The 230,686-nt window shown below is 73.9% G+C and carries 187 protein-coding genes and 2 pseudogenes (2 of these 189 cut by a window edge); 114 read left to right on the top strand and 75 right to left on the bottom strand.

Features of this window, described 5'->3' with window-relative positions:
* The 4 genes from ABZ719_RS01185 to ABZ719_RS01170 all read left to right on the top strand — a co-directional run.
* Positions 1 to 76 carry the 3' portion of an MMPL family transporter gene (locus ABZ719_RS01185; protein WP_366723162.1) on the top strand. 2,138 nt of this gene lie to the left of the window's left edge, so the window shows 76 of its 2,214 coding nt (coding positions 2,139–2,214); the start codon falls outside the window, past its left edge; it ends in the stop codon at positions 74 to 76.
* Between the two features lie 387 nt (positions 77 to 463).
* Positions 464 to 2,137 carry a hypothetical protein gene (locus ABZ719_RS01180; RefSeq protein ID WP_366723161.1) on the top strand — a complete coding sequence of 558 codons (1,674 nt, stop codon included), beginning with the start codon at positions 464 to 466 and terminating at the stop codon, positions 2,135 to 2,137.
* Between the two features lie 783 nt (positions 2,138 to 2,920).
* Positions 2,921 to 4,264 carry a MoxR family ATPase gene (locus tag ABZ719_RS01175; protein ID WP_366723160.1) on the top strand — a complete coding sequence of 448 codons (1,344 nt, stop codon included), beginning with the start codon at positions 2,921 to 2,923 and terminating at the stop codon, positions 4,262 to 4,264.
* Between the two features lie 227 nt (positions 4,265 to 4,491).
* On the top strand, positions 4,492 to 5,709 hold the full coding sequence (locus ABZ719_RS01170; protein ID WP_366723239.1) for a VWA-like domain-containing protein: 1,218 nt from the start codon (positions 4,492 to 4,494) through the stop codon (positions 5,707 to 5,709).
* A 56-nt stretch (positions 5,710 to 5,765) separates the two neighbouring features.
* Here ABZ719_RS01170 and ABZ719_RS01165 read toward each other — a convergent pair whose 3' ends face one another.
* The 3 genes from ABZ719_RS01165 to ABZ719_RS01155 all read right to left on the bottom strand — a co-directional run bounded on the left by ABZ719_RS01165 (position 5,766) and on the right by ABZ719_RS01155 (position 8,320).
* Positions 5,766 to 5,918 carry a hypothetical protein gene (locus ABZ719_RS01165; protein ID WP_366723159.1) on the bottom strand — a complete coding sequence of 51 codons (153 nt, stop codon included), beginning with the start codon at positions 5,916 to 5,918 and terminating at the stop codon, positions 5,766 to 5,768.
* Between the two features lie 82 nt (positions 5,919 to 6,000).
* Positions 6,001 to 7,413 (bottom strand): proline--tRNA ligase, encoded by a 1,413-nt coding sequence (gene proS, locus ABZ719_RS01160; RefSeq protein ID WP_366723158.1) that lies wholly within the window; start codon positions 7,411 to 7,413, stop codon positions 6,001 to 6,003.
* A gap of 91 nt (positions 7,414 to 7,504) precedes the next feature.
* On the bottom strand, positions 7,505 to 8,320 hold the full coding sequence (locus ABZ719_RS01155; RefSeq protein WP_366723157.1) for a helix-turn-helix transcriptional regulator: 816 nt from the start codon (positions 8,318 to 8,320) through the stop codon (positions 7,505 to 7,507).
* Positions 8,321 to 8,618: 298 nt separating this feature from the next.
* On the opposite strand from ABZ719_RS01155, the gene ABZ719_RS01150 reads away from it, so the two are divergent.
* The gene (locus ABZ719_RS01150; protein WP_366723156.1) at positions 8,619 to 9,356 is read left to right on the top strand and encodes an SDR family oxidoreductase; all 738 of its coding nucleotides are present in this window, start codon (positions 8,619 to 8,621) and stop codon (positions 9,354 to 9,356) included.
* Positions 9,357 to 9,581: 225 nt separating this feature from the next.
* Here ABZ719_RS01150 and ABZ719_RS01145 read toward each other — a convergent pair whose 3' ends face one another.
* Positions 9,582 to 11,621, bottom strand: coding sequence for a BTAD domain-containing putative transcriptional regulator (locus ABZ719_RS01145; protein ID WP_366723155.1), 2,040 nt, complete (start codon positions 11,619 to 11,621; stop codon positions 9,582 to 9,584).
* Between the two features lie 394 nt (positions 11,622 to 12,015).
* On the opposite strand from ABZ719_RS01145, the gene ABZ719_RS01140 reads away from it, so the two are divergent.
* Both ABZ719_RS01140 and ABZ719_RS01135 read left to right on the top strand, forming a co-directional pair.
* Positions 12,016 to 12,894: an alpha/beta hydrolase gene (locus ABZ719_RS01140; RefSeq protein ID WP_366723154.1), complete on the top strand. Its 879-nt coding sequence runs from the start codon at positions 12,016 to 12,018 to the stop codon at positions 12,892 to 12,894.
* Positions 12,895 to 13,079: 185 nt separating this feature from the next.
* Positions 13,080 to 13,415, top strand: coding sequence for a WhiB family transcriptional regulator (locus ABZ719_RS01135; RefSeq protein WP_037860399.1), 336 nt, complete (start codon positions 13,080 to 13,082; stop codon positions 13,413 to 13,415).
* Positions 13,416 to 13,637: 222 nt separating this feature from the next.
* Here ABZ719_RS01135 and ABZ719_RS01130 read toward each other — a convergent pair whose 3' ends face one another.
* Both ABZ719_RS01130 and ABZ719_RS01125 read right to left on the bottom strand, forming a co-directional pair.
* Complete coding sequence (locus tag ABZ719_RS01130) at positions 13,638 to 14,465, bottom strand: NAD(P)H-binding protein (RefSeq protein WP_366723153.1); 828 nt, start codon at positions 14,463 to 14,465, stop codon at positions 13,638 to 13,640.
* Positions 14,462 to 15,481 carry an EamA family transporter gene (locus tag ABZ719_RS01125; protein WP_366723152.1) on the bottom strand — a complete coding sequence of 340 codons (1,020 nt, stop codon included), beginning with the start codon at positions 15,479 to 15,481 and terminating at the stop codon, positions 14,462 to 14,464. The genes ABZ719_RS01130 and ABZ719_RS01125 overlap by 4 nt, the downstream gene beginning before the upstream one ends.
* Positions 15,482 to 15,559: 78 nt before the next feature.
* Here ABZ719_RS01125 and ABZ719_RS01120 point away from each other — a divergent pair, with 78 nt between their 5' ends.
* Positions 15,560 to 16,522, top strand: coding sequence for a LysR family transcriptional regulator (locus tag ABZ719_RS01120; RefSeq protein ID WP_366723238.1), 963 nt, complete (start codon positions 15,560 to 15,562; stop codon positions 16,520 to 16,522).
* A gap of 370 nt (positions 16,523 to 16,892) precedes the next feature.
* Here ABZ719_RS01120 and ABZ719_RS01115 read toward each other — a convergent pair whose 3' ends face one another.
* The 3 genes from ABZ719_RS01115 to ABZ719_RS01105 all read right to left on the bottom strand — a co-directional run bounded on the left by ABZ719_RS01115 (position 16,893) and on the right by ABZ719_RS01105 (position 21,336).
* Complete coding sequence (locus ABZ719_RS01115) at positions 16,893 to 18,581, bottom strand: phospholipid carrier-dependent glycosyltransferase (RefSeq protein ID WP_366723237.1); 1,689 nt, start codon at positions 18,579 to 18,581, stop codon at positions 16,893 to 16,895.
* A gap of 407 nt (positions 18,582 to 18,988) precedes the next feature.
* Complete coding sequence (locus tag ABZ719_RS01110; RefSeq protein ID WP_366723151.1) at positions 18,989 to 19,873, bottom strand: helix-turn-helix transcriptional regulator; 885 nt, start codon at positions 19,871 to 19,873, stop codon at positions 18,989 to 18,991.
* A 230-nt stretch (positions 19,874 to 20,103) separates the two neighbouring features.
* The gene (locus ABZ719_RS01105; RefSeq protein WP_366723150.1) at positions 20,104 to 21,336 is read right to left on the bottom strand and encodes an NAD(P)/FAD-dependent oxidoreductase; all 1,233 of its coding nucleotides are present in this window, start codon (positions 21,334 to 21,336) and stop codon (positions 20,104 to 20,106) included.
* A gap of 217 nt (positions 21,337 to 21,553) precedes the next feature.
* Here ABZ719_RS01105 and ABZ719_RS01100 point away from each other — a divergent pair, with 217 nt between their 5' ends.
* Together ABZ719_RS01100 and ABZ719_RS01095 are read left to right on the top strand one after the other, a co-directional pair.
* Positions 21,554 to 22,156: a TetR/AcrR family transcriptional regulator gene (locus tag ABZ719_RS01100; RefSeq protein WP_366723149.1), complete on the top strand. Its 603-nt coding sequence runs from the start codon at positions 21,554 to 21,556 to the stop codon at positions 22,154 to 22,156.
* A 182-nt stretch (positions 22,157 to 22,338) separates the two neighbouring features.
* Positions 22,339 to 22,872 carry a DUF4232 domain-containing protein gene (locus tag ABZ719_RS01095; RefSeq protein WP_366723148.1) on the top strand — a complete coding sequence of 178 codons (534 nt, stop codon included), beginning with the start codon at positions 22,339 to 22,341 and terminating at the stop codon, positions 22,870 to 22,872.
* 34 nt (positions 22,873 to 22,906) lie between these two features.
* On the opposite strand, the gene ABZ719_RS01090 is transcribed toward ABZ719_RS01095, so the two are convergent.
* A complete protein-coding gene (locus ABZ719_RS01090; RefSeq protein WP_366723147.1) occupies positions 22,907 to 23,656 on the bottom strand; it encodes a TetR family transcriptional regulator in 750 nt (249 codons plus the stop codon).
* Positions 23,657 to 23,794: 138 nt separating this feature from the next.
* Between ABZ719_RS01090 and ABZ719_RS01085 the strand changes: the two genes are divergently transcribed.
* Entirely contained in the window at positions 23,795 to 24,604 is an 810-nt protein-coding gene (locus ABZ719_RS01085) for an SDR family oxidoreductase (RefSeq protein WP_366723146.1), read from the top strand.
* A gap of 40 nt (positions 24,605 to 24,644) precedes the next feature.
* Here the strand turns inward: ABZ719_RS01085 and ABZ719_RS01080 are convergent, their stop codons facing one another.
* Complete coding sequence (locus ABZ719_RS01080) at positions 24,645 to 25,151, bottom strand: DinB family protein (protein WP_366723145.1); 507 nt, start codon at positions 25,149 to 25,151, stop codon at positions 24,645 to 24,647.
* Positions 25,152 to 25,376: 225 nt separating this feature from the next.
* Positions 25,377 to 26,009 (bottom strand): class I SAM-dependent methyltransferase, encoded by a 633-nt coding sequence (locus ABZ719_RS01075; protein ID WP_366723144.1) that lies wholly within the window; start codon positions 26,007 to 26,009, stop codon positions 25,377 to 25,379.
* A gap of 186 nt (positions 26,010 to 26,195) precedes the next feature.
* Between ABZ719_RS01075 and ABZ719_RS01070 the strand changes: the two genes are divergently transcribed.
* Complete coding sequence (locus ABZ719_RS01070) at positions 26,196 to 27,215, top strand: AraC family transcriptional regulator (protein ID WP_366723143.1); 1,020 nt, start codon at positions 26,196 to 26,198, stop codon at positions 27,213 to 27,215.
* Positions 27,216 to 27,349: 134 nt separating this feature from the next.
* On the opposite strand, the gene ABZ719_RS01065 is transcribed toward ABZ719_RS01070, so the two are convergent.
* Positions 27,350 to 27,781 (bottom strand): response regulator, encoded by a 432-nt coding sequence (locus tag ABZ719_RS01065; protein WP_366723142.1) that lies wholly within the window; start codon positions 27,779 to 27,781, stop codon positions 27,350 to 27,352.
* A 3-nt stretch (positions 27,782 to 27,784) separates the two neighbouring features.
* A complete protein-coding gene (locus ABZ719_RS01060; protein ID WP_366723141.1) occupies positions 27,785 to 28,156 on the bottom strand; it encodes a hypothetical protein in 372 nt (123 codons plus the stop codon).
* A 120-nt stretch (positions 28,157 to 28,276) separates the two neighbouring features.
* On the opposite strand from ABZ719_RS01060, the gene ABZ719_RS01055 reads away from it, so the two are divergent.
* From ABZ719_RS01055 to ABZ719_RS01045, 3 genes are all read left to right on the top strand, one after another.
* Positions 28,277 to 29,854, top strand: coding sequence for an ATP-binding protein (locus ABZ719_RS01055; RefSeq protein WP_366723140.1), 1,578 nt, complete (start codon positions 28,277 to 28,279; stop codon positions 29,852 to 29,854).
* Entirely contained in the window at positions 29,851 to 31,065 is a 1,215-nt protein-coding gene (locus ABZ719_RS01050) for a fused response regulator/phosphatase (protein ID WP_366723139.1), read from the top strand. Before ABZ719_RS01055 ends, ABZ719_RS01050 begins: the two co-directional genes overlap by 4 nt.
* A 282-nt stretch (positions 31,066 to 31,347) precedes the next feature.
* A complete protein-coding gene (locus ABZ719_RS01045) occupies positions 31,348 to 32,067 on the top strand; it encodes a hypothetical protein (RefSeq protein ID WP_366723138.1) in 720 nt (239 codons plus the stop codon).
* Positions 32,068 to 32,231: 164 nt separating this feature from the next.
* Here ABZ719_RS01045 and ABZ719_RS01040 read toward each other — a convergent pair whose 3' ends face one another.
* Entirely contained in the window at positions 32,232 to 32,948 is a 717-nt protein-coding gene (locus ABZ719_RS01040; RefSeq protein WP_366723137.1) for an SDR family oxidoreductase, read from the bottom strand.
* Positions 32,949 to 33,020: 72 nt separating this feature from the next.
* On the opposite strand from ABZ719_RS01040, the gene ABZ719_RS01035 reads away from it, so the two are divergent.
* Together ABZ719_RS01035 and ABZ719_RS01030 are read left to right on the top strand one after the other, a co-directional pair.
* Complete coding sequence (locus ABZ719_RS01035; RefSeq protein ID WP_366723136.1) at positions 33,021 to 33,872, top strand: helix-turn-helix transcriptional regulator; 852 nt, start codon at positions 33,021 to 33,023, stop codon at positions 33,870 to 33,872.
* A 576-nt stretch (positions 33,873 to 34,448) separates the two neighbouring features.
* Positions 34,449 to 34,748 carry a hypothetical protein gene (locus tag ABZ719_RS01030; RefSeq protein ID WP_366723135.1) on the top strand — a complete coding sequence of 100 codons (300 nt, stop codon included), beginning with the start codon at positions 34,449 to 34,451 and terminating at the stop codon, positions 34,746 to 34,748.
* A 408-nt stretch (positions 34,749 to 35,156) separates the two neighbouring features.
* Here the strand turns inward: ABZ719_RS01030 and ABZ719_RS01025 are convergent, their stop codons facing one another.
* Together ABZ719_RS01025 and ABZ719_RS01020 are read right to left on the bottom strand one after the other, a co-directional pair.
* Positions 35,157 to 35,732 (bottom strand): DinB family protein, encoded by a 576-nt coding sequence (locus ABZ719_RS01025; RefSeq protein ID WP_366723134.1) that lies wholly within the window; start codon positions 35,730 to 35,732, stop codon positions 35,157 to 35,159.
* Positions 35,733 to 35,962: 230 nt separating this feature from the next.
* A complete protein-coding gene (locus tag ABZ719_RS01020; protein ID WP_366723133.1) occupies positions 35,963 to 36,310 on the bottom strand; it encodes an STAS domain-containing protein in 348 nt (115 codons plus the stop codon).
* An 825-nt stretch (positions 36,311 to 37,135) separates the two neighbouring features.
* Here ABZ719_RS01020 and ABZ719_RS01015 point away from each other — a divergent pair.
* Positions 37,136 to 37,672 carry an isochorismatase family cysteine hydrolase gene (locus ABZ719_RS01015; protein ID WP_366723132.1) on the top strand — a complete coding sequence of 179 codons (537 nt, stop codon included), beginning with the start codon at positions 37,136 to 37,138 and terminating at the stop codon, positions 37,670 to 37,672.
* A 218-nt stretch (positions 37,673 to 37,890) separates the two neighbouring features.
* Here ABZ719_RS01015 and ABZ719_RS01010 read toward each other — a convergent pair whose 3' ends face one another.
* Positions 37,891 to 38,064 carry a CsbD family protein gene (locus ABZ719_RS01010; RefSeq protein ID WP_366723131.1) on the bottom strand — a complete coding sequence of 58 codons (174 nt, stop codon included), beginning with the start codon at positions 38,062 to 38,064 and terminating at the stop codon, positions 37,891 to 37,893.
* A gap of 137 nt (positions 38,065 to 38,201) precedes the next feature.
* Here ABZ719_RS01010 and ABZ719_RS01005 point away from each other — a divergent pair, with 137 nt between their 5' ends.
* Positions 38,202 to 38,372, top strand: a complete 171-nt coding sequence (locus ABZ719_RS01005; RefSeq protein WP_027758556.1) for a hypothetical protein — start codon at positions 38,202 to 38,204, stop codon at positions 38,370 to 38,372.
* 325 nt (positions 38,373 to 38,697) lie between these two features.
* Here ABZ719_RS01005 and lanL read toward each other — a convergent pair whose 3' ends face one another.
* The 4 genes and pseudogenes from lanL to ABZ719_RS00985 form a co-directional block, all read right to left on the bottom strand.
* The gene (gene lanL, locus ABZ719_RS01000) at positions 38,698 to 41,247 is read right to left on the bottom strand and encodes a class IV lanthionine synthetase LanL (RefSeq protein WP_366723130.1); all 2,550 of its coding nucleotides are present in this window, start codon (positions 41,245 to 41,247) and stop codon (positions 38,698 to 38,700) included.
* A 2-nt stretch (positions 41,248 to 41,249) separates the two neighbouring features.
* Positions 41,250 to 41,432, bottom strand: a complete 183-nt coding sequence (locus ABZ719_RS00995) for an SflA family class IV lanthipeptide (RefSeq protein WP_037860365.1) — start codon at positions 41,430 to 41,432, stop codon at positions 41,250 to 41,252.
* Positions 41,433 to 42,234: 802 nt separating this feature from the next.
* Positions 42,235 to 42,762 (bottom strand): annotated as a pseudogene (locus ABZ719_RS00990) (GNAT family N-acetyltransferase); the annotation flags it as partial.
* A 303-nt stretch (positions 42,763 to 43,065) separates the two neighbouring features.
* Positions 43,066 to 43,350, bottom strand: a complete 285-nt coding sequence (locus ABZ719_RS00985) for a hypothetical protein (RefSeq protein WP_366723129.1) — start codon at positions 43,348 to 43,350, stop codon at positions 43,066 to 43,068.
* A gap of 394 nt (positions 43,351 to 43,744) precedes the next feature.
* Between ABZ719_RS00985 and ABZ719_RS00980 the strand changes: the two genes are divergently transcribed.
* Complete coding sequence (locus ABZ719_RS00980; protein ID WP_366723128.1) at positions 43,745 to 44,524, top strand: SDR family oxidoreductase; 780 nt, start codon at positions 43,745 to 43,747, stop codon at positions 44,522 to 44,524.
* Positions 44,525 to 44,716: 192 nt separating this feature from the next.
* Here the strand turns inward: ABZ719_RS00980 and ABZ719_RS00975 are convergent, their stop codons facing one another.
* From ABZ719_RS00975 to ABZ719_RS00960, 4 genes are all read right to left on the bottom strand, one after another.
* Positions 44,717 to 45,622, bottom strand: a complete 906-nt coding sequence (locus ABZ719_RS00975) for a LysR family transcriptional regulator (protein ID WP_366723127.1) — start codon at positions 45,620 to 45,622, stop codon at positions 44,717 to 44,719.
* A gap of 139 nt (positions 45,623 to 45,761) precedes the next feature.
* On the bottom strand, positions 45,762 to 46,292 hold the full coding sequence (locus tag ABZ719_RS00970; RefSeq protein ID WP_366723126.1) for a hypothetical protein: 531 nt from the start codon (positions 46,290 to 46,292) through the stop codon (positions 45,762 to 45,764).
* A gap of 342 nt (positions 46,293 to 46,634) precedes the next feature.
* On the bottom strand, positions 46,635 to 46,991 hold the full coding sequence (locus tag ABZ719_RS00965) for a hypothetical protein (protein ID WP_366723125.1): 357 nt from the start codon (positions 46,989 to 46,991) through the stop codon (positions 46,635 to 46,637).
* Positions 46,992 to 47,026: 35 nt separating this feature from the next.
* Complete coding sequence (locus ABZ719_RS00960) at positions 47,027 to 47,413, bottom strand: SH3 domain-containing protein (RefSeq protein ID WP_366723124.1); 387 nt, start codon at positions 47,411 to 47,413, stop codon at positions 47,027 to 47,029.
* A gap of 205 nt (positions 47,414 to 47,618) precedes the next feature.
* Here ABZ719_RS00960 and ABZ719_RS00955 point away from each other — a divergent pair, with 205 nt between their 5' ends.
* On the top strand, positions 47,619 to 48,821 hold the full coding sequence (locus ABZ719_RS00955; protein ID WP_366723123.1) for an IS110 family transposase: 1,203 nt from the start codon (positions 47,619 to 47,621) through the stop codon (positions 48,819 to 48,821).
* A 516-nt stretch (positions 48,822 to 49,337) separates the two neighbouring features.
* Complete coding sequence (locus ABZ719_RS00950; protein WP_366723122.1) at positions 49,338 to 52,154, top strand: BTAD domain-containing putative transcriptional regulator; 2,817 nt, start codon at positions 49,338 to 49,340, stop codon at positions 52,152 to 52,154.
* An 80-nt stretch (positions 52,155 to 52,234) separates the two neighbouring features.
* On the opposite strand, the gene ABZ719_RS00945 is transcribed toward ABZ719_RS00950, so the two are convergent.
* The 4 genes from ABZ719_RS00945 to ABZ719_RS00930 all read right to left on the bottom strand — a co-directional run bounded on the left by ABZ719_RS00945 (position 52,235) and on the right by ABZ719_RS00930 (position 54,401).
* A complete protein-coding gene (locus tag ABZ719_RS00945; protein ID WP_366723121.1) occupies positions 52,235 to 52,879 on the bottom strand; it encodes a dihydrofolate reductase family protein in 645 nt (214 codons plus the stop codon).
* Between the two features lie 66 nt (positions 52,880 to 52,945).
* On the bottom strand, positions 52,946 to 53,344 hold the full coding sequence (locus ABZ719_RS00940; RefSeq protein ID WP_366723120.1) for a hypothetical protein: 399 nt from the start codon (positions 53,342 to 53,344) through the stop codon (positions 52,946 to 52,948).
* Positions 53,344 to 53,619 (bottom strand): hypothetical protein, encoded by a 276-nt coding sequence (locus ABZ719_RS00935; protein WP_366723119.1) that lies wholly within the window; start codon positions 53,617 to 53,619, stop codon positions 53,344 to 53,346. The genes ABZ719_RS00940 and ABZ719_RS00935 overlap by 1 nt, the downstream gene beginning before the upstream one ends.
* A gap of 404 nt (positions 53,620 to 54,023) precedes the next feature.
* Complete coding sequence (locus ABZ719_RS00930) at positions 54,024 to 54,401, bottom strand: MerR family transcriptional regulator (RefSeq protein WP_366723118.1); 378 nt, start codon at positions 54,399 to 54,401, stop codon at positions 54,024 to 54,026.
* A 115-nt stretch (positions 54,402 to 54,516) separates the two neighbouring features.
* On the opposite strand from ABZ719_RS00930, the gene ABZ719_RS00925 reads away from it, so the two are divergent.
* Together ABZ719_RS00925 and ABZ719_RS00920 are read left to right on the top strand one after the other, a co-directional pair.
* Positions 54,517 to 55,590: an alkene reductase gene (locus ABZ719_RS00925; protein WP_366723117.1), complete on the top strand. Its 1,074-nt coding sequence runs from the start codon at positions 54,517 to 54,519 to the stop codon at positions 55,588 to 55,590.
* A gap of 93 nt (positions 55,591 to 55,683) precedes the next feature.
* Positions 55,684 to 56,202: an adenylate kinase gene (locus ABZ719_RS00920; protein WP_366723116.1), complete on the top strand. Its 519-nt coding sequence runs from the start codon at positions 55,684 to 55,686 to the stop codon at positions 56,200 to 56,202.
* 130 nt (positions 56,203 to 56,332) lie between these two features.
* Here ABZ719_RS00920 and ABZ719_RS00915 read toward each other — a convergent pair whose 3' ends face one another.
* Together ABZ719_RS00915 and ABZ719_RS00910 are read right to left on the bottom strand one after the other, a co-directional pair.
* Positions 56,333 to 57,094, bottom strand: a complete 762-nt coding sequence (locus tag ABZ719_RS00915) for an SDR family NAD(P)-dependent oxidoreductase (protein ID WP_366723115.1) — start codon at positions 57,092 to 57,094, stop codon at positions 56,333 to 56,335.
* 352 nt (positions 57,095 to 57,446) lie between these two features.
* The gene (locus ABZ719_RS00910) at positions 57,447 to 58,145 is read right to left on the bottom strand and encodes a CHASE3 domain-containing protein (RefSeq protein ID WP_366723114.1); all 699 of its coding nucleotides are present in this window, start codon (positions 58,143 to 58,145) and stop codon (positions 57,447 to 57,449) included.
* 464 nt (positions 58,146 to 58,609) lie between these two features.
* On the opposite strand from ABZ719_RS00910, the gene ABZ719_RS00905 reads away from it, so the two are divergent.
* Complete coding sequence (locus tag ABZ719_RS00905) at positions 58,610 to 58,984, top strand: hypothetical protein (RefSeq protein ID WP_366723113.1); 375 nt, start codon at positions 58,610 to 58,612, stop codon at positions 58,982 to 58,984.
* 525 nt (positions 58,985 to 59,509) lie between these two features.
* On the opposite strand, the gene ABZ719_RS00900 is transcribed toward ABZ719_RS00905, so the two are convergent.
* The gene (locus ABZ719_RS00900) at positions 59,510 to 60,109 is read right to left on the bottom strand and encodes a TetR family transcriptional regulator C-terminal domain-containing protein (protein WP_366723112.1); all 600 of its coding nucleotides are present in this window, start codon (positions 60,107 to 60,109) and stop codon (positions 59,510 to 59,512) included.
* 129 nt (positions 60,110 to 60,238) lie between these two features.
* On the opposite strand from ABZ719_RS00900, the gene ABZ719_RS00895 reads away from it, so the two are divergent.
* From ABZ719_RS00895 to ABZ719_RS00875, 5 genes are all read left to right on the top strand, one after another.
* Positions 60,239 to 61,930, top strand: a complete 1,692-nt coding sequence (locus tag ABZ719_RS00895; RefSeq protein WP_366723111.1) for an amidohydrolase — start codon at positions 60,239 to 60,241, stop codon at positions 61,928 to 61,930.
* A complete protein-coding gene (locus ABZ719_RS00890; protein WP_366723110.1) occupies positions 61,923 to 63,485 on the top strand; it encodes an amino acid permease in 1,563 nt (520 codons plus the stop codon). The genes ABZ719_RS00895 and ABZ719_RS00890 overlap by 8 nt, the downstream gene beginning before the upstream one ends.
* A 289-nt stretch (positions 63,486 to 63,774) precedes the next feature.
* Positions 63,775 to 65,385, top strand: a complete 1,611-nt coding sequence (locus tag ABZ719_RS00885) for an amidase (RefSeq protein WP_366723109.1) — start codon at positions 63,775 to 63,777, stop codon at positions 65,383 to 65,385.
* Between the two features lie 244 nt (positions 65,386 to 65,629).
* Positions 65,630 to 66,364 carry a DUF4097 family beta strand repeat-containing protein gene (locus ABZ719_RS00880; protein WP_366723108.1) on the top strand — a complete coding sequence of 245 codons (735 nt, stop codon included), beginning with the start codon at positions 65,630 to 65,632 and terminating at the stop codon, positions 66,362 to 66,364.
* 141 nt (positions 66,365 to 66,505) lie between these two features.
* Positions 66,506 to 66,841 (top strand): hypothetical protein, encoded by a 336-nt coding sequence (locus ABZ719_RS00875; protein ID WP_366723107.1) that lies wholly within the window; start codon positions 66,506 to 66,508, stop codon positions 66,839 to 66,841.
* Between the two features lie 18 nt (positions 66,842 to 66,859).
* Here the strand turns inward: ABZ719_RS00875 and ABZ719_RS00870 are convergent, their stop codons facing one another.
* Positions 66,860 to 67,693, bottom strand: a complete 834-nt coding sequence (locus tag ABZ719_RS00870) for a helix-turn-helix transcriptional regulator (RefSeq protein WP_366723106.1) — start codon at positions 67,691 to 67,693, stop codon at positions 66,860 to 66,862.
* A 103-nt stretch (positions 67,694 to 67,796) separates the two neighbouring features.
* On the opposite strand from ABZ719_RS00870, the gene ABZ719_RS00865 reads away from it, so the two are divergent.
* The gene (locus ABZ719_RS00865) at positions 67,797 to 69,014 is read left to right on the top strand and encodes an MFS transporter (protein ID WP_366723105.1); all 1,218 of its coding nucleotides are present in this window, start codon (positions 67,797 to 67,799) and stop codon (positions 69,012 to 69,014) included.
* 127 nt (positions 69,015 to 69,141) lie between these two features.
* On the opposite strand, the gene ABZ719_RS00860 is transcribed toward ABZ719_RS00865, so the two are convergent.
* From ABZ719_RS00860 to ABZ719_RS00845, 4 genes are all read right to left on the bottom strand, one after another.
* Entirely contained in the window at positions 69,142 to 71,274 is a 2,133-nt protein-coding gene (locus ABZ719_RS00860; protein ID WP_366723104.1) for an FG-GAP-like repeat-containing protein, read from the bottom strand.
* An 808-nt stretch (positions 71,275 to 72,082) separates the two neighbouring features.
* Entirely contained in the window at positions 72,083 to 73,537 is a 1,455-nt protein-coding gene (locus ABZ719_RS00855) for a lanthionine synthetase C family protein (protein WP_366723103.1), read from the bottom strand.
* The gene (locus ABZ719_RS00850; protein WP_366723102.1) at positions 73,534 to 77,313 is read right to left on the bottom strand and encodes a lantibiotic dehydratase; all 3,780 of its coding nucleotides are present in this window, start codon (positions 77,311 to 77,313) and stop codon (positions 73,534 to 73,536) included. The genes ABZ719_RS00855 and ABZ719_RS00850 overlap by 4 nt, the downstream gene beginning before the upstream one ends.
* A gap of 110 nt (positions 77,314 to 77,423) precedes the next feature.
* A complete protein-coding gene (locus ABZ719_RS00845) occupies positions 77,424 to 77,606 on the bottom strand; it encodes a hypothetical protein (protein WP_366723101.1) in 183 nt (60 codons plus the stop codon).
* A gap of 362 nt (positions 77,607 to 77,968) precedes the next feature.
* Here ABZ719_RS00845 and ABZ719_RS00840 point away from each other — a divergent pair, with 362 nt between their 5' ends.
* The 4 genes from ABZ719_RS00840 (at position 77,969) to ABZ719_RS00825 (ending at position 82,828) form a co-directional block, all read left to right on the top strand.
* Positions 77,969 to 79,171: a CapA family protein gene (locus ABZ719_RS00840; protein WP_366723100.1), complete on the top strand. Its 1,203-nt coding sequence runs from the start codon at positions 77,969 to 77,971 to the stop codon at positions 79,169 to 79,171.
* A gap of 244 nt (positions 79,172 to 79,415) precedes the next feature.
* The gene (locus ABZ719_RS00835; RefSeq protein ID WP_366723099.1) at positions 79,416 to 80,297 is read left to right on the top strand and encodes a ThiF family adenylyltransferase; all 882 of its coding nucleotides are present in this window, start codon (positions 79,416 to 79,418) and stop codon (positions 80,295 to 80,297) included.
* On the top strand, positions 80,294 to 81,292 hold the full coding sequence (locus tag ABZ719_RS00830) for a hypothetical protein (RefSeq protein ID WP_366723098.1): 999 nt from the start codon (positions 80,294 to 80,296) through the stop codon (positions 81,290 to 81,292). The genes ABZ719_RS00835 and ABZ719_RS00830 overlap by 4 nt, the downstream gene beginning before the upstream one ends.
* A 129-nt stretch (positions 81,293 to 81,421) precedes the next feature.
* Complete coding sequence (locus ABZ719_RS00825; protein ID WP_366723097.1) at positions 81,422 to 82,828, top strand: FAD-linked oxidase C-terminal domain-containing protein; 1,407 nt, start codon at positions 81,422 to 81,424, stop codon at positions 82,826 to 82,828.
* A 256-nt stretch (positions 82,829 to 83,084) separates the two neighbouring features.
* Here the strand turns inward: ABZ719_RS00825 and ABZ719_RS00820 are convergent, their stop codons facing one another.
* A complete protein-coding gene (locus ABZ719_RS00820; protein ID WP_366723096.1) occupies positions 83,085 to 83,855 on the bottom strand; it encodes a metalloregulator ArsR/SmtB family transcription factor in 771 nt (256 codons plus the stop codon).
* Positions 83,856 to 84,152: 297 nt separating this feature from the next.
* On the opposite strand from ABZ719_RS00820, the gene ABZ719_RS00815 reads away from it, so the two are divergent.
* From ABZ719_RS00815 to ABZ719_RS00795, 5 genes are all read left to right on the top strand, one after another.
* A complete protein-coding gene (locus ABZ719_RS00815) occupies positions 84,153 to 84,566 on the top strand; it encodes a RidA family protein (protein ID WP_051813452.1) in 414 nt (137 codons plus the stop codon).
* Between the two features lie 32 nt (positions 84,567 to 84,598).
* Positions 84,599 to 86,029: an MFS transporter gene (locus ABZ719_RS00810; RefSeq protein ID WP_366723095.1), complete on the top strand. Its 1,431-nt coding sequence runs from the start codon at positions 84,599 to 84,601 to the stop codon at positions 86,027 to 86,029.
* Between the two features lie 156 nt (positions 86,030 to 86,185).
* Positions 86,186 to 86,662 carry a hypothetical protein gene (locus tag ABZ719_RS00805; protein WP_366723094.1) on the top strand — a complete coding sequence of 159 codons (477 nt, stop codon included), beginning with the start codon at positions 86,186 to 86,188 and terminating at the stop codon, positions 86,660 to 86,662.
* A 290-nt stretch (positions 86,663 to 86,952) separates the two neighbouring features.
* On the top strand, positions 86,953 to 87,432 hold the full coding sequence (locus ABZ719_RS00800) for a hypothetical protein (protein ID WP_366723093.1): 480 nt from the start codon (positions 86,953 to 86,955) through the stop codon (positions 87,430 to 87,432).
* Complete coding sequence (locus ABZ719_RS00795; protein ID WP_366723092.1) at positions 87,422 to 88,645, top strand: MAB_1171c family putative transporter; 1,224 nt, start codon at positions 87,422 to 87,424, stop codon at positions 88,643 to 88,645. Before ABZ719_RS00800 ends, ABZ719_RS00795 begins: the two co-directional genes overlap by 11 nt.
* Before the next feature lie 160 nt (positions 88,646 to 88,805).
* Here the strand turns inward: ABZ719_RS00795 and ABZ719_RS00790 are convergent, their stop codons facing one another.
* Positions 88,806 to 89,597 carry a TioE family transcriptional regulator gene (locus tag ABZ719_RS00790; RefSeq protein ID WP_366723091.1) on the bottom strand — a complete coding sequence of 264 codons (792 nt, stop codon included), beginning with the start codon at positions 89,595 to 89,597 and terminating at the stop codon, positions 88,806 to 88,808.
* Positions 89,598 to 89,676: 79 nt separating this feature from the next.
* On the opposite strand from ABZ719_RS00790, the gene ABZ719_RS00785 reads away from it, so the two are divergent.
* Both ABZ719_RS00785 and ABZ719_RS00780 read left to right on the top strand, forming a co-directional pair.
* Complete coding sequence (locus ABZ719_RS00785; protein WP_366723090.1) at positions 89,677 to 90,882, top strand: erythromycin esterase family protein; 1,206 nt, start codon at positions 89,677 to 89,679, stop codon at positions 90,880 to 90,882.
* 215 nt (positions 90,883 to 91,097) lie between these two features.
* Positions 91,098 to 92,630, top strand: a complete 1,533-nt coding sequence (locus ABZ719_RS00780; protein ID WP_366723089.1) for a carboxylesterase family protein — start codon at positions 91,098 to 91,100, stop codon at positions 92,628 to 92,630.
* A gap of 114 nt (positions 92,631 to 92,744) precedes the next feature.
* On the opposite strand, the gene ABZ719_RS00775 is transcribed toward ABZ719_RS00780, so the two are convergent.
* Positions 92,745 to 93,113, bottom strand: coding sequence for a hypothetical protein (locus ABZ719_RS00775; protein WP_366723088.1), 369 nt, complete (start codon positions 93,111 to 93,113; stop codon positions 92,745 to 92,747).
* 101 nt (positions 93,114 to 93,214) lie between these two features.
* On the opposite strand from ABZ719_RS00775, the gene sigJ reads away from it, so the two are divergent.
* Positions 93,215 to 94,129: an RNA polymerase sigma factor SigJ gene (gene sigJ / locus ABZ719_RS00770; RefSeq protein ID WP_366723087.1), complete on the top strand. Its 915-nt coding sequence runs from the start codon at positions 93,215 to 93,217 to the stop codon at positions 94,127 to 94,129.
* A gap of 106 nt (positions 94,130 to 94,235) precedes the next feature.
* Here the strand turns inward: sigJ and ABZ719_RS00765 are convergent, their stop codons facing one another.
* Positions 94,236 to 94,781 (bottom strand): MarR family transcriptional regulator, encoded by a 546-nt coding sequence (locus tag ABZ719_RS00765; RefSeq protein WP_366723086.1) that lies wholly within the window; start codon positions 94,779 to 94,781, stop codon positions 94,236 to 94,238.
* A gap of 57 nt (positions 94,782 to 94,838) precedes the next feature.
* On the opposite strand from ABZ719_RS00765, the gene ABZ719_RS00760 reads away from it, so the two are divergent.
* The 6 genes from ABZ719_RS00760 to ABZ719_RS00735 all read left to right on the top strand — a co-directional run bounded on the left by ABZ719_RS00760 (position 94,839) and on the right by ABZ719_RS00735 (position 106,284).
* Entirely contained in the window at positions 94,839 to 95,663 is an 825-nt protein-coding gene (locus tag ABZ719_RS00760) for an alpha/beta hydrolase (protein ID WP_366723085.1), read from the top strand.
* 137 nt (positions 95,664 to 95,800) lie between these two features.
* A complete protein-coding gene (locus ABZ719_RS00755; RefSeq protein ID WP_366723236.1) occupies positions 95,801 to 96,343 on the top strand; it encodes a cysteine hydrolase in 543 nt (180 codons plus the stop codon).
* Between the two features lie 286 nt (positions 96,344 to 96,629).
* Positions 96,630 to 97,499, top strand: coding sequence for a DUF4132 domain-containing protein (locus ABZ719_RS00750; protein WP_366723084.1), 870 nt, complete (start codon positions 96,630 to 96,632; stop codon positions 97,497 to 97,499).
* Positions 97,500 to 97,685: 186 nt separating this feature from the next.
* On the top strand, positions 97,686 to 103,301 hold the full coding sequence (locus ABZ719_RS00745) for a DNA-binding protein (protein ID WP_366723083.1): 5,616 nt from the start codon (positions 97,686 to 97,688) through the stop codon (positions 103,299 to 103,301).
* 265 nt (positions 103,302 to 103,566) lie between these two features.
* The gene (locus tag ABZ719_RS00740; protein WP_366723082.1) at positions 103,567 to 105,870 is read left to right on the top strand and encodes a protein kinase; all 2,304 of its coding nucleotides are present in this window, start codon (positions 103,567 to 103,569) and stop codon (positions 105,868 to 105,870) included.
* A 126-nt stretch (positions 105,871 to 105,996) separates the two neighbouring features.
* A complete protein-coding gene (locus tag ABZ719_RS00735) occupies positions 105,997 to 106,284 on the top strand; it encodes a hypothetical protein (RefSeq protein WP_366723081.1) in 288 nt (95 codons plus the stop codon).
* Between the two features lie 94 nt (positions 106,285 to 106,378).
* Here ABZ719_RS00735 and ABZ719_RS00730 read toward each other — a convergent pair whose 3' ends face one another.
* A complete protein-coding gene (locus ABZ719_RS00730) occupies positions 106,379 to 108,850 on the bottom strand; it encodes an FtsX-like permease family protein (RefSeq protein ID WP_366723080.1) in 2,472 nt (823 codons plus the stop codon).
* Positions 108,844 to 109,593, bottom strand: coding sequence for an ABC transporter ATP-binding protein (locus ABZ719_RS00725; protein ID WP_366723079.1), 750 nt, complete (start codon positions 109,591 to 109,593; stop codon positions 108,844 to 108,846). Before ABZ719_RS00725 ends, ABZ719_RS00730 begins: the two co-directional genes overlap by 7 nt.
* A gap of 188 nt (positions 109,594 to 109,781) precedes the next feature.
* On the opposite strand from ABZ719_RS00725, the gene ABZ719_RS00720 reads away from it, so the two are divergent.
* Complete coding sequence (locus tag ABZ719_RS00720) at positions 109,782 to 111,053, top strand: sensor domain-containing protein (protein WP_366723235.1); 1,272 nt, start codon at positions 109,782 to 109,784, stop codon at positions 111,051 to 111,053.
* Complete coding sequence (locus tag ABZ719_RS00715) at positions 111,017 to 111,685, top strand: response regulator transcription factor (RefSeq protein ID WP_366723078.1); 669 nt, start codon at positions 111,017 to 111,019, stop codon at positions 111,683 to 111,685. The genes ABZ719_RS00720 and ABZ719_RS00715 overlap by 37 nt, the downstream gene beginning before the upstream one ends.
* Positions 111,686 to 111,788: 103 nt before the next feature.
* On the opposite strand, the gene ABZ719_RS00710 is transcribed toward ABZ719_RS00715, so the two are convergent.
* Positions 111,789 to 112,880 carry a hypothetical protein gene (locus tag ABZ719_RS00710; RefSeq protein WP_366723077.1) on the bottom strand — a complete coding sequence of 364 codons (1,092 nt, stop codon included), beginning with the start codon at positions 112,878 to 112,880 and terminating at the stop codon, positions 111,789 to 111,791.
* Positions 112,881 to 113,222: 342 nt separating this feature from the next.
* On the opposite strand from ABZ719_RS00710, the gene ABZ719_RS00705 reads away from it, so the two are divergent.
* The 5 genes from ABZ719_RS00705 to ABZ719_RS00685 all read left to right on the top strand — a co-directional run bounded on the left by ABZ719_RS00705 (position 113,223) and on the right by ABZ719_RS00685 (position 124,692).
* Entirely contained in the window at positions 113,223 to 113,549 is a 327-nt protein-coding gene (locus tag ABZ719_RS00705) for a hypothetical protein (RefSeq protein ID WP_366723076.1), read from the top strand.
* A gap of 367 nt (positions 113,550 to 113,916) precedes the next feature.
* Positions 113,917 to 118,125 carry a beta-ketoacyl synthase N-terminal-like domain-containing protein gene (locus ABZ719_RS00700; protein ID WP_366723075.1) on the top strand — a complete coding sequence of 1,403 codons (4,209 nt, stop codon included), beginning with the start codon at positions 113,917 to 113,919 and terminating at the stop codon, positions 118,123 to 118,125.
* Between the two features lie 244 nt (positions 118,126 to 118,369).
* On the top strand, positions 118,370 to 118,996 hold the full coding sequence (locus tag ABZ719_RS00695; protein WP_366723074.1) for a TetR/AcrR family transcriptional regulator: 627 nt from the start codon (positions 118,370 to 118,372) through the stop codon (positions 118,994 to 118,996).
* A 24-nt stretch (positions 118,997 to 119,020) separates the two neighbouring features.
* Positions 119,021 to 119,281 carry a hypothetical protein gene (locus tag ABZ719_RS00690; protein ID WP_366723073.1) on the top strand — a complete coding sequence of 87 codons (261 nt, stop codon included), beginning with the start codon at positions 119,021 to 119,023 and terminating at the stop codon, positions 119,279 to 119,281.
* A gap of 218 nt (positions 119,282 to 119,499) precedes the next feature.
* Positions 119,500 to 124,692, top strand: a complete 5,193-nt coding sequence (locus ABZ719_RS00685; protein WP_366723072.1) for a hypothetical protein — start codon at positions 119,500 to 119,502, stop codon at positions 124,690 to 124,692.
* 121 nt (positions 124,693 to 124,813) lie between these two features.
* Here ABZ719_RS00685 and ABZ719_RS00680 read toward each other — a convergent pair whose 3' ends face one another.
* Together ABZ719_RS00680 and ABZ719_RS00675 are read right to left on the bottom strand one after the other, a co-directional pair.
* Positions 124,814 to 125,749 carry a LysR family transcriptional regulator gene (locus ABZ719_RS00680; protein ID WP_366723071.1) on the bottom strand — a complete coding sequence of 312 codons (936 nt, stop codon included), beginning with the start codon at positions 125,747 to 125,749 and terminating at the stop codon, positions 124,814 to 124,816.
* 86 nt (positions 125,750 to 125,835) lie between these two features.
* Positions 125,836 to 126,570 carry a nitroreductase family protein gene (locus ABZ719_RS00675; RefSeq protein WP_366723070.1) on the bottom strand — a complete coding sequence of 245 codons (735 nt, stop codon included), beginning with the start codon at positions 126,568 to 126,570 and terminating at the stop codon, positions 125,836 to 125,838.
* Between the two features lie 136 nt (positions 126,571 to 126,706).
* On the opposite strand from ABZ719_RS00675, the gene ABZ719_RS00670 reads away from it, so the two are divergent.
* Positions 126,707 to 127,210: an Lrp/AsnC family transcriptional regulator gene (locus tag ABZ719_RS00670; RefSeq protein WP_366723069.1), complete on the top strand. Its 504-nt coding sequence runs from the start codon at positions 126,707 to 126,709 to the stop codon at positions 127,208 to 127,210.
* 27 nt (positions 127,211 to 127,237) lie between these two features.
* On the opposite strand, the gene ABZ719_RS00665 is transcribed toward ABZ719_RS00670, so the two are convergent.
* Positions 127,238 to 128,452, bottom strand: coding sequence for a beta-ketoacyl-[acyl-carrier-protein] synthase family protein (locus ABZ719_RS00665; protein ID WP_366723068.1), 1,215 nt, complete (start codon positions 128,450 to 128,452; stop codon positions 127,238 to 127,240).
* A gap of 546 nt (positions 128,453 to 128,998) precedes the next feature.
* Between ABZ719_RS00665 and ABZ719_RS00660 the strand changes: the two genes are divergently transcribed.
* The gene (locus ABZ719_RS00660; RefSeq protein ID WP_366723067.1) at positions 128,999 to 129,709 is read left to right on the top strand and encodes a DUF4232 domain-containing protein; all 711 of its coding nucleotides are present in this window, start codon (positions 128,999 to 129,001) and stop codon (positions 129,707 to 129,709) included.
* Positions 129,710 to 129,937: 228 nt separating this feature from the next.
* Here ABZ719_RS00660 and ABZ719_RS00655 read toward each other — a convergent pair whose 3' ends face one another.
* Positions 129,938 to 130,696 (bottom strand): DeoR/GlpR family DNA-binding transcription regulator, encoded by a 759-nt coding sequence (locus ABZ719_RS00655; RefSeq protein ID WP_366723066.1) that lies wholly within the window; start codon positions 130,694 to 130,696, stop codon positions 129,938 to 129,940.
* Between the two features lie 122 nt (positions 130,697 to 130,818).
* On the opposite strand from ABZ719_RS00655, the gene ABZ719_RS00650 reads away from it, so the two are divergent.
* Entirely contained in the window at positions 130,819 to 131,511 is a 693-nt protein-coding gene (locus tag ABZ719_RS00650; protein WP_366723234.1) for an NUDIX domain-containing protein, read from the top strand.
* Between the two features lie 3 nt (positions 131,512 to 131,514).
* Here ABZ719_RS00650 and ABZ719_RS00645 read toward each other — a convergent pair whose 3' ends face one another.
* Positions 131,515 to 132,447 carry an NAD(P)H-binding protein gene (locus ABZ719_RS00645; RefSeq protein WP_366723065.1) on the bottom strand — a complete coding sequence of 311 codons (933 nt, stop codon included), beginning with the start codon at positions 132,445 to 132,447 and terminating at the stop codon, positions 131,515 to 131,517.
* Positions 132,448 to 132,509: 62 nt separating this feature from the next.
* Between ABZ719_RS00645 and ABZ719_RS00640 the strand changes: the two genes are divergently transcribed.
* Positions 132,510 to 133,112, top strand: coding sequence for a TetR family transcriptional regulator (locus ABZ719_RS00640; RefSeq protein ID WP_366723064.1), 603 nt, complete (start codon positions 132,510 to 132,512; stop codon positions 133,110 to 133,112).
* A gap of 113 nt (positions 133,113 to 133,225) precedes the next feature.
* On the opposite strand, the gene ABZ719_RS00635 is transcribed toward ABZ719_RS00640, so the two are convergent.
* Positions 133,226 to 134,191: an alpha/beta hydrolase gene (locus ABZ719_RS00635; RefSeq protein ID WP_366723063.1), complete on the bottom strand. Its 966-nt coding sequence runs from the start codon at positions 134,189 to 134,191 to the stop codon at positions 133,226 to 133,228.
* Between the two features lie 446 nt (positions 134,192 to 134,637).
* Between ABZ719_RS00635 and ABZ719_RS00630 the strand changes: the two genes are divergently transcribed.
* The 3 genes from ABZ719_RS00630 to ABZ719_RS00620 all read left to right on the top strand — a co-directional run bounded on the left by ABZ719_RS00630 (position 134,638) and on the right by ABZ719_RS00620 (position 138,240).
* The gene (locus ABZ719_RS00630; RefSeq protein ID WP_366723062.1) at positions 134,638 to 135,306 is read left to right on the top strand and encodes a response regulator transcription factor; all 669 of its coding nucleotides are present in this window, start codon (positions 134,638 to 134,640) and stop codon (positions 135,304 to 135,306) included.
* 547 nt (positions 135,307 to 135,853) lie between these two features.
* Complete coding sequence (locus ABZ719_RS00625) at positions 135,854 to 136,558, top strand: RraA family protein (protein ID WP_366723061.1); 705 nt, start codon at positions 135,854 to 135,856, stop codon at positions 136,556 to 136,558.
* Between the two features lie 224 nt (positions 136,559 to 136,782).
* Complete coding sequence (locus tag ABZ719_RS00620; RefSeq protein ID WP_366723060.1) at positions 136,783 to 138,240, top strand: hydrolase; 1,458 nt, start codon at positions 136,783 to 136,785, stop codon at positions 138,238 to 138,240.
* A gap of 257 nt (positions 138,241 to 138,497) precedes the next feature.
* Here ABZ719_RS00620 and ABZ719_RS00615 read toward each other — a convergent pair whose 3' ends face one another.
* The gene (locus tag ABZ719_RS00615) at positions 138,498 to 138,707 is read right to left on the bottom strand and encodes a 4-oxalocrotonate tautomerase family protein (RefSeq protein ID WP_366723059.1); all 210 of its coding nucleotides are present in this window, start codon (positions 138,705 to 138,707) and stop codon (positions 138,498 to 138,500) included.
* A gap of 222 nt (positions 138,708 to 138,929) precedes the next feature.
* Here ABZ719_RS00615 and ABZ719_RS00610 point away from each other — a divergent pair, with 222 nt between their 5' ends.
* Together ABZ719_RS00610 and ABZ719_RS00605 are read left to right on the top strand one after the other, a co-directional pair.
* A complete protein-coding gene (locus ABZ719_RS00610; protein ID WP_366723058.1) occupies positions 138,930 to 139,790 on the top strand; it encodes a helix-turn-helix transcriptional regulator in 861 nt (286 codons plus the stop codon).
* Between the two features lie 101 nt (positions 139,791 to 139,891).
* Positions 139,892 to 140,257 (top strand): DUF4440 domain-containing protein, encoded by a 366-nt coding sequence (locus ABZ719_RS00605; protein WP_366723057.1) that lies wholly within the window; start codon positions 139,892 to 139,894, stop codon positions 140,255 to 140,257.
* 98 nt (positions 140,258 to 140,355) lie between these two features.
* Here the strand turns inward: ABZ719_RS00605 and ABZ719_RS00600 are convergent, their stop codons facing one another.
* On the bottom strand, positions 140,356 to 141,381 hold the full coding sequence (locus ABZ719_RS00600; protein WP_366723056.1) for a hypothetical protein: 1,026 nt from the start codon (positions 141,379 to 141,381) through the stop codon (positions 140,356 to 140,358).
* A 159-nt stretch (positions 141,382 to 141,540) separates the two neighbouring features.
* On the opposite strand from ABZ719_RS00600, the gene ABZ719_RS00595 reads away from it, so the two are divergent.
* The 6 genes from ABZ719_RS00595 to ABZ719_RS00570 all read left to right on the top strand — a co-directional run bounded on the left by ABZ719_RS00595 (position 141,541) and on the right by ABZ719_RS00570 (position 149,276).
* Positions 141,541 to 142,284: a helix-turn-helix domain-containing protein gene (locus ABZ719_RS00595; RefSeq protein WP_366723055.1), complete on the top strand. Its 744-nt coding sequence runs from the start codon at positions 141,541 to 141,543 to the stop codon at positions 142,282 to 142,284.
* A 404-nt stretch (positions 142,285 to 142,688) separates the two neighbouring features.
* Positions 142,689 to 143,234 carry an EF-hand domain-containing protein gene (locus ABZ719_RS00590; RefSeq protein WP_366723054.1) on the top strand — a complete coding sequence of 182 codons (546 nt, stop codon included), beginning with the start codon at positions 142,689 to 142,691 and terminating at the stop codon, positions 143,232 to 143,234.
* A gap of 155 nt (positions 143,235 to 143,389) precedes the next feature.
* Positions 143,390 to 143,740 (top strand): hypothetical protein, encoded by a 351-nt coding sequence (locus ABZ719_RS00585; RefSeq protein WP_366723053.1) that lies wholly within the window; start codon positions 143,390 to 143,392, stop codon positions 143,738 to 143,740.
* Between the two features lie 180 nt (positions 143,741 to 143,920).
* Complete coding sequence (locus tag ABZ719_RS00580; RefSeq protein WP_366723052.1) at positions 143,921 to 144,883, top strand: ABC transporter ATP-binding protein; 963 nt, start codon at positions 143,921 to 143,923, stop codon at positions 144,881 to 144,883.
* Positions 144,880 to 146,424: an ABC transporter permease gene (locus ABZ719_RS00575; protein ID WP_366723051.1), complete on the top strand. Its 1,545-nt coding sequence runs from the start codon at positions 144,880 to 144,882 to the stop codon at positions 146,422 to 146,424. The genes ABZ719_RS00580 and ABZ719_RS00575 overlap by 4 nt, the downstream gene beginning before the upstream one ends.
* Before the next feature lie 101 nt (positions 146,425 to 146,525).
* Positions 146,526 to 149,276, top strand: a complete 2,751-nt coding sequence (locus tag ABZ719_RS00570; RefSeq protein WP_366723050.1) for a bifunctional YncE family protein/alkaline phosphatase family protein — start codon at positions 146,526 to 146,528, stop codon at positions 149,274 to 149,276.
* Between the two features lie 104 nt (positions 149,277 to 149,380).
* Here the strand turns inward: ABZ719_RS00570 and ABZ719_RS00565 are convergent, their stop codons facing one another.
* Positions 149,381 to 150,742, bottom strand: coding sequence for an MFS transporter (locus ABZ719_RS00565; RefSeq protein ID WP_366723233.1), 1,362 nt, complete (start codon positions 150,740 to 150,742; stop codon positions 149,381 to 149,383).
* 287 nt (positions 150,743 to 151,029) lie between these two features.
* Between ABZ719_RS00565 and ABZ719_RS00560 the strand changes: the two genes are divergently transcribed.
* Positions 151,030 to 151,917, top strand: coding sequence for a helix-turn-helix transcriptional regulator (locus ABZ719_RS00560; protein WP_366723049.1), 888 nt, complete (start codon positions 151,030 to 151,032; stop codon positions 151,915 to 151,917).
* Positions 151,918 to 152,082: 165 nt separating this feature from the next.
* Here the strand turns inward: ABZ719_RS00560 and ABZ719_RS00555 are convergent, their stop codons facing one another.
* Positions 152,083 to 152,451, bottom strand: a complete 369-nt coding sequence (locus ABZ719_RS00555; RefSeq protein WP_366723048.1) for a metalloregulator ArsR/SmtB family transcription factor — start codon at positions 152,449 to 152,451, stop codon at positions 152,083 to 152,085.
* A 110-nt stretch (positions 152,452 to 152,561) separates the two neighbouring features.
* Between ABZ719_RS00555 and ABZ719_RS00550 the strand changes: the two genes are divergently transcribed.
* Entirely contained in the window at positions 152,562 to 154,541 is a 1,980-nt protein-coding gene (locus tag ABZ719_RS00550; RefSeq protein WP_366723047.1) for a heavy metal translocating P-type ATPase, read from the top strand.
* Between the two features lie 101 nt (positions 154,542 to 154,642).
* Here the strand turns inward: ABZ719_RS00550 and ABZ719_RS00545 are convergent.
* The 3 genes and pseudogenes from ABZ719_RS00545 to ABZ719_RS00535 all read right to left on the bottom strand — a co-directional run.
* Positions 154,643 to 155,743: pseudogene (locus ABZ719_RS00545) on the bottom strand (pectate lyase); the annotation flags it as partial.
* A 181-nt stretch (positions 155,744 to 155,924) separates the two neighbouring features.
* On the bottom strand, positions 155,925 to 157,145 hold the full coding sequence (locus ABZ719_RS00540) for a right-handed parallel beta-helix repeat-containing protein (protein ID WP_366723046.1): 1,221 nt from the start codon (positions 157,143 to 157,145) through the stop codon (positions 155,925 to 155,927).
* Between the two features lie 434 nt (positions 157,146 to 157,579).
* Positions 157,580 to 158,509, bottom strand: a complete 930-nt coding sequence (locus ABZ719_RS00535; RefSeq protein WP_366723045.1) for a LysR family transcriptional regulator — start codon at positions 158,507 to 158,509, stop codon at positions 157,580 to 157,582.
* A 244-nt stretch (positions 158,510 to 158,753) separates the two neighbouring features.
* Here ABZ719_RS00535 and ABZ719_RS00530 point away from each other — a divergent pair, with 244 nt between their 5' ends.
* The 5 genes from ABZ719_RS00530 (at position 158,754) to ABZ719_RS00510 (ending at position 163,197) form a co-directional block, all read left to right on the top strand.
* On the top strand, positions 158,754 to 159,395 hold the full coding sequence (locus tag ABZ719_RS00530; protein WP_366723044.1) for a carboxymuconolactone decarboxylase family protein: 642 nt from the start codon (positions 158,754 to 158,756) through the stop codon (positions 159,393 to 159,395).
* The gene (locus ABZ719_RS00525) at positions 159,386 to 159,817 is read left to right on the top strand and encodes a tautomerase family protein (protein ID WP_366723043.1); all 432 of its coding nucleotides are present in this window, start codon (positions 159,386 to 159,388) and stop codon (positions 159,815 to 159,817) included. The genes ABZ719_RS00530 and ABZ719_RS00525 overlap by 10 nt, the downstream gene beginning before the upstream one ends.
* Positions 159,818 to 160,017: 200 nt before the next feature.
* On the top strand, positions 160,018 to 160,380 hold the full coding sequence (locus ABZ719_RS00520) for a YciI family protein (protein WP_366723042.1): 363 nt from the start codon (positions 160,018 to 160,020) through the stop codon (positions 160,378 to 160,380).
* Complete coding sequence (locus ABZ719_RS00515) at positions 160,377 to 161,657, top strand: DUF6596 domain-containing protein (protein WP_366723041.1); 1,281 nt, start codon at positions 160,377 to 160,379, stop codon at positions 161,655 to 161,657. Before ABZ719_RS00520 ends, ABZ719_RS00515 begins: the two co-directional genes overlap by 4 nt.
* Before the next feature lie 319 nt (positions 161,658 to 161,976).
* Positions 161,977 to 163,197, top strand: a complete 1,221-nt coding sequence (locus tag ABZ719_RS00510; protein ID WP_366723040.1) for an FG-GAP-like repeat-containing protein — start codon at positions 161,977 to 161,979, stop codon at positions 163,195 to 163,197.
* A 110-nt stretch (positions 163,198 to 163,307) separates the two neighbouring features.
* On the opposite strand, the gene ABZ719_RS00505 is transcribed toward ABZ719_RS00510, so the two are convergent.
* Positions 163,308 to 163,904 (bottom strand): dihydrofolate reductase family protein, encoded by a 597-nt coding sequence (locus tag ABZ719_RS00505; protein ID WP_366723039.1) that lies wholly within the window; start codon positions 163,902 to 163,904, stop codon positions 163,308 to 163,310.
* Between the two features lie 436 nt (positions 163,905 to 164,340).
* A complete protein-coding gene (locus ABZ719_RS00500) occupies positions 164,341 to 165,252 on the bottom strand; it encodes an SDR family oxidoreductase (protein WP_366723038.1) in 912 nt (303 codons plus the stop codon).
* Between the two features lie 120 nt (positions 165,253 to 165,372).
* Here ABZ719_RS00500 and ABZ719_RS00495 point away from each other — a divergent pair, with 120 nt between their 5' ends.
* The gene (locus ABZ719_RS00495) at positions 165,373 to 165,963 is read left to right on the top strand and encodes a TetR family transcriptional regulator (protein WP_366723037.1); all 591 of its coding nucleotides are present in this window, start codon (positions 165,373 to 165,375) and stop codon (positions 165,961 to 165,963) included.
* A 193-nt stretch (positions 165,964 to 166,156) separates the two neighbouring features.
* On the opposite strand, the gene ABZ719_RS00490 is transcribed toward ABZ719_RS00495, so the two are convergent.
* Positions 166,157 to 166,798 carry an MBL fold metallo-hydrolase gene (locus ABZ719_RS00490; protein WP_366723036.1) on the bottom strand — a complete coding sequence of 214 codons (642 nt, stop codon included), beginning with the start codon at positions 166,796 to 166,798 and terminating at the stop codon, positions 166,157 to 166,159.
* 97 nt (positions 166,799 to 166,895) lie between these two features.
* On the opposite strand from ABZ719_RS00490, the gene ABZ719_RS00485 reads away from it, so the two are divergent.
* The 3 genes from ABZ719_RS00485 to ABZ719_RS00475 all read left to right on the top strand — a co-directional run bounded on the left by ABZ719_RS00485 (position 166,896) and on the right by ABZ719_RS00475 (position 169,404).
* Positions 166,896 to 167,321 (top strand): MarR family transcriptional regulator, encoded by a 426-nt coding sequence (locus ABZ719_RS00485; RefSeq protein WP_366723035.1) that lies wholly within the window; start codon positions 166,896 to 166,898, stop codon positions 167,319 to 167,321.
* A gap of 290 nt (positions 167,322 to 167,611) precedes the next feature.
* On the top strand, positions 167,612 to 168,349 hold the full coding sequence (locus ABZ719_RS00480) for an aminoglycoside phosphotransferase family protein (protein WP_366723034.1): 738 nt from the start codon (positions 167,612 to 167,614) through the stop codon (positions 168,347 to 168,349).
* 680 nt (positions 168,350 to 169,029) lie between these two features.
* Complete coding sequence (locus ABZ719_RS00475; RefSeq protein WP_366723033.1) at positions 169,030 to 169,404, top strand: ester cyclase; 375 nt, start codon at positions 169,030 to 169,032, stop codon at positions 169,402 to 169,404.
* Between the two features lie 221 nt (positions 169,405 to 169,625).
* Here the strand turns inward: ABZ719_RS00475 and ligA are convergent, their stop codons facing one another.
* Complete coding sequence (gene ligA / locus ABZ719_RS00470; protein WP_366723032.1) at positions 169,626 to 171,725, bottom strand: NAD-dependent DNA ligase LigA; 2,100 nt, start codon at positions 171,723 to 171,725, stop codon at positions 169,626 to 169,628.
* A 401-nt stretch (positions 171,726 to 172,126) separates the two neighbouring features.
* On the opposite strand from ligA, the gene ABZ719_RS00465 reads away from it, so the two are divergent.
* Together ABZ719_RS00465 and ABZ719_RS00460 are read left to right on the top strand one after the other, a co-directional pair.
* Positions 172,127 to 172,297: a hypothetical protein gene (locus tag ABZ719_RS00465; protein WP_027758556.1), complete on the top strand. Its 171-nt coding sequence runs from the start codon at positions 172,127 to 172,129 to the stop codon at positions 172,295 to 172,297.
* Between the two features lie 307 nt (positions 172,298 to 172,604).
* Positions 172,605 to 173,102 (top strand): DUF2231 domain-containing protein, encoded by a 498-nt coding sequence (locus tag ABZ719_RS00460; RefSeq protein ID WP_366723031.1) that lies wholly within the window; start codon positions 172,605 to 172,607, stop codon positions 173,100 to 173,102.
* 229 nt (positions 173,103 to 173,331) lie between these two features.
* Here ABZ719_RS00460 and ABZ719_RS00455 read toward each other — a convergent pair whose 3' ends face one another.
* Positions 173,332 to 174,009, bottom strand: coding sequence for an ATP-binding protein (locus tag ABZ719_RS00455; protein WP_366723232.1), 678 nt, complete (start codon positions 174,007 to 174,009; stop codon positions 173,332 to 173,334).
* A gap of 222 nt (positions 174,010 to 174,231) precedes the next feature.
* On the bottom strand, positions 174,232 to 175,098 hold the full coding sequence (locus tag ABZ719_RS00450) for an RNA polymerase sigma factor SigF (RefSeq protein ID WP_366723030.1): 867 nt from the start codon (positions 175,096 to 175,098) through the stop codon (positions 174,232 to 174,234).
* 195 nt (positions 175,099 to 175,293) lie between these two features.
* Between ABZ719_RS00450 and ABZ719_RS00445 the strand changes: the two genes are divergently transcribed.
* From ABZ719_RS00445 to ABZ719_RS00435, 3 genes are read left to right on the top strand one after another with little or no spacing between them, the layout of a single operon-like run.
* Positions 175,294 to 176,097, top strand: a complete 804-nt coding sequence (locus ABZ719_RS00445; RefSeq protein ID WP_366723029.1) for an alpha/beta hydrolase — start codon at positions 175,294 to 175,296, stop codon at positions 176,095 to 176,097.
* Positions 176,097 to 177,437: a SpoIIE family protein phosphatase gene (locus ABZ719_RS00440; RefSeq protein WP_366723028.1), complete on the top strand. Its 1,341-nt coding sequence runs from the start codon at positions 176,097 to 176,099 to the stop codon at positions 177,435 to 177,437. Before ABZ719_RS00445 ends, ABZ719_RS00440 begins: the two co-directional genes overlap by 1 nt.
* The gene (locus ABZ719_RS00435) at positions 177,434 to 177,751 is read left to right on the top strand and encodes an STAS domain-containing protein (RefSeq protein ID WP_366723027.1); all 318 of its coding nucleotides are present in this window, start codon (positions 177,434 to 177,436) and stop codon (positions 177,749 to 177,751) included. The genes ABZ719_RS00440 and ABZ719_RS00435 overlap by 4 nt, the downstream gene beginning before the upstream one ends.
* A gap of 199 nt (positions 177,752 to 177,950) precedes the next feature.
* Here ABZ719_RS00435 and ABZ719_RS00430 read toward each other — a convergent pair whose 3' ends face one another.
* The 3 genes from ABZ719_RS00430 to ABZ719_RS00420 form a co-directional block, all read right to left on the bottom strand.
* Entirely contained in the window at positions 177,951 to 178,562 is a 612-nt protein-coding gene (locus ABZ719_RS00430; RefSeq protein WP_366723026.1) for a lytic transglycosylase domain-containing protein, read from the bottom strand.
* A 406-nt stretch (positions 178,563 to 178,968) separates the two neighbouring features.
* Entirely contained in the window at positions 178,969 to 179,193 is a 225-nt protein-coding gene (locus ABZ719_RS00425; protein ID WP_366723025.1) for a hypothetical protein, read from the bottom strand.
* A gap of 445 nt (positions 179,194 to 179,638) precedes the next feature.
* Complete coding sequence (locus tag ABZ719_RS00420) at positions 179,639 to 182,503, bottom strand: AAA family ATPase (RefSeq protein ID WP_366723024.1); 2,865 nt, start codon at positions 182,501 to 182,503, stop codon at positions 179,639 to 179,641.
* Between the two features lie 186 nt (positions 182,504 to 182,689).
* Here ABZ719_RS00420 and ABZ719_RS00415 point away from each other — a divergent pair, with 186 nt between their 5' ends.
* Together ABZ719_RS00415 and ABZ719_RS00410 are read left to right on the top strand one after the other, a co-directional pair.
* Complete coding sequence (locus tag ABZ719_RS00415) at positions 182,690 to 183,604, top strand: MBL fold metallo-hydrolase (protein WP_366723023.1); 915 nt, start codon at positions 182,690 to 182,692, stop codon at positions 183,602 to 183,604.
* 21 nt (positions 183,605 to 183,625) lie between these two features.
* Complete coding sequence (locus ABZ719_RS00410; RefSeq protein ID WP_366723022.1) at positions 183,626 to 185,122, top strand: carboxylesterase family protein; 1,497 nt, start codon at positions 183,626 to 183,628, stop codon at positions 185,120 to 185,122.
* A 109-nt stretch (positions 185,123 to 185,231) separates the two neighbouring features.
* Here the strand turns inward: ABZ719_RS00410 and ABZ719_RS00405 are convergent, their stop codons facing one another.
* Positions 185,232 to 186,221, bottom strand: coding sequence for an SDR family NAD(P)-dependent oxidoreductase (locus ABZ719_RS00405; protein ID WP_366723021.1), 990 nt, complete (start codon positions 186,219 to 186,221; stop codon positions 185,232 to 185,234).
* 145 nt (positions 186,222 to 186,366) lie between these two features.
* The gene (locus ABZ719_RS00400) at positions 186,367 to 187,320 is read right to left on the bottom strand and encodes a chlorophyllase (protein ID WP_366723020.1); all 954 of its coding nucleotides are present in this window, start codon (positions 187,318 to 187,320) and stop codon (positions 186,367 to 186,369) included.
* 718 nt (positions 187,321 to 188,038) lie between these two features.
* Between ABZ719_RS00400 and ABZ719_RS00395 the strand changes: the two genes are divergently transcribed.
* From ABZ719_RS00395 to ABZ719_RS00350, 10 genes are all read left to right on the top strand, one after another.
* Positions 188,039 to 188,206, top strand: a complete 168-nt coding sequence (locus ABZ719_RS00395) for a hypothetical protein (protein ID WP_158771598.1) — start codon at positions 188,039 to 188,041, stop codon at positions 188,204 to 188,206.
* A 360-nt stretch (positions 188,207 to 188,566) separates the two neighbouring features.
* A complete protein-coding gene (locus ABZ719_RS00390) occupies positions 188,567 to 190,036 on the top strand; it encodes a radical SAM protein (protein ID WP_366723019.1) in 1,470 nt (489 codons plus the stop codon).
* A 94-nt stretch (positions 190,037 to 190,130) separates the two neighbouring features.
* On the top strand, positions 190,131 to 192,017 hold the full coding sequence (locus ABZ719_RS00385; protein WP_366723018.1) for a carbamoyltransferase C-terminal domain-containing protein: 1,887 nt from the start codon (positions 190,131 to 190,133) through the stop codon (positions 192,015 to 192,017).
* Positions 192,018 to 192,131: 114 nt separating this feature from the next.
* Entirely contained in the window at positions 192,132 to 193,034 is a 903-nt protein-coding gene (locus tag ABZ719_RS00380; RefSeq protein ID WP_366723017.1) for a phytanoyl-CoA dioxygenase family protein, read from the top strand.
* The gene (locus tag ABZ719_RS00375) at positions 193,027 to 194,649 is read left to right on the top strand and encodes an MFS transporter (RefSeq protein ID WP_366723016.1); all 1,623 of its coding nucleotides are present in this window, start codon (positions 193,027 to 193,029) and stop codon (positions 194,647 to 194,649) included. The genes ABZ719_RS00380 and ABZ719_RS00375 overlap by 8 nt, the downstream gene beginning before the upstream one ends.
* Positions 194,650 to 194,652: 3 nt before the next feature.
* Positions 194,653 to 195,582 (top strand): NAD(P)/FAD-dependent oxidoreductase, encoded by a 930-nt coding sequence (locus ABZ719_RS00370; RefSeq protein ID WP_366723015.1) that lies wholly within the window; start codon positions 194,653 to 194,655, stop codon positions 195,580 to 195,582.
* 53 nt (positions 195,583 to 195,635) lie between these two features.
* Entirely contained in the window at positions 195,636 to 196,553 is a 918-nt protein-coding gene (locus tag ABZ719_RS00365) for an Inducer of phenazine A (RefSeq protein ID WP_366723014.1), read from the top strand.
* Positions 196,550 to 196,813, top strand: coding sequence for a hypothetical protein (locus ABZ719_RS00360; protein WP_366723013.1), 264 nt, complete (start codon positions 196,550 to 196,552; stop codon positions 196,811 to 196,813). The genes ABZ719_RS00365 and ABZ719_RS00360 overlap by 4 nt, the downstream gene beginning before the upstream one ends.
* 1 nt (position 196,814) lies before the next feature.
* A complete protein-coding gene (locus tag ABZ719_RS00355; protein WP_366723012.1) occupies positions 196,815 to 198,758 on the top strand; it encodes a carbamoyltransferase N-terminal domain-containing protein in 1,944 nt (647 codons plus the stop codon).
* Entirely contained in the window at positions 198,736 to 198,975 is a 240-nt protein-coding gene (locus ABZ719_RS00350) for a hypothetical protein (RefSeq protein ID WP_366723011.1), read from the top strand. Before ABZ719_RS00355 ends, ABZ719_RS00350 begins: the two co-directional genes overlap by 23 nt.
* Here ABZ719_RS00350 and ABZ719_RS00345 read toward each other — a convergent pair.
* Positions 198,956 to 199,585, bottom strand: coding sequence for a class I SAM-dependent methyltransferase (locus tag ABZ719_RS00345; RefSeq protein ID WP_366723010.1), 630 nt, complete (start codon positions 199,583 to 199,585; stop codon positions 198,956 to 198,958). The two genes, ABZ719_RS00350 and ABZ719_RS00345, sit on opposite strands and share 20 nt — an antisense overlap.
* 1,000 nt (positions 199,586 to 200,585) lie before the next feature.
* Here ABZ719_RS00345 and ABZ719_RS00340 point away from each other — a divergent pair.
* Entirely contained in the window at positions 200,586 to 203,018 is a 2,433-nt protein-coding gene (locus ABZ719_RS00340) for an SdrD B-like domain-containing protein (RefSeq protein ID WP_366723231.1), read from the top strand.
* Positions 203,019 to 203,462: 444 nt separating this feature from the next.
* Positions 203,463 to 204,143: a hypothetical protein gene (locus ABZ719_RS00335; protein WP_366723009.1), complete on the top strand. Its 681-nt coding sequence runs from the start codon at positions 203,463 to 203,465 to the stop codon at positions 204,141 to 204,143.
* Between the two features lie 7 nt (positions 204,144 to 204,150).
* On the opposite strand, the gene ABZ719_RS00330 is transcribed toward ABZ719_RS00335, so the two are convergent.
* Complete coding sequence (locus ABZ719_RS00330) at positions 204,151 to 205,494, bottom strand: right-handed parallel beta-helix repeat-containing protein (RefSeq protein ID WP_366723008.1); 1,344 nt, start codon at positions 205,492 to 205,494, stop codon at positions 204,151 to 204,153.
* A gap of 87 nt (positions 205,495 to 205,581) precedes the next feature.
* Here ABZ719_RS00330 and ABZ719_RS00325 point away from each other — a divergent pair, with 87 nt between their 5' ends.
* Complete coding sequence (locus tag ABZ719_RS00325; RefSeq protein ID WP_366723007.1) at positions 205,582 to 206,739, top strand: Dyp-type peroxidase; 1,158 nt, start codon at positions 205,582 to 205,584, stop codon at positions 206,737 to 206,739.
* Between the two features lie 631 nt (positions 206,740 to 207,370).
* Here ABZ719_RS00325 and ABZ719_RS00320 read toward each other — a convergent pair.
* Positions 207,371 to 208,777: a hypothetical protein gene (locus ABZ719_RS00320; protein ID WP_366723006.1), complete on the bottom strand. Its 1,407-nt coding sequence runs from the start codon at positions 208,775 to 208,777 to the stop codon at positions 207,371 to 207,373.
* 298 nt (positions 208,778 to 209,075) lie between these two features.
* Here ABZ719_RS00320 and ABZ719_RS00315 point away from each other — a divergent pair, with 298 nt between their 5' ends.
* The 8 genes from ABZ719_RS00315 (at position 209,076) to ABZ719_RS00280 (ending at position 222,405) form a co-directional block, all read left to right on the top strand.
* Positions 209,076 to 210,095, top strand: a complete 1,020-nt coding sequence (locus tag ABZ719_RS00315; RefSeq protein WP_366723005.1) for a substrate-binding domain-containing protein — start codon at positions 209,076 to 209,078, stop codon at positions 210,093 to 210,095.
* A 248-nt stretch (positions 210,096 to 210,343) separates the two neighbouring features.
* Positions 210,344 to 213,013 carry a protein kinase gene (locus tag ABZ719_RS00310; protein ID WP_366723004.1) on the top strand — a complete coding sequence of 890 codons (2,670 nt, stop codon included), beginning with the start codon at positions 210,344 to 210,346 and terminating at the stop codon, positions 213,011 to 213,013.
* Between the two features lie 373 nt (positions 213,014 to 213,386).
* Entirely contained in the window at positions 213,387 to 214,103 is a 717-nt protein-coding gene (locus ABZ719_RS00305; RefSeq protein WP_366723003.1) for an SDR family oxidoreductase, read from the top strand.
* Positions 214,104 to 214,318: 215 nt separating this feature from the next.
* On the top strand, positions 214,319 to 214,717 hold the full coding sequence (locus ABZ719_RS00300; protein WP_366723002.1) for a hypothetical protein: 399 nt from the start codon (positions 214,319 to 214,321) through the stop codon (positions 214,715 to 214,717).
* Positions 214,718 to 214,825: 108 nt separating this feature from the next.
* Positions 214,826 to 216,979 carry a hypothetical protein gene (locus ABZ719_RS00295; protein WP_366723001.1) on the top strand — a complete coding sequence of 718 codons (2,154 nt, stop codon included), beginning with the start codon at positions 214,826 to 214,828 and terminating at the stop codon, positions 216,977 to 216,979.
* Between the two features lie 332 nt (positions 216,980 to 217,311).
* Positions 217,312 to 218,043 (top strand): DUF4232 domain-containing protein, encoded by a 732-nt coding sequence (locus tag ABZ719_RS00290; protein WP_366723000.1) that lies wholly within the window; start codon positions 217,312 to 217,314, stop codon positions 218,041 to 218,043.
* Positions 218,044 to 218,561: 518 nt separating this feature from the next.
* Positions 218,562 to 221,159 (top strand): rifamycin-inactivating phosphotransferase, encoded by a 2,598-nt coding sequence (gene rph, locus ABZ719_RS00285; RefSeq protein WP_366722999.1) that lies wholly within the window; start codon positions 218,562 to 218,564, stop codon positions 221,157 to 221,159.
* A 568-nt stretch (positions 221,160 to 221,727) separates the two neighbouring features.
* On the top strand, positions 221,728 to 222,405 hold the full coding sequence (locus ABZ719_RS00280) for a hypothetical protein (protein ID WP_366722998.1): 678 nt from the start codon (positions 221,728 to 221,730) through the stop codon (positions 222,403 to 222,405).
* Between the two features lie 171 nt (positions 222,406 to 222,576).
* Here ABZ719_RS00280 and ABZ719_RS00275 read toward each other — a convergent pair whose 3' ends face one another.
* Positions 222,577 to 223,413: an MBL fold metallo-hydrolase gene (locus ABZ719_RS00275; RefSeq protein ID WP_366722997.1), complete on the bottom strand. Its 837-nt coding sequence runs from the start codon at positions 223,411 to 223,413 to the stop codon at positions 222,577 to 222,579.
* Positions 223,414 to 223,638: 225 nt separating this feature from the next.
* The gene (locus ABZ719_RS00270; protein WP_366722996.1) at positions 223,639 to 224,661 is read right to left on the bottom strand and encodes an AsnC family transcriptional regulator; all 1,023 of its coding nucleotides are present in this window, start codon (positions 224,659 to 224,661) and stop codon (positions 223,639 to 223,641) included.
* 107 nt (positions 224,662 to 224,768) lie between these two features.
* Between ABZ719_RS00270 and ABZ719_RS00265 the strand changes: the two genes are divergently transcribed.
* The 3 genes from ABZ719_RS00265 to ABZ719_RS00255 all read left to right on the top strand — a co-directional run bounded on the left by ABZ719_RS00265 (position 224,769) and on the right by ABZ719_RS00255 (position 229,124).
* Positions 224,769 to 226,184 carry an MFS transporter gene (locus ABZ719_RS00265; protein WP_366722995.1) on the top strand — a complete coding sequence of 472 codons (1,416 nt, stop codon included), beginning with the start codon at positions 224,769 to 224,771 and terminating at the stop codon, positions 226,182 to 226,184.
* A complete protein-coding gene (locus ABZ719_RS00260) occupies positions 226,181 to 227,425 on the top strand; it encodes an amidohydrolase (RefSeq protein ID WP_366722994.1) in 1,245 nt (414 codons plus the stop codon). The genes ABZ719_RS00265 and ABZ719_RS00260 overlap by 4 nt, the downstream gene beginning before the upstream one ends.
* 664 nt (positions 227,426 to 228,089) lie before the next feature.
* The gene (locus tag ABZ719_RS00255) at positions 228,090 to 229,124 is read left to right on the top strand and encodes a DNA topoisomerase IB (protein ID WP_366722993.1); all 1,035 of its coding nucleotides are present in this window, start codon (positions 228,090 to 228,092) and stop codon (positions 229,122 to 229,124) included.
* 136 nt (positions 229,125 to 229,260) lie between these two features.
* Here ABZ719_RS00255 and ABZ719_RS00250 read toward each other — a convergent pair whose 3' ends face one another.
* A complete protein-coding gene (locus tag ABZ719_RS00250) occupies positions 229,261 to 229,974 on the bottom strand; it encodes a GntR family transcriptional regulator (RefSeq protein WP_366722992.1) in 714 nt (237 codons plus the stop codon).
* A gap of 173 nt (positions 229,975 to 230,147) precedes the next feature.
* Between ABZ719_RS00250 and ABZ719_RS00245 the strand changes: the two genes are divergently transcribed.
* Positions 230,148 to 230,686, top strand: partial view of a malonyl-CoA decarboxylase family protein gene (locus ABZ719_RS00245; RefSeq protein ID WP_366722991.1) — the 5' end (the start) only. The gene runs 874 nt beyond the window's last position; only the first 539 of its 1,413 coding nucleotides appear in the window; the start codon lies at positions 230,148 to 230,150; the stop codon falls past the right edge of the window.

Here is a 230,686-nt window from a genome sequence, read left to right as displayed (position 1 = left end):
GGCGCACGGCTCCGAACCGCAGGGCTCGGGAGCACACGGCTCCGGGGCACAGGGCCCGGGAGCGCTCGGCTCCTGACGGCGCGCGGCGCGGGCGGGGGGTGCGAGGTGCGGGGCCTGGGCGCGGCCGGCTCCTCCCGCCGAGGACGTCCCGCTGCGCAGCACTTCCCCCGGGGCGCCGGGCGCTGGACCGTTCACCGGCCGCGCGCCCGGCGCCCCGTCCCGCGCCACGGGTGAGGCCGTCGCGGCGGCTGCCGCTCCCTGGCCGTCCGGGGCGGGTGCCGCTCGCGGGCCGTCTCGGCGGGGTGCCGCTCGCGGGCCGTCGCGACAGGGTGCCGCTCGCGGAAGGTTTCACGCAGGCCTGCGGATCCGGACTGACAGAACCTCACCGGATGGTTAGGATGCCGGTGATGAAGAACTTCTCCTCGTACGGATTGGGGGAATCGTTCGTGTCGGGTGAGTGCTGATGGCGCCTCACTCCACGAACTCGATTCCCATCCGCCTGCTGATGTGGCAGCGCGTACGCCAGTACGCCGTGCCACCGTCCATGATCGAGACGGCGACCGCACGGCGTGCGGTCGGCGACTGGGCGGGGGCCTGTGTCGCCGCCCGGATCGACGTCGACCTCGATCTGCGCGCCGTGCGCCACCGCCACGGCACCGAACTCGCCGCCCGTCTCCGCGCGGACCTGCGCCGACTGGCACCGGATCTGCTGCGCTGGCACATGCCCCGGATCGCCCCCGACGGGCGGCTGCGGCCGGGCCTCACCGTCTCTCTGGCCCGCTACGGCGGCCCCGGCGACCCACCCCTGCACCTGGTGGTGCGGACACCGCCGGCCTGGGCGGCCGCCGGTCAGCGGATGTCCCTGGCCCTGTGGGACGCGGCGGCCGGCAAGGAAGGCGGGGCCGGCCACCCACCGCCTCCGCCTTCCCGACCGCACTCACCTCCACGCCGTCACACACATCCACCCGCGTCCTCATTGGCGCTTCCCGGCCCACACCCGCATCCGCACCCCGACCGGCGTTTCCGGCTCGACCTGCACCGGCACCTCTGGGACGCCGGACGGAGCGACGAACTGGCGCTGCGGTGCAGGGTGGCCGGCCCGACGCCAGGGGTGCCGCGGCCCTGGCCGGACCTGTCGAGACTGAGGGGACTGCCGTACCTGCCCGGACTGTCTTGCCTGCCTGGACTGCCAGGGACGGCGAGTTCGCCGGACTTGGCTGAGCGGCGGCCCGATCGGCTCACCATTTCGGACTCGCCGTGGGCGGTGGCGGGCTGGGCCGTGGCGGGCTGGGCGGCGGAGGCCGAGTTGCTGCTACGGGCCGAAGGGCGGCGCCCACGTGGTGCGTTCACCGTGCGGCTGGGGCCACGCCACCGGGCCGTACTCGAACTCGTCGCGCCCGACGACAGCCACGCCCCCACGTTCCGGCTGCCGGCGAAGGCGCTGCCGGCCCAGGAGGCCGCCGCCCTTCCGGTGCTGCCGGAGGCCGCGGCCCGTCTCCTGCCGGATCTGGAACTGCTGCACGCCGGTCTGATCACCGTCGGGCAACTGCACCCGCTCGTCGCGCGGGCGTTGGCGGCATTCGACACGGCATCGGTGGCCGGGACCGGCCCCGCCCCCGCAGCCGATGACCCGCACCGGGTGGAGTGCCGGGGCGAAGTGCACCGGATCGCGCTGCGAGACGGTGTACTGACGGCGGTCGACCACGCTCCTGCCCAACTGCGCTGCGAAGAGCTGCTGGTGGCTCTCGGGGGGCCGGGGCTGCCCTGTCTGCGGGCGATCGACGCGGTACACCGCGAACCGGAGGCGTTGCCCGCGGTCCGCGAGCGGCTCGGACACGGCGACGTCGCCGGGGCACTGGCCGTGGTGGAGGGCCTGCTCGGCCCGCGCGCGATCCTGCGGGACGGGCCGCTCCGGGAGGAACTGGAGGCGGCGGTGAACCGCCGCATCGACCACGGTCTCTTCCGGTCGGGGCTGATCCCCGCGCAGTACGCCGCGAGTGCGGCAGGCGGCGGGAACCCCGAGGGAGGGGGACGCGCGGGGGCGAGTCACCGGTCACGGCTCGACCGCCGCACCCCTCCCGAGATACGCCGCAAGCGCGGCAACCGGGCAAGGCCCCGCACCGTCCTGACCCGCTGACCGAAGGCGGTCGCCGGGCACGACCCCGGCCCGTCCTGACGCACTGACCGAAGGCGGTCGCCGGCTACCGGTATTGGCAGCCGGCAGTCGGCCGCCGACGGTTGGCAGCGGGCGGGTGGTCATCCGGTGACGGCCTCCCTGCGGTGGGTGGCCACCAGCAGTTGGGCACCGGTCGTTGGGCCACCACGCGTTGGTGAACAACCGTTTGCCAGCGACCGGTGGCCAACAACCGTTTGCCAATAACCGTTTGCGAGCGACCGTTGGCCTACCGACCGTTGGCCCAACGACCGTTGGCTTACCGACCGTTCGCTTCCAGCTGTTCGCCATCAACTCTGGGTCGTGAGCCGTCGACCATCAACCGTTGGCGACCAACCGTTTGCCAACAACCGTTGGCGACCAACCGTGGGCCATCAACCGTTGGCCCACCAGCCGTTGGCAACCAACCGGTGGCCACCGACGGTCGGCCCCCAACCGTTGGCCGCCACTGACGGTCGGCCACCAGCAGCCACCAGCCGTTGACCCACCGGCCGTTGGCGAACACCCCGTGGCCACCGGCGGTCGACCACTAGCGGCCACCAGCCAGTGGCCACCAGTCAGTGGCCATCAGCCAGTGGCCACCAACCGTTGGCCACTAACCGTTGACCACCAGCCATTGGCCACCCCCGGTCAGCCACCAACCCTTGGCCCCCCACCCGCTGCCTTCATCCCCTCATAACCCCCGTCCAACCAAAAGCCTTCGCCACGCGCGCCCTTTCTCCTACGAACTCCTTCAGGTGATGCTCCATGCACACGCACACGCACACGCCCATGCACATGCCCCTGCCCCTGCCCCTGTCCACGCCGTCCAGCGCTCCCCTTCCCTCGACCGAGCCCTCCGGAAGCGGAACCAAATCCGCCGCTGCTCGGCTCGCCGTTGCCGGCGACCTGCTGGCTCTTCTGCGGTCGACCACCACCGAGCCGCGCCCCGACGAACAGCTCGAAGCGCTCACCCTGGCCGTCGCGGCCGACCTGCCCGTGCTGCTCTGGGGCGAGCCGGGCATCGGCAAGACCGCCGCGCTGACCCAGCTCGCCACCTCCCTCGACCTGCCGCTGACGACGGTGATCGCCAGCGTCCACGAGCCGTCCGACTTCTCCGGGCTGCCCATCGTGGGCGACGACCCCGCCGTGCAGGGAGTGCCGATGGCGCCACCGCAGTGGGCCGTGGAACTGGTCCGGGCCGGGCGCGGCCTCCTCTTCCTGGACGAACTCTCGACCGCCACCCCGGCCGTGCAGGCCGCACTGCTCCGAGTCGTCCTGGAACGCCGGGTCGGCGCGCTCCGGCTTCCCCCGGACGTACGCATCGTGGCCGCCGCCAACCCGCGCGCGTCGGCGGCAGACGGGTGGGAGCTGAGTCCCCCGCTGGCCAACCGTTTCGTGCACCTGTACTGGGCGCACGATCGGGACGTGGTCGTGCGCGGGCTCGGCGGGGTGTGGCCCCGGGCCGAGCTGCCCCGTCTGGTGCCGGAACTGCTGCCGGAGGCGGTGGCGTTCGCCCGGCGGGCGGTCTGCGGCTTCCTGCGGTCCAGGCCGACACTGATCCACCGGCTCCCGACCACCGAGACACGGCGCGGCGGAGCCTGGCCCTCGCCCCGGAGCTGGGAGGCCGCGCTGACCCTGCTGGCCTTCGGCACGGCGGCCTCCGTCTCCCGGGAGGTGCTGGCGCTGCTGGTGCGGGGCGCCGTGGGCGACGGGCCCGGGCTGGAATTCCTCGCCCATCTGGACCGGATGGACCTGCCGGACCCGGAGTCACTGCTGGCCGACCCGGCTGCCGCCGAGCTGCCGGTGCGCGGCGATCTGCGCCAGGCGGCGCTGGAGGCGGTGGTGGCCGCCGTCGGGGCGCGACCGGAGCGGGAACGCTGGGAGGCGGGCTGGGCGGTGCTGGTGCGGGCGTTGGAGACCGGCGCCCCTGACCTGCTCGTCGCCCCGGCGACTTCGCTGGCCGCGCTGCGGCGTGACGACTGGGAGGTGCCCCAGGCCGTAGAGCGGCTGGCCGCGGTGGTCGGGCTCGCCCAGCGGGCGGACCGCTCGGTGAGGAGGGCGGCGGCGGCCACGCCCGACACCGGCCGGACGGCGGGGACGCACCGATGACGCGTCCGCCGAAGCGCCCGGGCCCACCGGCCCCCGCCCCGCCGTCTGTCCGGCCGACTCCTGGCCCGCCGTCTGTCCGGCCGACTCCCGCCCCGCCGCCCGCCCCACCGGCTCCTGCCCCGCCGACGCCGGCTTCGCAGTTCCCCAGTCCGTCCACCCCGGTGCGGTCCTCCGTCCCTCCGGCGGCCGGTGGTTGCCCGGGGGAGGCGTCCGGTGGGCGGCTCGCGCTGGACGTGGAGAAGCTGCTGGCCGCCCGGTTGCACGCGGTGAAGGTGCGGCCCTACCTGGCCGACGCGCTCTTCGCGCTGCACGTCGTCGAGGACCGGTCCGTGCCCACCATGGCGGTGGACGCGTACTGGCGCTGCTACGTCTCCCCGGGCTTCGTGGCGCGCACGCCGGTGGAGGACCTGGCGGGCGTCTGGGTGCACGAGGTCTCCCACCTTCTGCGGGACCACCACGGACGGGGCGAGCGGCACGCGGATCTGCACGGGGAGCACGGGCCCGGCGAGCGGCTGCGGCGCAACATCGCCGCGGACTTCGAGATCAACGACGACATCTTCGGCGACGGTCTGCCCCGCCCCGCCGGCGCGGTGCTGCCGTCGCTGCTGCGGCTGCCCGAGGGGCTGCTGATGGAGGAGTACCTGCGGACGGCGTCGATGTCCGGGCTCGTCGCGGACCTCTCCTGGCTGGACTGCGGCAGCGGTGCCGACGGGCAGCCCCGGCCGTGGGAGCTGGGGCCGGGCGGGGCGCATGGGCTCAGCGGGCAGCAGCGGGACGCGGTCCGCTTCCGGGTCGCGGAGGGCATCAGGGGCAGACCGGGGCAGGCCCCGGAGGGGTGGCGCAGGTGGGCCGACGAGGCGTTCCATCCGCCGCAGCCCTGGCGGCAGTTGCTGGGCGCGGCGGTCCGTTCGGCGGCGGGCGGACCGGGCGTGGGTGAGAACCACAGCTACCGGCGTCCTTCCCGGCGTTCGGCCGGCGTCCCCGGCGTACTCCTGCCGAGTCTGCGCCCCACGCCGCCGCGTGTCTGTGTCGTGATCGACACCTCCGGGTCGGTGAGCGACGCCGAACTGGGCAGCGCGCTGCTGGAGGTGTCGGCCATCTCACGGGCGGTGGGCGGGCGGGGCGACCTGGTCTCGGTGATCTCGTGCGACGCGGCGGCCGGGGTCGCCGTGCCGCTGTGCCGCGCCGAGGGCATCGAACTGGTCGGCGGCGGCGGTACGGACCTGCGCTCCGGTTTCGGCCGGGCCCTGCGCTCGCGGCCGCGTCCGGACGTGATCGTCGCCCTGACGGACGGTCAGACACCGTGGCCCTCCGAGCAGCCGTCGTGCCGCACCGTCGTCGGTCTCTTCTCGCGTTCCGGTGGTACCTCTGCCGTGGACGAGAAGGATCCCGACTACGTCCCGGACACCCCGCCGGCCTGGGCGCGGGTCGTCACCATCGGCTGAGGCGTCCGCGCAGGCGGCAGGCCGGCGCCACCTCACGAAGCGCGACGGGCCCAGGTTCACCAGGTGACTCGCGCGAGGCCGATCTCGGCGCCGTCCGCGGTGGGCCGGGTCGCGGTGGAACCGGCGGTCACCGGGAGGCCGGCCCGCCCGGTGGCCGTGGCCCGGGCGGCGCCGGGGACGGTGAAGGTGATTTCCGTGCCCGGGGCCATGGCGAGAGTGATCCCGGCGCGGCCACCCTCGGAGTGATGGCGGGTGCGGCTCCGCCGGGGGCGCCGCACCCGGGTGGGGGCGTCAGTAGGCGCGTGCCACGACGGCCACGTTCCCCGGCTGGTCGTCGCGCTCGGGGACCGAGCCGTCCGCGGCGACCAGGCACCGTACGGTCACGCCCTGTTCGGCCAGCCGGGCCTCGCCGTCCGGACCCAGCGCGGCCCACGGGATCCGCGCCCACCCGCTGCCCGCGGCCTCCACGGCCTCCCCGACGGTCGACACATCGGCGGTACGCCGCTCACGGTGCTCCCGGGACTGCGCCAGCAGCAGCGCCTGGTCGTCGGCGAGCACCTTGGGCAGGATCTCCGGCAGCGCGGCGATCTCGGCCGGCTCCTTCGTCCCGGCGATACGGCGGACCAGGACGGCGCTGCCGTGGACCAGGTCACGCGGTCCGACCTCGATCCGTACCGGCACACCCTTGAGTTCCCAGTCCACGGCGCGCCGCCCGAACGGGGTGTCGGTGCGGTCGTCGACGTGCACGCGCACCCCGGCCGCCTTCAGCCGTTCCCCGATCGCGCGCACCTCGGTGAGCACCGCGTCGTCGTCCTTGACCGCGACGACCACCGCCTGCACCGCGGCCAGGCGGGGCGGGACGCGCAGACCGTCGTCGTCCCCGTGCATCATGACCAGCGCGCCGACCATACGGGTGGTGGAGCCCCAGGAGGTCTGCCACACGTGTTCCTGTGTGCCCTCCTTCGACAGGTACCGCGTGTGGAAGGCCTTGGCGAAGTTCTGGCCGAGTTCGTGGCTCGTGGCCAGTTGCAGGGCCTTGCCGTCCCCCATCATGCCTTCCAGCGTCAGGGTGTTGACCGCCCCGGCGAAGCGTTCCCTGGCCGTCTTGCGGCCCGGTACGACGTCCATGGCGAGGATGTTCTCCATGAAGTCGCCGTAGACGGCGCGGTGGATGTGCGCGGCGTAGTCCCGGGCGTCCTCGTAGGTGGCGTGGGCGGTGTGCCCCTCCTGCCACAGGAACTCCGTCGTGCGCAGGAACACGCGCGGACGCAGCTCCCAACGCACCACGTTCGCCCACTGGTTGATGAGCAGGGGCAGGTCGCGGTAGCTCTGCACCCACTTCGAGAAGTAGTCGTTGACGATCGTCTCGGAGGTGGGGCGTACGACGACCGGTTCCTCCAGCTCCTTGCCGCCTCCGTGGGTGACGACGGCCAGTTCGGGGGCGAAGCCCTCGACGTGCTCGGCCTCCTTCGTCAGGTACGACTGCGGGATGAAGAGCGGGAAGTACGCGTTCGATGCGCCGGCCGCCTTGATCCGGGCGTCCATCTCCTGCTGCATCCGCTCCCACAGCCCGTACCCGTACGGTCGGATGACCATGGTGCCGCGCACCGGCCCGTTGTCGGCCAGTTCGGCCTTGCCGACCAGGTCCTGGTACCAGCGGGGGAAGTCGTCCGCCCGGGGAGTGAGCACGGGTGCCTTTGCCATGCGCCGCAGGTTAGGGGTGCGGTCCGCCCGCACGCCAGCGGATTACGGCGGCGTCCGCGCCACCGGCCCCGGCCTCTCGGACTTCGGCTTCTCAGGCCCCGGCCTCGGCGTAGATCACCAGCGTCTGGTCCGGCTGTCCGGCCACGTGGAACGCCGTGTACGCGAACTCGACCACCCCGCGTCCCGGACACCGCAGCCGCTTGCGGCCGCCGCCCTGTGCCTGCACGTCGTACCGCGGCCACCACGCGCGCACCTCCGGGCTGCCCGCCCGCAACTCCTCGACCAGCCGCGGGTAGCGGGGGTCGCCGGGATGGCGGCCGGCCAGCGTCCGCAGGCGGGCGAGCAGACCCCGGGCCTCCGTCTCCCAGTCGACCACGAACTCCCGGGCCGCGGGGTCGAGGAACACCCAGCGGGCGAAGTTCACCGGCCGGTCCGCCCCCGCCGCCAGGCACGGGAACAGCTCGCCTGCCGCCCGGTTGTGGGCCAGCACGTCGTACGTGCCCCCGATGACGTACGCCGGGTGCGGCTGGAGCAGCAGCGGTACGGCGGCCACCTCGGGGGAGAGCGCCTCCCCCGCCGGGGACTCCACCTCCGCCTCGGGCGCCTGCCCGGCCAGCCGGAACAGGTGGCCGCGCTCGTACGCGTCGAGGCGCAGCGCGGAGGCGAGCGCGCCGAGGACCTGCTCGGAGGTCCGGATGTCCCGGCCCTGTTCCAGGTACGTGTACCAGGTCGCGCTGATCCCGGCGAGCAGGGCCAGTTCCTCCCGCCGCAGTCCGGGCGTCCGGCGCCTTCCGGTGCGCGGCAGTCCGGCCTGGTCGGGGGTGATCCGTTCCCTGCGACTCCGCAGGAAGGCCCCGAGCTCCCGGCGCCGGTCCGGCGAGGCGGCCTGGTCGGTTCTGTTCGGCATGCGCTGTCCAGCACCCCTGGTTCCAGAATAAACGGGCTCTGGATACCAGCTTAACGGCCCCGCAGACTGATCGCGTACGGCGCCGCACGAGGCGCGCGGCGCACGGCGTGGCACGAAGCGCACGGCGTGGCACGACATGTGCGACGCGCACGGCGTACGGCGTGGCGCGACACGTGCGACGCGCACGGCGTACAGCGCCGCACGAGGCGTGCGACGCGCACGGCGTGGATGAGGTGCGTGCGGGGAAGGCGGCGGCTCTCGCCGTCGTCGCCCCGGCGCCGACCGGAAGGACGAAGTCATGTCGGGAATCGACGGCAAGGTCGTGGCGATCACCGGAGCGAGCAGCGGCATCGGTGAGGCGACCGCGCTGCTGCTCGCCGAACGCGGTGCCCGCCTGGTGCTGGGCGCGCGCCGGAGCGAGCGCCTGGCGGAACTGACGGCACGGATCGAGAAGGCGGGTGGCGAAGCCGTCCACGTCCGCACGGACGTGGCCCGCGCGCAGGACCTGCGGGCACTGGTGGCCCTGGCCGTGGAGCGGTTCGGCCGGCTCGACGTGCTGGTGGGCAACGCGGGGGTGGGCATGGTGTCCCCCCTCGACGACCTGCGGGTCGAGGAATGGGACCGGATGGTCGACGTCAACATCAAGGGCCTGCTGCACGGCGTCGCGGCCGCACTGCCGCTCTTCCGGGCGCAGGGCAGCGGGCACTTCGTGACCACGGCCTCCACCGCCGCGTACCGCGTCGTACCGGACATGGCGGTCTACGCCGGGACCAAGTGCGCGGTGCGCGCCATCTGCGAGGGACTGCGCCAGGAGGCCGGTGAGTCCCTTCGGGTGACCACCGTCTCGCCCGGGGTGATCGCCACCGGCTTCGCCGAGGCGTCGACGAACCCCGTCGTACGGGCGCGGCTGACGGAGATGCGCGACCGGGTGGCCATCGCGCCCGGGGCGATCGCCCGCGCCGTCGCGTTCGCCGTCGAACAGCCCGCCGACGTCGACGTGAACGAGATCGTCGTCCGCCCGACCGCCCAGGCCTGACCGGCACGCCGCCGAACTCCTGCTGTCCGCGTGCGGCACGCTCAGGGACCCGGACACACAGGAACCCGCACACGTCCTCTCACTGCCCGGTCCCCTGGCTGACAACGAACCGGGCCGGTTCCCGCGGAACCGCGGGCCGGCGCCGCGGCCCGGGGAGGCCGGCGCGGCGCGCCACGGCACGCGCCGCGTTCCCGGGCCGCGTCGGGCCACGGGCCGGGACGCGCGTCAGGCCGGGGCGCCGTCGGCCAGCAGGGCGAGGTGGTCGGCGACCGGGCCGAGCGTGATCAGACCGCTGCCGGCGCCGCCCTGCTCGGCCGCCGCCGGCGCCAGCGCCGTCCGGGCCCGCGCCATCAGGGCCCGGTCGCCCACCGCCACCGCGGCTCTGGCCAGGAGGCACCACATGGCCTCGTACATCAGGTCGCGCGGCGGCGGCGCCGCGTCCGCCAGCGCCCGCGCCGCCTCCGGGAGACGTCCCTCGCCCACCAGGAGCACCGGACGCACCCACGGCTCGTACGGCCCCCAGCCGCCGCTCAGCTCGCCGTTGCCCCCGCCGCTGCGGTCGGCGGTTCCGGCGGCGGGCAGGTCACCGGCACCGCCGACCGGCAGCCCGTGCCGCAGCCGAACGCTCAGCAGCGCCAGCGGCAGCAGGCCCTGCTGCAGTCCGGGCATCCCCGACCCGTGCAGGCATCCGGCGGCATCCGCGTAGGCGGCCAGGGCCGCGTCCGGCGGTCCGGTCATGGCGGTGCGCAGCGCCCGGAACCAGGTGGTGAACACCGAGACCAGCGGCAGGTCGTGCCGGGCGGCCAGTTCGTCGGCCGCGCTCGCGTGCCGGCCGGCCCCCGCCAGGTCCGACAGGGCGCACCGGGCCTGCACGCGGACGAGGTGGCCGAGCACCTCGGAGCGGACCAGGCCGTGGCGGGCCGCCAGCGCGACCAGCTCGGCCCCGACGGCGTCCCGCCGGGCCGCGAGCCCGGCCCGCTGGAACGTCTGCATGAACGTGCCGTTCAGGGCGAAGCAGAGCAGGGCCGCGTCGCCGAGTCCCCGGGCGATCTCCTCCGCCTGCCGGGCGGCCCGCAGCGGGCGTGCCGCCGCCCCGCCCGCCGCCTCGTCGGCGGGCAGGGTGCCCCGGGACTCCACGGCGACGGTCGCCAGCAGCCGGCAGCGCGTCGCGTCGTGCCCGCCGGACGGCAGCAGCCGCAGGGTGCGCTCGGCCGCGCCCACCAGCCACCGGGCCTGCTCCGGGTCGTCCGACCGGGTCCAGACGGCCGGGACGTCGTACGCCCCGATGACGCGGGCGGTCAGCTCGGGATCGCCGAGCTGTTCCGCGGCGGCCACGGCCGCGACCCGGTGCCGCCGGGCCGCCTCCAGGCCCCCGCCGCCCGTCACCGCCAGGTCGCGCATCAGGCTCGCCGTCGACTCCAGCCGGGTCCGCGCCCGCGAGCCCAGGGAACTCTCGTACGCGGCGGTCGCCCGGCTCCACACGTCGTCGATCGAGGAGCCGGCGCCCGGGTCCAGGTGTTCGGCGTGCCGCAGGACGTCCTCCTCCAGCCGCCGCAGCCGCGGGCCGGGGTCCACGCCGAGGTGTTCGCGCAGCATGGCCCGCGCCCGCCGCAGGACCGACAGCGCGTCGGCCTGCCGCCCGGACCGGTACAGCGCCAGGGCCAGCAGCCGCCACGCGTCCTCGCGCCACGGGTGCTCCGTGACGTGCGCGTCCAGGCCGGGCACGGTCGCGGCCGCCTCCCCGAGGGCGATACGGGCCTCGGCGCGGCGCTCCACGGCGTGCAGGCGCAGTTCGGTGAGCCGGGCGCGTTCCGTGCGCAGCCAGCGTTCGTCGCCGAAGTCGGCGAAGGCGGGGCCGCGCCACCAGCCCAGCGCCTCGCCCAGCCCGGCCGCCACCCGTTCCGGCCCGGCGTCGGCCAGGGCGTCCACCGTCTGCTCGAACCGCCAGGCGTCCACGTCGTCCTTCGCGGCCCGCAGCGCGTAGCCGGGGCCCTCGGTGACGAGCAGCCGGGACGGGGTCCGCGGCGGCCGGTCGGGTTCGAGGGCCCGGCGCAGATCGCCGACGAAGGTGCGTACGCTGCCGACGGCGCGGGCGGGCGGATCGTCCCACAGGTCCTCGGTCAGCCGGGTCACCGGCACGACCCTCCGGTGGGCGACGACGAGGCGGGCCAGGACCGCGCGGTGCCGGGGTCCCTTGAGCGCGAGCGGGTCCCCGGCCTCGTCCCAGGCCGCCACGGCCCCCAGCACCCCGATCTTCACACGCACTCTCGCCGCCCGTCCTCTCCGTCCGCTCGCTCCGCCCAATCTAGCCAGCCCCTCGGAAACACCTGGACGGCAATCCCCGGCACCGCGGGCGAACAGCCCAGGTGCCCGTGCCCGTGCTCGCCCTCGTAGTCGTATTTGTACTCGTGCCCGTGCCCGTCCCGCGCTTGTGCCCGTGCCCCGTCCGTCCTGACCGGCGTGCGCGCCGACGCGTCGACGAATCCGCCCCGCTCCCGAGCACAGTCGCCGCCCTGCCCGCCACGGCGAGGGCCGGCGGCGGGTTCGTTCATCCGTTGCTGATCGGGGGCCCGCAGGCTGGGTGCACGGCCGGGCGGCTGCCGCCGCGACGGCCCGGCACACCTGTCCATCACCTCACCACCGACCGAGGAGCAGCGCCATGACACACACGATCCCGGGTTTCGACCAGCAGCGGGTGACCGTCGACGACGGTGTCGGCCTCCATGTCGCCGTCGGCGGCAGCGGAGCGCCGGTCGTCCTGCTGCACGGCTTCCCGCAGACCCACCTGATGTGGCGGCACGTCGCCGCCGATCTGGCGGCCGACCACACCGTCATCTGCCCCGACCTGCGCGGATACGGGGCCAGCGACAAGCCGCGGGAGGACGGCCCGCACACCTACTCCAAGCGGACCATGGCCCAGGACATCGTCACCCTCGCCCGCGCCCTGGGGCACGAGCGGTTCGCCCTGGCCGGGCACGACCGGGGCGCCCTGGTGGCGTTCCGCGCCGGGCTCGACCACCCGGACGCCGTCACGCACCTGGCCTGCCTGGACGTCCTGCCGACCCTGGACATGTGGGAGGCGCTGCACGGGACCTCGGCCGCGGTCGGCTTCCACCTGTACCTGATGGCCCAGCCGCCGGGGCTGCCGGAGGCGATGATCGAGGCGAGCGCCGACACGTTCTTCGCCCACTTCCTCGACCTGTGGGCGAAGGACCCCGACGCCGTGCCGGGACCCGTGCGCCAGGCGTACCTGGACGCCTGCCGGGCCGCGGTGCCGTCCATCGTGGCGGACTACCGGGCCTCCGCCGGCATCGACGTCGAGCACGACAAGGCGGACCGCGCGCACGGGAGGCAGCTCACCATGCCGGTCTCCGTGCTGCAGCAGGACTGGGGCGCCGCGCTCGGTTACGAGGCCGCCGCCCTGTGGAGCGCCTGGGCCGCCGACCTGGACCACTCCACCGTGTCCTGCGGTCACTTCATGGCCGAGGAAGCCCCCCAGGACATCACGGAGGCACTGCGGGCGCTGATGAAACGCTGACGCTTCACCTCCTCGAACTCCCCTATACCGCCAAGCTTTACGCGCCTGCAATCCGGGTCACCCGAAGGTGTGGAACGGTGGCCGCGGGAACTGACGGCATATGCCCGACTGCCGTACTGTCACGTCCCTGCCCGCAAGTCGGGTGGAAAAACCGCTGGCCATAAAGGGGAGAGGACGGCGCCGGGGTGGTTTCGGACAACGAGGAGTGGGGCGAGCTGGCGGCCTGCCGGACCGCCGACCCTGACGAGCTGTTCGTTGAGGGGGCCGCTCAGAACAGGGCCAAGATCCTGTGCAGCGGATGTCCCGTGCGCACCGAATGCCTGGCGCACGCCCTCGACAACCGTATCGAGCACGGGGTCTGGGGCGGCATGACGGAACGGGAGCGGCGCGCCCTGCTGCGGCGCCGCCCCACCGTGACGTCCTGGCGGCTCCTGCTGGAGACGGCTCGCACGGAGCACGAACAGCAGGGCCGCGGGACGGACCGCCCGCGCTGGGCGGAGCGTTGGGCCGCGACGGGCTGACGCGCCGGCGGACTCACGGACTCATGGGATCGCGGGCTCACGGTCTCATGGGAAGCGCGCCGAGACACGCAGGGATCGAACGCGCCCTGTCCGAAGAGGGATTGGCGATGCTCGATGCCTCCCACACGGTCATGGAGTCGCACGAGGAGCGGCACCGCGCCGTGATCGCCGTGGCCTCCATCGGGGACGGCGTGCCGGTCGTCCGGCGGGGCCTGGCCCGGCTCAGGCTCGGTTCCGGATCGGCTCAGGCACAGGTTCCGGCTCCGGTTCCGGTTCCGGCTTCCGGTCTTCGTGGGCCACGGTGATGTGGCGGCCGCGGCCGGGGGTCTCCACTTCGTCGACCACCGCGACGGCCAGATCCTCGGCGCTGATCCAGGACCGGCCGTCGGCGCCGGTGAGCAGGGTGTCGGTGCCACGCCGGTAGCGGCCGGTCCGGGCGCCGGGCCGCAGCACGGCCGGTGGACTCAGGTAGACCCAGTCGGCACCGGTGTGCGCCTGGCAGGCCCGCAGTTGGGCGATGCCCGCGGCGGCCACGTCGCGGAATTCCGCGGGTACGTGGACGGGGTCGTCCGCCACCAGCAGTCCGTCGCCGCCGGGGCTGCGCAGCGCACCCGCGCCGCCGACCACGAGGACCCGGAGGCCGAGCGGGGCGGCGGCGTCCAGCACCGTACGGGTGGCGCCGACCAGGAACTCCGCGTCGGCGGGCTCGGTCCGTACGGCCAGGACGACGGCGTCCGCGACGGCGTCCACCGCGGGATCGCCCACCGCACGATCCCGCACGGCGGCATCCCGCACGGCGGCATCGCGCGCCGCCAGGACGCGGGGCGCCGGGTCGTCCGCGGCGGGGCCGGTGAGGGCCGCGCGCACGGCGTGCGGGTCCCGCACGTCGACCGCGAGCGGCGTCACGTACGCGGAGGTGTGCGCGGGCTCGCGCGGGGGCTTGCGGGACATGGCGAGCACCCGGTGCCCGCGGGCGGCGGCCTCGGTGATCACCCGGCTGCCCACCATCCCGGTGGCACCCAGCACGGCGAGGGTCGTACGGGAACTCATGGTGTCCGCCCTTCGGCCATCCGGTCAGCGGGTGCCCGGCCTGCCCGGGGGAGGAGGTCCGCTCGTGCGCGGCGGGGTGCCGGCCGTCCGCCGCGCCGGCGGAGACCGGACAGGTCCGGGGGACTGAGCTGTGCCGCGAGCAGGGCGGCCAGCGCCAGCAGGAAACCGAGGACCTGCGGCAGGCTGAGCGACTCGCCGAGGACGAGGCCGACGACGGTCGCCACCAGCGGGGACAGCAGCACCAGCGGTGCGGACGCGCCGACCGGGAGGCTGCCGATGCCCCGGAACCACAGCGTGTACGCGATCAGCCCGCCCATGCCGCCGAGCCACAGGTAGCCGCCGGCCGCCCCCGCGTCGATCCGCTGGGGCACTCCCTCGATCGCGAGGGTGAGCGGAAGCAGCAGCAGCCCGCCGGCCGTCAGCTGCCAGCCGGCCAGTGCCAGGGGACCGACGCCCGCGGGACGGCCCCAGCGTTTGGTGAGGACGACCCCGCACGCCATGGTCGCCGTACCGCCGAGGCCCGCGAGGACCCCGACGGCGTCCAGCCGGGCCTGCGGCCCGAGGACGACCAGTCCGACGCCGATCACGCCGATCACCCCCCAGATCAGGCGCCACGCCGAGGGCCGGTCGCGCAGCACCGCGACGGCCAGGGCGGCGACCAACAGCGGCTGGGCGGCGCCGAGGGTGGCGGCGACACCCCCGGGCAGCCGTTCGGCGGACAGGAACAGCAGCGGGAAGAACGCGCCGATGTTGAGCACGCCGAGGACGGCGGCCTTCCACCACCAGGTGCCGCGCGGGAGCGCGCGGGTCAGGGCGAGCGCGATCAGCCCGGCCGGCAGGGCGCGCGTCAGTCCGGCGAACAGCGGGTGCCCCGGGGGCAGCAGCTTCGTGGTCACGGCGTACGTGGTGCCCCAGGAGGCGGGGGCGAGTGCGGTCAGTGCGAGGGTCACCAGGTGCCGGGGCCGCGGCTGCGAGGTCCGCGGGGGTCCCGGTGACCGTGGGGTCGAGGAATGCATGCAGCGAGTCTCGGACCGTACCCACCATGATTCCAAAGCATGGTTGTCATCACAGCCATGAACAATGACGATGGATGGATGGACCTCCAGCAGATGCGGTACGTCGTCGCCGTCGCAGAGACCCGCAACTTCACCCGCGCCGCCGAGCGCTGCTCCGTGGTGCAGTCGTCCCTCAGTCACCGGATCGCCGGCCTGGAACGGGAACTGGGGGTCAGGCTGTTCGCCCGGACCAGCCGCAGGGTCGAACTGACCGGCGCGGGCGAGGCGTTCCTCGCCGCCGCGCGCGAGTGCCTGGCCGCCGCCGACCGCGCGGCCGCCGACGCCGCCGCGGCGACCGGTGCGGTGCGCGGGCGGCTCGGCGTCGGCGTGATCGTGACCACGGCCGCGGTGGACGTGCCCGAGGTGCTCCAGCGGTACCGCGCCCTGCACCCCGACGTCCACGTCGTGCTGCGTTCCGGGCGCAGCGACGAGCTGGTGGCGGCGATCCGCGACGGCGACCTGGACATCGCCTTCCTCGGCCTGCCCGAGGGCGAGCGGCCCTCCGGGGTGGAGAGCCTCGTCCTCGACCACGACGAGCACGTGCTGGTGGTGCCCGCCGGTCACCGGCTGGTGGGCGCCTCCCGGGTGACGTTGAGCGAGATCGCCGGGGAGACGTTCGTGGACTTCGTGTCCGGCACACCCGGCCGGGCCCAGACCGACCAGGCGTTCACCGCCGCGGGCCTGGTCCGCGAGGTCGCGTACGAGGCCGCGCTCATCGAGCTGATCATCCGGCTGATCGCACGCGGCCTCGGTGTGGCCCTGCTGCCCTCGGCGTTCATCGGCCCGGCGGCCGCCGCCGAGCCCGGACTCGCGCTGGTGCCGGTGGTCGACGGCCCGCACCGCGTCGAACACCTGGCGTGGAGCCGGTTCAACCCCAGCCCGGCCGCCCGCGCGATGCTCCGCGTCCTCGGCGTCGGCCCCCGGGCGCAGGGCCTTTCCGGTGGTTCTCCGGGGAAGGAAGCCGGCCTGAGAGCGATTCCACGTCATCGCGCCACCTACTGAGCCGCGCCGCCGTCGGCCTCCTGTGCGCCGGGCTGCTCGTGCCGTGCAGGTGCTCCAGTATCTGCTTCCAGGTGAACACCCGGCCCGGCGCCGACGCCAGCATCTCCAGCACGGCATCCGCCGCCGGATCTCCTCCAGGGCGGCCCGCCCGTCGTGGACGACACCGACCGCATGGCCCTCCCTCTCCAGGTAGCGGCGGATGAGATCGGTCTGTTTGGGATCGTCGTCGGCGAGCACGATGTACGCACACATGGGGCCATCGTAGGAAGCACGGCAGGTGACACCCACCGCTGCCGCACATGTCGGCGCGGGAGCACCGGACGGCGACAGGAATCCGACAACTTCCTGACATCCGGCGGGAGAAGAGGGCTCAGATCCAGGTGTCGAGCCACATCCTGGCGAGCCAGTCGGCGTAGGGGATCGTCTGCCCGGTGTAGAGCGGCAGGAAAGAGAGGAAGTTCCCGACGATGAGCACGACGAGCACACCCGCGGCCGCCGTCCCGGCCGCGCGGCGCCGGTCGGTGGCGCCCGGCGGGCCGGCCAGGGCACCCAGCAGCATCGTCACGGCCAGACACAGGTACGGCACGAAGACGACCGCGTAGAAGGAGAAGATCGTGCGGTCCTGGTAGAGGAACCAGGGCAGGTATCCGGCCGCCACCGCGCACAGCACCGCACCGGCGCGCCAGTCGCGGCGCAGCGCCCAGCGGTGGAGCAGGTAGGCGAGGGCGCAGCAGGCCGTCCACCACAGGAGCGGAGTGCCGAGCGCGAGGACCGTCTGTGAGCAGTCCGCGGCGGTGTGGCAGCCGTCGTGCCCGGCCTTCGGCGACTGGTAGTGGAAGAGCACCGGGCGGCCCAGGACGAGCCAGCTCCACGGGTTGGACTGATACGTGTGAGGAGTGTGCAGCCCCACGTTGAACTGGTAGACGGCGTCCTCGTAGTGCCACAGGCTGCGCAGCGGGGCGGGGATCCACGACCAGGTTCCGCCGCGGCCGTCGGCCCAGTGGCGGCCGTAACCGTCGTCGGACAGGAACCAGCCGGTCCAGGTCGCCAGATAGGTCACCGCGGCCACCGGGACCAGGGACAGGACGGAGCGGCCCAGCTCCTTGCGCAGCACCGCGCGCCACGGCCGGCGGGCCCCGGCGACGCGGCGCGCCCCCACGTCCCAGAGCAGGGTCAGGACCACGAAGAACGCCAGCACATACAGGCCGTTCCACTTCGTCGACGCCGCGAGCCCCAGGAAGAGCCCGGCCGCGATCCGCCAGGGCCGCACCCCTGTCCCGGCACGGTCGCCGGTGTGCGCGTCCGGGCGCACCCGGCCGTCCGCACCGGTGGGCAGGGCCGCCGCGAGCCGGCCCCTGGCGCGGTCGCGGTCGATGAGCAGGCAGCCGAACGCGGCCAGGACGAAGAACATGACGACGAGGTCCAGCAGTGCCGTGCGGCTCATCACCACGTGCAGTCCGTCCACCGCCATCAGCACGCCGGCCAGGCAGCCCAGCAGCGTCGAACGGAAGAGGCGGCGCCCGGTCCGGCAGAGCATGAGCACCGACAGGGTGCCGAGGGCCGCCGTCATGAAGCGCCAGCCGAACGGATCCAGGCCGAACATCCACTCACCCAGGCCGATCACCCATTTGCCCGCCGGGGGGTGGGCGACGAAGGCCCCGGTGTCGGAGAGCTGGACGGCCTGCGGGTGGGCGAGGATCCGCGGGTCGGCGACCTTGCGGTCCGGCCAGGTGCTCTCGTATCCGAGCCGCAGCAGGGACCAGGCGTCCTTGGCGTAGTAGGTCTCGTCGAAGACCAGGCTGCGCGGCCGGCTCAGGTGCCGGAAACGGATCACCCCGGCCAGGACGGCGACGAGCACCGGTCCCAGCCAGTCCATCACCTTCGCGACGCGGTACGCCCGTGCCGGACCGACACCCAGCAGCTCCCACACACGTGTCGAGGGCCGCGCGAACGGCGGAACCAGCCGCTCACGGACGTCGGTTCCCGGCCGTGCCACGTATCCGAAGCGGCGAAGCCATTCCGGCCGGCCACCGGGCTCCGCCGTCACCGCCACCGCCACCGTCGTCGCCGTCGTGGCCGTCAGCTCAAGTGGGCTGTCCGGAACGGGAGAACGGGGCACGTGGTCGTCGCTGCTCGTCACCGGACCACGATAGGCGCTGGCGCGCCCGCGACCGCTATGTGTCTCGGCCGGCCGGCTTTCGAGCCACTAGGTGTTTCGCCCGGGACAGGATGGTTTCGACCGACATGAGCGTCCCGGCGGACGGAAGTGTTTCGCCCGGATCGAGCTTCTCGACGGACGGAAGTGTTTCCACCGGATAGAGCTTCCCGGCAGACAGAAGTGTTTCGCCCGGAACGGGATTCGCGATGGACAGGAGTGATCGACCGGCACGAGTGACCGGCGGGAGTGTTTCGGTCTGGGTGTGTTTCCTGAGCGGCCAGGTGTCTCAGAGCCGGCGATGCGCTGCGTCAGTCCGGCCGACGGGGCTGGGCCAGGCCGTCGTCCCGGGCTGCCGGGTGGCGGGGCGCGGCCGGTGTGAGGGCCGCCGCGGCGAGGAGCGCGAGCTTGTCGGCGCTCCCGCTGCCGGCGTCGGGGTGGTAGACGACGAGCATCTGCCCGGCGGTGCCGCCGATGCCGAGTTTCTCGCGGTTCAGCTGGAGGTCACCGACCTGCGGGTGGTCGATGCGCATGGGCGCGCCCTCGCGTGCCCGGACGTCGTGCCGCGCCCAGAGCTGCCGGAAGCGGGGGCTGGCCAGGGAGAGTTCACCGACGAGTTCGATGAAACGAGGATCGTCGGTGTCGGTGCCGACGGATTCCCGGAAGCCCGCGACCAGGCCCTGGGTGGCCTCGGGCCAGTCCGGGTACAGCTCCTGCTCGGCGGGGTCGAGGAACACGTCGCGCAACCGGTTGCCGCCCGCCACCAGACGGGGCGAGAGCGCGGTCGCCAGGGCGTTGGCGGCCAGGACGTCGAAGTAGCGGCCCTCCACGAACGCGGGCAGCGGGAGGGTGGCGAGGAGTTTGGCGATCCCGGTGGGAACCTTCTCCTTCCTGGGACGGCGCCGTGAGCGCCGTGGCCGGTCCGCTCCGAGACCGAGCAGGTAGGCCGTCGCGTCCTCGTCGAGGAGGAGCACCCGGGCGAGGGATTCGAGGACCTGGACGGACGGGTTGCGGTCGCGGCCCTGTTCCAGGCGCAGGTAGTAGTCGGCGCTGATGCCGGCGAGCATCGCGACCTCCTCACGGCGCAGCCCCGGCACCCGCCGCACACCCAGGACGGGGATCCCGGCCTGTTCGGGAGTGACGAGTTCACGGCGGGCCCGGAGGTACTCACCCAGCGGATTCGGCTCGTCGCTCATGCGCCCCACCGTAAGTCACGCGAGGGCGGACGTGCCTGGCCCTGTCACCCCCACCCGGAAGCCGGAGGCCAGAAGCCGGAAGCCATAGCCACAAGGCAGATGTCAGAAAGCCCCGGCAGTCGGCACCCGGCAGCAGGCCACCCGGCAGCAGGCCCACTGGGTGGTCCGGTGCCCTGCGGTGGCGGCGCGGCCGTGCTGAACATGCGCCCGCTTCAGTGCCGGGCCTCCGCTCAGTGCCGGGCCTCCGCGCCGACGGGCGCCGTCGCGTCCGCGCCGGCGGGCTCCTCCGCGTCCGCGCCGCCGAAGTCGGGCACGCCCGACAGCAGGTGTTCGGCGCCGCCCTCGAGGGCGGCGGCCGTCTCGATCGCGCGGGGGAGCATGGTCTTCTCGTAGTCGCGGACCGCGTCGTCGACGGTGGAGGCGTCGGCGAGGGCGAGCGCCAGTTCGCAGGCGTCGAGCATGGCGAGGTTGACGCCGACGCCGAGCGGGGGCATGAGGTGGGCCGCGTCGCCGAGCAGGGTGACCGTCGGGTGGTGCTCCCAGGTGTGCGGGACGGGCAGGGCCAGGATCGGGCGGTGCACGTAGGGGCCGTCGTTGTCACTGATCATCTGCCGCAGGCGGGGGGACCAGTGGGCGTACTCGTCGAGCAGCAGGGCGCGGAGGGCGCCGGTGTCGTCGGCGGTGAGACCGCGCCGGGCGATCCAGTCGACCGGGACGCGGCGGATGAGGTACACGCGGATGTGGCCACCGCTGTTGCGCTGGGCGAACATGCCGCGCTCGCCGTCGGCCGCCGCGGCGCTGCCCGGCCCGACCAGGTCGGCGATGTCCGGGTGCCGGTTCTCGACGTCGGAGAACCACGCCTCCAGGAAGCTCACGCCCGTGTACTGGGGCACGGCGGCGGAGACGGCGGGACGCACCCGGGAGAAGGCCCCGTCGGCGCCGATGACCAGATCGGCCTCGGCGGTGGTGCCGTCGGTGAAGCGCAGGCGCCGCGGTCCGTCGGCGGGGCCGCTGATCGTGTCCAGCGTCCGGCCCCAGCGCACGGTTCCCGGACGCAGCGAGCCGAGCAGCAGGTCGCGCAGCTGACCGCGGTCGATCTCCGGCTTGAACCGTTCGCCGGCCGCCGGGACGTCGTGCAGGACGAGGGTGCCGTCCGGGTCCATCCGGCGCATTTCCTGCCCTTCGGGGCGGGACAGCTCGAAGAACCGGTCGAGCAGGCCGGCCTCGCGCAGCGCGATCTGCCCGTTGTCGGCGTGCAGGTCGAGGGTGCCGCCCTGGTCGCGGGCGCCCGGGCCGGCGTCGCGTTCGTGGACGGTGACCGCCATGCCGTGCCGCTGGAGGATACGGGCACAGGTCAGCCCGCCGGGCCCGGCACCGATGATGCTGATCCTGGCGCGGGCGGGGTGGGGTGAGGCCGCGGCGGCTGCGGCGGGGGTGGTCTGGGCGGCGGGGTTCGCGGTCATGGCGGTTCTCCTTCGTCGGGGTTCGGCCGAGGCGACTTCCACGGATCCCGACCGTCGGCTGATCGCTTGATCACCCGATGGGGCTGATCACCCGATGGGCTGATCGCCCGATGGACGGATCAGCCGATCGGCTCGGTGGCTCCAGAAAAGCAGAACCAATAAAAAAGTGCAACGAGTCAACTTAACCATCGATGCCACTCTCGGCTATGCTCGGCTCATGACCGTGCCTCCCGCCAGCCGCCGCGAACGCAAGAAGGCGGCCACCCGGCGAGCGATCGCCGACGCCGCGCTCCAGCTCTTCCTGGAGCGCGGCTACGACCAGGTGAGCATCCGGGACATCGCCGACGCGGCCGACGTGTCGACCACCACGGTGTTCAAGCACTTCACCGGCAAGGAAGCCCTGGTGTTCGACCAGGACGAGGACCGGGAGGCGGAACTGGTCGCCGCGGTGCGGCGCCGGCCGGCGGGGCGGAGCATCCTCGACGCCCTCCGGCAGCATGTGCTCGACACCTGGCTGCCCGTCGCGGAGCACCCGCAGCGGGCCGGCTTCACCGGCCTGGTGGAGTCCACACCGGCGCTTCGCGCGTACGCCGAACGCATGTGGACCCGGCACACCGACGCCCTCAGCGCGGCCATCGCCGACGAGACAGGTGTCGGCCACGACGACCTCGCGTGTGCGACCCTCGCCCGGTTCGTCCTGGAGATCCCGGCCCTCGCGGGCGGTCGTCAGGACCGCCGGGCCGCGGTCGAGGAGATCTTCGGCATCCTCGCCCACGGCTGGGAACCGCCGGCCGGCGCGACGGCGGCGCGCGACGCCTGACCACCGGTCCTGGCGAGGCCGCGCCCCCCCCACACGGCCTGCGTGTTCGCGGGACCGATCGGGCAGCCGGCTGTGTCCGTCCTGGGACATTCCCCGGGACGGGGACGGGGCAGGAGTTGTCTTGACCATGGTTCGGCGGAGGACACCCGCCGAACCATCACGCAAGGCAAGGAGTGTTCAGGATGCGTACGACCCGGAAGTCCACCGCCGTCACGGCCGCCGTGGCCGCGGTCACCGCCGTCGCGGGGCTGGCGGTCGCCGCCGGCGGGGGAACCGCCCAGGCCTCGCCCGCGCCCACCCCCGCCCGCGCGGCCGCCCCTTCGGCCTGCCGGCCGGCCAACCACCTCGCGAAGATCACCGAAGGGCCCGCCAGTTCGGGCCACACCCACTACCGGGTGACGCTGACCGCGCCGCGCGGGTACGCCTCGTGCGAGCTGGCCGGTTCACCCACGGACGTACGGTTCTCCCACCACGGCACGGAGACCGGCGTCACCGCGGGCCGTTACGGCAGTCAGGGCGGCGTGGTGACCTTCGGCCCGGGGCATCCGGTGCACTTCGACATCCAGGTCCCCAGCGCCCGCCGCGGCACCGCCGCCGACGAGGCGTCGTTCACGCTGCGGGCCCCCGGTGGCCAGATCCCCGGCACGTCCGTCGCCGACGGCAAGCTCAGCGTGGCCCCCGGCACCCTCGTCGGCCCGGTGCAGCGGGGCGCCTGACCGTCGCTTTCCCGCCACCGCGCCGGTACGTCGCTCAGGGGCCCCGCTGCTCGGCGGCCTCGTTCCCGAGCCGGCCCGCGGTGGCGGCGAGGGTGCGGGCGGTCTCGATCACGGTGGCGCGGCGGCGGGCGAGGGCGGCCCGGTAGGTCGGCTCGCCCAGGGCCATGCGGCACATTCCGGGCACCGCGAAGTTCCAGGCGATCAGTCCCATGAGGGTGAACAGCAGGTCCTGGGCGACGCGGAGACGGGCGTCCTCGGGCAGCCCGGGTGCCACGCCGCCGCCCCCACGCCCCTCGCCCATGAGCCGGTACGCCTTCTCGCGGAACGCGTCACGGAACTCCCGTTCGTGCTCCCCGTCCCGCTCGCCCTCGTCCGCGCGGCCTCCGGTGCCGCCGCCGTCACCGTCACCGCCCGTCCGTGCGCCCGCGGCCTCGGTCGCGCCGTCGCACGCCTCGTCCCCGCCGTCGCCCGTCTCCAGCGCCTCCCACAGCAGCAGCCGGATCAGCTCCGGGTGGTGCTGGTACCAGTCGAAGACCTGCCCGACCGACTCGGCCACCGCGTCGGGATCGACGGAGATGCTGACGCTGATTTCCGCGAGCTTCGCCCGCAGGACGGCCGCGAACAGCTTCTCCTTGTTGCCGTAGTAGAGGTAGATGGCCTGCTTGTTGGCTCTGGCGGCCGCAGCGATCCGGTCCACCCTTGCTCCGGCCAGGCCGCGGTCGGCGAACTCGGCAGCGGCGGCGGCGAAGATCCGCCGTCTGGTGTCCTCCGCGTCATAGGCCATGGGATGAATTAAACCATCCGGTTGACTCTGCGCCCTCGGGAGGGCAGCATCGTCCCGAGTAAAACAACCAGATGGTTTATTGTTGTCATGCCGCCCTCCGGCAACCGTGTGGCGTCCGATTCGTCGAAAGGCTCTCCCATGAGCACTGCCACCCCCGTTCCCCCGAACCCCGTCCCCGTCCGATCCCCGCTGCCCGGCGCCCTGGCCGGCACGACCGCCGTGCTGGTCGGCGGAAGCTCGGGCATCGGGCTGGCGGCGGGCGAGCTGCTGCGCTCGGTGGGCGCCCGCGTCGTGCTGGTGGGGCGCGACCCCGACCGGCTGAAGGCCGCCGTCGCCCGGGTGCGCGCCGCCGGCCCGGCCGAGGACCCCGACGACAGCGTGCTGGCCGTGGCGGGCGACAGCGCGGACGAGGGCACCCTGGCCGAGGCCTTCGACACGGCGGGCCACGTCGACCACGTGTTCGTCACCGCGGGCGGCGTCGGCGGCGCCGGCCCCGTGACCGAGCTGTCGGCCGAAGACCTCCGCACGGTCTTCGAGTCCCGTGTGCAGACGGCTTTCACGGCCGCCCGCGCGGTGGCGACCCGGCTGCCCGCCGGCGGCTCGCTGACCTTCAGCTCCGGGATCCTCGTGGTCCGCCCCCTGCCGGGGATGAGCAGCCTGCTGTCGGCCGCGGGCGCTGTGGAGACGCTCACCAGGGCCCTCGCCGTCGAATTCGCCCCCGCACGCCTGCGGGTGAACACCGTCCGCTTCGGCCGGATCGACACCCCGCTCCTGCGCTCGCGGCCGGGACTGGGCTCCGACGACGCGGTCGCCGCCGCCGGGGCGGGCGCTCCGCTCGGCCGCTTCGGGACCGCGGCCGAGGCCGCCGCCTCCGCCCTGTTCCTCATGGCCAACACCTACGTGACCGGCCAGGTCATCACCGTCGACGGGGGCGAGACCCTCTTCTGACGCCGGGCTCCGGCGGGCGGCACTCCGGCCGTCGGCCTTCTCAGCGTCCGGTCGCGCCGTCGATCAGCTCGCGCAGGATGTCCGCGTGACCGGCGTGCCGGCCGGTCTCCTCGATCAGGTGGGTGAGGGCCCAGCGGACGCTGGGAGCGGGGCGGCCGGGCCGGGGCCGGGGGACCGGTGCGCCGAGGTCGGCACATGTGTCGAGTACGCCGTTCGCCTGCGCGACCGACTCCCGGTAGCGGGCGACGACATCGGCCACGCCGTCCCCGGGAGCGGCGTGGAAGGTCGCCTGCCAGTCGGTCACCTGCTCCCCGAGGAACGTCGCGCGCTCGACGAAGGTGAGGTGGTTGAGCAGACCGAGCAGGTTCGTGCCCGACGGCACCCCGGCGGACCGCACCGCCGGTTCGGGGGCGCTCTCCACCTTCGCGGAGACCGACTCGCGCAGGTAGTCGAGGAAGCCGCGCAGCACCTCGCTCTCGCTGCTGCCGGTGCGGGGCGGCGGGGTGTCGCCGCGGCGTCCGCGGCGGGGGTCGGTGGTCCTGCCCATGGAGACTCCTCGCGGGAGCCGCACCGGTTCCGGCGGTGCGGCGGACGGTCGGGGACGGCGGTGCGGAGGACGGGTCGGGGACGGCGGTGCGGTGCCTGGTCACGAAGAGGAGCGCGGTGCCTGGTCACGGAGGAGGGCCGCGGTACCTGGTCACGAAGGAAAGGCGCGGTTCCTGGTCGGGAAGGGGAGCCGGGGTACCTGGCCAAGGGAGCGGTGCGCGTCCGGTCAGGACCGGGTGGTGCGGCGGATGAGCAGGACGTGGTCGGTGACCTCCGCGGTGCGCCCGTCCGGCCCGGTCGCGGTGCGGCGGGGCGAGTCGGCCCGCTCCACCGTCCACGCGAGGGGGTCGAGGCCGATGCCGGCGGCGACCTGCCGCGGGTCCGGGTGGCGGAGGCCGGGATCCTGGTTCCACGACCACGGGGCCGTCGAACCGTGGTCGACGACCAGCAGCCGGCCGCCCGGGCGCAGCGCGTGCGCGGCCGAGCGCAGGACGGCCGCCCGGTCCAGCTCGAGGGGAGTGTGCAGGTAGTGGGCGCTGACGAGGTCGTACGCGCCCGGCGGGAACGAGTCGCGCAGGTCGTGCTGCGTGGCGGTGACGCGGTCGCCCAGACCGCGTGAGCGGGCGAGGCCGGTGAGCCGCTCGACGGCCACGGCCGAGACGTCGACGGCGGTGACGCGCCATCCCTGGCCGGCGAGCCACAGCGTGTCGCCGCCTTCGCCGCACCCGAGGTCGAGCGCGTCGCCGGCCGGCAGGCCCGTGACCGTCTCGGTGAGCCGTGCGTTCGGCCGCGGATCGGTGGCGGCCGGCCGGGCCGCGTAGACGTCGTCCCAGAAGGTGACCGGGTCGGTGGTGCTCATCAGGACGCTCCTTGTGTCGGGGAACACGTCCGAGTCTTGTCCCGCTCCCCGGGATCCGGCACGGCTTGTTGCCGGTTCGGCAAGCAGGCCCGGACGGCCCGGAGTTCACTGGCCGGCGCCGGCCGGGCGGGCGTCCGGCCGCCTGCCGACGCCCGGGGGAGACGGGAGCGGCCGTAGGGTTACGGGGTGTTCGACACGCCCGACTTCGACCTGGCGCCGTACGCGGATCTCGACACCGGCGGGCTCGTACGGCGTACCCACTGCAGCTGGCACGCCGCGGGCTGGCGGTCCCTGCTCGTGCAGTGCTTCACCCATGCCCGGGAAGTGGAGTCCTTCGCGCTGCCGGGAGTGGCGGACCTGCATCTCGTCCTGGCCGTCGACGGGGAGACGGAGATGCGGGTGCGGGACGGCACGGACCCCGGAACCGGGACGAGTACCGGACCCGGGGCGGGCAGGGCGGTGCGGCGGCGCTGGGTCCCGGGCCGCCTGGAGCTGATGGTGCCCGGCCGTCCGACCACGCGCAGTTACCGTGCCGCCTCCGCGTCGGCGATGCGGAGCGTCCAGGTGCACGTCCCGCGGGCCACCGTCGAACGGATCGCGGCCGAACTGGGCGGCCCGGCGCCCGACTTCGCGGCGATCGGGGCCGGACTGGCCGCGGGGGACGAGGTCGTCGAACAGGTCGTGCGCGCCCTGCCGGCCGCCGGACACGCCGGTGACCTGTACGCGGAGTCGGCCGCCGCCTTCCTCGTGACGCACCTGCTGACGCGGGGCCGGGCGGGCTGGGACCACCGCCTCCCGGGCCCCGAGCACGGGGCCGTCCGCGCGGGCCTCGCGATCATGCGGGAGCGCCTGGCCGATCCGCTGACGCTCGCGGACATCGCCGGCGAAGTGCACCTGAGCGTCTACCACTTCGTCCGCGTCTTCCGCGACGCCACGGGCCAGACACCGCACCGGTACCTCACCGGCCTGCGGATCGAGCGGGCCAGGCGGCTGCTGTCCGGCACCGGCCTCACCGTCGCGCAGATCGCCGAACGCTGCGGGTTCTCCGGCCCGGGCAGCCTGTCCTCGGCGTTCCTGGCACACGTGGGCGTCAGGCCGTCGGCGTACCGAGCGAACAGCGGCACGGGCCGGCACCAGGACTCCGGTTGCAGGCATCAGGACTCCGGTTCCCCGGAACTCCGGACGAAAGGAGAGCCCGGCTCGTGACGCGCGGCACGCACGCACGCTCGCGGCACTGCCGGGACGTGCCGGTGCCTCCGCTACGACGGCCTTCCGGCGCCTCGCGGTCGCACGCGCACGGACACCGCGAACCGACCGGACTCCCCTTCTGTCCGCAGCTCTTACTCCTTCGGAGGCTTGACGGCGATGTCGAGGTAGAAGGTGTCGATGCTGCGGACCGCCGCCTCGAACTCCTCCAGGTTCACCGGCTTGGTGACATAGGCGTTGGCGTGGTGACGGTAGGCGCCGGTGACGTCGTCGGGCGCGGACGAGGTGGTCAGCACCACGACGGGGATCGTCCGCAGCTCGGGGTCCTCCTTGACGACGGCGAGGAACTCCCGCCCGTTCATACGGGGCATGTTGAGGTCGAGCACGATCAGGTCCGGGCGCTCGTTGGCCGGGTCACGCAGGTAGTCCAGGGCCGCGATGCCGTCGGGGACCTGGGTGAGATTGCGGGTGCCTCGCTCGGCGAGGGCGTCCTGGATGAGCATCGCGTCGGCGATGTCGTCCTCGACCAGCAGCACGTCGTTGGGGCGGGTTGCGGCGGCAGCCATGATTCACGAGCTCCGGGGTGTGGGGCGGGGGTGGGCGGGGGGTGCGCTGGCGGTGATCAGCCCGGGCCAGCGGCGCCGGGCTCCTTGACGGCTGATACTGATGGCCCGGCCGATCTCGGGGTATCCGGCTCCGCCGGCGGCCGCGGTGCGGGCCGCCTGGTCCTCCAGCTGCCGGAGGGCCTGCTTCACGCCGGTCAGCAGCCGCAGCCGTTCCAGCGCCCGGCGACGGGACTGGTGGGCCGCGTCCGGGGAATCGGCCTGCGAGGCGACGGCACGGGGGTCCGATGCCAGACGCCGGGCGAGTTCGTCCACCATCTGAGTCACCAGCGCGACCGTCTCTTGCGAGAGCTGGGGAGGCGGAACGGAACCAGGCATGGCCCCAGGCTACGGTGTTGATCTCCCCCGGGACAACATACGTTGTCGGAGCGTGGGTAAAGTGAGCATGCCGTGAGCCTGACCGGGTCCGGGACTGCCGAGGGAGAGACGCGAAGCGGGATGCAGAGCAAGCCGTCCTACACCGAAGGTGCGTTCTCCGGCTGGACCACCCGGCGCTGGCTGCGTACCGGCGTCGCGACCGCGGCGGTCGTCCTGGCCATGCTGGGTTCGCTCGGCGGCTGGGCCATGTGGCGTACCTCTCAGATCACCGCCGACCTGGTCGACCGGCGTTCCCCCGCCCTGATCCAGGCCATGCGCGTGGAACAGGCGCTGGTCAACCAGGAGACCGGCATCCGCGGTTACGGCCTGTCGGGCCGCTCCGACTTCCTCCAGCCCTACGCCCAGGGCCTGGGGGACGAGAAGACCGCGCTGGGGCGCCTGCGCCCCCTCGTCGAGGGCGATCCCGAGGCCGCCGCCGACCTCGCCGAGGTCGAGAAACTGGCCGGGACCTGGCAGCGGCGGATAGCCGGCCCCGTCTCCGCCGCATCCGCCGGCGACGCCGTGAAACTCGCCACGGACCGGGCGGCGGAGGGCAAGACCTCCTTCGACGCGCTGCGGCACGCGATGACGCGGCAGCAGGCCCAGCTGGAGGAGGAGCGGGCCACCGCCGCCCGGGAACTGCGGCAGGCGGAGACGCTGCGGAACTGGATGTTCGCCGTCATCGCCGTCGTCATCGTGCTGCTGGCGGTCCTCGTCTTCGAGGGGCTGCGCCGCGGCATCACCGGCCCGCTCAGCCGGCTCGGCTCGCAGGCCAGGGACGTGGCCGGGGGCCGCTTCGACCTCTCCTTCACCGGCACCGGCCCCGCCGACCTGCGCCGGCTGGCCGCCGACGTGGAGTCGATGCGCCGCCGCCTGGTGGAGGAACTGCAGGTCAGCGAGGAGGCCCGGCAAATGGTCGACGAACAGGCGGAAGACCTGAAACGGTCGAACACGGAACTGGAGCAGTTCGCCTACGTCGCCTCCCACGACCTGCAGGAACCGCTGCGCAAGGTGTCCAGCTTCACACAGCTGCTGCAACGACGGTACGGAGGGCAGCTGGACGACCGCGCCGACCAGTACATCTCGTTCGCCGTCGACGGCGCCAACCGCATGCAGAACCTCATCAACGACCTGCTGGCCTTCTCCCGCGTCGGCCGCGTGCACAACGACCACCGGGCCGTCGACCTGGAGGAGATCGTGAGCCGGGTGCTCGACGATCTCAGCGTGACCGTCGAGGAGACCGGCGCCGAGATCACCCACGACCCGCTGCCCACCGTCGTCGGCGACCCCACCCAACTGGGCACGCTCTGGCAGAACCTGCTGTCCAACGCCGTCAAGTTCCGCAGCCCCGACCACGCGCCGCACATCCACATCAGCGCCGCGCAGGACGGCGACACCTGGGAGTTCGCCGTCAGCGACAACGGCATCGGCATCGCCGCCGAGTTCCAGGAGAAGGTCTTCGTCATCTTCCAGCGGCTGCACACCAAGGACGCCTACCCGGGCACCGGCATCGGCCTGGCCATGTGCAAGAAGGTCGTGGAGTTCCACGGCGGGAGCATCGCGATCGACCCCGACTACAAGCTGGGCACCCGCGTCGTCTTCACCCTCCCGGCCGCCGGGACGGAGCCGGCGTCCGAGGAGAGAGAGCCGCAGCCGTGACCGACCGAGCCGCGGACGGCGGGGGCCAGTTCCGGATCGTCCTCGTGGAGGACGACGACGGCGACGCCCTCCTGGTCGAGGAACTCCTCTACGACACCGACCTGCCGCACACCCTCACGCGCTGCCGCACCGCCGCCGAGGCCCGCCGCACCCTCGCGGCACACCCCTGCGACTGCGTCCTGCTCGATCTGCACCTGCCCGACGCGACCGGAGTGGAGACGGTCCACGCGATCGAGGCGGACACCCACGCCGCGATCATCGTCCTGACCGGGCTGGACGAGCCCCGCGCCGGGGTCGACGCCCTCGCCGCCGGCGCCCAGGACTACCTCGTGAAGGGCAAGGTCGAGCCCGACCTGATGCAGCGCGCCGTGCGCTACGCCATCCAGCGAAAGCAGGCCGAGCGCGCCAACGCGGCCCTCCAGATCGGACGCCTGCGCGCCGAGGAGAACGCCCGCCTCGAGCGCGGCCTGCTGCCCGAACCCCTCCTGTCCTCCGCCGCCGTCACCGCGTCCAGCCGCTACTACCCGGGAAGGGCCCAGGCCCTGCTCGGCGGGGACTTCCTCGACGTCGTCCAGACCGACGACGGGCAGGTCCACGCGATCATCGGAGACGTCAGCGGCCACGGCCCCGACGCGGCGGCGCTCGGCGTCTGCCTCCGCATAGCGTGGCGCGCCCTGACCCTCGGCGGCCACCGCGACCAGCACCTGCTCCACCTGCTGGAACAGATCCACATCGCCGAGCGCACCGGCAGTGACCTGTTCACCACCTGCACCCTCATCACCCTGGACCCGGACGCCGCCACCCTCACCCTGCACCTGGCCGGCCACCACGAACCCCTCCTCGTCACGGACGACGGCACCCGGCAGGTGAGCGCCGCCCACGGCATCGCCCTCGGCATCGCCCCCGGACTGGGCAAGTGGACCGCCACCACCCTCGCGCTGCCCGACCGGGGAGGGCTCATCGCCTACACCGACGGCCTCATCGAGGGATTCGCGGACAGCACCGACGAACGGCTCGGAGCGGACGGCCTGCTGCGCATCATCGACACGCTCCAGGCCCCCGACCCCGGCACCCACCTCGACCGGCTCGTCGCCCGGACCCGCACCCTCAACGCCGACCGGCACACCGACGACCTGGCGGTCCTGCGCCTGGACTGGGACCTCGCCGCCGCCACCGCCGACCGGCCGGACGCCCGCAGCGGCGGGCACTGACCTCACGGAGCGGTACAGCCGGACCTGACCGCCGCCCCCGCGGCCGGCGGTCAGGTCCGCGGGGAAGCCCATCAGGGAGAAGTCGTTCCGCTTCCTGTCGCTCTTCTGTGACAGTCCGGGAGACAAACCGTCGAAGCAGGTTCCGTACTCTTCCTGTTGTCGCCCCCCACCCTCCCCGGCCGGCCCGCGCCGCCGGGTGAGACGCGGCACGAACTCCTCCCTACTCCTGCTGCTCCTCTTTCCGTCTCCGCTTCCGTCCGCGTCTCGTCAGGAGCCACCTTCATGCCTACCGTGCCCGCGCGCCGTTCCGCTCTCGCCGCCGCCGCGCTCGTCAGTGCCCTCGGCGTCACCGCCGTCCTCCCGGCCGCCTCCGCCTCGGCCACGGGCCGGACCGCCCACGCCGCCGTCATCACCGACCCGGCCGCCCGCTACGCGGGCAAGGCCGTCTCCATCGGCCCGAACCTGGTCGCCGTCCTGCGCAACGACCCGAAGGCGGGCGGCCCGGAGGCCTGGATCCGCGCCGTGTCGGCGAACTGGAAGCCGGGCGACGCCTACATGTTCCGCGTCCTCGACGCACTGGACAGCGGCCACCGCACGGGCGAGCAGGGGAACCTGGCGCTGAGGCTGACCGGCGTGGGCGGCTCCGCCCCCGCGCTGCAGGTGCGAAGCGACAAGGGCACCAAGACCTTCCCGCTCCCCAAGGCCGGCACCCCCGACGCACGCGGCTGCACGATCGTCAAGGAGGCGTCCATCGGGGCGGGGTCCCTGGCCGTGCTCAGCAACGGCCCCGAGGGCCCGCGCGCCTTCTTCGAGGACGCCGACGACCACACCCGCTTCGGCGGCGTCGTCGACCGCGGTCACCCCGCCCTGCCCGAGAGCGCCGGCTTCCTTGCCCGCATCGACGGCGCCGGCGGCCCGGCGCCCAAGCTCGTCACCAACATGGAGGGCGGCGGCCACCCCGCCACCACGACGGCCTTCCCGGCCCCCGGCTGCCTGAAGTGACGCCGTAGCGGCGGAACTGCGACGGCACGGCGACGGCAGGGACGGACACACGGCGGCGCGCCCCGTGCGACGGCACGGTGGTGCGCCGCCGGGTCCGTCCCCCGCGGTGGGGCGCGACCGCGCCCTTCCCCCGTAGGGGTACGCGGCCGGGCTCGTCCCAGTGGTCACCAGGGCACGGGTGTTCCGTCCCAGGAGAAGAAGGCGCCGGTCGGGCCGTCGTCCGGCAGGAGCGCCAGACGCAGGGCACCCTGGGCGGCCTCCGCCGGATCCCCGCCGGGTGAGTCCGACCGGGAGTCGAGATCGGTGGCCCGCCGGCCCGGGGCGAGCGCGTTGACCTTGAAGCCCTCCCCGGCCAGGGTCTGCGCGTACAGGAGGGTGAGGGCGTTCAGAGCGGCCTTCGACGAACGGTAGGCGGCCGCGCCGCCGCTGCCCGGGACGAACTGGGGGTTCGGGCTCGTGCTCCAGGTCAGGGACCCGGTCCCGCTGGACACGTTGACGATCCGGGGGTGCGGCGAGCGGCGCAGGGCGGGCAGGAAGGCGTTGGTCACCGCCACGACCCCGAACACGTTGGCCTCGTACGTACGCCGGAACTCCTCCGGGCCTGCCTCGGTCGGCGGAGCGAGCGAGGGCAAGGTGCCCGCGTTGTTGACCAGTACGTCGAGGCGGTCGACCTGCCCGGTGGCCGCGGCGATGCCGTCCGGGTCCGTCACGTCGAGGACCAGCAGCCGCGTGGCGCCCCCGATCTCCTCGACGGCCCGCCGTCCGCGCCCGGCGTCGCGGGAGCCCACGTACACCGTGAAACCCTCCGCCACGAGCAGGCGGGCGATGTGTTTGCCGATGCCCTTGTTGGCACCCGTGACCAGTGCTGTGCGATCGTTCATGACAGCCACGGTCCCCCGGCGGTGTCCGCCGTGCCAGGGACAACCTGTACCAGGCGAGCGGGAGGAGCGGCGATGGCGCGGCAGGAACTGGCGCGTTTCCTGCGGGAGCGCCGCGCGGCCCTGCGCCCGCGCGAACTCGGCCTGCCCGCCGGGCTCCCGCGCCGCACGCCGGGCCTGCGCCGCGAGGAAGTGGCCGAGCTGGCCCACATGTCCGTCGACTACTACACCCGCCTCGAACAGGCCCGCGGGCCCCGTCCTTCGCCCCGCATCCTCGACGCGCTGGCCCGGGCCCTGCGCCTCACACCGGCCGAACGCAGCCACCTGTTCCGCCTGGCCGGCACGAGCGCGCCGCCGCCCGCCGCCGGCGCCGTCCGGCGCGTGCGCCCGCACGTGGCCCGGATGCTCCGGCGCCTGCCGGACACCGGCGCGGTCGTCACCGACGCGACCTACGGCGTCGTCGCCTGGAACCCGCTGGCCCAGGCCCTGCTGGGCGACCACCTGGCCACGGGCACAGTGAACCTGGCCCGCCGCCGGTTCCTCGGCGGCGGGGGAGCGGTGCGCGAAAGCTCCGGGACGGAGGAGTTCGGGCACATCGCGGTGGCGCGTCTGCGCCGGGCCGCCGACCGCTACCCGCACGATCCGCGGCTCGCCGCGCTGCTGGCCGAACTGCACGCGGGCAGCGAGGAGTTCCGCCGGCTCTGGGAGAGCCGCCCGGTGCACGCCCCGGGCCACCGCACCAAGACCATCGACCACCCGACGGCGGGCCGGCTCCGCCTGAACTGCGACGTCCTCCTCGTCCCCGAGGACGACCAGGAAGTCGTCCTGATCACCGCCGACCCGGGCTCCCCCTCGGCCCGCACGCTGAGCAGACTGACGGCCCAGGCCCAGCCGACCGCCGAGGTCCGGCCGACCGCGGAGGCATAGCCGAGGGTCGCAGCTCTTAGAGCTGCGAACAAAAGGGGCGCCCGGCTCGCGACGCCCGGCACGCACGCTCGCGGCGTTGCCGAAAGGTCCTGACAGCTCCGCTACAAGGACCTTCCGGCGCCTTGCGATCGCACGCACCGGACGCCGCGAGCTGATCGGACTCCCCTTTTGTTCGCAGCTCTTACTGCGGAGGCCTCGCCGAGGGCCAGGGCAGAGCCGACCGCCGGGGCACGACTGCCGGGCAGGCACAGCCGGTCGCCGCAGGACCGTGCGGGTCCCTGCTGGAGCACCGTGCGGGTGCTCCGGAGCACTCCTGCCCGCCCTGCGGGGCCCCTCCGGAGCACTCCTGCGGGTCCCTCTCGTACCCGCCCGGCGGGTCCCTCCGGAGCGCCCCCGGCGGGTCCCGTCCGGGCGCCCTCCCGGTCCCGTCCCGACACTGCCCGGGCCTCGCCCGGCACTCTGCGGGGCGTGCGGGAGGTTGACGTGAGCGTGACCATCACCCGGCCGGCCGCGTTGGACCACTCCCGCCGCCGACCCCGTCCGGCGGCCTGGTCACTCCGGAAGGAACCCCGCTTCATGAGCGCCCCCGTGCCCTTTCCGCGCCTCGTCGCCGCCGTCGGTGTCCTCGTCGCCCTCGCCGCCGTCGGGATCCTGGTGGCCGTGTTCGGCGGAGCCGGCGGCAGCGCCACCTCCGAATTCGAGCCGTCGCCCACCCTGACGCCCCGGGCCGTCCCGGGCCCGTCCTCCCACCCCACGAGCCGGCCCACGACGCCGACCCCGGTGGCGAGCTGCCTGCTCTACGACTTCGAGTGCCAGGCGGAAGGCGGCGAGGGCGGCCCGGTGCCGCGGCCGTCCACGCCGCCGGGCAGGGCGTGAGACCTCCGGCGGAACGGTCAGGTCTTGGCCCGCGCCGCGCCGGAACGGGCCAGGAGAGCGCGGTCAGGGCACCCTGTCACGTGGGTCAGATGGGCGCGGTCAGGGCCCCCGTCACGCGGGACGTCAGGAGAGCCCGGTCAGGGCACCGCGTCACGCGCGCCAGAAGGGCGCGGTCAGGGCACCCCGCCCCGCGCGCCCCTGCCGGTGACGGTCTTCGGGCATCCCGTCCGGGACCGTACGGGATGCCGGCGACCGCCCCCGTGCGCCCGTGCGATGAGTGCGGCTCCAGCGGTCGTCCGTTCCAGCGGCTCGGGGTCACCGCGGGCGCGGGTCCGTAGGAGGCCGACCGGCGGCAGCGGGCGAGAACCGGACGTGCAGCTCCCGCCGTACCGTCAACGCTGCGGTCGATCACTGGCCCACTCGGCCGTCGATCCGCTCGCGCAGCAGGTCGGCGTGGCCGCAGTGGCGTGCGTACTCGGCGATCTGCGCCACCAGGATCTCGCGGAGCGGCGCCTCCCCCGTCGGGGTGCCGAGGTCGGCGAAGCCGGCTATGAAGCGGTCGGTCTCCTTGCTCTCGGCCCGCCACCGCTGCCAGGCGTCCGCCACGACCGACGGCTCGGCGACCGCGCCGTTCCAGTCGCCGTCACGGTCTTCAACGGTGCGGTAGATCCTGGGCACGTCCTCGCCTGCCATCCGGCGGAAGTGCCGTTCGTCCTCGGCCATGTGCCGCACCAGCCCGAGCAGGGACATCGTGGACGGCGGTACGGAGCGCCGGGCCATCCGTTCGGCGTCCAGGCCCGCGCACTTCATCTCGATGGTCAGGCGGAAGTGGCGCAGACTGTCCAGCAGCGTGCCGCGTTCGCCGACCGGCCCGGCTGCGGTCTCGCGCGGGTCGTCGTCCGGGTCGACCCACATGTCGGGGTAGCGGGTGGAAGGAGTCCACCGAGTCACCGCTGCTTCGTCGTCCCGCGCACCTGAGTCCATGAGCGGATCCTGGTGCGCAACGATTCCTTTCCGCCAGTGGATTTCGGTGGCGGATCCTGAGACCCGGCGACCCCTGCGGCCCGGCGGATCCTGCGGCCCGGCGGGCCACCGAACCCGCTCGGCCCTGACCGGGCCGGTTCGGGTGGTGGTGCGGGGAGGGTGCCACCGCCCGCGTCGCTGCGGGGCGAGGCGGGGTTGTCAGGCCGCCTGGTACGGGATCGTGTCCTGGCTCACGGGCGTTGCCCGTGGGGCGGGGGCGGCGTGGACGCGGAGGCGCCGCTGAACACTTCGTAGGTGCCGGTCAGTTGGAGCAGGTGGGCGGGCTGGGGCTGGAGGCCGGTGACCGTGAGGCGGCCGCCCTTCGCCTGGAGGCGGCGGCGGAGCAGGACCAGCAGGTTCAGTCCGCTGGAGTCCATGAAGGACACTCCCGACAGGTCGAGGTGGAGCGTCTCGTTCTCCGTGGCGGCGATGAAGGCGGCCTGGGCCAGCTGTGGACAGGTCTGCAGGTCCACTTCCCCGCTCACGGCGATCGTGGTGCGGTCGGTGTGCTGCTGTGTGAGGACGGTGAAATCGTTCAAGGTCGCCCCTCGATTCCGTGGGGTCGGGCCCATCACACCCCCGGCGAAGCGGGGGCGTCAAGCACGCGGCATGGGGCCGCGTACAGCCGAGCGAGACAACCCGTACCGCGCCCCGACCACGGATGGTGACCTGCAAGGGCGGCGCGGGGCCCCTCACCAGACCAGGCTGGTTGTCCTTGCAGCCTGGCACACACGACCCCCCTCCCACCACCCCGCTCCGTATCCGACCGTGTGCGGAACGCCACTGTGCGCCCCTGCGGATGGAGGGCCGCGCCCGCGTTCCGCAGACGGCCGCAGGCCGCCCCGGCACGGGAGCGCACCCCGGATCCGTCCGCCGCGGCGGACGCGCCGCACGTGCGGACACGCGGCCCTCCCGCATCCGCTGCCAACGCCTCCTGCGTAACGTTCCACCTGCCGCGATGCCCCTTGCTCAGCTTGGTGCGGTGACGCCGGTGCCATCGAAGGCCCACGGCTGATGTCTTCGACGACGCCGCCCGGCACGGCCGTATCCCTGCGCCCCCGAGGACCTCGACCGCGCTCCGCGGCGCCCGCCGACGTCCTCGGTTCGCGGTACGGCCGCACGGCGGCGGGACGGCACCTCAAGTGCCTTCCCCCGTCTTGCCGGAAGCCGCGGCGCCCTGGCCGGGTGCGCCGTTGTGCGCTGACACGTCCAGGTGAACTCCCGCTGGCCGGTGCTCCCCGCCTCCGGACGCGGTTGCCCGCAGTCGCCGGCCCTGCGGCCGCCGGACGAGTGCATTGCGGACGGCGTCCAGGATCCCCCGCGTCGGGCGGCCGTCCACCGCACGCCGGTGCGAACCTGTACGCATGAGCAAGTCCGCACTGATCGTCATCGACATGATCAACACTTACGACCACAAGGACGCCGACCTGCTGCTCCCCTCGGCGCGTACCGTGGTGCCGGTCGTGGCCGGCCTGCTGCGACGGGCCCGCCGCGCGGACGTGCCCGTGATCTACGTCAACGACAACTTCGGCGAATGGCGCTCGCACCACGGCGAACTCCTGGAGCACGCCCTCGCCGGACCCCACGCCGACCTCGTCGAACCGCTGCGGCCCGACGATTCGTCGCTGTTCGTCCTCAAGGCCCGCCACTCGGTCTTCTACGACACCCCGCTGGCCTATCTGCTGCGCGAGCAGGGCGTGGACCGGCTGGTCCTGTGCGGGCAGGTGACGGAGCAGTGCGTGCTGTACTCGGCGCTGGACGCCCACATCCGCCACCTCGACGTGGTCGTCCCACGAGACGCGGTGGCGCACATCCACAGCGATCTCGCCGACGCCGCCCTGCGCATGATGGAGCGCAACATGGGCGCCCACGTGTGCGACAGCGCCGAGTTGTGGCCGTAGAGGGCGGCGGCGCAGCGCCGAGCCCGCCGGCGGCTCCGCGGCCCCGTGTCCGGCTCACTTCGAGCGCGCGCATTCCGAGCGCGCCGACGAAGTGACACCGGCACGGTCCGGCGGTGAAAGACCCGGTCGAGGCGTGGCGGAAACGGAGGCGCAGGAAAAGGGACCTCCCCTGCGAGGGTGAGGCCCCTTTTCCGATGGCGGGGTGAAGCGAAGGGACGTCAGTGCTTGAAGGCGTCCTTGGCCTTCTCCTTGGCCTCGCGGGCGTCGCCGGTGCTCTTCTCGGCCTGTCCCTGGGCGGCCATCCGGTCGTTGCCGAGGGCGCTGCCGACGGCTTCCTTGGCCTTGCCCTCGGCCTGCTCGGTCTTCGCCTTGGCCTTCTCACCGGCACTCATGATCTGAGCCTCCTCAGAGCGTCTGTTCGCTGTATCGGTGAGCGGCTTGTGCCCTGGCTCTTGCGTCACAAACAAAGGCGCGAGCGAGGAATGTACTCCGCAATGCAGGGCAGCCGGAGGTCAGGAGGTCGATAACCATGGTTCCCCTTTTGCTGGTCCTGCTTCTCGCTCTCATCCTTTTCGGCGCCGGCTTCGCCCTCAAGATTCTGTGGTGGGTGGCGCTGATCGTCCTGGTGGTGTGGCTGCTCGGGTTCGTCATGCGCTCCACCAACGCCGGGGGCGGCCGCGGTCGCTGGTACCGATGGTGACCTGACACGGCACACACTCCTCGCAGGGCCCGGCCGGGAACACGGCCGGGCCCTGCAGGCATGCACAGGAGGGTCAGGGGTCGCATCGGGCGAATGCGTCCCAAACGGGATCCGGGGTAGGCGCGTTGCAGCCGGGGGCGGGGACGGACCCGCGCGACAGGAACCCGCGCGGCCTCCAGGTCACGTCTCCGCCCCCGGCGTCGCCCGCTCGATGACGGGGCTGCCGTGGGCCGGGCCGCGGTCACCGGGAGGTGCCGGAGTGCGCGGACGCGGCGGCGACAGCACTCTCCCAGGCGGGGGGCACCGTGCTGCCGGTGACGAGGGGTCAGGTGAGGAGGCCGAGGCGGGGGCCTCCCCCGTCGCGCAGTCGTCTGAAGAAGGCCAGCACGCCCGCGGAGCCTCCGGCCCAGCCGGCGCTCGGCCCGGTGAGACCGGTGTCCGGGAACACGGGCCGGGACGGGGTGCCGCCGCTGCGGCTCAGGATGAGCAGGGCGACGGTCTCGGCCGCGTACCGGAACTCCTCGGCCCCGGACGCCTCCGCGATGTCCACCATCAGCTCGCCCGCTCCGGCCAGTCCGCAGCACTGTGTGACCAGGGGCATCCGCGGTGCCAGTGCGGCGCAGGCGCGCGCGGTCCGCGCGGCGAGGCCGAGATACCGGGGCTCGTCCAGGAGACCGGCCGCCCGGACGAGTACGGTCCCGATGCCCGCCAGACCCCGGCACCACGAGCCGTAGCGGCGCGTCGCCCCCGGCTCGGCCGCCGCCGCGATGAGGTCCGGTGTCACGGCGGCCAGGCGCGCGGCGGCCCGCGCGGAGCGGCTGATCGCGTCCCGGTCGCCGCTCGCGCGCCCGTGTTCCAGCAGGAAGCAGGCGACGCCCACCTCGCCGTGCGCGATGCCCTCGCGGAGCGCGGCGCTGCCGGCCGTGTCCGAACCGGCCGGGGTCAGCCGGGCGGTTCCCGATGCCAGCATCCGGTCGCAGCCGGCGGCGACGGCGAGGTGCCCGTCCGCGGCGCGCCGGTCACCGGAGCGGAGGGCGTGCCGGGCGAGCAGCAGCCGGCCGATGCCGATACCGGCGGCGCCCGCGATCAGGTCCGCCTCCGGCGGCCCGCCGTCCGGTGCGCGGTCCGGCAGGACGGGGACGGGGTGTCCGGACCGCGCGTCCGCGCCCGGCCCCGCATCCCACCCCGCCTCGGCGAGGAAGAGTTCCACGCCGGTGCGTCCCGTGTAGAAGCCCGGGGGGAGGTTCCTGGTCTGCTGGGCCGTCCACCGCGCCAACGCGGTGACGGCCGAGCGCACGTGAGGCCGGTGCGCATGGTGGAGGAGTTCCAGCCCGAGTCCGGAACTGCCGCCGTAGACGTCGATCGAGGTGGGGACGTTCAGCCGGGCGGCCCGTACCGGGTCCACGATCGCGTGCGCCTCACCGACGCAGAACGCGGTCGTGTGCTCGATGATCTCGTCCAGCAGGCCGCTGTCGATCCGGGGCCGCGCGGGCCGGCGTGCGCGCCCGGCCGTGCCGGTGCGCAGGCGGTCGGCTGCCGCGGTCCGTACGGCCGGGTCGAAGCTCAGGAGGCCGGTGATCGACGACCGGATCCGCCGGTGCGCGCGCCCGGGCAGCGCCCAGGCCAGGCAGGCCAGGGTCCGGTCCCGGTTGACCCCGTGGTCGGCGTCGACGATCACCGGGTCCATGCCGGTGGCGGCGAAGAAGAGGGTCGCCCCGAGGGCGTAGAGGTCGTCGGCGGGGGCGGCCGGTCCGGTCGCGCGCAGAACCGGCGCGCTGTATCCGGGGCTCTCGCCTCCCGGCCCGGTGCCGTCCCGCTCGCTGATCCCGAAGTCGATCACATGGCAGTGGCCGGGGCCGGAGGCGTCGAGCACGACGTTGTCGGGCTTGAGATCACGGACGACCACGTTCCGGTCGTGGACGGCGTCCAGGACGCGCAGGAGCCGGGAGCCGAGGGCGGACAGGGTGCGCCCCGGCCGGGTGCCGTCGTCCCGGTAGGGGCCGTCGCGCAGGACCTCCCGGCGCAGGTCCCGGTCGCCGCAGCTGCTCATCACGAGGTATTCGTCGCACTGGTGAGCGAAGTAGTCCAGTGCGCGGGGCACGCCCGGGACGCCGTCGAGCGCGGTGAGGACCGCGCGTTCGTTGCGCAGCCGGTGGCGGGCGTCCGTACCGGACTCGTCCTCGCCCACGAAGGCCCTCGCCTGTTTGATCACCACCGGCCGCCCCGAAGTGCGGTCGACCGCGCGGTAGACGTTGCCCCGGGGTGAGCGCCTGATGCCCGCGGTGACCGTGTAGCGTCCGCCGCCGAGGCCGGGCACGGACGGCTCGTCACCGTGTCCGGAGCCGGGCGCGAAGGGGTCCTCGGCCCAGGGCGGGCACCGGTAGCGGCCGGTGGCCAGGCCGTCGAAGATCCGGCCGTCCGGCCCGGTCATGACGGATTCCAGCCGCCCGCTCCGGCCGGTCCGGTAGTCGCCCGTGAAGGGGCCGTAGCGGTAGTAGACCGGGGCCCCCGGGTCGACCCGGCGGTCGCTGACGACCGGTGGGCCCTCCCGGTCACGCAGTACGGCGACGAGTTCCCGGGCGATCTCGACCACGGTGCCGGCCAGGGGGTAGACGGTGATCGCCTTGCCGACGGCCGCGGGGCTCACCACCCCGGAGTTGAGGCGGCGCAGCGTCTGCGGGTCACGGGCGAACTTCGCGTGGCAGACGTGCCGGGACAGCACCGGCAGGACGAGCCCGGTCACCGCGCCGAGGTCGCCGGGCCGCGCCGAGACGTGCAGTTTCCAGCCGTGTTCCATCGCCGGCATCCGCGGGTCGTTCAGGTACGACCACGTGTCGTCGGACCAGCCGCTGCGGCCGGCGATGGAAACGGCCACCGCTACGAGTTCAGGTCACACGCGAAGCGGGTGGTGGCGGTCACCCACGGGTCGGAGAGGCACGCGGTGGGCTCGCGGTCGCCGCGGTCGTCGTCCTCGAACTCGATCGCCTCGTCGTCGACCTCCAGCGGACCCGCGTCGCGGAATCCGTCGGTCTCCAGAAGTTCCGGCACGGCTACGGGCATGGGACGCCTCCATGGTCTGTCGTGCGCTGAGGAGCGGACAATTGCCGTCGCGGGCCGGTGGCCCAGCCGGGCCAAGGACTCGCTGCACAAAGGTAAGGAGGGCCGAACTCGCTGACAAGGGGTCAGGTCGCACCGCTCCCCGAGATGCCCGGCGGCCGTGCCGCCCTCGCCCCGGGGCGCCTCGCGGGCGGATCACGGGTGGGCGCGGACGCGGGAGGCGGAAGCGGAACAGCCGGGGAGTCCGGACGAGGGGCGCCGGCCCGGCCGCCGTCGCCGGCGGCCGGGCACCGAGCGGCGCGGTCGCGGACGGCCGCGCCGCCGCGGTGACGACCGGGAGATCACACGGTGGCGCGCTGCCTGCGCCGCCGGGTGAGGTACGTGCCCGTCGCGCCGGCCCGCGGGCGCCGCCCAGGTGGGCGCGGCCCCGCCGAGTACGGTCAGTGCGGCGGCACCGGCCAATGCCCCTGCCCTGCGCACAGTTGATCGTCTGCCCCTGCCGGTCATGCTCTCCACTTCTTGGGACGCGATGATGGTGCCTCGTCACGGCCAGGAGGTTCCGGCAGGTGGGCGGCGCTCCGGGGGAGTCACGGTGGCGCGGGGGTGAACACCCGGTCAGAGAAGAAATGGCGAATTTTGGCCGGGTGTCGACCGATCGAGTGCGTTACGTGTGCGCCCGGGTTCAGCTGAGCGGGGCCCGGCCGTTCCGGTCGGCCCCGTCCCGTACGCCGGGCAGGGCGCCCGAAGCGGCCGGACCGCACGGGCCGCCCGAGGGGGCGGACGCTCGACCGGACTGCGCCGGGCAGGAGCGCACCCCCATCCACTGTTCGGCGCCCCATTCCCGGAACCGCCGCACCTCGGCGAACCCCAGCTTCGCCGCGAGCCGCATCGAGCGGTCGTTGGCGGTCTGGGTGCAGAGCACCACCGGCTCGCCGGGACACACCCCGGCGAACCAGCCCAGTGCCGCCGCGCACGCCTCGGCGGCGTAACCGCGCCCCCACGCCCGGGGCAGGAACAGGTAGCCGATCTCCGCCTCCCCGGCGCCCGGCGGGACCTGGCCGCCAGGCTCAGCGTCACGGCGGTTGAACTCGACGGTGCCGATCATCGCTCCGTCCAGCTCGGCCACGAAAAGACCGGAGCGCGCGCCGGGCACCGCCGGCAGCGTGTCCTCGAGCGCGTCACGCGACCGGGGGCCACCGAGATAGGTGTGCACCTCCGGTGAGGCGAGCAGCTCGACGAACGTCGCACGGTCCCGGGCCTCGGACTCGCGGAGCACCAGCCGCTCGGTCCTGATCGGGGCAGGCGGCCAGGCGAGGGGTCCGAGTCCGGTCATGCCCGGCAACCTATCGCACGCTCGCCTCTCGTGGTCCCCGGTGTTCCCGGCCGCTCCCTCAGCCCTTCTGTCCTGCCTTCATCCCTGTTTTCAGCCCGGTCCACAGCGCTCCGGCGCGGTCCGAAACCCGTCGAGCCCCTCCGCTCTCCAGCGCCCCCGGCCGGGCAGCTGGTCGGCCCGGCGCCGGGCCGAGAACATGGTGGCGGACGCGGTCGAACGCATCCTCGTCGAGAGCTGATCAAGGGGTCCGGGGCCGTCTGTCCCGTCCTGCCTCGCGTGGCCCACCGGGCGGACCCGTGCCGCTCAGTCCTCTTCCATCGCCGTGTCGCAGTCCCCGCAGACCCGGTCCGCGTACCGGGGGCCGCACCAGGGGGCGCCGGGGTGCTCGGAGGGCGCCCACGGGGCCGCCTCCATGGCGAAGGTGTCCTTGCCGCAGAAGGTCCGCGGCCCGGGGGTGGCGGCGGTGCCGGGAGCCGCGGGCGCGGCGTGCACCCGGCGGACCGGCGCCTCGTCCGTACGGGCACCGCCGCCGACAGCGCCCGCGGTCATCGACCTGTCCAGCTCGTACACCACGACGATCCCACTCATGGCCCGACAGTACGGCCTGCCGGCCGCCGGACGGCGGAAGCGGCCTCCGCCCCGCTCGTGGCGGCGCGGTCGCGGGGACGGGCGGGGCGGCAGCGGCGCTGGGGGTGCCCGCCCGCCCCCGACCGCCGGGCGGGCACCGCGGGTGTCGCCCACAGACCACCGGGTGCGGCCCCGCCGCCGGGCGCGCCCCGATCCGGCTGATGCCATAGGAATCCCCTATAGGGCCTCATGGAATTTCGTCTTTGCCTCTCCTTCTTTTCCGGCCGTACCGTGAAACGAACCCGACGGGGTGCATGGCCGCCGCGATTCCTTCAGTGGATCCGCGCACCGTGCGCCGGGCGCGACCGCCTCTTTTCCGTCGGGCGATGAACTCACGAACGAGAAGGAATCTGGAATGACCTCGTACGAGAACGGCTCGGTGACGCGGGAACTCGCGGGAAAGCGGGCGCTGGTCACCGGTGGCACGCGCGGAATCGGAGCGGCCGTCGTGCGCCGGCTCCTGGACGCGGGCGCCCAGGTGCTCACCACCGCACGCTCGGCGACGGGCACGGCGCCGCAGGGCGCCGCCTTCGTGCAGGCCGACGTGAGCACCCGGGCCGGCGCCGAGGCGCTCGCGTCGGCCGCGGGGGAGGTGCTCGGCGGGGTGGTGGACATCGTGGTCCACAACGCGGGCGGGGCACGCCCTCACGAAGGCGTCCTCGCCATCGCCGACGAGGACTGGCAGGACGCGCTGGACCTGAACTTCCTGGCGGCGGTGCGGCTGGACTCACTGCTGGTGCCCGGCATGCGGGAACGGCGGTCGGGCAGCATCGTGCACGTCTCGTCGGCCGCCGTCCTCACCCCCGTAGGACCGTTCCTGCACTACACCGCGGCGAAGGCGGCGCTGGAGAACTACAGCCGGGGGCTGGCCCAGGAACTGGCTCCGTCCGGGATCCGGGTCAACACCGTGACGCCCGGCAGGGTCGCCACCCCCGGCGGGGAGGCGACGCGGGAGCAGTGGGCGCGGCTGAACGCGGCGCCGGGCCAGGTCAACGCGGCCGACACCCCGCCGTTGGGGCGCGACGGCCGGCCCGACGACATCGCCCACGCGGTGGCGTTCCTCGTGTCCGACCGGGCGAGCTGGCTGACCGGAACCAGTCTCGTGGTGGACGGCGGCGAATTCTCCCGGGGGTGACACCGGCCGACGGAACCGGGTGCGGGGAATTCTGTAGCGGTGATTTCGGTGGGGGAATCCGGATACGGAAGATTCTGGTACGGGAATCCGGATACGGAAGAATCCGGTGCGGGAAACGGGAATTCCGGCCGGAATCAGGGTGCGGCGGTGTTCCGGTGCGGCGAAATCCCGGGCATCGGTTCCTGCCGGCCGTCAGGACACCGGTGAGGGAGCGGCGGAGGAGACGGACCCTGACCAGTTCTCCTCGCGCAGCAGGTCGAGCAGGGCCGTCTCCGCCGGCCCCGGGTTGTGGCGGAGCACGGCGATGACGGGCTGCGACACGGCCGGGGAGACCGGGCGGGCGAAGTGCTCGTGACCGTGCGGCACGGCGGAGGCCGGGACGAGCGTCACGCCCAGCCCGTTCGCCGCCCAGCGCACGGCCGTCGCCGTCTGGGACACGCGGGCGGCCGTGGCCGGGGCCGGACCGCTGTCCCGCAGCACGTTCGTGAGGACGCCGTCGAGCGCGCTGGCGCGGTCGAACCTCACCCACGCCTCCCCTCGCAGCTCGCTCAGCTCGACCCGGTCCGCGGCGAGCCGGGGGTGCCCGGCGCCCAGCACCACGACGAAGTCCTCGTCGCCGAGGTGGTGGGCGTCGGCGGGGCTCCGCTCGCACGCCGCCATCAGGGCGAGGTCCACCACACCCCGGCGGCACAGCCGGTCCAGCTCGGCGGAGCTGGGCTCCTCGAAGACGGTGACCTCCAGCCGGGGGTAGCGGCGGCGCAGCGCGCTGAGCGCGCGCGGCAACTGCCGTGCGCCGAAGCCCATCTGCACCACGACCACCAGCTCGCCCACCAGTTCGTCGGCGCCGGCCCGCGCGGTCGCCCTGGCCCGCCGTGACGCGCTCACCGCGACCTGGGCCTCGCGCAGGAACGCGCGGCCGACCACGGTGGGCACCAGCCCGGTCGGCGTGCGGGCGAACAGCTCCACGCCGAGGTCCCGCTCCAGGCCGCGGATCTGCTGGGACACCGAGGGCTGAGCGACGTGCAGCAGTTCCGCCGCGGCCGTCACCGAGCCCGCCTCGGCCACGGCCAGGGCGTACTCGAACTGGCGAAGGCTCATCGGTCCCCTTCTCCTTCCCGCGCTGGAGCGAGCGTCGCTCCGTCACCGCTGTGGGCAACCCGGTCCGGCCGGCGCGGATTCCCGCGGGGACCGGGACCGCTGCGCCCCGGCCGGCAGCGGCGGCGGGCGGCGGGCCGCGTCACCGGCCCAGCCACTCCCGCAGCAGCTTCTCCCGCTCCGCCGTCCGGGGCGTGCCGTTCGCCCGGGTGCGGCCCCACTGCGACATCGCCGCCAGCGTCGTGGACATCGTCGCGGCGCCCTCGGTGAGGCGGGACAGGAGGGCGCGGGAGAGGTCCGTCTCGGTCGCGGAGTAGCCGACGGCCGCGGCCGCGTAGGCGCCCAGTTCGTGCTCCCCGCCGGACGACTGCACCCGTACCGTCATCATCGGGGGCGCCTCGTCCGTGCGGCCCGGGCCCGCGGACAGGGCCAGGGTCATCACCGTGTCCACGGCCAGGTCCTTGACCACGCCGACCCGCCGCAGCAGGGACTTCACGGGGACGTCCACGACCGTCAGGGCCCGCACGTCCTCCCACAGGTGCAGGCCCGCCTGCCCGTCGCCCAGCGCGACCACGCCGTCGGGGGTCAGACGCACCCCGGGAGCCAGACCGGACGGCTTCGCGCCCACGTACACGTCGCCCTCGGCGATCCAGAACAGGCCCACCATGGCCATGGCTTGCTCACTTCCCCCGACGCCGGCAGTGCCGCCGCGTCACCCAGCACGGAACAGGTCGCCCTCCGCAACGCGCGCAGGGGCCGGGAAGACACCGCTTCCCGGCCGCAAACACGCTACCCGAACGACGAGGGGGATGTCTCTCCGGGCCGCCCCGGGCCGCCCCAGGCCGCCTCGGACTGTCTTCGGGCGGTCTTCAGGCGGTCTTCGGACCTGCCGTACCACCCGCCGTACCACCCGCAGGGCCGACTCCGGGCTGCCCGCCGGACCACCCGCCGGCCACCTCTCCGGGCGCCCGGCGGGCCGCCGTTCACCGAGTGCGGGCGGTCACCGCCGAAGCGGTCAGCAGGGGATCACCGGGTCGGTCTCCGAGCTGATGGAGGTGTCCTTCATGAAACCCCAGACGCCGTTGTCGGCCTTGGTCAGCAGCCAGCGGTAGGGGTGCGGTCCGCCGACGTACGCGCCGTTGTCCACGCGGCAGCTGAACCAGCTGTACGTCGTGTACATGCGACCGACGATCGGGCCCGGGTTGTCGAAGCCGTTGTAGACGGCGGCACCGTAGACGTTGTGGCAGTAGTAGGCGGGTCCGTTGGCGACGCAGGCGTCGGCGGCCGAGGCCGTGGGGGCGGACACGCCGACGAACGCCAGCGCGGCGCCGACGGCGACGGCGGCAGCGGCCCTGCGTGAGGGGTTGCGCACGGTTTTCTCCTTCGGGTGGGCGGGACGCGGTCCGGTCAGCAGCGGGCGGATACGGGCAGGTTGGCGTACTCGTCGCCCTTGAAGTAGACGGCGCTGCTGTAGCCGTCGGCGAAGCCGATCCAGATGTCGTTGGTGATCCCGTGGTCGGTCACCGTGTCGCCGCGCGTCCAGCAGTAGGCCGTGTACGTCCTGCCCGCGGTGAGCGTGGCCAGGTAGGCGCCGTCCTTCCTGGGGAGTTTGCGAACGTTGACGTTCTCGTACGGTACGACGGCGTAGCCGGCCGCGACGGCCGCGGGCAGTGCGGCGGCCGGATGCCCTGCCGGGGTCAGCGGCTGGGCGTGACCGACACCGCCGGTGGCGGCGAGCAGTCCGACGGCGGCCGAGAGGCCGGCGAGTCCTGTGCGTACAGCGTGCTTGGCCATGGTTCTCCGTAAGTTGTTAGGCGGCCCGGGAGGGCCGGGTGTGGCTTATGGTTCTTTGCCTTCAGTGGCTTGCAAGGAGTGGCCGCCCGGCCCTCCGGGGCGCCCTGGCTGCTGATTGAGATGTGCGCTTTGGTCGCTTTTTACGGATATGACAGCGGGGTGTTCCTCGGGCCGACGGCATGCTGGTCGGAGTGAGGAGGGGCGAGTGAGTGAGCGACGGGACCGGGTCTGGGCCGGCATCGACGCGGGTAAGGGGCACCACTGGGTGGCGGCGGTCGATGAGACCGGTGCGACGCTGTGGTCGAAGAAGGTCGACAACGACGAGTCGGCGGTCCTGACCGCCATGGGCGAGATCCTCGACCTCGCCGACGAGGTCCAGTGGGCGGTGGACATCTCCGGCACGTCTTCCGCGCTGCTGCTGGCCCTGCTCGCGGCCCACGGCCAGCAGGCCGTCTATGTACCCGGACGGACCGTCAACCGCATGTCCGGTGCCTACCGGGGTGAGGCCAAGACCGATGCACGCGACGCCTACGTCATCGCCGAAACAGCCCGACACCGCCGGGACTTCGCGACGATCGACGTGCCTGCCCAGCTGGCCGCCGACCTCGCACTGCTGACTGCCCACCGCGCCGATCTCGTGGCCGACCGCGTCCGGATGATCAATCGCCTTCGCGACACGTTGACTGGCGTCTGCCCCGCGCTGGAGCGGGCCTTCGACTACAGCTCGCAGAAGGGTGCGTTGGTCCTGCTGACGGGCTACCAGACCCCAGCGGCCCTCCGCCGCCGCGGCCGGGCGCGGCTGGCGGCCTGGCTGGCCAACCGCGGTGTGCGCGGCGCCGACACCGTCGCCGCGACGGCGCTTGAGGCTGCTCAGGCCCAGCAGACCGCGCTGCCCGGTGAGGACGTCGCTGCCCAGATCGTGGCCGACCTGGCAGGGCATATCCTGGCTATGGACGACCGGCTGAAGCGGATCGACCAGCAGATCCGCGAGACGTTCCGCAGCCATCCGCAGGCCGAGATAATCGAGTCCCTGCCCGGCATGGGTCCGATACTCGGCGCCGAATTCGTCGTCGCCGCCGGCGACCTCGCGGCCTACGCCGACGCCGGCCACCTGGCCTCGGCAGCCGGCCTGGTGCCCGTGCCACGCGACTCCGGACGCCGCACCGGCAACTTGCACCGGCCCAAGCGTTACAGCCGCCGCCTGCGGCGAGTGTTCTACATGTCCGCCCAGACCAGCATCATCCGCGAGGGCCCGAACCGGGACTTCTACCTCAAGAAGCGCGGTGAAGGCTGCAAACACGTCCAGGCCGTCATCGCCCTGGCGCGGCGTCGAGCCAGCGTCCTGTGGGCTCTCCTGCGCGACAACAGGGTCTTCACCCCCGAACTGCCGGTCGGGCAGGCGGCTTGACTTCGTCATTGAGACTCCTTGCCGATGGGGCTCCGGTACCGGAGCGGAAGGGACGTCGCACGGGGGAGAGGCGCGAGCCCGCCCCCGGGGCACGGGCGGTGCGGGCGCGGGCCGTTCGGGCGTGGGTCGTCGGCGTGGGCCGGTCGGGCATGGGACGTACGCGCGTGGGTCGTTCCGGCGTGGCACGGCCCCGGGCGTCGGCCGCTTCGGACAACAGCCGTTGCGCGCCTCGTCGTCGGGGCGCGCGGCCCGGGCCGCCCCGGTGCCGGGCCGGACTCCGCCCACCCCCGTGGGGCGGCGTCCGGCGGCGCCGGCGCGGCCCTGCCGCCCGGACCGGCACGCGCCGCGGCCCCCTCCTCGGCCGGGCCCTTCCCCCGGCGGCGTCCTCGGTCCCCACCAAAGTCCCGCACCGGCCCTGCAAGGACCTTGATATCTTCTTGCAACGGCGGGGCGGCCGGCGAGGAGCCGGCTCCGGCCCGCGGTGCCGCTTCGAGGGGCCACACGGGCGAAGGGCCTATGGGTACGCGATTCAGACTCCTGGGTGACGTCGTCATCGGCCGCGACGGATCCGACGTCGTCCCCGGCACCCCGCGCCAGCGCTGCGTCCTCGCCGTGCTGCTCCTGGAGGCCAACCGGCCCGTCCCCGTGGACGCGTTGGTGGACCGGGTCTGGGGCGAGGCACCGCCGCCGCGCGCGGTCGCCGCCCTCTACAGCTACGTCTCCCGCCTCCGTGCCCTGCGGACCTCCCCGGCCGGGCGGGCACAGGACTGGGACATCCTGCGCACCACGGCCGGTTACGTGCTGCGCACCGACCCGGCGGCCGTCGACCTGTTCCGCTTCCGCGACCTGGTCGGGCAGGCACGCGAGGCGGAACCGGAGGAGGCCGGGCCGAAGTACGAGCAGGCGCTCGCCCTCTGGCGGGGGCGACCCTTCGCAGGTGTGAACTCCGGATGGCTCGACCGGTACCGCCTCACGCTGGAGGCCGAGCACCTGCACGCCACCGTGGCGTGGCACGATCTCCTGCTCGCCCAGGGCCGCCACGCGGAGGCCGTCCGCTCCCTGGAGGCGCTCACCGGCGACCACCCGCTGGACGAACGCCTCGCCCACCAGCACATGCTCGCCCTGTACCGCAGTGGACGGCCCGCCGCGGCCCTCACCGCCTACGAGCGGCTGCGCGGCGACCTCGTGGAGCAGATGGGAGCGGACCCGGGCCCGCCCCTCCAGGAGCTGTACCAGCGCGTCCTCGCCTTCGACGACGCCCTGCACCTGCCCGCGCCCGCCCCGGCGGCCACCGGAGTCCCGCCGGCCCGCGCCCCGGCGCGCATCCCGCGCCAACTGCCCGCCGTTCCGGTGGGTTTCGTCGGACGCGAGGACGCGCTGCGGCTGCTGGACGCCCAGGCCGCGCGGACCGGCCCGGACGCGCCGGGAGTCTGCGCGATCACCGGCATGGGCGGCATCGGCAAGACATGGCTGGCCCTGCGCTGGGCCCACCAGCACATCGAGGACTTCCCCGACGGCCAGCTCCACGCCCAGCTCGACGGCTTCAGCCCGCACACCCCGCCCGCCCGTCCGGCGGACGTCCTCCAGGCGTTCCTCATGGCCCTGGGCGCCGCCGCCCACGAACTGCCCCCGGACCTGGAGGGCCGGGCGGGGCTGTACCGCACCCTCATGGACGGGCGGCGCGTCCTCGTCGTCCTCGACAACGCCCGCGACACCTCCCAGGTACTGCCGCTGCTGGCCGGGGGCGCGGGCTGCCGGACCCTGGTGACCAGCAGGAACACCCTGAGCGGTCTCAGGGTCCGGTGCGGCGCGGACTCCGTCCGGCTCGGTGTCCTGCCCGAAGCGGAATCCTCCCGCCTCTTCGCCCGGCGCGTCGGCGCCGCCCGCGCGGCCCGCGAACCCGCGATGAGGGACATCGTCCGCGCCTGCTCGGGGCTGCCCCTCGCCCTCGACATCGCCGCCGCCCACGCGGTGGACCTCTCCCCGGCCTCGCTGGACCAGCTCGCCCAGGACCTGCTCGACCCCCGCACCCGCCTCGACGCCCTCGACGCGGGCGACGTGTCCCTCAACCTGCGCGCCCTGTTCACGTCGTCCGAACACGCCCTGGAGCCCCCGGCCGCGCGCCTGCTGAACCTGTTCGGGCTGGTGCCCCACCAGGACGTCTCCCTCGCCGCGCTCGCCCATCTGGCCGGCCGCACTCCCGCGTACATCCGGGGCACCCTGCGCAGACTGGAGGAGGCCTGCCTGGTACGGGAGAACCGCCCCGGGCGCTACCAGATGCACGACCTGGTCCGGCTGTACGCGCGGGAAGGAGCGGCCCGCCTGGCGGCCGCCCCGCGCGACGAACTGACCGGGCGCCTGGTCGACTTCTACGTCCGCACCGCCCACGCGGCGCACAGCGCCCTGGACCCGCACCGCACCGCGCAGGACCCGCTGGGCGTCGCGGACCAGGGCCCGGCCCCGCTCTCCTTCGACGACGCCGACAGCGCCCTGGCCTGGTTCGAGGACGAGTACGCCTGCCTCCAGGAGATCGTCACGACGATCCGGCGGCGCGGGGCGCACCTGCAGCTGTGCCGGCTCGTCTGGTCGCTGCACACCTTCCGCTGGCGGCGCGGACTCTTCGCCGAGAGCATCCAGGCCTGGCACCTGGCCCTGGAGGCGGCGCGCGCGATCGAGGACGTCTCCCTCACCGCGCACACCCGCCGGCGGCTGGCCGTCGCCCTGGCCCAGGCCGGACGCCACGAGGAGGCCCTGCCCCATCTCGACGCCGCCCTGGCCCACTTCGCCGACCACGACGACCTGCCGGGGCGCACCCGGGCGCACCACGCGCTCGCGGAGGTCCATGTGCGTCTGGACGCCCACGAGAGCGCCCTGCCGCACTTCGCGCAGGCCATCGAGGGGTACCGGCGGCTGGGGGACCAGGTCGGTGAGGCCAACGCCCTCAACGGGACCGGGTGGGCCCTCGCCCGCCTCGGCCGGTACACCAGCGGCGAGGAGCACTGCCGGCAGGCGCTGCCCCTGCTGCGGCTCCACGACGACGGCGAGGGCCAGGCCGCCACCTGGGACACCCTGGCCCACATCGCCTGGCGCACCGGACGGACGGAACGCGCCTGCTACGCCTACCGTCAGGCCCTCGCCCACTTCCAGGCCATCGGCAACGCCAACCGGGAGGCCGACACCTGGTCCGACCTCGCGGACATCCACGCCGAGCGCGGCGACCTCGTACAGGCCCGCGCCGCGTGGACCACCGCGCTGCGGCTCTACCGCAGCCAGCACCGCGCCGACGACGCCCGGCGTGTCGCCGCGCACCTGGCGGAGCACCCCGGGCAGTGAGCGGCCGGGGAACCGGGCGACCGGTCACCCCCGCCCGCGGGCGGGCCGGCCCGGGTGAGCCGGCCGCCCCGCCGTGCCGGTCACTTCCGCCAGAAGAGGTGGTGCGTCACGCCGCTCGGGCTGGGCACGACGTCCAGGTGGTAGCGGTCGAGCAGTTCCTCCGGCGACTCCCACAGCCGCAGCCCGGACCCGATCTTCACCGGGGAGACCGCCACGTGCAGGGTGTCGATCAGACCGGCGTCGAGGAACTGGCGGACGGTGCTGACGCCGCCGCCGAGCCGTACGTCCTTGCCCTCGGCCGCCTCCCGCGCCCGCGCGAGCACCGTGGCCGGGTCCCCCTCGACGAAGTGGAAGGTGGTGTCGGAGAGCGTGAAGGAGGGACGCGGGTGGTGGGTCAGGACGAACACCGGTGTGTGGAACGGCGGTTCGTCGCCCCACCAGCCGCGCCACTGGTCGTCCTGCCAGGGGCCGCGCTGCGGGCCGAACTTGTTGCGGCCCATGATCTCCGCGCCGATGTTGTGCGAGAAGTCGCGCGTCAGGTAGTCGTCGAGGCCCCGGCTGCCGCCGGGCTCGGTACGACCGGGCCAGCTCGCCGTGGCACGGGCCCACGCGAACAGCGGCGTGTGGTCGACATGGCCGAACGGCCGCTCCAGGCTCTGGTCCTCACCGGCGGCGACGCCGTCACTGGAGACGTTCAAGTTCTGGACTTTCAGCAGCTGGGGCATGAGTTCCTCCTGTGCGGGCGATGACAGGGGTGAAGACTGCGCGGACGGCGGAAACTCATCGCCGGCTCAGCGGCCGGGGTGGACCGCCCGCACTCCGGTGCCCGCGTACGCCTTCGGGGTCAGGGTCAGGAGGAACCGCCCCGTGGGGTGGGCGGCCGACGGCCGGGCGGCGTGGATGGCGTGGACGGTCGCCCACGGGTGGCCGAACCGCAGCAGTTCGGTGGCGGTGACGGCGGCGTCGGTGTCGAACGCCTCCAGCCGGATGAACCGCAGCCCCTTGATGTAGCTGAACAGGCCGGGCCGCTCGGCGTCGCCCGCCGTGAGCGACAGGACCGGCGCGTACAGGCTGCCGAGGCCGCCGGACGCCTGGACGTAGAAGGCGGCGACGGCCTCGTTGAACGGGTCCTTCGGGTCGTACAGGGCCGTGGCGGTGGTGTGGTCCAGGACGACCGCGATGGCCGCCACTACGCGGCGGCCTGCGGGCTGTGCGGTCCTGCTCCCAGCCGCTCCAGCAGGGCCCGGGCCCTCGCCTCGGCCTCGGGGCTCGGCGCGCTGCCGAGGGCGGAGGCCAGCTCGGCGCGGGCCAGCTCGGCGCGCTCCGCGTACTCGGCCTGGGTCGGAGTGCCCTGCGCCAGCTCCTCGACCAGGCTCCGGATGGTCGTCCCGTGCTCGGCGGCCAGCCGGGCGAGCCGGTCCCGCGCGGCGGTGCTCACCTTGATGCTCGTCTCGTCTGCTGCCATGCCCCGAGTCTACCGCGATCCTCTACCAGGAGTAGAGGATCGCGGTGGGGGAGGCGGGGGTGCGGATTCGGGCTGGTGGAGAGCGAGGAGGGTGAGGTAGACGTACCGGTGGGCCCGGCCGGCCTCGCCGGTCTGGGCCTGTGCGGCGGCAGTGGCGCGCTCGCTCACCGGCCGCGGGCCGCCGCTCGCGGGCGCGCAGTCGGGGGCGCGCAGGCCCATACCGGTGCCACCGGCGCCGTCAGCCGGTGGGCCTTCGGCGCGCTGGGACCGCACCGCTCGCGCATCACCCGCTCCGTGGCCGCCCCGGCCTCCTGCCACGTCGCCGTCGCGGCCGGATCAGCCGGGTCGGCAGGGTCAGCCGGATCCCCCGTGGACCCCCGTGATCGGCCGTGGACCCCCGTCGATCACTCGACGGCCGCCGGCTGGAGCTGCTGCCGGTACTTCCGGGCCGTCTCCATCAGCGCGTCGAGCGCGTCCCGGGTGCGCAGGAGGTCGGTGATGTGCTCGGAGAGCCGTTCGCGCTCCTGGGCCATGCGCTCCAGCGCGGCATCGGAGTTCTCCAGGCTGGGTGCCTCGACGCACGGCAGCAGGCCGGCGATGGTCCGGCTGGACAGGCCCGCCGCGTACAACCGCTGGACGAACTCGACCCGTTCGACGTCCTGCTGCGTGTAGTGGCGCTGCCCTCCGGCGCTGCGGGTACTGCGCAGCAGTCCCTGCTCCTCGTAGTAGCGCAGGGACCGCACGCTCACCCCCGTGCGCGACGCCAGTTCCCCGATCCGCATGCGGCCCTCCTGGTATGACCTGCATCACAGGCCTTGCATCTGACATGGATGTGAGGTTTTAGCGTAGCCGCCGTACCCGAGATCCGGGTACGGCGGATCGCGACGGAGTCCTGACGTGACAACTCTTTTCGACAGCTACCGGCTCGGTGACCTGACACTGCCCAACCGGGTGGTGATGGCCCCGATGACCCGGGTCCGGGCCGCCGCCGGCGGGCTGGCCACCCCCTCGATGGCGACGTACTACGCCCAGCGGGCCACGGCAGGGCTGATCGTGTCCGAGGGGGTGCAGCCCAGTGTGATCGGGCAGTCCAATCCGGGTACGCCGGGACTGCACACCGACGAGCAGGTCGCCTCCTGGCGTCCGGTGACCGCGGCCGTGCACGCCAACGGCGGGCGGATCTTCGCCCAGATCATGCACGGCGGACGGGTCTCGCACCCCGACACCACCGGAACGCGGCCGGTCGGACCCTCGGCCGTCCCCGCCGCAGGCGAGGTGTTCACCCCGAGCGGGCCCCAGCCCGCGCCCGTCCCGCGCGCCCTGGAGACCGCCGAGGTGCCCGGGCATGCCCGGTCGTACGCCGAGGCGGCCCGGCGCGCCGTCGACGCCGGCTTCGACGGCGTGGAACTGCACGGCGCCAACGGCTACCTGATCTCGCAGTTCCTCTCCTCCAACGCCAACCTCCGTACGGACCGCTACGGCGGCCCGGTGGCCAACCGGATCCGGTTCGCGGTCGAAGCGGTGTCCGAGACCGTCGAGGCGGTGGGCGCCGCCAGGACCGGTATCCGTCTCTCCCCCGGCGGCACGTTCTGGGGCGTCGAGGAGACCGACGTGCCCGAGCTGTACACCGCCCTCCTGGCCGAACTGGCCCGCCTCCGGATCGCCTACGTCCATCTGGAGGCCACCGCCGACGAGGACGTGCTGCTCGGCCTGCGCCGCGCGTGGCCGGGCACCCTCGTCATGAACCCGGTGCTTCCGATGGGGCCCAAGCAGACCGGCCGCACCGACGCCGACCACTGGCTGGACCTGGGCGCCGAACTCATCAGCTTCGGCCGCGGCTTCATCGCCAACCCCGACCTGGTGGAACGCCTGCGCACCGGCGTCCCCCTCGCCCCCGTGGACGAGGCGACGTACTACCAGGGCGGCGACGCCGGCTACCTGACGTACCCGGCCTACCAGTACACGGCCTGAGCGCGCCGGCCGCACCGGCACAGGCGTCCCGCCGCCCGTGGCGCGGGCGGGGGGAGGACGGACGGCCCCGAGGCGCAGCTCTAAGATGCGGCTGTGGAACGGATCTTGGTGGTGGGCTCCACGGGCGCGGGCAAGTCCACGCTCGCCCGTGCCCTGGGGGCGCGCCTGGGGCTGCCGTACCACGAGATGGACGCGCTGTACTTCGACGGCCCCGGCTGGGCCGTCAACGGGGAGCTGGCCGCGGACGTGGCGCGGATCACCGCGGGGCCGTGCTGGATCACCGACTCACTCGGCTGTCCGGAAGTCCGTGACCTGCTGTGGGGCCGGGCGGACACGGTGATCTGGCTGGACTATTCCCGCCGTGTGATCATGCCCCGTGTCCTGCGCCGGTCCGTCCGGCGCACCGTGACCGGCGAGGTGCTCTTCGGCGGCAACAAGGAGAGCTGGGCGGGCTGGCTGAGCCGGGAGCACCCGGTGTGGTGGTCCTGGTCCCAGTACCGCACCCGCCGCCGCGAGATCGCGCTCCGCCTGCGCGATCCGCGCTTCGCGTCCCTGCGGACCCACCGCTTCGGCCGCCCCCAGGAGACCGCGGCCTGGCTGGCCTCCGTCTGACATCGGCCTCCGCCGGCGTTTGTACGCCCGCCCCGGCGAGCGGCGGGCCGGGAGCCGGCCGGCGGCCGGTCGGCCGGGCGGGTCCGGCGGGGCGGGGATCAGCGGCGGGCCTCGTTCGCGCCGGGCCGGTTCACCGGTGGCCCGGGAGCGTCGCGAGCGCCTGCGACCGCTGGGCGACCAACTCGTCGTAGGTGCCGTCGCGTTCGGCCCACCGGTGCATCAGGACGGCCTGGACGAGTACTTCGCGGGGCGTGGGTTCGGTGGCGAGCAGGTCCATCACCTCGCCGGCGAACTCGGCCAGTCCGAGCGCGCGGGGGTTGAGCCGCGCCTGCTCCGGGGTGGTGGCGACCGCCGGAGGGACGAGTTCGCAGACCTCGACGCCGGTGCCGTCCAGTTGCGCGCGCAGCGCCTCGGAGTACGCGTGCACGCCGGCCTTCGAGGCGGCGTAGGCCGGCAGGAGCGGGAACGGCAGGAAAGCGATGCCCGAGGTCACCGTGACGAAGGTGCCCGCGCCGCGGCCGGTCAGGTGCGGGGTGAACGCGTCGACGACGCGGACGGTGCCGAGGAGGTTGGTCTCCATGGTGCGCTCCGTGACGCTGAAGTGCGCGGGGTCGCGCAGGTCCTCGGGGAGCATGACGCCGGACATCGTCACGACGGTGTCGAGGTCCGGGTGGCCGGCCAGGACGGTGTCGCGGGCGCGGTCGACGCTCTCCTGGTCGGTCACGTCGACGGGAACGGTGGCGAACCCCTCGGCCGAGAGCCGGTCGAGCAGGCCGGTGCGGCGTCCGCCGACGACGACTGTGCTGCCGGCCGCGGCGAAGCGGCGGGCGAGTTCGAGGCCGATGCCCGAGGTGGCGCCGGCGATGAAGACGGTGCGGCGGGTGATGTCCATGGACTGTGCTCCTGCTGGGGCCGCCGGCCGCGGGGAACCGGCGCCCGCGGTCGGTGTGTGCGGGTGACGCTCCTCAGCGTGGACCTGATCTCCGGCCGCAGGCAGTGTCCCCGTCTCCCTGGGTCCTGCCAGGACCACCCTCCCGACGCGAACACACACATCAAGGGACTGAAGGGACCGTCTTCCGGAACATGGAGTGTGACCTCGGCCAGATGGCGCGCCCGCTCGCTCCGGGCGCTACCTCACCGCGTCGCGCCCCGCCGGGCGGTGAATCGCGGGCGGCGAGGCCGTACCACCCGCCGCGTCCGCCACCGCCCGGTCCGCCGCGCGCGGCCGTACGGGCACCCCATGGTCACCGTCGGCCAGCTCCTGGGCGGCGGCGGCAGCCCCGCACCGGCCGTACCACGGCCTGGTGCTGGAGCACGGTGAAGGCGGCGACCACGGCGAGCGACGCGCCCAGCCCGACGGCGGCGGTGAGGATCGCCTGGTGGCTGTTGGCCCCGGCGGCGTCGGTGCGCTCCGCGAGCTGGGCACGCTCGTCCGACATGTAGCGGTGGAACTCCTGCCGCAGCGTGTCCACCCGTCGCTTGCCCTCGGCCGCCTCCGCCGCACTTCCGGCGGCAGGCTCGCCCCGCCGGACCATCTCCACCAGCGGCACCGAGTAGTCCTCCAGGAAGGACCGCACCCCGCGGATGATCTCTTCGGCCTTCTGCCGCTGCTCGCGTGAGATGGTGCCGGCGAGGAAACGGCGGGACTCGGCGGGCAGTGCGCGGCGCGCCGACTCCCAGGGCTGGAGGAACTCCTCCCGGTGCGTGATGACGTAACCGCGCTGGCCGGTCTCCAGATCGATCAGCAGCTGCTCCATGGTGCCGGACTCCACCAGGGCGGTCCTGGACGCCCGGCGGCCCGAGACCGAGTCGTTCGCGTCGTCGATCGCCCACAGCAGTACGGCGAACGCGCCGCCGATCAACAGGGCGAAGAGGGCGCTCGCCGCGACCGTGAGGCCCGTCAGCCCCAGCTTCCGACCTCTGTGGTCCCGCCCTGCGCTCATGATCCGCCCGCCGACGGAAAAGATGGAGACGTCAAGAGTGCGCAATGTTTTCCCCGCGAGCAGAAGACGTGTCCGAGAAATGTGTGCCGGGAGATGAACACATCGGGGCGCAGTGGGGCGGGGCGGGGAGCCCGCGGCAGGTCCTGTCCCGGGCCGCGGCCCCGGAGCAGCGTGAGCAGGACGGGAGCGGTCGCGGCCCCGCCGCCCGCGGTCAGGGCGTGCCCTGCCGGGACGGACTCGCTTGCGGTGTCTCCGAGGAAAGGTATTGGGACGAAGAAGGTGTGTCTGTAAGGTGTGAACACATGTCGACGGCTCGGCAGGGTTCCGGGCGTCGCTGCCTGCTCGTGTCGTTGCGGGCGGCTCGTACCTCAGTGATCACCGGCGCTGTTCGCATCACTCAACCATGCAGGGAGACAACTGTGTTCGCTTCCACTCGGAGCAGAGTCGCCACGGCTGCCGCGGCTGTGGCCGCTAGCGGTCTGGCTCTGTTCGCCTCGGCTCCGGCCCAGGCCGCCTCCAACGGCAACGTCGTGGTCTGTCCGAAATCGGACTACGCTGCTTACCTGACGGTCGAGAACCCGGACACGGGTGCCATCGGCGGGACCGTCGTCGCGGAGCCCGGCCAGTGCGCATCCTTCTACACCGGAACGAAGGACAGCGTCTGGTGGGTCACCATTCACGGTGTCTACCACTCCGGAGCGACCTTCACCACGTTCAACAACCAGAGGCCGACCTACGGCTACAACCCGGCCTGGGGGATGGGCGGAATGACGTTCCGCACCTACGGCACCACGGCCAACGCCGGCCAGGGAGCCAGCTTCACCGTCAGCTACGGCTGACGTCTTCCACGGCGGGGCGCGTCCGGGTTCGCAGGAGACGAGGCCGGACGCGTCGCATTGCGCCGCGACGCTCCGGTGCGGGTGAAGGGGGCGGTCACGCGATGGGCACCCGCCCGCACCTGTCCCCGGTGGCCGCGCCGGTGGAGTGGGGGGGCCGGGCCCGGCACCGCCCGGAGTGTCAGCATCCTTCCCGGCCCCCGGCCCCCGGCCCCCGGCCCCCGGCCCCCGGCCCCCGGCCCCCGGCCCCCGGCCCCGGCCTCCGGCCGGTGGCGCCGGACCGGGAAGGGAACCTGCCTGGAGCCGCTCCTCCCCGTCCCCGTGTTCCGGCCGCGCCGTCCGCTCCCCGGCAACCGCACCCGGAACGGGCTGTCGTACCCCGTGCACCTGGGTGTGCCCGGACGGCAGTGGTGCGACTTCCCGGCCTGCCGCCGTCGGCCTGCCGCCGTCAACCCCCCGGCCGGCGTCCCCGAGCGGTGGGCCCGCGGCGACCGCCGCGCGCCCGCCGGTCCCGCCGCGCCGGCCCGTTCAGGCGGCCGGTGCGCCGAAGGCGCGGGCCGCGGCGAACATCGCCTCCACGGCCCGCTCCACGCTGATCTGGCCGTTGCCCGCCACGATGTGCAGGCCGTAGGCGTCCTCGAGGGCCACGAGGTTCAGGGCGGCCGTCGACGGGTCCAGGGTCAGGCGGAAGGCGCCGGCGTCCACGCCCCGCTCCAGCACCGCGCGGTACGTGGCCAGTTGGCGCTCGTACATCGACTCGACCAGCGTGCTGTGCAGCGGCGAACTGCCCGCCACCACGTCGAACTCGTACAACAGGCGCATCAGCGCGTCGTCGGGCCCCGTCGGCAGCCCGGCGCGGATCGTCTCGCCCAACAGCCGCGCGGGGTCCTCGACGGTGTCCCGCAGTGCGTCGCGCCGGTCGCAGAAGCGTTCCATGCCCGCGCGGTAGGCCTCCCTGAGCAGGGCGTCCAGATCGTCGTAGTAGTACAGGACCGCCCCGCGCGTCAGTCCCGCCCGGCGGGCCACGTCCGCGAGCGAGAGGGAGCGCAGCCCGGTGCTGGCGGTCGTGTCGATCACCGCCTGGATGAGGTGGGCGCGGCGTTCTTCCTGGTTCTTGGGGCGGGCCATGCCTTGACAGTAGCCGAGATCCTCATGACACTCGACCCATTCTTTGACGCCGGTGACAAATAATGCGCGCACCGTCTCGGCGTGCCCTCGCCACCCCTGCGTGGCGTGCCCCCAGAACCGAGGACCACCATGCTCGACACCCTGATCACCGGCGCTCGTGTGCGCACGTTCGACGACGCCCGCCCCTGGGCCGGCGCCGTCGGCATCTCCGGCGGGCGCATCGCCTTCGTCGGCGAGGAGGCGGACGCCCCCGCCGCCCGTGAGCACCGCCGCCTGGACGGCGGCCTCCTGACCCCGGGGATCATCGACAGCCACAACCACCTGCTGCTCGGCTTCGACCCCGACGCCGTCAGCCTCGAAGGCGCCGAGACCCTCGAAGAGGTCCGCCGCCGCATCGCCGAACTCGCCGCCGCCCGCCCGGACCTGACCTGGATCTGCGCGGAGAACGCCGTGTACTCGGTGGTCCCCGGCCGTCGCCCCGCCGCCCGCGACCTGGCCGGCCTCACCTCCCGCCCCGTCTTCGTCACCACCTACGACCAGCACTCGGTGTGGCTCAACGACGCGGCCGTGCGCGCGCTCGGTCTCGACGACGGCGGCGACATCCCCTGGGGCCGCCCGGAGCGGGACGCCGACGGCCGCGCGACCGGCTGGGTCACCGACTTCTACACCAGCGCCATGACCACGGCGGGTCTGGCCGGGCTCCAGCGCGACATCCCCATGTACTCGCCCGAGCGGCGCTACCGCAAGCTGCTGGGCAGTCTGGAGATGGCCACCGCCGCCGGCATCACCACCGTGGTGGAACCCCAGGTCCCGCTCGCCGAGACGGGCCTGTTCCAGCGCGCCCAGGACGAGGGCCGTCTCAGCTCCCGCGTCATCGCGGCGCTCTTCCACCCCATGGGCTCCGACGGAGCGTTCCGGCAGCGGCTGCGCGCGGCGGTCGACACGGCCCCCGGCGGCGACCGCCTGGCGTTCGGCCCCGTCAAGCTCTACGCCGACGACGTCATCGAACCCCACAACGCCTGGATGCTGGAGGACTACGCCAACCGGCCAGGACACCGCGGCCACCCCTCCGCGCCGCTCGGCGAACTCACCCAGGTCATCACCGAACTGGACCGTCTCGGCTTCCAGACCCACACCCACGCCACCGGTGACGGCGGCATCCGCCTCGCCCTGGACGCGATCGAGCACGCCGCCCGCACCAACGGCACCCGCGACCGGCGGCACGGGATCGTGCACGTCGAGTGCCTCGCGCCGGAGGACCTGCCGCGGTTCGCCCGGCTCGGCGTCACCGCCGCCATGCAGCCGCGCCACTGCTCCCCGGACCTCGTGGCCGGGACCTGGATGGAGAACGTCGGCGAGGCCCGCTGGGACCGCGCCTGGCGCCTGCGCTCGCTCATGGCCTCCGGCGCGCACGTGGCGCTCTCCAGCGACTGGCAGGTGGGGGAGATGGACCCGCTGGTCGGGTTCTACTCCGCCCTGACACGGGCCGGACTGGATGGCAGGCAGGCCTGGACCCCGCAGGAGCGCCTGTGCCTCGACGACACGTTGCGCGGTTACACCGCCGAGGGCGCCTGGGCCTGGCACCGCGAGGCCGAGTACGGCATCGTCCGCGAGGGCGCCAAGGCCGACCTCGTCGCCTGGTCCGCGGACCTCTACGCGCTCGAACCCGACCCGGCGGCGCTGCTCCAGCAGCGCGCGGAGGTCACCTGGGTGGGCGGCGAGGTCGTCCACGAGGCCGCCACGGCGCGCGCCACCGCCGGCCACTACGGCGCGCCCACCTCCTGCTCCGCCCACGCCGAAGGCGGCCATGCCCATGCCTGACGTCCCCCCCGGACCCTCCTCGCGGGCCGCCCTGCCTTCCTCCCGGGCCGTCGAACCCTCCTCGCCGGCCACCGATCTCTCGCCGCGGGCCACCGGTTCGTCCTCACGGCCCGCCGGCCTTCCTCAGCAGTCCGCCGGGCCCTCCTCGCACGCCCCGGGTTCCTCCCCGCAGGCCGCCCAAGGCACCACTGACCCCGCGGGCCGTTCCGGGGGCGGCGAGGAGGGTACGCTGCTGCGCCGCACCCTCCGACTGCGCCACATCGTCTTCCTCGGCCTGGCCTTCATGGCGCCGCTCGCGGTGTTCGACACCTTCGGCCTGGTCTCCGAGACGACCGACGGACATGTGCCGCTCGCCTACCTCGCCGTCCTGGTCGCGGTCGGGCTCACCGCGCTCAGCTACGCGCGGATGGCCCGCCGCATCACCTCGGCCGGGTCGGTGTACACCTACGCGGGAAAGGCGCTCGGGGCGCCGGTGGGTTTCCTGGTCGGCTGGTCGGCCACGCTGGACTACGTCCTGCTGCCCATGCTCAACGCCCTGCTGGCCGCGATCTACATGGGCGCGGTGGTGCCCGGCGTCCCTGCGTGGGTGTGGGTGCTGTCCACCGTCGTGGTGTGCACCGCGCTGAACCTGGTGGGCGTCCGGCCGGCCGCCAAGGTGAACGTGGCGCTCGTCGCCGTCCAGGCCGCCGTGGCCGTCGCGTTCCTCGTGTTCGCCGTACGGGCCGTCGTCACCCACGGCGAGTCCTTCGGGACCACCGGCTTCGGCCTGACCACGGTGCCGCTGCCCGACCTGCTGAGCGGGGCGTCGCTGCTGGCACTGTCCTTCCTGGGGTTCGACGCCGTCTCGACCCTGTCCGAGGAGGCCGAGCGGCCGCGCCGGGACATCCCGCGGGCCATCCTGCTCATCGTGGCCGCCGCGGGGGTGTTCTTCCTGGCCGTCACCTACGTCATGCAGACGCTGTTCCCGGACGTCTCGGCCGTGGGCGACATCGTGGGCGCCTCTCCGGAGATCGCCGAGTACATCGGCGGTGCCGCGTTCCAGGCGGTGTTCGTGGGCGGTTACCTCACCGCGGTGCTCGGGTGCGGACTGACCCAGCAGATGAGCGCGGCACGGCTGCTCTTCGCGATGGGACGTGACGGCATGCTGCCGCGCGCGGTCTTCGGCCGGCTCGATCCGCGCACCGGCGTCCCGGCCGTCAACGTGGTCCTGGTCGGCGTGGTCGCCGCCTCCGCCGTCTTCCTCGACCTCGGCAGCGCCGCCTCACTGATCAACTTCGGGGCCTACGTCGCCTTCGCCGCGGTCAACGTGGCGGTGATCGGGTTCTGGGTGCGCGACCGGCGGGCGGGGCGGTCCGAGGCACGCGGAGCCGTCGCCGCCGCGCTGCAAGTGCTGCTGCCGGCGCTCGGGTTCGTCGTGAACGTGGCGCTGTGGCTCAGCCTGGACACCCCGGCCAAGATCGTGGGCATCGTCTGGGCGGCGCTGGGCGTGGGGATCCTCGCCCTGCGCACGGGCGGGTTCCGCCGCCCCGCGCGGACGGTGAACCTGGAGGAGTGAGCGGCGGGCCGGGCGGCCCGTCACCGGCGAGCGGGCGTGGGCAGCCGCGCAGGGGCCGTCGGGAACCGGCTGCCGGGAGCGCCGGGCACAGGCTGCCCCGCCGGACGCCGGACGCCGGACGCCGGACGCCGGACGCCGGACGCCGGACGCCGGACGCCGGACGCCGGACGCATGACACGGGCCGCCCGCTCCCGATCTGCCGCCTCCGGATGCCCCGGTGCCTGCCCCAAGGCCGGTGAGCCGGTGGCGCCCTTGCGCCGGCTGAGCCCCCTGTAGTGGGGTGTCGCCCATGACAAGGAGAAGCATCGCGGCAGTGGCCGCGGCCATGACGGTGGCCGCCCTCCTGGCGGCGGGCGTACACGGACAGCGCGCGCAGGCCGCCGAGCCGGGCGGCGGTGACGCGCCGTCCCGCGCCGGCGCGCCGCTCCTGCGCGGGGTGGACCTCGACACGGTGACGATCCCCGAATTACAGGCCCGGATGAAGCGCGGGTCGCTGACCTCGACGGCGCTGACCCTGGCGTACCTGCGGCGGATCAAGACCGTGGACCCGAAGATCAACGCGGTGCTGCGGACCAGCCCGACGGCCCTGTGGCAGGCGGCGGCCAGCGACGTCCGGCACCGCCGCGGCACGGTCCGGGGCCCGCTCGACGGCATCCCCGTCCTGCTCAAGGACAACGTGAACACCCGCGACATGCCGACGACGGCCGGTTCACTGGCGCTGGCCGGGAAGCCGCCGGGCACCGACGCGGACCTCGTCCGCAAGCTGCGGGCGGCCGGCGCGGTGATCCTCGGCAAGACCAACATGTCCGAGTGGGCCAACTTCCGCGCCGCCAAGCCGACATCGGGCTGGTCGGCGGTGGGCGGCCAGACGAACAACCCGTACGTCCTGGACCGCAACCCCTGCGGCTCGTCCTCGGGTTCGGCCGCCGCGCTCGCCGCGTCCCTGGCCCAGGTGGCGATCGGCACCGAGACGGACGGCTCCATCGTGTGCCCGGCCGGGATGAACGGGGTGGTCGGTCACAAGCCGAGCCTCGGCCTGGTCAGCCAGGCGGGCGTCGTCCCGATCTCCGCCGAGCAGGACACGGCCGGGCCGATGGCACGCAACGTGACCGACGTCGCGCTCACCCTCGCCGTCCTCTCCGGTGACGACCCCGCGCGCACCGCGGACGCCGCCCGCCTCACGGACCCGGCGCTGCGGGCGACCGGGCTGCGCGGCAAGCGGATCGGCCTGTGGCGGCTGCCCTCGCTCGGCGCGGACGTGGACGCCCTGATGACCCGTACGGCGGCGCGGCTGCGCGCGGCGGGAGCGGAGGTCGTCGAGGTGACCCCGCCGTACCAGGACCGTCTCGCGGAACTGGAGTTCCCGGCGCTGCTGAGCGAGTTCCACCGGGACGTCGACGCCTACCTCGCCACCCGCGAGGGGCCACGCGACCTGGCCGCGCTGGTCGAGTTCAACCGTACCCACCCCGCCGAGCGGACCTGCTTCGCCGGCCAGGAACTGTTCGAGCAGGCGCTGGCCGCACCGGCGACCACCGATCCGCGGTACCTGGCCATGCGCGCCGAGCTGAAGGACCTCTCCCGGCGGTCCATCGACGAGACACTGACCGCGCATCACCTGGACGCCATCGCCGCGCCGACGAACCCGCCCGCCTGGACGACCGACTGCGCGCGCGGCGACAACGACGTCATCCCGTCCTCCACCCCGGCCGCCGTGGCCGGTTACCCGTCCCTGTCCGTGCCCGCCGGGTTCGTGGGCGAACTGCCGGTCGGCCTGCTCCTGATGACCGGGGACCACCGGGACGCCGAACTGCTGTCCCTGGGAGCGGCGGTGGAACACCGGCTGGACGCCCGGCGGCCCCCGCGCTACCTGCCCACCGCACCGGCCGGCGCCTCCGGCTGACCGGCACCCCGGAGCCCGGGCCGGCGTCCGCTCACCGAGGGGGCGCCGGCACCGCGGGCACGCCGCACAACCGGGGGTTTTCCCCATGGGAGACGGAGACGCCGCTGCGTAGGATCGCGATGACCGAACACCGGTCGTCCGACACGGACGACCGGACATCATCCGATCCGGATGACCCGACGCCGGCCGTCCGATCAGGACGACCGGTCACCGGGCGTCCGACTCGCTCCGTACGGGGGATCTCATGCGACGCCGACCGGCACACGCCGTCACCGCGGTGGCCCTGGCCGCTCTCGCGGCAGGCGGGCTCTCCGCCTGCTCGGCCATCGGCCAGAAGAGTTTCGAGGACGAGGCCCAGGTGCCCCAGAAGGTCACCTCCGTCCGCCTCGACAACAGCGACGGCGGGGTGAAGGTGAGCACTTCGGCGGGCGTCTCCACCGTCACCGTGCACCGCCGGGTCTCCTACCGGGGCGACAAGCCGAAGGGCACGTCCGTCCGGGTCGCCGACGGCGTCCTGACCCTGTCCGGCTGCGGCGGTGACTGCGGCATCGACTACGTCGTGACCGTGCCCGCCGCGCTCCCGGTGAGCGGGGGAACGTCCAACGGCGGCCTCACCCTGACCGGCATGAGCGCGGTCGACGTGCACACGAGCAACGGCCGGATCACGGTGGACGGCGCGAGCGGTCCGGTGAAGCTGCTGACGTCCAACGGTGAGGTCCGTGTCAAGGGCACCAGGGGCGGCGTGGACGCACGAGCGTCCAACGGCGGGGTGACGATCGAGACGGCCACCCCGCAGAACATCAGGGCCCGCACGACGAACGGCAGCCTCAGCGTCACCGTCCCGTCCGCCAAGTACCAGGTGAAGGCGGACAGTTCGCACGGCGAGCGGAAGGTCGCCTTCGCCGACGACCCGTCGGCCACGTACCGCCTGGACCTGTCGACGACGAACGGCGACCTGACGGTGAAACAGGCCGGTTAGCGGGCCGGCCGAACGGACGGACGCGGGTACGGCCGGCCGCAGGGCCGGCCCGGACGGTCACGGACGACGATCCCTCGTCCAGCCTCTGGAGATGCTCAAGTCGCTTGCCGCGGGGCGCGCGTGGCGGGCACGGTGAAGCGCATGGCAGCACTCACGGGACTGAACAAGAAGCACGACTTCGTGCTGGTCATCAGGGACGCCGACGTGGTCGGGGCGGCACTGCGCCAGGCACTGGCCGAGGCCTCGCCCGAAGAGCGTCCGGGACTGGAACGCGCCGCCGCGCTCGTACGGTCCACCGCCGCCGCCACCGAGGGCGCACTGCGCGCCGACTGGGTCCGTTCCCGGCTGGCCGAGGCCGGCTTCACCGGGGACATCGGCTCGATCGCGGCCCTGAAGGCGCTGCGGCAGGCGGAGCCGAGGCTGAGCCTGCTGGCGGCGGTGCGCCTGCAGAAGGACGCCGTCGGCCACCCGGCGTGACCCGCGTCCGGACCACGGCTACAGCAGCGCCGCCTGCGGGGACTCCTCCACCAGACGGGCCAGCGCCCGCTCGTCCGCCTCGGACGCGGGCATGAACACCACCAGATGCTGGCCCGGCGCCTCCGCCACGTCCAGCTTCGTGTAGTTCAGGTCCAGCCGCCCGGCCGCCGGATGGCTGAAGCGCTTCATGGTCGGCCGGAACGCCCGTACCGGATGCTCGGACCACAGCGCGCGGAACTGGCTGCTGGACGTGGTCAGGGTCTCGATGAGCGCGGCGGTCCGCGGGTCGTCGGGCTGCCGGCCGACGGCGATGCGGAACTGGCCCAGGATGTCGCGGACCTCGTTCTGCCAGTCGACCAGGAGCGACTGCATCTGCGGGCGGGTGAACAGCAGCCAGATGCTGTTGCGTTCCTCCTGCGGCAGCTGTTCCAGGCCGCCCACCAGGGAGGCGTAGGCGCGATTGGCGGCCAGCACGTCCCAGCGGTCGTTGATGACGTGCGCCGGGTTGGGGTCGAGCGTCTCCACCAGCTTGCGCAGGGTCGGGTTGACCACCGCGGGCTCGGGCCGCTCGGCGGGCAGGGCCGTCTCCGCGAGCGTGAACAGGTGCCGTCGCTCGGCCGGGGTCAGCTGGAGCGTCTGGGCGAGGGCTTCGAGGACCTGCCGGCTCACCCGGATGTCCCGGCCCTGCTCCAGCCACGTGTACCAGGTCAGGCTCACCCCGGAGAGCTGCGCGACCTCCTCGCGGCGCAGGCCCGGCGTGCGGCGCCGGGGCCCGGGGTTCAGCCCCAGCTGTTCGGGGGAGAGCGACTCCCGCCGGGATCTCAGGAACGCCGCCAGAAGCTCTCGCTGCATGCCGGCCATCAAAGCATCCCCCTCCGGGCGGTGTCCTGGTGCTCATTACACCAGCATGATTGGCCCTCTGTACCCCCTTCGCGCGAGGCGCCACTCTCTTGGTGTGACCACAAAATCGACCACCACGGGAACGAACAGCCCCACCGCCGCGCCGGCCTCCGCAGCCGCCTGGGGAAAGCCCGTCGCCGTCCTCGCCCTCGGCTCCTTCGCCATGGGAACGGACTCCTTCGTCCTGGCCGGCATCCTGCCCCAGATCGCGGGCGGCCTGCACGTCTCGACCGGCGAGGCCGGGCAGACCATCACCGCGTTCGCCCTGACCTACGGCCTGGCGGCGCCCTTCCTGGCCGTCCTGACCAGCCGGCTGCCGCGCAAGCCCCTGCTGGCCGTCGCGCTCGCCCTGTTCGTCCTCGCCAACCTCGCCTCCGCCGCCGCACCCAACCTGCCGCTGCTGCTGGTGGCACGGGTCGTCGCCGGCCTGGGCGCGGCCCTGTACACGCCGAACGCCTCCGCGGCGGCCGCGGCGCTCGCCGGGCCCGCCGCCCGCGGACGGGCCCTGTCGGTGATCCTGGGCGGCCTGACCGTCGGCACCGTCTTCGGCGTCCCCGTCGGTACCGCCATCGGACAGCACGTGTCCTGGGAGGCCAGCCTCGTCTTCGTCGCCGCCGTCGGCGCACTGGCACTGCTCGGCGTCCTGGTGGTGCTGCCCGGCCTGCCGATCCCGCCGGCGATCCCCCTCGCCCAGCGCTTCGCCGTCCTGGCCAACCGCCGGGTCGTGACCATGGTGGTGTTCATGCTCCTGGCCAGCGGCGCCAGCATCATGGTCTACACCTACACCGCGACCGTGCTCGCCGAGATCGCCGGCATCCACGGCACGGCACTCGCCGCGGCACTGCTCGCCTGGGGCTTCGGCGGCATCTTCGGCTCCTTCGGCAGCGGCTTCCTCACCGACCGCCTGGGCGCCAAACGCACCCTCACCTGCGCCGTAGCCCTGCTCATCGGCACCCTCGCCCTGCTGACGGTCTGCACCTCGCTCGTGCCCGTCATCATCGTGATGGCCCTCAACGGGGCCGCCGGCTGGGCGGTGGCCACTCCGAACAACCACCGGCTGACCGAGCTGGTGCCGACGCTGCCCAGCGTCGTCATCTCCTTCAACTCCTCCGGCATCTACCTCGGTCAGGCGCTCGGCGCGGCCCTCGGCGGCATCCTGGTCGACCACGACATCTCCGCCCGCGCCCTGTGCCTGACCGGTGTCGGCATCGCGGTGGTGGCCGGTGTGGTGCACGTCCTGATCCCCCGCCAGGTTCCGGAGCCCCGGAACTGACGGCCGCCCTGGGCGTCCACGCGAAGGAAAGGGCCTCTCGCGGCTCGGCGGACCCGGTGGCCGCGAACCGCGAGAGGCCCTCGTCGTCATGAGGCGGGCCGGCCGGCCCGCCCGCCGACGGCCCCGGTCAGGAGGGGCTGTTGTAGCGCTCGATCATGTGGACGCGGCTGAAGGTCCAGTTGCCCTTCGCCGCCGACCAGCTGCCGGCCGGGCCGTTGAGGGTGCCGTCGGCCTTGGCGGTCCAGGTGATGGTCTTGACGCTGCCGTCGGAGTAGCCGTAGAAGGTGGCCAGGTCGTCGCGGCCGTCACCGTTGTAGTCACCGGTCACGAGCTGCATGTTCTCGCGGTAGTAGTTGCCCGCCGGCGTGGACCACAGCTCGGTGCGGTTGCCGAACACGCCGTCCGCGCCGCTGGGGGTGAACCCGATCAGCTTGTCGCTGCCGTCGGCGTAGTCGTACCAGGCGGCGACGTTGTCACGGCCGTCGCCGTCGAAGTCCCCGGAGACGAGGGTGGCGCGGGCGAACTCCCAGCCGGTGGGCGAGTTCCAGCCCGCCACCGGGTCGGCGAACCCGCCGTCGGGCTTGGCCGGGAAGGTGAAGAGCTTGACCTCGCCGGTGGCGTAGCCGTAGAGCGCTGCGAGGTCGTCGCGGCCGTCGCCGTTGTAGTCACCCGTGGTGAACTTCATGTGGGTGACGTCCCAGTTGCCGCTGGCGCGGTCGAACGAGGTGAAGGGGTTGGCGAAGCCGCCGTCGGGCCGGGCCAGGAAGGTGTGCAGCGTGTCGTGGCCGTCGGCGTAGTCGTACCAGACGGCCACGTCGTCGCGGCCGTCGCCGTTGAAGTCACCCGAGTTGACGGTCATCCGGGAGAAGGTCCAGCCGGAGGTGACCTTCCAGGAGTGCAGGGGTCCGGCGAAGGTGCCGTCTCCCTTGCCGAGCCAGGTGATCAGGCCGACCTCGCCCGTCGAGTAGCCGTAGAAGGTGGCCACGTCCGCGATGCCGTCGCCGTTGAAGTCGCCGGTGAAGCGCTTCATGTTCTCGGCGTAGTAGTTGCCGGCCGCGGTCGACCAGGCCTCGGCCGGGCTGCCGAAACCGCCGTCCGCCTTCGCCGGGAACGTGTGCACCGAGTCGTGGCCGTCGGCGTAGTCGTACCAGTCGGCCATGTCGCTGCGGCCGTCGCCGTTGTAGTCGTGGCGGACCGTCGTGCCCGCCGCCCACTGCGCCTCGCCCTTGGCGTTGCGCAGCACGAGGTTGCCGCGGTCCTGGAGGACGAGCGAGCCGCCGGCGGCGCTGGTGCCGGTCTGCCACAGGACGGTGGTCCCGTCGCTGTCGACCACGGCCAGGTTGCCGTTCGCGTCCAGCCGCGCCCGGGCGCCGGGGTGACCGCCGGTCTTCGTCGACCAGCGGGTCTGCCCCGAGTCGGAGACGACGACCAGGTTGCCGTCGTCCTGCATGGTCAGGCGGGCGGAGTTCGACGTCAGGGTGTCCCCGGGCAGCAGGACGCCGCCGGAGGCGAGGACGTTGCCGCGGGCCACGTCGTCCAGGCGGGTGGAGACGGCGCCGTTGCGGGTCTCGGCCGGGTCGGTGCCGAAGCAGCCGCCCTGCCAGGACTGGCTGCTGACGGCGACCAGTTCCGTCTTCCCGTCCTTCTGGCGAACGACCGGGCCGCCCGCGTCACCGGCGCAGACGGCGTCCGCCGCGGTCTTGCCGTGCAGGGCGAGCGTGCCGCCGTTCACCGCGTCGACGCTGAAGGTCCCGGTGTGCAGCTTGAGCGGGGCCCACTCGTCCTTGGTCCGGCCGAAACCGGCCACCGTGACCTCGTCACCGGCGGCCGGCGGGGTCGTGGCGAGCGCCACCGGGGTGATGCCGGTGGCCGGCGAGGCCAGGCGCGCCAGGACCAGGTCGCGGTCGCCGCGCGGGACCAGTTCGACGACCTCACGGACCTGACCGGCGTTGCTGGTCAGGTCCGTGCGGCCTATGGTGGCCGTCGTCTTCAGCTTCGGCTTGCCCGTGGGTACCTGGGCGGCGCCGTCCTCGGCGAAGCAGTGCGCGGAGGCGGCCAGCCACTGCGGGGCCACCAGCGCCGCCGAGCAGGCACGCTGCCCGTCGCCGATGTCCAGGCGGGCGGCGAAGGCGAAACCGTTGTCGGTGACCGCGGGGCCGGTGACGGCATGCGCTCCCGACACGGTCAGACAGCCCGCCGCGAGGGCGGCGGCGGCCAGCAGGCCGGCGCTCCTCGCGGAGGTCGAGCGGGATCTTGACACGATGAACCTCTCCCGTTGGGGTCGCGGTGCGCGGGTCGGCTCCGGCCCGTGCACTGGGACAGGCTGGGGGACCGGCCGCGCGAGAAGGAGGACGAGGGCGGACCCGGCCCGGGGCGCCCGGTCGGGGCGGCGGGCCGGGCGGGCAGTCAGCCGGTGACGCGGAGGCCGGCGACGCCGGGGCCGGGCTTCCGCCCGGCGGTGCCCGCAGCGGTGGGACCGGCCGCCGTGACGCTCCGGGCCGATGCCCCGGCACCGGCGCTCGCAGCGGTCCCCGCCGGACGCTCCGTCAGGAAACGGGGTGTGTTGAGCAGTTGTGCCCCAGAAGCACGGCGAACACGGCGTATCGCCATGTGTTTCCCTTCTCGAAACCGAGGGGGAGCCGAGCGCCCCCACGCTGTCCAGGCCCAAGAGCCCCTCGTCCGGCGAAAGTAAAGCACATGTAAGGGTCCCGTGAACGGAGTCCCATACCCTTTCACCAGCACAGACATGACCATCGCGCGGCCACGAGCGAGCAGTTGGAGACCGCGCCCGCCCGCCTGCCCGCCGTCCCGCCTGCCCGCCGTCCCGCCTGCCCGCCGTCCCGCCTGCCCGCCGTCCCGCTGTCCCGGCGCGACGGCGGAATGCCTGCGCCTGCCGCGGCGAGCGCCGGGTTCCCCTCTGCCACGCGCCCCCTCCCGCCTGCTCACCGGGCCCGCCGCGGCTCGTCAGCTCGTCAACGCCCAGTCCCGCCGCGGTTCGTCAGCTCGTCAACGGGTCAGTCCCGCCGCGGTTCGTCAGCTCGTCAACGTGTCAGTCCCGCCGTGGTTCGTCAGCTCGTCAGCAGGGCCGCGTCCCAGGTGGGTGAGGTGGGTGAGGTGGGTGAGGTGGGTGAGGTGGGGGTGCGAGGAGGCTGCGCGTAGGTGGCGAGGGCGAGCGCGACGCCGGTGGCGCCGTCGAGCAGGGCGCAACTGTCCAGGTGCGCCGGGGGAGTGGTGCCCTGGACCGGACGCCGGTAGCCGAAGGCGGCCCCGGGCGAGAAGGCGGCCAGGAGCGCGTCGGCCAGGCGGTCGGCGCCGGTCCACAGGTCCGGGTCGCCGGTGGCGGCGGCCATCAGTGTGGTGGCGTGCAGGATCCCGGCCAGACCGTGGCACAGGCCCGGATCGTCGTCGGGGACGAGTTCGCCGGGCGAGCTGTGCAGCAGGCCCCGCAGCGCGTGGGCGGCCGTCCGGACGACCGCCGGGTCCGAAAGGGCCCGGCCCGCGAGGTGCAGGGCCCCGGCGATGCCGGAGGTGCCGTAGCACCAGCCGGGCCGGATACGGGCGGGACGCGCCGGTCGGGTCGCGGCGGGCCGCCGTGGGCGTCCGGTAGGGCCTGCGGTCTGCTCCTCGTAGGAGATCCGGCCCGGCCACTGCGGTGCGCCCCCGGGGCCGCGGTGGGTGTGGCCGGCGAGCCAGTCGACCACGCGCCGTATCGCCTCCGCGTCGCCCGGTACTCCGCGGCCGGACAGTCTGGCCAGGGACAGCAGCGCGAGCGGGCCGCAGATGCCGTGCGCGGCGCCGGTGTTGAAGTCCCCGCGCGGGAAGGTCTCCCGGTCGCGGGGCACCAGGTAGTGCTCCGGGGAGCACCACCAGCCGGGCACCGCGACGCCGTCCACCTCGGTCGGCCGCGTCAGCTCGACCAGGTGGGTGAGGACGTCGGCGAGGACCCGGGCGGCTCCGGCATGGCCCGTGTCGGCGGCCAGCAGCAGGATCCGGCCGTGCCGGGCGAGGCCGGTGATCGCGTCGTAGTGGTGGTAGGCCTGTCCGCCACCGCCACCGCCACCGCCACCGCCGTCACCGCCTCCGGTGTGCAGGCCGGTGGCGGCCCGCGACCGGGCCGTACGGGCGGCGAGTGCGGCGGTGTGCGCGTCCATGGCCTGGGCCGCCGGTCCGGCGCCGGTACCCGTGTGCCGCAGGTACAGGAGGAGGGGCAGGACCAGGTCGCCCGCCGAGGCGGCGCCGGCGCCCGTGCAGGCCGCGGCCGCCGCTCGGAGGTGGGCGCGGGCGGCGGCGAGCGCGTCCGGATCCTGCTGGGCGCAGCGCAGTTGCAGCAGACTGACCCCGCTGTGACCGAGGAGTACGGAGGAGGCCTGCCAGGCGGGGAGCATCAGCTCCGCGGGCAGCCGGGCCAGACCCGCCCGCGTCACGGTCGCGGCGTGGGCCGGGTCGCGCAGGGCGCGGGCGACCCGGTGGGCGGTGTCGAGCGCCGGTCCGCTGAGGCGGGGTGCGGGGTGGGGCGGGGTCATCGGCCGTGCCGGGCGCGGTCGAGGCGCAGGCGCAGGCTCTCGCGGGCCGTGGCGTGAGCCCGCAGGTCCCTGCCGCGGTCGGTGCCGAGAAGCCGGTTGCAGTGCAGGTGGGCCAGGCTCAGGGCGACGGACGCCCGGCTGTGTGGTGGGAGCACCGCGCGCAGGCGGTCCAGCGCGGCGGAGCGGGCGCGCCACGCCGGCGGTGCCTGCGGTTCCCCGGTCGGCGTCAGGGCGGATGCCACGGCCTGCTTGTCCGTGCGGGGGACGTCGGGGCGGCGGGCCAGGACCTCCGGGCCGCTCAGCCACTCCAGTGCCTCCCCCGGCGTGCCCAGGCAGGTGAGGATGTGCAGGATTCCGCGGGCGGCGTCGGACTCCGCGGCCGGTGTGGAGAGTTGACCGAGGACGGTCGCGCTGTCGGCCGCGAAGACCCGTTCCGCCTCCGGGAGGGCCCGCGGACCGCCGTAGCGTTCGGTCTCGGGTTCGTACGTGTCGAGCACGACACGGTCCATGAGCCCGGACTCGCGCAGGGACCCGGTCCAGTCGCGCAGTGCGGGCAGGAAGACCGGCCACAGCCCCTGGGGCGTGCCGTGGACGCGCAGGCGCAGGTGCGGGTCCGGGTCCGCGTAGCGGAGGAAGAACCACCGGTCGGCGCCCGCCTCGTCGAGCAGGTCCGGACGCAGCAGGGCGGGCAGGTGCCGGGCGAGGACGTCGCGTTGCAGGGCCGCGGGCACGTACAGCTTGGCGTAGAGCCACTCCCCGCCCGGCAGTTCGGCACGGCGGCCGGTCGGAGGAGGGAGGAACCGACCGGTGGCCGGGGGCCGGACGACCCGATCGGCGGCCGGGTGATGGACGGCGTGATGGGCGGCCGGCGGGGCCGGTGGCGCCGCGGCGGACAGCCGGTGTTCCGGTGCGGTGGACCCGGCTTCCGGTGCGGGAGGCCGGGGTTGGGGCGCGGTGGGCCGGGGCTCCGGATGGGGGCGGCGGGCGAACAGCGGCAGGATCAGTTCGGCCGCGTGCGTTCCGTCCGGGCCCTGGAGCCAGCGGCAGCCGGCGGGACCGCCGTACCACTCCGTCATCGTCGCCGGTACGGGCCGCCGCAGTTCCTCGTGCAGCAGGAGCAGATGCAGCGGGTCGTCCAGGTCCAGGGTCAGGCGGTGGTCGGCCCGGGTGAGCCGCAGGTGGCGGGGGACGCCCCACTGTTCGCGCCAGCGGGCGACCTCGCGGTGCCAGCGCCCGCCTGTGCCCTCGTTCCGGCGGGCGGCCTCGCGCAGCGCCCGGTCGGGCAGCCAGCGCGCCGGGGACAGGACGGTCCGTCCGTGGCGGACGCGCGGCAGGGCCGGTGCCTGCGCCCACGGGCCCCAGTCCCAGGGAGCGCACCAGCCGCGCCCCTCGTGGCCGAGGTCCAGCAGGAAGCGGGCGGTGCCGGGCACATGGCCGGAGGCCGGGTTGAGCATGGAGTACGACACCGGCCGTACGAGGGTGCCGGTCGGCGTGTGGACCAGGCGCAGGCGCTCCGTGTCGGCGTACACGGCCAGGTCCTCCAGCCGCAGGTCACTGACCTGGTCCGCCGCCGCGGGGCCGACGCCGAGGGGAATGCGGTGCGGCAGCCACTGGGGGACGGCGGTGACGTTGGCGGACCGGACGACTCGCGGGCGGTAGGCGACGACCGCGGGTGTCTCGGGCACGGGCTCGTGACGGGCGGTGGTCGCCTCGCCGTGCAGGACGGTGTGCCGCACGGCCGGTTCTCCGCCGTCGAGGACGGGGACGAAGCGGCCGGAGGTGGCACCGGCGCGGGGGGAGCCCGTGGGGGCGCCGAGCACCAGGGTGAACCGGCCCGCGCACAGTTCGTCCCAGCCGGTGGCCGCCACCTCAGCCCCCAACTCAAGCGAGGGCGGGAGCCGGTGGGGTGGTTCGGGGGCCAGCGCGGTGACCGTGGCGTCGTCGAGCAGGATCTCACCGGACCCCGAACGGACCGCCGTCAGCAGGAGTTCGGCGAGTACGCCCTGCCGGGTGCCCGCGCCGCGGGCGGCCGGGCCCCGCGCGAGGAAGTCGCGGGCAGCCGGTTCGGCCGGTCCGGCCAGTCCGCGCTGTCCGCCCCGGTTGTCCTGCTCGCCTTGTGCGCGCTGTCCGCCCTGGCTGTCCTGCCCGCCTTGTTCGGCCGGTCCGTTCGGATCCCCGCGCTCGTCGGCGCCCGCGCGGTAGACGGCGGGCAGGCCGAGTCCGCGTGCCTCGTCGAGGAGTTCGCGGACCGGTACGGCGCGGTCGGTGCCGTAGCGCTCCAGGAACCGCCGGTGGTACGGCCGCAGAGCGGGCGTGCCGGGCGCGTGCCGGGTGAGCCGCCACAGGACGCTCGCCGCGCGCTCGGCCTCCTCTCCCACCGAGGTCGGCAGCACCAGCCGTGCGTCGAAGGCGAGGTCGCACTGCACCAGGTGCCCGGACGGCGCGAGAGCGCGCATGCGCTCGGTCACCTCGGCCAGTCGCGGCCCGCGCGCGGTGAGCGGTGCGGCGTCCAGTGCGCGCAGCGCGCCGCGTACCCCGGCCAGGGCCTCGGCGTGGGGGTGGCCCGAGCCGTCGAGGCGCTCCAGGACGTGGTCGAGCGGGGTGAGGCAGTCGGGCGGCGGAACCAGGTCGCAGAGCAGGAAGCGCCCTGCCACGAGCCGGCCGACGAGGTGGCCGACCTCCTCGCGCGTGGCCTGCGGGAAGGCCTCCTGAAGCCGCTGGACGAGTGCGGGGAAGGCGATGGGTTCGGCGGCGTACCGCAGCACGCTGCCGACGAGCCGGGTGTGGCGCACGGAGTGGACGCGGCGCCGGACGCCGTCCGCGTCGTGGTGGTCGACCAGGACGACCCTGCCGTCGCGGACGACGTGGAGGGGATCGGCGACCAGCCGCGAGCGGGCGACGAGGCCGGGGTGGTCGAGCAGGCCGTCCAGGACGGTGTCGAGCCAGGCGGCGTCGGGCCGGCTGACGGTGCGGTGGGCGGCACCGACCGCGCGGTGGGGCGCCGCGCCGAGGGAGGCGGCCGCTACACCGGCGAACAGGCCGAAGGGCGTGGGGCGGTGGGTCATGCGCAGGTGGTACTTGAGTGCGGAGAGCAGGGTCCGCCGCAGCCTGCGGGGTGTGACCGCCCTGGACGCCTCCACGTCCGGCGCGGACGTCTTCCGTCCGGCTGTCTCGGGTCCGGCTGTCTCGTGTCCGTTTGTCTCGCGGCGGGTTGTGTTCCGTCCGGCTGTCTCGTGTCCGTTTGTCTCGCGGCGGGTTGTGTTCCGTCCGGCCGTCTCGCATCCGGCCGTGTCCCGTCCCGCCGGAGCCGGACCCGCCGTGTCCCGTACCGCCTGCGTCGGACCCGCAGTCATCCGTCCTGCCTGCGTCGGATCCACCGTCATCCGTCCTGCCTGCGTCGGATCCGCCGTCACCCGCCCTGCCGACGCCGGAGCCGCTGTCTCCTGCCCCGTCGGCCTCGGCCCTGTCGCCCCCCGCTCCGGTGCCGGGTCTGCGGTCTCGGGCGTCCCCGTCGCCGGGGCCGCCGTCCGCTCCGCCGCGTACTTCACCAGGTCGTCGGCGAGGCTCGGGCTGGCCAGCCGGACCGCCGCGGTGAAGAGCGGGTCGGCGGCCAGCCGTGCGAGCCGCGCACGCAGGGCGGCGGGGTCGTCCAGGTCGTCGAGGTCCCCGGGGGCCGGCTCCGCGCGGAGGTCTTCCCGGAGCGAACCGGGCAGCGGGAGCGCCGCGGCACGCAGCAGGACACTGCTGCCTGCCGCGAACACGTGGGTGTCGTCCATGGACGGGCCTGCCTCCATCCTGGCCTGGTCGGGGAACCACCGCCGGCCCGGCGGGAGGGACCGGCACCGGTGTCCGGCATCAGCCCTCCCGCCGGACTCACCACGGGGGTTCAGCAGTTGTAGTAGGTGGGCGGGCAGGCCAGGCAGGTACCCGTGCCGGTGAAGGTCGCGGGGTGCGGTCCGGGCCCGGCCACGTCCTCCGCCTCCACGTCCAGCCGCAGGTCGATGTCGAGGTCGAGGTCCAGGTCGAGGTCCCGGTCCAGGGCGGGCTCGGGGCTCACGGTGCGGGCCATGTCGTTTCCTTCCTGAGAGGTTCCCGAAGGTCTCGGATCGAGCGGCAGCGATGCTAGGAGCCTTCGGTTTCGGTTCCCGCCGAAGTGTGTTCCGTCCGCTGTCATGGATGCGTTTTGCGCCAAGTTCCCGGGAAGCGTCCGCTGTAGTTGTCAGCGACGGCCCAGCCGTGCTTATGCTCACCAACGGCACCATCCGCTGTAGCGAATGGCCGTCGAGTTCCTCGGCCGCTCGGGTCCACCGAGTCCGTCGAGCACATCGAGGCCGTCAAGTTCATCGCGTTCACCGAGTTCACCGAGTCCGTCCGGTACTCGCGAGCACTCAGCGAGTACCTGGCGAATGTCCAGCCAACACCCGAGCCGAAATGGTCAAGGGGGCCGTGCCGTTCATGGACGAGTTGCAGATCGTCGCCGTCGGGGACGTCTTCGTGCACCGGGAACGACCCGAGGAGGCGTTCCAGCACGTCAGCAGCGCCTTCCGGCAGGCGCACACGACGTTCGCGAACCTGGAGGGCGTCTACTGCACCACGCAGGAGCGCGCCCCCAGCGCGGGCGTCCCCGTCATCGCCGATCCCTCCCACGCGCGCGGTGTCGCCGGTGCCGGCGTCGACGTCGTCTCGCTCGCGAACAACCACAGCCTCGACGGGGGGACCCGCGCCCTCCTGGAGACCCGCGCGCTGATGCGGGGCTCAGGTGTGGCCACGGCGGGGGCCGGGGAGAACTGGGAGGACGCGCACCGGCCGGCCGTGCTCGACACCGGCCGGGGCCGCGTCGCCGTCCTCGCCTACGCCTCCGTCTTCCCCTGCGGGTACGAGGCCCGTCCCGGGGTTCCGGGACTCGCCCCGCTGCGGGCGAGCACCCTCTACACCCCGTGGGAGACCAACGAGTGGAATCCGGGGCTGCTGCCCCGGGTCACCACCGTGCCCGACGAGGGGGACATGGAGGCGCTGCGCGAGGACGTGGCGCGGGCCCGCGACCAGGCGGACGTGGTGCTCGCGAGCTTCCACTGGGGCGACTTCACCCGGCCCTACGTCCTCACCGATCACGAGACGCGCACCGCGCGCGCCGCCATCGACGCGGGCGCGGACGCGGTCCTGGGCCACCACCACCACCTCCTGCGCGGCATCGAGTTCCACCGCGGCCGGCCCATCTTCTACGGCCTGGGGCACTTCGCCTTCGACCTGCCCGGCCTGGAGGAACGGCTGCGGAAATCCGCCTACCTCGGCCGCGGTGACGCTCGGCTGCGCCGCGAAAGCGCCCGGCGTTTCGGCGAGTTCCGCATCGGCCCCCGTGAGGGGCACCCGCTGCTCCCCTTCCATCCCGACGGCCGGCTCACCGGCTTCGCCCTCATCGGGTGGGCCGACGGCTCGATCCGCGCCGGGTTCGCCCCGTGCGTCCTCGGCCCGGACAACAGTCCCCGCCCGGTGGCCGCCTCCACACCCGAGGGGAAGGAGGTCATCGACTACCTGGAGCGCGCCTGCGCGTACGAGGAACTGCCCACGCGCTTCGAGCGGGACGCCTACACCTTCCACGGCATCCACGTCACGGCCGTACGGCCCGGCGACTGACCGGCCGCGCCGCACACCTCGCGGCCTGAACGGCACACATCCCCCGCGCCGCGCACCTCGCCGACTGAACGGCACACACCAGCCGCGCCCGCACCCGGACCCGAACGGCACACACCAGGCACCACCACGTCCACACGGCACGGCACGGCACACCAGGCACGACACACCGGACACCAGGCACCGAACACCAGACACCAGACACCGAGCACCAGACACCAGGCACCAGACACCGGAAAGGTCATCCATGTCGGATCGCAAGCGCTACACCGCCACGGAAACCGGCGAGGACTACTACTGGCAGCGGGTCCGCCGCAACCTGGGCTGGCTGGGCAACACCCTGGAGGAGCAGAAGGAGCGCCAGCTCAAGCTGAAGAACGCCGTCATAGGCATCGCCGGCGTCGGCGGCATCGGCGGGGCCACGGCGGACCGTCTGGTCCGCATGGGTGTGCAGAACCTGAAGCTGGCCGACCCGGACACCTTCGAGGTCTCCAACATCAACCGCCAGTACGGCGCGAGCATAGACACCGTCGGCCGCAACAAGGCCGAGGTCGTCGCCGAGGCCGTCTACCGGACCACCCGCGACGTCAACATCGACGTGTATCCCGAGGGCATCACCGAGGACATCGTCGACGAGTTCTTCGAGGGCTGCGACTACGTCCTGGACAAGATCGAGATCTACGAGATCGAGGCCCGCTACACGCTGCACCGGGCCTTCCGCCGCTCCGAACGCTGCCGGTTCATGATGTGCACCCCCGTGTTCGGACACCGCACGTTCTTCTTCAAGTGGACGCGGGACTCCATGACGGCCGAGGAGTACTTCGGCGTGCCCGAGGGCGAGGAGATGAACGAGAAGAACGCCGAGCAGCTCATCAGCAGGTTCATCCCGGAGATGCCGGACTACCCGGACCGGTCCGTGCTGGACGACTGGTTCGTCAAGGAGCGCGAGTGCCCGATCTTCGCGGGCACCCCGCCGCTGGCCCAGGGCATGCTCGCCTCCCGGCTGGGACAGGCCATCACCGGTCTCGACGAGCTGCCCGGCTCCGTGCCGCTGCCCGTCATGCCCGGTTACGCGATGCTCGACACCCAGAAGTGGGTGGCGAAGACGGTGGAGGGCCAGTGGTGGTGACACAGCAGCTGATGTCCGCCCAGGCGCCGGCCGCGCCCCCCGCCACCGGCCTGCCGCGGCACGCCGTGTCCCTGTCCTCCTGGCGGCGCGCCGACTACGAGCGGGTGTGGGAGCGGGCCGAGTGGATGCTGGGCAGCTCCACGGAGACCCTGGCCCGCACGGCCCCCGGCGCACTCCTCGGCGTGCTCTTCTACCAGAACAGCACGCGCACCCGGCTCAGTTTCGAGGTGGCGGCCCGGCGCATCGGCGGCTCGTCCGTCGGCTTCTGCGACGTGACGACCACCCGGGCCGGCGACTTCTACCAGGAGTCCCTGGAGGACACCGTGCGCGTCATAGGCTCCTACGCCGACATCCTCGTGCTGCGGCACACCGACGACGACGCGGCGGAGCGGGCGGCTGCCGTGTCACCGGTGCCCGTCGTCAGCGCCGGCACCGGCGACCGCGAGCACCCGACCCAGGCCATGCTCGACCTGTGGGTGCTCCGCTCCAAGCTGGACAGCCTGACGGGCGTCACCGTGGGCTACGTCGGCGACCCGGCCTGCCGCTACGCCCGCTCGCTCGTGCACGGGCTCGCCACGTTCCACGCCGCGGGGATCGTCTTCCTCTCCCCGGACGGCACACAGGTCCCCGACGACGTGCGCGCCACCCTGGCCAGGGCCAGGATGACCTGGCGTACGGCGGGGTCGGCCGGCGAACTGCTGCGCGCCGTCGACGCGGTGACGATCATCCCGTTCGAGCTGTCCGACTTCCACGAGAGCGCCGTACGCTCCCACACCCGGTCGGTGCGGCTCGACCAGCGGTTCGTGTTCGACGCCGGGCTGCTCAGCCGGACGGGCACGGGGGTGCCGCTGATCCACACCGGGCCCCGCGGTCCGGAGCTGCCCCCGGAGACGGACGACCTGCCGAACGTGCACTATTTCGAGGGCGTCACCAAGGGTGTCCACCTCCGTGCGGCCCTGCTGGCCGAACTCCTCGCCGGTCACCGCCGCCGGTAGCGCGCCGCGGCCCGCACCGCCGGTACGGCTGCGGACCGCGACGGACCGCGACGGGCCGTGCCGGGGCAGCGTGCCCCGGCACGGCCCCACCGTTGTCTGCCACACCCCTCCCGAGGAGGAGAACTCGCCATGCCTGAAGACCCGTTGGGCGACACCCTCACGGCGGCTCTGCGCGCCCGCGTCCCGCAGTGCCGCGTCCTGACCGGCGCGGAGGTGACCGAGGGCCATCTGCACGACGAGGCGGCGGGAGCACCCTTCGGGCGGCCCCGGGCGGTGGCGCTGCCCCGGGACACCTCCCAGGTGTGCGCCGTCGTGCGCACCTGCGCCGAACTCGGTGTGCCGATCGTTCCGCGCGGGGCGGGCACGGGACTGTCCGGCGGGGCCAACGCCGTCGAGGGCTGTCTGGTGCTCGCCACCGAACGGATGGACCGGGTGCTCGCCGTCGACGTGGACGACCACACCGCGACCGTGCAGCCGGGCGTCGTCAACGACGACCTCAAGCGGGTCTGCGCCGAGCACGGCCTGTGGTACCCGCCCGACCCGGCGAGTTCCGCGTGGTCGACGATCGGCGGCAACGTCGCGACCAACGCCGGGGGCATCTGCTGCGTGAAGTACGGGGTCACCCGCGACTACGTCCTGGGCCTGGAGGCCGTCGTCGCCGACGGTACGGCGGTGCGGCTGGGCGGCCGGACGGTCAAGGGCGTGGCGGGGTACGACCTGCGCGGGCTGTTCACCGGCTCCGAGGGCACCCTCGGGGTGATCACCGAGGTGACGCTGCGGCTGCGGGCGCGCAGGCCCGAGCCGCCGGTGACGGTGGTCGGCTTCTTCGACGAGCTGACCGCGGCCGGGCGAGCCGTCGCGGCGGTCGCGGCCCGCGGACTGACCCCCGCCGCCCTCGAACTCGTCGACCGGCACTGCCTGCAGGCCGTGGACGAGTGGAAGCGCACGGGGCTGCAGCCCGGCGCCGCGGCCCTGCTGCTCGCCCGCAGCGACGCCGGCGGCGGTGCCGCCGAGGAGGAGGGCCGGGCCCTGCTCGACTGCTTCCGGAGCGCGGGCGCCACCTGGGCCGACGTGTCCACCGACCCGGTCGAGGCCGACGCCCTGTTCGAGGCCCGGCGTCTGGCGTACCCCGCTCTGGCGCGCCGCGGGCCCGTGCTCACCGAGGACGTGTGCGTGCCCCGCAGCCGCGTCCCCGAGATGCTGGAGCGCATCGCCGGGATCTCCGCCTCCCGGGGCGTCGCCGTGGCCAACATCGCGCACGCCGGGGACGGCAACCTGCACCCCCTGATCATCGTGCCCGGCCCCGGCGAGGCGGCCCTCGCCCGCGTGCACGGCGTCTTCGAGGAACTGATGGACGCGGCGCTCTCCCTGGGCGGCACCGTGACCGCCGAGCACGGCGTGGGCCTGCTCAAACGCGGCGGTCTGCGGCGCGAGTCGAGCACCGCCGCCCTCGCCCTGCAGCACGCCGTGAAACGCGCCCTCGACCCCAGCGGTCTGTTCAACCCCGGCAAGGTCCTGGCCCCGGACCGGCCGTGATCACCCGGCGCCGCGAGCTGGGAAACGCCCACACGGTGAGTACCCAGGGCGCGCCGTACGGCATGCACTGAGGACGCGCCCGTACGGCGTGTACTGAGCACATACCCGTACGGCATGCACCGAGGACGCGCCCCTACGGTGCGTGTCGAAGACGGACCCGCACCCGTGCCCCGGCCCCGGCGCAAGCGGACGCGACCACGGCGCAGGGGGCCGCGGCCGGTCCCCCGCGGGCCCGCCCTCGCCCGGGAACGCGTGCTCAGGCCGCCGCGCGGGTGCGCAGTTCCTGGAGGTCGAGGCCCAGCCAGTCGCGCAGGCCGCGGGCCCCTTCCTCGGGGACCCTGATCACCCGGCTGCCGGAGGCCCGGACGACCCAGCCCAGTTCCAGGAGCCGGTCGAGCAGCGCGGCGCCCACCGCGCCCGCGAGATGGTGGCGCTGCTCGGTCCAGTCGACGCAGTAGCGCACGGTCGGCCGGGTCGTCCGCGGCGGTTTCACCCCGACCTCGTCCAGGATCCGCCAGCCCTCCTCCGTGACCTCGTAGACGAGGTCCCAGCCCGGCGCGGACAGCCGGTCGCGCACCGAGCGGGCCGGGTCGTGCAGCCCGTCGCCGCCGACCAGGATCCGCCGCTCCAGCAGGGCCCGCATCACGCCGACCCCGAGGTGGCCCGCCAGATGGTCGTAACAGGTGCGGGCCAGGCGCAGGGAGGCGGCCCGTGTCCCGGACCGCAGGGACCGCGGGGTGAACGGGCGCGCCAGGTTGGCGAGGGACTCCAGCGCGTGGGCGACCTCCGCCGAGGCGAGGCTGTAATAGCGGTGGCGTCCCTGTCTGCGGACCGTCAGCAGTCCGCCGTCGACCAACTGGGCCAGATGGCCGCTGACCGTCGACGGCGCCACGCCGGCCTCCGCCGCGAGCATCGTCATCGGAAGCGCCCGCTGGTCCAGGAGGGCGAGCAGGATCCGGGCCCTGGTCTGGTCCCCGATGAGGGAGGCCGGAGTGAGGAAATTCGCGTCTCCCGCCAAGTCGCGCATGACTCTCCCGAACAGTCGGTGCCGTGGCCTTCTCGGATGTCCATGCTGTCACCGATCCGGACACGACCGAACCGCCGGAACGTTTCACGCGTCGATTTCGCGCCGCTTTCACCCCGCCCCGGCAGGCCCGCACGGGCCGGCGGCTGCCCCGCCGCAGTGCGCCGGACGGCCGCTGCCAGCACATTTCGACCTGGCCCGAAGCTTTACGGCACTAGATTGGCGAACGACCGCTTCCCCCTGGTGCGGACCGCCCCGGCACGCCGGGAAAGCGGGTCCGCGGGGTATCACCGTGATTTCGTGGAGGTGCTGATGGGCCGCGAGCTGATCGTCCGGGGAAAGGTGCCCGGCTACCGCTATTCGCCGGGTGTCGTAGTCGGCGACACCGCCTATCTGGCGGGCCATTTCGGCGTCGACGGCGACGGGAAACTGGTCGCGGACGAGGTGGCCGGACAGGGGCGCCGCGCACTGGAGAACCTGCGGTCCACCCTGGAGGCCGCCGGGATGGGCCTGGGGGACGTGGTGAGCATGCGGGTCTGGCTCACCACCTACGACGACATGCCGGCCTTCGACGCCGTGTACGGCGAGTTCTTCGAGACGGACCCGCCCGCCCGTACGGCCTTCATGGTGGAGCGGCTGCCGCTGGGCGCGGCCGTCGAACTCGACGCGATCGCCGTCCGCGACTCGGCCGAGGTGAAGGCACGACTGGCCTGATGCCGGGCCCGGAACGAAACGAAGGAACGTCGATGTCCCTGGACGACGTCAACCCTCCCGCCGCGGTCGCCACCGCGGACCCCCGGGCTCCGAAGACCGCGTCCCGGCTCCCGCTGGTCGCGCTCTGCCTGGGCTTCTTCATGGTCATGCTGGACGCGACGATCGTGACGGTCGCGCTGCCGCCCATCGGCAAGGACTTCGCCACCGGCGGAGACCTGACCGGCGCCCAGTGGGTCGCCGACGGCTACACCATCGTGTTCGCCGGGCTGCTGCTCTCGGCCGGCTCGGTCGGCGACCGGCTGGGCAGCAAACCGGTGTTCCAGGCCGGGCTCGGTCTGTTCGTGCTGACCTCCGTGGGCTGCGGCATCGCCCCGTCCCTGTGGTTCCTGGTGGTGATGCGCCTGCTCCAGGGGCTGTCCGCGGCGCTCGTCGTGCCCACCTCCCTGGCGCTCATCCACGCCTCCTACGACCGCAAGGAGGACCGTGCCCGCGCCATCGGGGTGTGGGGCGGCATCGGCGGCATCGCGGCGGCGTCCGGGCCGGTGCTCGGCGGCCTGCTCGTCTCGGCGTTCGGCTGGCGCTCGGTGTTCTACGTGAACCTCCCGTTCGGCCTGCTGGGACTGGTGCTGACGGCCCGTCACGTGATCGCGCCGAGGCCGCGCGGCGAACGCGGTCTGGACCTGCCCGCCCAGATCCTCGGCATCCTGGCCCTCGGCGCCCTGACCCTCGCCATCATCGAGGGCGGCCACCGCGGCTGGTCGACGCCGCTGGTCGTGGCCGCGTTCGTCCTGTTCGCCGTGTGCGGGGCGGCGTTCCTGCTGGTCGAGGGGCGCGTGAGTAATCCCATGCTGCCGCTCTCCCTGTTCCGCCACCCCTCCTTCTCCGGCGCCACGGCCGTGGGCCTGCTGCTCAACATCGGGTTCTACGGCCAGTTGTTCGTGGTCACCTTCTACTTCCAGCAGTACCGGCACTACGCCGTGCTGTGGGCCGGGCTCGCCATCCTGCCCCAGACCGCGATGGCCGGCCTCGCCTCCGCCCTCGGCGGACGGATGACGGCCCGGAGCGGCCCGCGCACCCCCATGACACTGGGGCTGCTGGTCGGCACCGCCGGCTTCTTCGCCCTGCTGGTCGCCGGGAGTTCGACCCCGTACTGGGTGCTGGTGCTGCCCCTGGCCGCGATCGGCTTCGGTACGGCGTTCACCATGCCCGCCGCCGTGGCCGCGGTCGTGGAATCGGCGCCGGCGGAGCGGTCCGGCGTGGCGTCGGGCGTGCTCAACGCCAGCCGCCAGGTGGGCAGCGCGGTCGGCGTCGCCCTGCTCGGCTCGCTCGTCGCCACCCAGGCGCACTTCGAGACCGGCATGCGCGTCGGATCCGTGATCAGCGGCTGCTGCTTCCTGGCGGGCGTCCTGGTCGCCGTCACCGCGGTGGGACGGGGACCCGGCAGGCAACCGGGCGCCGCCTGAACCCCGTTGGTGCCACTGGGGCCCCTGGCGCGGGGGAGACGGGTCTCACCGGCCGTCCTGTCCGCTGTCGCGGACCTTTCCCTCCGTCAGCCGGTAGCATCGACCGGTACAGCGGACGGTCCCGGCCGGGGCCGAGTCACCAGCGGAGGACGGCTGATGATGGAGAGCGACCTTCCCCGGGGCCAGGGCGGCCGGCCGCTGCTCGCCCGGTTCGACGAACGTCTGCGCGCCCTGATCGTCGCACTCTATCCGGATGAACGGCAGCGACCGGGGTACGCGAGACTCGCCGCCCAGATAAGACAGACCACGGGCGGCACGATCTCCGCGACCTACCTCTGGGAGCTGGCCACCGGCAAGAAACGCAACCTCACCCTGGAGCAACTCGACGTCCTCGCCCAGTTCTTCGGTGTCCCGCCGGAGTACTTCTTCGACGACGAGGCCGCCGAACGGGTCAGCGCGCAGCTCAAGCTCGCCTCCGCGCTGCGGGACGCGCGCGTGCGCAACCTGGCCCTGCGCGCCGACGGACTGTCCCCGCAGACCCTGGACGCCCTGCTCACGATGGTGAACGAGGCGCGCCGGATCCAGCAGCTCCCGGATGTCGCCGCACCGGGCGAGAACGAGCCGGACAGTTGACATCCCCGCGGCCGGGTCCGCGGGGGGACCCGCGTCCGGACCTGCGGCCGGACCCGCGTCCGCTCCGGCCGCGGCTGTCCGGGACCGGTGGCGGGGTGGCCGGATCCCACCGGGAGCGAAGATCACCCGGTTGACCCGGTTCGGTGTCGTGCCGAAGCATTTGCGGGTCCGGACGATTCGAAGAACGAGCGACTCGGAGAGTGCACCCTTCCCGTCACCGTCCCCCCACACGAGGCGAAGGCACCCGCATGCCGCACTACTTCAGTACACTCCGCCGCCGTTGTCAGGCAGTGGTCGACACCCTGGACCTCCCTCGGCCGTTCTCCGCCGACACCTTCTGCGCACACCTGTCCCGGCAACGCCGACGGCCCATCAACGTGCACGCCTTTCCCCCCGCCGCGCTGGGCAACTCGGCCTGCGGACTGTGGCTCGCCACCGAGACCGACGACCACATCTTCTTCGAGACGCGGACCACGCCGCTGCACCAAGAACACATCATCATGCACGAGATCGCCCATCTCCTCTTCGACCACGGTTCCTCCCCCGCCTCCCCGGAGGCCGGCCTCGCGGACGTGTTCACCGACCTGAGCCCGGGCACCGTGCGCCGGCTCCTGGGACGCACCAGCTACACCACGGTCCAGGAACAGGAGGCGGAGATGCTGGCGAGCCTCATCAAGACCGCCGCCGACCGGCCGCGCAGCTCGCCGTCGGCGGGTGTGCTGGGCAACCTCGAAGCCGCCCTGGGGGTCGGCGGTCCCCATGCGCGCTGATCTGGCCTCGGCCGCCGGCCTCGTCGAGGACGCGGGTGTGGCGGCCATCTGGATCGCGGTCCTGCTGCGGATACCGGCGGCCCGGCGCGACCGCCGGCAGCGCGGTCTGTGCCTGGCGGTCGCCGCCGCCGCAGCCGCCATGGCCCTGCGCCTGGGCCCCGTCGCCCGGGCCATCGACCTCGTCACCGGCGACCCGCGCGCCACTCAACTGGCCATGCACCTGCTGGGAGCACTGTCCGCCCTCGTCGTCCTCGACTTCCTGCTGACCGTGACGGGCGGCGGCCCACCGCGCCTCTGGCTGCACCTCGGCGGCGTGTTCTGCCTGCTGACGCTGCTGTACCTCGACGTCTCGGCACCCCCGCACAGCCAGGACGTCATCGGCCCGCACGGCGCGCCCGAGCCCTCCCTGGTCTTCTGGCTCACGCTGGTCTGCATGCACCTGGCGGCCGACGGCACCTGTGTCGTGGTGTGCCGGCGCTACAGCCGTCGCGGCAGCGCCGGGCCGTCCCGCACGAGCCTGGCGCTGTTCGGCCTGGGCACCGCCTTCGCCGGCCTGTTCTGGATCGCCGACCTGCTGTACATCCACGTGCGCTCCCCGTGGATCCCGGTCTGCCTCTCCGCGACGATGGGGCTGCACGGACTGCTGCGGGCCGCCTCGATCGCCGTCCCCACCCTGCTCGACGCCCGCCGGGCCGCCGGCGACATCAGGGTGCTGCGCCGACTGGACCCGCTGTGGCGGGACCTGATCGCCGCGGTGCCCTCCGTCGCCCTGTGCGCGCCGCGTCACCACCTCCTCGAGATCCTGTGGCCGCGTGGTCCCCGGGACCTGATCGTCTACCGGAAGATCGTGGAGATCCGCGACGCGATCCTCGTGCTGCGCGAGTACGTCCCCTCGGACGGGTTCGTGCCCGCCGGGGACCGCGAGCCACCGGCGGGTCCGGACGGTCGCCCGGCCGGTCCGGACGCCCGGCAGCTCGCCGCGCGCGGTGAGGACCGCGAGGCGGCCGCCGTCGCACGCATGCTGCACACCGCACGGCGTGCGAAACTGGCGGGCCGTCCGCGGCTCGCCCACTCCGCCCGGCTGCCGCAGCCCAGTTGCGCGGACGTGGCGGCGGAGACGGACTTCCTGACGCGGGTCGCCGACGCCTACCGTCGCCGCCCCCTGCCCCCGTACCCCCTGCCGGCCCGGACCGCGAGCCGCCCCGCCGCATGACGGCGACCGGAGGCGTCCGGACGCCTCCGGGACGCGTCCCGGCCTCCCCGCGCGGTGGCCTTCCGCGCCGCGCCTCCCCGCGCGGTGACCGTGCGCACCGGGCGCCTGCGAGCGGTGGCCTTCCGCACCGGGTGCGTCGCGCGGTGACCGTCCGCGCCTGTCATCCGCGCTCGCGCAGGTACGTCTCCAGCCCGGCGGCCCCGGCCAGCATCGCCCGTGCGCGGGCGGACAGCCGGCCGTGCCAGTCGCCGAGTGCGGCCTCCAACGGCTCGAGGCCGCCCGCGGCCCGCACCTGCGCGATCAGCCGCGCGATCTGCTCCAGCGGGCAGCCGCCCCGTCTGAGCTGACGCGCCAGCAGGGCGTCCCGTACGTCGGCGGCGTCGTAGACGCGGTACCCGGTCCGCGGGTCGCGGCGCGGGCGCACCAGCCCGGCCTGCTCCCAGGCCCGCAGCGTCGCGGGCCGGATCCCGAGTTTCCTCGCCAGCGGTCCGATGAACGTGCCGCCGGAGCCGGAACCCGAGCCGGGAGCGGAGGTGGAAGTGGAACCGGAACAAGAACCGGAAGCGGGCCCGGCCCCGGTCCCGGCTCCCGCCACCACGGCGGGGTCCAGATCGCGCAGGGCGCTCTCCACCGCCTCCAGGGTCCGGCGGTCCTCCAGGAGCTGGGCGTGGCTGACGTCGAGGAGACGCAACGCCTCGTCGACCGCCCCCTGGTGCACGGCGCGCAGGACCGACGCCGCCGTCCCGTGGCCGTGGCCGGGCACCAGCGCCAGGAACGCGCGCAGCGCCGCCGCGTGCAGCGGCGTGTAGACGCGGTAGCCGTGGGGTGTGCGGCCGGCGGCCGGAAGGATGCCTGCCTCCTCGTAGTTCCTGACCGCCTGGGTGGACAGCCCGTGCTCCCGTGCCAGATCGACCGGCCTGAGCCGACCCCCCGTTTGAAGGTTCCGCGCCATGTTTCGCGCCGTGCTCCTGCCGTTGCCGCGAGCGACTGAGAAAAGTCTCAAACGAAAGTTCAACGATAGCGTGGAAGCCATGGCAACCGACATCCAGGACACCGCCCATGCCGTCGACGCCGCCGCCGTCATGGCGCTGCTTCCGGCCCGGCCCCGGCTGCTCGCCCTCGGCGAGCCCGCCCACGGCCAGGACGCCCTGCTCGGCCTGCGCAACGACGTCTTCCGGCAACTCGTCGAGCAGGAGGGCTACCGGACCATCGCGATCGAGAGCGACTGCCTGAAGGGCCTGATCGTCGACGACTACGTCACCTCGGGCACGGGCTCTCTCGACGACGTCATGGAACGCGGCTTCAGCCACGAGTGGTTCAACGTCTGCGCGCCCAACCGGGAACTGGTGCGCTGGATGCGCGCCCACAACGAGGGCAGGCCCGCATCCGAGCGGGTCCGCTTCGCCGGTTTCGACGGCCCGCTGGAGATGACCGGCGCCGCGAGCCCCCGCGAGGCCCTCACCGCACTCCACGGCTACCTCCGCGCCCACCTGGACGCGGACCTGCTCCCGTGCACCGCGGAGACACTCGACCGGCTGCTCGGCGCCGACGACCGGTGGACCGACGCCGCCGTGATGACGGACCCGGCCCGGTCCGTGGGACGGTCGGCCGAGGCCGGCCGGCTGCGGCTGCTCGCCGACGACCTGGTCGCGCTGCTCGACGAGCAGACGCCGCACCTGCTCGCGGTCACCTCGCGCGACGAGTGGGACCGGGCCCGCCTGTACGGGCGCACCGCCACGGGCCTGCTGCGCTACCACTGGCGGACGGCCGACACCTCCCCGTCCCGCATGGCCCGGCTGTGCGCGCTGCGGGACGCGATGATGGCCCGCAACCTCCTCGCCCTCGCCGAACGGGGCCCCGTGCTCGTCCACGCCCACAACTCCCACCTCCAGCGCGAGAAGAGCACGGTGCGGATGTGGGAGGGGCCGATCGCATGGTGGAGCGCCGGCGCGCTGGCGGGTGCCCGGCTCGCGGAGCAGTACGCCTTCGTGGCCACCGCCCTCGGCACGCTCCGGGAGCAGGGGGTGGACGCACCGCCGCAGGACACCCTCGAAGGACTCCTGTACGCGCTCCCCGAGGACCGCTGCGTCATCGACACGCGGCGCCTGGCCGCCGTCCTGGGGGACAGCCGCCCGGTGCCTCGCCGGTCCCCGTGGTTCGGCTACGCCCCCTTCGACCCGGCCCACCTGGCGTCCACCGACGGCCTCGTGTTCGTCAAGGACGTATCGCGGTCATAGCGCGGGGCGGAAGCGGAAGAGTCATGGCGCGGGACGGAAGCGGAAGCAGAAACGGAAGCGGAAGGAACCGGAAACCGAAACCGAGAACCGAAACCGAGAACCGAAGACGGAAACGAGACCGAAGCCGGAACCGAGACCGAAGCCGGAACCGAGACCGAAGCCGGGGCCGAAGAGGAAGCGGACGGAAGCGGACGACTGTGGGAGGCTCGTGCCCCATGGGACAGACGTCAGGGGCGGGGCCGGACTTCCGGACGACGGGCGGCCGTGTGCGCGGCAGGCGATCGGTCGACGGCGTGGTGGCGGTCCTCGGTGTCCCCTACGCGGCCCCGCCCTTCGGCCCCCACCGTTTCCGGGGCCCGCGGCCCGCCCCCGGCTGGAGCGGGACGCGTGACGGCACGGACTTCGGGCCCGTCGCCCCGCAGTCGGCGCGGCTGCCCGGCGCGCCGGTGTGGCGTCCCGGCGACGAGGACGTGCTCACCGTCAACGTGTGGGTGCCCGAGGAACGGGAGGGCGGCCCGCTGCCGGTGCTGTTCTGGATCCACGGCGGTGCCTACACCTTCGGCTCCTCCGCCCAGCCCGACTACGACGGCTCCGCGCTCGCCCGGGCCGGGCTGGTCGTGGTCAGCTGCAACTACCGGACCGGCTTCGAGGGGTTCGGCCACGTACCGGGATTCCCCGACAACCGCGGGCTGCTCGACCAGGTGGCCGCTCTGCGCTGGGTGCGGGAGAACATCGCCGCGTTCGGCGGTGACCCCGCCGCCGTCACGGTCGCCGGGCACTCCTCCGGAGCGGGCTCGGTCGCCTGTCTGATGGCCATGGAGCAGGCGCGCGGGTTGTTCCGCGGGGCCATCGCCCACAGCGTGCCCAGCGCCTTCTTCACCCCTGCCGTCGCCGCCGCGCTCACGTCGAGGATCGCGGGCGGGGCCGGTGTCGCCCCGACGGCCGAGGGCCTGCTCTCCGCCTCGCCGGGGCGCCTGGTGGCGGCCTGCGACGAGGTCGCCCGGCAGTGCGCGGACGATCCCGCGACGGCGGTCCAGGCGTACGAGCCGGTGCTCTTCCAGCCCGTCCTCGACGGCGAGGTGCTGCCCGTCGACCCGCTCCGCGCGCTCGCCACCGGCGCCTGCCGCGACGTCGGCCTCCTGGTGTGCCACACCCTGGAGGAGTACTGGTTCCTGCACGAGATCGCGGGCGTGCGGGAGGTCACCACCGAGTCAGGACTCCTGGAGTTCGCCGCGGCTCTCGGCGTCCCCGCCCGGCTGGTCGCCGGATACCGTGCGCTCAGGCCCGGCGCCCCGGTCCTCGACCGGTACCTCGCGCTCTTCGGCGACGCCCGGTTCGGCGAGTACAGCAGCCGGCTCGCCGAGCACCACGCGCGCGCCGGCGGACGGGCGTACCTCTCCCGTTTCGCCCGCAGACGCCGCACGCCGGGCGGCGGGACCCGGCCCTGGCACACCGCCGACGTTCCTTTCGCGTTCGGCAACCTGGACGCGGACGGCGCCGCCTTCCTCATCGGCGCCGTCCCCGACGACGAGGACCGGGCCCTGTCCCGGCGGATGCTGCGCGCATGGGCGGACTTCGCGGCACACGGCGACCCGGGCTGGCCCGCGGTCACCGCCGAGGCCACCCCGGTGCAGGCGTGGGCCGTCCCCGACGACCACCTGACCGATGACGCCGCTTCCGGTGTGCGCGCCCTGTGGCGGGGAGTCCCGTTCGAGCCGTACGAGACCTCGCCCGCCGCGGGACGCTGACGAGACGGCCCGCCGGCACGCGGTGTACGGCCAGGAGTACGCCCGGGGCCCGGTCCGGCGGGCCGGGGCCGGCCGGGTCCCGGCGGCCCGCGCCGGCGGACGGCCGGGTCCGCCTCAGCGCCGGGCCAGCGCCAGCACGCTCAGACCGAACATCAGGACACCCAGGGGGAGATGGACCGACGGGACGTGCGCGATGCCCAGCACCACCTGCACCGAGGCGAGGACGAGGAACCCCGACGCCTGCCACACCGGGCGGGACGAGCCGCCGCCCGGCTTCCACGCCAGTACCGCCGCGAGCACGTACAGCATCGACGCCCCGTACATCACACGGGCCCCGACGCTGTGCAGCGTCTCTCCGTAGGACGCGGTCAGCAGCAGCCCGGCGGAGACCGCCTGGAGGAAGATGGTCAGGGTCTGCAGGGCGACCGCGACCTGCACGAACGAAGAGCCGCGGCGTGCGTCCGTCGTCACCTCAGTGGCCATGTCACAGTCCCCTTTTCCGCCCTCGGGCAGTGGATCGATAAGGTCTCACCAGCCCGACGACGCGGGCCTGCGAAAGGTAAGGCGAGGGGGCGGCCGCAAGCATGGGGACTGTCGGGACCGGTACGGACGGGACAGCCGGCGAGCGCCGTCAACTGATCAACGTCGCCTACCGGTTGCTCGGATCGGTGACCGAGGCCGAGGACGCCGTGCAGGACGCCTACGCACGCTGGTACGGGCTGCCGCCCGGCCGGCAGGCGGAGATCCTGTCACCGGGTGCCTGGCTGACCACCGTGACCGGCCGCATCTGCCTGGACCTGCTCGGCTCGGCGCGGGCCCGCCGTGAACGCTACGTCGGCGCGTGGCTCCCCGAGCCGCTGCCCGAGCGCGGTGAGTGGGCCTGCGCGGGAGGCACCGGCGCCACCGGCCCCGCGGACCCCGCCGACCAGATCGTCCGCGACGAGTCGGTGACCATGGCCTTCCTCGTCGTCCTGGAGTCGATGACGCCCGCCGAGCGGGTGGCGTTCGTCCTGCACGACGTCTTCCGGTACCCGTTCGCCGAGATCGCCGGCGTGCTGGCCCGGTCCCCGGCGGCCTGCAAGCAACTGGCGGCCTCCGCCCGGCGGCGGGTGAGCGCCGCGCGCCCGGTGACGACGCCCGGACAGGCGGATGTGGTGCGGCACGTCAAAGAGGCCTGGGAGACCAAGAACATCGCCGCGCTCATCGGTGCGCTCAATCCGGCTGCCGTGATGACCGCCGACGGCGGCGGCATGGCCGGCGCCGTCCTGCGCCCGGTCGAGGGCGGCGCGCGCATCGCCCAGTACATGGTCGCCATCGCCGAGCGGGCCCCGGGACTCGAACTCCTGGAGCGGTCGGTCAACGGCACGCCGGGGCTGGTGGCCGTGCGGGACGGCACCGTCGTGACCGTGGCCGCGTTCGACGTCGTGGACGGGTGCGTCACGCGGATCTGGGTCGTCCGCAACCCGGAGAAACTGCGGTCGTGGTCGGCGGAAGGGTAGAGGAGCCGGTTCCCCGTCCCGGCCCCGTTCCACCTCGGCCCCCGGCCCCGCCCTCGGCCAGACCCTCGGCCACGCCCCGGGCCCCGGCCCCCTTCCGCGGCTCCGGTTACGTCCCCGCCGCCTCCGCCGCCCCGGCTCCGTCGCGGCCCCCCTCCGCGGCCCCGGCTCCGTCCACGTCCACGTCTTCGAACAGCGCGTGCATCGCGCCGAGGACGCGCAGACAGGCGTCGACGTCCGCCATGCTCAGACCACCGTCCACCCGGCGCAGCAGGGCGTGTTCGCGAGCCCGTACCGCGCCGATCGCCGTGCGGCCCTCGTCGGTCAGCTCGATGAGCGAGGAGCGGCGGTGCGCGGGGTTGGCGACGCTGCGCACCAGGCCGCAGCGCGCCGCGTCGTTCACCATGCGCTGCACGAACTGCCGGCTGAGCGCCTGTGCCCGTCCCATCTGCGGCACCGTCATCGGCCCGCCGGTGCGCAGGAGATCGAGCACCGCGCGCACCCCGACCGACAGCCCGGCGTCCGGCGCTGCCTGTTCCACCTTGCGGTGGACCCGCCGGTAGAGCGGGCCGACCAGGTCGAAGACCTCCGTGAGGCGCTCGGCCAGCTCGTCCGGGGAGGGCGCGGCGGGGGCCGCGGTGCGTTCGTCCGCCATGACTTCATCATGACACCCCGGTTGCCAAGGTGCGCGGGAACTGACACCTTGGTTGTCATGAATGCCGATCTCTCAGCCGTTCCGATCCGTTCGCTGCAGATCGCCGGAGGCCGTCTCGTCTACCGGGAGGCGGGTTCCGGGCCGCCCCTGGTCCTGCTGCACGGCGGTTTCCTCGACCACCGCATGTGGGCGGAGCAGATCCGGACGTTAGCCCCGCGCCACCGGGTCATCGCCTTCGACGCCCGCGGACACGGCGGCTCGGACAACGCGACCGGTCCGTACCGGCCCGTCGACGACGTCGCCGCGCTGCTGCACGCCCTGGACGCCGCCCCGGCCGTGCTCGTCGGCGTCTCGATGGGCGGAGCCACCGCCGTCGACTGCGCGCTGGAACACCCGGACCTGGTCCGCGCGGTCGTCGTCAGCGGCGTCGGCACGAGCGAGCCCGTCTTCGAGGACCCGTGGGCGCTGGACGTCCTCGCCGCCGAGGAGCGGGCGCTGGCCGCCGGCGACGTGGCCGGCTGGGCCGACGCCTTCCAGTGTTTCACCGCCGGCCCGCACCGCGACCTGGCCGATGTCGATGCCGGCGTCCTGAGCAGGGTGCGGGAGATGGCACTGGGCACACTCGGCAAGCACACGGCGGGTGAGCCGGACCACCGGGTGCCGGTCACGGCCACCTGGGAGCGGGCGCCCGGTATCGCCGTGCCCGTGTGCGCGGTCAACGGCGCGCTGGACGCACCGGACCACCTCGCGATGGCCGACCGCCTGGTGGAACTCGTCCCCGACGGACGCGCCACCACCGTGCCGGACGCGGCGCACTACCCGAACATGGAGCACCCGGCCCGCTTCGACGCCGAACTGACCTCTTTCCTGGAGACCGTGTGACCAGCGACCGTCCGTCCGAAGACCGTCCGTCCGAAGACCGCCTGTCCGCCGGTCGCCTGCCCACCGGTCGTACGGCCGCCGACCGTACGACCGGCGACCGTGCGCCTGACGGCGGCCGTACGAACAGTGCCCTCCTCGTGATGGACGTCCAGCGGGCCGTCGTGGACCTCGCCGACGACGGCTCCGGGTACCTGCCGCGCCTGCGCCGGGCCATCGACGCCGCCCGGGCCGCCGGCATCCCCGTGATCTACGTGGTCATCGCCTTGCGTCCGGGCTTCCCGGAGGTCGCCCCTCGCAACAGGGCACTCAGCGCCGTGGCGCGCGCCGGGCTCCACGTCGAGGGAGACCCCGGCACCGCCATCCACCCCGACGTCGCGCCCCTGCCCGGCGAGGTGGTGGTCACGAAGAGGCGGGCGAGCGCGTTCTCGGGCAGCGACCTGGACGTGGTGCTCAGGGCGCGCGGCATCGACAGTCTCGTCCTCACGGGCATCGCCACCAGCGCCGTCGTGCTGCACACCCTGTGCCAGGCCAACGACCTGGACTTCGGCCTCACCGTCCTCGCCGACGCCTGCCTGGACCTCGACGCCGAGGTCCACCGGTTCCTCACCGAGAAGCTGTTCCCGCAGTGGGCGGACGTGGTCAGCGTCGAGGAGTGGGTGGAGGGCGTGACTTCCCGGTAGCGGTTCCCCCACGCGACGGCACCTTCGCGCCCCGTACCAGGACCGCGGCGACGGGAGCGCTGCCCGCAGGGTGACGGATCGCGGACCTGACGTAACGTCAGTTCACTTGCGCAAGTGCGCTTCTGAGGTTCCGCCGAGGGCCCGTTCGGCGAACGGACCGAGGGGGGACTGTCAGTGCGTGGTCCTAGTCTTTCGTCGTCGTCGCAGAGCAGCGGGCCGGCCCGGACCGTCCGGTGCGCTGCGGCGCCTTCCGGACGCGAGGGACGAGAGAGAAGGCAGGGCGACCATGGGCTGGCTGGCGGCGGGCGAGGACTATGAGATCGCCCTTGTCCGGGGGCGGGTGGTGGCGCGGCCCGCGTCCGGGCCGTCCGCGCCGGTGCGGTCGCGGACCCTGCCGGCGGAGTTGCGGGACCGACCGGAGGTGATCGAGCTGCGGCGGCTCGCCGAGTGGCTGGACCGGCACGCCGCCGCCTGCGTGGCACAGGTCGACACCTGGATGGTGTCGTCGCTGCCGGTGCCGGCGATCCTGCTGGCCCAGGTGTGGCCCGACGAGGCATGGAGGGCGGCGCTGCGCGACCTCGTCGTGGCCGGTGAACGCCCCGGCGAAGTCGGTTTCCTGCGGGATGTCCACGCCCCGGGCACCCTGCGGCTGGAGACCGCGGACGGCGCATCCGTCCACCTTTCCGCCCGCACCGTGACCGTGCCGCACCCCGTCCTGCTCCCGGACCTGGAGGCGCTGCGCGCCCGCGCCGCCGAAGCGGGCGCCGTCCAGGGCGTCGAACAGCTCGGACGTGCCGTGTGGCGCAAGCCCGAGGTGCTCGACCCCGGCGCCCGCGCGGTCACGGAGTTCACCGACGCCGAGTACAGCTCCTGGTTCCGCCTGTCCGCCCGCGCCACCGCGCTCGGTTACAAGGTCACGGGGCAGTACGCCACCGACCGCATACGCGAGGAGGGGCGGACCCTCACCGCGTCGGTCGCCATCGGCGATCCGTACACCGAGGAGAAGGCCTGGACCCGCGAACTGACCTGGGGCCTCCGCCCCGGTGACGCGATCCCGGCGGCCGAAGTCGGCCCGGTGGCCTGGTCCGAGGGCATGCGCATGGCCGCCGCCCTGCACGCCGGCGGCCGTACCGCGGCCGCGGCGGGCACACCCTGACCCGCTCGGCGCACAGGGAACACCAGCAACACCGCGACGCGCGCGGGTGCCGACGGCAACGAGGACACCGAACGCGACGCGGCCACCGGAAGCAACGCGCGCACCGCAGGCTGCGCGACGCGGGCAACCCCCGGGATCCAGGCACCACCACACGGAACGCACGGCATGCACGGAAGGCGTGAAGTCATGAACGGCTCGGTCACCGAGGACGGAACCACGGCAGAAGAGGCGGTGGCCGAGGCTGCGACCGAGGAGCTGTTGCGGGCCGGTGCGGTACTGCCGCCCGGGGCCGCCGCCCCCGAGGGCGCCCGTGCCGTGCCGATGCTCACCCAGGCCTACCGGCATCCCGCCCTGGACGACCGGCTCGTCGTACGCCTGGTCGCGGCGGAACCCGGACAGGACCCCGGCGCCGGCTTCCTCGGCCTGGAACCGGAGGGCGAGGCCGTCGAGGTCGGTCTCGGACGGCCCCGGGCACTGGGCTTCCCGGAATGGGTGCTGGTCCACCAGCCCGCGGACGGACATCTGGCCATGTCCGTGGCCGAGGAGATGGACACGATCGCGCGGACCGCCCGCTCCCGGCCGAAGAAGGCACGCGCCGCCTACGAGGCGATCGGTGAACGGCTCGCGGGAGCGGTGCCGCATTTCCTGCCGACCTTCTACGAGCAGGCGGGACGGGTGTTCCTGGCCGCCGACGAGAAGCGGTACGCGTCCCTCATGTTCGTCAACGCCCGCAAGGCCGAGACCGCTTACGCGCTGCCGTTCGACGAGGGGCGCATGGACGCGGTCTTCCTGGAGTTCTCCCTGGCCGGGGCCGTGCCGGCGAACATGCTCTCCAGCTACGCCAAGGGACTGTCCTCCCGGGTCGCACCGGAGACCGCCTTCCGGCACCTGCGCGGGCTGTTCGTCCGGCTCGCGGAGCACGGGCTGGCTCCGTCGAGTCCGGGAGCGGGCGAGCTGCGCCGGCTGGCGAAGGAGGTCGCGGGCAAGGACGCGCTCACCCAGGAGACGGGTCATCTGCGCGAGATGCTGGTGCAGCCCGGCACCGAGAAGGCGCCTCCCGGCTGGTGGAAGGCGCACCGGCGGGCACTGCTGGAACTGACCCGCGAGGAGCCCGCGTTCCGGGGGGTCCTGCTGGGGCTCATGCCCGCCGGATGGGAGAGGGACGAACTGCCGCAGTGGCTCGCCCTGCTGGAGGACACCGGCGCCACCGCCGGTCTGTGCGACACCGCGCTGCCCGCCGAAGTGCGCCCCCCTGACGGGGCGTCCGGGTGGGTCCGCAGGCTGCTGCGACTGGTGGGGGCGCACACGCCGGCCGAGGTGCATCCGCTCATCGACCGCATGGCCGACGCGCTGCGCACCGAGATGCGGACCGATTCGCCCACGGGGCCGCACCGCGTGGCGTCCCCGGAGCCGGGCACCGACCCGCGACCCGACGGGGAGGCGGGTCCGGATGCGGAACCGAATGCTGGACGGAGTGCCGGACCGGACGCTGGACGGAGTGCCGGACCGGACGCGGAACCGGATGCCGGACCAGGTGTCCGGGGCGAACCCCTGCCGGCTGTCCACGACGTGAACCTCCTCGACCAGTTGCTGGCCCTCGGCGTACCGGTGGCGGACCCTGGGCCCAGGCACTCACTCTCCCTGACCCGGTGGGCGGCCGACGAGAACCGGCGCGACCTGCGCGCGCTGGAGGCCGACCGCCGCTTCCGCCCGGCGTTCCGGCGCAGCTGCCCCACCGGGCGGGGGAAGGACGACCTGCGGACCCTCACCGTGCTGGCCGCCTCCCCCGGCGGACGCCCGATGCTCGCCGAATGGGCGGCCGAGGTCGCCCGCCGGTACATCCCCGTGGAACTGGCCGGGTTCTCCGCCTCCTACGCCCGCCCGCTCCAACCGCTCGACTGGCTGCCGGGAGAGACCCTGGCACTCGCCGAGGACGCCGTACGGGAGGCCCTGAGCACCGGTATGGCCCCGGCGCTCGCCCGCAGCCTGCGCTCGGGGATCATCGACGAACTGGGCTGGCCCGCCTGGGAGGAGGCCGTCGCGGCAGCGGGCGAGGGGCAGTGGCCGGGCGGCGTCCACGTCACCGACGCCTGGCCCCATCTCGTCGTCCTGACCGGGACACACGCCCGGGTGATCGATGCGCGGGGCACCGTGCACACGCACGAACTGCGTCTGCCGCCCGAGGTGACGGGCGAGCGTTCGGTCTGGGGACTGGGCGCCGTCGGCTGCCGCTACGTGGACGGCGAGCTGTTCGTGTGGTGGAGCCCGCCGTGGCCGGCCGACAAGCAGGGCTACTGGGAGCGCAGCGCCCCGGTCCCGTTCCCGGCCGACCCTGCCGCCGTCCGCTGCGACTCCATGCGGGAGTACGGCCGCCACATGCCCTCCGTCGCCCTGCCGCTGCCCGGCGGCGGCCTGACCACCGGTACGGGGGTGCTGCGCCCGGGGGACACCGCCGTACCGGAGCAACTGCCGGTGATCAGCGACGGGACGTCCTACTGGGTGCGGGACGACGGCTGGTACGCGTACGACCCGCTCACCGGCACCTGCGGCGCACCGGCCATGCCCGAGTGGTTCGCGCGGGGTCTGCGCGACGCCCCGCCGGGAAGCGTCCTCGCGAGGAACAGCCGCCTGCTGCCCGCCCCTTCGGCCGCGCCCGGCCCGCTGTGTGCCCCGGTCGACGGGCTGGTCGGCTGGCGGGTGGTGGAGCTGCCGGACGGCTCCCTGCGGGGTGAGGACCTGGCCGGACGCTCGGTCGTCGTGCGGCAGACGCCACCTCACCGGATCACCCGGGAGCTGTGGCACGCGCTCCAGTTCCCCGGCACCGACCGGCCGGTGGCGGTGGTCCAGGACGGCGCCCCCGTCAGCCTGTACGACGCCGACGGCACGCTGATGGCCCAGTTCCCGGAGCAGACCCCCTCGGCAGCGGCACAGGGCCGCAGGGCGGGATTCGCCGCAGGCAGCGCGCTGCTGCCGCCCCTGCGCTACTGGCACCTGCTCCAGCCGCGCGACCCGCGGGGTTCCGCGGCGCTGCGCGGGATCGACGAGGACACCGCGGCGGCGCTCCTGGCAGCCGCCGTGGCGGAGCCACCCGAGGACGACGCCCCCGCCGGCGCCGCCCCCGGGACGGGAGGCGGCCCGGCCCCGCAGCAGGCGGGAGCGGCCGGCCGGGACCGGCTGCCCGGGCTGATCCGCACGCTGCTGCCGCAGGTCACCCGTGAGGCACTGCGCGCGGGCATCGCGGGCGTGGTACGGCTCGCCGCCACCCACCAGCGCACCATCGACGCGGCGCGCACCCGGCTCGATGCGGCGGCCGCCCGGCTCGGCCCGGCGGGCGGCCGCGCCGGGGGAGGGGAGGACACGGACGAGGACCGGACGGCGCCGGACGAGCGCCCGGGGGAGAACCCCCGGAACGAGCAGCCGACCGGTCCGGGCCCGGCCACCGGCCGCGGCTCGCACCGCGCCCCCGCCCCCGGCACCGGCTCGGACCGCGCCCTCGACGCCGGCTCGGACCGGCTCCTCGGCTCGGACGCCGACCGAGCGCCCGGCACCCATGCCGCTCCCGTCCCCATGTCCATCCCCGGCGCCGATGCCGCCCCCGTCCCCACGTCCACCCCCGGCACCGATGCCGCCCCCGCCCCCACGTCCGCCCCCCTCACCCATGCCGCCCCCGCTGTCCGAGAAGTTCCCGGCGACGCGACGCTCGCGGCCGTGCTGGACGGCCTCGGCCTGCTGGGCACCTTCATGGGCCGCAGCGTCTACTACGACCACTGCCACCACCTGGTGGACGCGCTGCGGCTGATCGGCCGCTCGTTGCGCGGCCGCACCGAGCCGGTCCCGGCCGGCCACGTGCACGTCACCATGGCCCGGACGGAGCCGCTGGACCGCCTGAACTGGTGGGGGCTGTCCACCCTGCCCGCCACCGTGGCGCTCCGAGCCGCTTCGGCGGCCACCGCGGACGACGACCGGAAGGTCCTCGACTGCTTCCTCGCGGAACTGGACGACCAGAACCTGTCGGCACCCGGGCCCGGCCACTGGCGCCGCGCCCGGCTGCGCCTGGCCGACCACCTGTTCGAAGGTCCCGACGCCCTGCCGCCGGTCCCGTCCTCGGCCTCCGTACTGGACCTGGGAGGCGGCGAGTTCCTTCTCTTCCCCGGCCGGTGGTACAGCTTCCCCGACCGGCCGCCCCTGCCCGCGACGGAGGGCCGCGAGTTCGACGTCATCCACCACGACCCGGAAGGCCGGTTCCGGGTGCCCGCTCCCTACACCCTGGTACACGCCGAGCCGTTCACCGCCGGGCCGGTGCGTGCGCCCGGCTGGCTCGCGGCCCTCCGGGCCGACCTGGCCGGACGCGGCCCCGCACCGTGGCACCCGGGGGCCGCCGAGGAGTTCGCCCGCCTCACCGGGGTCACCCCCACCATGGCCCGCCTGGTCGTCGCCGGCCTGCCCATGATCGACGACGAGCGCGTGCCCGTCCCCGCCGGGACGCTGAAGAGTATCGGCGTGAAGGCGGCCGACGCGCAGATCGCCAAGGACATCCTCAGAACCGTCGACGGCGACACGCGCCGGGCCGTCGTGGCGGCGCTGCTGCCCGCCGAACCCGCCCGGCTGTGGACGGACGGCCCCGACGCGAGCGCCGCGGCCAGGGTGTGGAACGAGCGGGTGGGCCGGCGCACCCCCCTCGACGAGGACGTCCTGCACGACGCGGTCCGCACTGTTTCCCCGTCGTGGTGGGATCCGTACGAGGCGCTGCACGCCTTCCTGCACGCCGACGGCGAACCGAAGCTCACCCGCGACCTGGAATGGCGCATGACCGGCTACGGCGCTCCGTCCGCCGAGGGCCGCGGCTTCGGCTCCGCCGAGCTGAAGGGCGCGGTGGCCCTGGCCGCCTGGCTCGCCCACCGTCTCCCGTCCGGCGACCCGCTCCGCGCCACCCTCCCGCGGGTCCTGGCCGCCGTACGCGAGCGACTGGCCCATCCGGGCCTGCTGATCCGCATGGACAGGTGGAACGGTCTCGACGAGTTCCGCCGGATCCTCGGTGAGCCCACGGAGACCGGCGAGGACTTCGAGCGCTACGGCGCGGTCGTGCTCAGCACCCGCATCCTCGGCACCGGGAGCCAGGCGGTCCATCCGGCCATCCGTCCGGTACTGCTGGACGAGACCGGCAGCGACCCGCGTCTGCCGCTGCTGTTCCCCGGGGAGGGCCCGACCGCCGAGGAGACGGCGCTCCGCGTGGTCCACGACGAGCGGTTCGCGAAGCTGCTCGCCGACCCCGGAGCACCGGCGGCGGGCGGGCCCGGCGAGGGGGGCACGTGGTGGCCGCAGAACCCGGCCCTGTCCGTGCCCGGCCTGGTCGCCGACGCGGCAGGGCGGTACGGCATCGGCGAGGACGCCGCCGTCCTCTACCTGATGCTGGTCGCCCTGCCGGACCCGACCGACCGCAACACCGCCCGCTGGACCGGCTGGTCGCAGCAGCGCGGCGGGACGGCCCGGCTGCGCGCGGCCCGCGCCGAACTCGCCGCGACCGCTCTCGTGGTGCGGGGCACCCGCACCCGAGCGGGACGTTCCCTGTTCCTGCCCGGCGGCTGGCTGGCCCTCGCCGCACCGCACACACCGCTGGAGCGGTGGAAGCTGCCGCTGTACGACCTGCTCCACGGCGAGAAGCCCGCCCTGGGTGTCGTCGTCCCCACCCGGCCCGTCGCCGATCTCTACCGCCAGGCCTGGCAGCGGGTCCTGGACGGGGACGAACCCCGCCTGGACGAGATCGACGTACCGCGCCCGCGCGACCGCCGAAGGCGCCCCTGACCGCGCCCTGCGCTGTGAGCACCGCGCGGGAGGCGGCCGGACTCGGGCCTCCGGACGGGCCTCCGGACGGGCCGCCGGCCCCCATGGGCGCCCGGCCCGCGTCGCCCGGTCCGTGCGGATCGCCGCATCGCGGGAGGGCCCCCGTCGCCCCCGGTGGTGTGATGCTTTTGCGAAGGCCGCCCCCCCGCCGCTCCGGGGCCCGGCCGCCGGTGCGTTCCCGTTCCGTATGGTGGTCCGTGAACCGCTGGACGACCGAGGGGGGCACGTGCCGCTGCACAAGGAGGACCCGCGATCCGTCGGCGGCTACAAGCTGGTCGACCGGATCGGGGCCGGCGGCATGGGCATGGTCTACCGGGCCAGGGCGCGTTCCGGGCGCGAGGTGGCCGTCAAGGTGGTGCACGCGCAGTACGCGCAGGACTCCGTCTTCCGGACCCGCTTCCGGCACGAGATCGAGGCCGCCCGCCGGGTCAGCGGCGCCTTCACCGCGGCCGTGGTGGACGCCGACCCGGAGGCCGCGTCGCCCTGGATGGCCACCCAGTACGTGCCCGGCCCCTCGCTCGCCGCCCGGATCCGCGACGGGGGCCCGCTCCGCGTGAGCGAACTGCGGCCCCTGGCCCTGGGCCTGGTGGAGGCGCTGCGCGACATCCACCGGGCCGGGGTGGTGCACCGCGACCTGAAACCGGCCAACGTGCTGATGGCTCCGGACGGTCCCCGCGTCATCGACTTCGGCATCTCCCGCGCCGCGAGCCACCACACCCTCACGGAGACCGGGCAGGTGATCGGCACCCCGCCCTTCATGTCCCCGGAACAGTTCACGGACGCGCGGACCGTCGGCCCCGCCTCGGACGTCTTCTCGCTCGGCGCGCTGCTCGTGTACTGCGTCACCGGGCGCGGCCCCTTCGACGCCGACAGCCCCTACCTGACCGGTTACCGGGTGGTCCACAACCAGCCCGCACTGGACGGGGTGACGGGGGCTGTGCGCGCGGTGCTGGAGCGCTGCCTGGCCAAGGAACCGGCCGACCGGCCGGAAACCGGCGAACTCGCGCGCGAGTTCGCCCGCATCCTGCCGGAGCCGTCGCCGGGCGAACCGGAGACGATGACGCTGCGGCTGCCCGCCGAGCGGCCCACCGGCGCGTCCCCGGCCGGTCCCGGCGGCTCCCTTTTCGCGCGGGCGGGCGGCTCCGGTACCGCGCGGACCGGCCCAACGGCGTCCGCCCCCGCAGGCGGTCCCTCCCTCGCCGACACGACGGCCGTCACCCGCCGCCCCCGCCGGCGGCCGCGGCTGCTGCCGGCCGTGGCCGTGACCGGCGCGCTCGCCGCGGCCACGGCCGGCTACCTCCTGCTGGGCCCGCGCGGCGGTGACGAGGCGGCACAGACGGCCTCCGTGGCCGCCAGCCGCTGGGGCACGCTCCCCACCGGCTGGAAACCGTGGCAGACGACCGCGTCCGCCCCCGCCGCCAAGGGCGTGAAGAAGGCACCGGGGTACGAGGGGAACAGGTCCCCGGCCTGCGTACCGGACGCCGACGCCCTCTACTGCGCCGGCAGCGCACTCCTGCCCGAACGGATCGACGCCACCACGGGACGCACCCTGTGGCGTTCCGGCATCGCACCGGCCGGGCTCCCGGCCGACCGCTACGTCACCACCGTCCTCGGCGCCCACGAGGGCGTGGTGCTCGTCGAACTGACGGTCACCGGCGAGGACGGCAAGGGACAGGCACAGTCCCTCCTCGCACTCGACGCCGTCAGCGGCACGAGGGTCTGGTCGCACCCGGTGCGCACCGACAGTCTGGGCTCGGTCTACGCCGCGGGTGTGACGCTGACCCAGGAGGGCGACGGCCGCACGCTGACCGTCCGCTCGGCGCGCGAGGGCGCCGTACGCGGCAGGATCCCCGTGCCCGCCGGGTACGACTGCCTGCTGCTCGCGGTCGACGACCGTCCCTACGCGGAGTGCGCCGCCCGGGCGGAGGGCGTGCACGACACGGAGTTCCTCGTCGTCGACCCCGCCGACGGCTCGGCGCGCACCCTGACCTCCCCCGCCCAGCCCAGGAGCTTCGTCGGGGCCGGGGACGGAAAGCTGGTCTTCGTGGAGGCGGACGACCGGCCCGTGACCAACAGCCCCGACCAGATCTACACCCGGATCGTGCGCGTCGACCCGCGCACCGGCGCCCGCACGCCGACGCCGCTGCCCCAGCGGTACCGGGGAGGGACCCCGGCCCTGGCCCACGGCACCCTCTACTTCGTCACCTCCAGCGGCCTGGTCACCGCCGTCTCGCCGGTGACCGGGGCCAGGCTGTGGCAGACCCACACGAGCCTGGAGACACCGGGTCCGGCCTCGGTCGACCCGAGCGGGCGCACCGTGTACCTGGCGGGCGGGAGCGGCCGGGTGGCCGCCCTCGACACGGCCCGCGGCACCCTGCTGTGGGAGTCGTCCGCGCGCGCGGAGGTGCTGGACAACGGGCTCCTGCCGACCGTGTGGTTCAACCAGGGCGCCCTGGTGCTGGCGGCCTCCGACGGCACCCTCTTCACGCTCGACCCGGCCCACCCGAGGCGGAAACCCGCCCCGGCCTGACCCGCCGGCCGCCCCCGCTCCCGGCAGGCCCACGAGCGCCCCGCTCCCGACGCCCCTGCCGCCTGCGCGAGGCGAAGCGTGGCCGTCCAGGCGGCTGGAGACGGGAACGCCGGGCACCCGGAGCGGATGGGTGTCCTTCTCGCGCCGGCTCCCGCGGTCTGCTACGGCTTCGTCGACTTCGCCGGCGGACTGCTCTCCCGCCGGGTCCACTTCGCCGTGGTCACCTTCCTCGGACAGGGCGGAGGCCTGCTGCTCGCGCTCGCTGCCGCTCTTCTCGCACCCGCCGAAGCGGTCCGGCCGTCCGACCTGCTGTGGGGTGCGCTCTCCGGGGCCGGGAGCGCCACGGCGATGCACTTCCTGGCGACAGGACTGGTGAGTTCGGCCGCCGCCGTCGTCCTGCTCAGCCTGGGGTGAACGCCGGATCCGCCGGCGGTGTCCCGGTTCCGCCGGGATGCCGCCGGGGACGAGGACGACCGCGCCCGCCCCCCCGGCCGCCCCGCCTCCTCATCTACTCGCGTACGCCCGCCAGTTCCACCGTCCCGCGGCGCAGGAACAGGCCGGCCGCCGTGACCGCCGGGACCACCGCCAGTACCGCGCAGGCGCCCAGGACCGCCGCGAGCGCCGCCCACGGGATCCCGACGGACGTGCGCACCGAGAGCAGGGCGAGCGCGGCCCACATGCCCGCCAGGCCGAGTCCGGCGGTCAGCGCTCCCAGGACACCGCCGACCAGGACCACCAACAGTGCCTCGGCGCCCACCAGTCGCAGCACCTGCCCCCTGGTGGCACCGGCCAGCCGCAGCACGGCCAGCTCGCGCACCCGGTCGGAGGTCGCCATGACCATGGTGCCCGCCAGCGAGAAACCCGTGTACAGCAGGGCGATCCCCAGGACCAGGAAGAGGCCCGCCCGGGTCGTCCGGTCGGCCGGGGGAGTGGCCGCCCGCACCCAGGCGGCCCTGGTGAGGACCTTCCCGCCCGACGCCCCCACCGCCTGACGCAGCCCGGCGGCCACCGCGGCCCTGGCCGCCGGGCCGGCACCGTCCGGGAGGCGTACGTCGACCCGGTCGACGGGTGCCGCGGCCGCGTTGCGCGGGGTGACGTAGACGCCGTTGCCGCCGGTGCCGGTGGTCATGACCGCGGCGATCCGCAGGGATCTCCTCGTGCCGTCGCCGAGCCACACGTCCACCCGCTCGCCCACGGTGTGCTTCTCCCACTCCTCGTTGACGATGATCGAGTCGTCGTCCAGATCGCTCACCTTCCCCGCGGCCAGCGGCAGACGGGCCGTGGCCGCGAGCGCTCCCGGCTCGACGGCCCGGGCACCGGACCTGATGAGCGCCACGCCGTCCTCCAGGACGTACACGGCGCCGGACGAGCCGGCCGACACCGCGGCGCCCCGGCCGGATGCGGCCCTCAGCCGCCGCAGCGCCGCCTCGTCGAACCCGGCACCCTCCGCCGCGGTGACGACGAAGTCGGCGGCCGTCCGCGCGCGCACCTCGGCGGCCTTCGCCCGGTCGAGGGTCGCGGTGGCGCCCAGCAGCGAGCCCGCCAGCGCGACCGTGACCAGCACCGGCGCCGCGACGGCGGCGGTGCGGCGCACGCCGGCGGCGGCGTTCTCCCGCACCAGCATCCCGGTGGCGCCCGGCAGCCGGGCCGGCAGCCAGGCGACCAGCCGGGCCGCCGGCCGCACCAGCACCGGCGCGAGCAGCGCGACCGCCGTGATCAGCAGCATCGGCCGGCTCACGTACGTCTTGCGGTGCAGCAGATCCCCCGGGTCCGTCACCAGAGCCGAGGTCAGCGTCACCACGGCGGCGGCCAGCAGTGCCGCGCCGGACACCCGGCGGCCCCACGTCATCACCCGGCTGTCCACCGACGCCTCGCGCAGCGCCTCGGCGGGGCCGGTGCGCCCCGCCCGCCAGGACGCGGCGAGCACCCCGCACAGGGCCACCGACAGGCCCGTCCAGAACGCCAGCCGGTACGGCCAGGCGAAGTCGCCGATGGTGAACCAGTGCGGCGCCAGACCCCGGCCGACCGCCAGGCGGGCGAGCCGGGGAGCCCCGTAGGAACCGAGCGCACAGCCGGTGGCCGAGGCGAGCACCCCCACGCCGAGGGCCTCGCAGACGACCATCCGGCGGATCTGACCGGCCGTCATCCCGGCGGTGCGCAGCAGCCCGAACTCACGGCGGCGCTGCGCCACCGTGAACGCGAATGTCGCGGCAACCACGAACACCGACACGAACCCGCTGACCCCGCCGGCCGTGCCGAACAGGGCGCGCAGCGCGGTCAGCGCCTCACCGTCCCGGTCGGGGCCGGCGTCGGCGTACCGGCGCGCGTCGCCGGTGAGGACCCGGACGCCCGCGCTGCCGCGCACCGCCGCCCGCACGGCCGCCGCGTCCGCGTCGACCACGAGCTGGACGCTGCGCGGCGAGAGCCGGGCCGCGCGGGCATCGGTGTAGAACACGGCGTCCTCGAAGCCGAGCCGGGCCACGGTGCCGACGACCCGCACCGGGCCGCCGCCGGTTCGCACCCGCGTGCCCGGCCGGGCCCAGCCGCCGCTGACGACGACCTCGTCGGCGGCCTCGGGCGCGCGTCCCGCCTCGAGCCGGTACGGCGCGAAGGCGGCGGTCGACCAGGGGTGGCCGACCAGCCCGGCGGCCCCGCCCTCGGCCCGCACGGGGAACGACCGGTCCTCGACGACGGTCCCGAGGGCGCGCAGCCTCGCGACCGTGCCGGCGGGCACCGGCCGAGGCCGGGCGAGCTTCTGCGTGCGGACGCCGGCCGGGGTGGTCACCTCGAGGGTGTCCTGGCCCTTGACGACGACCGGCGCGACGGCGAACCGTTCCGGCCGCCGCTCGGGCGCGTCCCGGGACGAGGCCAGCGCCAGCCCCATGACGGCGATCAGCGCCACGCCCAGGGCGAGGGCGGCGAAACCGCCGGCGAAGGAGACCCAGCGGGTGCGCAGGGTGCGCAGCGCGAGGATCAGCACGGCGCCGCCTCCAGCCTGGTCATGTACGCCGCGATGTCGGCGGCGCCGGCGCCGGTCAGCTCGCCGTCGACACGGCCGTCGACGAGGAGGACGACCCGGTCGGCCCAGGCGGCGGCGACGGGGTCGTGGGTGACCATGACGACCGTACGGCCGTCCCGGTCGGCCATGCCGCGCAGCAGCCCGAGCACGTCACGGCCGGTCTTCGAGTCGAGCGCGCCGGTCGGCTCGTCGCCGAACAGCACCTCGGGGCGGGTGATCAGGGCGCGGGCCAGGGCGACCCGCTGCTGCTGGCCGCCGGACAACTGCGCCGGCCGGTGCCGCACCCGGTCGCCGAGTCCGACCCGCTGGAGCGCCTCGCGCACCTCGGACTTCTTCGGGCGCCGGCCGGCCAGCCGCAGCGGCAGCGCGACGTTCTGCTCGGCGGTCAGCGCGGACAGCAGGTTGAACGCCTGGAAGACGAAGCCGACGCGCTCGCGCCGCAGCCGGGTCAGCGCGGCCTCGCCCAGCCCGGTCAGCTCCGTGCCGCCCAGGGTGACCGAGCCGGACGTGGGCCGGTCGAGGCCGGCGGCGCACTGCAGCAGGGTCGACTTGCCGGACCCGGACGGGCCCATCACAGCGGTGAACGTCCCCCTCGGGAAGGCGAGGGACACCTCGTCGAGAGCGGTGACGGCCGCGCCGCCCGTTCCGTACCGCCGGGACACGGCACGCAGCCGGATCGCGTCGTCGCTCATGTGGTCCCCCATCGGCGCCCTCTCCTCGGTTCGTCGGTGCCTCCAACGAGACCGCGGACGCCCCCGGGAGCGCAGTACGGCGGGAACGAGACCTGGGGTAGGGCCAGGCATACCCCCGGTACGGGCGCGGGACCGATGGCGTGCGGCCGGGGCCGGCCCGTACGGTCCTGCCCATGCACCCTCGCACTGTGTGGCAGGCCATGTCCCGGCCGCGTTTCCTGCTCTCGGCCTGGCTCTGGCGCTCGGCCGCGTACCTGCTCACCGGTGTGGCGACCGGCGCGGCCACGCTGGTGGGGGTGGTGACGGCGGCGGTGCTGTGCGGTGCGGCGGCCGTCGCCGTGGTGGGGCTGCCCCTGCTCGCCGTGGCCGCCCTCGGCGGGATCCCGGTGGCCGGGGTGGAACGGCACAGGCTGCGCCTGATCGACCGCGCCCCGGCGCCCGGCGGGCATCAGGTGCCGGCCGCGCCCGGACTGCGGGCCTGGCTGACCACCCGGCTGCGGGAGCAGGCGACCTGGCGGGAGTTCGGATACGCGCTGCTGTTCGCGGTGCTGCTGTGGCCGGTCGACGCCCTGGCCGTCACCCTGGCCCTGCTCTGCCCGCTGTCCCTGCTCGCCACCCCGCTGCTGCTGGCCCTGGCCGACGACGGCCGGGGCGTGAAGGTGCTCAAGCAGTGGACGGTCACCACCTGGCCGGGCGCCTGGGGCGTCGCCGTCCTCGGCCTGCTCCTGCTGGGCCCGGGAGCCTACGCGCTCGGCGTCACGGCGGGCGCCCGCGCCGGGCTGACCCGGCTGCTGATCACCCCCCGCGAGCGGGAACTCGGCGCCGCGGTGGTCGAACTGGCCCGCTCCCGGGCCCGGTTGGTGGACGCCTTCGAGGCGGAGCGGCGCCGTATCGAGCGTGACCTGCACGACGGTGCCCAGCAGCGGCTGGTGGCCCTCACGATGACCCTCGGACTGGCCCGCCTCGACGCCCCGCCCGGTGCGCTCGCCGACCAGCTCGCCCGGGCCCACGAGGAGGCGGGCAAGGCGCTCGCGGAACTGCGCGAGCTGATCCACGGCATCCACCCGAAGGTGCTCACGGACTACGGTCTCCAGGCCGCGGTCGCCGACGCGGCCGACCGCTGTTCCGTCCCCGTCGACCTCGACCTGGAACTGCCCGGCCGCCCGGGCCAGGCGGTCGAGGCCGCCGCGTACTTCGTCGTCTGCGAGGCACTGGCCAACGTCGCCCGGCACAGCGGCGCCGGGCGGGTGCGGGTGAGCGGCGGTCACCGCGACGGACGGCTGTTCCTGGAGGTGTGCGACGACGGCCGCGGCGGTGCGGACCCCTCGGCGGGCAGCGGCCTCACCGGTCTCGCCGACCGCGTGTCGGTCCTGGATGGCAGACTTGCCCTGACCAGTCCGCCGGGTGGACCGACCCTGTTGCGTGTGGAGATCCCTTGCGAGTTGACCGGAGCGGCCGACCGCTGCGCGTAGTGCTGGCCGAGGACAGCGTGCTGCTGCGGGAGGGACTGACCGGCCTGCTCGGCCGCTGCGGCCACCAGGTGGTGGCGGCCGTCGGTGACGCGCCCGCGCTGATCGCCGCCGTCGAGGAGCACACCCCCGACGTCGTGGTCACGGACGTACGCATGCCGCCCGGTTTCCAGGACGAGGGCCTGCACGCGGCGGTGCGGCTGCGCGAACGGCGCCCCGCCCTGCCGGTCCTGGTCCTCAGCCAGTACGTGCAGCGGACCTACGCCGCCGAACTCCTCGACTCCGGCGACGGATCGGGCGTCGGCTACCTCCTCAAGGACCGGGTCGGCCAGGTCGAGGAGTTCGTACGGGCGCTGCAGGAGGTGGCCGACGGCGGGACGGTGGTCGACCCCGAGGTGGTGCGCCAGCTGCTGCGCCGCCGCCGCGACCCGCTGGAGCAGCTCACCCCGCGCGAACGCGAGGTCCTGGCACTGATCGCCGAAGGCCGGTCCAACGGTGCCATCGCCCGGGAACTGGTGGTCTCCGAAGCCGCGGTCGGCAAGCACATCGGCAGCATCCTCGCCAAGCTCGACCTGCCCCCGGGTGACGGGACCCACCGCAGGGTCCTGGCCGTCCTCACCTACCTGCGGGCCTGACCCCGGCCCCGCGCACCGGACCGCCCGCCTGCGAACCGCCCTGCCGGTGCCGGGACTTCGGGCCGCCGAGGCGGGCGGGTGCCCGCGGGACCGCGCCGGGTGGCTACCCCTTGTCCGCCTTCGGATTGACGTTCTTCGTCAAGAGGTCGTTCATCTCCCGGTACGCCACGGACGCTTCACTGTTGCTCTCGTCGTGGAATCGGAGCAGGTACTGGTACATGAGGGCGACGCATTTGTCGCGGCTGCGGTAGGCGGCGTCGTCGGTGAGCCGCAGGTCCTGCGAGATCTCCCGGATCGCGCCGTCGGGCGTGGTGTAGAGGGGATGCCACATGACGGTGACGGCGGGGTTGACCTTCTGGATGACGCGCAGTTGGGGGATCTCCTGAGCGATCAGGACGCTGTCGGGGGCGTAGGCCCGCAGGAAGACGTGGACGGGTCCCGTCGCGCGCTCGACGAACGCGCGGGAGAGCACGTTCCACAGCGGGGCCTGGAGTTTCCAGTTCGCGTGCAGCTCCAGTTGGTCCACGACCTTCCCGAGCCGGGTGAACTCCAGGGGCGTGTGTCCCTTCGACTGGGCGTAGACGCTCACGTCGAAGCCGCCCGACCACAGCGCCATGGTGGGAGTGGTGATCCGCAGGTGGTCGCCGACGAGGTCGACGAGTTCGCGGTACCAGGTGTTCGACGCGCGGTGGGCGCGCCGCTGGGCCGGGTCGAGGGACGGGTCGGCAGCCGCCGTGTTCAGCCGTTCCTGCTCCCCGATCCCGCCGAGCAGGAGTTGCCAGGCGCTCTCGATCACGCCGGGCGGGAAGCCGCCCGCGGCCATCAGTTTCCGGAACACCGGCCACTCGGGGTGGTCCTCGGCCCGGGTCGCGAAGTGCTCCGTGGGCGCGTTCTTCGACGGTTTGCGCCGCTGCACGACCGCCGGGCCGCCGCGGGCGCCTGCGGCGGGCTCCCCGTGCCCGCAGGAAGCACCGTGCACGTGCCGCTGCTCCTCCAGCGCACGGCTCACCGCGCCGTTGCCCGCCGAACGCTGCAACGACGTGACCGCCGCCGGCGACAGCCCGGCGGCCCCCGGCCCGGCCGGACGGGGGGCCGCCCCGGTCCGTGCGGCGCCGGCCGGCTGCGTTCTGGGCAGCGGCTGCCTGGTGGGGGCAGTGTCGGTGTCCTGCTTCCACGTCTGCTTCCGCGCCTGCATCAGCCCGCACATCCCTCGGTCTCGTGCCGGCCGCCATTGTCCGGGACGTACCTGGACGCGTGACAAGGGACGCGGGGTCCGCATTCCCGGGCCCCCAGGCCACCGGAGCATGCCCTTTCCGGCACTCACGGCGAACCGGTGACCGGCCCCGGCCGCCTGCCGGCGGGCGCGTGTGCGGAGTGCGGGAGGGCGCGTGTGCGGAAGCGCCGGAGGGTGCGCGTACGGAGTGCGGGAGGGTGCGTGTACGGAAGTGTGTGCGTGGCCGGGGGCGGGTAGGCGCCGCAAGCGGATCGATTGATTCCGCTTTTGGTTCTGCCGTCGCGTGAAGCAGGAGGAACAACCGTGAACAAGCTGATGCGGCACCTCACGACCACGGGTATCGCCGCCGTGGCCGCCGGAGGGGCACTCCTGGCCGGCGGCGGTTCCGCGGTGGCGGCCACCACCCCGCAGCACGGCGGGCGAGCCCACTGCCCGCCCGCGGTGGCGGCCGGCCACGGAGTCTCCCGGCGGTCCCCCGCGCACCAGCACATCGACCCGTGGGTCCTGGACCAGCTGCGCGTGTTCGACCCGGCGGCCGCCCGGCGGATCACGGTGTTCGACCCGTGGGTCAGGGGCCAGCTGGCCCAGTTCGAGGGGCAGGCCGCCCGTCCCGACGGGCAGGGGAGCTGACGGCGGGCAGCCCGCGGCACCTCCGCGGAACCCGGCGGCCCCGGTGGACACCCCCTCCGCCGCCCAGGCGCCCCCCCTCCGCCGGCCCGGACGGCCCCCTCGGGCGCGCAGGCAGCCGCCGGCCGAGGGCGCCGCCCCGGTACGCCGACCAGGGGCGACGGGGCGACGGGGCGACGGGGCGAGATCGGGTGTGAGCGGGGGGCCGCGGGTCCGCCCGCCTTCCGCCTCCCTGCTCCGGAGTACGAACATGAACCGCAGGTCAGCCTGTCCTCCAGGCTTGGCCTCTCAGAACATACTTGTTCTCCAGTTTATTTTTAGACTAGGCTCCCCGCCGGTTGATCCTGACACACAGAGGGGGGCTCTTGTCATGGGTTCAGGACACGGGGACGGTGCGTCGATCGCGGTCGTCGGCATGGGCTGCCGCTTCCCGCAGGCCGCGAGCGTCGACGAGTACTGGTCCAACCTGGTGGGCAACGTCGATGCGGTGACACCCGTCCCGGCCGAGCGCTTCGACATCGCGCAGCGCTACGCGCGTACACCGAAGACGCCCGGTCGCACCACCTCCCGGCACGGCGGCTTCGTACCGGACGCCTTCTCCTTCGACACCGCCTTCTTCGGCATCTCCCCCGCCGAGGCCGCGAGCATCGATCCCCAGCACCGGCTCCTGCTCCTGGTCGTGCGCGAGGCGCTGGACGCGGCGGGCATCCCCGCGCCGCGGCTCGCGGGCAGTCGCTCGGGCGTCTTCATCGGCCAGGCCACCGCCGACTACGCGCACCGCGCGGACCTGGACACGCACTGCCTGCGGGAGGCCACCGGCAGCCACTTCCGCGCCATGGCGGCCGGCCGCATCTCCTACGACCTCGACCTGCGCGGCCCGAGCGTGATGGTCGACACCGCGTGCTCCTCGTCGCTGGTCGCCGTCCACATGGCCCGCCAGAGCTTGCTGACCGGAGAGACGGACCTGGCCGTGGCGGGCGGCGTCAACGTCATCCTCTCCCCGCAGGACGCCATCGCCTTCTCCTCCGCGGGCATGCTCTCCCCGGACGGCCGCTGCGCCTTCGGTGACCTGTCCGCCAACGGATTCGTGCGCAGCGAGGGGGTGGGCGTCGTCGTGCTCAAGCGGCTGTCCGACGCCCGGCGGGACGGGGACCCCGTGCTCGCGCTGCTGCCCGGCAGCTCCGTCACCAACGACGGCCGCGGCAGCGGCTCCCTGATCAAACCGGCGGTCGCGGGCCAGACGGCGATGATCCGCGAGGCCTGGGCCTCCGCCGGCGTCCGCCCCGACCAGCTGGACTACGTGGAGGCCCACGGCACCGGCACCCCGGTCGGCGACGCCGTCGAGCTCCAGGCGCTCGCGGACATGGTGCGCGGCAGGCGGGGCACCCGCGGACCGCTGCCGATCGGCTCGGTGAAGTCCAACATCGGCCACGCCGAGGCGGCGGCCGGCATCGCCGGTCTCATCAAGGCCGTCCTCATGATCCGGCACCGCACCGTCCCGGCCTCGCTGCACCTGCGCGACCCCCAGCCGCTGCTGGCGGAGGCGGACAGCCCGCTCGAAGTGGTCACCCGCAACCGGGAACTGGACGTCGCCGGGGACGGCGCTCTCGTCGGCGTCAGCTCCTTCGGACTGTCGGGCACCAACGCGCACATGGTGGTCGCCGAGGCCCCGGCCCGGCCCGCCGAACCGCCCCGCGCCCCCGCCGAACTCCCCGCCGGCCGCCCCGCCCACCTGCTCGTCCTCAGCGCGCACAGCGCCCCCGCGCTGCGCCGGCTCGCGGCCGCCTACGCGGACTTCCTCGCCCCGGGCGGCCCCGGCCGCGACCTGCCGCTGTGGGACGTGTGCGCCACCGCCGCCCAGAAGCGGCAGGCCCACCCCTACCGCCTGTGGGCCACCGGAGCCGGCCACGACGAGCTGGCCGAGGCCCTGCGCGCCCTCGCGCAGGGCCGCCCGACGCGGGCGGGCGGGCTCGGCGAGGCCGGGTTCGACGGCCCCCGCCGCACGGTGTTCGTCTTCCCCGGCCAGGGCTCGCAGTGGTCCGGCATGGGCCGCTCGCTGAAGGCCACGACCCCCGCCTACGCCCGCGAACTGGCCGCGTGCGACGCGCTCGTCCGCGAGGAGACCGGCTGGTCCGTCGAGGAAGTGCTCGCCGCGGCCGGCGGCCCCTTCCCCGACCGGGTCGCCACCGTGCAGCCCGTGCTGTGGGCGACCGAACTGGCGCTGGCGGCGGTCTGGCGCGACATGGGAGTGGACCCCGAGGTGTGCCTGGGCCACAGCATGGGCGAGACGGCCGCGGCCGCCGTGGCCGGGGCGCTCACCCCCGCCGACGCCGCCGCGGTGATCTGCCGCCGCAGCGCGCTGATGCAACGCGTCGCCGGCCAGGGCGCGATGATGGCCGTCGAACTCTCCGCCGAGCAGGCCGAGGACGTCGCCGCGGCGGAGGGCCGCGACGTGTGCGTGGCCGCGCAGAACGCGCCCACCTCCACCGTCCTGGCGGGCGGTACGCGGACGCTGCGCCGCATCGCGCGGCGCCTGGCGGAGGAGGGCGTCTTCCACCGGCTGGTACGGGTCGACGTCGCCTCGCACTCCCCGTTCATGGACCCGCTGCGCGAGGACCTCCTGGAACGGCTGTCCGGCCTGAAGCCCGCACGGGGCACCACCGCCCTGTACTCCAGCCTGCTGGGCGCCTTCGTCGACGGTCCCGAACTCGACGCCGGCTACTGGATGGACAACCTGCGCCGGCCCGTGCGCTTCGCCGACAGCGTCCGCCACCTCGCCAAGGACGCCGACAACGTCTTCGTGGAGATCAGCCCGCACCCCGTCCTGCTGAACGCCGTCACCGACACCCTCGCCGACGCGGGCCACACGCCGGCCGTCGTCGCCTCCACCGACCGCACCCGCACCGACGAGGCCCTGGCCCTCGCCCAGTCCCTGGGCGCCTTCTTCACCCTCGGCGGCACCGTCGACTGGCAGCGCTGGTTCCGCGGCCCGGCCCGGCAGGTCCCGCTGCCCGCCTACCCGTTCGAACGCGAACCGCTGCGCCGCGCCGTGCCCGTCGCAGCGCCCGCCGCCCCGCCCGCCGCGCGGCACACCACCGTCGACCTCGCCGCCGACCTGAGCGGGGCCGCGGTCCGGCTGCGCGGCCTGGCACCGCTGCCGCCGGCGGTCCAGCTGGCCGCGCTGCGCGAGGCGGTCCGCCCGGCCGCCGGCACCGCCCCCGCGGTGACCATCGAGAACATCCGCCTCGGCGGCGAACTCGTGGAGATACCCGCGCGGGGGAGCCTGACCCTGCGCGTCAGGACCGAGGAGCGGAGCGGGGACACGGCCGGGGACCGGCCCGGCGCGCGGCCCGCCGAGGTCCGCGCCCTGGACGGCACCACGGAGGGGCCCGGCACCCTGTGCATGACGGCGACCGTGGCCACCGCCCCCTCGCGCCCGGCCCCGTCCGGCCGCGCGCGCCTGGACGCGGCCCTCGGCCGCTGCCGTACCCATCGGACGCCGCAGGAGTTCTTCACCCGGCTGGCCCGGCGCGGGTACGAGCCGAGCCCGGCCATGCGCGCCGTGCGCCACGTCTGGCGCCGCGACGGCGAGTCCGTCGCCCTGCTGCACCGCCCGGACGGTGTCCCCGCGCAGGCCGCCTGGGAAGCGGCGCTGCTGCCGCTGCTCGCCGCCCTGCCCGGCTCGCTCCCGCCCGCCTCGGCCTACCGGGTCACGCACCTGGAGCGGGTACGGTTCCACGCCGACCTGCCCGAGGAGTTCTGGCTGCACACCACCCTGCGCGTCCGTGAGGCCGGTGAGCGGCTCCGTGCCGACGCCACCCTCCTCGACCAGCAGGGGCGCGCACTCGCCGAGTTCCAGGGCATGGAACTGCGCCGGCTCGGCGCGGCCCGCCCGGTGGGGGCGTACGTCCGCGCGGCCGTGGACCTGCCCCGGCGGGCGGCCGTCCGCGCCGGCGGCGCGGTCCGCACCCTGCGGGCGGCGCTGGCGTCGCGGTGGCTCCCCGGCGCGCCGAGCCGGACCGCCGGGCCGCTGGGCAACCGGCCCGCGCACGAGGTTCCGCCCGCGTATGAGGTCCCGTCCGCGCACGAGGTCCCGTCGGCGTGCGAGGTCCCGTCCGTGTACGAGGTCCCGGCGGCGCGGGAGGTGCCGCCCGCCCACCGGCCCGCCGGCCGGGACATCCCGCCGGCGCGCGCCACGCACCCGCCGTACGGGGCACCCGCCACGGCCTCCGCCGCCCCGGCGGCTCCCGCACCCGCCCCGGTGGCCACCGTCCCCGCCGCCCCGGCGGCGGCCACCCCCGTCGCCTCGGCCCCCGCGCCCTCGGCGGTGACCACGGCTCCGCCTGCTCCCGACCGGCGCTTCGTCGAGATCGTGGCCGAACTGCTGGGCATGGACACCGAACGCCTGGACGTGCGACGGCGGTTGAGCGCCTACGGATTCGACTCCCTGACGGCCGTCCAGCTGCGCGGCCGGGTCCGCAGCGAGCTGGGCTGTGACATCCCGTTGTCCCGGTTGCTGGGAAGGGACTCGGTCAAGACCCTCGCGCTCTCCCTGGCAGGTGCCGTCGCAGGCGGCTGACCTGCCGGGGCCCGGCGGGCCGGAACGGATTGCTCCGCATCCGGCCCGCCGGCCCCTCCGCATCCATGAAAATGAACTAGCGCTCATACATGTATCGTGATACATGTATAGCGGGGTGCCGGAACTGCCGGTCTGTCGCGCCGGCCAGGACGACAGGGGTCCACCCCCCGGTCCACGACGTCGAACGCCGGTGACACCAGGGCCCTGGACCGGTACGTACGGCATCGGGCGACAGGAGTGACACATGGGCGACACACCACTCACCACCGGGACACCACTCGTTCCCGGACGGCGCGAACGCAACAAACTGCGGGTACGCAACCGCATCTACGACGCGGCGGTCGAACTGTTCACCCGCCAGGGCTACGACCAGACCACCGTGGACGAGATCACGGAGGCGGCGGACGTGGCGCGCGGCACCTTCTTCAACCACTTCCAGCGCAAGGAGGACCTGATCGCGGAGTGGAGCGAGAAGCGCCGCGAACAACTGCGCGACGGCCTGACCGACCTCGCCGTCCAGGACGGCCGGAGCACCCGGCTCGCCCTGCTGCACTGCATGAGCCTGCTCGCGCGCATCAGCCTCCGCGACAGCGCCCAGACCCGTGCCATGCTCGCCGCCTGGGTCAGGGCGGGCTTCCCCCTGTACGAACAGCCCTACGTCAGCGAGATGTTCGGCCAGTTCGTGGAGGAGGGCCAGAAGCGGGGCGACGTCTCCGAAACGGTGGACGCCCGCCTGGTCAGCTACGTCCTGCGCGACCTCTACCTCGGCACGCTCTACCGCTGGTCCCAGGCGGAGGCCCGGATCGACCTGGAGGCCGAACTGCACGCCGCCTGCGGCACCGTCCTCGACGGAGTCCTCACCCGCCGGTGACGTGGGAAGCCCTGGGGCCGGCGGGTGCACGGTCCCATCGGCGAGGCGGAGAGCCCGCGCGCGCCGCACGCGGCCCTCGGCCTCGGGGCCATGCACCTCGACACCGCCGGCCTGGACGGCGAGGCCCCCGACGAACGGCTCGGCGGCCGTGCCGCCGCCGGTGAGCCGACGGCGCCGCACCCCGCCCGCCGGCCCTCCCCCCGTACGCCACGGAAAGATCGGGCCGTCGACGGGACCGCGCCGCCCCGCTCGGAGCCCGGCGGAACATCCCGGGCCGCCCGGTGACCCGCCCGGCGGTCCTCCCCCCCCCGTACCCCACGGTCGGATCGGGCGGCCGCCCGGACCGCGCCGCCCCTCCGGGCTCGGCTGAACCTCCCCGGGCCGCCCGGTGATCCAACGGCGGGTGAACCCGGCATGGCCCGCGGGTGTGGACCGGGCGACGGTTGCGGCCCGTGTCCGCGCACCCCCCGTCACGGGCCTGATCAGCCATTACGTTGAAACCCGTGCGCACACAGCAGCAGCCGGGGAACGGCACGGCCAAGGACGACCAGCAGGGCCGCCGCCCCTCCCGCCTCCCCGGACCGGCGCCTTCCGGGGCCCCGTCGCCGTCCCTGCTCGCCCTCCAGCGGGCCGCCGGCAACGCGGCCACCACCCGTGCCCTGCGAGGCCGAGGACGGCAGCCCGCGCCCGCCATCAACGAGAGCACCGAGCAGAGCCTCGCCCTGCCGCCGTACCTCGCGGACCTGACCGCCGCCGGACTGTCCACCGCGTACGGCCTCACCGGACACGCGTTCGTGCGCGACGCGGTGACCCGGGCCGTCGGGCACGGCGGCGGCACGGTCGACGAGATCGCCGCCGAACTGGCCGGACGACCGGAGACGTTCTTCGGGCAGGGCCGTGCCTTCGCCGTCCGGGGCGCGAGCGACGCCCAGTGGTTCGACGTCACCGTCACCGTCTCCCGCGCCCCCGACGACGAGCCGCCGCTCTTCCTTCCCGCCAAGGACATCGCGACCGCCGTCCCCGACCAGTACACGGCACCCCTGGCGCCCCTGGACGAGGCCGTCGGCAAGGACACCAAGGTCGACGTCCAGCACAACACCGCCGCCACCGCCGCCACCACGGCCGGCGGATCCTCGAGCCACGGCCTGGGCGGCACGGCGTTCGGCCTGGCACCCGTCGTCCCCGGGCTGTGGCTCGGCGCGGCGGCCACCGCCTCCGTGCACCCCTGGCAGTCCTCACGGGAGACCCGAGGCCAGCGGAACGTGGCCGAACCCCGGGTGCTGCGCAGCGACTCGGGCTCGGTCGAGGTGCCGCGCAAGATCCGCTACGGCGTCCGGGTGCGGAGCCACGACGGCACGGAGGTGGCGGCCTCCAGCGGGCCCGGCACGCTCACCCAGCGGGTGCCCACCGAGCACCTGCTCCCGGCGCGCGGCGGCCCGCAGACCGACGTGCGGCGGATCGGCCCGGACACCGCCCGGCGGGTCTCGCTCGCCGACTCCCTCGCCCCGCTCGGCGTGACCGACACCGCCGCACCGCACCAGGGCGGCGGCGGACTGTTCGACGCGGTCGCCTCCGTCCTGCACCCCTCCCTGACCGCCCCCGGCGCACCGGGCCGCGCCCGGCTCTACGCGGTCACGTCCACCACGAGCGTGCTGGAGGACCTGCCCCGGCTGCTGCGCGAGGGTGTCCTCGGCGAGGACCTGGAGTCCAAGGACGGCAGGACCGCGGGCAGTTACCGGATGAGCGCGCAGATCACCGGCCTCGCCCCCGCCTGGAGCACCGGCAAGACACAACTGCGCACCCACCAGCAGACCCAGCACACCGTCACCGACACCGCGGGCAAGGGCCGGGCGCTCGCCGGCGGTGTGGGCCCGGCGGCCGGTGCCGGCGCCGCCGGCAACGCGGCGGTGGTGCGCGGCACCGTCATGCCGGTGGCGGCCGCCCGCTCGGCGCGGTTCACCGTGGCCGAACAGAGCGTGACGAGCCGGCAGGGCGCCGAGGTCCGTGGCGAGAAGGTGCTGTACCGCGGCACCGTACAGCTCACCGTGGAGGGGACGGGCCCGCGCTCGGCCCGCTCGGTGCTGAACCCCCGGGCTCGGGTCGCCGTGCACACGATGGACGTGCTGATCAGCCTGCGCGCCGACGAGGCCCAGGACCTGGGACTGCAGCTGCCCCCCGGCGTGCGGGCCGGCGAGTTCGTCAGGAAACCCACGCGGACCGTGGTGGACGCCGAGGGCCGCGAGAAGCAGGAGGAGGTCGAACGCCACCTCCCGTTCGGGGCCATGGGCTCCAGCGTCGCGCTCGGCGCCCTCGACACCCGGCCCATGATCCAGGCCGTGCAGCAGCTGTTCGTCGTCGACCCCCGGCTGGCCGGCTATCTGCCCTCCTTCGGCGCCGACACCGCCCCGACCCCCGCCGACGGTGAGGAGGCCGCCGCGCAGCGCCACAACCAGCGGGAGCTGATGGCCGCCCTGTCCGAGACCAACCTCCGTGTCAACAAGGACCAGTTGCTGTCCACCGGCATCCGGGTACGGCTGCGCCGCAAGAGCACCCTGCACTCCCACGACGTCCAGATCCGGGTCAAGGGCACGCTCGGGAAGGCCGACTACCTCGGCGACACCGAGGACTGGCTGGTGCGCAGCCACTCCGGTGTCACCAGCACCTCACAGAGCGGACGCAGCAGTACGCGCTCGATCGGCGGCATGGTCCTCGGCCAGGCCCGGCTGGCCCCCGGCGCCCTGACCGCCTCGGCGCGCTACGACCGCGGCCGCAGCGGCACCCGCCGCAACCAGGCGGGCCCCACCACCCGGACGGACGTCCTCACCAACGGCTCCGAACAGGCCGCGACCTTCGCGGCGGCCCTGCGGCTGGACGTGCACGTCACCATGACCTCCCGGAAGCGCAAGCTCGCCCGCGGCCTCACCGTCGGCTCCCTGGGCCGGGACGCGCCGGAGCCCAGCCGGCTGGCGCGTCTGCACCTGGGGGAGCAGGACGTACGGCTGCGGACGGCGACGGAGTTCACCCTCGACGATGCCGGGAAGGAGCGGCTCGACGAGATCGGCGCGCCGGCTCCCGGGCCCGAGACCGCGGTGGCCGCCGAGGGCATCGGCGACCTGGCCGGCCTGGTCCCGGCCCCGGCGGCCGGGCAGACCCTGCGCGACTGGCAACTGGTGGAGACCGTCGGCGACGGACAGCCGCTGCGGGACCTCGCCCTCGGGCTGCTGTCCCGGGCCGCGGCCCGCGGCCGGGCGGGACACGAGGACCCCGCGCTGGCCACGGAGGGGCTGGCGCCGCGGCTGGCGATCGAGGAGCGGCTCAGTCCGCAGGCCATCACGGCGTCGCTGCGGCAGGCCGCGTCCTCCGGCTGGGTGGTGAAGAACCTGCGCCACCCGCGCCGCCTGGCCGCGCTGAACGGCGCCGTCGGCACCCGGCTCGCGCTGGCCAACCCCCGGCTGCTGCACGAGGGCGCCGGGCCGGGCACCGAGACGTTCGTGCTCGGCGGTCACCAGGCGGCCGGGCAGCAGGGGACGGCCACCACCAACTCGGTGCAGGCCGGGGTCACCGGCCTGGAGAGCGGCACCCACTGGCGCGCGGCCGAGGGACTGTCCGGGTACCGGAGCTGGGGCGAGAGCCGGACCGAGGCCACCGCCCTGTCCGGCACGGTGGAGCGCAACGCCCACACTCCCCGCAAGGCCCCCCTGTACCTGGTGCTGTGCGACCTGCTGGTGACCATGGTGGCGGAGGTCAAGGTCACCGGCGGCGGCCCGTACACGGCGTCCGCGGCCCGGACGCTGCCGGCGACGGCCGCCGTGTGGCTGACGGCAGGGCAACTGCGGGCGGCGGGCCTGGACCTTCCGGAATCGGCGCGCAAGGCGCTGAAGGCGGACGGGACGGGGACCGGCGGCCGCCCCGCGGCCGGGGACACCGGCGAGCGGGAGCGGGCCGCCACCGCGGCCGGTGCCACCGCATCGTCCGGCCGGACCGCGACGGGGAACACCGCCACCCGCGAACAGGCGGCCACCGGGGCCGGGAACACGGCGGCACGGGATCAGGCCGCCACCGGGGCCGCGGACACCGCGGCCGGCTCCGGGCGGCAGCCCGCCGCGGCCCTGCCCGGCTCCGTCCCGCTCGGCTTCGGCATGATCGAGGACCTGCCCGCCTTCGTCCCGCTGCTGGAAGGTCTGCGGACGAACCTGGGCACGCGCCACCGGAGACTGGCCGCCGAACTGCTGCCCCGACAGCAGCTCGAGGACCGCAACGACAACGTGCAGCGGCTGCTGCGCGTGCTGGACCGCGACGGCGCCGCCGGTCTGCTGGGAAGCGCCATGGACGGCGGGGTCACCGTCGAGCTGTTCGACGGACGCCGGACGCCCTACTGGGCGGTGTTCAAGGTGACGCGACTGGGCGACGGCGTCACCGAGGGCGCGGCGGACGACGGCCGCGACATGGAGTACATCACCTCGGCCGTCGCCCAGGAGGCCACCGCGCGGGAACAGGGCGCGGCCACCGGCGCGGAACTGACCGCCGGCGCCGGCGGCCGGCCCGACGGCGGGGCGGGGCAGCTGAAGAGCACCGGTGCGGTGGGCGGTCTCGGCGCAGGCCGGGCCGCGTCCCACCGGCAGGGCTCCGCCTCCCGGGGCCAGCTCGGCATGAAGACGGTCGCGGAGGCCAAGACGGCCCGGTCGACGAAGCTGCGGCTGCCGATCACGGCCACCCTCGAACTCTACGAGGGCGACCGGCGGATCGGCCTGGCCTCCACCGGCCGGACCGCCTTCACCTACCGGATCCTGGACAACGACCTCACGGCACTCGCCCGGGTGGCCGCCCCCCGCAGGACGGCCACCACCGCCGCGCCCCCCGGCGCGCAGGAGGCCCGTCCGGCCCGCCTCGGGGCCTGGCGCGCCCTCGGCGCGAGGCTGCCGATGGAGGCTCAGGTCAACGGCTTCCAAGGCGCCCCGGCCGTACGGCAGTTGGTCACCGAGACGGTCCGGGCCGCGGGCGGTGACCCGAGGTACCGGGAAAAGGGCCAGTCGGCCGCGTACACCCTGAACGAGGCCCTCTCCACCGAGTGGCTGACCGCGGCGCTGCCCCTGCTGACCTCCTCCGGAGTGGACCTGCCCCCGGTGCACGCCACCGGGGTCGAGGGCCAGGACCTGCACGTCTCCCTGCACGCGCGACTGCGCCGGGGACGGGTCCTGGGCGTGGGCGACAAGATGACCTTCGAGACGGTCGGCCAGAGCAGCCTCGACGCGCCCCGCCCCACCCAGACGGACGGCCAGAGTTCCCACGGCCGGGGCAGGTCCGCGCACGGCCGGTTCGGCGGCGGGCTGGTCGACGCCGACCAGTTCCGCCTCAACCAGCTGACGGGCACCACCGGCGGTTCGGGCGGCGCGGCCGACGGCGCGGTCAACGCCTCCGGGTCGATGCCGCTCCACAAGCCGAAGCTGGAGTCGGTCCTCGTCCAGTTCTCGCTGGGCGTACGGGTGGTGGCCCGGGTGGACAACCGGGTGCGTCCGTCCCGCACGGCCACCGCCGTACGGGAGCTGTCACTGCCGCAGCCGGTGGTGATCCGGATGCCGGCGCCCATGGTGCGCCACATGCTGACCACGCAGGCCGCGTATCTGCTGGACCCCGCCGACCACCTGGGACTCCTGGGGCTCCACCGGGCCGCCGCACCTGCGCCGCCACCGGACTGAACGGCCCGGCGCGCCCCGGACCCGCCGCGCACCGCGGACCCCGGGGGCGCGAGGAGCGGGGAGGCGCGGGAGGCGGGGGGTGAGGACGTGAGGTGAGGACGAGGGGCCGGGCGCGGGGCGCTCAGCGCGGAACCACCCAGTCCGGCACCCACGTCCCGGCGGCGCCGTGACCGGCCGGGCCGGCGGTGAGATGGGCGCGGAGGGTGGCCAGCGCCGGGTGGGGATTGTCCCGGTGCCACAGGAGCGAGTGCGGGTAGACGGGCGTCGGGCCGGTGACCGGGATACGGCGCAGGCCGTGGCCGGCCGGCCAGATCAGACGGGTGTACTCGCCCATGAAGGTGGCCAGGGCCGGGTTGCCGGCGACGGTGTCGAGGAGCGCGTCCGAACCGAAGTTGGGTCCGCTCGCCTCGATGGTGAGGCCGAACTCGGCGACGAGGTCGTCGTAGTAGGCGGCCCACTCGGTGCCGGGGACGATCCCGGGCATCCAGATCCGGTGCCCGGCGAGCTGCGCGACGCTCAGCGAGCGGGCGCCGGCCAGCGCGTGGTCGGGTCCGGTGAGGAGCTGGAGCGGCTCGTCGAGCACCCGGACGGACTCGATGTCCTCGGGAAGGGGCCGCCCGGGCACGGCGACGGCGCGGAAGGACGCGTCGACCGTACCGGAGCGGAGCGCGGCGACGGCCGTGCCGAGGTCGAACAGCATCACCACGTCGAGGTCGATCTCGGGGTGGGCGCGGTGGAAGCCGCGCATCAGGCCCGAGGCCGCGCCGCGCGAGTTGATCACGTCCACGCGCAGCGGACGGCGGCCGGTGCGCACGGAGGCGACCGCCCGCTCGGCGACGCGCAGCAGTTCCCGCGCGTGGGGCAGGAACGCCTGTCCGTCGACGGTGGGCTCGGCACCCCGCGGCGTGCGGGTGAACAGCCGCACCCCGAGGTCGCGCTCCAGGGCGGCGACACGCTTGGAGACGGCCTGCTGGGTGATCGACAGGTCGGCGGCGGCCTTCTGGAACTGGCCCGCTTCCACGACGGCGACGAAGGTGCGTACCGCTTCGAGGTCCATGCCGTGCCACCCCAGATCCCGTCGTCACGTTCCCGTCCGCCGCGCGGTGCACGACAGGAGCCGGTGAGTCACCGAGGGTACCGCCTCTACAGGACCGGCCCCCTGCGCGGCGGGGCCGTCCTCCGGTCCCGCCCGGGCCGGCCGCCCGGGCTCTCGGCGATCGCCTCCGCCAGCGGCTTGCGGGCCAGGTCGGGCACCTCGCAGTCGGCCGCGGCGTAGCCGACGGGGAAGAGGATGTAGGGCCGTTCGTTGCCGGGCCGCTCGCAGATCTCGGTGAGGAAGCGCATCGGGTTGGGCGTGTGGGGCAGGGTGCTCAGCCCCATCGCGTGCAGGGCGGCGATGAACAGGCCGCACGCGATGCCCACGCTCTCGTTCACGTAGTAGTTCTTGCGCAGCGAGCCGTCCGGCAGCACCGTGCTCTTCTCGGCGAAGCAGACCACGATCCACGGCACGACGTCGAGGAAGGACTTGTCCGCGTCCGTCTCCAGACGCGCGAGCGCGGCACGCCACTCGGGCGGGATCCGCCCGCCCTCGTAGTTGACCTTCTCCTCCTCCTCGGCGGCGAGCCTGATGCGGTGCCTGGTCTCGGCGTCACCGATCACGGCGAACTTCCACGGCTGGAAGTGGGCCCCGCTGGGCGCGGTGTTCGCGGCGGCCACGGCCAGGTCGACGCACGCGCGCGGGACCGGCTCGTCGCTGAAGAACCGCACGCTGCGCCGGCGGTCGAGGAAGGACACGAAGTCCTTCCCCCGCCGGACCGTCTCGGCCTCGTCGTACCGGTCGGGCCGGTAGGGGACGAACGGGTGGGTGTGCTGCCTCACGACTGCTCCTCATGGACCGGGAGCCCACAGCGTGGGCCGCCGGCAGCCGAACGGGCAACAGACTCCGCACGCCGTTGCTAATCTGACAGCTAATGAGGCGTGCAGGTGCCTCACAGGTCACAGATCGGCAGGAACGGTGGCACGGCAGGGACTCGACGCGCTCGACGGCCGGATGCTGCGCCTGCTGCGGGAGCGCCCGCGAGAGGGCCTGCTGGAGATCGCCCGCCGGCTCGGCGTCGCGCGCGGCACGCTGCAGGCCCGGCTCGACCGGCTGACCGGCTCCGGCGTGGTGACCGGCTACGGACCGGACGTGGACGTCGCCGCTCTCGGCCACGGGGTCCAGGCGTTCACCACGTTCGAGGTGGACCAGCCCGCCCGCGAGGCCATCACCGCCCGCCTGCGGGCCGTGCCGCAGATCATCGAGGCGCACATCGTGACGGGCCCCGGCGACATCTGGTGCCGCATCGTGGGCGTGAGCAACCAGCACGTGCAGCAGGTCATCGACCACGTCCTCGAGGTCCCGGGCGTCCGGCGCAGCACGACGGTCATCGCACTGAGCACGGTCATCCCTCACCGGGTGCAGCCCCTGGTCGACGAGGTGGCCGGTCTCTTAGGAGACCAGGAGACACACCTGCGGTAGTCCGGCGGCGCGTTCACTGTCTGGCCGTCACACGGTGAGGACGAGCGTGACGTTGTGCCCGCCGAAGCCGAACGAGTTGGCCAGCGCGGCGGACCACCGCCCGGTGCGCCGCTCGCCCCGCACCACGTCCAGTTCCACGCGCGGGTCGGGTTCGTCGAGGTTGCGCGTGGCCGGCACCGTGCCGTCCGCGAGCGCGAACAGCGCCGCCATGGCGCCGACCGTTCCGGAGGCGCCCACCATGTGACCGGTCATGGACTTCGTCGCCGTCACCGCGGCATGGGTTCCGATCACCCGGCCGATCGCCTCGGCCTCCGCCAGGTCACCGGACTCGGTGGAGGTGGCGTGGGCGTGCACGACGCCGATGTCCGCCGGGGCCAGGCCCGCGTCGCGCAGCGCGAGTTCCATGGCGAAGGCCTGGCCGTCGGCGTCGGAGGCCGTGATGTGGTGCGCGCTCGAACTCACGGCGCTGCCGGCCAGCGTGCCGCGGGCACGTGCGCCACGGGCCCGGGCGAACCCGGCGCGTTCGAGCACCATCATCCCCGCGCCCTCACCCATGACGAACCCGGACCGTCCGACGTCGAACGGGCGGGACACGGTCTCCGGGTCCGCGGACCGCGTCGACAGGGCCTTCATCTGGGCGAACGCCGCGAGGGTGAAGGGGTGCAGGCACGCCTCCACCCCGCCCGCCACGACCACGTCGGCCCGCCCGCAGCGGATCAGATCCTGACCCAGGGCCAGTGCCTCCGCCCCGGACGCGCAGGCACTCACCGGAGTCCTGGCGCCGCCCTTCGCGCCCAGGTCCATGCTCACCCAGGCGGCCGGCCCGTTCGGCATCAGCATCGGGACCGCGAACGGGGACATGCGGCGGATCCCGGCACGTTCGAAGACGTCGTCCTGCCCCAGGGTGGTGAGGACGCCGCCGGTGCCCGTGCCGATGACGACGGCGAATCGTTCCGGCTCGACCTGCGGGTTCCCGGCGTCCCGCCAGGCCTCGCGCGCGCTGAGGAGGGCGATCTGCTCAGCGCGGTCGAGCTTCCTGGCCTCGGTCCTCGGCAGCAGGGAGGCGGGATCCACCGTGAGCCCGGCCGCGACGTGCACGGGGAGGTCCGCGGCCCACTCCTCCTCCAGGAGGCGCACCCCCGACCTGCCCTCCAGCAGCCCCGACCAGGTCGACGGCGCGTCGGCCCCCAGGGGCGTCATCGCACCGACGCCCGTCACCAGCACCTGATGGTCACGCGTCACGCGAGCCTCCTCCAACTGTGCGGATCCCACAGAGCACCTGACGTGCCCTCGGAGCGATCATGCCAGCCTGAGCAGGGTCAGTCAGGAGGTGAGGTGACCGAATCACCGGCGAGAGATTGTCACTTTCCGACAATCCATGGGGGGCGGGGTGGCGCGGCCCGGCGAGCGGGCCCGGCTCCGACGGCCCTCGGTCCCGCCCCGCTCCGGTCCCGCCCGCTCCGACCCCGCCCCGGGGGGGGGGGGCCTGGGCGTGAGTGCGTGTGCCGCGCCTGGGACACTGGTCAAGATCCACCGGGTCACGGGTCTGTCCCAGCGGGCGGCGCTGTCCGGCAGGCGTGAAAGGGGCGCTCGCGGTGGCGGCGGGCGTCGCGCGCCGAGGCGTGTCACAGGGATGTATCAGCGGGCGCCGGCGGGGAACGGCTCACCGTGACCGACCAGTCCTGTCGGTCAGAATCGCTCGCCGGTACCGAGACTCCCGCCGACCCGCACGGAGGGGTACGGACTTGTACCGAACGGCCGGTCCCCACAACCGAACTGAGGAAAACGATGCGCGTTCACAAGCTCACCTTCGCCGCCCTGGCCGTCGCCGCGAGCCTCTCGCTCACCGCCTGCCAGAACGACGACGGCGGCACGACGGGACAGAGCGACCCGTCGGCCGCGTCCACCGCGTCCTCCTCGGACGGCGGGACGGGAGCGGGCGGCAACTCCGGTCAGGGCGGCGGCGCGCAGGACTCCGAGGGCGCCGGCTCGGCCGGGAGCGGCACGGCGGGCAAGAGCTCCTCCGGGCAGGGCACGGCCGCGGGCGCCGGATCCGACGCGGCGGGCACGACCGGCAAGGCCGCCAGGTGCCGTACCGACGAGCTGGAGATCACGGCGGCGGACACCACCATCGACGGCGACCCCGACCGCACCGTAGCCGTGACGATGAAGAACCGCGGCGGCCGGGCCTGCACGATCTCGGGGTACGCGGGTGTCGACCTGAAGCTCAAGGAGGGCTCGCTGTCGGCGAAGCGCACGGGTGAGAAGGCCACCTCGTCGGTCCTCGAGAACGGGCAGTCGATCGCCTTCGGCATCCACTACCCGACCAACGACACGGGCGGTTCCGGCGTCCGCGTCACGGGGCTGCTGGTGACGCCGCCGAACGAGACCAGGACGGTCACCCTCGCGTGGCCCGGCGCCGCCACGCTGCCCGTCACGGACAGCACCACCTCCCGGGTGACGGTGGGCCCGGTGGGCAGCGCCGGCCAGGGCGGCTGACCGCACGTCCGGCCGCCAAGGCGCCGCGGGCCGCCGCACACCGGCCCGCGGCGAGACGCGCCGCACCCCGCATCCGGGGCCGCCGCCCTGCCTGCTCCTCCTGAGAGGACCGGGGCATGGCTGATTCCCGAGGGGGCCTTTCGGACTCGACGACGAGGGGCGCGCGGACCCTCTCGGCCGACCGGCACTCCCGCACGGTGCCGCAGGCATGGGGTCCCGGAGCCGGTGTCAGACGGCTGCCAGGATCTCCACGCCGAGCACCTCGAGCTGTTCGACGACGGTGTCGCGGGGACCGGCGTCGGTGATCAGGCCGCTGATCCCCTCCCAGGGCAGGACGCGGAACGGTGAAGCCGTGCCGATCTTCTCCGAGGAGGCGAGGACGTAGGTGTCCGCGGCCCGTGCCGACAGGGCGCGCTTCATCGCCGCCTCCTCGGCGTCTCCCGTGGTCAGTCCGGCCTCGGGGTGCACCCCGGTGACACCGAGCAGGAAGATGTCCGCGGACACGTTCTGCGCGGCCTCGACCGCGGCGGCACCGCAGGTGACCGCCGAGTGCTTGAAGAGGCGCCCGCCGAGCAGGAAGAGCTCCGCCCGGGGATGGTCGAGCAGCGCGGCGGCGATCGTGGGGCTGTGGGTGATCACCGTGCAGGAGAGGTCCCGGGGGAGCGCGCGGGCGACGGCGAGGGCGGTGGTGCCACCGTCGAGGATCACCGTGCCGCCCGGGCGCACCAGCCCGACGGCCGCCGCGGCCACCTTCCGCTTGCCGTCCGGGGCCACCGCCTGCCGGGCCCCGTAGTCCGCCACCGCCGGGGAGACGGGCAGCGCGCCGCCGTAGACCCGCTGGCACAGCCCCTCGGCGGCGAGATCGCGCAGGTCGCGCCGCACGCTGTCCTCCGAGATGCCCAGCTCGGCGGCGACTTCCTTCGCCACGATCTTTCCCCTGCGGGCGAGCAGGGCGAGCAGGTGCTCCCGCCGTTCAGCAGCCAGCATTCACGTTTCCCCTTGCTCAGGTCCCGCAGCGTCAATACTCGTGCCTGTTCTTGCACGTTTCTGCATGTATCTTAGCGGCTGTGACCGACCATCCCCAGCTCGTCGTCCCCGAGGAGATCCGTGTGACAGGCCGACCGGGCATCGACATCCCCGACCACCGCGGGCGCACCGGCCTCGACCGGGCCGGCCGCGGCCTCGACCGCAACCCCGGCGTCCGGGTGCGCGACGTCGAACTCACCTCCCGGGGCTGGCACGTCCTGCGCCGCACCACCTTCGACTACCGCCGCCGCGACGGACGGTGGGAGACCCAGCAGCGCGAGACCTACGACCGCGGCAACGGCGCCGTCGTCCTGCCCTACGACACCGCGCGCGGCCGCGTCCTGCTCACCCGCCAGTTCCGCTACCCGGCCTACGTGAACGACCACCCCGACGGCATGCTCGTCGAGGCCGCGGCCGGGCTGCTCGACGCGGACGACGCGTACACCGCGGTCCGCCGCGAGAGCGCCGAGGAACTCGGGGTGACCCTCGGTCCCCTCACCCACGTCCTCGACGCCTACATGAGCCCCGGCTCCGTCACCGAGCGCCTCCACTTCTTCGCCGCGCCCTACACCCCGGCCGACCGGACCGGGGACGGTGGCGGACTGGAGGAGGACGGCGAGGACATCGAGGTCCTCGAACTCCCTTTCCCGCAGGCCCTGGACATGACCCGCGACGGCCGCATCGCGGACGGCAAGACCATCCTGCTCCTCCAGTGGGCGGCCCTGCACGGACCGTTCGCCCCGCGGCGCGACGGGCAGGAGCCGCACACCCGGTGAAGTTCAGCTGGACGGTGACGGGGCGTGCCCGAACGCGCCGGCGTGATCGGCGACCCACCGGGAGAACGTCCTCGGCGGCACCCCGAGCACGTCGGACACGGCGGAGGTGACGTGGGCGGGCCTGCCGAGCGTCGCGCGCCAGGCGGTGAGCAGCATGTCGACGACCGGCCGCGGTGCCTCCCCCTCCGTCCGGCTGCGGAACTCCTCCGGGGACAGCTCGCTGAACCCGACCGGGCGTCCCAGGACCTTCCCGATGATCTCCACCTGCTCCGCCTGGCTCAGTGACTCGGGACCGGTGAGGACGTAGTCACCGCCGGCGTGCCCGTCCTGGTACAGCGTCCGTGCCGCGACGGCCGCGACGTCCCGGTCGTCGACGGGTGCGGTCTCGGCGGCGCCGTAGGGCCACCGGACGACATCGCCGGCGCGGACGGCGGGACCCCACCAGGCCGACGAGTTGGACGCGAGCATGCCCGGCCGGACGACCGTCGACTCGATCCCGGTGGCCGCGATGAGCCGCTCGATCCCGGCGTGCAGCGCCGCCATGGGGTTCGGCTGCTGGAAGAAGGGGTGCGGTGTCCGGTGCGGCGAGGAGAGGAAGACGACGCGCCGGGTGTGGGCCGCCAGCCGCTCGACCACCGCCTCGGCGGTCGCCGGCGGCGCGGTCCACAGGAGGAAGACCGCGCCGGTGCCCCGCAGCGCCCCGTCGAGCGAGGCGGGCACGGTGAGGTCGCCGGTGACGGCTTCGACGCCGGCCGGCAGCGTCGCCGCCGCTTCGGCGCGCCGCGTGAGGGCGCGGACCGGCACGCCCGCGCCGAGGAGCTGGTCGATGACCGCGCGTCCGATCCGGCCGGTGGCTCCGGTGACGAGCACCGGGGGCATGGAGGGCCGGGCCGAGGGGGAGGCGGTGTCCGCTGCGGGAAGGTCTGAACGAGTCACCCGGGCATCAAAGCGTTACCGGGTTAAAAAAGCAACCCAGTCAAGAATGTTATGCTGAGCGGGTGACCGAACCGACGGGGCTGCGCGCCCGCAAGAAGGCGCGGACCCGTGACGCCATCGCCGAGGCGGCGGTCTCCCTGTTCCTGGCGCACGGGTTCGACCAGGTCTCGGTCAGCGACATCGCGGCCGCGGCCGAGGTCTCCAAGCCCACCCTCTTCCGGTACTTCCCCACCAAAGAGGACCTGGTGCTGCACCGGTTCGCGGACCACCAGGGTGAGGCCGCGCGCGTCGTGCGTGAGCGGCGGCCCGGCGTCTCCCCGACGGTGGCGCTGCACCGGCACTTCCGGGCCGGTCTCGACCGGCACGAGCCCGTCACCGGCCTGTGCGACCATCCCGCGGTGGTGGACTTCCACCGTCTGGTGTTCACCACGCCCAGCCTGGCGGGACGGCTCACGCAGTACATGCTCGAGGACGAGCAGGCGCTGGCGGAGGCCCTCGATCCGGGGCCGGACGTCCAGGCACGGCTGAGAGCGGCCCAGGTGCTCGCGGTCCAGCGGGTGCTCGCCCGCACCAACTGGCAGAAGATCGCCGACGGCCGCACCGCCCGCGACGTACACCCCGAGGCCGTCGCCGACGCCGATCAGGCCTTCGCCAGGCTGCGGTGACGGGCCGGCTCCTTCGGCGTCGAGCGGCCGAAAAGGCCTCGTCCGCCCCGCCGCTGCGGATGATCCCGCGCGGCGGGGAGTTCACCGGCCTCCCGGCGAGGGGCCGCGCCGGGTCACGGGCGCGGCGGGCAGGAGCGGAGGAAGTCGAGGAGGGCCGCGTTCACCTCGGCCGGACGTTCCTGCTGGGTCCAGTGTCCGCAGCCCGCGAGCGCGACAGGCCGGCTCCGCAGGCCGGGCATCCGGTCGGGAAGGCTCGCGATGAGTTCGGGCGCGCCGGGGAAGGCGGGAACGGGGTCGCGGTCGCCGTACACGTACAGGGCAGGCGTGGTCACGACCGCGTCGGCCCACGGCGCGGTCAGTTCCCAGTTGCGGTCGAGGTTGCGGTACCAGTTGAGCGCACCGGTGAAGCCCTCGGAGAAGCTCTCGGTGAGCGCGTCGAGGTCGTCCTCGGTGAGCCAGCCGGGCAGCGTCTCGGGGTCCGGCATGGCCGCGAGCCAGCCGCGCTCCGGGTCGACGAGCGGCTGCTTCACACCGCCGGGAGCGTCACCCGAGGCCGAGTAGATGAACTTCCGCAGCGCTGTGCGCGTGTCCCGCCCGAACTCGGCGTCGGCGACACCGGGGCGGTTGAAGTAGTTCCAGTAGAAGCGTCCGCCGAACGCCCGGTCCATGGCGGCCAGCGGCGGCTCCTTGCCCCGGAACGGCGGCGGCACACTCAGCCCCGCCACCCCGAGGACCATGTCCGGGCGCATCAGCGCGGTGTGCCAGGCCACCGGCGCCCCCCAGTCGTGCCCGACGACGTACGCCCTCTCCTCGCCCAGCGCCCGGACCAGCCCGACGACGTCACCGACCAGGTGCAGGATGGTGTACGCCCCCACGTCGGCGGGGTGGTCGCTGCGGCCGTAGCCGCGCTGGTCCGGCGCGACGACGCGGAATCCCGCCTCGGCCAGCGGACCGAACTGGTGGCGCCAGGAGCGCCAGGACTCGGGGAAGCCGTGCAGAAGCACGACCAGGGGGCCTTCGCCCTGCTCGGCGATGTGCAGCCGGATCCCGTTCACAGGGACCACGCGGTGTTCGACCATGGGCCGAGCGTACGCGCCGTCGCCCGGCGCGGGGGGCGCCTTCCCGGCCGCCGGTTCCCGCCGCGCCGCCACCGTTCAGCGCCCGTGCGGCGGATCAGGCCGCAGGGGACTCACGGCGTCTCATCGGTCCAGGTCAGCGGGGCCGGTGCGTGCAGCAGCAGGCGGAGGAGGGAACCGGCGCGGCGCGTCGGCGAGTGACGGCGGCGCCGCGGGCGGGCGTGCCGGGCCCCGCGTCGGGCGCGTGATCCGCCGGACAGGGCCAGGCCCGTCGTCGGATTCCCGCCTGCCCCGCGACGCCTGGCACGCCCGCTCGCCGCACCGCACGAAAGCCCGGGTACACCCGGTACGCGGACTTCCGCCCGGCACGCCGGGCGCACGCACCGGCCGCGGGGCCGCCCTCCGGGCGACGACGGGAAGGTGACGACGGGGGCCTAGAGTCGGACGCCATGCGCATACTCGTCGTGCAGCACGACCCCGGCCTCGCGGCACTGATCCGCGGGTGCCTGCTGCGGATCGGCTTCGACACCGACACGGCCGCCGACCTCGCCGGCGCCGACCGCAAGCTGGGCGGGGGCGCCTGCCACGGCCTCGTGGGCGACCGGGCGCAGCCCGACGGCGACGTCCTGCGCCTGGTCGCCGCCCACCGCCGGGCCGGCTGGAGCCGCCCGGTCCTGATGCTCACCGCGCTCGACTCGTACGCCGAACGGGTGGCCCTCGTCGAGCAGGGCGCCGACGACCACCTGGTCAAGCCCTTCACCACCGCCGACCTCACCTCCCGTGCGCTCGCCCTCTTCCGCGCCCCCGTGGTCGTCGGCCACGGGTCCCGGCTGCGCTTCGGCGACCTGGAACGGTCCCCGCACGACGGCCGGTTCACCCGCGCCGGGGTACCGCTGTCCCTGACCGTCGCCGAGGAGGCGGTCCTCCAGGCCCTGATGCTGGCGGGCGGCGCGCTGGTCACCCGTGACCGGCTGGCCATGTGCTGCGCCGGCGACGGGCAGCCGCCGGACGCCGACGCGGTCGACGCACTGATCGGCCGGCTCCGCCGCCGGCTCGGCCGGCCGGACCCGGTCCAGAGGGTCCGCGGGATCGGCTACCGCCTCGTCGACCCCGCCTGAGACAGCGCCCTCGGCGGACCGGGCGCGCGCCCGGACCGTTCCCGCGTCCGGGCGCGCGGCCGCCGGCGGAGGGGGCCGGCGACGGCGGGCGCCCCGCGGCACAGGAGCCGCCCCGCGCGCCGGATCGCGGCGGCATCCGAAGCCCCGGCCCGGACCGCACGGGGGCGCCCCACACTCCGTACCGCCCCGTGCCAGGATCATGGACGGGCCTGGTCGGCCCGGCCGCCGGCGCCCGGCACGCCGGCAGCCGTCGCACAGCCCGGCGCGGCGCCCTCAGCGGGCCGGGAGCCCGTCCCGGCCGGATGGGGGCGCGGGGCGCGAGGCATGCCGTAAGGTCCCGCCACGAGGGGCCGGCGCACGGGGAGCCGCGTCACCCGGGCGGGCACCGTACCGCCCCGCGGCACCGCGTGCGCGCCGCCGCCGCCGGCCGTCCGGCCGGTGCGGTCGCGGGCCGGGGACGACAGCACTCGGTCGCGATGACCGGCCGGCACCACCGCCTGCCGGTCCGGCCCGCGCGGCGGGCACACCGAGAGCAAGGAGAACCCTGATGGAAACCCGCGAACTCCAGCGCCTCTACGCGGACCTGACGACCCCTCACGTCGCCGACGCGATCACGCGGCTTGGCATCCCCGTGCGGCACGCCCCCGCCGGCGTACGTCCGCTGTGGACGGGCTTCCACGTCGTCGGCCCGGCCCGGCCCGCCCGGCACTTCGGCAGCGTCGACGTGTTCCTGGAGGCCATCGGGCACGCCCGCCCGGGGGACGTGCTCGTGGTCGACAACGGCGGACGGGACGACGAGGCGTGCGTCGGCGATCTCGTCGCCCTGGAGGTCCAGCGCGTCCAGCTGGCCGGAATCGTCATCTGGGGCCTCCACCGCGACTCCCGCGAGCTGCGCGACATCCGCCTGCCGGTCTTCAGCCAGGGAGCGCTGCCCGTCGGCCCGCAGCGGGTCGATGCCCAGGAGCCCGACGCGCTCACCCGGGCGCGGTGCGGTGACGCCACGGTCACCGGCGAGGACGTCGTGCTCGGCGACGACGACGGGGTCCTCTTCTTCCCCGCCGGCCGCGCCGCCGACATCGCCGGGGCCGCGACGGCCATCCGCGACACCGAACGGGCCCAGGCCACCCGGATGCGGCTCGGTGAGACCCTGCGCGAACAGACCCGGTTCGCCGACTACCTCGCCGTCCGCGACAAGGAGGGCATCACCTTCCGCCGGCACCTGCGCGCCATCGGCGGTGCCGTCGAGGAGTGAGAGACCGGGAGACGGCGTTCCCGGCCTCCCGGAGACCGCCCGGCCGCAGTCTTCGGCCGCCGGCCCCGCCGGCCCCGCCGTCCGGGCCGGCGGGCGGGCAGGGGCCGGCGGACCGTTCCTCCGACGCCCGGGAGGAACGAGGGCAGTCGGCATCGCCTCTTCGGGCAGTCATCGTGCCCCATGGCTTACTGACTCGGCGCCCCTGTCACGTTTAACGTCCGGGAGTGAGCCTCTGGACTTCCCTCGAACCCGCATCCGCGACCGTGGACCCGGGTGGTACCACGACCGTGCGGCTGCGTCTGCGCAACACCGGCGACGTGGTGGACGAGTACCGCTTCGAGGCGGTGGGCGCTCTCGCCCCGTGGGCCGTCGTGGAGCCGCAGTCACTGCGGTTGTACCCGGGGACGACGGGGACGGTGGAGCTGACGTTCGCCCCGCCGCGTACGCCGGACGCGACGGCGGGGCCGAACCCGTACGCCGTCCGGATCACGCCGACCGAGCATCCGGAGGCGACGACGGTTCCGGAGGGGAACCTCACCATCACCCCGTTCACCGAAGTGCGGGCGGAGTTGGTGCCGCCGACGGTGAAGGGCCGTTTCCGCGGCCGTCCGCGACTGGCCGTGGACAATGTGGGCAACACGAAACTGACGGCTTCGGTGAGCGGCAGCGACAACGGTGACCAGTTGTCGTACGGCATACATCCGAGCAACGTGCAGATCGAGCCGGGCCGCGCGGTGTTCGTGAAGACCACGCTGAAGCCGCGCAAGCTCATCTGGTTCGGGTCGGCGGAGCAGCGCCCCTACACCCTGGCGGTGCAGCGGTCGGGCGTGCCCCCGCTGGACGTGGAGGGCACCTACGTGCAGCGCGGTCTCCTGCCGCGCTGGCTCGCGGTCTTCCTCAGTGTCTTCACGGCGCTGGCGGTCACCCTCGTGATGCTGTGGATCTCCCACCAGCCCCGGGTCGCCACCGCCGCCACCGAGAAACTCCAGGAAGCCGGCACCAGCACGCTCCAGGCCGCCCCCTCACCGCTCCCGAAGGCGCCGGCGTCCCCGCCCGCCGACGCCGTGACCGCCCCGCCGGCCCCGTCCCCGACCCAGCAGGCGGGCGGAGCCGGAGCGGGGGACGAAGACGCGGCGGGGGGCGGTGGGTCCCAGCAGAAGGAGAAGAAGGAGAGCAAGGCACCGGAGCGGACCGCGGCGACCGCCGTCCAGGAACGGGCCGCAGAGGATCCGAGCGGACGGCACATCTGCTACCGGGTCTACACGCCGGGCAACGGCTGGTCCGACGCCGTGTGCGACGGCGAGACAGCGGGCTCGGCGGGCTCGGGGATGCCGATCAAGGCCGTCAACATCGCCGTGTCCGGGACCAAGGGCACCTCCAGCGGCGCCTTCGTCCACGACCCGGAGTCGACCAATGGCGAGGGACACTTCCCCAAGCCGTGGTCGAGCGCCGTCGACGGCATCGACAACTACGTCGGCAGCACCGAGAAGGACGCCCCGAGCATGCTGGGCTTCACCATCAACGTCGACGGCGGCAAAGGGACGGTCTGCCAGTCCTCCTACGTCCACAACGACACCTGGCTCGGCCTGGCGTGCGACGAACCCGGGACCGGATACCCCTTCACCTACGCCGGCACCCACGACAACGCGTCGTGGATCGAAGCGGTCAAACTCAAGGTGTGACCCGGACCGTCACGCCGAGCGCCGACCGGTTCCCTCGCCGTCGGTGACTGGCCGGCCGACGGCCGTGCGGACCTTCTCGCGACGGGCGGCGACCGGCTGGTCCAGTACCAGGGGGCGGGCACGGGCGGCCTGCGGCGGGCCCCGTGGGACAACGCCGGTCGGTGGGGTCTGGACAGCGGCGCCTTCCGACGTGGCAGACCCGTCGCCCCGTACGGGCCCGGCACTGCGGTGCCGGGCCCGTACGGGTGGGGCGGGACTCAGGCGTCGCCGTTGAGCATGGCGGCGGTGAGTACGTTGCCGGCGACGCCCCAGCCGCCGTCGGGGACCTCGTCGACGAGGACGACGGTGGTGGGGCGGGCGCGCTCACCGTAGATCTCGGCGTACAGATCGGTGGTGCGCTCGACGATCTTCTTCTTGTCCTCGGCGCCGAGGGTGCCGGCAGGGACCTTGAAGTGGGCGAAAGGCACTGGGTTCTCCTGGGATCGATTCCTGTTTTCTTCCGCGCGCGGTGCGCGGTGCGCGTGCGCCGGGCGTGGTCGCGGTCGTCAACGGTGACGGCGAGGGCCGTGGCTGCGGCGATGACCGGGAAGGGCTTGCGCGCACGTCTCCAGAGTGAGCGCTGCTGACCGGCGCAACCAGGGGACGTCATCCCCTGGGTCGCCACCCCGGCCGGGCGCAGAATGGGGGCCATGGGTTCTGCGAAATACACCGAACTGGGGTCCTTTCTGCGGTCGCGGCGTGAACGCATCCGCCCGGCGGAGGTGGGCCTCCCCACCGGGCCCCGCCGCCGGGTCCCCGGGCTGCGGCGCGAAGAGGTCGCCCAGCTCGCCGGGGCATCGGTGGACTATTACAACGAGCTGGAGCGCGGAGCCGGATCCCAGCCGTCGGAGCAGATGATCGCCGCCCTGGCCAGGGCGCTGCGGCTGAGCGCCGACGAACGCGACCACCTCTACCACCTGGCCGGCCGTCCGGTGCCGGTGCACGGCGGGGCCGCCTCCCACGTCCACCCCGGCATGTTCGACCTGCTCCAGCGCCTGACCTCGACACCGGCGCAGGTCATCACCGACCTGCACGTCACCCTGGTGCAGAACCCGCTCGCGGTGGTCCTGCTCGGGGACCAGTCCGGCTTCCGCGGTGCCCGGGCCAGCTTCATCCACCGCTGGTTCACCGAACCCGAAGCCCGGCAGCTCTATCCCGGAGCCGACCACGATGCCCAGTCCCGCGCCTTCGTCGCCGATCTGCGGGCGGCCGCCGCACGGCGGGACGCGAAGGACACCGAGGCCTCCTCGATGATCGGCACGCTGCTCGACACCTCGCCCGAGTTCGCCGCCCTCTGGGCCTGCCATGAAGTGGCGTTCCGGCGGGACGACCGAAAGCGCCTCAACCACCCGGCGATCGGTCTGGTCGAGGTCAACTGCCTCAGCCTGTTCAGCGAGGACGGCCGGCAACGACTGCTCTGGTTCACCCCCGCGGTCGGCACGGACAGCGCCGGCCTGCTCGACCTGCTCACGGTCATCGGCACCCAGGACATCGTCGACTCGGCCCGCTGAAGAGCGCGTGCCTGCCGCGGGTGCGGCGCGTCACCGTGCGTGTGGTCGCTGCGGAGGGCCGCCCGCCGTGTCCTGGCCGGCAGCGCCGGTAGCCTGCCCGCATGACCGACGAGAACGAGCGGGCCGTGCGGGCGGCCGTCGAGGGGGAGATGCGGCTGCTCGATCCCGGGGTGCGCGCTTCCCCGGACCGGGTCCTGGAGCTACTGGACCCGGAGTTCACCGAGATCGGAGCTTCCGGACGCCGCTGGGACGTGGAGTCCATCCTCACGGTGACGAGCGGCGGCTCGGTGTCCCCGGAGGCCCCGGTCGCGGTCAGCGAGATGTCCGGGGTCGTGCTTGCTCCGGGCGTCGTGCACCTGACGTACTTCGCCGACCACCAGGGCCGTCGGGCATGGCGCAGCTCTCTGTGGCGTCTGACGGAGACGGGCTGGCGGCTGTACTTCCACCAGGGCACCCTGACCGACTGAACGGACGCCGCGCACCTGCCGGTGCGACGATCTCGCGGCGCCGGATCGACGGCGTCGCCGACCTCGTGCCGGCGCGTCCTGCGCGGGACGCGTGGCCGTCACCTCCGATAGCGCTCGGCCACTGCCGCGAAGGCGGCCTTGGGCTCCCAGTCCATGTCGGGGTAGGTCTCCCCCCGGCGTCCTTCGAGAAGTTTGACGATGCCGAGGCCGGCCCGGTCCAGGTCGTCCCGGGGGTCGCCGTCGGGGCGGTGCGGGTAGCCGGGCAGGGCGAACAGGAACACGAACGCGCTGTCCACGCCCTCGGATTCGAAGATCTCCAGCAGTTCGCTCAGGTACGCGGCCTGACCGGCCTCGTCACGCTCGTAGACGCCGTTCAGCCGTGCGGGGGCCTTGGTCACCGGGTCGTACTCGACCACTTCCAGCACCCGTCCGCCGCGGTCGCCCGCGCCGCGGTAGGCAGCGGTGCCGAACCCGGTGACGGCGAGTGGTCTGGGGCCCTGGGCCAGGGTGCGCACCGCGTCCCGGAACCGGTCGGCGACCTCCGCGGAGCGGATCAGCTCGAACGTCGCGAGGTCGAAGGGGGTCCAGTCGACCTGCTCGAACTGGATGGAGGCGTAGGTGAGCCGGCCCCGGAAGCGCTCGCGGACCGTGGCCGCGGCCTCCCGGAGGAACGCGTTGACGCGCACGCCCAGCGCGCGGATCGCTTCGGCCCGCCGCTCGGGCCGTGCCATCAGCAGCCCGACCCGCTCCTCGGGGCTCTCCCCGGGCAGGAACCCGCGGTTCATCACGCTCAGTTCGACCCCCGCGACGAAGACGACGGTGGCGCCCTGCCGCCGGAGCCGTTCCGCTCGCTCGGCGCAGTCGCGGAAGAGCGTGAGGATCTGCTCCTGGTCCAGCTCCAGCGGATAGGGCGAGAACCAGACCTCCAGGCCGAGTTCCGCGGCGGCAGCGGCGGCCGACTCCAGCCGGTCCGGGTCGCCGCCGGTGATCTGGACCGCGTTGCAGTGCAGATCGTCACGGATGATGGCCAGCTCGCGCCGGACCACCGCAGGGTCGAGGCGGTCGCGGGACGGCCGGCCGTTCACGACGAATCCGGTGTCGTAGGTCATTCCTCTTGCGCGCATGGTGACGTCCCTTCCGCGGGGCCGGCCGGCCTCGGCCGGGCCGAGACCGGCAGTGAAAGTGCAGGAGCGCAAGTTTGCACAGATGCAAGTTTGTGTGGCAAGTATTTTTGCCGGAATGCAAGTTTGCGGGCGCGCAGTCTTCTGTGGAACGCTGTCGCCATGGCGACACCACCCCCAGGACTGCGGGAGCGGAAGAAGCAGGCCACGCGCGAGGCGCTGCGCGAGGCGGCCCTGCGCCTGGCGGTGGAGCGCGGACCGGACCAGGTGCGGATCGAGGACATCGCCGCGGCCGCCGGGGTGTCGCCCCGCACCTACCACAACTACTTCGCCAGCCGCGAGCAGGCGATCGTCTCCGCCGTCACCGTGGACCGGGAGGCGCGCATCGCGGCGGCGGTCGCGGCCCGGCCGCCAGGGGTGCGGCTGGCCGACGCCGTCGTGGATGCGGTGCTCGGGCAGTACACGGACCGGGAAACGACGACGGACACGGATGCGGGCGTGGCCGCGGGCGCGGGGGAGCGCGGGCACGAGGCGCTGCTGCTGATCACCAGCCGGGCGGCGCTGCGCGACGCGTTCCTCGACACCACCGCCGGCATCGAGCCCCCTCTCACCGCGGTGCTCACCGAACGCCTGGGTGACGTCCGGGCGCAGACGGCCCGGGTGCTCGCGGCGAGCGTGGCCGCGGCGGTCCGCATCGCGTTGGAGGGCTGGCTCCGGCCGGCCGGGAGCGTGGGGGGCGGCGGGAGTTCCGACGTCGGAGGGCTGGTCGTGCCCTCCGGCTCGCTGCACGACCAGCTCCGTGCGGCGCTGACCCCGCTCGTGCCCGCGTTCGACGCCGCCGAGCGACGCGCCGGACCACGAGACGCCGAACAACAAGCCGCCGAGCAGCAATCAGGCGCCGGGTAACAGGGCGCCGGGCCACGAGACGCCGAGCAGCACCCAGGCGCCGGGTGACAGGGCTCCGGCCAACGAGGCGCCGAGCAGCACCCAGGCGCCGGGGAACAAGGCACTCAGCGATGAAGCCGACCCGACAGGGCGGTGTCCTCGGACGGCAGCCCGGTCTCGGTGACGCCTGCCGCGACGGTGGGCCGGGGGAGGGAAGCCGGGGCCCCGGTGGCGGCCGCCGCACTGCTGAGGCCGAGTCTCGGGGGCCGTCGCGCAGCGGGCCCGCGCCCGGTGGCCGAAAGGGGCGCGCGAAGCGTCGGATGCGCGACCGGGGTCCGGATGCGCTCTTCCGCGCCTCCGTACGCCGTTGGGGCCTCACTCGTCGCGGGCAGGATCGCCGTGGATCCCGAGAGAAAGGGCCGGCCGTGGCAAGTGAATTCCAGCGCGACAAACTCGTCGCCATGTTCCACGCGTTCGACGCCGACGCCAACGGCTACCTCGACCAGCGGGACTTCCAGGCCCTCGCCGGACGCTGGAAGGACCTGCCCCGCGTCCGGCCGGGATCCGAGCTGGCCGCACGCGTGGACACGGTGCTGCGGGGCTGGTGGGACCTCCTCGCGGAGCACGTGGACACCGACCATGACGGCAAGGTCGACCTGAACGAGGTCCTCGCCATGGTGGACCTGCTGCCCACGATGCGCGGGGTCGTCGCCGCGACCGCCGAGACGGTCTTCGACGCCGTCGACGAGGACGGTGACGGCCGTATCTCTCCCGCCGAGCACCGCCGTCTCGTCGACACCTGGCACGGGCGGAGCGTCGACGTCGCCGACGTCTTCGACCGCCTCGACCAGGACGGGGACGGTCAGCTCGGCCGCCCCGAGTTCACCGAGCTGTGGATCCAGTTCTGGACCAGCGACGATCCGGCCGACCCGGGCAACGAGTTGTGCGGTCCGGTACCGACCCGCTCCTGACGAGGGGGCGGCGCCGGCCGGGTGCCGGAGGCCGCCGTGGTGCATCCGCCCTCCATCGTCCCTCCAGGGCGTACGGCCATGGTGGTCCAGGACAGCCGTACCCCTGTCCGCTCGGGATGACGAACCACAAGGGAGGGCCTCCTGCCATGGCGCCCGTGTCGATCTCCCCCCTCGGTGAGGTGCTGCACGACCTCCTCACCGCTCGCACTGTGCGCGAGCGCAACAAGGAACTCGCCCTCGCCCTGGTCGCGGCGGTCAACCGCGGCGAGGACAACAGCCTCACCAGGGGCTGGACGACCCCCGCCGGCCCGGGCCGGCGTGCCCTGCCCGCAGGGCTCCGGCTGACGGTGCGGAGCCTCCTAGCCGACGGTGACGTCGTCGTCCTGCGGGCGACCGCGCGCGCCGGACAGGACGCCTGGTCGTTGGTCACGGAGTTCCGCTTCGACACCGCGGGCCGGATCGCGTCCCACCACGACATGCTCGTACCGGAGCCGACGGCGACCTGACCCGTTCCCCTGTGACCGGCCTCCGGCGGGCCCGTTCGCCCGGTGCGTGCCGAACACCGGCGTCCCCCGGGCCCGTTGACTCCCGTTTGGCATTCCGTTCGCTGAGCGTTCAACCCGTGATCCCTGTCAGGGACGTGTGTGCTTCCTAGGGTGCATGAGGCTTTCCGAAAGAAGGAGCTCATGGACTCACAGCTCGCCATCCGGGCTCGCGGCATCACGAAGTGCTTCGGGGAGGTCGTCGCGCTCGACGGCGTCGACCTGGACGTGGCGCAGGGACAGATCCACGGCCTGGTCGGTCCGAACGGCGCCGGCAAGACGACCCTGCTCGGCGTCCTTCTCGGCCTGGCCGTGACGGACAGCGGAAGTCTGGAGATCCTCGGCACGCCGGTGGGCCGTGCGTTCGAAGCCCCCGGCGGGGTCGCCGGGTTCGTGGACGGGCCGGGACTGTACCCCTCGCTCACCGCACGGCAGAACCTCACCGCGCTCGCCGCACTGCGGGGGGACGGCAGGCGGTCGGCAGCCGTCGACGACGCACTGGAGCAGGTGGGACTCACGGACGTCGCCGACGACCGCACCCGCGGCTTCTCCCTGGGCATGCGCCAACGGCTGGGTCTCGCCGCTGCCCTGCTCACCGAGCCGCGGCTGCTCGTCCTGGACGAACCGTCCAACGGCCTCGACCCGGCCGGGAAGAAGCACGTCCACGGTGTGCTCACCCGGCTCGCGCGGCAGGGGACGGCCGTCGTGCTCTCCAGCCACCGCATGGACGACCTGGAGGCCCTGTGCTCCGAGGTCACCATCCTGGCGACCGGGCGGACCGTCTTCTCCGGTCCGCTGGGCGAGCTGGCCGCCGAGAACCGTGAACTCGACTACCGGCTCGTCACCTCCGACCCCGCGCGCGCCCGCCGGCTGGCCGCCGACGCCCCGGGGATCCGCCTGGCCGACGGCACCCCGGGACGCCACGACGGGGCGGGTCTGGTGGTGCGCGCGCTGGTGCCCGCCCTCGACGACCTGGTGGTACGGCTCGTCGGGGAGGGCATCGCGCTGCGCGAACTCGGCCCACTTGTCTCCCCGTTGGAGGCGGCTTTCCTGGCCCTCACCGAACAGCAGCGCACCGACGACCAGCAGCAGGAGACCGGTCGATGACCACCACGACGTCCCCCACCCCGGACTCCGCTCCCACCCCGGAATCCACCTCCACGGCAGGCCCCGCCCCCACCGAAGACACCGCCACCGCAGTTCCCACCCCCACGGAAGAACCGGCCCTCACGGAGAACCCGACGCCGGCCGCCGACCCGCCCCCCACGGCAGGCCGCGCGACCGCCGGGCCCTCCGGGCGAGCGCACAGCACCGCCGCGGGCCGCGCCACCGTCGCCCGGACCTACCGCTTCGAAGTCGTCAAGCTCCTCTCCCAGTGGCGGATCCGCCTCCTGCTCATCGCCTGCTGGATCGCGCCGGCGCTCTTCGTGGCCGGGGTGAGCGTGCAGAGCACACTGCCCACCGACACCCTCTTCGGCCGCTGGATGCACGCCACCGGGTGGGCGGGGCCGCTGGTGACGCTCGGCTTCGCGGGCACCTGGGCGCTTCCGCTGCTCACCTCCGTCGTCGCCGGCGACGTGTTCGCCGCCGAGGACCGGCTCGGTACCTGGCGCCATCTCCTCGTCGCCGTCCGCTCGCCCCGGCGGATCTTCGCGGCCAAGGCGCTGGCCGGCCTCACCGTCCTCCTGCTGCTCGTGGCCGCACTGGCCGCCTCCAGCACGGCCGGCGGACTGCTGGCCGTCGGCGACCGGCCGCTCGTCGGCCTCGACGGTCATCTGCTGGCGCCGGGCGAGGCAGCCGGGAGGGTCCTGCTCGCCTGGGCCTGCGTGCTCGCCCCGACCCTGGCCCTCGCGGGAATCGGACTCCTCGGATCGGTCGTGCTCGGGCGTTCCCCGATGGGTCTGCTGCTGCCCGCGATCGTCGCACTGGCGATGCAACTGGCCCAGATGCTGCCGCTCCCCGTCGCCGTGCGCCTCGCGCTGCCCGGTGACGCCTTCCTCACCTGGAACGGCCTGTTCGCCCGCCCGGCGCAGCTCACCCCGCTCCTCGTCGGCATCGTCGTCAGCCTGCTGTGGGCCGTGACGGCGACGGCGCTGGCGTACGTCCTCTTCCTCCGGCGGGACTTCGCCAACCCCACCGACGACGGCGCGGTGCGCCACGCGGTCACCCGGGCCGCGCTGCCGCTCGCGGCGCTGCTCGGCGTGACGGTCGCGGTCGTGGCGGCGACGACCACGGCGGCCGGCTCCGGGATAGACCAGGCCAAGGTGGAGCAGGCGCTCGCCACCGAGTTCGCCCACCTGTACCGCATGCAGACCGACCAGCTCCACCGGCCCGCCGTCACCGAGGCGCGGCTGAGGACCACGGCGGCATGCACGAAGGCCGGTGTCCAGGACGGCGCCCAGGGGGCGGGCAACGACTGGCGGTGCGTCGTCTCCTGGCACCTGCCCGGTGTCGCGGCTCCCGGGTCGGCCGTCTACCAGCTCGACATCACCTCCGACGGGCGGTTCGTCGCGGACGGCGACGGGCCGAAGGAAGTCAACGGCTACTTCCTGGTGCGGACTTCGGGCCAGGACGCGCCGAACCCGCTCTGGCAGTTCGACGGCAACGTCGACCTGCTGTCCGCCTCCCCCGATGCCAGGACTCCCTGACCCCGGCTTCCCCGGACTCCCCTTTTGTCCGCAGCTCCAACTCCCCGAACTCCTCCTCCCGGCCACCCCCCGACGCCCCCGATTCCCGAAGGAATGACCTCATGCAGACAACACGCCGCCGCCGGCAGGCGGAGAAGAAGTACTACGACCTGCTGGGCAGACGTGTCAGCCGCCGGGCGACGCTGGTCACGGCATGCATCGCCACGGCCGCCCTGGCCACCGGGACGGCCGTGGCCGACACCCGCCCCTTCGGCACCGACCAGGTCGGCCAGGTCACCGGCAAGGGCCAGGTCGTCTCCGCCGACCAGTACATCGCCCCGTACGGCGACCGCCACGTCATCGACGACGGCAAGATCATGTCGTCTGCGGTCAGCCCCGACGGCAGTCACCTCGCCGCCGCGGTCACCGACGGCGACGCCGCGCTGGTCGTGGTGGACCTCGCCACCGGGCGGGTCAAGCAGCGGGTCGGCACCAACGCCGCCGACGACCTGCGCATCGCGAACAGCTCCGTCGGCCAGGAAGGCCCGGCGTACTCACCCGACGGCAAGCAGCTGTGGCTGGGCCAGGCCGACGGTTACACCAAGTTCACCGTGACCGCGGACGGCACCCTCGCCGACCCGGTGACCGTCAAGATCCCGGCCGACGGCGGCAAGCAGGCCCTGGTCGCCGCCGCGGTGTTCTCCGCCGACGGCTCCACCGTGTACGCCGCCGTCAACGGGCAGAACCGGGTGGTGGCCATCGACGCGGCGACCGGGACCGTCCAGCACAGCTGGGCGGTGGGCAACGCCCCGCGCGGCATGGCCCGGGTGGGCGGCAAGCTCTACGTCAGCAACGAGGGCGGCCGGCCCGCGAAGGCGGGGGACTCCACCCTCAACTCCTACGGCACGCAGGTCCCGGCGGACCCGATGACCGGCGCCACCACCACCGGCACGGTCAGCGTCATCGACCTGGCCGACCCGTCCGCCGCCGTCGCCACCATCGGTGTCGGCCTGCACCCGACCGCCGTGTACGCCCGGCGCGGCGCCGTGTTCGTCACCAACACCGCCGACAACAACGTGTCGGTCATCAGCACGGCCAACGACAAGGTCGTCCAGACCATCTCCACCCAGCCGTGGCCGGAGGCCTCGGTCGGCTACGAACCCGACGCGGTGACCCTCACCGACGACGGCCGGCTGCTGGTGACGCTCGGCCGCGCCAACGCCGTCGCCGTCTACCGCTACACCTCCGCGCAGGAGCCGGTCAGCTACGTCGGTCTCCTGCCGACGGACTACTTCCCCGCCGAGATCACCACCGTGGGCAAGAAGGTCGTCGTCTCCAACACCCGCGGCATCGACGCGCGCCGCCCCGCCGCCGCCGGCCACGGCACCCATGACACGACCTCCAGCCTGACGCAGTTCACCCTGCCCAGCGACCGTGTCATCCGCTCCCAGACCGCCAAGGTCTTCCGGCAGAACGGCTGGAGCGCCGGTTCCGTCCGGCTGGCCTCCGGACACGGCCACACCAAGGCGCAGCCGGTCCCGGAGCGGATCGGCGACCCGTCGACGATCAAGCACGTCTTCCTGATCGTCAAGGAGAACCGCACCTACGACCAGGTCCTCGGTGACGTCGCCAAGGGCAACGGCGACGCGTCGCTGGCGCAGTTCGGTGCGAACGTGACGCCCAACCAGCACGCGCTGGCCGAGCAGTTCGGGCTCTACGACAACACCTACGACATCGGCACCAACTCCGCCGAGGGCCACAACTGGCTCATGCAGGCGGACAATCCCGAGTACACCGAGTCCTCGGCCGGCGAGTACAAGCGCAGTTACGACACCGAGGACGACGCCCTCGGCCACCAGAAGACGGGGTTCCTGTGGACGGGCGCGCAGGCGGCCGGCAAGAGCGTACGGGACTTCGGCGAGTTCCAGCAGTTCCTGACCAAGCCGTCCGGCGCCAGTTGGCAGAACCTGTACTGCGACGCCAAGAACATGGACGCCACCGGGCAGGCCACCGCCTACCCCCTGAACTCCTCCTCGCCGATCCCGTCGCTCAACAGCGTCTCGGTGCCCGGCTTCCCGAAGTTCGACACCAGCGTCCCGGACCAGTACCGGTACGAGATCTGGAAGAAGGACTTCGAGAAGAACGGGCCGGCGAACCTGAACATGTTCTGGCTCTCCAGCGACCACACCGGCGGCCCGGCGAGCCCGGCCGCCCAGGTCGCCGACAACGACCTCGCCACCGGCAGGATCATCGACAGGATCTCGCACAGCAAGTACTGGAAGGACTCGGCGGTCTTCGTCGTCGAGGACGACTCGCAGGCCGGCCTGGACCACGTCGACGGCCACCGCGCCCCGGTGCAGATCGTCAGCCCCTGGGTCCGGCGCGGCACCGTCGACAGCCACTACTACTCGCAGATCACGATGATCCGCACCATCGAGCAGATCCTCGGGATCCACCCGATGAACCAGAAGGACAGCGCGGCCACCCCGATGCGGGGCGTGTTCACCCGGCACCCCGACTACCGGCCGTTCACCGCCCTGCCCAACCGCACCTCACTGACCGACGGCCTGAAGACCCCGCCGGCCTGCGGCGTGGACACCCCCGCCGCGCAGGACCGCAAGGCGGCGGCCGTACCGCCGGCGAAGGTTCCGGCGGACAAGAAGTCCCTGGCCGCCGCGTGGGACACCTGGAAGTCCCGGCAGCGCCTGACCGGTCCCGACGCCGTCCCCGACTACGCCAACCCGGCCCAGATGAACCACCTCACCTGGTACCAGACCCACAACTGGGCCCGTCCGTACCCCGGTGAGAAGAAGATCTACGCCCCGAACGACGTGCCCGGCGCCTACATCCCGTCGCCGGAGTCCGACGGCTGACCCACGCCGCGCACGACCGAGGACCCCTGCCAGGCCGGCCGCCTGTCAGGGGTCCTTCGCGGACACCGGGGGGTGTCCCCGCGCTCACCGCCGGGCAGGACGCGCTACCTGGTGGGGCGGGCGCGCAGGAACAGGGCGCTGGTGAGGGCGGTGACGAGGACGAGGGCGGTGTCGACGGCGACGGCGGTGCGGATGCCGCCGAGGATGCCGGTGACGGTGGTGGTGGTCATGGCGCCGGTGGCGACGGCGCTCATGACAGGGGTTCCCATGGTGATGCCGATCTGCTGGCTCATGGTGGCCAGTCCGGTCGCCATGCCCTGCTCGTGGTCGGGCAGACCGCTGGTCGCGGTGACCATGAAGCCGACGATCAGGAGCATGTTGCCGACGCCGCCGACGAACGTGGCGGGCAGCAGCAGAGCGAGACTGTGGGGGGTGGTGCCCAGGAGGAGCAGGGCGGCGGTGGCGACGGTCTGCACCAGCGCGCCGGCGATCAGGGTGGTGCGGGTGCCGGCGGCCGCGATGACACGGGGTGCGACGGTGCCGCCCAGGACGGTGCCCAGGCCCAGGACGCCGAAGGAGAGCCCGGCCGCCAGCGGCGAGAAGCCCAGGACCTCTTGCAGGTAGAGGGTCATCAGGAAGACCAGCGAGGTCTCGGTGACGAAGGCCAGGATGCCCGCGACGTTGCCCCAGGCCACGCTGGGCCGGGCGAGGACGCTGACCGGGACCAGCGGGGCGGGGCTCCTGCGTTCCACGAAGCAGAACGCGACCAGCAGGAGCACGCCGGTGGCCAGCACGGCGAGGGCGGTGGGGTCGGACCAGCCGCGCCCACCGGCCCGGGTGAAGCCGAAGACCACGGCGAGCAGACCGAGGGTGACGCTCAGGGCACCGGGCAGGTCCAGACGCGGACGGACCTCGGGGCGGGACTCGGCCAGCACCATCGGCGCGATGACCAGCACGGCGGCGGCGACGGGCACGTTGATGAAGAACGACCACCGCCACGACAGCAGGTCGGTCAGCACGCCGCCCAGGACGGCTCCGGTGGTGAAACCGGCCGACATCAGGGCGCCGTTGAGGCCGAGGGCCTTCTCCCGCAGCGGCCCCTCCGGGAAGGAGGTGGTCAGCAGGGACAGACCGGCCGGGGTGACCGCCGCGGTCGCGAGTCCCTGAAGGACACGGGCGATGACGAGTACCTGCGGGCTGGTGGCCAGACCGCCGGCCAGCGAGGCCAGCCCCAGAACGGCCAGGCCGGCCAGGAACAGCCGACGCCGTCCGAACAGGTCCGCGACCCGGCCGAAGAGCAGGGTGAAACCCGCCGCGCACAGCGCGAACGAGGTCGCGATCCACTGCAGGCCGCCCAGCGGGAAACCCAGGCCCTCGCCGATCACCGGCAGCGCCACGTTCAGGATCGAGAAGTCCACCGCCAGCATGAACTGCGCGACCAGCAGCACCACCAGCGTCAGCCGCATCCGGGACGTCGACCGGCGCGGTCCCGCATCCCCCGGACCACTCGCGACAGCCTTCCCGGCCACACCATCGACAACAGACATGAGATTCCCTTCGAGAAGCTTCGACCCGGGGAATCCTGCGCCGCCGGCCGGCCGCCACCCAGTCCCCGAAGAGGACTCCCCGCCCGCTGACGAGGCGTGCGGTGGGTGGTCGGAACCTGACCACCCAGGGCGGGAAGCACGCGGGCGCCACGCCCGTTGGACCCAGGGCACGGTTCACTTCACCGGATCGACTGGGAGAGCACCTCATGCCTGACTTCTCCGAGCTGAGCGATTTCCTGCGCAGCCGCCGAGCGGCCCTGACGCCCGAGGAGATCGGGCTTCCGCAACTGGCGGAACGACGCAGGGTGCCCGGTCTGCGGCGCGAGGAAGTGGCGTTGGCGGCAGGCCTGAGCGTCACCCATTACACCCGGCTCGAGCAGGGCCGCGTCCACCAGGTGTCCGACTCCGTCCTCCGGGCGATCGCCCGCACCCTGCGGCTGACCCCGGACGAGTCCGGCCACCTCATGGATCTCGCCCGGCCGGAGGCGATCACCTCCCGGCGGGCCCAGACCCCGCGGACCTCCGGCGCCGCTCCCGGTGTCCGCCAGCTCATCGACACCTTCACGGACACCCCCGCCCTGGTCCTGGACCGGCGCAACGACATCGTCGCCTGGAACGCCATGGGCCATCTCCTGCTGGGCATGCACCTGCCCTTCGACGCGCCCGGGCATCCGGACCGCCGGCCGAACCTGACCCGGATGCTGTTCCTGGACGAGCACAACCGCGACCTCTACCCCCGCTGGCACGAGGAGGCCCAGCTCGCGGTGGCGTCGCTGCGCCTCGTCGCAGGCCGCCACCCCCACGACAAACAGCTCGCCGAACTCATCGGCGAACTCACCATGAAAAGCGAGGAGTTCGCCCAGCGCTGGGCCCGGCACCCGGTGCGGACCTGCGTCGCCGGCACCAAGGAGATCGACCACCCTCTCGTCGGTTCCATGGAACTCTCCTTCCAGAGCCTGCTGCTTCCGGAGGCGGCCGGACAGCGCGTGATCGCCTACACCGCCCGGCCCGGATCGAGTTCGGACGCGGCCCTGCGGCTCCTCGCCTCCACCCTCCGCGTGCCGGACACGAGCGTGCCGACGACCCTCGACTGACGCCCGGACAGCGCGACGGCACGGCCGGGTGGCGCGACGGCCCGGCAGGGCCGCACCACCGGCACTCCCCGCGCGCCGGCCAGGCCGTCAGGGGACGTACCGGACCGGGGCGGTTCGCGGTCGGTACGGCGGCGCGGAACCTCGCCCACGGCCGGGTCGGGACACCTACCGAGCGGGCAGGGCCGGGTCGCTCAGGCCGAGGCGGAGGTGTTCGACGTGGTAGAGGGCCTGGTCCAGGAGTTCGGCGACGTGGTTGTCGTAGAGGGCGTAGACCACGCAGCGGCCCTTGCGGGTGCCGGTGACGAGGCCGAGGTTGCGCAGCAGCCGCAGCTGGTGGGAGCAGGCGGACTGCTCCATGCCGACCTCGGCGGCCAACTCGGTGGCCGGCAGGGGGCCTTCGCGCAGGCGGGCGAGGATGAGCAGGCGCGAGGGCGTGGCCAGGGCCTGGAGGGTCGTGGCGACCTTGGCGGCGCCGGCCGCGTCCAGGCGTGTGCGCGGGACGTTGCTGGAAGGCGGTGCGGCTCCGTTACCCATGCGGCCATGGTACGCCGCCCGATGAACACATGAATCAATGTTCATTCGTTCCTGTTACGGTGGTGGTGCCGGACACGCCGCGCGTCACCGCTTCTCCAGGGGCTGCCTCGATGTCTTCCGCTCTTCTCCGCCCGGTCTCACCCGGCGACGCCGCCCGCGGGGCGGTGCCGCCGCGCCGTACACGGATCCTCGCCCTGCCCGAGGCCCGCTGGGCGGCCGCGGCGCTGGTGCTGTTCCTGGTCGCGCTGCCGCTGTACCTGACCGGGGCACCGGCGTGGTCCTGGGCGCCGCTGTTCGCGCTCTCCTATGCCACCGGCGGCTGGGAGCCGGGCTGGGCGGGCCTTCAGGCCCTGCGGGAGAAGACCCTGGACGTGGACCTGCTGATGGTGCTCGCCGCGCTCGGGGCGGCGGCGATCGGGCAGGTCCTGGACGGTGCGCTGCTGATCGTCATCTTCGCCACCTCCGGAGCCCTGGAGGCGATCGCCACCGCCCGCACCGCCGATTCGGTGCGCGGTCTGCTCGATCTGGCGCCCGCGACAGCGACCCGGCTCGCCGACGACGGCACCGAGGAGACGGTCCCCACCGAGCGGCTCGCCGCGGGAGACCTCGTCCTGGTGCGGCCGGGGGAGCGGATCGGTGCCGACGGCCGGGTGCTGGAGGGGGCGAGCGAGGTCGATCAGGCCACCATCACCGGCGAGCCGCTGCCGGTGGCCAAGCAGGAGGGCGACGAGGTCTTCGCGGGTACGCTGAACGGCACCGGCGCGCTGCGGGTGAAGGTCGAACGGGACCCGTCGGACTCGGTGATCGCACGGATCGTGGCGATGGTCGAGGAAGCCTCCGGGACCAAGGCGCCGACCCAGCTGTTCATCGAGAAGGTCGAGCAGCGCTACAGCCTCGGTATGGTCGCCGCCACCCTCGCCCTGTTCGTCCTGCCCCTGCTCTTCGGCGCCGAGCTGCGGCCGACGCTGCTGCGCGCGATGACGTTCATGATCGTCGCCTCGCCCTGCGCGGTGGTGCTGGCGACCATGCCCCCGCTGCTGTCGGCCATCGCCAACGCCGGCCGCCACGGCGTGCTGGTGAAGTCCGCGGTGGTCATGGAACGACTGGGACAGGTGGACGCGGTCGCCCTGGACAAGACCGGCACGCTGACGGAGGGCACCCCGCGCGTGACCGGCCTGCACCCGTCGGCCGGCTCCGGCCTGAGCGGGGAGGAACTGCTGCGGCTGGCGGCGGCCGCCGAGCACCCCAGCGAGCACCCGCTGGCCCGTGCGATCGTGGACGCCGCCCGCGCCCGCGGCCTGGACATCCCCCCGGCAGAGGATTTCGCCTCCGCCCCCGGCGCGGGGGTGAGCGCGCGGGTCGGGGGCCGTACGGTCGCGGTCGGCAGTCCCGCCCGTCTGCTGGACCCCCGCACCGGACACCGGGCCGCCTCCGTGGCCGCGGGGCTCGAGGAGGAGGGCCGCACGGCCGTCCTGGTCACCCTGGACGGAGCGCCGGTGGGGGTGCTCGGCATCGCCGACCGGCTGCGCACGGATGCCGCCGCCACCGTGAGCGCGCTGGCGGAACTGACCGGCACCGCACCGGTGCTGGTCACCGGCGACAACCCGCGCGCGGCGGCCCGCCTGGCCGCCGAGGCCGGCATCACCGACGTCCGCGCGGGCCTGCTGCCGCAGGACAAGGTCGCCGCGGTGCGGGAGCTGGAGCAGGCGGGGCGGAAGGTGCTGGTGGTCGGCGACGGCGTCAACGACGCCCCCGCGCTGGCCGCGGCGCACACCGGCATCGCCATGGGCCGGGCCGGCTCCGACCTGGCCCTGGAGACCGCCGACGCGGTCGTGGTCCGCGACGAACTGGCCACCGTCCCCGCCGTCGTCCGCCTGTCCCGCACCGCCCGTCGCCTGGTCGCGCAGAACCTGGTCATCGCCGCGGTGTTCATCACCGGCCTGGTCGTCTGGGATCTCGTGGGCACGCTGCCCCTGCCGCTCGGTGTCGCCGGCCACGAGGGCTCCACCGTCATCGTCGGCCTCAACGGCCTGCGCCTGCTCGCCGACGGCGCCTGGCGCCGCGCCCGCGCCGCCGGGGAACCGCGGTGAGCTGCGGCGGCAGCGGCCCGCTGCCGCCGGGGACGGCCGGGGCGGTGACGCTCACCCCCGGCGGTCCGAGGCCGCCGGGGGTGGGGGGGCGTCCGCGGTCAGCAGCCGCCGTTCGACGTGAGCAGCCCCGTGCCGGCGCCGGCCGTCCGGCTCACGACGGCCGGTACGCACTGGGCCGCGTCGAGGGTGTAGGAGTAGGGGATGGCGACGGTGGTGGTGGACTGCGGGTCCGGGCCGGCCGGGTGGTTCTCGCTGCCGGGGGCGGACCAGGTCACGTTGTCGTAGATGTTGCCGCTGACCTGCCAGTAGCCGGTCTTGTCGGTGTAGAAGGTGCCCAGGACGTCCTTGGAGTCCTTGAAGTAGTTGTTGTCCACCTTGGCGTGGGCCCCGGCCCGGGAGTTGATGCCCGACTTGTGAAGGTTCACGTAGTAGTTGTCGTAGATGTGGGCCGTGCCGCCCCTCAGCAGCGGGGCGCGGGAGTCCAGGTTCTCGTACAGGTTGTGGTGGTACGTGATGAAGGTGCTCGTCAGGTCGCTGTCGCTGTGGCCGACGAGACCGCCGCGGCCGGAGTCGCGCAGGACGCTGTAGGACAGCGTCACGTACCGGGTGTTGTTCTTCAGGTCGAAGAGGCTGTCGTACCCCTCGTCCTCGCCGCCCGACGCTTCGAGGGTGACGTGGTCGACCCAGACGTTGTGGACGTTCTTCTCCATGCCGATGGCGTCGCCGCCGTTGGACACCGGGGAGCCGGACTTCTTGACGTTGCGGACGGTGACGTTCTGGATGACGATGTTGCCGGACTCGCGGACATGGATGCCGAGCTGGTCGAAGACGGCGCCGCCGCCGACCCCGACGAGGGTGACGTTGCTGATCTGCTTCAGCTCGATCACGTCGTCGGCGGTGTCGCAGCTTTTGCCGGACACCCGGCTGGTGTTGCCGTGGTCGATCGTTCCCTCGACCTCGATGACGATCGGGGTGCTGCTGCTGGCCCGGTTGCACAGCGCCGCGTTGATCTCGGTTCCCGTGGTGGCCCGCACCGTCCGGCCGCCCGCGCCGCCGGTCGTGCCGCCGTTCTGGCTCGCGTAGCCCGAGGCGCCGCCGGCCGCCGCCGACGCCTCGGGTGCCGACAGGGCCGCGCCCGCCGCGGCCACGAGGGTCATCGTGGCCAGCGCCGCACCGGCCCGGGACATGACCGCTCTGCTCATCCGCATCTCCTCAACTCCTTGTCCGCTCATCGGTTCTCGCCGTCTGCTCATCGGTCGTCGCCGCCGCGGGGCCAAAGCGCCGCGGCGGCACCGAACACGTCGTACGGGCCCGCTGGGCCGTGTCACCGGGTGGGGCCGGCGGCGGTACCCCCGGGCCGCGCGGCCCGGGGGCACCGCGTGGTCACGGGGTGACCGGCTTGCCGCCGAAGGTCACGACGAGGTGGCCGTCGGAGGCGAAGGACCAGCCCAGGGCTCCGGTGTAGGAGGAGCAGCGCGACCCGTTCGAACCGAGCCAGAACTGGTTCGAGGCGTCGGCGTCGGCGTCCGTGCTGATCTTGTCGTTCGTACCGCTGCCGGTGCGGCACGAGGTGTTGTTCCGGAACACCGAAGTCCCCTCGTCGAACGCGAAGTTGCGGACGCCGTTGTCGACACTGGCGTTGTTCGAGATGGTCATCGTGCCGGGGTTGCTGTTGTAGGTGAAGCCGTGGTGACCGTTGCCGTACGCCACGTTGTGCCGGACGACGTGGTCGACCTCGATGCCGGAACCGCCGAGCTTGTAGCCGTTGCGGTCGCCGTTCTTGTTCTGGGTGCCGTCGGTGAGGGTGCCGTTGCCGTAGGAGAGGGAGTACTCGATGGTCACCGGGCCGATGGCGCCGGTGTCGGTCTTGGCGTAGAGGTCCCAGCCGTCGTCGATGTTGTTGTGCGAGACGTCGTAGCGGAAGACGTTCCCGGTGCCGGTGGTGAGCTTCGCGGCGAAGCCGTCGGCGTTCTCGCCGGAGGAGTCCTTGTTGTCGTGGGACTCCGAACTCACGACGAGGTTGTTCGACGGCCACTGGGACTTGGGGGTGCTGGAGGCGATCCTCCCGAGCTGCAGTCCCGTGTCGCGGTTGTACGCCGTCACCACGCGCTCGACGACGTTGTTGCTGCCGCCGACGTAGATGCCGTTGTCCCCGGCGTGCTGGACGGTCAGGCCGTACAGGTGCCAGTAGTCGGCCATCAGTTGGAGCCCCCGGTTGGAAGAGCTCTCGCTCTGCGCCGAGAAGTCCAGCACCGGCTTCTCGCCCGGGTAGGCGGACAGGGTGGTGCGGGCCCCGGAGGTGCCGTTGTCGCCGGCCGGGACGGTGATCGTCGAGGAGTACTTGTACGTCCCGCCGCGCAGGTAGATCGTGCCGCCGGAGGTGATCCGGCTGATCGCCGAGGTGAGCGTCGTCGGGGCCGACTGCGTTCCGGCCGCGCCGTCCTTGCCGTTCGGCGCGACGTAGAGAACGGTGCCCGACGCCGGCACGGCGCCGGCCGCCCCGGCGTCGCCGTGGACGGAAACGGCCTGCGCCATGGTGCCGGACAGCGCGACGAGCGCGCCGGCCAGCAGGCCGACCGATGCGATTGCGGCTCTCGAGTGCATTGCGTGTCTCCTTGGCCGTGGGGATGCGCGCGGGCGGTCGCCGCCCTGGGGTGGGGCGTGGTTCCGGAGGGACCGAGGGGGCCGTCCGGGCCCTTGACGGTTCACCCGCGCACCGCTGGGGAAAGCGCTTGCTGGAGAAAGCTAGAGGCCTGCCGTGACCGCGTCAATAATCCTGTCCGTTGAACGTCGTTCACATTACTGAACCTTGGCGTTCGAATTAAGGAAGCTAAGTTCCTTACTGGAAGCCGCTGTTGAGGCCGTCAGGGGTGGGTGACCGATCGTCCTCGCAGAAGCCTGCTGTTCAGCAGGATGACCGTGCTGCGGGCTCGGCAGTGCCCGGCCCGTACTCGTCCGCCGCACCACCGGGGGACGACCGGGGCGGCCGGATCCGCCGTTCGCCGGGCCGCCGCGCGTCCGGGACCGGCGCGCGACGATCAGCCGGCGGGGTCGCTGAGGTCGGCGAGGTCGGCGGCCTGGCGGCGCAGGGCGCGTGCCAGCGCCTGCGTGGGCGCCTCGGCGGGACCCGGCATGCGCACCAGGCTGACGCGTCGTACCTCCTCCGCGACGCCCTCGACGGGTACGACGCGGACGCCGGGCGGGAGGACGGGCAGCAGGGCCGGCGTCGCCGTGGTGATGCCGGCGCCGGCCGCGACCAGGTGGAGTTTGGTCAGCCAGTCGCGGGCGGTGTGACGGACCCGGGGCCGCCCGGGCAGACCGGGCCAGACGCCCAGCACGGGCTCGTCCGCGCTGCCGCCACCGGCGATCCACGGTTCGCGCGCGATCTCCTCGACGCTGACGCTGCCCCGTTCGGCGAACGGGCCGCCGGCCGGCACCACTACGGCCAGGCGCAGTTCCAGCAGCGGCTCGACGCTCAGGGGCGGATCGTCGGTGTCGGGCGAGCGGTGCGGTGGCCGGGAGGAGAGGAGCGCGAGATCCAGGGTGCCGGCGCGCAGCGCGCGCACCAGCGAGGGAGTGCTGCCCTCACGCGTCGTCACCTCCAGGTGAGGGTGCTCCCGGCGCAGCACCGCCAGGGCGTGGGGCACGATCACCGCACCGGCGGTGGGGAAGAAGCCGAGCCGGACACGGCCCCTGTCCGCCTCTTCCGTTCCGCGCAACTCCCGGTCGGCGGCCTCCAGGGCGTCGAGGGCGACGACGGCGTTCCGCAGGAGCACACGGCCTGCGCCGGTCAGCCGGACACCGCCTGCGTGGCGGTCGAAGAGCCGGGCGCCGGTGGCCTGTTCCAGCGCGGCCATCTGCCGGGAGACGGCCGACTGCGTGTACCCGAGCGCGTCCGCCGCGGCCGTGAAGGTGCCCCGCTCCGCCACCTCCCGCAGCACCCGCAGCCCGATCAGCGTCATCTCCATGAGGTCTCCGTGGGACAGCCGTGAGCAGTGAGCCGGCCACGGCGGCGAGTCGGCCTGAGCGCCGAGTCGGCGCGTCGAGTCGGTGAGCGGCGAGTCGGTCAGAGCCCCGGGTCAGGGCACCGAGCCGGTCCGGCGCCGCCGACCCGTGAGAGTCCGGCCTGGGCGGGGTCATGAGTCTTCGGAATGCCCATTATGCCGAACATTCGTTGGCGGAATGCCGTCCCCCCTTCCTAGCGTGGAGGGCATGAACGACGACCCCCCTGACACGGCTTCCGGGCTCGGCGGCCGGTTGCCCCTCCTTCCCGCCGACGGCCTCGACGAGGCACAGCGCGCGCTGCGCGAACGGCTGCGGGCCACACGGGTACGCGGCGCGCAGGAGGCGGGCTACACGGCCGTCCTTCCCGACGGGCGGTTCATCGGCCCGTTCAACGCACTGCTGCGCACCCCGCACTTTGCCCAGCCCCTGCTGGAGTGGGCCCAGGCGCTCACCCGGGCCGGCATCGCGGCGGACGTCCGCGAGACCGTCATCCTCACCGTGGCCGCCCACTGGCGGGCCGAGTACGCGCTGTACGCCCATGCCGCGGCGGCCGAGACGGCGGGTCTGCCCGCCCCGGCCATCGCGTCATTGCTCCACGGCCAGGCCCCCCGCGGGCTGCGCCCCGACGCTGATCTCGCGCACCGCCTGGCCGCCGCCCTGGTCCGCGACCACCGCGTGCCGGACGGCCTGTACGACGAGGCGGCGGCCACGTTCGGCACGAACACCCTCATCGCCCTAGTCGGCCTCGTCGGCCAGTACCTCAGCACCTCCGCCCTGCTGGCCTGCTTCCAGGTACCGGCTCCGGACGAGAACCGGAAAGAGAAGGAAGGCGACAGCTCATGCCTCTGATCAACATCTACCTCCGCCGGGGGACCCCCGCCGAGTACCGCCGTAACGTGTCCCTGGGCCTGCACAAGGCGATGGTCGACGTGCTGAAGATCCCCCAGGACGACCAGTTCCACGTCTTCCATGAGGTCGTGCCCGACAACTTCCAGATGCAGCCGGTGGTGTTCGGCCTGCGCCGCACCGAGCGCACCATGCTCATCCAGTTGTCCTTCAACCACCGCACCGCCGAGCAGAAGGCCCAGCTGTTCCAGGCCGTCGTCGACAACCTCCGGCTGTTCGCCGGCGTCCCCGAGGAGGACATCCTGATGATGATCAACGAGACGGCCAGGGAGAACTGGTGGGCCGCCGGCCGTGTCGTCGACCCCGTCACCGGCTACGACGAGCGCATGGAGGAAGGCCTCCCCGCCACCGGGGCCGCGAGCTGAGGCCGGCGCCGGCGGCTGTCCTGCCGGGGAGAGGCCGGATAGGTTGATCACCCGCGTCACGAGGGGCGTGGGACAGCCCTCGCTCTCACGGAAAAAATGCCGGAGAAGGTCGTCGCCGGATGTCGAGGGCCCGTTGCCGGCTCCGACTGAGGGGTGACAGCGCGCCGACGGGGCGCGCGGGACCGAAGGGGACACCCGGGATGAAGTACGTCGCGATGATCTACGGCAACCAGGCCAAGTGGGACTCCTTCCCGGCCGAGGACTGGCCGGCGGCCATCGCCGCGCAGGAGGCGTTCAACAAGAAGTACCGGGAGACCGGAGAGCTTCTGGGCGCCTACGGCCTGGCGGACGCGGCCAACGCCCAGCTCGTGCGCCGCGAGGCCGGGGCCCCGGCGGTCACCGACGGCCCCTACCTGGAGACCAAGGAGTACATCGCCAGCTTTTACCTGCTCGACTGCGTGAGCCAGGAGCGCGCGCAGCGGATCGCGGCGGACATGCCCTTCGCCGACGTCGAGCCGGTCGAACTCTGGCCCGTCCTGCACGAGTCCGCCGCCGACCTGTGACCGTGGACCACCGCGTCGAGGACCTGCTGCGCGCACTGGCGCCGCAGGTCCTCGGCGCACTGCTGCGCAGGTACGGCACCTTCGACGCCTGTGAGGACGCCGTCCAGGAAGCCCTGCTCGCCGCGGCGCTCCAGTGGCCCGCCGAAGGACCGCCGGACAACCCGAGGGGCTGGCTGGTCACCGTCGCCTCCCGCAAGCTGGTCGACCAGGTGCGCAGCGAGCAGGCACGCCGGCGCCGTGAGGACCGTATCGCCCTGGCCACCCCGCAGGCGGAACTGCTCAGCCGCGCCGCCGACGCCGGACCGGGCACCGACAGGGACGACTCGCTCGCCCTGCTGTTCCTGTGCTGCCACCCGGCGTTGTCCACGCCGAGCCGGATCGCGCTGACGCTGCGCGCCGTCGGCGGCCTGACCACCGCCCAGGTCGCCGCCGCCTTCCTGGTCCCGGAGGCGACCATGGCCCAGCGCATCAGCCGGGCCAAGCAGACCATCAGGACCTCCGGCACGGCGCTGCGCATGCCCGAGGAGGCGGAGCGTGGCCGGCGGCTGGGCGAAGTGCTGCACGTGCTGTACCTGATCTTCAACGAGGGCTACACCACCACGGACGGCGCCGACCTGACCGCGCCCGCCCTGTCGGCCGAGGCGATCCGGCTCACCCGGCTGCTGCACCGCCTGCTGCCCGACGACACGGAGACGGCGGGCCTGCTGGCGCTGATGCTGCTCACCGACGCCCGCCGCCCCGCCCGCACCGGCCCCGGCGGCGACCTGGTGCCGCTGGCGGAGCAGGACCGCGGCCGGTGGGACCGCCGGCTCGTCACCGAGGGGATCGAGCTGATCGGCAAGACCCTGCCGCGCGGGCGGACCGGCCCGTACCAGGTGCAGGCCGCCATCGCCGCCGTCCACGACGAGGCGGAGCACGTCGAGGCGACGGACTGGCCGCAGATCCTCGCCCTGTACGAACTGCTGGAGCACCTCGCTCCCAACCCGATGGTCACCCTCAACCGTGCGGTCGCCGTCGCCATGGTGCACGGTCCCGCAGCCGGACTCGACCTGCTTGCCACCCTGCGGTCCGACAAGCGCATGGCACGCCACCACCGCCTGCTCGCCACCGGAGCGCACCTCATGGAGATGCTCGGCCGGCACGACGCGGCGGCGGACGCCTACCGTGAGGCCGCCCGTCGCGCCACCAGCGCACCGGAACGGCGCCACCTGGCCGCCCGCGCGGCACGCCTGGCACGAGGACCGAGTCGACCGGCAACGCCGACCGGCGACGGCTGAGCCGCCGGACCGGGCACGCGGCCCGGCAGCGGCGCTGCGTACCGCGGCCCCCACACACAGGCGCGGAGCGCCTGGGCCCGGTGCGGCGCGGGGTGTTGTGCCGCGGTGCGTCACGGGGCCACCGGGAGCGGGAGGGCCGGCGGGACGCGCGGAAGGCCTGCTCGGCTCGGTGAGCGGGCCGGGCGGTCGGCCAGGGTCCGGACGCACTCGCCCCGCGTCCCCGCCGACCGCCCCGCGCACGGCGCTGATCGTTTCGGCGAGGTATCTTCCTCTCGCGGCGCGTCGAGCGTCTCTCCGCGCCGCGCTAGGGAGGGAACGCATGCGCGTATCACCGCTTCGGCGTCTGGCCACCGTGGCCACGACACTGGGGCTCGCTTCACTCGGGCTGCTCGGCGCGGGCGGGACGCCCGCGCAGGCCGCGGTCAGCGACTGCCCGTCGGGCTACTTCTGTGCCTGGAAGACCGACAACGCCTCGGGCACCATGTTCAAGACGAACACGGCCAAGGCGACGCTCGGCACCTGGAACAACACGTTCCGGTCGGTCGAGAACCACACGTCCAAGTACGTGTGCCTGCACGACGACGCGAACTACGGTCAGGTCGGTCCCGTCGACGTGTGGGCGCCCGACCCCGCCGGCAAGGACTGGGGCCACTCGGCCGGCAGCACCAGCTCGGTGAGGTTCGTCTCCACCGCGCGGGAGTGCACCCTGCCTGCCTACCCGCAGTGGTTCTCCTCGCCCGCGCCCGAGGCGGCGGGCTTCGGCGACCTGAACGCCGACCGCCAGGCCGACGTCCTGGTCCGGGACAAGGCGGGCCGGCTGTGGTTCCTGCCGGGGGACCAGACCGGCAAGCTGGTCGGCACCGATGGCTGGAACGCCATGAACGCCCTGGTCAGGCACGGCGACTTCAGCGGTGACGGCCGCGAGGACGTGATCGCCCGTGAGGCGTCCACCGGGAAGCTGTGGCTGTACCCGGGCACCGGCGCGGGCGGCCTCGGCTCGCGCAAGCTCATGGGCACCGGCGGCTGGAACGGCATGAGCCGGATCGTCGCGTCCGGAGACGTCTCCGGCGACGGCCGCCCGGACGTGCTGGCCGTGGAGAAGTCCACGGGCAAGCTGTGGCTGTACCCGGGCACCGGCGCGGGCGGCCTCGGCTCGCGCAAGCTCATCGGCAACGGTGGCTGGAACGGCATGAACGCCCTGACCGGGGCAGGTGACATGAACGGTGACGGCCGTGCCGACCTGATCGCCCGTGAGGCGTCCACCGGAAAGCTGTGGCTGTACCCGGGCCGAACCGGTTCGCTCGGTTCGCGGGTGCTGGTCGGTTCCGGCGGCTGGAACGTCATGGACACCGTGCTGGGCCTGGGCGACGTCACCGGCGACGGCCACGCCGACCTCGTCACCACGACCACTGCGGGCTATGCGGGCCAGAGCTGCCGGGGCACCGGCTGCCAGCTCCTCTACACCGGCCGCGGCACCGGCGCGCTGAACGCGGGCCAGGTGACGGCCACCGACTGGTGGGGCCTGAACGGCGCCTTCTGACCCGGTCGTCCGGTGAAAGGGCCTCCGCCTGCGGGCGGAGGCCCTTTCCGCGTTCACCGCGCGACTCGGACGGCCCTGGGCCGATCGGACTCTTCTTCTGTCCGCAGCTCTCAGCCGTCTGCGCGCGTATAGGTGAGGAACACCGCGCCGCTCTCGAGGACGGTGTGGTCGGCGAGCGTCCAGGTGCGCGGGTCGAAGGCAGCCTTGCGGGAGAACAGCGGGATCCCGTCCCCGATGGTCAGCGGACCGACCTTGAGGATGAGCGTGTCGATCTCGGCGTACAGGGAGCCCGCCAGCTCGGCGCCGCCCAGGAGCCAGATGTCCTTGCCGGCCTGCCGCTTGAGGTCGCGCACGGTCGCCACCGGGTCGTCGGCGACCAACTCGACGGCGGGGTCGGGGCTCTCGGCCAGGGTCCGGGAGAACACCAGGTGCCGCAGGTGGGGATAGGCGTCGGTGAGACCGGCCGCGAGACCGATCTCGTAGCTGCGCCGCCCCTCCAGCACGGTGTCGAAGTGCGTGCCCTCCGCCGTGACGGACAGTGCCTGACGGGCCTGGACGGGCAGCGTCTCGGGGTACTCGGCCACGAGGTGCTGTATGTAGTCCGCGGGGACGGGCCAGAAGCCGCCGGGACCGGTGGGGTCGCCGCCGTCCGGGCCCGCGATGAAGCCGTCGAGAGTGGTGGCGATGTAGTGGACGAGTCTGCGCATGACGGTTCCCTTCCGTTGGTCGCGCTGTCGCGCCACGGCCCGGCACCGCCGACGGGCGTGCCGAGGCGCGAGGCCGCCGAGCGATCATGACACCCGCCCGGCCGAGGTGAGCATCGCGTCGTCGGATCCCGCACATCCGCCCCCCTGCCCTACCGCCGCATCGCCCCCTTCAGCGCCACCGCCGCCTGCCTCTGGGCCACGGCAGAGGCCGGCGCCGGCTACGCCGCCGCGGCCTCCCTCGAACGCGTCCTCACCCTGGGCGCACCGGTCCTGGCGAGGGCCGCTGTGATCGCCCTAGGAGCCGTCGTACTGTGGCGCCGGCGCTCCGCGTCGAGCGGGGGACCGGTGCTCCGAGCGGCGTGCCGGGCGGGTCACCGGGACGGACGAGAAGCACCGGAGGGCCTCACACGGGCGAAAACGCCGTGGGGTCGCGGGATCAGGAGGCCGGCCGGGTCAGGTAGTCGCCGTGCTCCAGGTCTTCGAGGAGTGCCGGGTGGGTGGGCGACCAGCCGAGCAGTTCCCGCGTGTGGGCACTGGAGGCGGGCCCGTCGAAGCCGTAGACCGTGGCCATGAACGGGCTCACGAAGTGGGTGGCGGCCTCGTCGGGGGTCAGGGAGACCGTGGGCAGGTCCAGGCCCCGGGCGATCGTCTCCGCGATGCTCTTCAGGGTGATCCCGCTCTCGGCCACTCCGTGCAGCACGCTGCCCGCGGGCGCCTTCTCCACCGCCAGACGGAACAGGGCCGCCGCGTCGAGCCGGTGCACCGCGGGCCACCGGTTGGTGCCGTCGCCGATGTAGGCCGAGACGCCGGTCTTGCGCGCGGTGGCGATGAGCATGGGGATGAAACCGTGGTCCTCGGGACCGTGGACGGTGGGAGCGAGGCGGACCACGCTCGCGCGCACCCCCCGCGTGGCGAAGCTCAGGCAGGCCCGCTCACCCACGATGCGGAATGCGGCGATCCCGGTCGTGTCCGGCTCGTCCAGCTCCGTCGCCTCGCGGCCGGCGGGCATGACCAGTGTGCCGGAGGTGACGACGAACGGCTTGCCCGAGTCTTCCAGCGGCCGTCCCAGCGTCTCGATGGCGGTCCGGTCGCGCCGCATCATGTCGCCGAGGTCGGAGAAGTCGCCGCCGTAGGCCATGTGCAGGACGCCGTCGGCGGCCTCCGCGCCCCGGCGCAGACTTCCGAGATCGTCCAGGGACCCGCGGTGCGGCGTGACCCCCAGGGACTCCAGCCGGGCGGCGGCGGCGTCCGAACGCGCCAGTGCGGTGACCGTGTGGCCGGCCGCGATGAGTTCTGCGACGACGGCGGGGCCGGTCTGACCGGAACCCCCGGTGACGAACACATGCATGGAACGGTCTCCTCTTGACGCCAGCGGCTGACACTACGTAGTGCCAGTCGCTGACCTTAAGTAGCGTCAGTCACTGGCGTCAAGTAGCGCCAGTGACTGACATGCGGGTATCGTTCGGGCGTGCCACGGAGCGGAGCAGAAGCGCGACGCCGCCTTCAGCAGGCAGCCCTGGAGCTGTACCGGGAACGCGGTTTCGACCAGACCACCACAGCGGAGATCGCCGCCCGGGCCGGCGTCAACGAACGCACGTTCTTCCGCCACTTCCCGGACAAGCGCGAGGTCCTCTTCGACGGCGAGGCCGACCTGCGCGCAGCCCTGACGCGAGCGGTGGCCGAAGCACCCGAGGATCTTCAGCCGCTCGAAGTGCTGCTCCACGCGTTCCGGAAAGCCGGGCGGATCCTCGAGGAGAACCGCCCGTTCTCCGAACCGCGACTGGCGATCATCGCGGTGACACCGGCGCTGCGCGAACGCGACCTGGCCAAGGCCGCGTCGCTCACCGAAGCCGTGGCGGAGGCGCTGCGGGGGCGCGGCGTCCCCGACCGGCTGGCCGGCCTCGCCGCTCAGACCGGCTGGGCCGCCTTTCACCACGCGGCACAGGCCTGGATCGACGACCCTTCCCGGAGCTTGGAGGCGCACCTCCGGCAGGCCTTCGACGATCTGCGCGCCCTCTCCGCGACCGCCTCACCGACACGGGCGCAGCCCGGGAGCTGACCTCTCCGGCAGGTGATCGCCGGCCGTCTCTCGTGCCGAGCGGCACGCATGCCGGGCGGGCGGACGCGGGGTGTTCCTCGCGCGGAGACCCGCGGCCCGTCGCCGGAAGGGTGACGCGCGGCGTACGCCGCGGCCCGTCGCCGAAGCCGGCCGGGTGCCGTACGGTGTGCGCCGCGGGCTGCTCGACGGAGCCTCAGCCGATCTCGACGGAGGTGCCCGCGGTCAGGCGGTGGTAGGCGGCCCCGGTGCCGGGGCCGTTGTCGCCCAGGAAGCCGGCGATCATCGCGGTGCCGACATCGTTGAGCGCGCCGTCGTGGATGGCGTAGGTCCGCTGCGGGGCCACCGCGCGCACGTAGTCGACGAGTTGCCCGGTGGTGGACCAGGGGCCGTGCACGGGCAGCAGGAGGGTGTCCACGGGGGTGCCCGGGACCGTCAGCGCGTCCCCCGGGTGGAACAGGGCGTCGTCGACGAGGAAGCCGATGTTTCCGATGCGCGGGATGTCGGGGTGGAGGGGCGCGTGCCACGTCCCGTGGACCTTCACGTCGAAGCCGGCCGCGGTGAACGCCTCCCCCTCCCCGACGGCGTTGACCTGGGCGCCGAGACCGTCCAGCAGCCTGGCGACGGAGGAGTTGGTCCAGATCTTCAGGGCCGGGTTGTTCCGGGCGGCCTTGCGGAGCACTTCTTCGGAGAAGTGGTCGAAGTGTTCGTGCGTGACCAGGACGGCGTCGGCGCCGTCCACTGCGTGCGGTTCGGTCAGGCCGCCAGGGTCGACGACCAGGCGGCGGCCGTCCTTCTCGATGCGCACACAGGCATGGCCGAACTTCGTGAGGTGCATGGTGATGTCCCGGTTTCCTTCCAGCGGGAAAGGTATACAGCCAATCTGTACAACCAACTTATACACCTAGGTTACATACGTCTGTTAGGGTGAGGGCATGGAAGACGACGCGCTGCCCGAAGACCTGCGGCAGGTGATCGGTGAGCTGGTGCGCGCCGTGCGGGCCGCGGACACCATGTCCCCCGGCGAAGCCGCCGTCCTCGGCCATCTCGACCGCGGTGGCCCGCAGACCACGGCCGACCTCGCCCACCTGCGCGGCGTGACCCACCAGGCAGCCGCGAAATCCGTGAAGGAACTCACCGGCAACGGACTCGTCCGCGCGGAGCCCCACCCCACTGACGGCCGCAAGCTCCTGCTGCACATCACCGACGCCGGCCGCGCCCGCCTGGAGCGGGAACGCGCGCAGCGCGCCGACTGGCTCGACACCGCCATCCGCGACGCGCTCAGTCCCGACGAGCGGCGTCAACTCCGGGAGTGTGTCCCCCTGTTGGCCCGCCTGGTCACCCGCATCACCGGACAGTGACCCGCGCCCGGACACCCGTACGCCGGCAAGACGCACCCGCACCGCCCACGACACGCTGCTCCTGCTGCCTGCTGCCTGCTGCCTGCTGCCTGCTGCCTGCTGCCTGCTGCCTGGCTGCGTGCCCGCCGTTCGTGCGACTCGTGACGGAAGGAGCGGGCTCGGTCCGGGCGGCGGCCGGGGCGGCGGCCGGTGCCGCGCGCAGGACCGCCGGGCGGCGGGACGCGGTCAGTCACACCGTCCCACGCGAAATTCCCGGCGGTGTCGGCGGTCGTCCCGGGATACTGGTCGCCATGGATGAGGTCAAGGTCGTCGTCGCCCATTCCGAGCGCGCGACCCTGCGCGTCGGCGACGTGTTCCTGAAGGTGGACGCCGATCAGGCGCGCATCGACGCCGAGGCCGAGGCGATGGCCCTGGCGCCGGTCCCGACACCGGAGGTCCTGTGGCGCAAGCCGTCCGTGCTGGCCATCGCGGCGGTCCCGGGAAAGGCGCTCGGGCGCCTCGGCGAGCCGTCCACCGCGCCGCCGGCGGCATGGGCGGCGGCGGGTGCCGCCCTCCGGAAGCTGCACGACGCGCCGTTGCCGCCCTGGGCCGGCCGGGGCCTCGACGAGCTGGCGGAGGACCTCGACGTCGAGTGCGAATGGCTCATGGCGAACGGAGTCCTGCCCGCCGACCTGGTCACCCGCAACCGCCGGATCGCCAAGGCGGCGCTCCGGCCGTGGACTCCCGTCTTCACACACGGCGATCTGCAGATCTCACACGTGTTCGTCGACGGCGACGAGGTCACCGGCATCATCGACTGGTCCGAAGCGGCCCCGGGCGATGCGCTGTTCGACCTTGCCACGTTGACGCTCGGACACGAGGAGCACCTGGGCGACGTCGTGGCCGGCTACGGCACTGATGTCGACCTCGACGTGATTCGCGCTTGGTGGTCGCTGCGGAGCCTGCTGGCGGTTCGCTGGCTGGTCGAGCACGGCTTCGACCCGTCCGCGCCGGGCTGCGAGGTCGACGTGCTGAGATCGGCGTGCTGAGACCGGTGTGCGGAGATAGGTGGCTGAGATCGGTGTGCGGAGATGGCGTGCCGAGATGGGCGTGCTGAGGCCGGCGTGCTGACATCCCGGCGGTGAGGGTGTGCGGGCGTACGGCTACGAGTGTGTTGCGCCGGGACGAGCAGGCCGCCTCCCCCTCCCGCCTGCCATCTCTTGCCTCCTCAAGAACGTCACCGTCCGGCGTGGTCGTCGCCGTGAGGCGGGCGGCACATGGGTGTGAGTACGCCTGTGCGCATGCGTGTGCACAGGATTCCCCGCCGGCGGGCGCACACCAGTTGACGCCGGCTCAGCTCGGCCCGCCCAGGTTCATCCGGCGGATCGCGCGGGGGCGTCCGTCCGGGGCGGGAGCGGGGCGGTGGGCGGGAAACCGGCCGGGTTGACAAGGGCCTGGCCGGCGAGGAGTTCGGTGAAGGCGACGGTGAGGGGGTCGGGGCGGGTGCGGGTGTAGGCCGTGAGGGTGCGGCGGATCGGGGGATCGGGGCGGAGCAGTGCGCCGTCGAAGTGGGGCGGGACGACGTTGGCGGGAACCAGGGCCGGACCGAGTCCGGCGGCGGCGAGCAGGGGCGCGGCGGGAGTCTGCTCCGTGCCGACCCCGGGCCATCACCGTCGGCCGCTCGATCGGCGCGGAGCGAGCGGCCCGGGAGGTCCACCTGGCCCAGCAGTTGTACACCTTCTGGAACACCGGGCGGCAGACGTACCTGGAGGCCGCCGTCAGCCCGCGGTTCAAGGACAACACCCTGGCCGCCGGCCGGCCGCAGGGCCCCGCCGGGCCGGTCTTCGCCTCGAAGAACTTCCGTACCGCGGTGCCGGACCTGACCTGCGAGCTGTCCGACCTGCTGGTCACCGGTGACAAGATCACCGCGCGGCTGGTCTTCCGCGGACACTTTACCGGCACCTTCGACGGCGTCCAGGGCAAGGGCCAGAGCGTCGACTTCGGCGCCATCGACATCCAGGACGTCGGCACCGACAAGATCATCGAGGACTGGCACATCGAGGACAACGAGACCCTGCTGGCCCAACTGGGCGTCAACGGCTGACGGTTCGCCTCCTGGACGCGCTCTCGGGGCGGGGCGGGGTCACACACCCGGTGTCCAGCGCCGTCTTCAACTCCCTGGTCGAGCACCACGGGTGCCACGGACCGGGAGACCCCAGCCGATGACGCACCTCGGCGGCGAGGGTCACGCGGCACACGGAAGCCTTGCTGTCGCCGTACGTGCCGACGGTGGAGGACCCCTTCACGGGGTGAGGCGCCGCCCGGTCATGCGGCAGGCTGGTTCAGGTAGCCGGCGATGATGGTGGCGAATTCGTCCGGGGTGGCCAGCCGGACACCGAGCTGCTCGGCCTTCGTCCGCTTGGAGCCCGCGCCGTCTCCGGCGACGACGAGGCCGGTCTTCTTGGAGACGCTGGAGGACGAGCGGCCGCCGGCTTGTTCGATCAGCTCGTTCATCTGGTTGCGGCTGAGCTTCTCCAGCGGGCCGGTCATCGCGCCGGTGACGACCACGGTCATGCCGGCCAGCGGTCCGCCCGCACGCTCGGGGTCCTCCTCCTGGCCGCGGATCTCGCCGGCGGACGAGGTGGGCGGGGTGGCGCCGGGCTCGGTCATGTTCACCCCGGCGGCGGCGAGTTTGTCGATGAGGGGGGCGAGTTCGGCGAGTTCGGCGACGATCGAGGGGGCCTTCTCGGTGCCGATGCCCTGGACCTGCCGCATCGACTCCGCGTCCGCGGCGCGGATGTCGTCCATGGTGGCGAAGTGCCGGGCGATACGGCGGGACATGGAGCGGCCGGTGCCGCGGACCCCGAGCGCGCACAGTACACGGGACAGCGGCCGGCCCTTGGCGGCGGCGATGGCGGCGAGGAGGTTGTCGGTGCTGGTCGCCCCCATCCGCTCCAAGCCCGTCAGCTGCTCGCGGGTCAGGGTGAACAGGTCGGCGAGATCGGTGACGAGACCGGCGTCGACGAGCTGGACGACACGGGTGTGGCCGAGGCCCTCGATGTCGAGCTGGTCGCGGCCGGCCGCGTAGGACAGGGCGGCCACCAGGTGGCAGTTGCGCCCGTTCTCACAGCGCCAGCGCTGCTCGCCGGCGTCGATGCCGGACCCGCAGCGCGGGCACGTCTCGGGGAAGACGATGGGCTGTTCGCCGCCGGTGCGCAGGTGGGCGACGGGGGCCTCGACGCGGGGGATGACGTCACCGGCCCGGTGGACCATGACGTGATCGCCCAGGCGAAGGCCGCGCCGGGTGATGTCGGCCGGGTTGTGGAGGGTGGCGTAGGTGATGGTGGCGCCGTCGATCTCGACCGGCTCCAGGACGGCGCGCGGGGCGATGATGCCGGTGCGGCCGACGTTCCACTCCACATCGAGCAGGCGGGTGATCTTCTCGACGGCCGGCAGCTTGTAGGCGATCGCCCAGCGTGGGGCGCGTGAGCCCGACCCTGCCGCCTGCTGGTCGGCGGCCAGATCGGCCTTGACGACGATCCCGTCGATCCCGAAGGGCAGCTCGGCCCGCAGGGCGGCGATCTCCTGCACACGGGCCAGCACCTGCTCGACGGTTCCGGCGGTGATGCCGGCCACCGGGGTCCCGGCGGTGGTGTGGATGCCGTACGCGGCGGCCTGGGCCATGAGGTCGCTGTGCGCCGCCTCACCCAGCCGCGCGGCAAGCGGTGCCTCGGTGCCGGGCAGGGGCAGCAGGCCGTAACCGAAGAACGTCATCGGCAGGGTGTAGGCGCGCTCCTTGGCACGCAGGGTGCCGGCCGCGGCGCCCCGCGGGTTGGCGAACGGCTGCCCGCCGTGCGCGGTGCGCACGTCGTTGGCGTGCTCGAACTGAGCGGTGGTCATCAGGACTTCGCCCCGCACCTCCACGGTGACCGGCTCGGCGAGTTCGTCCGGCAGGCCCTCGATGGTGCCGATCGCGTGCGAGACGTCCTCCCCGGCCGTCCCGTCGCCGCGGGTGAGCAGCTGTCTCAGGCGACCGCCTCTGTAACGGGCGGCGACCGCGAGCCCGTCGAGCTTCGGCTCGACGCTGAACCGCTCGGCCTCGTGGCCGATGCGCCGGGCCAGGGAGGCGGTCCAGGCGGTGAACTCCTGCGGCGAGAACACGTTGTCCAGGCTCAGCATCGCCCCCGTGTGCGGGACATCGCCCTCCACGGCACCGCCGGCGACCTTCCCCGTCGGAGAGCCGGGCAGCACCTGATCAGGATGTCCGGCCTCCCACGCGGCGATGCCTCGCACCAACCGGTCGTAGGCGTCGTCGTCCAAGGCCGACGTCCCGCCCGTGTAGTAGGCCGCCGACGCCTTCACCGCGTCCTCGACCGCCTGCGCGTAGGCGGCGGCATCCTTGATCACAGCTGCAGGTGTTGTCATGCCTGCCATCCTGCCCGCCACCACTGACATCGCCCGGTTCAGCGGGGCGGGCCCCCTGCGCACAGGTGAGGGCAGCGGCGCACCCGGCACTCTCCGCCGAGGGACGCTCGGCGGTCACCGCAGGAAGGGCCCAAGGCCTGGACCCCGCGCGGGCCGCCCACACGGCGTTCTGCCCCGCGTGAGGCGCGGTTCAGGCGGCGGCGGTGCGTGATCCGTCTCAAGGTATTGCCGCCCCTGTTTCCCCCGGTCGTCAGTGTTTGCCGGGGAAAGGAAACACGGAACAGTGGCTTCCACCGGGGCGGTGACCGCTCATGCCCCCGCTTTTCCCTCATAAACAAAGGAGATTGCGAGGAATGCGCGCCACGATGCAGGGCATTCGGTGGGTCAGGAGGTTGATAACTATGGTTCCCCTTTTGCTGGTCCTGCTTCTCGCTCTCATCCTTTTCGGCGCCGGTTTCGCCCTCAAGATTCTGTGGTGGGTGGCGCTGATCGTCCTGGTGGTGTGGCTGCTCGGGTTCGTCATGCGCTCCACCAACGCCGGGGGCGGTCGCGGTCGCTGGTATCGATGGTGACCTGACACCTCACATATTCCCTGTAGGGCCCGGCCGGATCGGCCGGGCCCTACAGGCCTGTCCGGGAAACGGCCGGGGAACCGCCTCGGCCCATGCGTCCTGAAGGGGCAGCGGGCGGGCGCGTGGGAGTCGGGGGGCGAGCCTCGGGGCGGAACGGACACGCTGCCGCTGGATGACCCCCCGCGGGGTTACAGGTTCACCGGCCCGGCGGGGACACGAGTGGGTCAGAAGAGCCTGAGAGGTTGCTGTGCGACTCTGGCGCGTCCCGTAGACCAGCCCCGTTGCCCACCAGCCGGAGGAACCGTCCATGAGTCTGATCAACGGCCTGCCCGCACACGTCCTGCTCGTGCATGTCGTCGTGGTGTTCGTCCCGCTGACCGCGCTGGCACTCGTGCTCTGCGCCGCCTGGCCCGCGGCGGCACGGCGCCTGGGTGTCGCCCTGCCGCTCTTCGCCCTGGTCACGCTCGTGAGCGTTCCCCTCACCACGGGGGCGGGGGAGTGGCTGGAGAAGCACGTCGCCAGCAACGCGCTGGTGCGCCGGCACGCCGAACTCGGCGACGGCCTGCTTCCCTGGGCCGCCGGCCTGTTCGTCCTCGCGGTCGTCGTCTGGTGGGCGGCCCGCCGCACCGCCGCCTCCGGACCGTCGGGCACCTCGCGCTGGACCACCGCACCGGTGCGGGTCGCGGCCGCGGTGCTGGCCCTCGTCGTGGCCGGGGGAGCCGTCGTGGACGTCTACCGCATCGGTGACTCGGGGGCCAAGGCCGCCTGGCAGGACGCTGTCGGGAGGACGACGTCGGGCGGGTGAACCGAGCGGGACGGCACGGCGGACAGGCCGCCGACGTCCAGCACGCTCCGGCGCCGTCCGGTCACATCGCCGTAGTGACCACACGTGCGGTCCTGCCGTCCGGTGACATCGTCGTCGTGTCCGAGCGTGCGGTCCTGCCGTCCGGTGACATCGTCGTCGTGTCCGAGCGTGCGGTCCTGCCGTCCGGTGACATCGTCGTCGTGTCCGAGCGTGCGCTCCCGCCGTGCGGTCACACCGTCGTCGTGCCCGGGTGCGGGCGCGTGGCCGGGGTGTCCACGGCTTCGCCGGGGCCCAGCGGAATGTGCGCGACGACCGTCTTGCCGCCCCGCTCGCTCCGTACGGTGAGCACGCTCGCCACGGCCCGCACGATCTCGAGGCCGTGCCGGCCGACCCGGTGAGGGTCCGGAGCCTGTGCCGTCGGGAAGACCGGGGCGCTGTCCCACACCTCCACCCGGACCGTTCCGCCGGCCAGGCACAGGCGCAGCACGACGGGCCCGTGCGCGTACTTGCAGGCGTTGGTGACCAGTTCGCTGACCACCAGCTGGACCAGGCCCACGACACGTTCCGGCACCGGCGAGCGATGACCGGCGGCGCTGCCCCGGGCGAAGAAGGCGGCGGCGCAGGCACGTGCTTCGGCGATGCAGGCGCCCTCGCCGGACAGGGTGACCGTCGTCCGCGCCCCTTCCGCCTCCTCTGCTCCTTCCGCTTCCTGCGCTCCGCCGCCTTCGCCCGCTGTGCCCGCCCTTACCGCTGCCCGCGCTTCTCCCGCGGTGCGTACGTCTCCTGCTGTGCGCGTTTCTCCCGCGGTGCGTACGTCTCCGGGTGCCCGCGGTTCTCCCGCGGTGCGTACGTCTCCCGCTGCTCCCGGTTCTTCCCAGGCCGCTCCGCCGTCGCGGCGGCTGCCCACCGGCCAGTCGCTCCGCCCCTTCACGTCGACCCCCGTCCCTGACCACAGTTCACCCGGCTCGGTGATGTGACACGCTGCCAAGCATGCACCCTCCACCGGTGTGGCCGGGGGGCGTTGCCCCCACTGTGTGCGATCCGCTCCGTCTTCTTCGGGGGTGGCGCCGGGCACGGCGTATGCCCGCCACGGCAGCGACGGGCATACGACAGGCGCGGACGGTGCGGGTCAGCCGGCGGCGAGCATGCCCGCGCGGAGCCGGGCCAGGCAGCGCGAGAGCAGTCTGGAGACGTGCATCTGGGAGACCCCGAGGCGTTCACCGATCTGCGCCTGCGTGAGTTCCTCCACGAACCGCATGTGAAGCAGCCGCCGGTCCCGCTCGCCGAGTTGGGCGATCAGGGGGGCGAGGGCGTGGAAGTCCTCCACCAGCTCCAGGGCGGTGTCCTCGGTGCCGATGAAGTCCTGCAGTGCGGACTCGTCGTCCTCGCTGCCGCTGAGACCGGCGTCCAGGGAGGAGGAGTTGTAGCCGTTGGCGGCCAGACGCGCCTCACGGACCTCGTCCTCGGACAGACTCATCAGCTCCGCCAGTTCCCGCACCGTGGGGGTGCGGCCCAGGCGGCTGTGCAACTCCTCGGTGGCGCGGGCGAGCTGGACCCGGGCCTCCTGCAGTCGCCGCGGGACGTGCACGGCCCACGTGGTGTCGCGGAAGAACCGCTTGATCTCGCCGACGATGTAGGGGATGGCGAAGGAGGTGAACTCCGCTTCCCGGGACAGCTCGAACCGGTCGATCGCCTTGATCAGGCCGATCATGCCGACCTGGACGATGTCCTCCATCTCCTCCGGCCCCCGGCTGCGGAAGCGCCCCGCCGCGTACCGCACCAGGGACATGTTCATCTCGATCAGCGTGTTGCGGGCGTACTGGTATTCGTGCGTGCCCTCTTCCCGCACCGCCAACTGCTCGAAGAACAGCCGCGACAGCTCCCGCGCGTCCTTGGGTGCCACCCGCGAGGGATCGGCGATGTCCGGCAGCCCGGCCGCCCGGCCGTCCACCGCGTCCGTCCGCGAGTGTGCCGCCGCCGCGCGCGTCGCGCTCATGGGCCCCATGATGTCGATGCCCCTCCCGTGATCGGTCCGGCCGCTCCCGCGGTCCGGACGGCCGATGCCGTGGCACTCGTACCCCCGGACCACGCGCCTATTCCCACCGGATCCGGCACGCGGGACACCACCGCGATGCGGAGTGGTCGTGAACCGCCTGCGGGGCGCGTCGTGCCGAGTGGGAGGATGGCGGGCATGGACATCCGCCGCAGGAACAATGTGACGATCACGGGCCCCGCCGACGGACCGGTCGTGGTGCTGGCTCATGGCTTCGGCTGCGATCAGAACATGTGGCGCTCGATCGTGCCCGCACTGGCCGAGCGGCACCGGGTGGTGATGTTCGACTACGTGGGATCCGGCAGGTCCGACCTGTCGGCGTGGACCCAGGAGCGGTACTCCTCGCTGCAGGGCTACGCCCTCGACGTGGTGGAGGTCTGCCAGGAGCTGGATCTGGAGCGGGCCGTGTTCGTGGGCCACTCGGTCAGCGCGATGATCGGGGTGCTGGCGGCCCGGACCGCGCCGGAGCGGATCGGAGCGCTGGTGATGGTGGCCCCGTCCCCCTGCTACATCGACGACGACGGCTATCGGGGCGGCTTCACGGCGGACGACATCGACGAACTGCTCGCCTCCCTGGAGTCGAACTACCTGGGCTGGTCCTCCGCCATGGCCCCCGTGATCATGGGCAATCCGGACCGCCCCGAGCTGGGGCGGGAGCTGACCAACAGCTTCTGCGCCACCGACCCCGACATCGCCCGGGTCTTCGCCCGCACCACCTTCCTGTCCGACAGCCGCGAGGACCTCAAGAGCGTCAGCGTGCCCACGCTGGTGCTGGAGTGCGAACAGGACGTCATCGCGCCCCGCGAGGTCGGCGCCTTCGTGCACGCGGCGGTCCCCGGCTCCCGCCTGGTCACGCTGGACGCCACCGGCCACTGCCCCCAGCTGAGCGCCCCGGAGGCCACCTCGGACGCGATCCTGGACTTCTTGAAAGAACTGCTGTGATGTGCCGCACCGGCGAGCAGCCGGACCCGTGGGAGACGGGCGACAGCGTCACCGACGCCGCCTTCACCGCGCTCCTGGAGGACAGCGCCGAGGACCTGTACGAGTCGGCGCCCTGCGGTTACCTCTCCACGATGATGGACGGCACGATCGCCCGGATCAACACCACGCTCCTGGACTGGCTCGGCCTCGCGCGCGAGGAGCTGGTCGGGCGCCGGTACTTCACCGACCTGCTCAGCGTGGGCGGCAAGCTGTACCACGAGACGCACTTCGCGCCCCTGCTGCGGATGCAGGGCGAGCTGCGCGGCATCGCCCTGGAGATGAAGACCGCCGGCGGGGGCCGTCTGCCGGTCCTGGTCTCGTCCCAGGTCAAGTACGGGAGCGAGGGCGAGCCGCTGCTGATCCGCACCACGGTCGTCGACGCCTCCGACCGGCGCGCCTACGAAGAGGAACTGCTGCGCCGCCGGCAGGACGCCGAGAAGGCCCGGGCGGAGGCCGAGAAGGCGCGGGCGGAAGCCGAAGCGGCCCGCCGGGAGGCCGAGGCGGACCGGGCGAGGCTGGCCCACGCGCTGACCGTGCTGCAGCGGTCCCTGCTGCCCGACTCCCTGCCCGCGGTGGCCGGACTGGAGACGGCCGTGTACTACCACACCGCCTCGCCGCACCGCCTCGGCGGCGACTTCTACGACCTCTTCCAGATAGACGGGAAACGCTGGGCGTTCTTCCTCGGCGACGTGTGCGGCAAGGGGCCGGAAGCGGCTGCCCTGACCTCGCTGACGCGCTACACCCTGCGGGCGGCGGCCCTGCACGACCCGGAGCCCGCCGCCGCGCTCACCACACTGAACACCGTCCTCTACGAGCGGTACTCGGCCGGCGGGGACCCCCGCTACTGCACGGTGGTCCACGGCGTCGTCGAACCCGGCGACGAGGCCGGCCACATGACCGTGCGCCTCGCCTCCGGAGGCCACCCGTCCGCCCTCGTGCTGCGCGCCGACGGCCGCGCCGAGTTCCTGCCCACCCCCGGCGGCCTGCTCGTCGGTGTCCTGCCCAGCGCCCCGGTCGGCACGACCGAGACCACCCTGGCCCCCGGCGACACCCTGCTGCTCTACACGGACGGCCTCACCGAGGCGCGCACCGGCCCCGCCCGGGACGACCTGTACGGTGAGGACGCCCTGCACGCCTTCGCCCGCGACCTCGCCCCCGCGACACCGCAGGAGACGATCGCCGCCCTGGGCGAACTGCTGAAGAATTTCGGTGACGGCCTCGACGACGACACCGCGCTCCTGGCGGTCGGCGTCCCGCCGCGCCCCGTCCCCACCCGCCCGGCAACGAATCACCTGCGATGAGCCCGTTGAACATCACCCGACGCGAAACCCCCACCGGCCCCGTCCTGCGGGTGGCCGGCGAACTCGACTACGCCCAGGCGGCCGCCCTGCGGGAACAGGTCGACGGACTCGTGCTGAGCGCGGACCAGTGCCTGGTGATCGACCTGTCGGGACTGGAGTTCTGCGACTCCACCGGCATCACCGCCCTCCTCGCCGCCCGCCAGCACGCCCAGGCCGCCGGAGCCGGCATCGTGCTGGCCGGCGTCCCCGCCAACACCCTGCGCGTCCTGGCCATCGTCGGACTCGACCAGGTCTTCACCATCCGGCCGGACTGAGCCCTCCACCCGGCGGTACCCCCCACCCGCTGGGCCTCTCCTCCACCCGCCGGGACTCTCCTCCACCGTCCTGCGGGACCGGCCGGGGCGCCGAGCCGAAGCCAGCCCGCTCGAATCGAGCCCGGCCGAGCCCCGTCCAATGGAGTCCGGCCGAGCCGATCCGGGCCGGTCAGGGCGAGGGCGGGGCCCGGAGCGGCGGTCACCGCTGCGCCGGACTCCCCAGGGCGCCGCGTGAGGCGTCCTCTTCCGCCACCGCCCGGGCGGCCCTGGGCCAGTGGTCCCGCAGACGGCGCAGATAGGACCGCGCCATCGGGCCCGGGGGCACGCCCCTGGCGAATGCCCGCATGTTGCGTTCCCCCGCGTTGTAGCCGAGGGCGAGGAGTTCGTCCCGGCGGTAGCGGCGTGCGCATCGCTCGGGCAGCACGCGGTCGAGGTCCTTCAGGTGCAGAGCCGCCACGTGGACGGCGAACGCCGGGTCGTCACGCAGGTCCTGCCAGCGTCCCGGCAGCGCGTGCGCGCGCCGTACCTTCTCGAACGTCGCCCGGTGCATGTTGGCGACACCGAAGGAGGCGTCCCGCTTCCACCACTGCCAGACCCGTTCGAGCAGCGGATGGTGCGGTTTGTACGCCTCGTTGTGGAGCACGGCCATCAGCAGCACCGGTGAGACACCCGCCTCCCGGGCGCTGCGCACCACCGCCGTGGTGTAGTCGGCAGGGTCGTAGCCGCCGGGCCGCAGGGGCGGGGTGCGCGCGGCCTGCCGGCCGCCCGGTCTCACCGTCCGTCCCCGCGTCGCTCGCAGTCCCTCACCCATCCTCGTCCCGTTCTCCTTCGCCGTACCGAAGGGCCGCCGGAGCGACCACCGTGTGGAGGACCACGTGCCCCCGCGACCGCACCTCAATCCGAGGGCGCCCGCTCGGGCCGCCACGCCCCTCGCACGGCCCCGGCCCCCCACCTCGTAGGGTTCCGGCCACGCCTCTCGTACGGTCTCGGTCACCCACCTCGTACGGCCCCGGCCACCCATGTCGTACGGTCCCGGCCACCCATGTCGTACGGTCCCGGCCATGCCCCTCGTACGGCGGGCACGGTCACGCACCTCGTACGGCCCCCGCCGCGGTCCCGCACGTCCGTTGTCAGTGGGGTGCGCTTCACTGTCGTCATGGAGCTCACACAGACGCTACCGGCGGACCGACCGCTGTCCTGACCGGTGCTGACCGGGCTCACCGCCGTGCTTCGGTGGGGGCGGCCAGCAGCAGCGCCGCCCACAGCGCCGCCTGCACCGCGAGGCCGAGCACGGTGCGCACGCCGGCTCCGGTGGCGAGGGCGGACGCCAGGAGGGCGACGGAGAGCAGCAGGAACGCGAGATAGGCCAACTGGGCCGAGCGCAGGAGCGCGGCCGTCCAGGCCGAGGACCGTGAGAGCTGTCGATTCCGATGCACTGTCATCCAACCGCCCGAAGGGACATCGACGTCACCGCACCGATCGGGGAAGGACCCCCGGGACCGGCCACGAGGCTCCTCGCCCGGCCGGCGGGACCCTGATGCTCTCCGGGTGCCCCGGCCGGCGAGCCCGACACCCCCGGCCGCCGCACGAGCAGATGAACTCGGCCCGGTGGCGGGACGGTTCGGCGGACCGGCGCCGCCCGTCCGGGTGGGCGGAAGGCCGCCGAGGACGCCGTCCGGCGGAGAACAGGCCTGACCGCGGCCGCTTGCGGCGGCGGATCACGTCCGACGTGAACGGACCGGTCTCGCCCGCGGTGATGAGGCGCTCGCCCTGGCGTATCCGGCCAGGGACGCGACGAGAACAGATGGACCGAACCGCGGACCGAACCGCGGACCAGGTCGTCGACCGCATCTGCCGCTGTCGCGACAGGGCCGCCGGACCAGGACCCTACGGCCTCTCGTTCGCATCAGGCCGGGCCGCGCGAGCCGGGCCTGATCCCGACGAAAGACCCTGGTCCTGACGCACGGCGGGTGTGAGGGTGCCCTCGATGAGGTCGCGCAGCTGGGAGCGGGCGGTGACGCCGAGCTTGGGGAAGCTGCGGTAGAGGTGGGAGCCGACCGTGCGCGGGGAGAGGAAGAGCTTCTCGCCGATCTCGCGGTTGGTCAGCCCGCGGGCGGCGAGCCTGACGATCTGCTGCTGTTGCGGCGAGAGTTCGGCGAGCGCGTCGGGGGCCGTGACCGCGACGTCCAGGCCGGCGGCGCGTGACTCGGCCCGCGCGCGCTCGATCCACGGCCGGGCGCCCAGACGCCGGAAGGTCTCCAGGGCTTCGTTGAGCGGCGCCCGCGCCTCCGCGATGCGCCGGCGGCGGCGCAGCCACTCGGCGAGGTCGAGCAGGGTCTGGGCGCGTTCGAAGGGCCAGTGTTCGAGCACCGGGTCGGCCAGGGCGGTGCGGAAGTGCGGCTCCGCGTCCTCGGGGCCGGCCAGCAGGCCGCGGGCCCGGCTGATCAGCGCGCGCAGCCGGGGCGAGGCGTCCTCCCCGAGCGATCGGGCGCACCGCTCGACGACCGCCGCGGCTTCCCCCCGGCGTCCGCAGCGCACGGCCGCCGCGGCCAGATCCGCGACGGCAGGGTAGGAGGCGTGGTAGTGCGCGGGCGCGCCGTCCGCCGTGAAGACCGTACGGAGCTGCTCGTAGGCGGTCTCGTACGCGCCTTCCGCGGCGGCCGCGGCGCCGAGCGCGCGGCGGGCGTAGACGAAGACCGAGCGGCTTTCCAGCGGATCGACCAGGGCCAGCGCCTCCTCGGTCAGGGCACGGGCCGCCGCCACGTCACCCTGCCAGGCCAGTACGGTGGCCTCCACGGTGGCCGCGCAGGCCACGGCGTGATCGAGGCCGGCCGCCCGGCCGACCGCGGTGGTACGGGCGCAGACCTCACGGGCCTGGTCCCACCGTCCCCGTTCCGCATAGGCCCAGGCGGCCGCGCCGCCCAGCCCGTCCGGCAGCATTCCCTGTTCCTGCCAGCGGTCGAAGGCCTCGTCGAAGGCGCGGACGGCCCGGGGGGTCTCGTCCAGCAGCCACGCCATGATCCCGACGGTGGTGAGCCGCTCCGGGCGGGCCTGCGCCTCGGCCGCCAACCGCGGGAGCAGGCAGAGGAGTGCGGCCCGCTCGGTGAAGGGGTCCGTCACGGCCCGCGCCCAGATGCGCGCCCCTGCGGGTGCGGCGTCCTCGGGGACACGCCCCAGGACGTCCTGGACGCGGTGGCGCTGGGCGTCCTCCCCGGAGTAGAAGCGGACCACGGCGGCGCCGGCCAGGAGGTCGAGCGCGGCGGCGGGCTGATGCGCCGCCAGCCGCTCGGCAGCGCCGGCCAGCCGGGAGAAGACCGTGCTGTGGCGCGCGGTCAGGACCGCCAGCCGTCCGGCCTGTACGGCGGCGGACGCCAGCAGCGACGGGTCGTCGGTGCGCTCGCGTGCCGCGGCGGCCAGCTCCTCCACCCAGGCCAGGTCTCCTGTGAACACGGCTGCTGCCGCGGCTTCGACCAGCAGCCGGGCGCTTTCGGCACGCCGGGGCGCGAGTTCCGCCGCGCGCTGCAGCGCCTTGGCCGCCGCCGCGTGGCCGCCGCGGCGACGAGCCCGGCCGGCGGTCCGCTCCAGCTCCGCCGACACGGCCGCGTCCGGGCCCGGGCAGGCGGCGGCCAGATGCCAGGCGCGCCGGTCCGGCTCGTACCGCAGCAGCTCGGCGAGCGCGCGGTGGGCCGTGCGCCGGGCGTCCGGGGACGCGGCGTGGTAGACGGCGGACCGCACCAGCGGGTGGCGGAAGCGGACGTCCTGGCCCGCCCGCCGGACCAGCCCGGCCCGCGAGGCGGGCAGCCAGACCTCGTCCGCGGCGTGCGGCAGCCCGGCCGAGACGGCGACCGCGGAGTCGGCGCTGTCCATCGCGGCCAGGAGCAGCAGGGCGTGTGCCGTGGCGGCGGGCAGGTCGTGCAGCCGGGCGGCGAAGATCCGCTCGAGACGATCGGTGACCGGGAGCGGCCCCGCGGGCGGCGCGACCGCCGCCGTACCCGGGGCGGTGGCGGCCCTCGTCAGTTCCACCAGGGCCAGCGGGTTGCCGCCCGCCTGGTCGAGGATCCGCGCCCTGGTGCGTCCGGTGGGGCTCGTCGGCTGCAGGTCCAGCAGCCGGCCGGCCGCGGCGCTGTCGAGCGGTCCCAGGGTGAGCGTCGGCACGTGGCCGCCGAACCCGGGAAGGAGGCCGTCGCCGCGGGCCGCGACCAGCATCGTGACCGGTTCGCCGTCCAGTCTCCTGGCGGCGAAGGCCAGCGCGTCCAGGGAAGCACGGTCGAACCACTGCGCGTCGTCGAGGACCACGAGCAGGGGCTGCCGGCCGCCCAGGGCCGACAGCAGGCTCAGCACGCCGACCCCGATCAGCATCAGCTCGGGTGCGGCCGACGGGTCGAGTGCGTCCGGTCCCGTGCCGAAGGCGTGCCGTATCGCCGCGCGCTGCCGCTGCGGCAGCCGGTCCACCTCGGCGAGCACCGGCCGCAGCAACTGGTGCAGTGCGGAGAAGGCGAGGCCCGACTCCGACTCGCTGCCCGCGGCGCGCAGTACGCGGGCGCCGGCGGCTTCGGCCCGGCGCGCCGCACGCTCCAGCAGCGCGCTCTTCCCCGCGCCCATGCCACCGGCCAGCATCAGCACCGGGCCGGCCGACACCGAGTCCACCGTACGGAAGAGGCGTCCCAGCTCCGCCTCCCGGCCGACGAACGGTTCCCCCGGATCCGGCGCCGGCCTCATGACCGTGCCGGGGCCGCCTGTGTGCTCGTCCACGGGGTCCGTCTCCAGAATCGCGGCTCTTCGGACGGGAGCCGCCTTGCCGTGCCCACCCAGGCTACAAGCGGCTGTGTCTCCTGCCGCTCCCGCCCGCGCGGGAGGGTGCAGTCACGTGACGGATACCCCACCGGACGGCCCCGTTCGTACGGTTCAGGAAATCCTCCGAATTCCCCAGGACACCCCATGCACCACATCACACTCGGTAATGTCGAGATCACCCGGGTACGGGAATACTTCGGCTCCGTCGACATGACGCCCGACACGTTTTTCCCGGAGAGCCCGAAGGAGGCGTGGGACGACGGAGCCTCCTGGCTGGCCCCGCATTTCCTGGATCCCGGCACCAACATCGTGAATTCCGCGATCCAGACCTGGCTGCTGCGCAGCGAGGGCAGGACCATCCTCGTCGACACCGGCGTGGGCAACCACAAGGAGCGTCCGTACGCGCCCGTCTGGAGCCACCTCGAGACGGATTTCCTGGAAAATCTCGCCCGGGCCGGAGTGGCGCCCGAGGACGTGGACATCGTCATCAACACACATCTCCACGTCGATCACGTCGGCTGGAACACATATCTGGACGGCCGGCGGTGGGTGCCCACATTCCCCAACGCCACCTATCTGATGCCGAAGGACGACTTCGACTTCTGGAACCCGGAGAACGGCCACGAGCCGCTGCTCGGCCGGGGCAACCAGAACGTCTTCGAGGACAGTGTCGCCCCGGTGCACCGGGCCGGGCAGACGCTGCTGTGGGAGAACAGCCATCAGATCGACGCCGGCCTGCGCCTGGACGCGGCGCCGGGACACACCCCTGGCTCCTCCGTCCTCACCCTCACCTCGGGGACGGACCGCGCGGTGTTCGTCGGTGACCTGCTGCACAACCCGGTGCAGATCATCGAACCGGACGCCAACAGCTGCTTCTGCGAGGACCCCGCGGGCGCCCGCGCCACCCGCCGCAAGGTGCTCGGCTGGGCGGCCGACAACAACGCGCTCGTGATCCCCGCGCACCTGGGCGGCCACGGCGCCGCCGAAGTGGAGCGCGACGGCGGCAAGTTCGCCATCAAGGGCTGGGCGCCCTTCACCCCGTACACCGAGCAGGCCTGAGACCCCACGGAAGGCACCACCGTGCACCACCACCCCGACCCCATCGTGACCACGGCGCAGGGAGCGGTCCGCGGCCTGCGCCGGGGCGGCACCACCGCCTTTCTCGGCATCCCCTACGCCGCCCCGCCCCGCGGCGCCGCCCGGTTCGCCCGGCCGCGGCCGCACGAGCCGTGGGCCGGCGTACGGGACGCCACCGTGCCGGGTCCCAGCGCGCCGCAGGCCGCACGCAGGCTCGGCAGCGTGGACATGTCCCCCTACTTCGGACCGGGCTGGAGCCGGGGCGAGGACTACCTCACCGTCAACGTCTTCGCCCCCGGCGCCGCGGGCGCGGACCTGCCGGTCATGGTGTTCGTCCACGGCGGCGGATTCGTCGCGGGATCGACGCGGTCCGCGCTCTACGACGGCACCTCCTTCGCCCGCGACGGCGTCGTCCTCGTCACCCTCAACTACCGGCTCGGCATCGCCGGGTTCCTCGACCTCCCCGGCGCGCCCGCCAACCGCGGCATGCTCGACGTCGTCGCCGCGCTGCGCTGGGTGCGGGAGAACATCGCCGCCTTCGGCGGTGACCCGCACCACGTCACCCTCTTCGGCCAGTCCGCCGGAGCGACCGTCATCGGCGGTGTCCTCGCCGCCCCCGAAGCCGCGGGCCTCTTCCACCGGGCGATCGTCCAGAGCGGCAGTGGCCTGGGGGCGTTCAGCACCGAGCAGGCCGCCCGCGTCACCCGGGCGGCGGCCGAGACCCTGGGTGTCGCCCCGCACGCCGACGCCTTCGCCCAGGTATCCGACGAGCGCCTGGTCGAGGCCGCCTCCCGGCTCGCCGGCCTCGACCTGCGGACCGGGACCCGGCGTGACCCGCTGATCGGACTGAGCCCCTTCAGCCTCGTCCTCGACACGCAGCCCGCCGAATCGGTCGCCGCCGGCCTCGGCTCCGGAGTCGACCTGCTCATCGGGACCAACACCGAGGAGGGCAACCTCTACCTCGTCCCGGTCGACAAGTACGCCACCTCGACCGCCGCCGATGCCGAGGACGCGGCGGCGCGCTCCCACCCCGATCCCGCACGACTCCTCGGCACCTACCGCGGGACACGCCCCGGGGCGTCCCCCGGCGAGCTGCGCTCCGCCGTCATGGGCGACGCGCTGTTCGGCGCGGGAAGCTGGGCGCTGGCCGGCGCGCATGCCGCCCACCCCGGATCCGTCACCTACGCCTACGAGTTCGCCTGGCGTTCCCAGGCCCTGGACGGGCAGCTCGGCGCCACCCACGCGGTCGAGCTGCCCTTCGTCTTCGACCTCGCGCACCTGCCCCTGCTGCACGGCCCCGCCGCGCTGCTCGGCCCCGGCGAGCCCCCCGCCGGTCTCGCCGCCCGCATGCACGCGGCCTGGATCCGGTTCGCCAGGACCGGCGACCCGGGCTGGGACCCCTACGACACCCGGCGCAGGGCCACCATGCGCATCGGTGCCGAGTGGACCCAGGTCGACGACCCCCGCGGCCGGGAACGCCGGGCCTGGCAGGCTCCGTAGGCGAGAGGCGGGCGCCTTCCCGGTGATCGCGGCCCGTTCACCGGGTTCGGGGCGGGCCGCGCCCCAGCTCTGTGCGGTGGCTTCGGCCGAGGGCGGTCGGGCCCCCGGATCAGCCGGGCTGGTCGAGCAGCCGTTCGCTCAGTGCCCACAGGCGCTCGGCGGAATGCGGGTCGAGGGCGTGCGAGGCGGCGTCCGAGGGGATGCTGTACGGCGTCACCGGCCGTTGCTCGTCATCCAGCGGTGCGACGTCGCAGTCCTTGAGATAGACACCGCCGGCGTCCGACAGGAGCGGGCTCGTGGCACCGAACACGAGGGTGGCCGCGCCCTGTCGGGCCGTCTTCTTCCCGGCCGCCGGGTCGATGACCGGCCCGCCCGCCTCGTCGATCAGGCCGGCGGCCCGCAGGCCCTCGTCACCGGCGGCGCTGTTGAGCGCCGTGCCCACGACGACGCCGGGGTGCGCGGCGAAGCCCCGGACGCCGTACCCGGCCCACCGGTTGTCGAGTCCGACGGCGGTCAGGACGTTGGCGCACTTCGACTGGGCGTACGCCATGTGCGGTTCGTAGTCACCGGAGGCGAAGTGGGGGTCGTCCCACCGGATGGTGGAGAAGCGGTGGGCGCCGGAGGTGACGTTGACGACGCGGGCGCCGCCCGCCGCCCGCAGGGCGGGCAGCAGGGCCCGGGTGAGCTGGAAGTGGCCGAGGTGGTTGACCGCGAACTGCACCTCGTAGCCGCGGCCGTCGACCTCCCGTTCGGCGGGCGCCGGTACGGCCGCGCAGTTGATCAGGACGTGCAGGGGGCGGCCCGTGGCGTTCCGGCGCCCGGCGAACGCGTCGACCGAGGCCGGGTCGGCCAGGTCCAGCCGGCTGACCCGGACGCCGTCGATGTCCGCCACGGCGGCGCGCGCCCGGTCAGGGTCGCGGGCGCCGATGGTGACACAGGCGCCCCGTGCGGCCAGAGCGCGGGTGGCTTCGCGTCCGATACCGGCGTGGCCGCCGGTGACGATGATGTTCCTGCCGGTCAGATCGATGCCGTCGAGGGCTTCTTCAGCGGTGGTGGCCGGGGTGAACCCGGAGCCGAGGGGGTGCTGCTGCCGAGTCATGAGACCGGCCTTTCGTGTGTGTGAGAGCGATGTCGGCGCGAGTCGGTGAGGTCGAACCGCCCGGTTCGCGTGACGTGTGCGGTGGAGGGGGCGGGCGGGAGCAGCGGGCGGGACGCTCCCGCTCCCAGGCGCCCCCGCGGGGGGTCTACTTCGACTCGACGCGGCCCACCGGCTCGGAACCGGCCAGTAGATCCTGACAGGCCCGCTGCCAGGCGTGGTCGTCGAGCCGGAAGCGGGTGGCGAGGTAGGCCGCCGTGAGGCGCCCGAGGCGGGAGACGCGTTCGGGGTTCTCGTCGGTGGTCTCGGCCGCGTCGTATCCCGCGATGCCGCCCAGGCCGTGCTCCGCGCCGAAGAGGGTGAGCAGAGTCTTGGGACCGGGCGCGAGGGTGTAGGGGTCGGTGTGCCAGCCGGGGCCGGCGTCCGTGAAGTGCCGGGAGTCGTCCCTGTCCCCGGCGACGATCAGCGCGGGGGTGGTCATGGTGGAGAAGTCGATGGACCGGAAGACGGGTGTCCGTTCGGCCACGGCCGCGTGGATGACGTCCCCGCGGCCCGGTGCGGCGAGCACCACACCTGCCTTGATCCGGGGCTCCAGAACACTCACCCGCTCTCCGGTGCCGGGGTCGGTGACCTGGGCGCCCAGCAGGAGGCTGGCGGTGAAGCCGCCGAGCGAGTGCCCGGCGACGGCGACCTTGTCGTGGTCGATGCGTCCGGCGAGGTCGGGCACGCTCTTCTCGATGACGTCGAGCCGGTCGAGGACGTGCGTCATGTCCTCGGCGCGCGAGCGCCAGAACAGGGGCGCGCCGGGGGCGTCGGCGAGGCGGTGTGCCAGCGTCCGGGAGGAGAGGTGGGTGGGCTGGACGACGACGAATCCGGCCTGCGCCCACAGCTGCGCGATCGGCGCGTAGCCGTTGAGCGAGGAGAGGTTGTTCGAGCCGCCGTGGCCGTGGGAGAGCAGGATCAGGGGCAGGGCCGTCCCGGTGGCGGGCGCGGTGACACGGATCTGGAGGTCCACGGGGCGCCCGGCCACGGGAAGCACCAGGGGACTGTAGGACAGCACCGGGGCGGGCGACGCACCAGCGGGTGAGGCGAGTTCGGTCATGGGAAGGTCCTTTCCAGGAGGTCAGGAAGGCTCCGCCGTCCGGAGACGGACAGGACGGACGAGCGCGCGGCCGTGAGGGCTGCGGGCAGAAGCGGGTCCCGGCGGCGGCGCCCGGCACGCGCTCGCGCCGCGTTCCCGGAAGGCCCTGGCAGCTGCGTCCCGAGGACCTTCCGGCGCCCTGCGATCGCGCGCACCGGGCATCGCCCGCAGATCGGAACCCCCTTCCGTGCGCGGCTCAGGCTCCGGACTAAAGCGGAACGCGGCTCCGATTAGTATGTGGAGCACGGTTCCGGTTTGTCAACGGTGCACGGCACCGGCAGGCCCGCCCCGCCGGAAGGGCCCTCCCGGCGGGGCGGCCCGGCGCCCCCCGGCCTGGCACCCCCCGGCCTGGCACCCCCCGGCCCGGCTCCCTCCGGGGTCGTCCGGGGCGGGCCGGCCGCCTCCGGTTCCCCTTCTGGCCGGAATTCGTCTCGGCGGAGATTCGTCCGGGAGCAGACCGGGAGGCCGACCCGGACGGCTCGCCGGAAATACGATCAAGAATAGAGACCGGGTAGAACGCCGGACCGGCCGGCCGCCCGTGGCCGACGGAAGATCGATTCCGTGCCGTAAAACCTGCGGTTGCCCGTGTATTCGAGTGTGTCTGGATGAAGTCTTATCGACTCTGTTCTCCTCTGCTTCAGTGGAACGCGTTGTGTCCCGCACCTATCGAGGAGGCCACATGGCCGAAGTCAGGAAGGTCGCCCGACCTGCGGTCACCGCATCGTCGCGGCCCTGCGCGTTCGTCTCGCCGGACAAGGGCAACGCGCCGACCATCACGCCCGTCCGCAAGCAGGTGGAGGCCGACACCGCCCCCGCCGAGCAGCGGAAAGAGTCCGCCTCCGCCTGAGCGCCGAGGCTGACCGGGGTTCCGTCCGGCAGGCCGGGCCCCCGGGCCGTAGCGCGGACCGAACCCCTGCGCGGGGTCGGTCCGCGTCCCAGGGACCGCGCGCCCGCAGAGCCCTTCCGCCGACGCCGTACCGCGCGCCCGCCGCCCCCGCGCCCGTCCCGCCGAATCGCGGGCCGGGCCGCGGAAGAGGGCCGCGCCCCGCACCGTGCCGAAAGCCGTGAGACGCAGGGAGAAGTCTTCAGCATGCAGAATTCGGTGTACCAGTCCTCGCGTTATGTCCGCACCCTGCGTGCCGCGGGTGACCGGGATTTCACGTCTTTCGGGGGACGCCTCAATTCCTTTGAGGGCGACGAGCGGACGATGGCCTTTCATTCGCTGTACGGAAATGCGCGGCTCGTCGACAAGGACGTCGTCGACCTCCTGAAGGACGCCTCCCAGGGCCTCAGCGTGGACCGGCTGAGGGAGCGGCTCGACGACGACTCGCTGCGCGACCTCGTGGAGGCGCGGTTCCTGGTCGAGGCCGGCCACGACGAGGCCCGCGAGATCGACCGCCTGCTCGAGAGCCGTCAGGAGGCGCTGGGCACCGGGGTGTTCCACTCCTCCATCCAGCTCGTGCTCACCAACGCCTGCAACTTCTCCTGCCAGGGCTGCTTCGCGTACAACTTCGACGGCGGTGTGCAGGAGCGCAACACCTCCGGCGAGTCCGTCAAGCCCGGACCCGTCCTCGTGGAGCTGCGCCGCTCCCGCGAGGACGGGACCGGCCCGGCACGCCAGGACTCCGGGCCCACCCTGGCGAGCGGCGACTGGAACCACGGCTCGGACAGCGCCCGCAACCCCTCGATGCACATGTCCCGCGAGGTGGCCGAGAAGACGATCAAGGAAGCCATCGCCCTGCGCAAGGCCAACGGCGGCGGCCACCTCACCGTCTCCTTCTTCGGCGGCGAGCCCACCCTGGCCCGGGGGACGATCCTGCACGTGCTGCGCACCTTCGGCGACAGCCACGACGGGGTCACCCTGTCCTACGACCTGACGAGCAACGGCTCCCGCATCGACGACGAACTGCTGGCGGCCCTGGCCGAGCACCGGGTCGACACCACGGTCTCCATCGACTACCTGGTGCCGGAGACCGGCGAGTTCCGCGGCGGGCAGCAGCAGCGCACCCCCTGGCCGGTGGTCCGCAAGGCGATCCTCGACATGAAGGCCGCGGGCGTCCCGGTCAGCATCACCACGGTCCTGTCCCAGTACACCTGGGACAAGTGGGGCACACCGCTGATCGACTTCGTCGCCGAGGCGGGGCTGGACACCCTGGACGTCATCGTCTCCTTCCAGGCCAAGGAGTTCTTCCAGCAGCACAGCCCGCACGACGTGGCGCAGCGGCTGCTGGCCGCGGTCGACTACGGACGCGAGCGCGGCGTCCAGCTCAGCGGCTACTGGTACCAGACCTTCCAGATGATCATCGACGAGGCGAAGTGGGCCGAGCAAGCCGACTACAAGACGTGTCCGGCGGTCGGCCGGCAGCTCTCCATCGAACCCAACGGCAGCGTCTTCGCCTGCAAGGCCACCGCCCGGGTGCTGGGCACCATCGACGACTGGCGGGGCATCTTCGCCTCCCCGGCCTACCAGGACTACGGGATGCGCGCCTACACCAACGGGCCGGGCTGCCAGGGCTGCGAACTGCAGGGCACGTGCTCGGGCGGTTCGGCGGGCGCGCTGGAGGAGGAGAACGGCTCGATCCAGGTGATGTCGCCCGGCTACTGCGCCTACATGCGCGAGGTGGTGCAGGGCCTCCTGGAGCGGCACCACGCGCAGAGCCTCGCCGCGCTGTCGTGAGCGCGCCCCCACGCACGTCCCCGGCGTCCCGCGCACCGCGGGCCGCCGCTCCACGGGTGAGCCCGCGGCCGGCTGAGGAAGGGTGACTGGTTCCATGGCAACGATCGGGATGCACTTCGGCCACGACGCGGGCGCCGCCCTGACCGACGCGGACGGCTACCGGATCATCGAGGCGGAACGCCGTCTGCGGCTGCGCCACGTGTGCGGCGGCAACGAGGGGTTCCGGCAGGCGGCGGGCGGCTGGCTGGCGGAACTGCGGGAGCGGGCGGCGAGCCCGGTGACCCGGGTAGCGGTGGCCGACTGGTACACCCCCGTGTGCCGGGTCCTGCCGCCGGCGCTGGTCGAGCTGGTCAACGAGGACGCACGCTGGACGGCCACGGGCGGCGCCGGTCTCGCCGACGCGGTGACCCGGGTGCTCAAGCCCGTCGACTGGCCGCTCGCCGAAGGGCTCGGCGACATCACGCTCGTCGCCGTCCGCCACCACTACGCGCACGCCGCCCTCGCCTACTACACCTCCGGGGCCCGCAAGGCCCTCGTACTGGCGCTCGACGGGACTGGCAACTACGCCGAGTGCGGCATGGTCTGCCTCGGCGACGGCGACCAGCTCACCCCGGTGATGTCGTTCACCAACCGCGGCGGCCCGCGCTTCGGCCTGGTCTACGAGGCGCTGGCCCGGCGGGTGCACGGCAGCCAGTTCGACACCGGCAAACTGCTCGGCCTGGCGGCCACCGGCGACAGCGACCCCTCCCTGCTGCCGGTGCTGCGCGCCATGCTGGTCCCGCAGTCCACCCGGCGCGCCTCGCCCGACCTGTACGAACAACTGGACGAGGACCGGCTGACCGGCTCGGCGCTGCGCTACGCCGGCACCTGGTGGGAGTACGACCCGGTCAGCGGCGGCTACCTGGACGTGGGCCTGGCCGACTCCTCGGACGACGACGTGGTGCACTCCTTCGGGTCCGTGTTCCCCGACGAGATCCGCACCCCGGACGGCCGGACGACCCCGGTGGGGACCTCACCCGACGAGCGGGTCTGCCGGGATCTCGCCGCCACCCTGCAGTCCGCCGTGGAGCGGGACCTCACCCGGCTGGCGACCGGAATCAGCCGCCGCTTCCCCAGCTACTCCACGCTCTGCTACGCGGGCGGCTGCGCGCTCAACATCACCGCGAACAGTTGCCTCGCCGAGTCCGGGCAGTTCACCCGCGTGTCCGTCCCGACCTGCTGCGACGACTCGGGCATCGCGCTCGGTGCCGCCCTGGCCGCCGCGGAACCCGCCGACCGCCCGGCTCCGGCAGGCCGCTCCGGCTGGGCGCGACTGGCCTACGCGGGACCGCGGTTGGAGGGAGTCGACGATCCGCCGGCCGGAGCGGCGCGACAGCCGGGAGGCGGGCTCGCCACGCGGCTGAGCGCTCTCGGACGGACCGCGCGCGAAGCCGCCGACGACGACGAACTGGTGCGGACGGTCGCGGACCTGCTGGCCGGGCGGCGCTGCGTGGCCTGGCTGGACGGCGGCATGGAGACGGGGCCCAGGGCGCTCGGGCACCGCTCGCTGCTGGTGTCGGCACACTGGAACGGCGCCCGCCGGCACGTGTCCCAGACCATCAAGGGACGCGAATGGTTCCGGCCGGTCGCCCCGATCTGCCCCCAGGAGGTCGCGGACCGCTACTTCACCGGCCCCCTGGACCACACCGAGAGCATGCTGTTCGCGGTACGGGTACGGCCGCAGGAGGCCCACCGGCTCGCCGAGGCACGGCACATCGACGGCACGGCCCGGCTGCAGACCGTACGGCGCGACACCCACCCCCTGCTGCACCGGCTGTGCCACGCGGTCGGTGACCTGACCGGGCTGCCCGTCCTCATCAACACCAGTGCCAACGCGGGCGGCAGGCCCATCCTCAACCACCTCGACCAGGCCCTGGAGCTGCTCGCGGAGACGGAGCTGGACGCCGTGGTGCTGCCCGGTCGCCGGCTGATCGTCGAGTGATCCCCGCCCCGCCGCCCGCCCCCGCCGGCGGGCGGCGATCGGCCGAAAACGGCGGTGCCCGTTCCGGCCCGCCCACCCGATCCTGTACAGGCGTCCTTCCCCTGGAGAGTGCACGTGCCCGCCACCCAACTGCGCGACATCCGCAAGACACAGCCGCTGCGTGTCCTGTCCCCCGCCGACTGGGCCCAGTGGACCGAGCAAGGCTATGTGATCGTCCGTCAGGCGGTGACGCCCGAGACGGTCGCCGCGCTCACCGACGGGCTGCGCTCCTTCCTCGACATGAGCCCGGACGACCCCTCGACCTGGACCTCCCCGCACACCGGCAACGACCGGCTGCCCGGCCACAGCGGACTGGTCGAGATGTACAACCACCAGGCGCAGTGGGACGCGCGCCAGACACCGCGGGTGTACGAGGCGTTCACCGACATCTGGGACCAGGACGAGCTGTGGGTGACCATCGACTTCGCCAACGTCAACCCGCCCAACCGGGGTGAGCGGGCCTTCGGCGGCTTCGTCCACTGGGACGTGGACACCTCCGCCGACCCGCTGCCGGTGAGCTGTCAGGCGGTCCTCTCGCTCACGGCGGGCGACGAGGAGATCGGCGGCTTCCAGTGCGTGCCGGAGATCTTCGCCGAGTGGGAGAAGTGGGTGAGCCGGCAGCCCGCCGACCGGGACCCGTTCACCCCGGACATCACCGGCTACTCGATCACCACGCCCGAGGTCGCGCCCGGCGATCTGATCATCTTCAACAGCCTGCTCCCGCACGGCGTGCACCCGAACGTCTCCGAGCGGCGGGTGCGCATGGCGCAGTACCTCACCATGGCGCCCGCCTGGGAGGAGAACGCCGAGCTGTGCGAGGCCCGGGTGCGGTTCTGGCGCGACCGCGTCCCGCCGCACCCCCCGCAGGGCGGCGTGCGCAAGGAGGAGGCGGAGCTGTACGGCCCGGCGCGGCTGACGGAACTGGGGGAGCGGCTGCTGGGGCTGCGCGCGTGGCACGGAGGGAGCGTAGTTGGCTAGCACCACGTCGCCGGGGACCCGCACGGCGGGACGGACGGACCTGGGCCGTCCGTTCCGCCGGCTGTGGGCCTCGGCAGCGGCCTCCAACGCGGGCGACGGCATCACCCGGACGCTGCTGCCCCTGCTGGTGGTCGCGCACCACCCCGACCCGGCGGCGGTCGCCGGCCTGACCGCCGTGAACATGCTGCCCTGGCTGCTCTTCGCCCTGCCGGCGGGCGTCCTGGTGGACCGGACGGACCGGCGGCGTATCGTGCTCGCCAGCAACGTGGTCCGGGCGGCGGCGCTGGCCGCGGCGGCCCTCCTGCTCGCCCGGGACCGGCCGCTGGGCCTGCTGTACGCGCTGGCGTTCGTCCTGGGCATCGCCGAGACGCTGGCCGACACCGCCGCCCCCGCGATGCTGCCGCGCCTGGTCGAGGAACGGCACCTGGAACGGGCCAACGGGCGTCTGTCGGCGGCCCAGATCGTGCTCAACGAGACGGCCGGACCGCCCGTGGCGGGGCTCCTCGCCGGACTGACGGCCGCGGCGGCGCTGGCCGCCGGCGGGGCACTGTACGCGCTCGCCGCGCTGCTCCTGCTGGGCCTCGCCCCGCTCGCCCGGCCGGACCGCGGACCGGCACCGGACCGGGCGCCCGGGTCGGCGACGCCCTGCGCAGGGCCGCCTTCGACGCAGGCGCCTTCCACGGGGCCGGCCCCCGAAGAGCCGGCCGTGGGAGGACCCGAAGGACCGGCCGCGGGAGGACCGGCCTCCGAAGGACCGGCCGCGGGAGGACCGGCCGCCGGCGGGAGAGCCACCCAGAGGCCGACCGCCGAGGAGCGGCCCGCCGAGAGGCCGGCCGGCGAGGGACCGGTCACCGAGGGGTCGGTCGGCGAACAACCGGTCACCGACCGGCCCGCCGGCGACGGACCGGTCACCGAGGGTCCGGCCGCCCGCGCGGCGGACCCCGGCGCGCGCCGCGGTGTGCTCGCGGACATCCGCGAGGGCGTCGTCTTCGTGCTGAGCCACCGCACCCTGCGGCTCACGCTGGCCGCGAGCGCCCTGTACGGCCTGGTCTTCTCCGCCACCTTCTCGATGCTCGTCCTGCTCAGCGACCGCACCCTGGGACTGAGCGGCACCGGCTACGGGCTGCTGCTGACCGCCGGGTCGCTGGGCGCCGTCGGGGGCAGCTGGCTGGCGCCCCGGGCCGCCGACCGGCTGCCCACCGTCCGGCTCGCCCGCTGGTCCCTGGTGGCGTCCGGGGCCGCGTACGTCCTGCTGGGAGCGGCTCCGAACCCCGCGCTCGCCGCCGTGGCACTGGCCGCGAACGGCGTCTTCATGATGGGCTGGAACATCCCCGTGATGTCCCTGCGCCAGCGGCTGACCCCGGAGCACCTCCAGGGCCGTGTGATGAGCGTGTCCCGGCTGTGCGCCTGGGGGACGATGCCGATCGGCGCCCTCCTCGGCGGACTGCTCGCCGAGATCCTGTCCGTCCCGGCGGTGTTCGCCGTCTGCGGCGCCGTCCTGGCCGCGGGCGCCCTGCTGCTGCTCGCCCCCCTGCGCGAGACCCCGTCCGGCCCCGGGGACGCGCCCCCGCGTCCACCTTCCGAACCGCACACCGACCTTCCCGACAAGGGGTGACCATTGGACACGCAGCTCTACGACACGGTGATCGTCGGAGGCGGCCCGGCCGGCCTGAACGGAGCCCTGTACCTGGGCCGTTCACGCCGCCGCGTCCTGCTCATCGACTCCGGCGACGCGCGCAACATGGCGGCGGGCGTCATGCACAACGTGCTGACCAACGACGGCGCGAGCATCGCCGACTTCCGCGCCCGCTCCCGCGCGCAACTCGCCGAGTACGACGTGTCGTTCCGTGACGACGAGGTGGTGTCCGCCTCCGGTGAGGGCGACCACGTGGTGGTCACCACGAAGGAGTCCGGCACCTTCCGCGCCCGCACCCTGCTGTACGCGGCGGGCGTGCGCTCCGTGCTGCCCCCCGTCCCGGGCATCGCGGAACTGTGGGGCACGTCCGTGTTCGAGTGCCCGTACTGCCACGCCTGGGAGGTCCGCGATCGCACCCTCGCCGTGTACGGCGGCGCGGTGCCCAGCGAGTGCCTGGCCTCGACCCTCACGGTGTGGTCCGACGACATCACCTACCTCTCCGGCCGGCGCGAACTGCCCGGCGACGAACGGGACCGGCTCACCGCCGCCGGCGTCCCGGTCCGCACGGAGAAGGTGACGGGACTCGAACCGCACCCCGAGGGCGTACGCGTCCTGTTCGAGGACGGCGGCAGCGCGAGCTACGGCGCCCTCTTCCTCCACCTCGACATCGAGCCCCGGGTGGAGCCCCTGCGCCCCTGGATCGACGCCCCGGACCTGGAGTCGCTGCAGACCGACGACCGGGGCCGCACCAGCGTCCCGCGCCTGTACGTGGCGGGCGACCTGGGACGCACCATGCACCAGGCGGCGATGGCCGCGGCCAGTGGCGGGCTGGCGGGCATGGCCGTCAACGCCGACCTGATCCGCGAGGACCGGCCCGGCTCCCTGCCCGCGCCGCCGCCCCCGGCCCCCTGACCGGTTCCCGCAGTCCGTCCTCCACCGCGCCCACCGACGGGAGCACCGCAGCGATGACGTCACCCCGCGCCCAGTACACCCCGCACATGGAGCACTACACCTTCGTCCTGGAGGACCAGCCCTATCTGGGGTACTTCCAGTACGGCGGCGAGAAGACCCCCGTCTACACCACCGACCGGCACGGCTTCCGGGTCACGCCAGGCCCCGGCGGGCAGCGGGCCACGGTCGGCGACGACCGGCCCGAGGGCCCCGTGCGGGTGCTGGCGGGCAGTTCCGCGGTGTTCGGGGTGGGCGCCACCGGGGACGCCGCCACCGTCCCGGCGCGCCTGTGGAACGCGTACGCGCCCCGCCTGCCGTGGCTCAACTTCGCCGGCCAGAGCCACAACTCGGCCCAGGAACTCCTGCTGTTCACCCTCTTCCAGCACGAACTGCCGCCCGTCGCGGACATCGTGCTGATGTCCGGGGTGAACAACCTGGTGCTCAGCAGGCTCCCCGAGGAGAAACAGGGCCGCCACGGCGCCTTCTTCGACTGCGGCCCCGCCCCGGAGGTCGTCCCCCCGCCGGAGCGGCGCGTCGCGCACGCCACGGAACTGACGCTGCGTCACCTCAGTGCCTGGAAACTGCTCGCCGACGGGCTCGGGGCACGGCTGACGTTCGTCCTGCAGCCGCTCGCGCCGTGGGTGCGCGAGGAACCGCTGCCGCGCGAGAAATTCCTCTTCGAGGAACTGGACGAGGTGTCCAACTTCCGCCGGTTCCACAACGACATCTCCACCATGGCGGTCGGCCGCTCCTACGCGGACCGGCTCGCCGCCGGCTGCGCCGCCCTGGACGTGCCGTTCCTGGACATGAACGTGGCGCTGGGCGAGGCCGCCGCACCGCAGGACTGGCTGTTCATCGACCGGGTGCACTGCACGGACCTGGGCTACGACCTGGTGGCCCGGCAGCTGGCCGGCCGACTGGACCTCGCATGAGGAGCCCCCGGCCCGACGGCGCAGAGGAGCACGGAGCCGCCGCGGCCCCGGCGGCCCGCCGCCTCGCGACGTGGCTGCGCGCCCGCAGCCGTACCGGGCGGCCCGCCGACGCCCAGGACACCGGCGGCCCCCCGGCCCCCGAAGAGTCTGCGGCCGCACCCGCGGCGGACCCCGCGGCCGGGCCGCCCCCGTCCCCGCCGACGCGGTCCCGGCTGCGCCCGCAGCCCGAGGACGACGCGTCCGTCTACCCGTTGTTCTGACATGCGGACACGGACCGGCACAGGGCGGGCGGACGGCGGGCGGCCCGGCGGTGGGCGGACCGGAGACGGGCGAGCCGGAGGCGGGCGGCCCGGCGGCCCCGGCCGGGACGGGCCCGTCCTGGGCATCTCCGCCTACTACCACGACAGCGCCGCCGCCCTCGTCCACGACGGCGTTCCGGTCGCCGCCGCCCAGCAGGAGCGGTTCAGCAGGCGCCGCCACGACCCGGGCTTCCCGGCCGACGCCGTCGCCTACTGCCTGCGCGAGGCGGGGCTGCGCCTGGACGAACTGGCGGCCGTGGCGTTCTACGAGGACCCGGCACTGAAGTTCCGCCGTGTGATGGCCACCTGGCTGGCGACGGCACCGCACGGCTTCCCGGTCTTCCGCCGGGCCTTCCCGCAGTGGGCGGGCTGGAAGCGGCACGCCCTGGACGACGTGCGCGCGCGGCTGCGCCCGCTGTCCGGCGGACGGCCCCTGCCGCCCGTGGTGGCCCACCGGCACCACGCCTCGCACGCCGCCTCCGCGTTCCTGCCCAGCCCGTACCCGTCGGCGGCGGTGCTGTGCGTCGACGGCGTCGGCGAGTGGGCGACGACGACGCTGTGGCACGGCCGGGACACCGGACTGGTGCCGCTCGCCGAACTGCGCTTCCCGCACTCCCTGGGCATGCTCTACTCCGCGTTCACCCACTTCTGCGGCTTCAAGGTCGACTCGGGCGAGTACAAACTGATGGGTCTCGCCCCCTACGGCACGCCGCGCTGGGCGCCCCTCATCCGGGAACGGCTGATCGACGTCAAGCCGGACGGATCCTTCCGCCTGGACCTGCGCCACTTCACCTTCCAGTACGGCAGGACCATGACCGGCCGCGCCTTCGAGGAACTGTTCGGCGGCCCCCGGCGCATCCCCGAAGGACCGCTCACCGAGCGCGAGTTCGACCTCGCCGCCTCCGTCCAGGCGGTGACCGAGGAGGTGGTGCTGCGGCTGGCCCGCACGGCGCTGGACCGCACGGGGGAGCGGCGGCTGTGCCTGGCCGGCGGGGTCGCGCTGAACTGCGTGGCCAACGGACGGCTCCTGGACGAGGGCGTCTGCGACGAACTGTGGGTGCAGCCGGCCGCCGGGGACGCCGGCGGCGCACTGGGCGCGGCCCTGGCCGAGTCGCACCGCCGGGGCGCGCCCCGCGCCCATGTCCGCGCCGGCACCGACGCGATGGCGGGCGCCCTGCTCGGGCCCGGGTACGACGCCGCGGAGATCGCCCGCTTCCTGGACCGGGAGCACCGTCCCGCCGTACGCCTTGCGGAGGGGGAACTGGTCGCACGGGTGGCCGCCGAACTCGCGGCGGGCAAGGTGGTCGGCTGGTTCCAGGGCCGCATGGAGTTCGGCCCGCGAGCCCTCGGCAACCGCTCGATCCTGGCCGATCCGCGCGACCCCCGTACGCAGTCCACGCTCAACCTGAAGACCAAGTTCCGCGAGTCCTTCCGGCCGTTCGCCCCCGCGGTGCTCGCCGAGGACGCCAAGGACTGGTTCGACCTCACCGGCGAGAGCCCGTACATGCTGGTGACCGCGCGGGTCGCGGCGGCCCGGCTCCGGGAGCGCGACCCGGGGCAGGAGCGGCTGACCGGCCTGGACCTGCTGCGGGTGCCGCGCTCGACGATCCCGGCCGTGACGCACGTGGACGGATCGGCCCGGGTGCAGACCGTCACCGCCGGGCGCAACCCCCGCTTCCACGCGCTGCTGACCGCCTTCCGCGACCGCACGGGCTGCCCGGTGCTGGTGAACACCTCCTTCAACGTGCGCGGCGAACCGATCGTCCGCGACCCCGCCGAGGCGTACGCCTGCTTCATGCGCACCCGGATCGACCTGCTGGTGCTGGGCGACTTCCTGCTGGACAAGCGGGACCAGCCGCCCTGGCGGGAGGAGGGGGACTGGCGTGCCGCGATCCCGATGGACTGAGCGCCTGGGGCAACTGGGCCTGGCTGCCCTGTACTTCGGCGTACTGACGCCGCTCGGCCGGTGCGTCCGCGCGGTGCGCGACCCGCTGCGCCGGTCCTGGGACGCGGACCGGGCCGGCTACCTGGAGCCGCCGGCCGGGGCCGGGCCGCGCCGGGGGCCGGGGCCCGGCCTCCCGCGTCCGGGACGGGCCCGCCGCTTCAGCGGCCGCCGGGCGTGACGGCCGAGACGACCACCACCCGGCGGTCGCCGAGGACGTGGACGCGCGCGGCGGCGTCGGTGAATCCGCTCGCCGCGGCCCACGCACAGGCTTCCCCGGCGCCGCCGGGCAGCGGGACGTCCGCCGCCAGCAGCGCGCGGAAGCGTTCGGAGGGCCGGAAGTGCGTGGCCAGCGGCAGCGTGAACCCCACCCGGCCGCCCGGCCGCAGCGCGCGCCGCCAGTCGGCCACCGCCCGCCCGCCCAGGAAGTGCAGCGAGGAGGCGCACAGCACGACGTCGAGGCAGCCGTCGGCGACCGGCAGCGGCACGGCGTCCGCCAGACGCCAGTCCACCGCCGTGGCGGGCAGTCCCTCCGCGGCGGCACGTGCCCGCCCGGCCTCGATCATGCGCGGCGACACGTCCACGGCGAGGACGGGCGGCGCCGCGGCGGAGCGGCCGCGGGCGAGTTGCAGGGCCACGGCGCCCGCGCCGCAGGCCACGTCGGCGACGGCGTCCACCGGTCCGGGGGCGGCCAGGGCCAGCAGGGCCCGCGCCACCTCCTCGTGGTGCTCGTGGTCGTAACGGGGGGCGAGATCGTCGAAGACCCCGGCCAGGGTCGCGCTCTGCGTCACCGGGCGATCCTACGCACTCGCGCGCCCTCGCCACGAGTTCCGGCCCGAGCGCCGTCGTGCCCGCGGCCGTGACGGCAGGCGCACGGGACCTCGCCGACCCGGTACGCGCCCTGCGCGATGCCCTGACACCCCTGACGGGCCGGCGCACTGACGGCCTTTCGGCGCGACCCCGGCCGTTTTCCCGGAACACCGGCCGCCGGCCCTGACGATCCCGCCACGCGGCCGGGCTCCGGGCTCGGCCGAGGGGCGCGTCACCGGGAGCGTGCGCCGCGGAACAGACGCGCGCTCCCCCTGCCGGCCCCCGGCACCGACCCGCCATGACCGGCCATCCGGCCCGCGGGGGACGACCGCCGTGCAGGGCCGTTTTGGATGACCGGATCCGCCTTCCGGGCAACGTCCCTGCGTGGCGGGTATTCCGGCGGCGTGTCATCCGGGCGTGGCTCAATCGGTGGGATCGAATCCGGCCATTCTGTCGCTGTCGCACATTCTTCCGGGTGTCATTCCCGGCGCTCGGCGACTCTCGCGGTTCCCCGGGGATTCCAGGGATTCCGCTGGTGGTGGTGTGAGCGCGGTGCATAGAATATCGCGCGCCGCTCGCGGGGGTGGTCGGTGAGGCAGGTGGGGGGTGAGGGCGTCGTGACTGAGCTGCGGAGAACGGCGATTCAAGGCCGTCCCGACCGACGTGCAGAACGCGCGTTCGCTTTTCCCTGCCCGCGCCTCTTACGACGTGCCCGCAATATTCCGAACGATCACCACAAAGCGGTCCACTCCACAGAAGTGGGCCCTTTTTCTTTTACCCGGTGTTCCCCGGCCCGGCGTCCGAGCCCGGGCCGGGTGCTCGGCGTGCGGCGAGAAGCGGATGCTTCGTTCTCAGGACAAGAGAAGTGTGGAGTGTGATGCCATGAAACGAGTCGGCAGAGACTCGCGACGGCCGGCCTGGAGACTGGTGGATCCGCTGGCGCGAACGGGCTTGTCCGTTCTCTTATTGGTGGGCGGCGCAGTGGGGGCGACGGCCGGACCGGCCGCGGCTTCGGCCGCCGACGGCACGCTGACGGTCGAGGTGCTCCGCGACTTCTTCGGCACCGGCGTGCTCAACGCGACGATGGACGTGCCCCAGCGGGGCATGAAGGTGCAGATCTCCGACCCCGCCGGGCACGAGGTCACCGGCGTCACGGATGCCACCGGAAAGGTCGTCGTCTCGGCCTCGACCGTACTGAGCGGCGGACGGTACCGCGTCGACGTCAGCGTCCCGGCCCCGTACAGCGGCCATCTGCGGGCGGCGCCCGCGTCGACGGCGGAGAACCACTTCGACAGCTTCACCTCGTTCGTGGACGTGTCGGACGGGAAGAACGCCTCGGTGGTGACGGGCGTATGGGATCCGGCAGACTACGCGCTGCCGGACTCCCGGTACTTCGTCCCCGTCCAGAACGGTGCCAACGGAACCGACAGCCGGGCGTTGGTGGCGTTCGGCACGAAGGTCCGGGGCACGTGTCCCACCGACGTGGCCTGCCCGGCCACGCTGGCCACGCAGGCACAGGTGGGCACGACGTTCGCCTTGGCGTACGACCAGCACCGGGCCCGGCTGTTCCAGGGCGCGTTCGCCCGCCGGTACGCCCCGTACGGACCGCAGGGCGGTGGCGCGATCTACACGGTGCCGGTCGACGGCTCGGGTACGCCGAAGCCGTTCGCGCAGGTGCCGGACGCCGCGGTGACGGCGCACGACACCGCGAACATGATCAAGGACCCGGGATTCACCGACGCGCCGGGCAAGGAGAGCATCGGCGGCCTGGCCCTGTCCGAGGACGGCTCCACGCTGTACGCGGTGAACCTGCGGACCCGCAGCCTGGTGAGCTTCGACGCGACCGGGGACACCGCCGGGGCGCCCGAGGCGACGGTCCGGATCCCGGACCCCGGGTGCGCGAGCCCCGAGGACTGGCGGCCGTTCGGTCTCCAGGTCCACGACAACACGCTGTACGTCGGCGGCGTGTGCAGCGCCGAGAGCACGCAGCAGCGCTCGGACCTGAAGGCCTACGTCTCCACCTACGACGGCAAGCGGTTCACGACGGTGCTGAGCCACCCGCTCACGCAGGAACGCGGCAGCGTCTTCGGCACCGGCGACAAGGCCACCCACTGGAACCCGTGGAACACCGGCCTGGACACGTGGGACGACCGGAAGGCGGGCAACGTCTTCATCGACCCGCAGCCGGAGCTGGCCTCCCTCGCCTTCACCCGCGACGGCTCGATGGTCCTGGGTTTCCGTGACCGGTTCATGGACGTGCTCAGCTGGGGAGGGCTGGACCCGCGCCCGGGGAACGACGCGGTGGAGAACGGCATGTCCGGTGGTGACATCACCATGGTCTGCGCCAGTTCCACCGGCGCGTACGAGTGGGAAGGCACCGGATCCTGCCCCAACCACGCCACGCCCGCCAACAGCGGTGGCCAGGCCGCCGGCGTCGTCGAGTACTTCCCCGGCGACTTCTACCGCGGCGCGCACCAGGAGACCGCGCTGGGCTCGGTGGCCTACATCCCGCAGCAGCAGTGGGTCGTCAGCACGGAGTTCGATCCGGTCGACGCCGTCGCCACGTCCGGGACCGGGTACCACGACGTCACGACCGGTGAGGGCCCGGGCAACGCCCCGGCCGCCAACGGGTTCCAGTTCGTCAGCCAGGAACAGGGCGGCGGGTTCGGCAAGGCCGGCGGCCTCGGTGACATCGCGTACGCGGCGGCGAACGCGCCGGTCCAGATCGGCAACGTCGTGTGGTTCGACGGCGACCACAACGGGATCCAGGACCCGGGGCACGTGCTGCTGCCGGGTGCGACGATCAACCTGCTGGACGCGGACGGCAAGCAGGTCGCCACGACGAAGACCGATGCCGCCGGCGAGTACTACTTCGGTGGCGTCGGCGCCGAGTACCAGCTCACACCGGGAGCGAAGTACACGGTCCAGTTCGATGTGTGCACCGCGGACACCAGCGAGGTGCCCGGCCGGCCCCCGGCGTCCGCGCTGCGGTTCACGCTCCCGCGGGCCGGTGCCGACCGTGCGCACGACTCCAATGTGACTCCGCCGTCCAGCGGGCCGTTGTGCAGTGGGCAGGCACCTGTCACGGCGCCGCGCAAGGCCGGCGGGGTCGATCACACGATCGACGCCGGGGTGTACATCCCGAAGGCGACCCCGAGTCCGTCCCCGACTCCGACTCCGACGCCGACCCCCACCCCGTCGCCGGGTCCGGCCTCGCCGTCGGCCTCGGTGCCGCCGGCACCCGCGCCGCCCGCCAACCCGGCTCCGCCGGGCGGAGGTCCGGGCGGCTCGATGGCGCACACCGGCATGTCCGCGCTGCCGCAGATGCTCGCCGCCGCCGGACTGCTGGCGGGTGCGGGGCTGGCCATCGCGTTCATGAGCCGGCGCCGCCTCCAGAGGAACCGAGCGAGCTGAGCACCGGTGAGCTGAGCGACAGCCCTCCGGCAACGGTGGGTTGAGCAGCGGCTCGCTGGAACAGTGAGCCGAGGAGAGCGAGTCGAGAAGGTGGGCTGCCCGCCCACGTCCCGGAGGGGGCGGACGGGCAGCCCACGTCCCGGCCGGCCCCCGCGGGCCGGCCGGGCCTGACCTGTCACCGGGGACGGTCCCGGAACCGGGTGACGTGACCGGTCCACCAGGTGGCACGACCTGTCACCGGAGCGCCGGGTGACGCCCGGGGCGCACGGCGGCGAAGCCGGGGTGGCGACCGAGAGGATGAAGCGAAGAGTGTCAGCGTCGAGCCGCACGCGGAGCGTGCGAAGCCGGCAAGCTCCACCGGACCGTACGGCCGCCCGGCGCCGATGGCCGCGGTCGCGCCGGGCGGCAGCCGTCCTCGTCCTGGCGGTCGCGGCGGTGGTAGCGGTGGCCGGATTCCTGGTCCTGAGCGACGGCTCCGGCAGCGGCGGGCCACGCGCGCTGACGTCCGACGAGGCGAACCGGCTGGCGATCACCCGGTTCCGCAACTACGAGGCGCACGGCCGCGCGGTGACGATCACCGTGCCGGGCACCGCGGGCGGCCTGACCGTCACGGGGTCCGTCGACTACCGCGGCAAGCTCGGTTACGGCGTCGTGCGCGGCACCGGGCGCGACACCTCCAGCGACGGGCTGATCGAGTGGACGGCCACCTCGGTGTCGGTCCACCCGATGGCGAACGCACCGGCGCACGCACCCGCGGCACCGCCCCGCTCGGGGTGGTACGGCCGTCCGCTGCTGTCCTCCGGCAGCGCGCTGGACAGTTCGCTGGCCATCGCGCTCAGCCTCGGCAGCGACCGGCCCGACAACGCCGAACTGCTGCCGCAGAACGGCGCCGCCTGGTGGGGCCGGGACCAGATCGCCGGGCACCGGGTGGACGTCATGACCGGGCCGGCCGCCCGCGACCGCTCCGGCACGGCGGGCAACGTGCGTTACTGGGTCGGCTCGGACGGCACCATGTACCGGGTCCGGGTCAGCGTGGGTTCCCAGCCGCAGCCGGTGGTCATCGATTTCGACACCCACCGGTACGTCCCGGTCAAGCCGGTCCCCGCGGCCACGCCGGCCCGGTAGCCGACGTTCAGGACGTCCGCACCCGCGCGTTCGCGGCCAGCAGGGAAGCCGGCGGCAACTGGACGGCCGCCGTCCTCGGCAGGGCCGGAACGGCCGGGACGGCGGTGGCGCCCGCGGTTGCGGCGTGCGGGAACTGCGGCTGCGGACCGGGCGCCGCGACCTCGGTGAACGGGATGCCACCGGGTGCAGCCGGCCTCGTCCACCTGCCGGCCGGGGAGAGCGACCCGGCCGGGACCGGGCAGGACGCGGTGGCCGCGAGCCGGGCGGGCACGGTGCTCCGCAGATCGTTGCCCCGCAGGCAGTTGCCCCGTCCCCGCGCGGCGGTGGGGAACGTCCAGCCGACGTCGACACCGTTGCCGGTGAACGTGTTGTCCACGATCCGGTTGCCGGCCGGAGGCAGGTCGGCGGTCGCCGTGATCACCAGCCCGGCCTGGACGTTGCCGGTGATGCGGTTGCGGAGGAACTGGTTGCCGTTGCCGCCGTCGACGCCGACGCCGATGCCCCACCCGCCGTCGGCCTGCTGCGGCGTGGCCCTCTGCTGATTGGCCGCGATCAGATTGCCCGCGATGACGGCGCCCTGTTGCGGGAGCAGTTTCTCCTGGTGGTCCGAGTTGGTGGTGAGCCCGACCCGGTTGCCGACCAGGCGGTTGCCGACCACGTACATGTCGCCGCCGGCGTTGGTGCCTTCGTAACCGACCGCGTTGAGTTCGGCGACGTTGTCCCGCACCACGATGCGGCAGGGTTTGCACTGCCCCACGTAGATCCCCGAGTCGGCCCCGCCCGACGCGTACGAGTGCTCGATGACGCCGTTCTGCGCGGAGAACGCGTAGATGCCGTACAGGCCGTTGCGGGTCGCGGTCACGTACGAGACGAGGAACGACTTCAGGAAGGTGACGGGCTCCTCGCCCGTGTCGTAACCACCGCTTCGTCCCGGCAGTCCGGCGGCCGCCTTCGCCGAACCGGTGACCAGGACCCCGTTCTGCGTGTTGTTCTCCACGGTCAGGTTCTGCACGGCCACCCCGGGCGCGGCGACCACGACACCGTTCGGCTGCCGCAACCGGCCGTCGATGACGACCTTGTCCCGGGACACCCCGCGCAGAGTGACGCGCGCCGTGTCGATCCGCACCGACTCGTGGTACACCCCCGCGGAGACCAGCACCAGGTCACCGGACCGCGCCAGGGACACCGCGGCGGAGATGGTCGGGGCGTCGGCGGGCACCCGGATCGTCACCCGCGCACCGTCCGGTCGCCGGCCCTTGTCCGCACCGTCATCACCACCACCGCCGCAGCCGGACACCAGGGCCAGCGTGCCCACCACCGCCGCCAGCACGCGAAGAGCTAATCGAGGCATGATCCCAGTCTGGCACGAGGCCCAATCGCCCGCCGGGAAATGGAAGTTGTCCGGCATCCCCGACACGGGTGTGGCACTCTGCACACCATGCACCGAGCCGACCCCCACCCGTCGCGCCGCAGGTTCCTCGACGTCACCGGTGCCATGGCGGCCGCCGGACTGACCGCCGGGTGCTCACCGGAGGCCGCCCCGCCGGGACGGCACGCTCCCTCCGCGCCGGCCACGCCCACGGCGGTCCCGGCGACGGGCCGGCACCAGGCGGGCGTCACGCTTCCGCAGCCGGCCCAGCGCAACCTGCTGGCCGTGGTGGCCGACCTCGGTGCCGCCGTCGCTCCCGGTCCGCTGCTGGCCGAACTCGGCCGGACCATCCGCGCCCTCGTCGCGGGCACCGACCGGCGGCTGCTGGGCCTGCCACCGGGCGACCTCACCGTGACCGTCGGCGTCGGCCCCCGGCTGGTACGCGCGGCCGGCGCCTCCCTGCCCGGAGCGGCCGACCTGCCGGAATTCTCCCGCGAACGGATCCACCCGAAGGCACGCGGCGGTGACCTGCTGATGCAGATCTGCGCCGACGACGCGCTGCTCCTCCCGGTCGCCGCCGCCGCGCTCCTGGACCAGGCCGGCGACCGCCTGCGCGAACGCTGGCGGCAGTCCGCACGCCGCGGTGCGACCGTGCCCCTGGGCAACGGCCTCACCGCGCCCCGCAACCCCCTCGGTTTCATCGACGGCATCGTGGGCCCGCACACGGCCGCCGAACAACGACGCGACCTGTGGCTGGCCGGACCGCCCGCGGTCGCCGGCGGCACCCTTGCCGTACTGCGGCGCATGGAACTCGATCTGCCGCGCTTCGCCGCGCTGTCCGTGGCCGAGCAGGAAGCGGTCCTCGGCCGGCACCGGGCCGACGGCGCCCCGCTCTCCGGCGGCACCGTCGCCTCCGTCCCGGAACTCGGCGCCAAGACGGCGGACGGACGCTATCTCGTCCCCGCCGACGCCCACGTGCGCCGGGCCAACCCAGCCGTGGTCGGCACCGGCCTCATGCTCCGCCGCTCCTACAGCACCGACGAGCCCGCCCCCGGCCTGCTCTTCATCAGCTTCCAGAACGACCTGCGGACCTTCACCGCCACCCTCACCCACATGGACACCTCCGACGCACTGCTGCGGTTCACCACCACGACCGCCAGCGCGACGTTCCTCATCCTCCCCGGCTTCGACCGGCAGCGCCCGCTCGGTTCCTCCCTGTTCGGCTGAGGAGACGGCGCCCGCCGCCGCTGCCACGCGGGGCCGACCGGGCGGCCGGCAGGACCGCAGGGGGCCGGCGGCGCCCGGCCAGAGGTGATCCGGACACGCCGAACACGCACGCGCGTTCGTATGCCTCTCGCCGTCACGGCCGTCCGGACGGACGTCCGTGCGATCCCTGCCCCGGCTGCCCGTACGCGTGTCCACGCGACTCTTGTCCCGGCTGCCCGTGCTCGAGGCCCCGAGACTCTCGTCCTGGCCGCCCGGTACGCGGGTCCGCGCGGCCCTCGTCCCGGCCGCTCGTGCGCGTGTTCGTGTCCTCCTCGGCATCCCGGTAGTCCTCCGGCCGTCCGGTGAGCCGGGTCGCGAGGCGGTAGGTGACCGAGACGTCGCGGTACTCCTCGCCGGCGACGACCTCGCCGGGCAGGTTCGTACGCTCGCAGCAGGACAGCGATGCCCGGGGCCCGCTGCCGGGGAAGCGGACGGCGGTCAGCGGATCCTCCTCGAAGCGGAGGCGGCCGCAACGGACCGTGGCCCGGAAGGCGATGTCCGGCGGCGGCCCGGAGCCCGCGTCCGGAACCGACGCCTGCCCCTCCGGATCCGACACCTGCTCTGGGGCGTCCGGCGCGGACCGGCGGGCCGTTCAGGGCGGCTCGTCCGCCTCCCCGGCCGCGCGGCGACGCCGCGGCCTGGCCGGCAGCTTCCCGTCCTCGCCGCGCACTCGACGTCCGCGGGTGCCGCCGCGGTCCGGGACGGCCGGGTCCGCGCGCTCCTCGCCGGACCCCCGCACACCGCTCCGCCGGGGCCGCGCGCTCCGGCGCCCGCCCACCCGGCCCGGAACCTCCGCGGCACCCTCGGCGCCCTCGGCATCCTCGACGCCTACGACCTCCGCGGCCTCCGCGTCGTGCGGTACGTCCGCGGCCTCAGCGTCGTGAGGTACGTCCGCGGCCTCCGGTACGTCCTCGACGACTCCCGCGCCCCGGCCCGCCGTACGCTCCACGACGCGCTCGCCGGCCCGCCCCGCCCGCCCGGCCGTGCCCGCGACGGCATCACCGGCCGTCTCACCGGCATCGGCCACGACCCCGCTCACCCCGCCCGCGGTGTCCTCCACGGCACGTCTCGCGCCACGGCCCACCTCACCTACGGCGCTCCCGGCGCCCCGCCCGACATCGCCGACCGCCGCGCCCGCACCGCGGCCCACCCCTTCGAGCCCGCGCCCGGCCCCGCGTCCCACGTCCGCCACCCCCGCGCCCGCACCGCGTCCCACGTCCCGCACGGCCGAGCCCGCCCCCTGGCCGATGTCGCCGACCGCCCTCCCCGTGCCCGCGCCCAGCTCACCGAGGGCCTGCCGCGCACCGCCCCCGATGTCCTGCACCGCCGAGCCGACCCCCCGGGTCAGCTCCTCCAGGATCTGCGGATTGCGGTCCAGCGTGGTGAGCACCCGGTTGATGATCATCGCCACGTTGTCGAGACGCACCTCGAGCCGGGCCTGGGCCTCCACGCCCGAGATGCCCAGGTGCACCCGGCCCAGCGCGACGTCGGCGCCGACGTTCAGCTTCAGCAGGTCCAGCACCTCCGCCTGGAGCGAGACGTGCGCCCGCAGGTTCTCGACGTCGAGGTCGATCTCGTCGACCTTGAGCAACGGGACGTCGAGGTACACGTCGGGCTCGGCGTCGGCCGCCCTCCTTCCGGCCACGCCCCCGTCCTTGCGGAGGGTGGCGTCCTCGTCGCCGTGGACGCCGGCGGCGCGGCCCTCGTGGGGGAGCGCGGACCGTCCGGGGCCGCCGGCCGGCTGTTCCTCGTCGTACTCCGGCTCCTCGTCCCGCTCGTCGTACTCCGGCTCCTCGTCCCGCTCGTCGTACTCCGGCTCCTCGTCGTCGTAGTACTCCGGTTCCTCGTCGTCGTACGCCCCCGACCCGTCGTACGCCTTGGAGCCGCCGTACGTCCCGGACCCGGTGCGCTCGGCGGAGCCCTCTGCGTCGCCGGGTGCGCCGTCGGGCACGGCGTACTCCTCGGGGGGACCCTGCTCGTCCTCGGCGCTGTCGCGCATCACCGGGCCTCCGCTGGTTCGCCGGACATTTCGTCCATTCTGGGGCTGTCCGCGCATCGGTGCACGGGCTGCGCGTCCGGGCCCCGGCGCCCGCCCGCACCGGCGGCGCATCCGGCCTCCGGGCCTCCGCGCCTCCGCGCCTCCGTGCCACCGTGCCTCTGGGACTCCGCACCTCCGTTTCTCCATCCCTCCGCGCCTCCGCACGCTCGGCTCGACGGGAAAGGCATTGGGCACAATGGTCGGCGGCGGTTCGCGGACGGTGGGGCGGGAGACAGGTATGGCGGGCGACGGCGGTCCGGTGACATTGCGCGGGATCGCGGAGCATCTGGGGCTGCACGTGTCGACGGTCTCCCGGGTCCTCAACGGACCGTCCGGGGAACGGGGCCGCGCGGCATCGGGCGAGACGGTGCGACGGATCCGGGAACTGGCCGAGGAACTGGGCTATCGGCCCAACCCGCACGCCACGAGCCTGCGGACACGGCGCAGCAATCTGATCGGGGTGCTCTTCCCCCGCCTCTCGGAGATCGTGGTGGCCACCATCTACGAGGGCGTCGAGGAGGAGGCGACCAGGCGGGGCCTGTCCACCTTCGTCACCAACACGCACGACGACCCTGCCACCCAGCGCGAGCGCATCGGGATGGTGCTGGGACGCCGGGTGGACGGCCTCATCATCGGCGACGCGCACCTGGACGGGGCCGCGCTGACCGAGCCCGCCCTGGACGGCACGCCCTTCGTGCTCGTCAACCGCCGCACCGACACCGGCCACCCGGCGGTCACCTGCGACGACCGGCTGGGCGGGCGCCTCGTGGCCGAGCACTTCCTGTCCCTGGGCCATCGCCAGGTGGCCGTCGTCGCCGGTGAACCCTTCGCCAGCACGGGCACCGACCGCACCGCGGGTTTCACCGACCGCTACCGCGAAGCGGGTCTGCCGCTGCCCGCCCACCGGGTGCGGCACTGCCGCTTCGACACCTCCGGCGGTCACGAGGCCGCCGCCGAACTGCTCAGCGGGCCCGACCGGCCGACCGCGATCTTCGCCGTCAACGACCTCGCGGCCATCGGGACCATGGGTGCGGCGCGCGACCTGGGCCTGCGGCTGGGCGAAGACCTCGCGCTGGCCGGCTTCAACGACACCCCCCTCGCCGCCGAACTCCCCGTCCCCCTCACCAGTGTCCGCTCCCCCATGGCCGAGCAGGGCAGACGCGCGGTGGAACTGCTGCTCCGCGGTATCGCGGGCGAGCCCGTCGTCTCGCAGACGCTCACCCCCCGTCTCATGGTGAGAGCCTCCTCGGGCGCGCCGGTGGGTGCGCGTCTGCGGTGACCGGTGACCGGTGATCGGCAACCGATGACCGATGACCGATGACCGGTGCGCGGGAGGCGCGGAGCCGCTGGGCTCAGCGGCTGCGGCCGATTCCCGCCGGTTCCGGCCGGTGTTGTTGCCCAAACGATTGGCGCAAACGATTGGGTAGAGCATACTGACCGCTCGACACACGTCCGGCCAGGGCAAAAAAAGGGGGCTCTGTGAGGTGGTGGGGGCGGTCGCGCCAGACGGCATCGGATTCCGGTGCGTTGAACCGGGAGGCGTTCGTCGCGGCGTTACGTGAGGGCAGCAGGGAGGCCGAGACGACCGGCCGTCTGGGCGGCGCAGCCGCGGCGGCCGACCGCTACGAGACACTGGTCGCGCAGGCGGAACGCGTCCTGGGCGACCGGGACACCGACACACTCGCGATGCGGCACCAACTGGCCCACTGGACGGGCGAGTCGGGCCGGCCGGAAGCCGCCGTGCGGCTGTTCGCCCGGCTCTCGGCCGACCGGGAGCGGGTACAGGGACCGCGTCATCGCGACACCGAACTGGCCAGGCACCAACTGGCCCACTGGCACGGCCGCGCGGGGCGGCCCGAGGAAGCCGTTCGCCGCTACGAGAGCATGCGGCGCACGGCGGAGCGGGAGCACCGCACCGAGACCGCGCTCACCCTGCTCTGCGAGGTGGGGTACTGGCACCAGAAGAGCGGGGACAACGCGGCCGCGCTGCGCGCGTTCTCCCAGATGCTGCGGACGGCGCAGCAGGAACTCGGGCCCCGCCACCAGCTCGTCCGCATCGCCCGCCAGCGTTACGCCGAGGTGGCCGGTGAACTGCCGTTCGGCAACGAGGGCGGCCACGAGGGGCTGCGCGACCTGCTCGCGACCGCGGCCGCGGTCGAGGCCGCGGGAGACCTCGCGCGCGCGGGGCGCATGTACGGCGAGGCAGCCACGCGGTACGAGCAGCTCGACGGACCGGCCGGCCCCCACACCCTGTCCGCCCGCGTCGCGCAGGCGAAGGCGATGGTGGGTGCCGGGGACCACGAGGCGGCCGTCCACTGCTTCGGCAAGGTGCTCGCCTGCATGGAGCTTCGGGGCCAGGGCCCGGGGACGCCGGAGTACGACGTCCTGAGCGGACAGCGCGACGAACTCGCCCGGATGGCCCGGCGCACGGTGCTCCGCATCGCGCGAGGGACCGCGTCGCTGCTGGGCGAGGCGGTGCCGGCCGGGACCGGAGCGGCCTGCGCGGTGCTGGCACGCCGGTCCGGGTCCTCCCACGCGACCCGTGTGGTGGCCGTGGACGACGACGCCGGTGACCCCGCCCGGCACGCGTGGCCCGCGGAGCGGTGGACGGCCGTGCTGCAGGACCTGACGCGACAGGGGTACGACGCGACGGCCCTGTGCTTCCCCCGCGGTGAAGCCGGGCCGGCGCCCGACCAGAGCGCCCTGTGCGAGCGGCTGGGGCTGCCGGGCGTCTTCGTCTCCCTGCGCGGCGACGGGACCGTGCAGGCCGAGGCGTACGTCTTCCACGCGGGCGAACCGGCGGCGGCGCACGTCGTGGTGGTGGAGGACGGACAGCCGGCCGTCGCGGTGAAGAACGAACAGCCGGCCGTCGCGGTGCAGGACGAACAGCCGGCCGTCGCGGTGAAGAACGAACAGCCGCCGGGACGGGACACGCACAGGGGGACGGCCACGGGCTCCACGGACGACCGGGTCGCGGTGCACCCCGGGGCGGTGGCCCTCGGCGGCTGGCGGAAGATGGAACGGGCACGGCCCGCCGCGGGAGCGGACCGCCCGCCGGCCTTCGGTGCCTACGAGGTGCTGGAACCCGTCGGCGAGGGCGGATTCGGGCGTGTCTACCTGTGCCAGGACCCCGACGGGCTGATGGTCGCGGTCAAGACTCTGCACGCGCACCTGGCGGCGGCTCCCTCCGTCAAACGGGGATTCGCCCACGAGGTGCAGGCCGTCCGGCGGGTCGACGGGCGGTTCACCGTGCCGGTGATCGACTCGGACACCGACGGTCCGACCCCGTGGATGGCCGTGCCGTACGTGGCGGCCCCCTCGTTGCAGACACTCGCTGAGCACTGCGGGCCGCTGGACCCGGAACTGGTGCGCACGCTGGGGGCGGGCATCGCCGTCGCCCTGAGCGCCATCCACGCGGAGGGCATCGTGCACCTCGACCTCAAACCGGCCAACGTGCTGCTCACCGAGGACGGTCCGCGCGTCATCGACTTCGGCATCGCCCAGATCGAGCAACTCACCGAACCACGAAGGGGCTTCACCGGCACCTACGCCTACGCCTCCCCCGAGCAGCTGCGCGAGCAACCCGCCTTCACACCCGCCAGCGATGTGTTCTCCCTGGGCACCGTTCTGGCCCGGCTCGTCCTGGGACGCAGCCCCTGGGGCCGGGACACGCCGTCCGTGGTCGCCGGCATCCGGGGCGGCCTGCCCGACCTCACCGGTCTGCCCGCGGACTTCGCGGCGGTCGTGCGGTCCTGCCTCCGTCCCGATCCCCGTCAGCGGCCGACGGCCGCGGCCGTGGCCGAGGCGCTGGTTCCCGGCGCCGGCGCGGGCGCCATCGGCCGCCCGCACCTGACGGAGCGGGCGCGCTCGCTCGTGGCGGAACACACCACCCTGCCCGCGACGCGCCACTTCCGGACGCCGGCCCCCACCCGGACCCCTGGCCCCGAGGAAACCGCGCGGGCGACGACCCGCCCGCTCCGCCCGGCCGAGGCCACGGCCACCACGGCCGAGGCCACGAGGGCCGCCACGACGGCCGTCACCACGGCTGAGGTCGCGAGGGCCGTAACGACGGCTGAGGCCACGACGGTCACCACCCCGGCCGAGTCGACGACGGCCGTGGCCACCCCGGCTTCGGACACGCCGCACGCCGGCAGGGACGCCGCCCCGCACGGAGACACCCGGCGCGGCGGACCGTGACGGCCGGGCGGACGCGGGCGCGGGCGACCGGGAGCCCGTCCGCGACGGCGGCCCGGTCCGCCCCTCGGCCGCCACCGGCCGGGGCCCGGTCCGCCCTTCGGCCGCCACCGGCCGGTGCCGGACCGGCGGGTGGCTGCCCCGTCAATGCCTGACCGGCGGGTGCCTGACCGGCGGCGCCTCGTCGGCTGACGGCCCGTCAGTCACCGCACCGGCGGACTCCCGACCGCTCCGCCGCGCCGCCGGACCCGCGACCGCTCGCCGGCCGGAAGGTCCCTCCTCGCGGCCGGATCCCGGCCGGGCCCGCGGGCCCGGCCGGGGCGCGAGTGGCATGATCGGGTGGCGTCGGAGGACCGAACGGAAGGATCGCGAGCCCATGCCCGGGAGGACCGTACTGATCACCGGAGCGTCGCGCGGCATCGGGTGGGCCACCAGCCGCCGTCTCGCCGGACAGAGACACACGGTGGTCGGAATCGCCCGTACCGCCCCGGGGGAGGACTTTCCCGGCCGGCTGTACCGCTGCGACCTCGCGGACACCGAGGCGACCGGGCGGGTGCTGGAGACCATCGCCCGCGAGCACCGGGTGGACGTGGTCGTCAACAATGTCGGCGTGGCCGTGCCCGAGCCGCTGGGCGAGGTGGCGCTCAGCAGTCTGGAGACCGTCCTCGACCTCAACGTCCGTACCGCCGTGCAGGTCACCCAGGCGTTCGTCCAGGGCATGCGGGAGCGCGGCTGGGGCAGGATCGTCAACGTCACCAGCCGCTCGGTGTTCGGGGCGCGGCGGCGCAGCAGTTACGCGGCGGCCAAGAGCGCGCTGGCGGGCCTGACGCGGACCTGGGCACTGGAACTGGCCATGGACGGGATCACGGCGAACGCCGTCGCGCCGGGCCCGGTCGAGACGGACCTGTTCCGCGCCTCGCACCCGGCCGGCGGCGAGGCGGAGGCGCGGGTGCTGCGGTCCCTGCCGATGGGGCGGCTCGGCCGGCCGGACGAGGTCGCCGCCGCCATCGCCTTCCTGATCGGTGAGGACGCCGGGTTCATCACCGGCCAGATGCTGTGCGTGGACGGCGGGGGCAGCATCCCGGGGCGGTGACCCGGCCGCGTGCCCCGGCACGCACCGCGCCGGACGCGGTGAGTTCCCCGGCGCCACCGCGCCGGACGCGGTGAGTTCCCCGGCCGCCGCTCGTGCGTTGCGAGGAGGCGGACGGCTCCGGACCGGGCACGGAGGAGACCCGGAACACCGGGAGGATCGCGCCGGTGGTGGCTTTCGGCCATCGAGGGGGACGCGGCGCACCGCAGACTGGGCACATGAGCAGATTCGCAGAGGTCATCGTGGTGGCGCGGGACGCCGAGGACGTCATGGAGCCGTTGACCCGCCCGGACGCCGGCCGGGAGTGGCATCAGTGCTTCACCCGGGTGGACGACTCCGTCTTCGCGGGCACGGGTACGGGATCGGCCGAGTGCTACCTGTGGGTCATCCAGTTCACCCGGCACAACTGGCGGGGCCTGCTGGCCCATCTGGAGGCGCTGCCCTGGCCCGATCCCCGTTCCGTGCAGGTCCTGGTCCACGACGAGGAGGACGACTGCTTCGGGCTGTGGATGATCCACGACGGCCGGCTCACCGAGGTGCCCCTCCCGCACACCGTCCGCCGCCTCCACCCCGAGGTCAGCGTCACCGGCACGCTCAGCCGGACCGACCGGGGCTGACGGGCACCGGGCGCGCGCCTCCGGTGGCTGTCGAGCGCCTGTACCGGCGGCGGCCGCGGGTCTACCGTCGAGCGGGACGACGTAGGCGGAACGGGGGTGCGTTCGCCCATGCGGAGAGACGACGCGGGCCTCCACGGCAAGCGGTTACGGTCCCGGGTGCGCCGGCTCGCGGCGCTGATGACGGTTCTGGCCGCCCTGGCGGGGGCGCCTTGCGCCGCCGCGTCCGGGCTCGCCCCGGCGGCCCCGGCGGTCGCCGCGTCCGGCCCCGGCAGCCCGAGCACGCCCCCGTACACCAGGTGGGGGCCGCCGCTGACGGTGCGCACCATCGACGGCCGCAGGACGTACATCGACGCCAACGGCGTTCCCCACGTCGTCGGTTCGAGCGGTGACACGCCGGACGCGGACGCGGCCCTGACCTTCATGAACCGCCGGCTGGCCGAGCAGGGAATGGCCTACGACGCCAGGACGAAGACCGGCTCCGAGTACCTCTTCCAGGACGAGACGAACCGTCTGGAGGAGAAGGGGAACGTCGGCAAGGGCGTCACCGGGACCACCTCCGACATGATCAAGGTCACCTGGAGCGAGGGACGCCTCGTCAGCGTCGACTCGGTCGACGCGACCACCACCACCCGCACCGGCACCACCACCGAGGACCTCTCCTCGATCGGTACGACCATCACCGGCAAACTGCCGGGCGGACGCAAGAGCCAGACCGGCAACGTGGTGTTCACCGCGGCCACCGACGAACAGGCCAGGGCGGTGGCGGAGCGCTTCAAGGACAATCCGAACGTCCGCGTGATCCGGCCCGGTTCGGGGTTCGACAGCGGGGAGCTGAACACCGGCGCCGAAGGGCTGGAGGCGGCCGCCGGTTCCGTCTTCACCGCACCGGGCGACTGCCCCGGGAGCGGCACGCAGAGCGGTTTCGCACCCGCGGGCACCCGACCGCAGGCCCGCTACGCCGCTTTCGCGCGCGCCCGTGCCGCCGGCTGCGGCGGCACCTCCGGGGTGCCGCGCGCGGGCGGTCTGGCGAAGGGCCTGTCCGCGCCGCGACGGACGCCCGGCGGAATCGACTTCTCGCGGCTGGAGCTGCGCTACCTCGCGGATCCCGGGCCCGGCGCCGGCGGTCTGCGGTACGCCTTCCGGGCGCCGGCGGCCACCTCGCGCGGCGGCTCCGCGCTGACCGGGCTGGGGCACGCCACGCAGGCGTCCGACTCCTTCTTCACCTGGCTGGAGCTGGATCCCTCGACGTTCTGGGTCAACCTGAACCCGAACGAGCCCGACCGCATCGTCGACGCCCGGCTCGGCCGGACCGACGCGGGACGGGTGCTGCTCCAGGCGGATCTGACGTTGAAGAAGACGACGGGCAGGCTGATCCATCCGGACACGCCTCTCGGGACGGAGTTCTGGCGGTCGCTGTCGGGGGACTGCATGTCGTTCCGCACCTGGATCGTGCCGGCCCCGGCGACCGTGTACACCAAGGGGGAGGAGCTGTACATCCTCAAGTCGCCCCTGAACGTGCAGATGGAGACGCAGTACCTCAAGCAGCACGGCGGCTCGGACGCGGTCTCGTGCCCGCGGCGGTCCCGGACCGTGCAGGACCACAACGAGGCACTGTTCCGGCGGCTGATCCTGCCCAGGGTGGTGGAGGCGGTGAACACCGCACCGGAGTACGCCGATCTGCGGCGCGTGTACCTCAGCCGGGTGGCCGCCGAGTGGTACCGGGGTCTCAGCCTGCGCACCCGCACCACGTACTCCGACTTGATCGGCAAGGGCGATGTCGACGCGTACGCGACCCACGAGGACTGGAAGCCGGCCGACACCTTCAACGCCTACGTCCGCTCGTACACCAAGGGCGAGTTCAAGGTCACGCACCGCACCCGCGAGGGCGACACCCTCTACACGAGGACGTACGTCTACGGCGGCGTCGACTTCTCCCGTGTGCCCGTCACCTCCGTGTCCGACGCCCAGCTGGAGGCGTCGTCGCCGTCCCTGACACGGGATGTGAGCCGCTCGATCGAGGCGCCGGTCACGGACACCGGGGAGGGCCAGGTCTGGCTCGGCGGCGGGGTGCGGACGGCGCGACCCGGCCGGGCCCCGGGCGCTCCGGGCGCTCCGGGCGCACCGGGCAGTGTCGCGACGTCCGCCCCGGACTCAGGAACGGGCGTCGCGCCGTGGCTCGTGGGGGCGGCAGGCGCACTCGCCGCACTGGTGGTGCTGCGCTCGGCGCTGCGGCTGCGGCTGCGGCGGGCGCGACGGCGCTAGGCCCTGTCGTCGAATTCCCGTCTGCCGCGCGACGCCTGACACGCCCTCTCGCCGCACCGGACGAAAGCCGAGTACGCCCGGCACGAGGACTTCCGCCCGGCACGCCGAGAGCACGCACCGGACGCCGCGGGGCCGCCCTCCGGGCGTCGACGGGAACGGGACGACAGGACCCAGGAGTCCCGCTCTCGCCCGGCCGGCCGTGGCCGGGCAGGCGAACTGCAGGGCCAGTCCGCCTGTGACAGAACGAAGACGTCGCGGAGGACCGCCTGTGACTCGGTGCGAGATACAAATATTCCCGACCGCACGCACCACGCCCATCCTGGGGGAATCCCGTGAAGTACACCCGCATCACCGCTCTCGCCGCCCTCGGTGTCGCCGCCACCCTCTCGCTCACCGCCTGCGGCAGCGACGGCTCCGGGACGGACTCGGCCGCCAAGAACTCCTCGTCCTCCTCGTCCTCGGACGGCGCCTCGAACCCGGAGGCGGCCTCGAACCCGCAGGATGGTTCCGGCTCCGGCTCGGCGCAGGCCGACAACGCCAAGACGCAGGGCGGTTCGGGCACCAGCGGCGCGGGCACCGGCAGCGCGCGGGCCGGCTCGGGCAAGGGCACCCGGGCCGGCGGCGACTCGGCGGACGGAGCGGCGGGGACCAGCGGCAAGGTCACGTTCTGCAGGACGGCGAACCTGGCCATCCAGGCCGTCGACGCCGCCCCGGACGCGCGCTCCGGCAGGATCGACATCACCATGACCAACAGGGGTTCGACCACCTGCTCGGCGACGGGCTTCGCGGGCGTCGACATCAAGGACGCCGACCACACCTCGAGCCCCATCGAGCGCGGCCACGCCGAGCCCCGCGTCACCATCCTCAAGCCCGGCGACGCCGCCGTGTTCGACCTCGCCTACGACATCGACAGCAGCGGCCACAGCCTCGCGTCCCCGACCAGCATCCTCGTGACGCCCCCGAACGAGACCCACACCGTGACCCTGAAGTGGCCCGCCGGCGCGGGGGCCATCAAGGGCGCCTACACCGACGTCCAGGTCTACCCCACCCACACGACCGAGTAAGAGCCGCGGCCTGCCGGGCTCCCCAGCCGTCGCACCCCCCACGGCCGGTGCCTGGACGCGGAGGCCGGTCGCGCCACCGCTTCGCGCAAGGCCCGTCCCAGTTCCCTCGACCGCCAAAAACGAAAGGCAAGGAGAACTCCTTCTCCTTGCCACTCTCAACATATAGCGCACCAGGGGGCTTGCCGCAAGGCCCCGGTCACAGCGCACAATCGTCGGCCGTGGCCACAACCGGAGGACGCGGCCTGCGCCTTTCGGTGCCGGCCGGGGTACGGCGGACGCCGTCACCTCGGACCAGGTACCGGACGGGCAGGGCGGGTGCGGGTGCGGTCGCGGGTGCTCGGCGCGGAAGCGCAGGCGTGCGCGCCGCCCGGCCGGGCGGCGCGGCAGGCCGTCTCCGCAGAGGGAAGGCGACCAGGGATGGCGATGGGCTCGACAAGAGGTTCGACGGAGTGGGAGACACCGGTGACGCGATCGGCCACCGCGGTGCGACACAGCACGGCCGCCCCGGAGGTGTCGCGATGAGCGAGCCGTACGTGCTGGATCTCCAGGAGGTCGACGAGACGCAGGTCGCGGTCGTCGGCGGCAAGGGCGCGCACCTGGGCGGACTGTCGCGGATCGAGGGCGTCCGCGTGCCGGACGGCTTCTGCGTGACCACGGACGCCTTCCGGCGGATCATGGCGCAGGAGCCGTCACTCGACGACCGGCTCGACCAGCTGGCGCGCGTGGACCCGGACGACCAGGAGGCGATCCGCACACTCAGCGCGCGCATTCGCCGGACCGTCGAGGACATCGCCGTCCCGGCGGACCTCGCGGCGGCGGTCACCCGCGCGCTCGCCCGGCTCGGCGAGCGCACCGCCTGCGCCGTCCGGTCCAGCGCGACGGCGGAGGACCTGCCGACGGCCTCCTTCGCCGGCCAGCAGGACACCTACCTCAACGTGGTGGGGCCCACGGCGGTCCTCCAGCACATCAGCCGGTGCTGGGCATCGCTGTTCACGGAGCGGGCGGTGACCTACCGCCGGCGCCACGGCATCGACCACCGTACGGTCCACATGGCCGTGGTCGTGCAGCGGATGGTCTTCCCGCACGCCGCCGGCGTCCTCTTCACCGCCGACCCCGTCACGGGCGACCGGAGGACCGCCACCGTGGACGCCGGCTTCGGCCTCGGTGAGGCCCTGGTCTCCGGCCTGGTGAACCCGGACGTCTTCAAGGTGCGGCACGGCGAGGTCGTCGCCAGGACGATCGCCGCCAAGCAGCGTGCCGTTCACGCCCTGCCCGACGGCGGTACGCGGGAAGTGGCGATCGAACCGGAGCGCCGGGAGCAGCCCGCACTGACGGATGCTCAGGCCGTGCGGCTCGTGCGGCTCGGGCGCCGGATCGAAGCGCACTTCGGCCGCCCGCAGGACATCGAATGGTGCCTGGCCGACGACGGCTTCCAGTTCGTCCAGAGCCGGCCGATCACGACGCTGTTCCCCGTCCCCGACACCGGCGACCAGGAGAACCACGTCTACGTCTCCGTCGGTCACGGGCAGATGATGACGGACCCCATGAAGCCCCTGGGGCTCTCCATGTGGCAGCTGACGGCCATGGTGCCGATGCACGAGGCGGGCGGCAGGCTGTTCGTCGACGTCACCCGCCGCCTGGCCGCGCCCGCGAGCCGCGCCGGCCTCCTGGACGTCATGGGGAGGGGGGATCCGCTGATGAGGGACGCTCTGGAGAGCGTCCTCGACCGTGACGATTTCGTCCTGCCCCTCGCGGACCCGGGTCCCGGCCGGCCGCCGGCCGGTGGGGGACCCGCTCCGGTCGAGACCGATCCGGCCGTCGTCACCGAGCTGGTCGGACGCAGCCAGGCGTCCCTCGCCGCCCTTGAGCGCGACATCCGGACGAAGAGCGGACCGGACCTGTTCGACTTCCTGCTGGAAGCCTTCAAGGAGCACAAGCGGGTCCTCAGCGATCCGCTGAGCCTTCAGGTGATCACGGCGGGGATGGAGGCCACCTGGTGGCTCAACGACAAGCTGCTGGAGTGGCTGGGCGAGAAGAACGCGGCTGACACGCTCACGCTGTCCGCCCCCGGCAACGTCACGTCGGAGATGGGACTCGCGCTCCTCGACGTCGCGGACGTGATCCGCCCGCACCCCGAGGTGGTGGCCTTCCTCCAGGGCGTCGAGGACGAGGGCTTCCTGGAGGAGCTGGCGAAGCTCCCGGGCGGGGCCGAGGCGCGCGACGCGCTGGAGGCCTACCTCGACCGGTACGGGATGCGCTGCGTCGGCGAGATCGACATCACGAGGCCGCGCTGGCGCGAGCGCCCCACCACGCTCGTGCCCGTGATCCTCGACAACGTCAGGAACTTCGGGCCGGGCGCCGCCGAGCGGCGCTTCGAGCAAGGGCGGCAGAAGGCACGGGAGAAGGAACAGGACGTGCTGGCCCGCCTGCGCGCCCTCTCGGACGGGGAGCGGAAAGCCGACGAGACCGAACGGATGATCGACCGGGTCAGAACCTTCATCGGGTACCGGGAGTATCCCAAGTACGACATCATCAGCCGCTACTTCGTCTACAAGCAGGCCCTGCTGCGGGAGGCCGAGCGCCTGGTGCGGGCCGGCGTGCTGGTGGAGACGGAGGACATCTTCTACCTCACGTTCCAGGAACTCCACGACGTGGTGCGCTCGCACCAGGTGGACGACCGCCTCGTCCAGCGGCGCAAGGACGCGTTCCGGTCGTACCACGCGCTGACTCCGCCCCGCGTGCTCACATCCGACGGTGAGGCCGTCACCGGCGCGTACCGGCGTGACGACGTACCGGCCGGCGCCCTGACCGGCCTGCCGGTCTCCGCCGGGACCGTCGAGGGGCGGGCCCGCGTCGTCCTCGACATGGCGGAGGCCGATCTCGAGGCGGGCGACATCCTGGTCACGACCTTCACGGACCCGAGCTGGTCCCCGCTGTTCGTCGGGATCGCCGGCCTGGTCACGGAGGTGGGCGGCCTGATGACCCACGGCGCGGTGATCGCCCGGGAGTACGGCTTGCCGGCCGTCGTCGGCGTGGAGCGGGCCACCCGGCTGATCCGGGACGGGCAGCGGATCCGCGTCCACGGAACCGACGGGTACGTCGAGATCCTCTCCTGACCGGCCGCATGTCCCGGGGCACGCGGGCGGTGGGGCCGCTCCACCCGCCCGCCGGTGCCCTCACCGGCGGCCCGGCGGCCCGGCGTCGCGGACGAGGGCCCGGCCAAGGCTCGTCCAGGTCGCCGCAGAACGGGTGGCGGCGCCGCCGGTCCGGGGAAGGACGACGCAGGACGCCGTGGGGTGGACGAAGCCGCAGCCGCGTGCCCTCACGGCCGAGGCGGTCGCGGGCGCGACCGGCGCGAGCGAGGCCGATCGCCGCGACGGACGCGATGTCGTCCTCCGCCCGCGTTTGTACGGCCGGGCGCTGGGGGACCCGCCGACCGGGACGGCGCGGGACCCGACCGAGCGGCCGGCACAACGGTGGGTGCGGGCCGCCGGCACTCCCGGCGTCCTGGACGGGACGCCGACCGCCGCCGCCGGGCCGCCGGCTCCTGCCGGCGGACCCGTGGAGCACTTCCCGCGAGGAGTCAGGCATGTGCGCTTCGCAGCATCACGGCCCGGTGCGCCGACGGCTGCTCCTTCCTCGCGTGGGCCCGGGGCGCGGGATCGCACCGGACGGACGGCGCCGATGAGCCGGTGCCCGGCGCGTGCTCCGCGCCGCCCTCCGCTGCTGCGGTTCGAGGGATGGATCGCCGGCCTCGGCACCCGCTCCGGGACACGGATCGTGCTCGGCCACTGGCAGCGCTCGCCGTTCGGCCCGTTCAGCGACGTGATGCTGGAAGGGGCTGACGGGGAGCGGCTGCTGCTGGCCCCCACGCGGCAGACCGCGGACTTCATCGGCGGGACCTACGTCTTCGACACCGTGCGCGTCGTCCCGGTGCGGGTCCGGATCGCCGACGGCACCTGGACGGTCACCGCAGGCCCCCTGCGGCTGTGCTTCGCCGCAGGCAGGCGGGGGCCGCTGGGCCTCCTCCTGCGGGTCCTGCCCGGCGCTCTCGTCCGCCGGCCGGCGTGGAGCACGCTCACGGACCGCCCGGCCCGCCTGCTCCTGCCCGGCGTGCGGACCCGGGGCAGTGCCGGTGCGGGCCGCCGCGAGTGGTACGGCGCACGGGACCTGCGGCCGATCCGCCTCGTCTCGGCGTTCTTCGAAGGCGCCGACCTCGGCCCCGCGGCACCCGTGGAACCGCCCGTCCGCTTCGGCTTCGGATCAGCACCGAGGAAACCCTCGCTCACCCGGGTCACGACGACGGTGGCCCTCGGCCCCGGGGAACGGGAGCCGGCCACAGCCACTGCCCGGCCCGCCTGAACTTCAGCGCCCGACCCCACCGCCACCGTGCCCGCCGCCCCGGGAGGCGCTTCCGGACCGCTACGCCGACGACCTGTTCGGTCCGCGATCGACCTGTTCGGTCCGCGGTCGGCCTGTTCACGCGATGGCGGACACCGACCGCCGCCTTGTACGTCCTCGCGTGCCCGCGGCCTACGCGGTGCCCGGCCCGCCGGGCACCACTCGGGCGTGCTGTCCGCGCGCGCAGTGGACCAGCCGGTCGTGCAGCCCGAGGCGGTCCACCGCCGTGAGGAAGTCCTCGAGCGGGGAGCGGAAGACGGAGTAGTCGTCGTAATGGACGGGGAGGACGGCCGGCGCGCCGAGGCGGCGGGCGAGTTCGGCTCCCTGGGCGCCGTCCATCGTCACGACGAAACCGCCGGGCAGCCGTGTGCCGCCCAGATGGAGAACGGCCAGATCGGCGGTGGGGAAGCGGCGGCCGACCTCGTCGAGCCCGTCGTACACGAGCGTGTCGCCGGAAACGTACAGTCGCAGCCGGACCGGGCCGCCGGCAGGGCCGAACTCCATCATGCTGCCCATCACGGGCGGCAGCAGCCGGCGCAGCACGGGGTGCAGGGAGTGCCGGCCGGGCAGCGCGGTCACCCGGACCTGTGCCCCGCCCCGCCGGAACGTGGCGCTCTCCCAGGTCCGCAGGCCGCCGGCCCGGTCGAATCCCTGCCAGGTGCGCAGCCGGCGGACGGCGTGGGGGGTGGTGGCGACGGGCACCGAACGGGCCAGGTGGCGCCTGACCCGGCGGTCCCAGTGATCCCCGTGCAGATGGGAGAGGACAACGGCGTCCAGCGGCGGCAGGCCGGTCACCTCCAGGGCGGGTTCGGTCAGACGCTCGCTCGTCAGCCCGTACCCCAGGTGGGCACGTTCGCCGCGGTGCAGGAAGTTCGGGTCGGTGAGGAGTGTCAGGCCGCCGTACCGCAGCAGGACCGTCGCGGTACCGATGAAATGCAGATCGAGGTGGTCGTCGTCGAACACGGACATGAGGATCCTTGCCTGACGGGGACGGGGACGGGGACGGGGACTGGGGCGGGGGCGGAGACGGGCACGGGGCGGTCCGTCGACCGGGGGAGAGGTGGCTCTCCGCCGCCCCGGGGAGAGGTGGCTTTCCGCCGAGTACCCACACCGGTGCGAACCCTCCGCGCGAGAGGCACCGGCCGACTCCCCGCCCACCCCGTGATCATGCTGTCCGGGGCGCTGACCAGGCGTCTACCAGCACCGGATCGGCAAGGTGGCGGTGCGCCGGCCGTCGGCGTCCAGCAGGTGACCCATGCGCTTGACGGTGCGGACCCCGACCAGCCGGTCGGTGACGTCCAGGGACGGCAGACGGGCCGACATGGCCGTCTCGTGGTGCTGGACGCCTCCGATGCCGGGCAGCCAGTAGGTGGCGAGGACGTTGGCGCCGCCCGTGACGGCGGCGACCAGCCGGCAGCCGGGGAGGGTGGCCAGGGTGCGGTGCAGACCGTTGACCTCCCGGACCGGTGCCCGGCCTCGGAAGGTCACGCTCACCGGCAGTCCCGTGAGAGACCGGGCCGTGTCGCAGCGGAACGCGACCGTCCCCGAGCGCGTGAGCCTGCCGAGACGGCGCCGGACGGTGGCGGCGCTGGTACCCAGCCGTTCGGCCAGCGCGGCCAGACCGAGCCGCCCGTCACGGGCCAGGGCGTCCAGGAGCGCGCGGTCGACCTCACCGAGCGCGGCCGTGGACGGCTCCCCGTCCGAGTCCGTGCGGTCCGCCCGGCCCAGGGCCGAGAGCTGGGCGGAGTCCAGGGAGCCGAGCCGCCACCGACTGCCCTCCGTGTACAACGAGGTGGCGAACAGGCACTCCACCCCCGTCACGCCGGGCAGCAGGGCCAGACGCTCCTCCACGAACCGGTGCACCCCGGCCACATCGGGCGCCGGCACGTCCAGCAGCAGGTCGGCACCGCCCGGCGCGGTCAGTTCGACGGTCGCCGCCTCGTCCAGCCCGGCGATCCGCGCCGCCAGGCGCTCCCGTGCCGCCGGCCGGCAGCTGACGAGGACGAACGCGGTGCACCGGGACCGGGAGAACGCCGGGCCGGGAACGGCGGACAGCCACGCCAGCCCCTCCTCGGTCAGCCGCTCCCAACGCCGGGCCAGCGTCACCGCCGTCACGCCCAGCGAAGGCGCGAGATCGCTCCACGCGGCACGCGGCCGGATCTGCAGCGCGTGCACCAGGGCGAGATCGAGTTCCGAGACGCTGCCCGATTCCTTCATCCCCCTCGCCCTTCTCGCACGATTCTTGCGAAGTCGGCGCTCGGTTCCAGCGGCGCTCGCACTGTAGTCACCACTTCGCGCTCCAGCCAAGGGAAGAGGGTGAGACAGTGACGAGTGCCATCGACCGTGGTCGCGGCCTGCTCGCGATCATGACGGCGATCGTGATCTGCAGCGGAGTCGTCCAGGGGTATCTGACACCGCTGCTGCCGGCGGTGGGCGACCACGTCGGCATCGGAGGGGTCGGACAGAACAATCTGTACCTGCTGTCGCAGCTCGCGTTCGCGGTCCTGACACCGCTGCTGTCCCGCTGGGGCGACCTCTGGGGCCACCGCCTGCTGCTGCGCATCGCGGTCGCCCTGGTGGCGGCCGGTTCACTGCTCATCGCCGTGCGGCCCACCACGGCCACGCTCGCCCTGGGCATGGTGCTCCAGGGCGCTGTCGTGGGCTTCTTCCCGCTGCTCGCCGGAATCCTGCGTTCCCGCGCCCCGGAACACGGCCGGACCGGCATGTCCGTGCTCGTCGGCGCGCTGCTGCTGTCCATCGGCACCGGCGGGCTCGTCGCCGGCTCGCTGAGCGAGGAGCACGCCCTCGCCGGCCTGTGGACCGCGGTCCCCTTCGGGGCCCTGGCCCTCGTGGCGGCGTTCGCGCTGCCCGCCGGCTCCGCACCCCGCGCGGGCCGCTTCAACGCCCCGGCCGCACTCCTGCTGACCCTCGGTCTCGGCGCGCTGACCCTGCTGCTCACCGAGGGCGGCTCCTGGGGGTGGGCCTCGGCGTCGTCCCTGCTCACCGCCGTGGCCGCGGTGGTCCTCCTCTTCCTGTGGGTGCGGGTGGAACACCGGTCGGACCATCCACTGGTGGACCTCGCCCTGCTGCGTGACCCGCGGCTCACGATCGTCAGCGCGCACACCTTCTGCGCCGCGTTCGGTGCCATCGGCTTCCTCGGCGCCAACGCCGTCTTCCTCGGCGCGCAACCGGACGGCGACGGCTACGGGATGGGCCTGGGGTCCCAGGCCATCTCGCTGGTGTCCCTGGCCATGGTCGTCGCCGGCTTCTGCGGTTCCACGGCATCGCCCCGGCTGGCCCGGCTCGTCGGCGACCGGGCCACCATGGTCCTCACCGGCGGTCTCGCGGCCCTGGGCTTCCTGTCCCTGACACTGTTCCACCAGTCACTTCCGCGGTACCTCCCGGGGGCGCTCCTGGTGGGCGTGGCGACGGGCATGTTCGAAGCGGTCACCCGGACGCTGTCGGCGGAAGTCGTCGAGGAGACCGAGACGGCCCTGTCCGTGGGCATCAACGAACTGGCACTCTCCCTGGGGGCCGCGATCGGCGCGGCCGTGATCAGCGCACTGTTCGCCGCCCATCCCGGGCACGACGGAGGTGTGTCCGGGGCGGGTTACCAGTGGGCGTGGGCGGCGTGCGCGGCGGTGGCGCTGGGCGGAGCACTGCTCGGCCTGCTGCTCGGCGGCGGGCCGGACCCGGCCGTACGGACCGCCGGCCCCGTCCTCGGCAAGGAGGCGGCATGACGCACGAACGTTTCGACGGGGCGCGGGAAGAGGCCCGGGCGGCCGTCACGGACGCCGTCCGTCGTGCGCGGGAGGCCCTGATCGGCCTGAGCCACAGCCTGCACGCGGAACCGGAGACCGCACTGAGGGAACACCGGTCCGCGGCGAAGATCGCGTCCCTGCTCCAGGACGCGGACTTCCAGGTGACGCGCGGCGCGGCAGGACTGCCGACCGCCCTCGTCGCCACCTACGGCACGGGCAGCCTGGTGATCGCCGTCTGCGCCGAGTACGACGCGCTGCCGGACATCGGGCACGCCTGCGGGCACAACGTCAACGGCGCCGCGGCCGTGGGCGCGGCGCTCGGCCTCGCGGCCGTCGCGGACGCCGTCGGCATCACCGTGAAGCTCGTGGGCACGCCCGCCGAGGAGGACATCGGCGGCAAGGTCGTGCTCCTGGAGGCGGGTGTCTTCGACGACGCCGCCGCCGCGCTGATGGTGCACGCGGCGCCCGAGGACTCCGTCGGTGCCTCCTCGCTCGCCGTCGGCGCCTGGGACGTCACCTACCGCGGCACCCCGGCCCACGCCGCGCTCGCCCCCTGGGAAGGCGTGAACGCGCTCGACGCCGTCGTCCTGGCACACACGGCCGTCGGCATGCTGCGCCAGCAGTTGCCTCCGGGAACCCTGGTCCACGACGTGGTCCACGAGGCGGGTCACGCGGTCAACGTCATCCCGGAACGCGCGAGGGCACGCTACGAGGTGCGCGCCCGCACCCTGGACGACCTCCGCGCCGCCCGCCGGCGCGTCCGGGCCTGCCTGGAGGCGGGCGCCCTGGCCACCGGCGCGGAACTGGAACTCGCCTCGCACGGCCACGACTTCGCCGAGCTGCGCCAGGATCCGTTCCTCACCTCGGCCTACCTTCGGGCCGCGCGTGCCCTCGGCCGCGACCCGGTACCCCGGCACGGTGAGCTGACGGCCTCCACCGACATGGGCAACGTCTCCCACGCCGTACCGTCGCTCCACCCGTGCATCGGCTACGACACCGGCGGCGCGCTCCAGCACACCGAGGGCTTCACCCGGTACGGGACCGGTCCGGGCGCCGACCGTGCCGTCCTGGACGGCGCGACCGCGCTGGCCCATGCCGCGGTGGAGCTGGCCACCGACCCCGTCCGGCGGCAGACCTACCTCCGGCGGGCCGCCCACCGCCGGGCCGTCCGCGCGGCCGGGCCGGAACCGGACAGCCCCGCACGCCAGGCCCCACGGTAGACATCCCACCGACGCCCGACGCCCGCCCCGCGGACTCTTCCGTCACCCGACGCCCGGCGCCCGCCCCGCGGACGTCAGGCGCCCCTCCCGCCGACGCCCGACGGCCGCCCCGCGGAGGTCCGACGCCCGGCGCGCCGGCGACCGGCCCCCGTCGACCGGTCTCCGCCGGCCGGCTTCCCACGGCCGTCGCCGTCAGCCGGGCGTCCGGCCGGGACACGGCTGCCGACGGCAGGGCGCTGACACACCGTACGTCTTCGAGTCCGGACGCGGTGCTGCACGATGGCTGCATGGGGGTGCGGAGACTGCGTCCACCTCAGAGTTCCTCCACCGCGTCCTCGCCGACGCCGATTTCCGGCCTTTCGGGATCGCGCGGTACGGCCTCGGCACGATGTTCAGCCCCGGCTCCGGCGACCCCGCCGACGGCCGGCCGCTCTGAGGGGAGGCCCGCCGTCCTGGAACGCGCCCGCGCCGGCGTGCCGTTGAGGTTCGTCAGGGCCCGGCCGGCACCGTCCTGCGCCGGCGGCCGCTGCGCCGGTACGGGGAACAGCCTCCCCCCTGGAGGAACCCACCGACCTGGGCGGCGACGTACGAAGCAGGAAGCGGATGACCGGCATACCGCGCGCCGAGCGGGGGACGGGCTCTTGGGTGACTCGGAGGAGGTCGGATGCGTCTTCATCACAGCCGTCCCACGGACCGCGGCTACCGCCGGCTGCGGCACGGGCGCGGTTTCCGGTACCTGGACGCCCACGGGGAGCCGCTGCGCGATCCGGCGGAGCTGAACCGGATCCGGGGGCTGGTCATACCGCCGGCCTGGCGGGACGTGTGGATCTGCACCCGGGCCAACGGCCATCTTCAGGCTGTGGGTACCGACGCCGCCGGACGTCGCCAGTACCTGTACCACCCTCAGTTCCGTGCCGAACAGGAGCAGGCCAAGCACGAGCACGTGCTCGAGGTCGCCGAGGTCCTGCCCGTGGTGAGGGAGGAGGTCGAGGGGCATCTGAGCGACCGGGGGCTGACCCGGCAGCGGGTCCTCGCCACGGCGGTACGCCTGCTCGACCTCGGCTTCCTGCGCGTAGGCAGCGACCGCTACACCGAACTGAACCACAGCTACGGCCTCACCACGCTGCTGCGCGAGCACTCCCGCTGCAAGGGCGGTGCCGTGCTGCTGTCCTTCACCGGCAAGCACGGCAAGGAGATCATGAAGACAGTCGTGGATCCCGCCACCTGCCGCACCCTGACCGCGTTGCGGCGGCGCCGGGGCGGCGGCGACCGGCTCCTGGCCTACTGGCAGCAGCGGACCTGGCACGACCTGAGCGGCGACGACATCAACGCCTATCTCAAAGAACTGGCCGGACTGGACATCACCGCCAAGGACTTCCGCACCTGGCACGCCACCGTCATGGCCGCCGTGGCCCTCGCCGTCTCGGAGTCCGTCGCACGGAGCGAGACCGCCAGGCGCCGGGCCATCGCCCGGGCGGCGCGCGAGGTGGCCGGGTACCTCGGCAACACGCCCGCGGTCTGCCGTGCCTCCTACATCAACCCACGGGTGGTCGAACTGTACGAGGAGGGCGTGACGGTCGCCGCCGCGCTGCCCCGGCTCGGTGAGGAAGGCTCCGACGGCATTCCCGCCACACAAGGACCCGCCGAACGGGCCGTACTGCGCATGCTCCGCACCGGCCGCCCGCCCGGGATGCGGTGACGGCGAGGGGAGCCCGCCACGGCACGGCCGTGCACGACCCCGACGATCTGATCGGGGCGCGCCGGCGGGCCTCCGCGACCTCGCCGGGACGGCCGCGGTCCGCGCTCGTCACGGGGCCGACCGCGGTCCGCGCTCGTCACGGGGCCGACCGCGGTCCGCGCCGGGGGCCGACTGAACCGGCGTCACGCGCGGGATCCGTCAACTGCCGCCACGTGCGCACCAGTTGACTGAACTCCTTGACCTGCACGAGCACGTGCTCGCGGGCGGCGTCCTCCGCTGCTCCGGCGTCACCCCGGGTGATGGCGTCGGCGATCTCGCGGTGCTCGGCCAGGGAGCGGCGGATGCGGTCCGGGACGCGCAGTTGCAGTCGCCGGTACGGCTGCAGGGCTCGCTTGAGCGCGTGGGCCTGCTGGCGCAGGTACTCGTTGCCGCAGGAGTCGTAGACGATGCCGTGGAACCGGGCATTGGCGTAGTAGTAGCGGTCGGCGTCGCCGGCCGCCGCGTGGATCTCGCACTCCCGCAGGGCGCCTTCGAGGCCGTCCAGCGCCTCCCGGTCGATCCGGCGGGCGCAGAGCCGCGCCGCCATCCCCTCCAGCTCGGCCATGACCTCGAAGCGCTCGGCCAGCTCGGAGACGCTCAGCTCGGTGACGTACGTGCCCTGCTTGGGGCGGATCCGTACGAGTCCGGAGCGCTCCAGGGCCTGGAGGGCTTCCCGGATCGGCGTACGCGAGCAGCCGAACTCACGTTCGAGTTGGGCCGGATCCAGCCGCTCGCCGGGACGGTAATGACCGTCGACCACAGCGTTCTCGAGCGCGTCGCGCACGCGCTGCGCTTCCGGGACCCGGGCCATGCGCACCTCCGAGCGGTCAGGTTATCCGGGCGCGCAGGGGGGTGGTGCGCGAGCCTGGATACGTCCTACGGTGGGACTGTTATATATATCGTGCGCGCTCATGGATTTTTCAGCCGGGGTTCAGCCGGGGTCGGCATGGGTGACCACGGCCGGGGCTACGGAAGGTTGCGGAGATGGAACGTCACGACGGCCGGCTGCCTGCCGACCGGTTCCGGGCCCCCGGGCAGGGGGGCGGCGCGGATCCGGCGGCCGGGAAGCCGCCTGACTCCCCGCTGGACGAGCTGCTCGCCGCCTGCGAGGTCCTGATGAGCGGCGTGGGTGAGGCCTCCGTGCGGGCGGTCGCGGCCGGCGCTCTCGCCGCCTACGACGCGCTCGACGACGACGGCAGGCTGTTCTTCTTCACCCACGTCACCCAGGCCTACGACGCCGACCCCGATCAGGTCCGTGCCGCCTACCGCCGCTGGGAGGAAGCCCGCAGCGCCGGTTCGGGGGGTGAGGAGGAGCTGGTCCGGCTCTTCGACGTGGTGGAGCCGGCCCGCCAGCAGCTGCTCCGCCGGATGAACCACGCGCCGGACGCCACGCTCGCCCTGGTCGCGATGCGCGCGGACCTGCGCCGGCTGATGCGCGGACACCCCGAGCTGGGGCCTCTCGACCATGACTTCCACCACCTGCTCACCTCGTGGTTCAACCGGGGCTTTCTCCGCATGGCGGA

The organism is Streptomyces sp. NPDC006743, from assembly GCF_040703815.1.
Taxonomy (GTDB): domain Bacteria; phylum Actinomycetota; class Actinomycetes; order Streptomycetales; family Streptomycetaceae; genus Streptomyces.
This window is presented reverse-complemented; position numbering and strand designations above follow the sequence as displayed.

Coding starts and splice junctions, on each gene's coding strand:
- ABZ719_RS01025 (WP_366723134.1), bottom strand. CDS start 35,732: ATGGACTCAGGTGCGCGGGACGACGAAGCAGCGGTGACTCGGTGGACT.
- ABZ719_RS00850 (WP_366723102.1), bottom strand. CDS start 77,313: ATGGACGACACCCACGTGTTCGCGGCAGGCAGCAGTGTCCTGCTGCGT.
- ABZ719_RS00840 (WP_366723100.1), top strand. CDS start 77,969: ATGGTCAAGGGGGCCGTGCCGTTCATGGACGAGTTGCAGATCGTCGCC.
- ABZ719_RS00855 (WP_366723103.1), bottom strand. CDS start 73,537: ATGACCCCGCCCCACCCCGCACCCCGCCTCAGCGGACCGGCGCTCGAC.
- ABZ719_RS00355 (WP_366723012.1), top strand. CDS start 196,815: ATGCGGACACGGACCGGCACAGGGCGGGCGGACGGCGGGCGGCCCGGC.
- ABZ719_RS00485 (WP_366723035.1), top strand. CDS start 166,896: ATGGAAGACGACGCGCTGCCCGAAGACCTGCGGCAGGTGATCGGTGAG.
- ABZ719_RS01055 (WP_366723140.1), top strand. CDS start 28,277: ATGCAGAGCAAGCCGTCCTACACCGAAGGTGCGTTCTCCGGCTGGACC.
- ABZ719_RS00900 (WP_366723112.1), bottom strand. CDS start 60,109: ATGGCCCGCCCCAAGAACCAGGAAGAACGCCGCGCCCACCTCATCCAG.
- ABZ719_RS00480 (WP_366723034.1), top strand. CDS start 167,612: ATGGATGAGGTCAAGGTCGTCGTCGCCCATTCCGAGCGCGCGACCCTG.
- ABZ719_RS00260 (WP_366722994.1), top strand. CDS start 226,181: ATGACGCACGAACGTTTCGACGGGGCGCGGGAAGAGGCCCGGGCGGCC.
- ABZ719_RS00835 (WP_366723099.1), top strand. CDS start 79,416: ATGTCGGATCGCAAGCGCTACACCGCCACGGAAACCGGCGAGGACTAC.
- ABZ719_RS00625 (WP_366723061.1), top strand. CDS start 135,854: ATGGAAACCCGCGAACTCCAGCGCCTCTACGCGGACCTGACGACCCCT.
- ABZ719_RS00330 (WP_366723008.1), bottom strand. CDS start 205,494: ATGCCTCGATTAGCTCTTCGCGTGCTGGCGGCGGTGGTGGGCACGCTG.
- ABZ719_RS00520 (WP_366723042.1), top strand. CDS start 160,018: ATGAAGTACGTCGCGATGATCTACGGCAACCAGGCCAAGTGGGACTCC.
- ABZ719_RS01180 (WP_366723161.1), top strand. CDS start 464: ATGGCGCCTCACTCCACGAACTCGATTCCCATCCGCCTGCTGATGTGG.
- ligA (WP_366723032.1), bottom strand. CDS start 171,725: ATGACAACACCTGCAGCTGTGATCAAGGATGCCGCCGCCTACGCGCAG.
- ABZ719_RS01165 (WP_366723159.1), bottom strand. CDS start 5,918: ATGGCCCCGGGCACGGAAATCACCTTCACCGTCCCCGGCGCCGCCCGG.
- ABZ719_RS00720 (WP_366723235.1), top strand. CDS start 109,782: ATGTCCCGGCCGCGTTTCCTGCTCTCGGCCTGGCTCTGGCGCTCGGCC.
- ABZ719_RS00415 (WP_366723023.1), top strand. CDS start 182,690: ATGCACCACATCACACTCGGTAATGTCGAGATCACCCGGGTACGGGAA.
- ABZ719_RS01075 (WP_366723144.1), bottom strand. CDS start 26,009: ATGAGCACCACCGACCCGGTCACCTTCTGGGACGACGTCTACGCGGCC.
- ABZ719_RS00885 (WP_366723109.1), top strand. CDS start 63,775: ATGACAAGGAGAAGCATCGCGGCAGTGGCCGCGGCCATGACGGTGGCC.
- ABZ719_RS00445 (WP_366723029.1), top strand. CDS start 175,294: ATGGACATCCGCCGCAGGAACAATGTGACGATCACGGGCCCCGCCGAC.
- ABZ719_RS00915 (WP_366723115.1), bottom strand. CDS start 57,094: ATGGACATCACCCGCCGCACCGTCTTCATCGCCGGCGCCACCTCGGGC.
- ABZ719_RS00280 (WP_366722998.1), top strand. CDS start 221,728: ATGAGCCGGTGCCCGGCGCGTGCTCCGCGCCGCCCTCCGCTGCTGCGG.
- ABZ719_RS00430 (WP_366723026.1), bottom strand. CDS start 178,562: ATGGGTGAGGGACTGCGAGCGACGCGGGGACGGACGGTGAGACCGGGC.
- ABZ719_RS00775 (WP_366723088.1), bottom strand. CDS start 93,113: ATGGCCACTGAGGTGACGACGGACGCACGCCGCGGCTCTTCGTTCGTG.
- ABZ719_RS00490 (WP_366723036.1), bottom strand. CDS start 166,798: ATGCACCTCACGAAGTTCGGCCATGCCTGTGTGCGCATCGAGAAGGAC.
- ABZ719_RS00780 (WP_366723089.1), top strand. CDS start 91,098: ATGGGACAGACGTCAGGGGCGGGGCCGGACTTCCGGACGACGGGCGGC.
- ABZ719_RS00605 (WP_366723057.1), top strand. CDS start 139,892: ATGACCGACGAGAACGAGCGGGCCGTGCGGGCGGCCGTCGAGGGGGAG.
- ABZ719_RS00710 (WP_366723077.1), bottom strand. CDS start 112,880: ATGCAGGCGCGGAAGCAGACGTGGAAGCAGGACACCGACACTGCCCCC.
- ABZ719_RS01045 (WP_366723138.1), top strand. CDS start 31,348: ATGCCTACCGTGCCCGCGCGCCGTTCCGCTCTCGCCGCCGCCGCGCTC.
- ABZ719_RS00660 (WP_366723067.1), top strand. CDS start 128,999: ATGCGCGTTCACAAGCTCACCTTCGCCGCCCTGGCCGTCGCCGCGAGC.
- ABZ719_RS00695 (WP_366723074.1), top strand. CDS start 118,370: ATGGGCGACACACCACTCACCACCGGGACACCACTCGTTCCCGGACGG.
- ABZ719_RS00635 (WP_366723063.1), bottom strand. CDS start 134,191: ATGGTCGAACACCGCGTGGTCCCTGTGAACGGGATCCGGCTGCACATC.
- ABZ719_RS00425 (WP_366723025.1), bottom strand. CDS start 179,193: ATGACAGTGCATCGGAATCGACAGCTCTCACGGTCCTCGGCCTGGACG.
- ABZ719_RS01110 (WP_366723151.1), bottom strand. CDS start 19,873: ATGAGCGACGAGCCGAATCCGCTGGGTGAGTACCTCCGGGCCCGCCGT.
- sigJ (WP_366723087.1), top strand. CDS start 93,215: ATGGGGACTGTCGGGACCGGTACGGACGGGACAGCCGGCGAGCGCCGT.
- ABZ719_RS00805 (WP_366723094.1), top strand. CDS start 86,186: ATGATGGAGAGCGACCTTCCCCGGGGCCAGGGCGGCCGGCCGCTGCTC.
- ABZ719_RS01125 (WP_366723152.1), bottom strand. CDS start 15,481: ATGCATTCCTCGACCCCACGGTCACCGGGACCCCCGCGGACCTCGCAG.
- ABZ719_RS00565 (WP_366723233.1), bottom strand. CDS start 150,742: ATGCGGCTGACGCTGGTGGTGCTGCTGGTCGCGCAGTTCATGCTGGCG.
- ABZ719_RS00390 (WP_366723019.1), top strand. CDS start 188,567: ATGGCCTTTCATTCGCTGTACGGAAATGCGCGGCTCGTCGACAAGGAC.
- ABZ719_RS01175 (WP_366723160.1), top strand. CDS start 2,921: ATGCACACGCACACGCACACGCCCATGCACATGCCCCTGCCCCTGCCC.
- ABZ719_RS01120 (WP_366723238.1), top strand. CDS start 15,560: ATGGACCTCCAGCAGATGCGGTACGTCGTCGCCGTCGCAGAGACCCGC.
- ABZ719_RS01090 (WP_366723147.1), bottom strand. CDS start 23,656: ATGGCCTATGACGCGGAGGACACCAGACGGCGGATCTTCGCCGCCGCC.
- ABZ719_RS00945 (WP_366723121.1), bottom strand. CDS start 52,879: ATGCCCCAGCTGCTGAAAGTCCAGAACTTGAACGTCTCCAGTGACGGC.
- ABZ719_RS01030 (WP_366723135.1), top strand. CDS start 34,449: ATGAGCGCCCCCGTGCCCTTTCCGCGCCTCGTCGCCGCCGTCGGTGTC.
- ABZ719_RS00985 (WP_366723129.1), bottom strand. CDS start 43,350: ATGAGTGGGATCGTCGTGGTGTACGAGCTGGACAGGTCGATGACCGCG.
- ABZ719_RS01105 (WP_366723150.1), bottom strand. CDS start 21,336: ATGACCGCGAACCCCGCCGCCCAGACCACCCCCGCCGCAGCCGCCGCG.
- ABZ719_RS00725 (WP_366723079.1), bottom strand. CDS start 109,593: ATGGGGGACCACATGAGCGACGACGCGATCCGGCTGCGTGCCGTGTCC.
- ABZ719_RS01040 (WP_366723137.1), bottom strand. CDS start 32,948: ATGAACGATCGCACAGCACTGGTCACGGGTGCCAACAAGGGCATCGGC.
- ABZ719_RS01060 (WP_366723141.1), bottom strand. CDS start 28,156: ATGCCTGGTTCCGTTCCGCCTCCCCAGCTCTCGCAAGAGACGGTCGCG.
- ABZ719_RS00785 (WP_366723090.1), top strand. CDS start 89,677: ATGGCAACCGACATCCAGGACACCGCCCATGCCGTCGACGCCGCCGCC.
- ABZ719_RS00890 (WP_366723110.1), top strand. CDS start 61,923: ATGCCTGACGTCCCCCCCGGACCCTCCTCGCGGGCCGCCCTGCCTTCC.
- ABZ719_RS01035 (WP_366723136.1), top strand. CDS start 33,021: ATGGCGCGGCAGGAACTGGCGCGTTTCCTGCGGGAGCGCCGCGCGGCC.
- ABZ719_RS00700 (WP_366723075.1), top strand. CDS start 113,917: ATGGGTTCAGGACACGGGGACGGTGCGTCGATCGCGGTCGTCGGCATG.
- ABZ719_RS00400 (WP_366723020.1), bottom strand. CDS start 187,320: ATGACCGAACTCGCCTCACCCGCTGGTGCGTCGCCCGCCCCGGTGCTG.
- ABZ719_RS00500 (WP_366723038.1), bottom strand. CDS start 165,252: ATGCATGTGTTCGTCACCGGGGGTTCCGGTCAGACCGGCCCCGCCGTC.
- ABZ719_RS00540 (WP_366723046.1), bottom strand. CDS start 157,145: ATGCACTCGAGAGCCGCAATCGCATCGGTCGGCCTGCTGGCCGGCGCG.
- ABZ719_RS00395 (WP_158771598.1), top strand. CDS start 188,039: ATGGCCGAAGTCAGGAAGGTCGCCCGACCTGCGGTCACCGCATCGTCG.
- ABZ719_RS00970 (WP_366723126.1), bottom strand. CDS start 46,292: ATGGCCATGGTGGGCCTGTTCTGGATCGCCGAGGGCGACGTGTACGTG.
- ABZ719_RS00810 (WP_366723095.1), top strand. CDS start 84,599: ATGTCCCTGGACGACGTCAACCCTCCCGCCGCGGTCGCCACCGCGGAC.
- ABZ719_RS01150 (WP_366723156.1), top strand. CDS start 8,619: ATGTCGGGAATCGACGGCAAGGTCGTGGCGATCACCGGAGCGAGCAGC.
- ABZ719_RS00610 (WP_366723058.1), top strand. CDS start 138,930: ATGGGTTCTGCGAAATACACCGAACTGGGGTCCTTTCTGCGGTCGCGG.
- ABZ719_RS00745 (WP_366723083.1), top strand. CDS start 97,686: ATGAACGGCTCGGTCACCGAGGACGGAACCACGGCAGAAGAGGCGGTG.
- ABZ719_RS00405 (WP_366723021.1), bottom strand. CDS start 186,221: ATGACTCGGCAGCAGCACCCCCTCGGCTCCGGGTTCACCCCGGCCACC.
- ABZ719_RS00910 (WP_366723114.1), bottom strand. CDS start 58,145: ATGAGCGCAGGGCGGGACCACAGAGGTCGGAAGCTGGGGCTGACGGGC.
- ABZ719_RS00595 (WP_366723055.1), top strand. CDS start 141,541: ATGGCGACACCACCCCCAGGACTGCGGGAGCGGAAGAAGCAGGCCACG.
- ABZ719_RS01015 (WP_366723132.1), top strand. CDS start 37,136: ATGAGCAAGTCCGCACTGATCGTCATCGACATGATCAACACTTACGAC.
- ABZ719_RS00600 (WP_366723056.1), bottom strand. CDS start 141,381: ATGCGCGCAAGAGGAATGACCTACGACACCGGATTCGTCGTGAACGGC.
- ABZ719_RS01100 (WP_366723149.1), top strand. CDS start 21,554: ATGACCGTGCCTCCCGCCAGCCGCCGCGAACGCAAGAAGGCGGCCACC.
- ABZ719_RS00825 (WP_366723097.1), top strand. CDS start 81,422: ATGCCTGAAGACCCGTTGGGCGACACCCTCACGGCGGCTCTGCGCGCC.
- ABZ719_RS00320 (WP_366723006.1), bottom strand. CDS start 208,777: ATGCGCGACAGCGCCGAGGACGAGCAGGGTCCCCCCGAGGAGTACGCC.
- ABZ719_RS00275 (WP_366722997.1), bottom strand. CDS start 223,413: ATGTCCGTGTTCGACGACGACCACCTCGATCTGCATTTCATCGGTACC.
- ABZ719_RS00735 (WP_366723081.1), top strand. CDS start 105,997: ATGGGTGTCCTTCTCGCGCCGGCTCCCGCGGTCTGCTACGGCTTCGTC.
- ABZ719_RS00950 (WP_366723122.1), top strand. CDS start 49,338: ATGGGTACGCGATTCAGACTCCTGGGTGACGTCGTCATCGGCCGCGAC.
- ABZ719_RS00305 (WP_366723003.1), top strand. CDS start 213,387: ATGCCCGGGAGGACCGTACTGATCACCGGAGCGTCGCGCGGCATCGGG.
- rph (WP_366722999.1), top strand. CDS start 218,562: ATGAGCGAGCCGTACGTGCTGGATCTCCAGGAGGTCGACGAGACGCAG.
- ABZ719_RS00530 (WP_366723044.1), top strand. CDS start 158,754: ATGAACGACGACCCCCCTGACACGGCTTCCGGGCTCGGCGGCCGGTTG.
- ABZ719_RS00550 (WP_366723047.1), top strand. CDS start 152,562: ATGTCTTCCGCTCTTCTCCGCCCGGTCTCACCCGGCGACGCCGCCCGC.
- ABZ719_RS00450 (WP_366723030.1), bottom strand. CDS start 175,098: ATGAGCGCGACGCGCGCGGCGGCGGCACACTCGCGGACGGACGCGGTG.
- ABZ719_RS01065 (WP_366723142.1), bottom strand. CDS start 27,781: ATGGCTGCCGCCGCAACCCGCCCCAACGACGTGCTGCTGGTCGAGGAC.
- ABZ719_RS00325 (WP_366723007.1), top strand. CDS start 205,582: ATGCACCGAGCCGACCCCCACCCGTCGCGCCGCAGGTTCCTCGACGTC.
- ABZ719_RS00385 (WP_366723018.1), top strand. CDS start 190,131: ATGGCAACGATCGGGATGCACTTCGGCCACGACGCGGGCGCCGCCCTG.
- ABZ719_RS00440 (WP_366723028.1), top strand. CDS start 176,097: ATGTGCCGCACCGGCGAGCAGCCGGACCCGTGGGAGACGGGCGACAGC.
- ABZ719_RS00555 (WP_366723048.1), bottom strand. CDS start 152,451: ATGGGTAACGGAGCCGCACCGCCTTCCAGCAACGTCCCGCGCACACGC.
- ABZ719_RS00270 (WP_366722996.1), bottom strand. CDS start 224,661: ATGAAGGAATCGGGCAGCGTCTCGGAACTCGATCTCGCCCTGGTGCAC.
- ABZ719_RS00250 (WP_366722992.1), bottom strand. CDS start 229,974: ATGGCCCGGGTCCCGGAAGCGCAGCGCGTGCGCGACGCGCTCGAGAAC.
- ABZ719_RS00870 (WP_366723106.1), bottom strand. CDS start 67,693: ATGCAGCGAGAGCTTCTGGCGGCGTTCCTGAGATCCCGGCGGGAGTCG.
- ABZ719_RS00560 (WP_366723049.1), top strand. CDS start 151,030: ATGCCTGACTTCTCCGAGCTGAGCGATTTCCTGCGCAGCCGCCGAGCG.
- ABZ719_RS01130 (WP_366723153.1), bottom strand. CDS start 14,465: ATGAGTTCCCGTACGACCCTCGCCGTGCTGGGTGCCACCGGGATGGTG.
- ABZ719_RS00630 (WP_366723062.1), top strand. CDS start 134,638: ATGCGCATACTCGTCGTGCAGCACGACCCCGGCCTCGCGGCACTGATC.
- ABZ719_RS00680 (WP_366723071.1), bottom strand. CDS start 125,749: ATGGACCTCGAAGCGGTACGCACCTTCGTCGCCGTCGTGGAAGCGGGC.
- ABZ719_RS00295 (WP_366723001.1), top strand. CDS start 214,826: ATGCGGAGAGACGACGCGGGCCTCCACGGCAAGCGGTTACGGTCCCGG.
- ABZ719_RS01095 (WP_366723148.1), top strand. CDS start 22,339: ATGCGTACGACCCGGAAGTCCACCGCCGTCACGGCCGCCGTGGCCGCG.
- ABZ719_RS00845 (WP_366723101.1), bottom strand. CDS start 77,606: ATGGCCCGCACCGTGAGCCCCGAGCCCGCCCTGGACCGGGACCTCGAC.
- ABZ719_RS01085 (WP_366723146.1), top strand. CDS start 23,795: ATGAGCACTGCCACCCCCGTTCCCCCGAACCCCGTCCCCGTCCGATCC.
- ABZ719_RS01140 (WP_366723154.1), top strand. CDS start 12,016: ATGACACACACGATCCCGGGTTTCGACCAGCAGCGGGTGACCGTCGAC.
- ABZ719_RS00975 (WP_366723127.1), bottom strand. CDS start 45,622: ATGAGCCTTCGCCAGTTCGAGTACGCCCTGGCCGTGGCCGAGGCGGGC.
- ABZ719_RS00655 (WP_366723066.1), bottom strand. CDS start 130,696: ATGCTGGCTGCTGAACGGCGGGAGCACCTGCTCGCCCTGCTCGCCCGC.
- ABZ719_RS00765 (WP_366723086.1), bottom strand. CDS start 94,781: ATGGCGGACGAACGCACCGCGGCCCCCGCCGCGCCCTCCCCGGACGAG.
- ABZ719_RS01005 (WP_027758556.1), top strand. CDS start 38,202: ATGGTTCCCCTTTTGCTGGTCCTGCTTCTCGCTCTCATCCTTTTCGGC.
- ABZ719_RS00460 (WP_366723031.1), top strand. CDS start 172,605: ATGAGTCTGATCAACGGCCTGCCCGCACACGTCCTGCTCGTGCATGTC.
- ABZ719_RS00795 (WP_366723092.1), top strand. CDS start 87,422: ATGCGCGCTGATCTGGCCTCGGCCGCCGGCCTCGTCGAGGACGCGGGT.
- ABZ719_RS00535 (WP_366723045.1), bottom strand. CDS start 158,509: ATGGAGATGACGCTGATCGGGCTGCGGGTGCTGCGGGAGGTGGCGGAG.
- ABZ719_RS00505 (WP_366723039.1), bottom strand. CDS start 163,904: ATGCGCAGACTCGTCCACTACATCGCCACCACTCTCGACGGCTTCATC.
- ABZ719_RS00760 (WP_366723085.1), top strand. CDS start 94,839: ATGAATGCCGATCTCTCAGCCGTTCCGATCCGTTCGCTGCAGATCGCC.
- ABZ719_RS00360 (WP_366723013.1), top strand. CDS start 196,550: ATGAGGAGCCCCCGGCCCGACGGCGCAGAGGAGCACGGAGCCGCCGCG.
- ABZ719_RS00300 (WP_366723002.1), top strand. CDS start 214,319: ATGAGCAGATTCGCAGAGGTCATCGTGGTGGCGCGGGACGCCGAGGAC.
- ABZ719_RS00820 (WP_366723096.1), bottom strand. CDS start 83,855: ATGCGCGACTTGGCGGGAGACGCGAATTTCCTCACTCCGGCCTCCCTC.
- ABZ719_RS00995 (WP_037860365.1), bottom strand. CDS start 41,432: ATGCCCGTAGCCGTGCCGGAACTTCTGGAGACCGACGGATTCCGCGAC.
- ABZ719_RS00570 (WP_366723050.1), top strand. CDS start 146,526: ATGCAGACAACACGCCGCCGCCGGCAGGCGGAGAAGAAGTACTACGAC.
- ABZ719_RS00960 (WP_366723124.1), bottom strand. CDS start 47,413: ATGGCCAAGCACGCTGTACGCACAGGACTCGCCGGCCTCTCGGCCGCC.
- ABZ719_RS01010 (WP_366723131.1), bottom strand. CDS start 38,064: ATGAGTGCCGGTGAGAAGGCCAAGGCGAAGACCGAGCAGGCCGAGGGC.
- ABZ719_RS00465 (WP_027758556.1), top strand. CDS start 172,127: ATGGTTCCCCTTTTGCTGGTCCTGCTTCTCGCTCTCATCCTTTTCGGC.
- ABZ719_RS01080 (WP_366723145.1), bottom strand. CDS start 25,151: ATGGGCAGGACCACCGACCCCCGCCGCGGACGCCGCGGCGACACCCCG.
- ABZ719_RS00935 (WP_366723119.1), bottom strand. CDS start 53,619: ATGGCAGCAGACGAGACGAGCATCAAGGTGAGCACCGCCGCGCGGGAC.
- ABZ719_RS00255 (WP_366722993.1), top strand. CDS start 228,090: ATGCGTCTTCATCACAGCCGTCCCACGGACCGCGGCTACCGCCGGCTG.
- ABZ719_RS01155 (WP_366723157.1), bottom strand. CDS start 8,320: ATGCCGAACAGAACCGACCAGGCCGCCTCGCCGGACCGGCGCCGGGAG.
- ABZ719_RS00575 (WP_366723051.1), top strand. CDS start 144,880: ATGACCACCACGACGTCCCCCACCCCGGACTCCGCTCCCACCCCGGAA.
- ABZ719_RS00875 (WP_366723107.1), top strand. CDS start 66,506: ATGGCAGCACTCACGGGACTGAACAAGAAGCACGACTTCGTGCTGGTC.
- ABZ719_RS00365 (WP_366723014.1), top strand. CDS start 195,636: ATGACGTCACCCCGCGCCCAGTACACCCCGCACATGGAGCACTACACC.
- ABZ719_RS00580 (WP_366723052.1), top strand. CDS start 143,921: ATGGACTCACAGCTCGCCATCCGGGCTCGCGGCATCACGAAGTGCTTC.
- ABZ719_RS00750 (WP_366723084.1), top strand. CDS start 96,630: ATGGGCTGGCTGGCGGCGGGCGAGGACTATGAGATCGCCCTTGTCCGG.
- ABZ719_RS00510 (WP_366723040.1), top strand. CDS start 161,977: ATGCGCGTATCACCGCTTCGGCGTCTGGCCACCGTGGCCACGACACTG.
- ABZ719_RS00790 (WP_366723091.1), bottom strand. CDS start 89,597: ATGGCGCGGAACCTTCAAACGGGGGGTCGGCTCAGGCCGGTCGATCTG.
- ABZ719_RS00435 (WP_366723027.1), top strand. CDS start 177,434: ATGAGCCCGTTGAACATCACCCGACGCGAAACCCCCACCGGCCCCGTC.
- ABZ719_RS00980 (WP_366723128.1), top strand. CDS start 43,745: ATGACCTCGTACGAGAACGGCTCGGTGACGCGGGAACTCGCGGGAAAG.
- ABZ719_RS00525 (WP_366723043.1), top strand. CDS start 159,386: ATGCCTCTGATCAACATCTACCTCCGCCGGGGGACCCCCGCCGAGTAC.
- proS (WP_366723158.1), bottom strand. CDS start 7,413: ATGGCAAAGGCACCCGTGCTCACTCCCCGGGCGGACGACTTCCCCCGC.
- ABZ719_RS00880 (WP_366723108.1), top strand. CDS start 65,630: ATGCGACGCCGACCGGCACACGCCGTCACCGCGGTGGCCCTGGCCGCT.
- ABZ719_RS00930 (WP_366723118.1), bottom strand. CDS start 54,401: ATGCGGATCGGGGAACTGGCGTCGCGCACGGGGGTGAGCGTGCGGTCC.
- ABZ719_RS00895 (WP_366723111.1), top strand. CDS start 60,239: ATGCTCGACACCCTGATCACCGGCGCTCGTGTGCGCACGTTCGACGAC.